This is a genomic window from Myroides odoratimimus, from assembly GCF_001485415.1.
GTDB lineage: Bacteria > Bacteroidota > Bacteroidia > Flavobacteriales > Flavobacteriaceae > Flavobacterium > Flavobacterium odoratimimum.
In genome coordinates this window covers 1-230,686 of record NZ_BCMQ01000001.1, presented here as the reverse complement: position 1 = coordinate 230,686, position 230,686 = coordinate 1, and the positions used below count along the sequence as shown (strand labels likewise).

The 230,686-nt window shown below is 34.5% G+C and carries 197 protein-coding genes and 5 tRNA genes (1 of these 202 cut by a window edge); 127 read left to right on the top strand and 75 right to left on the bottom strand.

Annotation, left to right across the window (positions count from 1 at the left end; translation table 11 throughout):
• From MODO_RS01000 to MODO_RS19665, 4 genes are all read left to right on the top strand, one after another.
• A protein-coding gene (locus tag MODO_RS01000) for a YqjF family protein (RefSeq protein WP_006257516.1) crosses the window boundary here: on the top strand, positions 1–389 show its 3' portion. Its footprint begins 340 nt before the window's first position; only the last 389 of its 729 coding nucleotides appear in the window; its start codon lies beyond the left edge, outside the window; it ends in the stop codon at positions 387–389.
• A gap of 11 nt (positions 390–400) precedes the next feature.
• Positions 401–1,114, top strand: a complete 714-nt coding sequence (locus MODO_RS00995) for a M949_RS01915 family surface polysaccharide biosynthesis protein (protein WP_006257515.1) — start codon at positions 401–403, stop codon at positions 1,112–1,114.
• Positions 1,115–1,187: 73 nt separating this feature from the next.
• Complete coding sequence (locus MODO_RS00990; protein ID WP_225602620.1) at positions 1,188–1,898, top strand: carboxypeptidase-like regulatory domain-containing protein; 711 nt, start codon at positions 1,188–1,190, stop codon at positions 1,896–1,898.
• 26 nt (positions 1,899–1,924) lie between these two features.
• Positions 1,925–2,059, top strand: coding sequence for a hypothetical protein (locus MODO_RS19665; RefSeq protein ID WP_006257513.1), 135 nt, complete (start codon positions 1,925–1,927; stop codon positions 2,057–2,059).
• On the opposite strand, the gene MODO_RS00985 is transcribed toward MODO_RS19665, so the two are convergent.
• Both MODO_RS00985 and MODO_RS00980 read right to left on the bottom strand, forming a co-directional pair.
• Entirely contained in the window at positions 2,056–2,466 is a 411-nt protein-coding gene (locus MODO_RS00985) for a hypothetical protein (protein ID WP_006257512.1), read from the bottom strand. The genes MODO_RS19665 and MODO_RS00985 overlap by 4 nt on opposite strands.
• Before the next feature lie 9 nt (positions 2,467–2,475).
• On the bottom strand, positions 2,476–3,027 hold the full coding sequence (locus MODO_RS00980; RefSeq protein ID WP_006257511.1) for a hypothetical protein: 552 nt from the start codon (positions 3,025–3,027) through the stop codon (positions 2,476–2,478).
• A 125-nt stretch (positions 3,028–3,152) separates the two neighbouring features.
• Between MODO_RS00980 and MODO_RS00975 the strand changes: the two genes are divergently transcribed.
• The 19 genes from MODO_RS00975 to MODO_RS00890 all read left to right on the top strand — a co-directional run bounded on the left by MODO_RS00975 (position 3,153) and on the right by MODO_RS00890 (position 17,660).
• Positions 3,153–4,376 carry a BaiN/RdsA family NAD(P)/FAD-dependent oxidoreductase gene (locus MODO_RS00975; RefSeq protein WP_006257510.1) on the top strand — a complete coding sequence of 408 codons (1,224 nt, stop codon included), beginning with the start codon at positions 3,153–3,155 and terminating at the stop codon, positions 4,374–4,376.
• A 1-nt stretch (position 4,377) separates the two neighbouring features.
• Positions 4,378–4,857 (top strand): hypothetical protein, encoded by a 480-nt coding sequence (locus tag MODO_RS00970; RefSeq protein ID WP_006257509.1) that lies wholly within the window; start codon positions 4,378–4,380, stop codon positions 4,855–4,857.
• Between the two features lie 517 nt (positions 4,858–5,374).
• A complete protein-coding gene (locus tag MODO_RS00965; protein WP_006257508.1) occupies positions 5,375–5,812 on the top strand; it encodes a DUF5958 family protein in 438 nt (145 codons plus the stop codon).
• A 76-nt stretch (positions 5,813–5,888) separates the two neighbouring features.
• Positions 5,889–6,344 (top strand): DUF6896 domain-containing protein, encoded by a 456-nt coding sequence (locus tag MODO_RS00960; protein WP_006257507.1) that lies wholly within the window; start codon positions 5,889–5,891, stop codon positions 6,342–6,344.
• A gap of 188 nt (positions 6,345–6,532) precedes the next feature.
• Positions 6,533–6,979, top strand: a complete 447-nt coding sequence (locus tag MODO_RS00955) for a DUF3885 domain-containing protein (RefSeq protein ID WP_006257506.1) — start codon at positions 6,533–6,535, stop codon at positions 6,977–6,979.
• A gap of 135 nt (positions 6,980–7,114) precedes the next feature.
• Positions 7,115–7,525: a DUF4279 domain-containing protein gene (locus MODO_RS00950; protein ID WP_006257505.1), complete on the top strand. Its 411-nt coding sequence runs from the start codon at positions 7,115–7,117 to the stop codon at positions 7,523–7,525.
• A gap of 87 nt (positions 7,526–7,612) precedes the next feature.
• A complete protein-coding gene (locus MODO_RS00945; protein WP_006257504.1) occupies positions 7,613–8,050 on the top strand; it encodes a DUF6896 domain-containing protein in 438 nt (145 codons plus the stop codon).
• Between the two features lie 254 nt (positions 8,051–8,304).
• Positions 8,305–8,664 (top strand): hypothetical protein, encoded by a 360-nt coding sequence (locus MODO_RS00940; RefSeq protein ID WP_006257503.1) that lies wholly within the window; start codon positions 8,305–8,307, stop codon positions 8,662–8,664.
• Between the two features lie 448 nt (positions 8,665–9,112).
• Entirely contained in the window at positions 9,113–9,784 is a 672-nt protein-coding gene (locus tag MODO_RS00935) for a hypothetical protein (RefSeq protein ID WP_006257502.1), read from the top strand.
• Between the two features lie 13 nt (positions 9,785–9,797).
• Entirely contained in the window at positions 9,798–10,304 is a 507-nt protein-coding gene (locus MODO_RS00930; protein WP_006257501.1) for a hypothetical protein, read from the top strand.
• The gene (locus MODO_RS18925; protein ID WP_225581571.1) at positions 10,276–10,491 is read left to right on the top strand and encodes a hypothetical protein; all 216 of its coding nucleotides are present in this window, start codon (positions 10,276–10,278) and stop codon (positions 10,489–10,491) included. Before MODO_RS00930 ends, MODO_RS18925 begins: the two co-directional genes overlap by 29 nt.
• Positions 10,492–10,643: 152 nt before the next feature.
• Positions 10,644–11,729, top strand: a complete 1,086-nt coding sequence (locus tag MODO_RS00925) for a diphosphomevalonate decarboxylase (protein WP_006257499.1) — start codon at positions 10,644–10,646, stop codon at positions 11,727–11,729.
• A 60-nt stretch (positions 11,730–11,789) separates the two neighbouring features.
• A complete protein-coding gene (locus tag MODO_RS00920; RefSeq protein WP_225581570.1) occupies positions 11,790–12,191 on the top strand; it encodes a hypothetical protein in 402 nt (133 codons plus the stop codon).
• 41 nt (positions 12,192–12,232) lie between these two features.
• Positions 12,233–12,826: a penicillin-binding protein activator LpoB gene (locus MODO_RS00915; protein WP_006257495.1), complete on the top strand. Its 594-nt coding sequence runs from the start codon at positions 12,233–12,235 to the stop codon at positions 12,824–12,826.
• A gap of 15 nt (positions 12,827–12,841) precedes the next feature.
• Entirely contained in the window at positions 12,842–14,278 is a 1,437-nt protein-coding gene (locus MODO_RS00910; protein ID WP_006260535.1) for a COG3014 family protein, read from the top strand.
• Positions 14,279–14,285: 7 nt separating this feature from the next.
• Positions 14,286–14,639, top strand: coding sequence for a cysteine-rich CWC family protein (locus tag MODO_RS00905; RefSeq protein WP_006257491.1), 354 nt, complete (start codon positions 14,286–14,288; stop codon positions 14,637–14,639).
• Positions 14,640–14,711: 72 nt separating this feature from the next.
• A complete protein-coding gene (locus tag MODO_RS00900) occupies positions 14,712–15,650 on the top strand; it encodes a mevalonate kinase family protein (RefSeq protein ID WP_025125731.1) in 939 nt (312 codons plus the stop codon).
• Between the two features lie 66 nt (positions 15,651–15,716).
• A complete protein-coding gene (locus MODO_RS00895; protein ID WP_006257489.1) occupies positions 15,717–16,640 on the top strand; it encodes a geranylgeranylglycerol-phosphate geranylgeranyltransferase in 924 nt (307 codons plus the stop codon).
• A gap of 78 nt (positions 16,641–16,718) precedes the next feature.
• Positions 16,719–17,660: a pseudouridine synthase gene (locus MODO_RS00890; protein ID WP_006257488.1), complete on the top strand. Its 942-nt coding sequence runs from the start codon at positions 16,719–16,721 to the stop codon at positions 17,658–17,660.
• 51 nt (positions 17,661–17,711) lie between these two features.
• On the opposite strand, the gene MODO_RS00885 is transcribed toward MODO_RS00890, so the two are convergent.
• Positions 17,712–18,443: a pirin family protein gene (locus tag MODO_RS00885; protein WP_006257487.1), complete on the bottom strand. Its 732-nt coding sequence runs from the start codon at positions 18,441–18,443 to the stop codon at positions 17,712–17,714.
• 92 nt (positions 18,444–18,535) lie between these two features.
• Entirely contained in the window at positions 18,536–19,807 is a 1,272-nt protein-coding gene (locus tag MODO_RS00880) for an acetyl-CoA hydrolase/transferase family protein (protein WP_006257486.1), read from the bottom strand.
• Between the two features lie 142 nt (positions 19,808–19,949).
• On the opposite strand from MODO_RS00880, the gene map reads away from it, so the two are divergent.
• From map to MODO_RS00840, 8 genes are all read left to right on the top strand, one after another.
• Positions 19,950–20,768 carry a type I methionyl aminopeptidase gene (gene map / locus MODO_RS00875; protein ID WP_006257485.1) on the top strand — a complete coding sequence of 273 codons (819 nt, stop codon included), beginning with the start codon at positions 19,950–19,952 and terminating at the stop codon, positions 20,766–20,768.
• Between the two features lie 16 nt (positions 20,769–20,784).
• On the top strand, positions 20,785–21,549 hold the full coding sequence (locus tag MODO_RS00870) for a class I SAM-dependent methyltransferase (protein ID WP_006257484.1): 765 nt from the start codon (positions 20,785–20,787) through the stop codon (positions 21,547–21,549).
• Positions 21,550–21,657: 108 nt separating this feature from the next.
• On the top strand, positions 21,658–22,338 hold the full coding sequence (gene hxpB / locus MODO_RS00865; protein ID WP_006257483.1) for a hexitol phosphatase HxpB: 681 nt from the start codon (positions 21,658–21,660) through the stop codon (positions 22,336–22,338).
• Positions 22,339–22,353: 15 nt separating this feature from the next.
• Entirely contained in the window at positions 22,354–23,604 is a 1,251-nt protein-coding gene (locus MODO_RS00860; protein WP_006257482.1) for a type IX secretion system plug protein, read from the top strand.
• Positions 23,605–23,656: 52 nt separating this feature from the next.
• Positions 23,657–24,052: a Co2+/Mg2+ efflux facilitator ApaG/CorD gene (gene apaG, locus MODO_RS00855; protein WP_006257481.1), complete on the top strand. Its 396-nt coding sequence runs from the start codon at positions 23,657–23,659 to the stop codon at positions 24,050–24,052.
• A gap of 775 nt (positions 24,053–24,827) precedes the next feature.
• On the top strand, positions 24,828–26,453 hold the full coding sequence (pruA, locus tag MODO_RS00850) for an L-glutamate gamma-semialdehyde dehydrogenase (RefSeq protein ID WP_006257480.1): 1,626 nt from the start codon (positions 24,828–24,830) through the stop codon (positions 26,451–26,453).
• A gap of 367 nt (positions 26,454–26,820) precedes the next feature.
• Positions 26,821–28,410, top strand: a complete 1,590-nt coding sequence (gene tmaT, locus MODO_RS00845) for a trimethylamine transporter TmaT (protein ID WP_006257479.1) — start codon at positions 26,821–26,823, stop codon at positions 28,408–28,410.
• Between the two features lie 2 nt (positions 28,411–28,412).
• A complete protein-coding gene (locus MODO_RS00840; protein WP_006257477.1) occupies positions 28,413–29,285 on the top strand; it encodes a universal stress protein in 873 nt (290 codons plus the stop codon).
• Between the two features lie 36 nt (positions 29,286–29,321).
• Here MODO_RS00840 and rsmG read toward each other — a convergent pair whose 3' ends face one another.
• Complete coding sequence (gene rsmG / locus MODO_RS00835) at positions 29,322–29,951, bottom strand: 16S rRNA (guanine(527)-N(7))-methyltransferase RsmG (RefSeq protein ID WP_006257476.1); 630 nt, start codon at positions 29,949–29,951, stop codon at positions 29,322–29,324.
• A gap of 114 nt (positions 29,952–30,065) precedes the next feature.
• Between rsmG and MODO_RS00830 the strand changes: the two genes are divergently transcribed.
• Positions 30,066–31,256 (top strand): pyridoxal phosphate-dependent aminotransferase, encoded by a 1,191-nt coding sequence (locus MODO_RS00830; protein ID WP_006257475.1) that lies wholly within the window; start codon positions 30,066–30,068, stop codon positions 31,254–31,256.
• Positions 31,257–31,348: 92 nt separating this feature from the next.
• Positions 31,349–31,927 carry a Crp/Fnr family transcriptional regulator gene (locus MODO_RS00825; protein WP_006257474.1) on the top strand — a complete coding sequence of 193 codons (579 nt, stop codon included), beginning with the start codon at positions 31,349–31,351 and terminating at the stop codon, positions 31,925–31,927.
• Positions 31,928–31,980: 53 nt separating this feature from the next.
• Here MODO_RS00825 and gpmI read toward each other — a convergent pair whose 3' ends face one another.
• Positions 31,981–33,498, bottom strand: a complete 1,518-nt coding sequence (gene gpmI, locus MODO_RS00820; RefSeq protein ID WP_006257473.1) for a 2,3-bisphosphoglycerate-independent phosphoglycerate mutase — start codon at positions 33,496–33,498, stop codon at positions 31,981–31,983.
• 192 nt (positions 33,499–33,690) lie between these two features.
• On the opposite strand from gpmI, the gene MODO_RS00815 reads away from it, so the two are divergent.
• A complete protein-coding gene (locus tag MODO_RS00815) occupies positions 33,691–34,434 on the top strand; it encodes a murein L,D-transpeptidase catalytic domain family protein (protein WP_006257472.1) in 744 nt (247 codons plus the stop codon).
• Between the two features lie 62 nt (positions 34,435–34,496).
• Here MODO_RS00815 and MODO_RS00810 read toward each other — a convergent pair whose 3' ends face one another.
• A complete protein-coding gene (locus tag MODO_RS00810; RefSeq protein ID WP_006257470.1) occupies positions 34,497–36,020 on the bottom strand; it encodes a L,D-transpeptidase family protein in 1,524 nt (507 codons plus the stop codon).
• A 244-nt stretch (positions 36,021–36,264) separates the two neighbouring features.
• Between MODO_RS00810 and MODO_RS00805 the strand changes: the two genes are divergently transcribed.
• Positions 36,265–38,142 (top strand): TonB-dependent receptor plug domain-containing protein, encoded by a 1,878-nt coding sequence (locus MODO_RS00805; RefSeq protein WP_006257469.1) that lies wholly within the window; start codon positions 36,265–36,267, stop codon positions 38,140–38,142.
• A gap of 172 nt (positions 38,143–38,314) precedes the next feature.
• On the opposite strand, the gene MODO_RS00800 is transcribed toward MODO_RS00805, so the two are convergent.
• The 7 genes from MODO_RS00800 to MODO_RS00770 form a co-directional block, all read right to left on the bottom strand.
• Positions 38,315–38,965 (bottom strand): WG repeat-containing protein, encoded by a 651-nt coding sequence (locus tag MODO_RS00800; protein WP_006257467.1) that lies wholly within the window; start codon positions 38,963–38,965, stop codon positions 38,315–38,317.
• A gap of 72 nt (positions 38,966–39,037) precedes the next feature.
• A complete protein-coding gene (locus tag MODO_RS00795) occupies positions 39,038–39,787 on the bottom strand; it encodes an SDR family NAD(P)-dependent oxidoreductase (RefSeq protein ID WP_006257466.1) in 750 nt (249 codons plus the stop codon).
• A 24-nt stretch (positions 39,788–39,811) separates the two neighbouring features.
• Positions 39,812–42,142 (bottom strand): AsmA family protein, encoded by a 2,331-nt coding sequence (locus tag MODO_RS00790; RefSeq protein WP_006257465.1) that lies wholly within the window; start codon positions 42,140–42,142, stop codon positions 39,812–39,814.
• Positions 42,143–42,210: 68 nt separating this feature from the next.
• The gene (locus tag MODO_RS00785; protein WP_006257464.1) at positions 42,211–42,783 is read right to left on the bottom strand and encodes a pentapeptide repeat-containing protein; all 573 of its coding nucleotides are present in this window, start codon (positions 42,781–42,783) and stop codon (positions 42,211–42,213) included.
• Positions 42,784–42,865: 82 nt separating this feature from the next.
• Positions 42,866–44,014 (bottom strand): glutathionylspermidine synthase family protein, encoded by a 1,149-nt coding sequence (locus MODO_RS00780; protein WP_006257463.1) that lies wholly within the window; start codon positions 44,012–44,014, stop codon positions 42,866–42,868.
• Between the two features lie 3 nt (positions 44,015–44,017).
• The gene (locus tag MODO_RS00775) at positions 44,018–44,401 is read right to left on the bottom strand and encodes a hypothetical protein (RefSeq protein WP_006257462.1); all 384 of its coding nucleotides are present in this window, start codon (positions 44,399–44,401) and stop codon (positions 44,018–44,020) included.
• A 7-nt stretch (positions 44,402–44,408) separates the two neighbouring features.
• Positions 44,409–44,702: a hypothetical protein gene (locus MODO_RS00770; protein WP_006257461.1), complete on the bottom strand. Its 294-nt coding sequence runs from the start codon at positions 44,700–44,702 to the stop codon at positions 44,409–44,411.
• Positions 44,703–44,948: 246 nt separating this feature from the next.
• On the opposite strand from MODO_RS00770, the gene MODO_RS00765 reads away from it, so the two are divergent.
• Positions 44,949–45,824 (top strand): AraC family transcriptional regulator, encoded by an 876-nt coding sequence (locus MODO_RS00765; RefSeq protein WP_006257460.1) that lies wholly within the window; start codon positions 44,949–44,951, stop codon positions 45,822–45,824.
• Positions 45,825–45,890: 66 nt separating this feature from the next.
• Here MODO_RS00765 and MODO_RS00760 read toward each other — a convergent pair.
• The 3 genes from MODO_RS00760 to MODO_RS00750 form a co-directional block, all read right to left on the bottom strand.
• Positions 45,891–45,961 (bottom strand) — tRNA-Trp (locus MODO_RS00760).
• 51 nt (positions 45,962–46,012) lie between these two features.
• Positions 46,013–46,387, bottom strand: a complete 375-nt coding sequence (locus MODO_RS00755; protein ID WP_006257459.1) for a DUF983 domain-containing protein — start codon at positions 46,385–46,387, stop codon at positions 46,013–46,015.
• Positions 46,388–46,524: 137 nt separating this feature from the next.
• Entirely contained in the window at positions 46,525–47,253 is a 729-nt protein-coding gene (locus MODO_RS00750; RefSeq protein ID WP_006257458.1) for a hypothetical protein, read from the bottom strand.
• A gap of 329 nt (positions 47,254–47,582) precedes the next feature.
• Here MODO_RS00750 and MODO_RS00745 point away from each other — a divergent pair, with 329 nt between their 5' ends.
• From MODO_RS00745 to MODO_RS00710, 8 genes are all read left to right on the top strand, one after another.
• Positions 47,583–48,173 (top strand): cytochrome b/b6 domain-containing protein, encoded by a 591-nt coding sequence (locus MODO_RS00745; RefSeq protein ID WP_006257457.1) that lies wholly within the window; start codon positions 47,583–47,585, stop codon positions 48,171–48,173.
• A 412-nt stretch (positions 48,174–48,585) separates the two neighbouring features.
• Positions 48,586–50,136, top strand: coding sequence for a WG repeat-containing protein (locus MODO_RS00740; protein ID WP_006257456.1), 1,551 nt, complete (start codon positions 48,586–48,588; stop codon positions 50,134–50,136).
• Between the two features lie 281 nt (positions 50,137–50,417).
• Positions 50,418–51,644, top strand: a complete 1,227-nt coding sequence (locus tag MODO_RS00735; RefSeq protein ID WP_059050625.1) for a site-specific integrase — start codon at positions 50,418–50,420, stop codon at positions 51,642–51,644.
• A gap of 269 nt (positions 51,645–51,913) precedes the next feature.
• On the top strand, positions 51,914–53,056 hold the full coding sequence (locus tag MODO_RS00730) for a Shedu immune nuclease family protein (RefSeq protein ID WP_059050623.1): 1,143 nt from the start codon (positions 51,914–51,916) through the stop codon (positions 53,054–53,056).
• A gap of 240 nt (positions 53,057–53,296) precedes the next feature.
• Complete coding sequence (locus tag MODO_RS00725) at positions 53,297–56,101, top strand: class I SAM-dependent DNA methyltransferase (RefSeq protein WP_059050621.1); 2,805 nt, start codon at positions 53,297–53,299, stop codon at positions 56,099–56,101.
• A 422-nt stretch (positions 56,102–56,523) separates the two neighbouring features.
• Entirely contained in the window at positions 56,524–57,639 is a 1,116-nt protein-coding gene (locus MODO_RS00720) for a Fic family protein (RefSeq protein WP_059050619.1), read from the top strand.
• Positions 57,640–57,658: 19 nt separating this feature from the next.
• Entirely contained in the window at positions 57,659–59,653 is a 1,995-nt protein-coding gene (locus MODO_RS00715; protein WP_059050617.1) for a DEAD/DEAH box helicase, read from the top strand.
• On the top strand, positions 59,646–60,845 hold the full coding sequence (locus MODO_RS00710; protein WP_059050616.1) for a GIY-YIG nuclease family protein: 1,200 nt from the start codon (positions 59,646–59,648) through the stop codon (positions 60,843–60,845). The genes MODO_RS00715 and MODO_RS00710 overlap by 8 nt, the downstream gene beginning before the upstream one ends.
• 151 nt (positions 60,846–60,996) lie before the next feature.
• On the opposite strand, the gene MODO_RS00705 is transcribed toward MODO_RS00710, so the two are convergent.
• A complete protein-coding gene (locus MODO_RS00705) occupies positions 60,997–61,467 on the bottom strand; it encodes a JAB domain-containing protein (RefSeq protein WP_059050614.1) in 471 nt (156 codons plus the stop codon).
• 277 nt (positions 61,468–61,744) lie between these two features.
• Positions 61,745–62,146: a helix-turn-helix domain-containing protein gene (locus MODO_RS00700; protein WP_059050612.1), complete on the bottom strand. Its 402-nt coding sequence runs from the start codon at positions 62,144–62,146 to the stop codon at positions 61,745–61,747.
• A 224-nt stretch (positions 62,147–62,370) separates the two neighbouring features.
• Here MODO_RS00700 and MODO_RS00695 point away from each other — a divergent pair, with 224 nt between their 5' ends.
• Positions 62,371–62,781, top strand: a complete 411-nt coding sequence (locus tag MODO_RS00695) for a helix-turn-helix domain-containing protein (RefSeq protein WP_059050609.1) — start codon at positions 62,371–62,373, stop codon at positions 62,779–62,781.
• Positions 62,782–62,809: 28 nt separating this feature from the next.
• Here the strand turns inward: MODO_RS00695 and MODO_RS00690 are convergent, their stop codons facing one another.
• The 10 genes from MODO_RS00690 to mce all read right to left on the bottom strand — a co-directional run bounded on the left by MODO_RS00690 (position 62,810) and on the right by mce (position 69,187).
• Entirely contained in the window at positions 62,810–63,319 is a 510-nt protein-coding gene (locus MODO_RS00690) for a hypothetical protein (RefSeq protein WP_059050607.1), read from the bottom strand.
• A 2-nt stretch (positions 63,320–63,321) separates the two neighbouring features.
• Positions 63,322–64,236, bottom strand: coding sequence for a relaxase/mobilization nuclease domain-containing protein (locus MODO_RS00685; RefSeq protein ID WP_059050605.1), 915 nt, complete (start codon positions 64,234–64,236; stop codon positions 63,322–63,324).
• Position 64,237: 1 nt separating this feature from the next.
• Positions 64,238–64,537, bottom strand: a complete 300-nt coding sequence (locus tag MODO_RS00680; RefSeq protein WP_059050602.1) for a plasmid mobilization protein — start codon at positions 64,535–64,537, stop codon at positions 64,238–64,240.
• A gap of 98 nt (positions 64,538–64,635) precedes the next feature.
• Positions 64,636–65,544 (bottom strand): toprim domain-containing protein, encoded by a 909-nt coding sequence (locus MODO_RS00675; protein ID WP_059050600.1) that lies wholly within the window; start codon positions 65,542–65,544, stop codon positions 64,636–64,638.
• 192 nt (positions 65,545–65,736) lie between these two features.
• A complete protein-coding gene (locus MODO_RS00670; RefSeq protein WP_059050598.1) occupies positions 65,737–66,978 on the bottom strand; it encodes a primase-helicase family protein in 1,242 nt (413 codons plus the stop codon).
• A gap of 99 nt (positions 66,979–67,077) precedes the next feature.
• Positions 67,078–67,365, bottom strand: coding sequence for a helix-turn-helix transcriptional regulator (locus MODO_RS00665; RefSeq protein WP_016650142.1), 288 nt, complete (start codon positions 67,363–67,365; stop codon positions 67,078–67,080).
• A 91-nt stretch (positions 67,366–67,456) separates the two neighbouring features.
• Positions 67,457–68,278 (bottom strand): hypothetical protein, encoded by an 822-nt coding sequence (locus tag MODO_RS00660; protein ID WP_059050597.1) that lies wholly within the window; start codon positions 68,276–68,278, stop codon positions 67,457–67,459.
• A gap of 264 nt (positions 68,279–68,542) precedes the next feature.
• Positions 68,543–68,616: transfer RNA gene (locus tag MODO_RS00655), tRNA-Ile, on the bottom strand.
• A gap of 23 nt (positions 68,617–68,639) precedes the next feature.
• Positions 68,640–68,716, bottom strand: a tRNA-Ile gene (locus MODO_RS00650).
• Positions 68,717–68,785: 69 nt separating this feature from the next.
• Positions 68,786–69,187, bottom strand: a complete 402-nt coding sequence (gene mce, locus MODO_RS00645) for a methylmalonyl-CoA epimerase (RefSeq protein WP_006257444.1) — start codon at positions 69,185–69,187, stop codon at positions 68,786–68,788.
• Positions 69,188–69,257: 70 nt separating this feature from the next.
• On the opposite strand from mce, the gene rbfA reads away from it, so the two are divergent.
• The 6 genes from rbfA to MODO_RS00615 all read left to right on the top strand — a co-directional run bounded on the left by rbfA (position 69,258) and on the right by MODO_RS00615 (position 77,711).
• Positions 69,258–69,650, top strand: coding sequence for a 30S ribosome-binding factor RbfA (rbfA, locus tag MODO_RS00640; RefSeq protein ID WP_006257441.1), 393 nt, complete (start codon positions 69,258–69,260; stop codon positions 69,648–69,650).
• Position 69,651: 1 nt separating this feature from the next.
• Complete coding sequence (locus MODO_RS00635) at positions 69,652–70,857, top strand: ABC transporter permease (protein ID WP_006257440.1); 1,206 nt, start codon at positions 69,652–69,654, stop codon at positions 70,855–70,857.
• Between the two features lie 407 nt (positions 70,858–71,264).
• A complete protein-coding gene (locus tag MODO_RS00630) occupies positions 71,265–73,790 on the top strand; it encodes a tetratricopeptide repeat protein (RefSeq protein ID WP_230456704.1) in 2,526 nt (841 codons plus the stop codon).
• Positions 73,790–75,568 carry an HSP90 family protein gene (locus tag MODO_RS00625; protein WP_006257438.1) on the top strand — a complete coding sequence of 593 codons (1,779 nt, stop codon included), beginning with the start codon at positions 73,790–73,792 and terminating at the stop codon, positions 75,566–75,568. The genes MODO_RS00630 and MODO_RS00625 overlap by 1 nt, the downstream gene beginning before the upstream one ends.
• A 2-nt stretch (positions 75,569–75,570) precedes the next feature.
• Positions 75,571–76,647 (top strand): hypothetical protein, encoded by a 1,077-nt coding sequence (locus MODO_RS00620; protein WP_006257437.1) that lies wholly within the window; start codon positions 75,571–75,573, stop codon positions 76,645–76,647.
• A gap of 2 nt (positions 76,648–76,649) precedes the next feature.
• Positions 76,650–77,711 (top strand): hypothetical protein, encoded by a 1,062-nt coding sequence (locus MODO_RS00615; protein ID WP_006257436.1) that lies wholly within the window; start codon positions 76,650–76,652, stop codon positions 77,709–77,711.
• Positions 77,712–77,813: 102 nt separating this feature from the next.
• On the opposite strand, the gene MODO_RS00610 is transcribed toward MODO_RS00615, so the two are convergent.
• Positions 77,814–79,004 (bottom strand): hypothetical protein, encoded by a 1,191-nt coding sequence (locus MODO_RS00610; RefSeq protein WP_006257435.1) that lies wholly within the window; start codon positions 79,002–79,004, stop codon positions 77,814–77,816.
• Positions 79,005–79,405: 401 nt separating this feature from the next.
• Here MODO_RS00610 and MODO_RS00605 point away from each other — a divergent pair, with 401 nt between their 5' ends.
• The gene (locus tag MODO_RS00605; protein ID WP_006257434.1) at positions 79,406–80,404 is read left to right on the top strand and encodes a 2-hydroxyacid dehydrogenase; all 999 of its coding nucleotides are present in this window, start codon (positions 79,406–79,408) and stop codon (positions 80,402–80,404) included.
• A 99-nt stretch (positions 80,405–80,503) separates the two neighbouring features.
• Here MODO_RS00605 and MODO_RS00600 read toward each other — a convergent pair whose 3' ends face one another.
• Entirely contained in the window at positions 80,504–82,873 is a 2,370-nt protein-coding gene (locus MODO_RS00600) for a TonB-dependent receptor domain-containing protein (RefSeq protein ID WP_006257433.1), read from the bottom strand.
• Between the two features lie 30 nt (positions 82,874–82,903).
• Positions 82,904–85,285, bottom strand: a complete 2,382-nt coding sequence (locus MODO_RS00595; RefSeq protein ID WP_006257432.1) for a TonB-dependent receptor — start codon at positions 85,283–85,285, stop codon at positions 82,904–82,906.
• Positions 85,286–85,752: 467 nt separating this feature from the next.
• Here MODO_RS00595 and MODO_RS00590 point away from each other — a divergent pair, with 467 nt between their 5' ends.
• The gene (locus tag MODO_RS00590) at positions 85,753–86,037 is read left to right on the top strand and encodes a helix-turn-helix domain-containing protein (protein ID WP_006257431.1); all 285 of its coding nucleotides are present in this window, start codon (positions 85,753–85,755) and stop codon (positions 86,035–86,037) included.
• 116 nt (positions 86,038–86,153) lie between these two features.
• On the opposite strand, the gene MODO_RS00585 is transcribed toward MODO_RS00590, so the two are convergent.
• The 6 genes from MODO_RS00585 to MODO_RS00560 form a co-directional block, all read right to left on the bottom strand.
• Positions 86,154–87,155, bottom strand: a complete 1,002-nt coding sequence (locus MODO_RS00585) for a beta-ketoacyl-ACP synthase III (protein WP_006257430.1) — start codon at positions 87,153–87,155, stop codon at positions 86,154–86,156.
• A 163-nt stretch (positions 87,156–87,318) separates the two neighbouring features.
• A complete protein-coding gene (locus tag MODO_RS00580; RefSeq protein ID WP_006257429.1) occupies positions 87,319–88,215 on the bottom strand; it encodes a helix-turn-helix domain-containing protein in 897 nt (298 codons plus the stop codon).
• Positions 88,216–88,413: 198 nt separating this feature from the next.
• Positions 88,414–91,599: an efflux RND transporter permease subunit gene (locus MODO_RS00575; RefSeq protein WP_006257428.1), complete on the bottom strand. Its 3,186-nt coding sequence runs from the start codon at positions 91,597–91,599 to the stop codon at positions 88,414–88,416.
• A gap of 27 nt (positions 91,600–91,626) precedes the next feature.
• Positions 91,627–92,688, bottom strand: coding sequence for an efflux RND transporter periplasmic adaptor subunit (locus MODO_RS00570; protein ID WP_006257427.1), 1,062 nt, complete (start codon positions 92,686–92,688; stop codon positions 91,627–91,629).
• Between the two features lie 30 nt (positions 92,689–92,718).
• Positions 92,719–94,038 (bottom strand): TolC family protein, encoded by a 1,320-nt coding sequence (locus tag MODO_RS00565; protein WP_006257426.1) that lies wholly within the window; start codon positions 94,036–94,038, stop codon positions 92,719–92,721.
• Positions 94,038–94,640 (bottom strand): TetR/AcrR family transcriptional regulator, encoded by a 603-nt coding sequence (locus MODO_RS00560; protein WP_006257424.1) that lies wholly within the window; start codon positions 94,638–94,640, stop codon positions 94,038–94,040. The genes MODO_RS00565 and MODO_RS00560 overlap by 1 nt, the downstream gene beginning before the upstream one ends.
• Positions 94,641–95,737: 1,097 nt before the next feature.
• Between MODO_RS00560 and MODO_RS00555 the strand changes: the two genes are divergently transcribed.
• The 3 genes from MODO_RS00555 to MODO_RS00545 all read left to right on the top strand — a co-directional run bounded on the left by MODO_RS00555 (position 95,738) and on the right by MODO_RS00545 (position 98,293).
• Complete coding sequence (locus MODO_RS00555) at positions 95,738–96,703, top strand: hypothetical protein (protein ID WP_230486136.1); 966 nt, start codon at positions 95,738–95,740, stop codon at positions 96,701–96,703.
• A gap of 255 nt (positions 96,704–96,958) precedes the next feature.
• Entirely contained in the window at positions 96,959–97,933 is a 975-nt protein-coding gene (locus tag MODO_RS00550) for a polyprenyl synthetase family protein (protein WP_006257422.1), read from the top strand.
• Between the two features lie 12 nt (positions 97,934–97,945).
• The gene (locus tag MODO_RS00545) at positions 97,946–98,293 is read left to right on the top strand and encodes a hypothetical protein (protein ID WP_006257421.1); all 348 of its coding nucleotides are present in this window, start codon (positions 97,946–97,948) and stop codon (positions 98,291–98,293) included.
• Positions 98,294–98,350: 57 nt separating this feature from the next.
• Here the strand turns inward: MODO_RS00545 and MODO_RS00540 are convergent, their stop codons facing one another.
• A complete protein-coding gene (locus tag MODO_RS00540; RefSeq protein ID WP_006257420.1) occupies positions 98,351–98,926 on the bottom strand; it encodes a hypothetical protein in 576 nt (191 codons plus the stop codon).
• 114 nt (positions 98,927–99,040) lie between these two features.
• Here MODO_RS00540 and MODO_RS00535 point away from each other — a divergent pair, with 114 nt between their 5' ends.
• The 8 genes from MODO_RS00535 to dgt all read left to right on the top strand — a co-directional run bounded on the left by MODO_RS00535 (position 99,041) and on the right by dgt (position 110,599).
• A complete protein-coding gene (locus MODO_RS00535; protein WP_006257419.1) occupies positions 99,041–101,812 on the top strand; it encodes a 2-oxoglutarate dehydrogenase E1 component in 2,772 nt (923 codons plus the stop codon).
• Positions 101,813–101,862: 50 nt separating this feature from the next.
• Positions 101,863–103,083, top strand: coding sequence for a 2-oxoglutarate dehydrogenase complex dihydrolipoyllysine-residue succinyltransferase (gene odhB / locus MODO_RS00530; protein WP_006257418.1), 1,221 nt, complete (start codon positions 101,863–101,865; stop codon positions 103,081–103,083).
• 388 nt (positions 103,084–103,471) lie between these two features.
• Complete coding sequence (locus tag MODO_RS00525; RefSeq protein WP_006257417.1) at positions 103,472–104,449, top strand: ribonucleotide-diphosphate reductase subunit beta; 978 nt, start codon at positions 103,472–103,474, stop codon at positions 104,447–104,449.
• A 27-nt stretch (positions 104,450–104,476) separates the two neighbouring features.
• Positions 104,477–106,870, top strand: a complete 2,394-nt coding sequence (locus tag MODO_RS00520; protein ID WP_006257416.1) for a ribonucleoside-diphosphate reductase subunit alpha — start codon at positions 104,477–104,479, stop codon at positions 106,868–106,870.
• Between the two features lie 83 nt (positions 106,871–106,953).
• Positions 106,954–107,178 carry a hypothetical protein gene (locus MODO_RS00515; RefSeq protein WP_006257415.1) on the top strand — a complete coding sequence of 75 codons (225 nt, stop codon included), beginning with the start codon at positions 106,954–106,956 and terminating at the stop codon, positions 107,176–107,178.
• Between the two features lie 125 nt (positions 107,179–107,303).
• On the top strand, positions 107,304–108,383 hold the full coding sequence (locus MODO_RS00510) for a hypothetical protein (RefSeq protein ID WP_006257414.1): 1,080 nt from the start codon (positions 107,304–107,306) through the stop codon (positions 108,381–108,383).
• A gap of 138 nt (positions 108,384–108,521) precedes the next feature.
• Positions 108,522–109,238, top strand: a complete 717-nt coding sequence (locus MODO_RS00505) for an AAA family ATPase (protein ID WP_006257413.1) — start codon at positions 108,522–108,524, stop codon at positions 109,236–109,238.
• 14 nt (positions 109,239–109,252) lie between these two features.
• The gene (gene dgt, locus MODO_RS00500) at positions 109,253–110,599 is read left to right on the top strand and encodes a dGTP triphosphohydrolase (protein ID WP_006260550.1); all 1,347 of its coding nucleotides are present in this window, start codon (positions 109,253–109,255) and stop codon (positions 110,597–110,599) included.
• Between the two features lie 87 nt (positions 110,600–110,686).
• On the opposite strand, the gene MODO_RS00495 is transcribed toward dgt, so the two are convergent.
• The 3 genes from MODO_RS00495 to rplU all read right to left on the bottom strand — a co-directional run bounded on the left by MODO_RS00495 (position 110,687) and on the right by rplU (position 113,036).
• Positions 110,687–112,063, bottom strand: coding sequence for a hypothetical protein (locus MODO_RS00495; protein WP_006257410.1), 1,377 nt, complete (start codon positions 112,061–112,063; stop codon positions 110,687–110,689).
• 325 nt (positions 112,064–112,388) lie between these two features.
• On the bottom strand, positions 112,389–112,649 hold the full coding sequence (gene rpmA / locus MODO_RS00490; protein ID WP_006257409.1) for a 50S ribosomal protein L27: 261 nt from the start codon (positions 112,647–112,649) through the stop codon (positions 112,389–112,391).
• 24 nt (positions 112,650–112,673) lie between these two features.
• The gene (gene rplU / locus MODO_RS00485; protein ID WP_006257408.1) at positions 112,674–113,036 is read right to left on the bottom strand and encodes a 50S ribosomal protein L21; all 363 of its coding nucleotides are present in this window, start codon (positions 113,034–113,036) and stop codon (positions 112,674–112,676) included.
• A 369-nt stretch (positions 113,037–113,405) separates the two neighbouring features.
• On the opposite strand from rplU, the gene MODO_RS00480 reads away from it, so the two are divergent.
• From MODO_RS00480 to MODO_RS00470, 3 genes are all read left to right on the top strand, one after another.
• Positions 113,406–114,725, top strand: coding sequence for a M16 family metallopeptidase (locus tag MODO_RS00480; RefSeq protein ID WP_006257407.1), 1,320 nt, complete (start codon positions 113,406–113,408; stop codon positions 114,723–114,725).
• A gap of 19 nt (positions 114,726–114,744) precedes the next feature.
• Positions 114,745–116,796, top strand: coding sequence for a M16 family metallopeptidase (locus MODO_RS00475; protein WP_059050595.1), 2,052 nt, complete (start codon positions 114,745–114,747; stop codon positions 116,794–116,796).
• 98 nt (positions 116,797–116,894) lie between these two features.
• Positions 116,895–117,254, top strand: a complete 360-nt coding sequence (locus tag MODO_RS00470; RefSeq protein ID WP_006257405.1) for a heavy-metal-associated domain-containing protein — start codon at positions 116,895–116,897, stop codon at positions 117,252–117,254.
• A 348-nt stretch (positions 117,255–117,602) separates the two neighbouring features.
• Here MODO_RS00470 and gldD read toward each other — a convergent pair whose 3' ends face one another.
• From gldD to mutY, 3 genes are read right to left on the bottom strand one after another with little or no spacing between them, the layout of a single operon-like run.
• Entirely contained in the window at positions 117,603–118,142 is a 540-nt protein-coding gene (gldD, locus tag MODO_RS00465) for a gliding motility lipoprotein GldD (protein WP_059050593.1), read from the bottom strand.
• Between the two features lie 40 nt (positions 118,143–118,182).
• Entirely contained in the window at positions 118,183–118,626 is a 444-nt protein-coding gene (locus tag MODO_RS00460; protein WP_006257403.1) for a single-stranded DNA-binding protein, read from the bottom strand.
• Between the two features lie 4 nt (positions 118,627–118,630).
• Positions 118,631–119,701, bottom strand: coding sequence for an A/G-specific adenine glycosylase (gene mutY / locus MODO_RS00455; RefSeq protein WP_006257402.1), 1,071 nt, complete (start codon positions 119,699–119,701; stop codon positions 118,631–118,633).
• A gap of 117 nt (positions 119,702–119,818) precedes the next feature.
• Here mutY and MODO_RS00450 point away from each other — a divergent pair, with 117 nt between their 5' ends.
• Positions 119,819–120,115, top strand: a complete 297-nt coding sequence (locus tag MODO_RS00450; protein WP_006257401.1) for an HU family DNA-binding protein — start codon at positions 119,819–119,821, stop codon at positions 120,113–120,115.
• A gap of 288 nt (positions 120,116–120,403) precedes the next feature.
• Entirely contained in the window at positions 120,404–121,960 is a 1,557-nt protein-coding gene (locus tag MODO_RS00445) for an Rne/Rng family ribonuclease (protein WP_006257397.1), read from the top strand.
• Positions 121,961–122,431: 471 nt separating this feature from the next.
• Here MODO_RS00445 and pbpC read toward each other — a convergent pair whose 3' ends face one another.
• Genes pbpC through MODO_RS00430 form a run of 3 tightly spaced genes read right to left on the bottom strand, consistent with a single transcriptional unit; the run spans position 122,432 to position 130,855 of the window.
• A complete protein-coding gene (gene pbpC / locus MODO_RS00440; protein ID WP_036496803.1) occupies positions 122,432–124,810 on the bottom strand; it encodes a penicillin-binding protein 1C in 2,379 nt (792 codons plus the stop codon).
• 59 nt (positions 124,811–124,869) lie between these two features.
• A complete protein-coding gene (locus tag MODO_RS00435) occupies positions 124,870–130,395 on the bottom strand; it encodes an alpha-2-macroglobulin family protein (protein WP_006257395.1) in 5,526 nt (1,841 codons plus the stop codon).
• A 16-nt stretch (positions 130,396–130,411) separates the two neighbouring features.
• Entirely contained in the window at positions 130,412–130,855 is a 444-nt protein-coding gene (locus MODO_RS00430; RefSeq protein ID WP_006257394.1) for a nucleoside deaminase, read from the bottom strand.
• A gap of 72 nt (positions 130,856–130,927) precedes the next feature.
• Between MODO_RS00430 and MODO_RS00425 the strand changes: the two genes are divergently transcribed.
• The 3 genes from MODO_RS00425 to MODO_RS00415 are packed head-to-tail and all read left to right on the top strand — an operon-like array spanning position 130,928 to position 134,617.
• Complete coding sequence (locus MODO_RS00425; protein ID WP_006257393.1) at positions 130,928–132,694, top strand: 1-deoxy-D-xylulose-5-phosphate synthase; 1,767 nt, start codon at positions 130,928–130,930, stop codon at positions 132,692–132,694.
• Positions 132,695–132,697: 3 nt separating this feature from the next.
• Positions 132,698–133,897 (top strand): DUF3078 domain-containing protein, encoded by a 1,200-nt coding sequence (locus tag MODO_RS00420; protein WP_006257392.1) that lies wholly within the window; start codon positions 132,698–132,700, stop codon positions 133,895–133,897.
• A gap of 12 nt (positions 133,898–133,909) precedes the next feature.
• A complete protein-coding gene (locus tag MODO_RS00415) occupies positions 133,910–134,617 on the top strand; it encodes a porin family protein (RefSeq protein WP_006257391.1) in 708 nt (235 codons plus the stop codon).
• Here MODO_RS00415 and MODO_RS00410 read toward each other — a convergent pair.
• The 7 genes from MODO_RS00410 to MODO_RS00380 all read right to left on the bottom strand — a co-directional run bounded on the left by MODO_RS00410 (position 134,605) and on the right by MODO_RS00380 (position 141,887).
• Entirely contained in the window at positions 134,605–135,009 is a 405-nt protein-coding gene (locus tag MODO_RS00410) for a hypothetical protein (RefSeq protein ID WP_230456705.1), read from the bottom strand. The genes MODO_RS00415 and MODO_RS00410 overlap by 13 nt on opposite strands.
• 223 nt (positions 135,010–135,232) lie before the next feature.
• On the bottom strand, positions 135,233–136,687 hold the full coding sequence (gene rpoN, locus MODO_RS00405) for an RNA polymerase factor sigma-54 (protein WP_006257389.1): 1,455 nt from the start codon (positions 136,685–136,687) through the stop codon (positions 135,233–135,235).
• 112 nt (positions 136,688–136,799) lie between these two features.
• The gene (gene asnS, locus MODO_RS00400) at positions 136,800–138,233 is read right to left on the bottom strand and encodes an asparagine--tRNA ligase (RefSeq protein WP_006257388.1); all 1,434 of its coding nucleotides are present in this window, start codon (positions 138,231–138,233) and stop codon (positions 136,800–136,802) included.
• Between the two features lie 260 nt (positions 138,234–138,493).
• Positions 138,494–139,591 (bottom strand): Glu/Leu/Phe/Val dehydrogenase dimerization domain-containing protein, encoded by a 1,098-nt coding sequence (locus tag MODO_RS00395; RefSeq protein ID WP_006257387.1) that lies wholly within the window; start codon positions 139,589–139,591, stop codon positions 138,494–138,496.
• Positions 139,592–139,751: 160 nt separating this feature from the next.
• Positions 139,752–140,315: a ribosome recycling factor gene (gene frr / locus MODO_RS00390; protein WP_006257386.1), complete on the bottom strand. Its 564-nt coding sequence runs from the start codon at positions 140,313–140,315 to the stop codon at positions 139,752–139,754.
• A gap of 9 nt (positions 140,316–140,324) precedes the next feature.
• Positions 140,325–141,044: a UMP kinase gene (gene pyrH, locus MODO_RS00385; RefSeq protein ID WP_006257385.1), complete on the bottom strand. Its 720-nt coding sequence runs from the start codon at positions 141,042–141,044 to the stop codon at positions 140,325–140,327.
• Positions 141,045–141,089: 45 nt separating this feature from the next.
• Positions 141,090–141,887, bottom strand: a complete 798-nt coding sequence (locus tag MODO_RS00380; protein WP_006257384.1) for a patatin-like phospholipase family protein — start codon at positions 141,885–141,887, stop codon at positions 141,090–141,092.
• A 192-nt stretch (positions 141,888–142,079) separates the two neighbouring features.
• On the opposite strand from MODO_RS00380, the gene MODO_RS00375 reads away from it, so the two are divergent.
• Positions 142,080–142,679 (top strand): thioredoxin family protein, encoded by a 600-nt coding sequence (locus tag MODO_RS00375; RefSeq protein WP_006257383.1) that lies wholly within the window; start codon positions 142,080–142,082, stop codon positions 142,677–142,679.
• A gap of 120 nt (positions 142,680–142,799) precedes the next feature.
• Here MODO_RS00375 and MODO_RS00370 read toward each other — a convergent pair whose 3' ends face one another.
• Positions 142,800–143,423, bottom strand: a complete 624-nt coding sequence (locus MODO_RS00370) for a YiiX/YebB-like N1pC/P60 family cysteine hydrolase (RefSeq protein ID WP_006257382.1) — start codon at positions 143,421–143,423, stop codon at positions 142,800–142,802.
• 299 nt (positions 143,424–143,722) lie between these two features.
• Here MODO_RS00370 and MODO_RS00365 point away from each other — a divergent pair, with 299 nt between their 5' ends.
• A complete protein-coding gene (locus tag MODO_RS00365; protein ID WP_006257381.1) occupies positions 143,723–144,091 on the top strand; it encodes a hypothetical protein in 369 nt (122 codons plus the stop codon).
• 84 nt (positions 144,092–144,175) lie between these two features.
• On the opposite strand, the gene MODO_RS00360 is transcribed toward MODO_RS00365, so the two are convergent.
• Both MODO_RS00360 and MODO_RS00355 read right to left on the bottom strand, forming a co-directional pair.
• Positions 144,176–145,234 carry a DUF6266 family protein gene (locus MODO_RS00360; protein WP_006257380.1) on the bottom strand — a complete coding sequence of 353 codons (1,059 nt, stop codon included), beginning with the start codon at positions 145,232–145,234 and terminating at the stop codon, positions 144,176–144,178.
• Between the two features lie 1,180 nt (positions 145,235–146,414).
• Positions 146,415–147,464 carry an MBL fold metallo-hydrolase gene (locus tag MODO_RS00355; protein WP_006257377.1) on the bottom strand — a complete coding sequence of 350 codons (1,050 nt, stop codon included), beginning with the start codon at positions 147,462–147,464 and terminating at the stop codon, positions 146,415–146,417.
• A gap of 124 nt (positions 147,465–147,588) precedes the next feature.
• Between MODO_RS00355 and MODO_RS00350 the strand changes: the two genes are divergently transcribed.
• From MODO_RS00350 to MODO_RS00340, 3 genes are all read left to right on the top strand, one after another.
• The gene (locus MODO_RS00350; RefSeq protein WP_006257375.1) at positions 147,589–148,461 is read left to right on the top strand and encodes an AraC family transcriptional regulator; all 873 of its coding nucleotides are present in this window, start codon (positions 147,589–147,591) and stop codon (positions 148,459–148,461) included.
• 262 nt (positions 148,462–148,723) lie between these two features.
• A complete protein-coding gene (locus tag MODO_RS00345) occupies positions 148,724–149,089 on the top strand; it encodes a type II toxin-antitoxin system HigB family toxin (protein ID WP_006260555.1) in 366 nt (121 codons plus the stop codon).
• A 133-nt stretch (positions 149,090–149,222) separates the two neighbouring features.
• Positions 149,223–149,765, top strand: a complete 543-nt coding sequence (locus MODO_RS00340) for a helix-turn-helix domain-containing protein (protein ID WP_006257373.1) — start codon at positions 149,223–149,225, stop codon at positions 149,763–149,765.
• 339 nt (positions 149,766–150,104) lie between these two features.
• On the opposite strand, the gene truB is transcribed toward MODO_RS00340, so the two are convergent.
• The 4 genes from truB to MODO_RS00320 are packed head-to-tail and all read right to left on the bottom strand — an operon-like array spanning position 150,105 to position 152,771.
• Entirely contained in the window at positions 150,105–150,821 is a 717-nt protein-coding gene (gene truB, locus MODO_RS00335) for a tRNA pseudouridine(55) synthase TruB (RefSeq protein ID WP_006257372.1), read from the bottom strand.
• A 2-nt stretch (positions 150,822–150,823) separates the two neighbouring features.
• A complete protein-coding gene (locus MODO_RS00330; RefSeq protein WP_006257371.1) occupies positions 150,824–151,630 on the bottom strand; it encodes an undecaprenyl-diphosphate phosphatase in 807 nt (268 codons plus the stop codon).
• Between the two features lie 14 nt (positions 151,631–151,644).
• Entirely contained in the window at positions 151,645–151,887 is a 243-nt protein-coding gene (locus MODO_RS00325) for a DUF3098 domain-containing protein (protein ID WP_006257370.1), read from the bottom strand.
• A gap of 2 nt (positions 151,888–151,889) precedes the next feature.
• Positions 151,890–152,771, bottom strand: a complete 882-nt coding sequence (locus MODO_RS00320) for a cell division protein FtsX (RefSeq protein ID WP_006257369.1) — start codon at positions 152,769–152,771, stop codon at positions 151,890–151,892.
• A gap of 244 nt (positions 152,772–153,015) precedes the next feature.
• Here MODO_RS00320 and leuS point away from each other — a divergent pair, with 244 nt between their 5' ends.
• Positions 153,016–155,829 carry a leucine--tRNA ligase gene (gene leuS / locus MODO_RS00315; RefSeq protein ID WP_006257368.1) on the top strand — a complete coding sequence of 938 codons (2,814 nt, stop codon included), beginning with the start codon at positions 153,016–153,018 and terminating at the stop codon, positions 155,827–155,829.
• 141 nt (positions 155,830–155,970) lie between these two features.
• Here leuS and MODO_RS00310 read toward each other — a convergent pair whose 3' ends face one another.
• Positions 155,971–156,351 (bottom strand): SPOR domain-containing protein, encoded by a 381-nt coding sequence (locus tag MODO_RS00310; protein WP_006257366.1) that lies wholly within the window; start codon positions 156,349–156,351, stop codon positions 155,971–155,973.
• 217 nt (positions 156,352–156,568) lie between these two features.
• Here MODO_RS00310 and MODO_RS00305 point away from each other — a divergent pair, with 217 nt between their 5' ends.
• The 27 genes from MODO_RS00305 to tsaB all read left to right on the top strand — a co-directional run bounded on the left by MODO_RS00305 (position 156,569) and on the right by tsaB (position 191,503).
• Complete coding sequence (locus MODO_RS00305) at positions 156,569–157,849, top strand: cytochrome c3 family protein (protein WP_006257365.1); 1,281 nt, start codon at positions 156,569–156,571, stop codon at positions 157,847–157,849.
• A 34-nt stretch (positions 157,850–157,883) separates the two neighbouring features.
• On the top strand, positions 157,884–160,937 hold the full coding sequence (locus MODO_RS00300; protein WP_006257364.1) for a TAT-variant-translocated molybdopterin oxidoreductase: 3,054 nt from the start codon (positions 157,884–157,886) through the stop codon (positions 160,935–160,937).
• Between the two features lie 38 nt (positions 160,938–160,975).
• The gene (gene nrfD / locus MODO_RS00295) at positions 160,976–162,385 is read left to right on the top strand and encodes an NrfD/PsrC family molybdoenzyme membrane anchor subunit (protein ID WP_006257363.1); all 1,410 of its coding nucleotides are present in this window, start codon (positions 160,976–160,978) and stop codon (positions 162,383–162,385) included.
• 6 nt (positions 162,386–162,391) lie between these two features.
• The gene (locus MODO_RS00290) at positions 162,392–162,919 is read left to right on the top strand and encodes a DUF3341 domain-containing protein (RefSeq protein ID WP_006257362.1); all 528 of its coding nucleotides are present in this window, start codon (positions 162,392–162,394) and stop codon (positions 162,917–162,919) included.
• A 1-nt stretch (position 162,920) separates the two neighbouring features.
• Positions 162,921–163,469, top strand: coding sequence for a c-type cytochrome (locus MODO_RS00285; protein WP_006257361.1), 549 nt, complete (start codon positions 162,921–162,923; stop codon positions 163,467–163,469).
• Positions 163,470–163,500: 31 nt separating this feature from the next.
• Complete coding sequence (locus MODO_RS00280; protein ID WP_006257360.1) at positions 163,501–164,814, top strand: hypothetical protein; 1,314 nt, start codon at positions 163,501–163,503, stop codon at positions 164,812–164,814.
• Between the two features lie 17 nt (positions 164,815–164,831).
• Positions 164,832–165,998 (top strand): cytochrome c oxidase subunit II, encoded by a 1,167-nt coding sequence (locus MODO_RS00275; protein ID WP_006257359.1) that lies wholly within the window; start codon positions 164,832–164,834, stop codon positions 165,996–165,998.
• A gap of 29 nt (positions 165,999–166,027) precedes the next feature.
• Positions 166,028–167,830: a cytochrome c oxidase subunit I gene (locus MODO_RS00270; RefSeq protein WP_006257358.1), complete on the top strand. Its 1,803-nt coding sequence runs from the start codon at positions 166,028–166,030 to the stop codon at positions 167,828–167,830.
• Between the two features lie 90 nt (positions 167,831–167,920).
• Positions 167,921–168,949: a Holliday junction branch migration DNA helicase RuvB gene (gene ruvB, locus MODO_RS00265; RefSeq protein ID WP_006257357.1), complete on the top strand. Its 1,029-nt coding sequence runs from the start codon at positions 167,921–167,923 to the stop codon at positions 168,947–168,949.
• Between the two features lie 19 nt (positions 168,950–168,968).
• Positions 168,969–169,895: a tRNA epoxyqueuosine(34) reductase QueG gene (gene queG, locus MODO_RS00260; RefSeq protein WP_006257356.1), complete on the top strand. Its 927-nt coding sequence runs from the start codon at positions 168,969–168,971 to the stop codon at positions 169,893–169,895.
• 64 nt (positions 169,896–169,959) lie between these two features.
• Positions 169,960–172,239 carry an NADP-dependent malic enzyme gene (locus MODO_RS00255; RefSeq protein ID WP_006257355.1) on the top strand — a complete coding sequence of 760 codons (2,280 nt, stop codon included), beginning with the start codon at positions 169,960–169,962 and terminating at the stop codon, positions 172,237–172,239.
• 95 nt (positions 172,240–172,334) lie between these two features.
• Positions 172,335–172,916 carry a Holliday junction branch migration protein RuvA gene (gene ruvA, locus MODO_RS00250; protein WP_006257354.1) on the top strand — a complete coding sequence of 194 codons (582 nt, stop codon included), beginning with the start codon at positions 172,335–172,337 and terminating at the stop codon, positions 172,914–172,916.
• Positions 172,917–172,919: 3 nt separating this feature from the next.
• Positions 172,920–180,419, top strand: coding sequence for a T9SS outer membrane translocon Sov/SprA (gene sov / locus MODO_RS00245; protein WP_006257353.1), 7,500 nt, complete (start codon positions 172,920–172,922; stop codon positions 180,417–180,419).
• 57 nt (positions 180,420–180,476) lie between these two features.
• Positions 180,477–180,857, top strand: coding sequence for a glycine cleavage system protein GcvH (gene gcvH, locus MODO_RS00240; protein ID WP_006257352.1), 381 nt, complete (start codon positions 180,477–180,479; stop codon positions 180,855–180,857).
• A complete protein-coding gene (locus MODO_RS00235) occupies positions 180,847–181,227 on the top strand; it encodes a VanZ family protein (protein WP_006257351.1) in 381 nt (126 codons plus the stop codon). The genes gcvH and MODO_RS00235 overlap by 11 nt, the downstream gene beginning before the upstream one ends.
• Before the next feature lie 57 nt (positions 181,228–181,284).
• Positions 181,285–182,031, top strand: a complete 747-nt coding sequence (deoC, locus tag MODO_RS00230) for a deoxyribose-phosphate aldolase (protein ID WP_006257350.1) — start codon at positions 181,285–181,287, stop codon at positions 182,029–182,031.
• Between the two features lie 956 nt (positions 182,032–182,987).
• On the top strand, positions 182,988–183,902 hold the full coding sequence (cyoE, locus tag MODO_RS00225) for a heme o synthase (RefSeq protein ID WP_006257349.1): 915 nt from the start codon (positions 182,988–182,990) through the stop codon (positions 183,900–183,902).
• Positions 183,903–183,908: 6 nt separating this feature from the next.
• Positions 183,909–184,490, top strand: a complete 582-nt coding sequence (locus MODO_RS00220; protein ID WP_006257348.1) for a cytochrome c oxidase subunit 3 — start codon at positions 183,909–183,911, stop codon at positions 184,488–184,490.
• Positions 184,491–184,534: 44 nt separating this feature from the next.
• Positions 184,535–185,515, top strand: a complete 981-nt coding sequence (locus MODO_RS00215) for a cytochrome c oxidase subunit 3 (RefSeq protein WP_006257347.1) — start codon at positions 184,535–184,537, stop codon at positions 185,513–185,515.
• An 18-nt stretch (positions 185,516–185,533) separates the two neighbouring features.
• Positions 185,534–185,890, top strand: coding sequence for a cytochrome C oxidase subunit IV family protein (locus tag MODO_RS00210; protein WP_006257346.1), 357 nt, complete (start codon positions 185,534–185,536; stop codon positions 185,888–185,890).
• Between the two features lie 116 nt (positions 185,891–186,006).
• Positions 186,007–186,627 (top strand): hypothetical protein, encoded by a 621-nt coding sequence (locus tag MODO_RS00205; protein WP_006257345.1) that lies wholly within the window; start codon positions 186,007–186,009, stop codon positions 186,625–186,627.
• A gap of 1 nt (position 186,628) precedes the next feature.
• A complete protein-coding gene (locus tag MODO_RS00200) occupies positions 186,629–187,252 on the top strand; it encodes an SCO family protein (protein WP_006257344.1) in 624 nt (207 codons plus the stop codon).
• A gap of 10 nt (positions 187,253–187,262) precedes the next feature.
• On the top strand, positions 187,263–187,802 hold the full coding sequence (locus MODO_RS00195; protein WP_006257343.1) for a DUF420 domain-containing protein: 540 nt from the start codon (positions 187,263–187,265) through the stop codon (positions 187,800–187,802).
• A gap of 12 nt (positions 187,803–187,814) precedes the next feature.
• Positions 187,815–188,048: a hypothetical protein gene (locus tag MODO_RS00190; RefSeq protein ID WP_006257342.1), complete on the top strand. Its 234-nt coding sequence runs from the start codon at positions 187,815–187,817 to the stop codon at positions 188,046–188,048.
• 146 nt (positions 188,049–188,194) lie between these two features.
• Positions 188,195–189,574 carry a TolC family protein gene (locus tag MODO_RS00185; RefSeq protein ID WP_230456706.1) on the top strand — a complete coding sequence of 460 codons (1,380 nt, stop codon included), beginning with the start codon at positions 188,195–188,197 and terminating at the stop codon, positions 189,572–189,574.
• Positions 189,575–189,578: 4 nt separating this feature from the next.
• A complete protein-coding gene (locus tag MODO_RS00180) occupies positions 189,579–190,829 on the top strand; it encodes an efflux RND transporter periplasmic adaptor subunit (RefSeq protein ID WP_006257340.1) in 1,251 nt (416 codons plus the stop codon).
• Between the two features lie 2 nt (positions 190,830–190,831).
• On the top strand, positions 190,832–191,503 hold the full coding sequence (tsaB, locus tag MODO_RS00175) for a tRNA (adenosine(37)-N6)-threonylcarbamoyltransferase complex dimerization subunit type 1 TsaB (protein WP_006257339.1): 672 nt from the start codon (positions 190,832–190,834) through the stop codon (positions 191,501–191,503).
• Positions 191,504–191,567: 64 nt separating this feature from the next.
• Here tsaB and MODO_RS00170 read toward each other — a convergent pair whose 3' ends face one another.
• Both MODO_RS00170 and MODO_RS00165 read right to left on the bottom strand, forming a co-directional pair.
• Positions 191,568–192,335: a mechanosensitive ion channel family protein gene (locus tag MODO_RS00170; RefSeq protein WP_006257338.1), complete on the bottom strand. Its 768-nt coding sequence runs from the start codon at positions 192,333–192,335 to the stop codon at positions 191,568–191,570.
• Between the two features lie 3 nt (positions 192,336–192,338).
• Positions 192,339–194,342 carry a thioredoxin domain-containing protein gene (locus MODO_RS00165; RefSeq protein ID WP_036496592.1) on the bottom strand — a complete coding sequence of 668 codons (2,004 nt, stop codon included), beginning with the start codon at positions 194,340–194,342 and terminating at the stop codon, positions 192,339–192,341.
• Between the two features lie 152 nt (positions 194,343–194,494).
• Between MODO_RS00165 and MODO_RS00160 the strand changes: the two genes are divergently transcribed.
• The gene (locus tag MODO_RS00160; RefSeq protein ID WP_006257336.1) at positions 194,495–196,774 is read left to right on the top strand and encodes an inorganic phosphate transporter; all 2,280 of its coding nucleotides are present in this window, start codon (positions 194,495–194,497) and stop codon (positions 196,772–196,774) included.
• A 175-nt stretch (positions 196,775–196,949) separates the two neighbouring features.
• Here the strand turns inward: MODO_RS00160 and MODO_RS00155 are convergent, their stop codons facing one another.
• Positions 196,950–197,849: a NifU family protein gene (locus MODO_RS00155; protein ID WP_006257335.1), complete on the bottom strand. Its 900-nt coding sequence runs from the start codon at positions 197,847–197,849 to the stop codon at positions 196,950–196,952.
• A gap of 126 nt (positions 197,850–197,975) precedes the next feature.
• Between MODO_RS00155 and MODO_RS00150 the strand changes: the two genes are divergently transcribed.
• Genes MODO_RS00150 through MODO_RS00140 form a run of 3 tightly spaced genes read left to right on the top strand, consistent with a single transcriptional unit; the run spans position 197,976 to position 202,162 of the window.
• Positions 197,976–200,591 (top strand): T9SS type B sorting domain-containing protein, encoded by a 2,616-nt coding sequence (locus tag MODO_RS00150; RefSeq protein WP_006257334.1) that lies wholly within the window; start codon positions 197,976–197,978, stop codon positions 200,589–200,591.
• 7 nt (positions 200,592–200,598) lie between these two features.
• Entirely contained in the window at positions 200,599–201,603 is a 1,005-nt protein-coding gene (locus tag MODO_RS00145) for a PorP/SprF family type IX secretion system membrane protein (RefSeq protein ID WP_006257333.1), read from the top strand.
• Positions 201,604–201,652: 49 nt separating this feature from the next.
• Positions 201,653–202,162 carry a gamma carbonic anhydrase family protein gene (locus tag MODO_RS00140; RefSeq protein WP_006257332.1) on the top strand — a complete coding sequence of 170 codons (510 nt, stop codon included), beginning with the start codon at positions 201,653–201,655 and terminating at the stop codon, positions 202,160–202,162.
• Positions 202,163–202,340: 178 nt separating this feature from the next.
• Here MODO_RS00140 and MODO_RS00135 read toward each other — a convergent pair whose 3' ends face one another.
• Both MODO_RS00135 and MODO_RS00130 read right to left on the bottom strand, forming a co-directional pair.
• Positions 202,341–203,111, bottom strand: coding sequence for an alpha/beta fold hydrolase (locus MODO_RS00135; RefSeq protein ID WP_006257331.1), 771 nt, complete (start codon positions 203,109–203,111; stop codon positions 202,341–202,343).
• A complete protein-coding gene (locus MODO_RS00130; protein WP_006257330.1) occupies positions 203,111–203,824 on the bottom strand; it encodes a pyridoxine 5'-phosphate synthase in 714 nt (237 codons plus the stop codon). The genes MODO_RS00135 and MODO_RS00130 overlap by 1 nt, the downstream gene beginning before the upstream one ends.
• Positions 203,825–203,918: 94 nt before the next feature.
• On the opposite strand from MODO_RS00130, the gene MODO_RS00125 reads away from it, so the two are divergent.
• From MODO_RS00125 to clpX, 14 genes are all read left to right on the top strand, one after another.
• Positions 203,919–204,587, top strand: a complete 669-nt coding sequence (locus MODO_RS00125) for a CBS domain-containing protein (RefSeq protein ID WP_006257329.1) — start codon at positions 203,919–203,921, stop codon at positions 204,585–204,587.
• 1 nt (position 204,588) lies between these two features.
• Positions 204,589–205,476 carry an NAD kinase gene (locus MODO_RS00120; RefSeq protein ID WP_006257327.1) on the top strand — a complete coding sequence of 296 codons (888 nt, stop codon included), beginning with the start codon at positions 204,589–204,591 and terminating at the stop codon, positions 205,474–205,476.
• Positions 205,477–205,614: 138 nt separating this feature from the next.
• Positions 205,615–206,328: a type IX secretion system protein PorG gene (gene porG / locus MODO_RS00115; RefSeq protein ID WP_006257325.1), complete on the top strand. Its 714-nt coding sequence runs from the start codon at positions 205,615–205,617 to the stop codon at positions 206,326–206,328.
• Positions 206,329–207,069: an undecaprenyl pyrophosphate synthase gene (gene uppS / locus MODO_RS00110; protein WP_006257324.1), complete on the top strand. Its 741-nt coding sequence runs from the start codon at positions 206,329–206,331 to the stop codon at positions 207,067–207,069. It abuts the gene before it with no gap.
• Between the two features lie 12 nt (positions 207,070–207,081).
• Complete coding sequence (locus tag MODO_RS00105) at positions 207,082–209,748, top strand: BamA/OMP85 family outer membrane protein (RefSeq protein ID WP_006257323.1); 2,667 nt, start codon at positions 207,082–207,084, stop codon at positions 209,746–209,748.
• A gap of 32 nt (positions 209,749–209,780) precedes the next feature.
• Positions 209,781–211,040, top strand: a complete 1,260-nt coding sequence (locus MODO_RS00100) for an OmpH family outer membrane protein (protein WP_006257322.1) — start codon at positions 209,781–209,783, stop codon at positions 211,038–211,040.
• Between the two features lie 35 nt (positions 211,041–211,075).
• Positions 211,076–211,591: an OmpH/Skp family outer membrane protein gene (locus MODO_RS00095; protein WP_006257321.1), complete on the top strand. Its 516-nt coding sequence runs from the start codon at positions 211,076–211,078 to the stop codon at positions 211,589–211,591.
• Between the two features lie 69 nt (positions 211,592–211,660).
• Positions 211,661–212,440 (top strand): glutamate racemase, encoded by a 780-nt coding sequence (gene murI / locus MODO_RS00090; RefSeq protein WP_006257320.1) that lies wholly within the window; start codon positions 211,661–211,663, stop codon positions 212,438–212,440.
• Between the two features lie 321 nt (positions 212,441–212,761).
• The gene (locus tag MODO_RS00085; protein ID WP_006257319.1) at positions 212,762–214,015 is read left to right on the top strand and encodes an OmpP1/FadL family transporter; all 1,254 of its coding nucleotides are present in this window, start codon (positions 212,762–212,764) and stop codon (positions 214,013–214,015) included.
• Between the two features lie 18 nt (positions 214,016–214,033).
• The gene (locus MODO_RS00080; RefSeq protein WP_006257318.1) at positions 214,034–215,662 is read left to right on the top strand and encodes a hypothetical protein; all 1,629 of its coding nucleotides are present in this window, start codon (positions 214,034–214,036) and stop codon (positions 215,660–215,662) included.
• Between the two features lie 32 nt (positions 215,663–215,694).
• Positions 215,695–216,051 (top strand): phage holin family protein, encoded by a 357-nt coding sequence (locus MODO_RS00075; protein ID WP_006257317.1) that lies wholly within the window; start codon positions 215,695–215,697, stop codon positions 216,049–216,051.
• A gap of 97 nt (positions 216,052–216,148) precedes the next feature.
• Entirely contained in the window at positions 216,149–217,471 is a 1,323-nt protein-coding gene (gene tig / locus MODO_RS00070; protein WP_006257316.1) for a trigger factor, read from the top strand.
• A 93-nt stretch (positions 217,472–217,564) separates the two neighbouring features.
• Entirely contained in the window at positions 217,565–218,224 is a 660-nt protein-coding gene (gene clpP / locus MODO_RS00065) for an ATP-dependent Clp endopeptidase proteolytic subunit ClpP (RefSeq protein WP_006257315.1), read from the top strand.
• Positions 218,225–218,227: 3 nt separating this feature from the next.
• The gene (clpX, locus tag MODO_RS00060; protein ID WP_006257314.1) at positions 218,228–219,469 is read left to right on the top strand and encodes an ATP-dependent Clp protease ATP-binding subunit ClpX; all 1,242 of its coding nucleotides are present in this window, start codon (positions 218,228–218,230) and stop codon (positions 219,467–219,469) included.
• Positions 219,470–219,501: 32 nt separating this feature from the next.
• On the opposite strand, the gene MODO_RS00055 is transcribed toward clpX, so the two are convergent.
• The 4 genes from MODO_RS00055 to MODO_RS00040 all read right to left on the bottom strand — a co-directional run bounded on the left by MODO_RS00055 (position 219,502) and on the right by MODO_RS00040 (position 223,080).
• Positions 219,502–219,840 carry a hypothetical protein gene (locus tag MODO_RS00055; RefSeq protein ID WP_006260559.1) on the bottom strand — a complete coding sequence of 113 codons (339 nt, stop codon included), beginning with the start codon at positions 219,838–219,840 and terminating at the stop codon, positions 219,502–219,504.
• Between the two features lie 147 nt (positions 219,841–219,987).
• Complete coding sequence (locus MODO_RS00050; RefSeq protein WP_006257311.1) at positions 219,988–220,659, bottom strand: response regulator; 672 nt, start codon at positions 220,657–220,659, stop codon at positions 219,988–219,990.
• Positions 220,652–222,397, bottom strand: coding sequence for a tetratricopeptide repeat-containing sensor histidine kinase (locus MODO_RS00045; protein WP_006257310.1), 1,746 nt, complete (start codon positions 222,395–222,397; stop codon positions 220,652–220,654). Before MODO_RS00045 ends, MODO_RS00050 begins: the two co-directional genes overlap by 8 nt.
• A gap of 347 nt (positions 222,398–222,744) precedes the next feature.
• The gene (locus tag MODO_RS00040; protein ID WP_006257309.1) at positions 222,745–223,080 is read right to left on the bottom strand and encodes a hypothetical protein; all 336 of its coding nucleotides are present in this window, start codon (positions 223,078–223,080) and stop codon (positions 222,745–222,747) included.
• A 261-nt stretch (positions 223,081–223,341) separates the two neighbouring features.
• Between MODO_RS00040 and MODO_RS00035 the strand changes: the two genes are divergently transcribed.
• Positions 223,342–224,274, top strand: a complete 933-nt coding sequence (locus MODO_RS00035; protein WP_006257308.1) for a hypothetical protein — start codon at positions 223,342–223,344, stop codon at positions 224,272–224,274.
• Between the two features lie 490 nt (positions 224,275–224,764).
• Here MODO_RS00035 and MODO_RS00030 read toward each other — a convergent pair whose 3' ends face one another.
• The gene (locus MODO_RS00030; protein WP_006257307.1) at positions 224,765–225,553 is read right to left on the bottom strand and encodes a helix-turn-helix domain-containing protein; all 789 of its coding nucleotides are present in this window, start codon (positions 225,551–225,553) and stop codon (positions 224,765–224,767) included.
• 130 nt (positions 225,554–225,683) lie between these two features.
• Between MODO_RS00030 and MODO_RS00025 the strand changes: the two genes are divergently transcribed.
• Genes MODO_RS00025 through MODO_RS00015 form a run of 3 tightly spaced genes read left to right on the top strand, consistent with a single transcriptional unit; the run spans position 225,684 to position 229,679 of the window.
• On the top strand, positions 225,684–227,021 hold the full coding sequence (locus MODO_RS00025) for a TolC family protein (protein ID WP_059050588.1): 1,338 nt from the start codon (positions 225,684–225,686) through the stop codon (positions 227,019–227,021).
• Entirely contained in the window at positions 227,021–228,094 is a 1,074-nt protein-coding gene (locus MODO_RS00020; RefSeq protein ID WP_006257304.1) for an HlyD family secretion protein, read from the top strand. The genes MODO_RS00025 and MODO_RS00020 overlap by 1 nt, the downstream gene beginning before the upstream one ends.
• Positions 228,084–229,679 carry an efflux MFS transporter permease gene (locus tag MODO_RS00015; RefSeq protein ID WP_006257301.1) on the top strand — a complete coding sequence of 532 codons (1,596 nt, stop codon included), beginning with the start codon at positions 228,084–228,086 and terminating at the stop codon, positions 229,677–229,679. Before MODO_RS00020 ends, MODO_RS00015 begins: the two co-directional genes overlap by 11 nt.
• Before the next feature lie 103 nt (positions 229,680–229,782).
• Here MODO_RS00015 and MODO_RS00010 read toward each other — a convergent pair.
• Together MODO_RS00010 and MODO_RS00005 are read right to left on the bottom strand one after the other, a co-directional pair.
• Positions 229,783–229,868, bottom strand: a tRNA-Leu gene (locus MODO_RS00010).
• Positions 229,869–230,209: 341 nt separating this feature from the next.
• A tRNA-Leu gene (locus MODO_RS00005) sits at positions 230,210–230,295 on the bottom strand.
• Positions 230,296–230,686 lie beyond the last annotated feature (391 nt).

The window sequence follows — 230,686 nt, the reverse complement described above, 5'->3', positions numbered from 1 at the left end:
GCCTATCTGCATTTGTATCTCGTACGATATCTGGGTTACCTTATGAAAAGTCAGATATAATTCGTGAGAAAAATGCTTATCTATCTTTAAACGAAAAGAAACGCTTCTTTCTAAAACTTGAATATCAAAAAGGGGAGAAAGTTAAGGATAAGTCTACATTAGATTTGTGGTTGACAGAGCGTTATTGTCTGTATGTATATGTACATGAGGAGCTGTTTCGATATCAGATACACCATAAAGAATGGCCTATTAGAACAATAAAATTTGATACAATGGAGTTTGATTATAGTATAGGCGATCTGCACTTGACAGAAGCTGATGTGATTGCACAACATTATTCTAAAGGTGTCGTGGTGGTATCATGGGATAAAGAAAAAATCAAACTCTAATAATGTATATAATGTCAAGATTACTTTTTTTGTGCTGTAGTTTTTTGTTTATCTCTTCTGTTGTGATGGGACAAAATACAAGAAACTTAGAACGTACCTTACAACCTAAATGGAAGATGCAGATATATGACAAGGAGTCTCCTGTTAAGGCAAAGACGCTATTGTATAACGATATTCCGAAGACCTTCGACTTTAGAGGAACTGTAATGGAATCTATTAGTTGGAAAGATAAAGAAGGAGAGAAAATATTGATTCTAACGACTACGGGGTATTTCCCTTATAGAGACTTGTCTCAGAAAGGGTTTGGTCAGTATTCTTCTGGAACGAAAGGTGAAATCTATATGTATATGTTCACGAATAAAGACGATGATAATGGCTATGTGATGACGATGAAGATGTATGATGTCGTACCCTGCGGTGAAGGAAGCCCTGCACCATATATAGGATATGTACCTATGGGGACAGTTGTTACTGATTTAGATAATGATGGAGTGACTGAAGTAATCGTGTCTTATGTGACGAGCTGTAATGATGGAGAGAAAGGAGAATATGATTTAAAAGTCATGTTGTTTAATGGTGAAGAGAATATTCTAGCCAAAGGAGCATTTATACCTAGCGAGGGCAAAGTAGATAAACCTGTGGTAGAAAAGGCAGATAAGACAAAGAAAGTATTCTCTAAGTCGGTAGAAGAAGGCTGGAAGAAAATAGCTAATAGTTTTAAATAATAAAAAACGCATAGATACCACTATGCGTTTTTTATTATTTATGTTTGTGTTATCATTCGCTATATTAGTAACTATGAAATACAGAATCGAAATACCAGAACCCTGTCATGAAGATTGGGATAAAATGGCTCCTCAAGATAAAGGGAGACACTGTGCTGTATGTGATAAGGTAGTCGTTGACTTCTCTAAAGCAAGTAAGCGAGATATCATCAATTATATTAAGAAAGAGGGAAAAATATGCGGACGTATTCCACGTCAGTATATAGGTACAGACTTAGAAGAAGAGAAAATCAGAAAGTCTTTTGGACTGAATGGTATGGTGGCTACAATGGTAAATTTGTTAGCACTAACAACTATAAGTACAGCTGTAGCTCAAGAGAAACCTAAGGTGGAATCTGTATGTCAAGATACTAAGACAAGTACTCCTTTACCAACGTTAGTTCAGAATGAAACTAAGAATGAGAATACAAGAGTGATTAAAGGAAAGGCTTATGAGTCAAACCTTGAATTACCTGGTACAGTTGTTATGATTAAAGGAACTAATATTGGTACTCAAACTAATATGGAAGGAGAGTATGAGTTAGTTATTCCTAAAAAATATAATACTAAAAGGCTTACTTTAGTAGCTTCATTTATTGGATTTGAAGATAATAAAATCAAAGTTGGTAGATCAACAAATAATATTGATTTTCATTTAGAAGCAAGTACTGACATTTTTATGGGTGAGGCAGTAGTAAAAGCGTATAAAAAAAGTAGAAACAAAAAGAAATATGAAGAGAAGTAAAGGGGGTATTAATAGTAGGATTATTAATGATATCTATAGGTACAAGTCTAGTAGCAATGCAAAACTTTGGGATAGGGCTATTTCTGCTTATATCAGCAGTAGTAGTATTGTTGTTTGCCTTAGTGATCGGAGCTAAAGAAAAGAGAGCTTCTAAGAACTAAGTTAGACGACTTTTTAGGGTGATAATTTTATTCTCTCTTCCCCAGTCGTAGGTCTTAGATGTATCTGATACATATTGAAATAACAGAAGTGCTTTGCTATTTAGGAGAGCACTTTTTTCGTTTAAAGAATCTTGAGTTTTGAGAGCTAGTAGTCTTAGGATGTCAGCCAGTGATTCTATATTTTCGATATCCATTCCCTCTATGGTTAATAAGTAAGTCAGAACTTCTTCATCTGTAAGCAGGATAAATTTGTCTAGATCTAGGTGTAAGTTCTCCTTAAGAGACGAGGTGAAGTCTTGTACTTGCTGTTCGGTCTCGAAGTCATCGATAGGAAGCGAATTAAAAACGGCTCTAAGTAATTGAGCCGTTTGTTGTATCATTCTAAGGACAAGGTCTCTTTTTTCCATTATTGAAGATTATCGAACAGGACGTAGCGTATTGCTAAATGTCACTTTAAAAGGAGTTTCCTTATTTGCGTTGTTTTTCATCACATAGATGAATTTAAACATTTTAGCATGGTCACTTTCTATCGTCAGTGAGCCTCCTGTATAACTGTCTTTTAATACTATATTTTGCGTGTTGTCTACACGGATAGACTTCGCTATACCAGAGCGTAGATCACTCATGGTCATGGCGTAGTAGTAGGTCTTGCTATTTCCTTTGATAGAGATATTTTCTCCTTTAAAGCCTTTAGTTAAGATGACTACAGAGTAGTTATCAGCAGAAGCATTCATTCCTCTAAGGTAGTTTGCTTTCGTTTTGTCAGTAACGGATCTAAAGTCATCTCTCACCTGAGCATAATCAGGTAGATCCATTACATCATCTTCTTCAGGAAGTCTATCTTCCTCTTTGATTTTTTCGATACGCTCATCTACTGTCAGTTCTTTAGGCGGTTTCGTGGCTACGTGAGAAGCAGATTTACACATAGAGAACAAGACAATTAAAGCTAAGAAAGGTAATTTTTTCATATTCTTAATTTAACAATGATAGTGGTGCGATCGTAAGTAAGTATCTTTGTTGGCGTAAAGATAATTTTTTACACTCAATAAAAAAACTCTAGAAGAGAGTCTTAAACGTTAAAATAGGTTTTTCAATGAATTATGATGTCATATTAGTCGGAGGTGGAGCAGCAGGTTTTTTTACTGCAATTAATCTTGCAGAACAAAATAAAGGACTAAAAATAGCGATTATCGAGAGAGGAAAAGAAGTGCTTTCTAAAGTAAGAATATCAGGAGGAGGAAGATGTAATGTGACTCATGCTTGTTTTGATCCGAAAGAATTAACGCAGTTCTACCCTCGTGGTGCAAAAGAGCTATTAGGGCCTTTTCATCAGTTTTGTTCAGGTGATACTATTGAGTGGTTTGATAGACATGGCGTGACATTAAAGATAGAAGAGGATGGTAGAATGTTCCCTGATACAGACTCTTCTCAGACTATTATAGACTGTTTTATGAAGGCAGTACAGAAGCTGAAGATAGAAGTCATCACGAGTAGTAGTGTACAGGGCATCTTTAAGAAAGAGAACAGTTGGAAGCTAGATACCACAACAGGTAACTACGAAGCGACTTATCTAATCATGACTACGGGGAGTAATCCTAAGATGTGGAATACAGTAGCCGAATTAGGACATAAGATAGTAGAGCCAGTACCTTCATTATTTACATTTAATATCAATGATAAACGCATCAAAGATTTGATGGGAGTAGCTACACCTGCTGAGGTAAGTGTTAAGGGGACTAAGTTAGAAGCATCAGGGCCTTTATTAATTACCCACTGGGGGATGAGTGGGCCTGGTATATTGCGTCTTTCTGCTTGGGGTGCTAGAATATTAGCAGACAAGAAATATCAGTTTCATATCACAGTAAATTGGATGCCACAGCACAGCTTCGAGTCTCTAAAAGAAGAATTGCAACGCATCCGTAAAGATCATGCAAAAAAGAATGTGATTAAGCGTATAGAATTAGATTTGCCTAATAGACTATGGGAACGCATGGTCGTGATATCAGGAATAGCAGAAGATACCAAATGGGCAGATGTGACTAATAAGCAGTTAGATATACTATGTGGGGAATTGACTCAAGGAGAATATCAAGTCAATGGTAAAAGCACGTTTAAAGACGAGTTTGTTACTGCTGGAGGGGTAGACCTAAAAGAGGTTAACTTTAAAACCATGGAAAGTAAATTGCACAATAATTTGTACTTTGCAGGGGAGATTTTAAATATAGATGCCATCACAGGAGGGTTTAATTTTCAGAATGCATGGACGAACGGATACCTTGCTGCATTAGCAATAACAACTAAAATAGAACATAAATAAGATGAGGTTTAGTTATTATAATTTGACGAGTAAGATATTGCTATTCGTATTTTGTTTACTTCCTTTTTTAGGGATGTCTATTTTCTTTCTACAAGTTGGCAATGGATTAGCCAAGTCTCTTAGTGCTGTTATGTTATTTCTATTCGTCGTTTTTGTCTATAAATGTTTTTTTATCAAAGTAAGTATAGACGTAGAAGGAGTGACGTATAAAAGCCTACTCAAAGAGAAGCAACTCAAGTGGAATGAGATAAACGATGTGCTGATCGTGGTGAGAGAGAGACGCTCTGTAGCTGATTATTATAAATTTGACGAATGGATGAATGCGGGTAAAGCAGGTAAGAGTTATTTCGTCTTATTTAGAACGACAGAGGGATTTCCTGAGAATCCAATGTTTATGTTTAGTGCCCCTACTAGTGAAGATTATATCAGCGTACAGTTTAGGCCTGCAATACAGAAGGCAATAGCACAATATCGAAAATAGAAACGATCGTTTTAAAGAAAAATAAAAAATATCAGAGAAGGCAGTAAAACCTCGGTTTTACTGCCTTTTTCGTTGGTTTATTTTTGATTTATCGCATACTGGTCGCATAGTTATGGGATAGTGCTCACATAATTAAGGCTGTTTTTAATGCGATCACTATGGGAGCAGTATCCTGTCAAGTTGTGATTAAGGCTAGGGAGGTGGTGTGGTTTTTATTTAGGGATGTGAAATTTAACTCCTAAGCATAATTGCTTAGGAGTTTTTTTATGGTGTTTGAATAGTGATAGAGAGTTGAGAGAATAATAGTTAACTTTATTACGCTGTACAAGTAATTTTAAATACAAAAACAGTTTACTTTCAACTAGGTGTACAATACTTCCGTTGATTAGTAAGGTTAAGAATCCTTTTTTGTAGGAGCAAAAATTGCAACTGATTGAATTCTTAGAAAGATAGATGTTTTCGGAGAAAGGAGGAGATATTAATCGACGTTGTATAGTAATAAAAGCTAGAAGAAATAATGAATAAAGAGAAGGAAGTAATAGTAAATAGGTATGGACAATCTATAATTGGGATAGAAGTCGTTACAGAGCTCTTTAATAAAGAAGATAGTAAGAGGCTTTTTTTAGAGAGCCTCGTTTTTTTAATACAACAATCTAAACCTTTAATTACAGATGTGGATGCTGTGATTAAAAATAGTGGGCTTAAAGAGACTTGTACTCCATGTGTGATGCTTCGCAAAGATGTAAAAGAGTATAGCCTCAGGAATATAATTAATTTGCCAGATTATGAATTAGTAAATGTTTTTATTCTTTTTCTAGAGTTGTTTAAAGTCGCTTACCAAAGACGTTTTTTATTAGAGAGAAATAATCCTAATAAATGGTGGTATTGGGATTTGAACAGTAAAGAGAATGTAGATAAAATATTTAGTGAGCATGACGATACTGTAGTGAAGTGAACTACTGATTAGTGATAATGTAATAATTATTCAACGAGAAGTAATGCTTAGCATTAGGCAAGAAAGATAAAAGGTTATGTATAATAAATTAATTATGAATGATATAAAGAAATATCTGAGTGAGTATGTTCGGTTTATTCATGATTTTGAAGAAACGCTTAGAGATAAATTAAGCCTTAAAGAAGAGGATATATATCAGGAGATTTATAAGATTAATATTAACTCAAATGGTACTAAAAATTATAAACATGGTAACATTGATGGATATGAATACCATTATCATGGAGCTGGATGTTTTATTCAAAAGGGAGATGTAAGATGTGACTTTGACTTCGTACACTATATTGATGATTTAACCTATAATTTTACGTCATTTGCGCTTAAAGATTTTATTGATAGTTATTATCATGTTGATATTGATGATGATAAACTGAATGAAAAACTAAAAGAATTAGTGAAAGAAGGATTTTTACTACCTGTTATATTTGGAGGTAGAGTATGGAATTCCTTTTTAATAAAGAGGTATAGCTAAAGATTGTTATTAGGGAAGTATATTATTTGTTAGTAAAATCAATTAATAAAGAAGTGAGATGTTTTTAGAAAGAGAGAGTTTTTAGTAGAAGTGGGTCTAAATAAGATGGTGTCTGGAAGATCTTTGGAACTAATGGGGTATTTAACTAGAATAGGTACTACCAATGAAATTTTAAAAAGCTTTATGATATGGTATTAAAAGAATTTGATGAAAAAGCTAGGAGTACTTTTGGAATATGTTCATTTGAAACTATTAAAGAGGTATTTAGAGTTGAAAGAATTAGTTTTAGAGAGGATAATGTTTTTGAGATTTTAGAGGTAATAATTGCTTTGATAGAAAAGAATTTTAAGAGTGGGTATTGTTATGTTCGAATTACTTTTTGGGATTTAGCTGAAAGTGATAGTTTTTCAAATAATTGTCTTTTAATAGAAATTAATGATGATAGTGCAGTAGGTCTGTATCATTTTAATCTTAAAGAAGAGGGATTGAAACAATTGCTTTTGAGCCATTTAAATTATGAATTGGGATTAGAGCCTTCAATTAATATTACTGCTTTCTTTATCAATTTTGAAGATAAGATTGTTGTAAATGTATTTGATGATCGTGGTCTTGATTACTTGGTAATTAATGATTAGATATTTTTTGATAATGTAAAAATTGCACGATATGATTTATATAGACATACTAAGACTGATGAAGTCTTGATAATAGCGAAGGAAGGAAAAGGAACACCTATCAATACATGATATATTTATTAAATAGTAAAAAATATGACAAACTTTAGATTGATATATTCGATTTTTGGGGATAATTGGAATCCTAGAGAATTAACCAAAGCAATTGGGATTATTCCTACTGCTTATTGGAAAAAGGGAGATAGAATAGATAAATATCATCCAAATGTAGTTCTTAGAAAAGAAACGAATTGGGAATATAGTTTTAGAAAGACTAATACTTTGTTATCAGAAGATGTTACTGAACAGTTTGTGGAATTATTTTCGTCTAAAGTTGATATAATAGTAAAATATATAAATGATAACAATTTAACATCAAAATTATTTATTATTCCTGAAATATTTCCAAATCAGGTACCTGGTATTTTTTTTGATAAAAGATTACTAAATCTACTAGTGAAATTGAATGCAGAGATAGATATTGATTTATATGTTATTAATGAATAGAGTTCTTGAGAATGAGGCGATCGTTAAAGTGTTAGTGGGGATAAAGAATGGATAAAGTGATAAGAGACTATATACAATAAATTAGTTATGAATGATATAAAGAAATATTTGAATGAATATGTTAGATTTATTCATGAATTTGAAAAAGTGATAAGAAGTAGTTTGAATTTGGTTGAAGAAGATATATATCAGGAGATTTATAAGATTAATATTAATTCAAATGGTACTAAAAATTATAAACATGGTAATATTGATGGGTACGAATACCATTATCATGGTGGAGGTTGTTTCATCCAGAAAGGGAATATAAAATGTGACTTTAATTTTATACGCTATATTGATGATTTAACTTATCAATTTACTTCAATAAAATTAAAGGATTTTATTGATAGTTATTATAATATTGATATTGATGATGATAAACTGAATGAAAAATTAAAAGAATTAGTGAAAGAAGGATTCTTATTACCTGTTATATTTGAAGGTAGGGTATGGGATTCCTTTTTAATAAAGAGGTATAGCTAAAGATTGTTAGAGTGAAGTGATATTAATTGATTATTGTTATTTGTTTAAATATAAACTCCTAAGCATAATTGTTTAGGAGTTTTTTATGGTCTTTGAATAATGTTATTCTGTTGAGTGAATAATGATTAATTTTATTAGATAAAGGAAGTCAGTTCTTAGTGCAGGCTGGTGTATTAGGAGATTTGATGAATGATGTAACCAGTAAATTTTGGAAGTGCTGATACATGCATTAGGATTAAGTAATTAAGAAGAATATGAATTTAATTAGAAATAATAAATTACTATATACTTTTGATGATGAAGTTGTAAGTAAGTTTGTTTATGCTATAGATGAAAAAAAAATAGAATTAAGCTTCGACGGTTTCTATGATTTAGAAAAAGATGAAGTGATAGATAGAAAATGTATTCTAATTATTGAAAGTTGGAGTAAGGCATTATCTAGATTATATCCTAATTCTAAATTTGATAACTTAGGAAGTAATTTTGGTATAATTAGTATGATTGTTGCTGTTAATGTGGAGCATGATGAAGTATATATGACTGTAAGTACAATTGATAATCGTCATTATGATTTGATATTTTTAAAGCCTTCAATGTATATATCGTTGATTTAGTGATTGACTTTATTTATTGGAGTATTTAAAATTAATTATATTTTATAAAATGTTATGTATTTTATATGAAGATAAAAATTAGAAAAACTCCTAAGCGATTATGCTTAGGAGTTTTTTTATGCTCTTTGAATAGTGATAGAGAGTAGAATAATAAATTAAAGTACTATAGTGTGATGACTCTATGTGATTGAGGAGTTGATATACTGTTTATATAGAGTAACTTCTTAAGTAAAAGATAGGGGAATAGTCTAAAGATGAGTATTCCAAATTCAGAATATGAGGTGATTACTGTTTGATAATAGTTTTTTCGGAAGATATAATCTTTATTTTTTATTTATTATTACTTGAGTGTTTATTGTAGGGTTTTATTATTTAAAAATAAAAGTTTAAAATAGTTAATTTAACAAAATTATTTATTTTTATTGTTTGTAATTTAATTAACTATTATATGATAGATAATGTAAAGTATGGGCTAAAAATCTCTGGTTATGGAGCGTTTAGTTTTTTAAAGATCGCTGTGTTTGGAGTATTTAGTGCGGTGTTGAGTTTGATTATAGGTATAGTCTTGCTATCTAATGGTAGTTATACAAACAAATTAGGAGAAGTCCGTTATAGTTCATTTAGAACTTTTATTATTGACTATCCTTATCTATCAGTGTTACTACTAATCACGTTGATTAGTATTTATTTTGTTTTTTCTTTTTCGACACAGTATGCTTTCAGAAAGGTGGCTAGACGTATCTTAGATGATAAAGCAGAGGTGCTATTAGACCCTATTATGGATAAAGTGATGGATAAGACGATGGGAAAAATAGGAGAGACAGAGAGACAGAATATGCTACAGAGAGGAGTTGATTACTCAATGTTAAAGTTGCAAACGATTAATACTGTTAAGGAAGAGACTACGAATAAATGGTTGAGGTATTTACTTGTGTTAGGATTTTCTAAGTTGAGGTTAGATGATATTCCATTTGGCGATCCGAAGTTTAATGTTCGTTCAGAGATAAAGAGTAGAGTGATCGAAGTGATTAAAGATTTTGCGACACCTGATAAGCAATTCTTTTGGATGATAGTCGCTTACCATTGGATAGTTATCTTGATTATTTCATTTTTAAGATAACGATATTTTTACGATGTTAGATAAGGTAAAGTATGCCGCTAAATTATCTTTTATAGGCGGGAGTAGTTTCTTTAAGGTATATGCGGTAGGATCATTAAGCGCAGTGTTTTCTTTTACTATAGGTCTTTTGTTATTTATGTATAGGCCTTATAACCAACCTGGTAATTTGGGTGGTTCGGCAGGTATAATGGCTATATTCGTGGTCTTTATGATTGCACCTATCCAGAGTGTCTTATTAACTGTTATAGCGATTAGTAATTACTTTGTTTTTTCTATGGCGAGTTCTCATGCTGTTAAAAGAGTAGCAAATAGATTATTGACTGACAAAGGTGAGAGTCTGCTGTTTCCATTAATAGATAGAGCATTAGATAAAGTTATTAGTGATACATCTGCGTCTGATAAACAAAACTGGATGCAAAAAGGGTTTGATTTCTCTTTAATACAAATGCAGATTATCAGTAATATTAAAAATCAGAGTGAGAATAAATGGGGTGAAGAAATTGTTGATTTATGGGTTTAAAAAGCTGAAGGTAGATGATATCCCTTTTAACGATCCGAAGTTAAATATCCGTGAGATTATAAAAGATCGAGTGATTCAGGCTATTCGTGAAATGGCAAACCCTAGCAAGAAGAAGTTTTGGTATACAATCTTGTTTCATTGGATAGCCGTTGTGGTCATTTTGATTATGAATTTGATTTATAGATAAAGGAAGTTAAGTATAAGTAAAGAGCTAATGATATAGGTGTAAATCATTAGCTCTTTTATCTTAGTGCTGTTCTAAAAAAAGAGAAGTTTCTTAAAGAATAGAGGGGCTATTAATAAAAGATGTTATTTTTGTTGTTTAGAAATCGATGAACAATGAATATAGAAGACTTTATTTTTAGCCAAGATATAGATGTTAATCAAGTAAAGGAGGGGACATTCTCATGGAGCTCTCCTAGTAATATCGCTTTAGTTAAGTATTGGGGTAAAAAGGAGAATCAGATTCCTGCTAACCCGTCTTTGAGTTTTACTTTAAACAATTGTAAGACAGAAACGACATTAAGCTATAGTGCGAAAGCGGATAAAGGGATCAGCTTTGATCTTTTGTTTGAAGGACAGCCTAAAGAAGAGTTTAAGCCGAAGATTCAGAAGTTTTTTGAGAGAATTCTAAAATACTGTCCTTATATCGAGTATTATCACTTCACGATAGATACTAAAAATACGTTCCCTCATAGCTCAGGGATAGCTTCTTCTGCGTCTGGTATGGCAGCGATGGCAGTGAATATTATGTCATTAGAAAGAAAGTTGAATGTGGATATGACAGAAGACTATTTTGACCAGAAAGCTTCTTTCTTAGCTCGTCTTGGTTCAGGTAGTGCATGTAGAAGTATAGCGGGTAGTGTAGTAGTATGGGGAGAACAACGCGATATACCTGGAAGTACAGATTTATATGGAGTGAATTTCCCTTTTGAGGTACACCCTATCTTTAAGGGGTATTGTGATACTATCTTGCTAGTGGATAAAGGAGAGAAGAAAGTGTCTAGCACAGTGGGACATGATCTGATGCACAATCACCCTTATGCAGCGCAACGCTTTGAACAAGCTCATGAGAACCTAGCTCGATTGAAAAAAATATTAATAGAAGGTAATTTAACGGAGTTTGTAGCGTTAGTAGAAAGCGAAGCATTGACTCTACACGCAATGATGATGACTTCTATGCCTTATTTTATCTTAATGAAGCCAAATACGCTTCAGATCATCGAGAAAATTTGGGCATTTAGAGAAAAAACATCAATCAATGTGTGCTTTACACTTGATGCTGGGGCAAATGTACACGTTCTATACCCAGAAGGGGACAAAGACTTTGTTCAGACATTTATAAGACAAGAATTGGCGCAGTTCTGTCAGAATGAACAGTATATAGATGATAAAGTTGGATTCGGTTCAGAAATAATTAAATAATTTTTTGTAACTTTATACTACGGTATGCTAATTGCATATACTAATATAAATATTGAAGATATGAGAAAGTTAATGACAATTTTTGGTTTAGCACTAGGTAGCTTACTATTTAGTCAAGCAACTTATGCACAAGAGTTAGCACCAGATCAAAACCCGAATTATAGAGTAAGTATGGTAAAGTATATGGCACAGAAAGATTCTCTGACTGCGACTTTAAGTACTACTGTACAGGATACTTATAAAGCGTACGATTGGTACGAGGCTAAGATGGAGCGCAAAGCTCAGAAAAAGCAATGGAGACATGAAGAACGCATGGCTCGTGCTAAATATGGTAGAAGTTACTATAGCTATGACAATGGGTATTATGGTAACTATAATAGATATTACTCTGGATGGAATAACTGGAATACATGGAGACCTAATATTGGTTTTAGAACTGGTAACTGGTGGTTCTCTATTTAAGAATTAGGAAAAAAACATAAAGAAAAACAAATAATAGGATTATGCAAATTAAACGTATAGCATTAGCTGCAATATTAGCTGTTTCAGGACTGGCTATTACATCATGTGGACGTCAAGTAACTAGAGTAAGTACAGAAGAAACTATCGACATTAGTGGAAGATGGAATAACTCTGACTCTAGAGAAGTAGCTGACCAAATGACTCAGCAGATATTAGAAGAGCCATGGATCTTTAACTTCCGTGAAGAGAATAAAGGAGAGAAGCCTGTGGTTATTGTAGGTATGGTTTATAATAAAAGCCATGAGCATATTGAAGCTGAGACGTTCGTAAAAGATGTGGAACAAGCATTTATTCGTTCTCAAAGAGTACGTTTAGTTCAAGGTGGTAAAAAACGTGAGGAATTACGTGGTGAACGTGCAGATCAACAAACGAATGCATCAGCATCATCTATGAAACAATTCGGTTTAGAACAAGGAGCTGACTTTATGTTACAAGGTTCTATCAATTCTATCGTAGATTCTCACAAAAAGAAAAAAGTGGTTTATTACCAAGTTAACTTAGAGTTGACAAATATTCAAACAAGTGAAGTGGTTTGGATTGGTGAAAAGAAAATCGCTAAGTACGTAAAAAACTAATTTAAAGTAAAATAGATGGTTTCAAGTAGAGCCATATATTCTGTTATAAAAACATCATTGCTCTTTGCAGTGATGTTTTTCGTGTTTGGATGTGCTACCTATCACGATCGTATAACAGACTATTATCAGAAGGTAGGTGCCTCAGAATATGATCTAGCTGAAAAGGCATTAGATAAAAATGCTTTATTACAAAAGCCTCGAAATCTATTGCTGTTTTATATGGAGAAAGGGAGGGTAGCACACCTAAAAGGAGACTATGAGTCTAGTAATAAATATTTTAACCAAGCAGATTTACTAGTAGAAGACGGATTGTCAACTACAGGGGATATCGCTGTAGGATTATTCCTTAACTCAATGTCTCAAAATTATAAAGGAGAAGAGTTTGAGATCTTTATGCTTCATTACTACAAAGCACTTAACTATATGCATCTGGGAAGAATAGATGATGCGATAGTAGAGGCTAGACGTATTTCTTTACAGAACTACTCTCAGGGTGATAAGTATAAGGATAAAGCAACACGTTATTCTAAGGATGCTTTCTCTCTGAATCTGCAAGGACTGATCTATGAGTATAGTGGTAATTATAACGATGCTTTTATTGCATATAGAAATGCCGTAGAAGTATACCAGAGTTCTAAGGATGGTACATATTATGGTGTAGCAATGCCTAAGAATCTGCAGTACGATGTGATGCGTATGGCTGATGCAAATGGCTTCGGAGGGGACTTAACAAAGTTCGAGAAGCAGTTTAATCTAAAGTACACAAGAGAAGCTAAAGCTCCAGGAGGAGAATTAGTTATCTTTTGGGAAAATGGACGTGCACCTATTAAGGAGGCTGAGAATATGTTCTTTACATTAGCTAAAGGAGACAGTGGTAGTCTAGTGTTTACAAATGCGTTAGGTTTTGTGATTCCATTAGATTTTGGTATTGCAGGTAAGACTAACCTAAATGATATACACAGTGTGAATATCGCTTATCCTAAGTATATCGTACAACCACCACCTTATACAAGTGCTCAGATTCAGGCTAATGGAGCTTCAAATACTAGATTCGAAAAAGCAGAAGATATAGATGCGCTTGCCGTACTAACACTAAAAGAACGCGCAGGTAAAGAATTAGGGCAAATATTGACTAGAGTAGCAGTGAAGAAAGCTGCTGAATATTCTGTAAAAGCTGTCGCGAAGTCTAATGGTAAAAATGGAGATCCGAATGCAGCATTAGAAGCTATCGGCTTAGGAATACAGTTGTTTAATCTATTCTCTGAAAAAGCGGATACGCGTAACTGGCAGACATTACCTGCACAGGTTAACTATGCTAGAATACCATTACAGTTAGGTCAGAATCAAATCAAGATGACACTAGAGAGAGCAAATGGTCAACGTGTGGAACATAATGTAGAAATAGAAGGTACTGGAAAAATGCAGTTCTATAATTTTGCAACAATGAAGTAATAGAAGTATGGGAAAGAATAGAGTGTGTACGCATTGTAAGACAGAGATAATTTGTAATACAGATGATATCAAACAATGTGACTGTACTCAGGTGAATATATCTAATGATACACGTGTCTTTTTAGCAGGCTCTTTTCATAAATGTTTATGTAATAATTGCTTGTCTAAGTTTGATGAAATGGTTATTTCTTCAAAAGGGAAGCTTTTTCCTAAGCGCAGAAGTGAGATGGAAGAAGGAGTGCATTATTACATGGAAAATGAGTATTTTGTGTTCACAGAATTGTATCATTTAATGAAAGGACAGTGTTGCCAAAATGGGTGTAGACATTGTGTTTATGGCTTTAAAAACAGATATTTATAAAAATAAAGTAGTAAAAAAGACGGTGTGAGAATATTATGTGTATTTTTGCAACGTGAATTTACAATAACAGCTATGAAAGGACCATTATTTTATTCAAAAATTCTTCTTTTTGGGGAATATGGGATTATTAAAGACTCTAAAGGATTGTCTATTCCTTATAATTTCTATAAGGGAGCATTAAAGATGGAAGAGAATCTAGAAGGAGTATCTTTAAAGTCTAATCAGAGTTTAAAAAACTTTGCAGCATATCTACATGATTTGCAAGAGCAAGAACCTACTTTAGTACAGTTTGATCTAGAGCGTTTAAACGCTGAGATAGAACAAGGATTGTACTTTGATTCTAGTATTCCACAAGGATATGGTGTAGGAAGTAGTGGGGCATTAGTAGCTGCTATTTATGATCAGTATGCTTATGATAAAGTTACTGTTCTAGAGAACTTGACTAAAGATAAACTTTTAGTATTAAAAGGAATCTTCGGAAAAATGGAAGCATTCTTCCATGGAACGAGTTCAGGGTTAGATCCACTAAACAGTTATTTAAGCCTGCCTATCCTAATCAATTCTAAAGATAATATCGAGCCAGCAGGTATTCCTTCTCAAAGCGTAGATGGAAAAGGAGCTGTGTTCTTAATAGATTCGGGTATCGTAGGAGAGACTGCACCGATGATTACAATCTTTATGGAGAACCTAAAAGATCAAGGTTTCCGTCAGATGTTGAAAGATCAGTTCGTGAAATATACAGATGCTTGTGTAGAGAACTTCTTAAAAGGAGACGTGAAATCGTTATTTAGTAATACGAAGTTATTGTCTAATGTAGTGTTTAATCACTTTAAGCCAATGATTCCAGAGCAATTCCACAGTGTATGGCAAAAAGGAATCGAGACTAACGATTACTATTTAAAATTATGTGGCTCTGGTGGAGGTGGTTATATCTTAGGATTTACTGCTGATATCGAAAAGGCAAAAGAGTCTTTAAAAGATTATAAATTAGAAGTTGTATATCAATTCTAATTCAGATATGAAAAAATAGATGTTATAACCTTTCGCAGTAGCGATATAAAATTGAAACAAGAGATAATGTTATCTAGGAAAAATAAACTACTCTTAGCTAAAATATTCAGCTTGTTCTCTGTTGTGAGAGGTTATAATATTTTTATTATAGTACTAGCACAGTACTTAGCGTCTATCTTTATATTTGCACCTGAACTTAGGGCGTTAGACGTAATTTTAGATTGGAAACTCTTTCTAATTATCTTTGGATCTTCCTTAGCTATCGCAGGAGGGTATATCATTAATAATTTTTATGATGCAGAAAAAGATTTAATCAATAGGCCGATTAAGTCTATGTTAGATCGACTAGTGAGTCAAGCTACAAAATTACGTGTCTATTTTGCGCTGAATTTTTTGGCTGTGGGGATTGTATTTCCAGTGTCTTGGCATGTGTCAGCATTCTTTTCTGCTTATATATTTCTGTTGTGGTTTTATTCTCATAAGCTTAAGAAGTATCCTATTATAGGTAATCTTACTGCTTCTTTATTAGCTATATTGCCTTTCTTTAGTATCTTGATGCATTTCAGGTTTTATTATCCTTCTATCTTCATACATGCAGCTTTTCTGTATTTAGTTATTCTGATTAGGGAGTTGATAAAAGATATGGAGAATATTAAAGGAGACTTCGCTAATGATTATCAGACTATTCCTGTTCGATTTGGAGATAGAGTAGCGAAAGAGGTAATCACAGTCGTGACAGTATTGACACTGATACCGATCTATTTTTTAGTCAATAAAGAGAATCTTGGGTACATGGTATATTACTTCTATCTAAGTATTATTGTATTAATCATGTTCTTATACAGATTATGGACATCAAAGGAAATAGAACAGTATCACAGTTTACATATTAGTTTAAAACTGTTGATTTTATTAGGAGTATTCTCGATTATGCTAATAGACCCGGATGTGGTAATTAGTGGCAAAGTACTGCTAGAAGAAACTTTATAGTATTAAAAGTTGTGTAAACTTTTAGAGTTATATTAATAAATGCATAGAATAAAACTATCTTTGCAAAAATCTTTAGATATGAATAACGGTAGGTCGAATTCAGGAAATAATAAATCGAATCGCTCAGGAAATAGAAATGCAGCGGGAAAGAAGTCTTTTGGTTCTAAGGATGGAGCTAAAAAGACTTATGGGGGAAATGATAGCAAGAAAAGATCATTTGACAATAATAAAGAAGGAAATAAAACGTATGGTGCTAATACTACAAAGAAATTTGATAGTAAACCAAGAGTAAAAAATACACCTAAAGAAACAGACGAAGTACGTCTGAATAAATATATCGGTAACTCTGGAGTGTGTTCACGTCGTGAGGCAGATATCTATATCGTGTCTGGAAATGTGACTGTAAATGGAGTAGTAGTTACTGAGTTAGGTTATAAAGTAAAGAAAACGGATATCGTTAATTTTGATGGAACAGTATTGACTCCAGAAAAATTGACTTACGTATTATTAAATAAACCGAAAGGATTTGCTACTATTAATGAGCCAATCGTATCAGCTGAGAATGTATTAAGCTTATTAAAAGGAGCTTCTAAATATCCTTTAGCTCCTGTCGGTCGTATGGATAAGACTACTATTGGTCTAATGTTATTCACGAATGATACTAACTTATTACAGAAGTTAAACTCTACTGATTCTCGTTCTTCTAAATTATATCATGTATCATTAGATAAGAACCTTAAATATGAAGATCTAGAAAAGATTAAAAAAGGAGTTTATATCGATGAGCGTCGTGTATTTGTAGAAGAAGTATCTTATGTAGATGATCAGCCTAAAACAGAGATCGGGATTAAACTAAAGGCATCTAATGTGAAGTTAGTACGTGCTATATTCGAATCTTTAGGATATAATGTTATTAAACTTGACCGTGTGATGTATGGTCAGTTGACAAAATGGAATCTACCAAGAGGTAAATGGAGACATTTAACGGATGAGGAAGTAAGAAACCTTAAAAACGGTTAATATAGATATTTAAAAAGCTCGCTAGATGATAGCGAGCTTTTTTATTGGTATTTATTGAAGATAACTAGGTAGTTCCATAGGTATCTCCATGACTAATATTTGGCTTTTTTCATTTGCTTTGATCGTGAAAGTATCTTCTCCATCAAAACCAATAGCATCTCTTCTATGTAGCGTATCTTCACCTAAAGTAATATCTCCTTCTAGAACAAATAAGAAGATACCATTAGACTTATCTTTTAAGTCATAAGATAGTTCTTTACCTTGATCTAAATCAGTCATGTGGAACCATGCATTCTGATGAATCCACACTCCTTTATCGTCAGGATTAGGAGAAAGGATTTGATCCCATTGATTCACGCGATCTTCTTTGTTTAATTTTAGTTGATCATAACGTGGTTTTACATTTAGTTTATCAGGGAATATCCATATCTGTAAGAACTTACTCTCTTTATTCTCATCAGGGTTAAACTCACTGTGTTGAACTCCTGTTCCTGCACTCATGACTTGTATTTCACCTTCATTTATAATCGTACCATTGCCCATACTATCTTTATGTGAAAGACTTCCAGATAAAGGAATAGATATAATCTCCATATTATCATGAGGATGTGTACCGAATCCCATACCTGCAGCTACCTGATCATCGTTAAGTACACGTAACACACCGAAGTGTATTCTTTCGTTGTTTCGATAGTTAGCAAAGCTAAAGGTATGATGAGATTTTAGCCATCCGTGGTTAGCATATCCTCTACTATCTGCTGTGTATATAATTTTTGTGTTCATAGCTTTATGATTTTAATACTACAAAGATACGTTATAGGCTGATTTCCATTGCTTAATGTAGGTTAAGAATAGCGTACATCTATAAATGTCAGTTATTTGTTTCTAGTATTGTCAAAGTATTCTCTTAGAATATCTTCTCTAAAATCTGGATGAGCAATATTAGCAAGAGCATGTACTCTATCTATAATAGACTTACCTCTTAGATCAGCTACTCCATATTCTGTGACAATGTATTGAGCATGTGCACGAGACGTTACCACTCCTGCTCCTTGTTTAAGGAATGGAACTATTTTGTTTCCTCCTTTTTTAGTAGTAGCAGAAAGTGCTATGATAGCTTTTCCTCCTTTACTTAGCGTAGCACCTCTCATAAAGTCAACTTGTCCACCTACACCTGAGTAGATATTCGCTCCGATAGAGTCTGCACATATTTGTCCTGTAACATCTATTTCTACAGCAGAGTTAATTGCTATCATTTTAGGATTCTGACGAATCACAAATGGATCGTTCGTATATGAACATTCTCTAAGTTCAAAGAATGGATTATTGTCTACATAGTTATATAGCCTCTCCGTTCCGATAAAGAATGTAGAGATAGCTTTGCCATTAGAAGTAGTTTGTTGAGAACAGTTTAAGGCTCCTGCTTCAATTAAATCAACAACACCATCTGCAAACATTTCTGTGTGTAATCCTAGATTCTTATGCCCTTTCAGTTTTTGAAGAACGGCATCAGGTATAGAACCAATCCCCATCTGTAAGGTACTGCCATCTTCTATCATAGAGGCGATGTGATGTCCTATTTTATCTTCAACCTCACTAAAGTCAGAACTGTATTCTGTCAGAAGTGGTGTATCATGCTGTACTAAGGTGTTAATCTTAGAGATGTGGACTAGCGCATCTCCAAAAGTGCGAGGCATGAATTTATTGACCTGTGCTATAACTATCTTGGCAGTGCGAATAGCCGCTTGTGCAGCAACTACAGAAGTTCCTAACGTACAAAAGCCGTTCTCATCAGGAGGAGAAACTTGTATTAATGCCACGTCTAAGGGAACAAGACCACTGTCAAACAGCATCGGTAGCTCACTTAGGAATACGGGAGTATAAGTACCATTACCTTCTCGTATAGTGTGTCTAACGTTACCACCAGTAAAGAAAGAATTCACAAAGAAACTTTCTCTATATTTTGGATCAGCATAAGGGGCTTTGCCTAAAGTATGTATGTGACAGAACTCTACATTTCTTAATTCGGACGATCTTTCTACAATAGCATCAATGATGTGATTAGGTGTACAAGCTACTGCGTGTACATAAACTCTGTCACCTGACTTGATCAGCTTAGCTGCTTCTTGTGCTGTTGTGTAATTCATTTTGTGTGTAATTTTGTGTATTTAGACAAATGTTTCCTTAAAAGTAAAGCATTAGTCTTTATAAGGCAAGCAAAAAGTGTGGCTAATCATTTTTTTCATTAACTGTAATAGTGTAATTTTGTAGGATATAAAATTTTAAGGTATGATAATTCCAAAAACTCTTGAAGAAATCGAGTTGATGAGACAAAGCGCATTGCTTGTTTCTAAAACATTAGGTATGATAGCTACAGAGCTAAAACCAGGAGTAACGACTTTAGAGCTTGATGCAAAAGCTGAAGAATTTATTAGAGATCACGGAGCAGTACCAGGATTTAAAGGCCTTTATGGTTGTCCTTCTACCTTGTTGACAAGTGTGAATGATCAGATTGTACACGGATTACCTACAGATCGTCCTTTAGAAGAAGGAGATATTGTATCTGTGGACTGTGGAACAGTGATGAATGGATTTTATGGAGATCACGCTTATACATTCGAGATAGGTGATGTAGATCCAGCTACTAAAAAGTTATTACAGATTACAAAAGAATCTCTTTACGTAGGTATTAGAGAATTCAAATTAGGAAATAGAGTAGAAGATGTAGGTAGTGCTATCCAACGCTACTGTGAGAAAGAAGGGTATACGGTAGTACGTGAGCTAGTAGGTCATGGACTAGGACGTAAGATGCACGAATCTCCAGAAATGCCTAACTACGGTAAGCCTGGTAAAGGTAAGAAGTTCGTAGAAGGTATGGTGGTAGCTATCGAGCCTATGATTAACTTAGGTACTCGTAATATCAAACAACTGAATGACGGATGGACTATCGTGACTCGTGACGGAAAACCTTCTGCTCACTTCGAACACGATGTAGCATTAGTAAATGGTAAACCAGAATTGTTATCTACTTACCAATATATCTATCAAGCATTAGGTATCACTAGCAATGAAGAAGATGAGTTTAGAGCTAAACCATTAGTTCTGTAATTACTCATTTCTATTAATGAAGAAGTTATTCAAAACAATATTGAACATTGTGCCTCGACCGATATTAATTCGGTTGAGTTACGTTGTTCGACCTATGATGGCATGGTACCTAAAAGGGGATGTGTATACAGATCCTATTGATGGTAAAAGTTTCAAGACTTTCTTGCCTTATGGATATGCGAAGCAACGCAATAATGTCCTTTCTCCTAGTACACTTTCACTAGAGAGACACCGCCTATTATGGCTTTATCTTCAGCGCGAGACCGACTTCTTTAGTACTCCTAAAAAAGTATTGCACTTCGCACCTGAGCAGGCGTTTTATAAACGCTTTAAAAAACAACCTAATTTAGATTATATAACTACCGATCTAGAATCTCCTTTGGCAGATGTGAAGGCGGATATTTGTAATTTACCTTTTGAGGATAATAGTTTTGATATGATTTTGTGTAATCATGTCTTAGAACATATTCCAGATGATACGAAAGCCATGCAGGAACTGTATCGCATTCTTAAGCCTGGAGGTATGGGAATCTTCCAAATCCCACAAGATATGTCTAGAGAAACTACTTTTCAGGATGATACTATAACAGATCCTAAAGAGCGCACACTTATCTTTGGTCAATACGATCATGTACGTGTATACGGACGTGATTATTTTGATAAGTTAAGAGCTATCGGCTTCACTGTAGTAGAAGAAGACTTTATTCATAAACTTACTTCAGAGGAAGTAACTAAATACTGTCTAGCAGAGGGTGAGATTATCCCAGTTTGTTTTAAGTAGAGTAATCATAATATTTAATTGCTCGATTAGAGAATTAGTTAAAGTATCCTTATAAGGGCTACCCTATCTATATCCTATTGTGTATCTTCGTATTTATTTAGAAAGATTATGAAGAATACATTGATTACTACTGTACTTTTTGATATGGATGGAGTTTTAATAGACTCTGAGGGCTTTTGGCAACAAGCAGAACAAGAGGTGTTTACTTCTATGGGGGCTACTTGGGATGAAGAGATTGCGATCCAAACACAAGGCAAAACGACTAGAGCAGTGACCGAGCTGTGGTATAGCCTGTTTCCATGGGAAGGAAAGAGTATTGAGGAGGTGGAACAAATGGTGATTGATAGAGTCGATGAGTTAATTAGTACAGAAGGAGAAATAAAAGAAGGGGTAATTCAGACATTGAATTTTCTAAAAGAGAGAAAAGTGAAGATTGGTCTGGCTACTAATTCTCCAGAATCTTTGATTAATACAGTTTTAAAGAGATTAGGTATTCGTGATTACTTCCAAACCATAGTTTCTGTAGATCATGTAGAACACGGTAAGCCTGCACCAGATGTGTATTTAAGAGCAGCTCATAATCTAGGGAGTGAGCCTAGAGAGTGTCTAGTGGTAGAAGACTCGTTCACAGGCGCTACAGCTGGTAAGAATGCAGGGATGACTGTAGTAGCCATACCTGATCATTTACAGTATGAACAAGAAAGATTTAATATTGCTGACTTTAAATTGAAAAGTATGGTTTTTTTAAACGAAAAAATTGTATCTTTTTTGCACGAAGTAACGGTTTAGTTTAAAATGGTCATTATGCGAAATAAGGTTTGGTCTGTTATTCTTTTTTTTCTTTGGGTAGGGTGCGTATTGGCACAATCTCCACAGAACTATACTGCTGATTATATTAAGTCAGTAGGCTTCATGAGTAATAATAGAGCTGTAACGCCGTTCTTTCAAATAGGAGATCGATTTACACTTGTTTTTGATGACTTGTATGGAGATGATAGTAACTATTTCTATCGTGTCAAGGCTTATAACTATGACTGGACTCCATCTAAACTGAAGCAGATAGAATATATAGATGGACTAGACAGACAGCGTATTATGACGTATGAAAACTCGTTTAATACACTGCAGAACTATACCAACTATCAGTTAACACTTCCCGCTCAGCATTATAGAATATTGAAGAGTGGTAATTATGTATTGGAAATTTATAATGAAGACGACGAAGTAGTAATTAGAAGGAAGTTCGTCTTATATGAGAGCTTGGTCAATGTACCGATTCAGATTAAGCGTACTAGAAACCTGGATGTCATAGAGACGAAACAGAATGTAGAGTTTAGTGTGTTATTAGGAGATGCGTTATACCAGAATCCAGTTCAGAATATAAAGATAGCGATCTTTCAGAATGGAAGATGGGACTCTTATCTGACGAATATTAAGCCTCAGTACACGATGGGTAATGACCTTATCTATAAGTACGAGAATGAGACTCAATTCTGGGCAGGGAATCAGTTCTTAAACTTTGACAATAGTGATATTAAGCAAGTGAATAATATGATCGGTTCTGTAACAACTGATAATGGTATTTATAACACGTATCTGTATACAAACGAGAGCCGAAAAAGTAAAGGATATACCTATTTTCCTGATATTAATGGAAGTTTCTATCCTAGAAATATCAATGGGAGAAACCCGAATATAGAAGCGGAGTATAGCTGGGTATATTTCAGTTATCGTCCAGAGGAGGATGTACAGAAAGGAATAGATTATTATGTGACAGGATTATTTAATGATTATGCCTTAGTACCTGCTAACAAAATGACGTATAACGAAGAGAAGGGATACTACGAACAAATTATTTTAGTGAAGCAAGGTTTTACTAATTTTAGTTATACAGCAGTTCGAAATGGTGTTGTTGACCCTAGTATTGAGCCAGATGGCAATTATGCAATGACAACTAATCGCTACCAAGTTTTAGTTTATTATCGTGGTAATAATGATTTACACGATAGAGTAATTGGTATAGGTGAGGCGAGTGCAGAGAACATAGTGTATTAGACACTGTGATAAAACGAAGAATTCAATGTGTTTTTTATAGTAAATTAGTAAGATGGAAAAGATGATTTCACAAACGACGAAGGGAATAAAAATATCTGTAAATACGGAATACGAAGGCAGTTTTTTTAAATCAAAAAAGATATGCTATGCTTTTTCATATAAAATAACAATTGAAAATAATTCTACTGATTATATTCAGGTGAAAGGGCGACTATGGGAGATCTATGATGCTCTGAATAGTGTACAGATAGTAAAAGGAGAAGGTGTAGTAGGTGAACAACCTATTATAGAGCCTGGTACCAAATATACATATAGTAGTGGATGTGTCTTAAATTCATCTATGGGAGCTATGCAGGGATTCTATGAGGTACTTAATCTAGCGAACCAAACTTATTTTAATGTAGAAATCCCAAACTTTAAGCTAGTAGCCCCTTTCGTATTGAATTAGAAATAATAAAGAACGCACTCTTATAGAGTGGCTAGTATACTAAAAATAAAATGCTTCAACCACCTTTATGCAATTACATAAAGGTGGTTTTTTTTATAAGTTAAAGGTGGTAAGGTAATAGTGAGAAATGGTGAATAGGATAGAGGAGGTATTTAGTTGTTTTAATATCTTACTCTATAAGTTTCTAATGGTATTATTTTAACGCGATATCAATATGCATATATGGGCTAAAGCATAAGTAGCTGTTGAAATTTTTAAACTGATAAAAGAGTGTTGATTTTGATTACTATTTATGAATGAGATAATAACCTTCTGCTTGCACTTCTTAGGGGATTCCTAGGAGTTTTCTTGGGCTTTCCTTGCCTAGAAGGTGTTTTTCTCGAAGAAAGGTGCAAGAAACCCTCAAGCAATCCCATAGCAAATCTGTACAAAATTATCTGTGGTGGATCAATACATGCTGAATTGAAATAGATTTGGTACTTGCTTTTTATTTTTTTTAAAGAATATTAATGGGTTGTGATTCATTTATATTAAAATATTTTGATTTACTTCTGATGTGATTGTAAAAACTAATTATTAATCGCACTTAGGTTTGTATTCAGAGTTAAGTATAACAGATAGTTAGAAGAATACAGTATGGTAAAAAGGCTATTGATAGTCAATGTTTTGAAATCGTTAAGGAGATGTTTTTACCGTTTTAGAGAAAAGTGGTTTCATTTTTTTTCGTTATATTTGTACTTATTCATTTAGAAACTACATAAATAATACGCGTAATATGTCAAAAGGATTCTATCAAGTTCCAACTGCGTTCAATGAGCCAGTTAAGTCTTATGCACCAGGAACAAAAGAAAGAGAATTGACTTTGAACTCGTTCAAAGAGCAATACAACACAACAGTTGATATTCCATTATACATTGGTGGAGAAGAAATCAGAACAGGAAATACAAAAGATTTATTCCCTCCATTTGATCACAAACATAAATTAGGTGTTTACCACGAAGCTGATAAAGCGTTAGTAGAGAAAGCTATTGCTACAGCTTTAGAAGCTAGAAAAAAATGGGCTGCAATGCCATGGGAACACAGAGCATCTATCTTCTTAAAAGCTGCTGAATTATTAGCTGGTCCTTACCGTGCTAAGATCAATGCTGCTACAATGATCGCTCAAGCAAAAACATTACACCAAGCTGAGATCGACTCTGCATGTGAGTTTATTGACTTCTTACGTTTCAACGTAGAGTATATGACTCAGATCTATTCTGAACAACCAGCTTCTGTAGATGGAGTATGGAACAGACTAGAGCACCGTCCATTAGAAGGATTTATCTATGCGATCACTCCTTTTAACTTTACAGCTATCTCTGGTAACTTACCTTCTGCTCCTGCTATGATGGGGAATGTAGTGGTATGGAAACCAGCTGCAACTCAGATCTACTCTGCAAGAGTAATCGTAGAGGTGTTTAAAGCTGCAGGTTTACCTGATGGTGTTATCAACGTAGTATATGGTAACTCTGGAATGATCACTGATACGTTATTAGCAAGTCCTGACTTCGCTGGTATCCACTTCACAGGATCTACAGGAGTATTTAACAGCATGTGGGCTCAAATCGGTCAAAACATCGATAAATACAAAACTTACCCACGTATCGTAGGAGAGACAGGTGGTAAGGATTTCGTTGTAGCTCATCCATCAGCTTGTCCTAAAGAGGTAGCAGTAGCTCTTACAAGAGGTGCTTTTGAATACCAAGGACAAAAATGTTCTGCAGCATCTAGAGCTTATGTTCCAGCTTCATTATGGAATCAAGTGAAAGAATATATGACTGCTGATTTAGCTACTATTAAAATGGGTTCTCCAGAAGATCCAAGTAACTATGTGTCATCTGTGATTACAGAAGCTTCATTTGACAAATTAGCGAAAGCTATCGATCAAGCAAAAGCTGATGCTGACGCAGAAGTAATCTTAGGAGGTAAGTATGATAAATCTATTGGTTACTTTATCGAACCAACAGTTATCTTAACTACTAACCCTAAGTATGCAACGATGGAAACAGAACTATTCGGTCCTGTATTAACTATCTATGTATACGAAGATGCTAAATGGTCTGAAACATTAAAATTAGTGGATGAGACTTCTATCTATGCATTAACAGGAGCTATCTTCTCTGGATGTCGTTACGCTATCGTAGAGGCTACAGAAGCATTAGTAAACTGTGCTGGTAACTTCTATATCAATGACAAACCAACAGGTGCTGTAGTAGGACAACAACCATTCGGTGGTGCTAGAGCTTCTGGTACTAACGATAAAGCGGGTTCTATCCTTAACTTACTTCGTTGGGTATCACCAAGAACGATTAAAGAAACTTTCGTTCCTGCAACTGATTATAAATATCCTTTCTTAGGATAATCAAATTATAATAAAAAGGCGGTTGCAAAAGAGTTGACCGCCTTTTTTAATTTACACTAGAATACAATTCAGTGCTTTTTATTGGGAATGTATAACCGATGATGAATGACATGATAAGAGTTGTTCAGGATATACTACTAAGTAAGAATACACTATCTATTTTGCTTTTATCTTTTTTCGAATACAGAAAAAAGTCCCTTTTTATTAGGATCGTTTTTAAGAGAACACTATTTACCAATAACACTTATAAAACGACTGAGTAAAAACTATTATCTTTTTGCTTTTATTATTTTTCGATTACTGAAAAATGATCCTTTTTTATCTTTAAAGTACTGGGTTATCATTATTAATTTAAATAGTATAACTCATGTTTAAAAAATTACTTGATAACAAAAACTTGGTGATTAATCCACCTGTTTTTATCACTTCAATATTATTAATAGTAGCTTTAATCTTAACCTGTGTCCTTTTTCCTGAAAAGGTAGGGGTATGGTTTCCAGCTGCCCAATTAGCAGTAACTTCTAACTTCGGTTGGTTCTTTGTAGTCACAGTGAATATTATTTTAATATTTGCCATCTACCTTGCTTTTAGTAAGTTCGGTAAGATACGGTTAGGAGGGGATGATGCAGAACCAGAGTTTACTAAGGCATCTTGGTTTGCCATGCTGTTTAGTACAGGTATGGGGATCGGTATTATGTTCTTTAGTATTGCTGAGCCTGTATCTCATTTCTTTAATACGCCTAGACCAGTAGATACAGACATAGAAGCTGCTGTACAAGCTATGCAATTTACGAGTTTGCACTGGGGATTACACGCTTGGGGTATTTATGCGATGGTTGGATTAGCTTTAGCCTTTTTTGGATTTAATAGAAAGTTACCTATGACCTTTAGATCTCTTTTTTACCCATTCTGGGGAGAGAAAATACATGGCTGGTGGGGACACATAATCGATATATTATCGGCTTTAGCTACAGTGTTTGGATTATCTACATCTTTAGGATTAGGGGTAATACAGATTACAGCTGGTTTAGAGTATTTATATGGTTGGGAGATAAGTCCTATGATGCAAGCAGGGATTATTCTGTTTGTGATTGGTATCGCTACTATTTCTGTTTTTTCAGGATTAGATAAAGGAGTTAAGATACTTAGTAATGCCAATATGTATATCGCAGCCAGTTTTATGTTGCTAATCTTTATTCTTGGGCCGACTCTATTTATCATGAAAGGGTATGTTGAGAATACAGGAGCGTACTTAGCTAATTTTATTGATATAAGTACATGGAATGATACTTACTTAGGTTCTGGCTGGCAGAATGTCTGGACTATATTCTATTGGGCTTGGTGGATTGCATGGTCTCCTTTTGTAGGAAGTTTTATTGCTCGTATCTCTAAAGGACGTACCGTGAAAGAGTTTGTATTAGGGGTATTGATTGTACCAGGGTTGATTACCTTATTATGGATGAATGTCTTCGGAGGTAGTGCATTGCACACTATTTTATCAGGTGATGTGACGATGATAGCAGCAGTTAAAGCTGATGTGTCTACAGCATTATTTGTCTTCTTAGAGAACTTCCCTTTTACTAAGTTCCTTTCTATTGTGGCGATTATTCTGATTTTCTCTTTCTTTATTACCTCTTCTGATTCAGGTTCATTAGTTGTAGATAATATTACCTCAGGTAGTAATGGAGAGTCTCCTGTGTGGCAGAGAGTCTTTTGGTCTTTTGCACAAGGGATTATTGCTATCGTATTATTATGGGGAGGAGGACTGGATGCGCTACAGACTGCGGTTATTATTACAGGACTGCCTTTTGCAGTGATATTACTGGTGATGTGTTATAGTTTACAAAAAGGGTTAAAAGAAGAGTTAGCTAAATCGTCTAAGAAGGCTAAGTCAAAAGAAGAAAAGAGCTATAAGGAGATTATAGCAGAACTATTAGATGAACCACAAAGCAAATAAGGATGGATAAAAATAAAAAATTAGATATAATAGTTGGTTTAGACTTGTCTACAATGGATCAATATCTGTTGCAATATATGCAAGTGCTAGACCAGATTTTAGATATAAATAAGGTAACGTATGTGCACAACCTTAAAGTAGGTGAGTTACCTAAGGAATTACTTAAACCAGAGAGCATTGTTGTTATTAAGGAGAAGATAAAGAATAAGCTTACTCAGTATTTCACAGAAGCAGGAGTGAGTTATGATTTCGAAATCTTGGTATCGGTAGAGAGTTATACAGAGATTGCTTTTATGAATATAGCTAAGAAATCTTCGTATGACCTGATGGTATTAGGTAATAAACAGGAACTAGAGGGTACTGGTGCCCTGGCTGATAAGCTGGTACGTATATTCCCTTCAGCATTATTATTAGTACCAGATACGTTTAAAGTACCAATCACAACAGTAATTGATGCGATAGACTTCTCTCGATATACGAGTGATATTATGATGTGGGCAGATCGTTTTAAGAATAATTCGAAGGGGCAAAAGATAGAGCATTCTGCAGTACATATCTCTAAGTCTTATATGGGGTTCTATCCTACGATGACGAATAGAGAATTAGAGAAAGTAACGAAGGATGATATCAAAGAAAAACAAGAGAAATGGAATAAGAAGTACGCTACTTATTCTGATATTGATATAGTGCCTGCTGGAGAGCGCAATATATCAGCATCCTTGATCGCTTATGCGCGCAGTAAAAAGGCTGATATGCTGATATTGGGAGTGAAGGGGACTACAGGATTTAAAGAGATATTCTTAGGTAGTGTGGCAAACCACTTGCTACACAGAAATACGAATACTTGCTTATTATTCGTTAAGCACAGTAAATAAAAGAAGAAGGGCTGTCTTATAGACGGCCCTTTCTTTTTATCCTTTATATTTTAAGGGTAAGTACACCACTTTTTTCGTTTCAAAGAATTCATCTGAGAAGATATTAGTCAGGTCAAACTGAACAGCTTTAGGGAAGTCCTTAAGCTCTTCTGTTAAGTCACCTCCTTTTAGGTATAATATACCATTGTCAAACTCATGCTTGTTTTCTTTCTTCGTTTTGTGTCTAATCCACTCTACGAAGTCAGGCATATTCGTAACAGCTCTACTTACGATGAAGTCAAACTTCTCGTCTATAGTTTCGGCACGTTTTTGTTCTGCTTTAACGTTCTTTAAGTCTAACGCTTTTACTACTTCATTAACTACGCGTATCTTCTTCGCGATAATGTCGATTAGGTAAAAGTTAGTTTCTGGATATAATATAGCTAAAGGAATACCAGGGAAACCTCCACCAGTACCTACATCTAGTATATTAGCTCCAGGAAGGAACTCCATAACCTTAGCGATACCTAATGAATGTAATACATGCTTCGTATATAGCTCATGTATATCCTTACGTGAAATAACGTTAATTTTAGCATTCCAATCCGTATATACTTCTTCCAATTTCTCAAATTGAGCAATCTGTTCAGGAGTTAAATTAGGGAAATATTTTAAGATTTCTTCCATGTCGTAAATTTTGACAAAAGTAGGCTTTTTATCGTGAATAAATAAAAGATAACACAGATTAATAGAGATATAATAATTACCTTTGGGATTAAGTTTCATTAAAATCACAACAAGATGAGCAACCAACTTCTATCTAATAGAATAAACAATTTGACTACTTCACAGACCTTAGCAATGGCTGCGAAAGCAAGAGAGTTAAAAGAACAAGGCGTAGACGTAATTAGTTTGAGTCTAGGTGAGCCAGATTTTAATGCTCCTGAGTTTATCAAAGAAGCTGCTATTCAGGCTGTAAAAGATAACTATAGTAAGTATCCTCCTGTAGAAGGATATAAAGAACTAAGAGAGGCAATAAGCAATAAGTTTAAGAGAGATAATAATTTAAATTATTCACCGAGTCAGATCGTTGTATCTACTGGTGCTAAACAATCGTTATACAATGTAGCTCATGTCATGATCAACCCTGGTGATGAGGTAGTAATTCCTGCTCCATACTGGGTGAGTTATGCTGAAATCGTGAAGATGGCTGAGGGTACTCCTGTAGAAGTACCTACTAGTATAGAGAGTGATTTTAAAATTACTCCTGAACAATTAGAAACAGCTATCACTCCTAAGACGAAGATGATATGGTTCTGCTCTCCATGTAATCCTAGTGGTTCTGTGTATAGTAAAGAGGAATTCGAAGCTATAGCTAAAGTATTAGAGAAATATCCAAATATCTTTATCTTATCAGATGAGATATATGAACATATCAACTTTACAGGTAATTACTGCAGTATCGGAACTATCGGTAATTTAATTGACCGTACGATTACTGTAAACGGTATTGCGAAGGCATTTGCGATGACAGGATACCGTATCGGATATATCGGTGCCCCTGAATTTATCGCTAAAGCATGTACTAAGATGCAAGGACAAGTAACGTCTGGTGCTAATAGTATTGCACAACGAGCTACTATTACTGCTGTAGAGGCTGACCCTAGCGTATTAAAAGATATGGTTGCGGCATTCAAGAATAGAAGAGATCTAGTAGTAGGGTTATTAAAAGAGATTCCAGGAGTTAAGATTAATATACCTGAAGGAGCGTTCTATGTATTCCCAGACATATCTTCTTTCTTTGGAAAGACACTTCAAGGTGTAAAGATTAATAATGCGGATGATCTATCTATGTATCTGTTAGAGAAAGCACACGTAGCTACTGTAACAGGAGTGGCATTCGGGAATCCTGATTGTATACGTATGTCGTATGCGACTAGTGAAGACCAGTTGATCGAAGCATTCAAAAGAATTAAAGAAGCATTAGCGTAAGTTATAATCGTTAAAAAAGCCTTAGTAATGAGGCTTTTTTAGTTATAATGAGCATTATTGTTTATTTTTATACTTTATAAAAGTTCGTCATCGTGGATATATTATTACAGAGTTTTGCTAAACATGTTTCTCTGACTAAAGAGGAACAACAGATTATATTAGAGTCATTTACTGTAACTCGTTACCCTGCTAAAACGAAGCTGTTAAGTGCAGGAGAAGTATGTATTAATTCTACTTTTGTCGTTTCAGGTATCGTACGAAACTATTGTCTAGATGATCAAGCAGTAGAACATACTGTTAGCTTTGCAGCATCTGGATGGTGGATAGCTGATATGTATAGTTATTTATCTCAAAAACCTGGTAACTCTTATCTAGAAGTAGTAGAAGATGCGATAGTAATGACTTTGAGTAGAGATCATCAATTAGCTTTGTTTGATAGAGTGCCTAAGATAGAACGTTATTTCAGAGTTCTTATAGAGAGGTCACTAGTGGCTACACAACAACGACTGATGGACAACTTATCACTACCTGCAGAAGAGCGTTATACACGCTTTTTAGAGCGTTTCCCTGAGATTAAGTATTGTCTGCCACAGAAGCAGATAGCTTCTTATTTAGGGGTTACTCCTGAGTTTTTTAGTAAAATGAAGAAAAAGATGCTTACAGGAAAGTAAATGTCTATGATATAAAATAGAAAAGCCACTCATCGAGTGGCTTTTTTTGTATATTATACTAGAGAGTGTCTAGTCATTTCTTCTGGTTGAGGTATGCCTATTAGTTTAAGAATAGTAGGAGCTAAGTCTCCCAGTACTCCATCCTTTACCTCTTTGATATCATTGTCTACGATAATGATCGGTACAGGATTAGTAGTATGTGCTGTGTTGGGAGTACCATCAGGGTTGATCATTACCTCACAGTTACCATGATCTGCTAACACTATCGTAGTGTATCCATTATCAAGAGCAGTTGTGATTACTTCTTTTACACATTGGTCTACTGCTTCGCATGCTTTGATTGCTGCTTCCATTACACCTGTGTGTCCTACCATATCTCCGTTAGCAAAGTTTAGACATACGAAGTCAGCTTCTCCTTTTTTCAATTCAGGAATAAGTGCGTCTTTAAGGTCATAAGCACTCATCTCAGGCTTAAGGTCATAAGTAGCTACCTTAGGAGATGGACATAAGATACGCTGTTCTCCATCGAATGGAAGTTCTCTACCTCCAGAGAAGAAGAAAGTCACGTGTGGATATTTTTCTGTCTCTGCAATACGTATTTGTTTTTTACTATGTTTTTCTAGTACTTCACCCAATGTGTTGTGTAAGTTCTCTTTGTCATAGACAACATGTACATTCTTATAAGTATCATCGTAGTTCGTAAGCGTTACAAAGTACAAGTCAAGTTTCTTCATGTCATGATCTGAATGATCTTCTTGAGATAATACACGTGTTAGTTCTCTTCCTCTATCCGTTCTAAAGTTAAAGAAGATCACTACATCGTCATTTTCAATCTTTCCTATCGGCTGATTGTTTTCATCAACCATTACAATAGGCTCAATAAACTCATCAGTCACATTATTTAAATAACTTGCTTCAATGCTTTTTACTGCATCAGTAGAGTGAATACCTGTACCGTTTACTAACAGATGGTAAGCCTTTGCTACTCTTTCCCAACGCTGGTCTCTATCCATTGCATAGTATCTTCCGATTACAGAAGCTAGTTTAGCAGTAGATAAGCTCAGTCTGTCTTGTAGTTGTTGTACGTGATTTGCACCCGATTTAGGATCTACATCTCGTCCATCTGTAAAAGCGTGAATACAGATATCTGATACTCCTGCAGCTGATGCTGCATCTACTAGACCATATAAATGTTGCTCATGAGAGTGTACTCCACCATCAGATAGCAGTCCTAAGAAGTGTACTTTTTTATTGTTTGTCTTTGCGTATTCGAATGCTGCTTGTAATGCAGGCTCTTTAGCAATAGTGTTATCTTCTACTGCCATATTTATTTTTACAAGATCTTGATAGACGATTCTACCTGCCCCAAGATTCATGTGTCCTACTTCAGAGTTACCCATTTGCCCTTTTGGAAGACCTACATTTAGTCCATCAGTAAGTACAAATGTATTAGGATATTTAGTATATAGACTGTCTATAAATGGCGTATTTGCGTGCTCGATAGCTGATACTTTAGGATCTTGAGTCTGTCCCCAGCCATCTAGAATCATTAATATTACTTTCTTATTCATAATAGTGAAACTTTAAATATTATTAGTTGTGTTATACAAATTTACGCATACTTATTCAAAAAAGGCAATGTTTGATTCTTGAAATAACGGCATTAAATATTTTTATTATTAAAAATTCCTTTGGTCGTATAATATTTTTTTTAAATTTACGTTTCTAAAATTAGAATTAAAGACTATAAATGAGAAGGTTATATGAAACAAAAGAATTTTTATTGGTTATTTGCCTCAATGGCATTTTTTGGGAATGTAGTAGGAAGTAATACTTTACCAACGTCGAATGAATATACAAATGTGATTGAAAAAACTGTAGATAACACAGTAGATTCTGAAGAATATAGTTTTGAAAGTACGGCTAAGAGTTTGTATTCTAGTTTAGAATTAAATCATTATAATGCTCCTGCTAGAGCAGTATATACTGCTGCACTGAAAGGGTATTATAAAATGCTAGAAACAGGTAAGATTAAGAATGAGAAGTTAACTATCGTTGACTTTAGTTTATCGTCAGCTAAGCCTCGTCTATGGGTAATAGATATGAAAGAGAATGCTGTTCTGTTACAATCACTTGTAGCACATGGCAAGAAGACAGGAGAAGAGTACGCGACTACGTTTTCTAATCGTGTGAACTCACATATGAGTAGTTTAGGATTTTATACAACGGGAGAGACATATAACGGAAGAAATGGATTCTCTCTAAGATTAGATGGATTAGAAGCAGGGATTAATGATAAAGCTAGAGAAAGAGCGATTGTAATCCATGGAGCGGATTATGCTTCACCTGATTTAGTACGCGCTCAAGGGAAGTTGGGACGTAGTTATGGTTGCCCAGCTGTGCCTGTAGAAGTAAATGATGATTTAATAGAAATGATTAAAGACAAATCTTTACTGTTTATTTATTATCCAAGTAATCAGTATGAGCTAAAGTCAAAATTTGTTTAGTAAGACCTTTTATATAAAGAAAAACACCCATTAAGATTTCATTCTTAATGGGTGTTTTTTTGTTATTGTAGTTTAGTGTATAAATCGTTATCAAACTTATAGACATCTCTAAACTGAGTTATCTTACCATTGTTATCTACTTGTATAGTCCAGTATAACTGATGGATGTGTACAGCCTCTTTACTAGTTGTGATATTCTTAGTATTTTGAGAATCAAGAATCTTTTTTATTTCTTCTTGAGAGATCTCATTCTGTTGTATATCAAATACAAATTGTGCTAGGTCAAAAGGATCTTCTACACGTATACATCCAGAACTTAAGCTTCTCTGAGCTCTATTAAAGTTAGCTTTATTAGGAGTGTCATGTAAATACACTGCGTGATTGTTATCAAACATAAACTTAATACGTCCTAATGTGTTACCTACACCGGCTTTCTGTACATATCTATAAGAAGAAGCTTTGCTAGAATCCCAGTTTTCTGGAGCTACTACTTTGCCTGTGCTCTTATCGTAGATTGTAAATCTAGCATTAGAGAAGTAACTTAAGTTAGCACTAGCTTTAGGTGTTAAGTCATTCTTTAGAATGGTAGGAGGAACTGTCCATGTTGGATTGATCACAATTGTCTTTAGAACTGAGCTCAGTATAGGCGTTTTACGACCTGTCGTACCTACGATTACCTTGTGTTGTTTTACAGTATCACCAGACTTCACCGCAACTAAACTATAATCAGCTATATTGATTAAGATATAGTTATCACCTAAATCTCTTGGGAACCATCTCCAACGTTCTAGATTGACTACTAGCTTTTCTTTTACAGTAGCTTCTTCTTTTAGGATGGCCTCTATTGTTTTCTTATCAGCAACACCGTTCTCGACTAGTTTACTATTTTTTTGAACTTGTTTTAAAGCAGTTACGACTCCTTCGTTATTGATAAAGTCCTTTGATAGGCTATCAGGGTAATAACTCAAGAAGTTTAAATGTTTTTTAATATTCACTAGCTCAGGTACTGTATCATTTAACTTATACTTAGCTGTCACAGCTTTGATTGTATCTTGATTCAGTTGATATAGGTTTGATAGTTTATTTTTTAGATTGACATATATTTTATGAGGTGATCTTAAACTATCAAAGGTCGTCTGTATTGTTCCTCTACTTAAAGCGAGTTGCATTGTAGCAGCTGTATTTAGCTCTTTTGGAAACATATCCCAGTCATTGTATAATCTTCTAGGATTTTGTACACCATTATACAAGTCTTTACTCGCATTAAAAAATGCCTTAGTGAACAGAAAGTCTGCTTGTACTTTATCTAGGTCCGATAGCCTTTGATAATCTTTGTGAAATTGATGAACTTTTTCAGTATTGTACTTTGAGTTGTTTATTCCATCTAAGTATGCTTCGTCAAGTACTTTTAGAAGTTGTTCTCGGTTACTTGTTCTTCCCCAACCGATTTGGTATAAATTTTCTACATAGAACTTTTGGATATCCTTTGGAAGACTAACTATAGATGCACTATCTACGTGTATCTTTATTTGATCCTCCATAGGGTCTACCTTGATGGTATCATTGAGAATCAAAGTTTCTGCCATAGTATTTGCCTTTTTACAAGAAGTAAGGACAAGTATACTCAAAAAACTGAAGATTAAATGTTTCATGTTTTTATATATTATACTGCGAATTTAATATAATATAGTGAATAATTTATTGTTTATTCTTAAAATGTTCTATAAACCTCGTTTTGGAGTACTGTAGGCCGGACTAGTTGTTATTTTAAAAGTGGACTAGTATAGAAGAGAGGAATAAGAATAGTTTTGCGTAAATAAACTACCTGAAATGAAGAATAATTATGTCATTTTAGCCTTGTTAAGTACTGTTTTTACTGTACAAGTGCAAGGACAAACTAAGACAGAAAATACCCTTGAAGATAAAATAGAAGAAATAGTAATCTATAATCAACGATTACAGTTGCCAAGTTCGCTGAAGAATAGAAATATTACATTTATTAATCAAGAACAGATAAAACAATTACCTGTGTCGTCTATTAATGAGTTGTTGACTTATGCTACTGGTGTTGATATTCGTCAGAGAGGTCCATTTGGAACACAATCAGACTTTAGTATTGACGGAGGTAGCTTTGAGCAGAATGTATTGTTGCTTAATGGACAGAAGATTTCAGATCCACAGACAGGGCATAATAGTCTTAACGTACCAATTCCTTTAGAAGCGATTGAACGTATAGAGATAGTACGTGGACCTTCTGCTCGTCTATATGGTGTGAACAGCCTGACAGGAGTTGTAAATATCGTAACGAAGAACCCTAAAAAAGATGGTCTTTTTGCTAATACGTATATCGGAAGTAGCTTAAAGAAAGATAAAGAAGGCGATCATGGAGAGTTATTTAATAACCGAGGTATTCAATTAGGAGGTACACTTGTACGCAAAAAAGATAATCATATGTTATTCGGTAGCCATGACTCAGGTAATGGTACTCGTTATAACACTGCTTTTAATAACAATAAAATCTTCTATCAAGGGAACTATACCCCTAATGAGAATAATGCTATTATGGTACTTGCAGGTCATGCTAGAAGTTCTTTTGGAGCAAATGGATTCTACGCAGCTCCTGGAGATAAAGAGTCAAAAGAAGTAGTATCTACATCAATGGTAAATCTGAGTTCACGTCATTATTTAACTGACCGTTTTACATTAATGCCTAGTGTAGCTTACAGATATAACTTTGATGATTATCGTTACTTCAGACATGAGTTAAGTAAGGCACGTAGCCGTCATTATTCACATGCGATTACTAGTAATATTAGAGGAGAGTACTTAGCAGATTTTGGTAAGATATCTTTTGGAGGAGAGATGAGGTATGAAGAGATTAACTCAACTAATATCGGGGATCACAGCAAGAGTAACTACGGATTGTACGCTGAGATACAACGTGAGTTTTTTGATCGACTAGATGTAAATTTAGGGGCTTATGTTAATTATAATACGAAGTATGGATGGGAAGTTTTCCCAGGGATAGACGCTAGTTATACCTTTAATGAACATTGGAAAGCGATGTTTAATGCTGGTACAGCAAGTAGAATACCTTCTTTTACAGATTTGTATTTAGATCAACGCCCTGGTAATATAGGTAATCCTGATCTATTACCAGAAAAAGCTTATCAGATAGAATTAGGAGGGAAGTATGTCAATAAAGGATTTAGAGCAGAGGCTTTTGCTTTTTACAGAGATATTGATGACTTTATTGATTGGATAAGAGTAGATACGACAGTGCCATATCAGCCATATAATGCTTCTAAGAATAAGACTAAAGGATTTAATACAGCTTTAAAGTATAAACTAGGATCAGAAAAGTCTTATTGGGACTTAGGATTATCATATACTTATTTATCTCCAAAAGTGGAGAATAAAGGAGAAGATAAGATCTCTAAGTATGCGATAGAGAGTTTAAGACATCAGTTAGTAGGAACTATTAATTATACTTATAATAACCTTAGTGCTACACTGGCTAATCGTTTTAACGAACGTATCAGTTATAAGAATTATTGGATTACAGACATAAGAGTAAACTATAATCTAAAGAAATATAGTATCTACTTAGATGCTCAGAATATATTTGATACTACTTATATAGAGGCAGGTGCAGTACCTATGCCGGGGAGATGGTTTATGTTAGGAGTGAAGTTTAATGGGCTTTAATATATAAATTGGTTAGTTGGAGTTTTCAGATGACTAAGTACTGTTTTGATTATCGTGGGGGGTAGTTTCAATAGTATGAATCAATTATTACAAATACTTAGAATACGCTTTTTTGCTATGAAATTCTAGTATACAGAAACGGTAAGCCTTGTACAGCTTACCGTTTTTTATTTTAATAAGATACCTTAGTTCCTTTTTTATCAATCGTAAAAGATTCAAACTTTAGTTCTACTTGTGCTTGTCCATCTTCGAAGTTACTAGCGTAGTCATATTGAAAAGGGATGACTACTCTTCCTTTGTGATCGATATAACCAAACAATTGATCTTTAGAAGCTAATGCTAATCCATCAGAGTAGCTTCCTACATAATCATATTGAGCAGAGATAATCTTTTTGCCTTCTGTGTTGAAGAATCCCCATTTGCCACCTTCTAAGAAGGCTATTTTGTACTCACTGCTCGTCTGTAGTTCTTCATAAGCAAAAGGAATAATCACTTCTCCTTTATCATTTATTGCGCCTTGGAAGTTGTCCATAGACACAATAGATATTCCTTCTATAAAAGATTCTATCTGATAGAAAAGAGGCTCAATGAAGATTTCATTCTTATTGGTTTTGATTCCAAACAACTCTAACTTCTTATCTTGATACCATCTTAAGTTGTTTTGAAACTTAAAGTCTGGGTCATTTTTTAAGTCGAGATAGACGGTGTCTAGTTTTACACTTTCCTCTAACTGTACATTGATGTGTGAGTAGGTACTTTTATAAGCCCAACTAGATGTGCAACTCAGCCCTAATAAGAGACTTATTGCTAAGATTTGTTTCATTCTAATAGAAGATTAACGTACTGTAATTCCTCTGCAAATGTATTAGTTTTGGGATGATTAATATGATAATTTTTACAATTTTTTATGAATGCTTGTTGCACCAGCTTGAGCCTTCGGAAATACTGTAATATCAGCTATTTGCACATGTTCAGGTTGGTTGACGATATAAGCTATAGCATTCGCTATATCTTCAGCTACTAATGGAGTATACCCTTCATATACCTTTGCTGCTCTATCACTATCTCCTTTAAAGCGGATTAGGGAGAAGTCTGTTTCTACTGCCCCAGGAGCTACATTAGTTACCTTAATTCCATCTGATAGTAAATCATATCTCAGTCCTTTAGAGAATGCCTCTACAGCAGCCTTAGAAGCGCAGTAGATTGTACCGTTTTGGTATGACTCTTTCCCTGCGATAGAAGATAGATTGACGATATGTCCATATTGTCTTTTGATCATAAGAGGAACAATAGCTTTAGTCACATAGATTATTCCCTTTACATTGATATCTATCATAGCTTCTAAGTCCTCTAGAGAAGCTTCTTGGAAAGTAGCTAATCCATGAGCATTTCCTGCATTATTGATTAGTACATCTATATCTTGCCATGCAGTCGGAAGAGAGGCTATTGCCTTAAATGTAGCTTCTTTATCACTCACATCGAAGGTTAGTGTCATCACTTCTGTCTGCTCTGCTAGTTCACGCTCTATGGCTGCTAAGTTCTCTTTATTTCTTCCACACAAGATTAGTCTGTGATTAGCAGCTAATGCTTGCGCTGTTGCTTTTCCTATACCTGATGTCGCTCCTGTAATGAATGCTATTTTCATATCTTTTTGTTTTGTGGTGTTGTACTATAAGACGGTTTGTTTTAAACCTTGCATTATGCATAACCAAAGATAATTGAAAAAAGACTTCTCTTGGACTCTATCTACTTTTTTAATATTAACTGTCTTGACTTCATCCTTAGTGTTCTTTCGGATAAACATATTCCCCACAGCAGATAAGAACTTTTTCTTTTGTTGCCCATCTTTCTTATAGATAGTTACTTTTAGATCCTCATATTGCATACCATAGGTTCCTGTAGCAGAAGTATTATTACCAGTGAAGTTAAAAGTGACTAGACTGATACTACCTTCTGTATTAGCCTTGACATACGGCTGTAAGAACGGGCGCATAGAATTAGCTGGGAAGTTCGTAATCTTACCTTGTATATTGAAGTTATCTCTTCTGTTAAGTACATTGAAAGACCAGTCCACACGCAGTGGAGCTGCATTCATAAACCTCGCATTGACAGCTATCGTAGTAGTAGGTACTTTAGTTACACCATATCCACTATATATATTCTTAATAGTCGCATTGAAGTTATGAAACATAATCTTACCTGGAGCTACCGCTTTAGGGTCAGTCTCTTCATAGACTAGTTTAGAGTTGCGTATTGCAACATTATTTACTTCTAATCCGAATTTTAGATCTCTTAGCTTTTTACTAAACATGGGCTTGATACTCATATTGAATGTAGGAGCCTTATCTCTAAAGATATTTGCATCAAGTTGATTGATGTTGATCTGTTCTGTTTTAAAGAGTAGTGTTCCTTTGGTATCGAAGTCATAGTTATAATTCTTTAGAGCTATCTCTTTGGCATGTAGTGTGAAGATATCATCTGCATATCTAAACATGCTTACTGTCTTCTTTCTAGAGTACTTTGGCTTCATATTGAAGTTAGCCAGTTTTAGCTCTTTATTATCGATAGATAGAGAGTCTACACTTATATCATAATATTTCTTCGTATCGTATGTAATCGCTCCAGAGGATAGCGTAGTCTTGCCATAAGTAAAAGGAATCTTATTTCCACCAGTATTTTTATCAATACGGATATCTGCTATCACAGCATTGATATTATTCACCTTTAAGCTGTTGCTATTTGTCTTTCTATCGTGTATTTGGAAAGCTGCCTTGCGCAGCACTAATGAATCTAATGTGATATAATCAGACAGTAACTTAGCAGTAGTCTTAGGTTTACTCTTTACATCATTAGGGGTATAGGTGATGACAGGAGAGTCTATCGCTATTTTAGCTACTTTTAGTTGTTCTCCTACCTTATTGTTGATATCCGTTAAGACTATATTGGTCTTAGACGTATTCCAAGTGTCTAATGCATCTAGTGATAATTTGTTAATCCTAATATCACCTATCTTCAAAGCAAATGGGACTAGTGCAGGCAATGTATCATATACCACTGCCACCTCTTGCTTTTTCTGCTTTTTAGTTTTTTTAGCAGGTTGTTTTTCTGCTACTTTGATATCTTGTTTGAGTTTGTTGTTTTTGATGGTGATCGCTGTAGAGTCTGTCTCTATAGAAGCAATGTCAAGGTAGAAGTCTTGCTCATTTTTATACCCCCAGTCTGTCCCAGTCAGCTTTAGCTGTGGAACATCCACAGACAATAAGTTCTTAGCTAATTCTTTTGACTCGACAGTCTCTGAGAAGGGCTTTACAGATAGCTGGTGCATCTTTAGCGCTGTTGGTTCTATGATAATCTTACCGATGGTGAACTTATGCCACTCATTCAGCTTACTATAGATAGAGTCTGTAGTCATCACATAAGAGTCATAACTAAAAGGTATTGCCTTCTCTACGACTTCTTCACCGAAATGTACTCCTCTGATTGTTGCATTGAAGTTGTAGACCTCATTTAGTCTTGTATTACTCTTTCTGTCTTTTATTAAGACATGAGCATGCTCTACGATAATAGATTCTATATCTATATCATTTTTTACGTTTATTTTAGCTTGCTTCTGTACGACACTATCTCCTTTAATCATCACTATACTAGGATGACTTAGTTTGATTTTGTTTGCACGTAGATTCTTGTTTTGTAGTAATTCTTTGATAGCTACCCCTTGAATCACTATTTTATCTAGTCTTGCACTGATATAAGTAAGATTAGGATGAGTAGTAGTATCTTTAGGAGTCACTGTGATTCCAGAGACAGTTAGTCTTCTTAATGCAGGGTAGTAGCTGATGTCCTCATACGCTAGATCATAAGGAGTATCATTCTTTTCTGCGATAATCTCTGGTAAGTGTTTATATATAAAACGGTTTAATGCATATCTCCCTATCTGATATAGCCCTAGTAGACTGACACCAACTATTAAAAGGATTTTGACACGTTTTGATAATTTCATTTTTTAATAAAGATAAATTAATACTTAAAAGTACTAATTTATCTTTATGTTTTTGTAATTATTATGAATTACTTTAAGACTAATTGATGCTTTGTTAGTAAACCAGCTAATCCGTCCATAGAGAATATTGCTTTTTTAACCTTAGTGAACTGTGGGTCTATATCATAGTTATAACTCGTATAGAAGTCCGCTTTCTCTGCATTAGCTTTGTGAAATACTGCACGGTGTAAGTTACAGTTGTCAAACAGTGCCATACTCAGATCTGTATCAGAGAAATCAGCACTGATTAGACTACAGTTAGAAAACAGTTGCTTTTTAAGCTTTAATCCATAGAACTGAGTTAATTCTAAATTACAATCTGTAAAGGTAAATTCGAATATAGTCTGGTCTATCATGGCGAAGTTTACACGTGTAAAGTTACAAGCTGTAAAGTTGACATTGCGAAGTCCTACATAGTTCACCTCTGCATCTTTAAAATTGCAGTTGATAAAATCACAGTCTATAAAAAGAGTAGCTAAGAATGAACAAGCGCTCAGATCACAGTTTTCAAACTTACAATTCTCAAATTCTTTAAATGAGATATCGTTATAGTTAAATGCAGTGTTACTGTATTGTTTGTCGTATATAAATTCAGGAGTCATCTGTCTGGTGTTAAAAGTTAGCTACCGTATATAGAACTTATCCATATACGGTAGCAAGATATAATATTATAAAGATTTATCCTTATGATTCTTCTATGATATGAGGTATAAATCTGCTTTTGTCTGTTGTGATTCGATTATTACTTTCTCGGAATGTAATACCACATGATTCTTGACCTATGATCCAGCTTCCGATAATAGAATATCCTGTTGACTCTTGGTGTAAGTGAGCTAACTCTTGACAGATATAGCCTTCTTCTCCATAATCTCCAGGAGTAGCTTCTACGATAGCTCCATGCTGGTATAGCGTTACATTAGCACCTTCTCTTGAGAGTAAAGGTTTCTTTACATAGTCACGCATCCCATTAGGTGTATCGAAGTAGGTCTCTAGTAGTAGTCGATGGTTAGGATACAGCTTCCACAGTACAGCCATGATAGCCTTATTAGATAAGATCATCTTCCATGACGGTTCTATCCAGTTCGCTTGTGCTTCGTCATTCGGTATATGTAGCGCAAATGGCTCATATACCAACCATTCCCACGGATATAGCTTAAATATATCTGTTATCGTCTCTTCTTCTAGGTCTGTAAAGTTCACCCCATTCCATCCGATATCATCTATGAAGATTAGCTTTGTGTTGATACCAGCTTGTATAGCAGTGTCTCTTAGGTATTCTATATTCGTTAGATCCTCTAAGGTCTCACGCATACAACTGAAGTGTAGTGTGTCCCCTTTAAGATAAGGCTTTAGATCACGCCATGAAGCGATTAATTGATCGTGTACAGAGTTAAACTGGTCTTTGCGTTCACCGAAGTAATGTTGCATCCATTGCCACTGCGTCACTCCTGTTTCATACAGAGAAGTAGGAGTATCTGCATTAAACTCTAATACTTTCAGTTGTTGTTTTTTCTCATCGAAGACAAAGTCAAAACGACCATAGATACTTGGAGCATCGTTCTCCCATGACTGCTTTATATGATCGTGAAAGAAGATCGGAATCTGAAATTGATCAAATAGATTATGTGTGATCACGTGATCTACTGCCTCTAAGCACATCTGCCATAGCTCAGTAGTGGCATTGTATATCTCATCAGCGAATGCTGGCTCTATACTGTAATAGTAGTGCTCTATCCAATAAGGGACATTATTCTCATCTGTGTGAAATCCAAAACCGTTGTCTTCTAATCTCTTTTGCCAATTTGCATCAGCTGTTAGGTATTTTATTCTCATAGATTATGAACTAACAGTAGATGACTTAGAAGTATTACCAAAGCCTCCTCTAGCTGACTTATGTGTCTTTACCGCATTAGATTTAGACGTATTCGTGCCTACATTAGCTTGGTGAGAGAGTCCATTACTAGCATATCCCATACCTCCACCCATTAGTGGTCTGAAGGCCATGTACCATAGTAGCGCACTCCCCATACCACCTCCACTGTGATGGCGTTGTTGGTTATATTGTTGAGTCACATCTGTATACGGTGCAGAGCTATCTGCTCTCATATATACTTTCTGTGCTTGTTCTTGTTCTTCTTGTTTATCAGGAGTCTTAGAGCATGAAGCTAATGCTGCTGTGATAAGTACTAGACTCACTGCTTTACTACTTTTTCTATTCATGATATTATTATTCTACAGTTACATAAATCGGCACTTTTACTAGAGAAGTAGGTTTAGTATCTCCCCATGCGCTTACTTCTTTTGCTGTTTTGATTGTGTCCGTTTTTTGTGTTACTAGTTGACCATTCGCCCATATTTTTTGACTTGTGATATGTAGGATACTATCTCCTGCTACTACAGACTTGATCGTTACTTCTCTTGCAGATTGTTTATCGATAGTCTCAAGATCTGTTTTTTTAGTTTCGCCACCTCCACATGAGGCTAGCCCTAATACCATAAGAATAGGTAGAATATATTTCATAACAATTATTTATTTTAACGAGTGCTAAAGATAGTAAAGTTTACTCAAAACTTTGTTTGTTGTACAGTAGACTTTTTGGATAATATTCACGCTTAGTTCTTGATCAAGTGTGTACTAGCGTATTATAGAGTCTATTTGTCTTTTAATTAGATAGTGTAGAGCAGTAGCTAGGACATAAGTCATTAGCATAAGAATTATTTAGTGTAAACTAAAAATGCTATTTTTGTTTGACCATATATTTGATTGATGAAAGATATTACTATTTTACAAATGCGAGATTTGACTGAGGAGGTTAAAGGAGCTGATTTTTATGCCAATACGATACCACAACACCTTATCACAAATCACAATCATGTGGAAAAACCACATCGACATGACTTCTATGTTTGTATGATATTTACGAAAGGATTTGGTACCCACGAGATAGACTTTCAGAGTTATGAGATACAGCCTGGTATGGTATTTATGCTAGCACCAGGGCAGACACATAGTTGGATCTTGTCAGGGGATATAGATGGTTATATCTTTTTTCACACTCAAGAGTATTTTGATCTATTCTTTGTCCGCGAGACGATACGTGAGTATCCTGTATTTAGATCAGCGTATTACCCGAACGGTTTTCTACTAAATGAAGAGAGTAGCGTATTAGTGGAGAATCTAATGAAGAGAATGACAGATGAGGTAAGCCAGCCCAACTGGAAGAAGAACTTCTCTCTCGTGAATTTAGCTTCACTCTTCTATATAGAATGCAATAGACAGCTACTAGAAGGGAACTCCTTTAGTGCTGTACCAAACTTGCAGTATAATCAACATCTACATCACTTCGAGAACCTATTAGAAAAGAACTTTCGCACGGAGAAGTCGGCTGCAGTGTATGCAGAATGGATGAATATGACACAAAAGCATTTAAATCGCGTGTGCAAGACGTTATTAGACAAGACTACTACTGATATCATTATAGACAGAATCGTCTTAGAGGCTAAGCGTATGCTTATCTATACAGGCAAAAGCTTTAGTGAGATCGCTATGATGCTAGGATACGATGATTATTCTTACTTCTCTAAGGTGTTTAAAAAGAGAACTGGTATCTCTCCGAAAGAGTTCCTTAAAAAGTATGTGTAAAATAAGAGAATGATATAAAAATAAAAAGCTCCTTAATGTAAATATTAAGGAGCTTTTTTTACGCTGCACGGGTGGAGGGATTCGAACCCCCATCAACGGTTTTGGAGACCGCTATTCTACCCTTGAACTACACCCGTTTCTCTGTTAGGTGGCGCAAATATAATAACTTTTATTTTAATAAACCTAGACTATTGCTCATCTTTTTTATAAAATAAATTTAACCACATGATTCGAGATAAGCGATAGTTAAATGTCCACAGAATAAAGATTACAAAGACAATTGCAATAAAGGCGTGTAACATCGTGATATTCAAATCAAATAAGTGATTGATGATAAGACGAAGCACCATCACTGTTACCATTTCAGCAACTGTAAGTGCATAACTCATATACATAGCCCCAAAATAAAATCCTGTTTCTCTATGGAAGTTATATCCACAAGATCCACACTCTTTCGTCATTTTCGGCATCTTAAATGTAATCGGATTTCCTTTGTCATGGAATATGTGCTCTTTACCACAGTTAGGGCATTTTCCACTAATAACTTTGCTGATATAAGACATAATTTATTTTTTATGCAAAGTAACTTAAAAAAACTGAAAGCTTTGCGCTTAATATACTTGTATTTTGGTAGTATTCGGACATTATGGCTGTTAAAGTACCTTAATGTATTTAAATAATACAAAAAAAAAGAAGGAGATTAATACTCTCCTTCTTCTTCTGATGTTATTTCTTCTGTCTCATTAGAATATTCTTCTTTTACATCTAAGTATTCTAATGGATTCGCTTGTGTCGGTTCATTGTAGTAATCGTCGTATTCTTTATATAAGTTCGCGATTTCTTCTAATGTTAATACTTTATCTCCCTCTTCACCTTCTTCTTCTACAGCTTGGTTGTATTTTTTGTAGATACGAAGTTTATCTGCATCGTATTGTTTTCTCACTACATTTCTACTCGCGTAGTACAGTTTACGATCTTTGCTGTACTTTCTGTATACTTCTTTTAGTTCTGCTTTATAAGCTGAGTCTAGTGCAGCCATCTCCGTTTTTAGATCAGTGCTCTCTTCTTCACTAGCAGCTATTTCTTTTTTAATTACATTCCAACTTTCTAATTGGTCTTCATTCAGTGTTCTATTTACGAAGTTGTCATAACCAGCGAATAATTGACGTTGGTGCATGTTCTTTTCTACCTCCTGCATCTTTGTTTTAGAATTCAGATTCTGTAAGTCACGCTTAATGTATTCATTTTTGATTGTCAAGGCTCCTACCTGTTTTTGAGTTAATTTAAGCTCATCTTTATTTGATAGAATTTGAACAATGTCTAGGTACTCAATCTTCTTCACAGGTTCTTCCTGTTTTTTAGATTTTCGTTGACCATAAGAAGTACTAATTGACATTAGTATTACAAACAAGAGTAATATCTTTTTCATTCCAATTTATTTTTGATTCAATAACAATTTGTTTTTCACTCTGCAAATTTAAGATAAATATTAATATTTTATTTCAAAAAAATATTGCAGACTAACAAACATACTTTAAAAAATAGACATAATAGAGTTAATCCATTTTTTCTGCATTTTATTAGCTAGATATATAACGGATGGTATCATTTGATATTGTATAAAAAGCCATTTTTTTTACTTTTTTCAAATTATGTTCACTTTTGTTTAGAAGTTATTGATTGTTATTTTTATATTTGATTATTGTAATTATTTTAAATTAACATATTTGGTAATTTAATTTTATTAAAAGTATTAAAATGAGAATGAGAGGTGAGTGCTATAGCTTGGCATTTCGGGTTTTGCACTGGAGTATAGCATTCGTGATGCTAGGTATGCTTATCACTATACTGCTGCGTTATACCTGGCTGAATAAAGAAGGCATGAGTGAAATCATTATGGAATATTGTACTTCTCAGGAGGTTAATATGACTAAAGAGAAAGCCATCGTACTCGCTAAGCGGTTACGTGCTCTTATGTGGGAGTGGCATGTCTACTTGGGTTATACCTTGATGGGATTAGTATTCGTGAGAATCATACTAGGGATGATGGGTAGAGTACCGTTTTTAAATCCGTTTAAGAGAGGAATTATACTTAATACACGTATTAGAGCAGTTATATACTTAGTGTTTTATGTCTGTGTGGTTATCTCTATAGTATCTGGAGTCGTCTTAGCATTAGATATCGAGACAGCTTATAATAATGAAATAAAGAGTATTCATTTTGGCTCTATATATTACTTCGTGACATATTTAGTTATCCATTTTATCGGAGTACTATTCGCTGAGCTGAGTTCAGATAATGGGATAGTCTCTCGCATGATCAATGGGAAGAGTAAGTATGACCTATAACTATAGAGCCGTCTAATGATATATTAGGTTAGTGTAAATGTGTTTTGTTGAAAAGCATCTGTAGTCATACAGATGCTTTTTTTATAATTCTAAATCATTGGTTTGTTTTGATTTTGTTCGGAAAAACACCCCTTTTACCGAAGGATTACCGAACATGACCCGAACCATTCCCGAACAAAACTTAAATAAGAAAAAAGTTTTCTAGTGTAGATAAGGGATGTCGAATAAATGTAGTTGTCATAAAAATCAAATAGAGCTTTTATAGTCAAATGAGGGCATTTGTGTAAGGAGATGTAGCTATTATAAATGGTAAAATAGTAAATAATGTATTTCTTAGCAGAGTACATTGATTTATGTATAAAAACTGTATTGTTTTATTTTTTAAATATTTAATTGTTATTTTTGTTAAAAAATGAAAAATATACTTATCGCTTTTGTAATGCTGTTTAGCACTCTAACACATGCACAAAAATTTTTGAACAAGTACAAGAAAAAGTACGAAGTTGTGGTTGTTGAAAATAGCTATCTCGTTATATCTAAAGGGGATGATCACGGATTTAAAATTCTTAATGAAGAAGGTAAGATTGTTTTGGAAGGCGATAGAAAGACAATTGAAGGGTTCAATTATAATCCAGATAATCAGACGTTATTGTATTTAACGGGGCCAAGAGTTCCTGGTTATTTGTGTGGAACCAGTAAAAAATTAAATGTTTTAAATTACTACAATTTTAAAACTAAAGAAATTAAACAGTTTCCCTATCCGGTAGATTATTTTACAAAAATTCAAGAGAAAAATTATTTGATCTTTGCTAATGAATCTAATACGAAATTGGGGTTGATCGACCTTAATTTAACAGTTTTATTAAAACCAGTATATGATGAACTGTATCCTTTTTACAAAGATTTGCTATTTGTTAGTAAAGACAAGAAAAGTTTTTTATCTGATTTAACAGGAAAGAATGTTCTCGGGGAGGAGTTTGCGAGTTTATCAAGTAAAATGTATCCTATCAAAGATATGAAGTGTCTTGTAGCTTCTCGTGATGGACAACAAAAAGGATTATTCGATATCAATAGCAAAGAAACAGTGATCCCTTTTGAATATAAGTCTATTGGGCTTTATAGTTCAGAGTATAATTTAATCGAATTGCGTAAAGATAAATACAATTATTTGGCAAATTTGGATCGATTGACAGAAGTAGAGATTGATGAATCTTATAAAGTAAATAGGTTTAAAACGATTCAAACATTTAATGGAAATCTGATATATGAAACTTCAGAATATATCACAGATGAGAAAGGTGCGACGAGTGAGTATCTCAATTATATTTATAAAGGAGCGTATTTATTTGAACCAGGAGGGGCTGTAAAAGTAACTTATTCGAATATAGAAAAAGGTTTTATCTACGGAATTTACAATGAAAATAAAGCTTTGATGTTTTATGATCTCAACAAAGAAAAATTTATTTTTTCTCAAGCTGATAAAATATTGCCGAACCATCAATTGGAAAATGTGGATTACTTTAATACTAAAGACAAAAAAGAGTATCGTTATACCTTTATAGATCCCTCTAATAGGAAGCTAAATTTTCTTTTTGATGAGCACAATGAGTGTTTGATGATGATTCAAGGGACTGCTACCAAGTTTGTCCTTGATCCCGATACAGATGAAGTACTATATGAGACAATTCGCAGAGAAGGTCAGTCCCAATATGTTTCTATTTATGTTGACTGTGTAAATACAATTGTTTTCAATAAAGATAAGCGAACTTTTTTTTATGGGGTTGACACAGATAGAAAGTTATTTTATACTTCAGAAACTGTTACTAGGCAAGAGAGCAATGGAGATAAGTACTATCCGCGTACGCTGAATAATATGTATAGCATCAAATCGTACTACAATGGGAAGGGTGAGCTTGTAGATAAAGAAGAAAGGTACGAAGGAGAAAATACACGAGATTATTAGAGTATTGACATCTAACTGCTATTTTGTGTAGTTTAGTAAAAAGTAAGGTATAAAAAAAGCATCTATTGAAAAATAGATGCTTTTTTTTGTGGTCCCACCTGGGCTCGAACCAGGGACTTGCTGATTATGAGAAAAATAATGAAGCTTTGCAGATAGTTGTATTTTGTTTCAAAGTTGTTGAATAACAGAATTTTACGATTTTTTAAAAATATTTTCGTTTCATCCAATTGCACCATATGTGCCTATTTGTTGTACGTATGTTGTACTCAAAACCAATTAAGATGAAAGCAAGTTTAAAAATCGTACTCAAGAAAACACAATTAAGTGATGGTACTTATCCAATCAATCTTAGAATTACTATTGATAGAAAGTCTAAGTTTTACAAAACACCTTATAGTGTAGCACCAAAACTTTGGAATGAAAAGTTAGGTGAATTTACTTCGAAGTTTCCAAACTTTTTACAATCTAATAGAATATTGAACACGCTTAAACAAGAGGCATCAAAAATATTAGATTTAATGATGGAACAAGAAAAGAATTTTACCCTTGAAATATTTGATTCCTTGTTTCGACCTGAGAAAGTTGAAGAGTTAAAGTTTATAGATTTCTTTCAGAAGAGAATTGATCTGTTTAAAGAATCTGGTCAAATCAGTTCTTCGTATTCATATTACAATACTGTTTGTGCTTTAAAGCGTTTTAAACCAACAGTAGTTCAGTATGAGTTTGCACAAATTGATTATGCTTTCTTGGTTGCATTTGAATCAGATTTAAGATCAAGAGGTTGTACTAATGGTGGTATTTCTTTATACATGCGTAATATTCGTGCTGTTTACAATTCTGCTATTAAATCTAAAATAACATCTCAGGATAATTATCCTTTTAGAGATTATGTGATATCTAAGTTGAAATCAACTAAGATAAAGAAAGCACTTACCAAAGAAGAACTACAAATGTTACTGGATTATGATTTCTCAGAAAATCTTGAAAGAGCTAAGGTGTTATACACTTATCTATTTAGTTTCTTTTGTCGTGGAATGAATTTTACAGATATTGCTGAGTTAAAGTGGGATGATATAAACTCTAATCGCTTTAGCTATATCCGCAATAAGACAGGTGTAGCTATTAATGTAAAGATACCTGATAATAAAGATTTAGATACTATTCTGAACTATTTTAGAATCTATAGACCTTTTGATACAGACTATATTTTTTCGATCCTGGACAAGGATATAAGCCTATATACTAAAGAAGAGCTAAGAGCACGAAAAAGTAGTGTTAGGGATTATTATAATAAGCAATTAGAATTAATAGCAAAAGATTGTGGTATTAAAACTAAAGTGACTTTTTATACTGCACGTCATACTTTCGCTACTTTATCACTAAAGAAAGGTGTAAATATCTATATGCTTAAACAAGCTTTTGGTCATCAATCTATTAAAACTACTGAAGCGTATGTGGAAGATTTTAGTAAGGACGAACTGGATGAAGTGTTTGAGAGGTTGTTTTAATTTATTCGGGAGTTTAGTTATATACAACCTCAAATTTTATAAATAAAAAATTTCGATAAGAGTAGTGAGTATTTTAGTAACCGATTAAGTTATAATTATTTAATTATATTAGTATGCGATTTTATATATTACGGTCATTTGTGTGGTTTTGGAAACTACAATGTGTTTTGTTCTGTGAAAAAACATGTTGTTGGAAATCTCTATACATTGGTGTAATGATATTAAAAAAACGCAATAAAATAACTTCTTTTTATTTATACTAAGTAACTATGAGTTCTAGGACCTCAAAACCGAATTATACGGAAATTATTGATAATTATAAATTGGAACAACTTTATAATCATAAGATTGAAAATGGAAGGTTTTTTAAAATTGTATTTGCTAATGATGAGAAAACAGAGATACAACTTGCTTCAAAAACTTTTATGCAAATCAAATATTTACCTTCACGAAATGATATTGAAGGATTAGATATTATTAAAATTGTTAATGGAAAAGAAACCCAAAAAGTTTCTTTCTCCAAATTCAACTTTGCTCAACTAGAGCTATTCTTAAATTTCATACATGATATTGATTTAAGTACCGTTGCAGAAAGAAGATTAAAATTAGCTGATAATTCTTTGGATATTTTAGATGAAGAAACGAAAAAAAAGATTTCTACTTTACTTCAAGGAGATGAAGGTGCGGAAGTAATCCAAGAGCTACTTGATAATGATATTATTACAAGTCAAGATATCGTAAACACTGGTTACCGAAAAAATCAATTAAAAATCTTCGAACGTTTACTTAATGAAAAAAATTATCTTCAACAATATAAACTCAATGAAGAAGATTTATCTAACAATACAAAAGACGAGATTGCTTGGCAGCATTTCTTCAATAAAAATCCTTGGATATTTGGTTATGGTTTGGATTATAGATATCAAAGTATTTTACAAAAAGAATTTTCGGCATCTAATACAGACGCAGCTGGTAAAGGACAAGTTAACGCAGACTTTTTAATCGGAGATAATTACTTTACAACATTTGTAGAACTAAAAACTCCTGATACAGATTTGTTTGTAAATACAGGTAGTGGACAAAATCGTTCTGGAAGTTGGTGTTTGTCCACCAAATTAATTTATGCTGTTTCTCAAATTTTAGAACAAAAAGCTGTTGGACAAATTAAATTAGAGACTGAACCTTATAATTCCTTAGGCGAAAAAATTACTCAAAAAGGTTATGACTCCAAGTGTATTTTAGTTGTAGGAAATTTGAACAAAGAAGTTGAGAAATCTCAAGATTCTAGCCAGATAAAAGAAATTAAAAGGAAGACATTTGAATTATTTAGGAGAGATTCAAGAAATATAGAAATCATAACCTATGATGAACTCTATTTAAGAGCTTATCACATTTGTTATAAGAAAATTTAGTTATAGATGACCTCGTTTAAAACTTTTTAATCGAAGTGTATTTTCGAAAAACTCAAATCAAATTTTTTATAACTAGAGGTTTAATTTCTTCCAATTTAGTAAAAACACCAAATAGCTTCTTTATAAAAGTCTTTTGAATGACTAGGGGAAATTAAGTGATGTTTGAGGTATTAAAGAATCTGAGTTGGGATGCCTTGTCTTTTATCTATCTTTACAAGAAATATTTCCTTTTAGAAAAACATGAAAAAAACCGAAATACAGCAACGCTTACAAGATATATCGACCAACTTTGATAAAGAAAACTTTATATATGATTTTCTTTTATCTTTTGGCTTGTCAAAAACCACCATAACACGTTTAAAAAAAGGCGATTATAATTTATCAAAAAACGTAGGAGAACTTTTCTATAAAGGCAAAATATTCTTTAAAAGCCTTACCGAAGGAAGCTTGATTGATACGATTGACGAACTCTCAAAAGATGATAAAATTCTAAAACAAAAACCACGCTTTATTGTGGTTACCGATTTCGAGCGATTTTTTGCAACCGATACCAAACTTAAAACCAATAAAGAGTTTACTCTTGGCGAATTAGCCGAGCAAACCGATTTCTTTTTACCACTTTCTGGCGCGGAGATCTATCGTGTACATAACAACAATGAGTTAGACCGAAATGCAGCTTACAAATTAGGTGAATTGTATGATATTTTGGTGGTTGACAATCCCGATTGGATTGCAAAAGGTAGTCATCAGTTAAATATATTTTTATCACGTTTGTTGTTTTGTTTTTTTGCCGAAGACACAGGTATTTTTGCTGTAAAAAGTATTTTTACCGAAGCTTTAGCCAACAATACTAAAGTTGACGGCTCAGATGTTGATGAATTTTTATCGTTATTATTTAAAAAATTAAATACCGAAAAAGGAGACTTTCCTTTGTATTTAAAAGACTTTCCTTATGTAAATGGAGGTTTGTTTCGTGATGATATCGAATGTCCTAAATTTTCAAAAAAAGCACGACAAATCTTAATTGATTCGGGGGAATTGGATTGGTCTGAAATTAACCCTGACATTTTTGGCTCGATGATTCAGGCGGTTGCCGACCCAAGTGAGCGTAATAATTTAGGAATGCACTACACATCAGTAGTCAACATTTTAAAATTGATTAAGCCGTTGTTTTTAGATGAATTGTACGAAGAGTTCGAGAAAAACAAAAACAATGCAAAAGCTTTAGACAAACTATTGGTTCGCTTATCTAAGATCAAGTTTTTTGACCCTGCTTGTGGTAGCGGAAACTTTTTGATTATTACCTACAAAGAATTGCGTAACCTCGAAATCCAAATCATAAAACAATTAATTGATTTAAATACTGGTGTATCAACTGATATTCCAAGTGTTCAATCACGTATTGGGTTTGATGGAGATAAAGCACAAACTATAATTCCTGCTTCACAATCAAAAATGAATTTTTCGGGTGGGCAAAGTAAAATTTATTTCACCGAAATTTCGTTAAACCAATTCTACGGCATCGAAATCAAAGATTTTGCACATGAAATGGCAATTCTTTCACTTTGGTTGGCTGAACACCAAATGAACCAGGTGTTTGAAAATGAGTTGATGGATTACGGAAAATCTAAACCTATTTTACCTTTAAAAGAAGCAGGAAACATTACCCACGGAAATGCTGCCCGAGTAGATTGGGAAGTGGCTTGTCCTAAAAAAGAAAACGACGAGATTTATATTATTGGAAATCCACCATATTTGGGAGCAAGAATTCAAGATGCTGAACAAAAGTCAGATATGGATTTCGTTTTTAGTTCTTTTAAAAAATATAGAGATTTAGATTATATTTCTATTTGGTTTTACAAAGGTTCAAAATACATAGAAAATATTAATGCCCAATTGGCTTTTGTTTCTACCAATTCAATTTGTCAAGGACAACAAGTAGCTTTGTTGTGGGATAAAGTTTTAAGAGATATAATTGAAATATCTTTTGTTCATTTATCTTTTAAGTGGACAAATAATGCCAAAGCAAATGCTGGAGTTACCGTTATTATTTTAGGCTTACGTAATTTTTCAAACAAATCTAAATGGCTATTTAGCGACGGGATAGCCAAAGAAGTTAAAAATATCAATGCTTATTTATTAGATGCTCCAAATATTATTATTGCCGAACGTATGCAATCTATTTCAGGTTTTATGCGAATGAATTTTGGAAATATGCCGAATGATGGTGGTGGGTTAATATTAGATGAGGAAGAAAGTAAAGATTTAATATCTAATAATCCAGAAGCAAAAAGGTATTTAAGAAAGTTAGTTGGATCGACAGAATTTATAAACGGCGTGAATAGATATTGTCTTTGGATTGAAGATGAAGAATTGGAAGAGGCTTTGGAATATGAATTTATTAAAAATAAAATTGAACAAAGTAAAAATCATAGATTAGCTAGTAAAGATAAAGGAACAAATAAATTAGCTTTAAGACCACACCAATTTAGAGATAGAAATACAGCTGTTGATAGTGCAATTATTGTTCCTTCAACATCTTCTGAAAGAAGAGAATATATTCCATTAGGTTTTTTACCAAAAGAAACAGTAATTTTAAATTCAGCTTTAGCAATATACGATGCTCAACCTTGGCTTTTCGGTGTGCTTCATTCTAAAATGCACATGGTTTGGGTAGATGCTGTTGGTGGAAAATTAGAAACTCGTTATCGTTATTCTGCTAAATTGTGTTACAATACGTTTCCGTTTCCTCAGCTTAACGAAAGGCAAAAAGAAACCATTAACCAATATGTGTTTGCTATTTTAGATGAGCGAGCTAAGTACCCTGAAAAAACCATGGCTTGGCTATATAATCCTGAAAGTATGCCTTCAGGTTTAAAACAAGTGCATCACGAATTAGATTTGGCTATAGAACGCATTTATCGTTTAACGTCTTTTAATTCAGACGAAGAACGTTTAGAATATTTGTTTAAATTGTACGACGAAATGACTAAAAAGGAAACGTTGTTTGCAAAGGAGAAGAAAGTAAAAGGGAAGAAATTATAGTTTTGATAAGGACATTGATGTTCTTTTCAAATAATAATAGACAGATATATAGCTCTTTATATCATATGAAAAAGTGAAATTAGTAATATATATTTCACAGAAAGACATGTGTGTCCCTCTGTGCTTTTACTTGATTTCAAATTTTATTATTTTTTTGTAAGCAAAGAGTTTTGTCTTTATGAATTGTAATCAAAATAGCTTGTTTACATCAATTTTATGTTTATTGTAATCAAGGTTGTTTGTCTTCATTTTTTGTAATCAAAAACGATTGCGTACATAAATCTGTGTTTTTATGTAAACAAAGAGTTTTGTCTACATAAATTGTAATCAAAAGTTTTTGTATTCATATTTATATTGTTTTTTGTAAACAAAAGCATTTGATTGTGTTTTTTTATTTAAATTTGTATTCAAAATAGCAATGTATGGATTACAATTTAGACAAAGCAGTAGATTATCATTACGCCAGTTTCCCACCAGAAAATATTAATTACTCCCTTTTTATACAAGAGTTGGTACAAGCTACCGATGCGTTGGCTCGTTTTGACCAAATGCTGAAAAACCTACATAACACTGAAATTCTATTAGCACCTTTACGAAATCAAGAAGCGGTAATATCTTCCAGAATAGAAGGCACCATTAGCACGATGGATGAAATACTTCAATATGAAGCTGATCATGAAGGAGAAGACACAGCTACTGCAAAAGCGGATGTTATTGAAACTATCTTGTATCAAAGAGCTTTAAAAAGTGCACAAAATGCCTTAGAAAGTGGCTATAATTTTTCATTAAGCTTTATTAAACAAATGCACCAACAGTTATTGTACTTAGGTAGAGGCGCAAATAAATCTCCAGGTGAGTTTAAAAAAGAACAAAATTATTTAGCGGATAGATTGAAAAAGGAAATTCAATTTATTCCTATTCGACCTGAAAATCTTAATGATGGATTAGAAAGGCTCTTTGAATTTTTAGAGGAAAGTAATTTTCCTCCATTAATTAAAACAGCTATTATGCATTTAGAGTTTGAAGCATTGCATCCGTTTAAAGATGGAAATGGAAGAATTGGAAGAATGTTGATAACGCTGAATTTATGGCGAGAAAAAATTCTTTCACAACCTCATTTTTATATTAGTGGATATTTTGAAGAAAATAAAGACGAATATATTGAAGAGATGCGTAATGTTTCTAAAACAAATGATTGGAATGAGTGGATTCGTTTTTTCTTAAATGCTGTGGAAAGTCAAGCCATCAGAAATTTAGAAATAGCAGAAAGTATTAAAAATTTGTACGAAACCACAAAAACAGAATTTTCTGATTTGCTATCTTCAAAATGGAATATGGAAATATTAGATTTCATATTTACTTATCCAGTATTTAGAAATAATAAATTTGTTAATACAACTAAAATCCCAAATGCAACAGCAGTTTTGATTATTAGAAAATTGTTAGATAATGGGTATTTAGTTTTGAGAGAAGAATCATCAGGACGTAGAGCTGCAATGTATTCTTTTGAACCTCTGATGCGATTAGTTAGGGTGTAAACTTAAAGTATTTGTAAAAATGGAAAAAGATAAGAATACAGACTATATAAAACCTATTAATTTGGTAAATGTTACTTATGCTCAAACAGGTAAAAGTAAATCTACTAATGAGTTAGGAATGCGTGAGATGCAGGCAAAAGCTTATGAAGCTCGCTCTGCACAATATTTATTATTAAAAGCTCCGCCTGCTTCAGGAAAATCAAGAGCGTTGATGTTTATCGCTTTATACAAACTGATTAATCAAGGAATAAAAAAAGTAATTGTAGCTGTTCCTGAGCGCTCTATCGGAAATTCATTTGCACCCAATGAACTAAAAAAATACGGTTTTTATGCCGATTGGGAATTAAATAACAGATACAATCTTTGTTCGCCAGGTAGTGATACTTCCAAAGTAAAAGCATTCAAAGAATTTCTTCAATCAGATGAAAAAGTATTGATTTGTACGCATGCCACTTTGCGTTTTGCTTTTGAAGGTTTGCAAGAAACAGATTTTAATGATTGTTTAGTGGCAATTGATGAATTTCACCATGTTTCTGCCGATGGCGATAATATTTTAGGAAATGTAATTCGTAGAATTATGGAAAAATCTACGGCTCACCTCGTTGCTATGACAGGTTCTTATTTTCGTGGCGATAGCGTTCCTGTGTTATTACCTGAAGATGAAGAGAAATTTATAAAAGTTACTTACAATTATTACGATCAGCTTAACGGTTATGAATATTTAAAATCGTTAGGAATTGGTTATCATTTTTATCGAGGAAGATATTATAAGCACGATGATGAAAGAGGAATGTCTGCCTTGGAAGAGATTTTAGACGAAAATCTTAAAACTATTATTCATATTCCAAGCGTAAATTCGGCAGAATCCTCAAAAGAAAAATTAGAGGAAGTTAACCACATTATTGATTGTATAGGCGACTTAGAATATCAAGATACAGAAACAGGTGTTATGTATGTAAAAAGTAAACGTTCTGGAAGAATCTTGAAAATTGCGGATTTGGTTAACGATATTCAGAAAGAACGTGATAAAATTACAGCCTATTTACGAGGTGTAAAAACTCCCGATGATATTGATATGATTATTGCTTTAGGCATGGCAAAAGAAGGCTTTGACTGGCCCTTCTGCCAACATGCTTTAACGATAGGATATAGAGGTTCGTTGACCGAGATTATTCAAATTATAGGTAGAGCTACAAGAGATAGTAGTAATAAAATGCACGCACAGTTTACCAATCTTATTGCACAACCTGATGCCGTTGATGATGATGTGCGACTATCTGTAAACAATATGCTAAAAGCAATTACAGCATCTTTGTTGATGGAACAAGTATTAGCTCCAAATTTTAAATTCAAGCCAATGGATGATCCTGATGAAAATGAAGGAGAGTCAGATGATGAAAATACGATCAAAATAAGAGGATTTAAAAAACCAACCTCACAAAGAGCTAAAGATATTATTGAAAGTGATTTAAACGATTTAAAAGCACGTATTCTTCAAGATGATACGATGCTAAAGGCAATGCCTGGGAATTTAGAACCTGAAGTAATTAATACGGTTTTAATCCCAAAAATCATTCGGGAGATTTATCCTGATTTAGTAGCAGAAGATGTGGAAGCAATTCGTCAATATGTAGTTGTTGATTCTGTTATTAAAAATGGTGAAGTAGAAGAGCATGGTTCAAAGAAATTCATTCGTATGGCAGGAAGCTTTGTTAATATTGATGATATTCATATTGATTTAATCGATACCATTAACCCGTTTCAGAAGGCATTTGAGATTTTGTCTAAAAATGTAACAACATCTGTTTTAAAGGCTATTCAAGACACAATTAATGTTACGAAAATAGAAATGACCGAAGAAGAAGCGATTGCTTCTTGGGAAGCTATTAAACGTTGGAAAACGAACACAGGGAACGCTCCTGATATTAATTCGCATGATCCAAAGGAACAAAGATTAGCACAAGCTTTATTATTTTTGCAAGACGCAAAACGTAGAAAAAATCAAAATGGCTAAAAGTTTAGACGATATATTTAATGACGATGATTTTGGATTATTAGAATCACAACAAAAACAATCTTTTGTTCGTACAGACGAGGATCGTTTGATTGATTCGTTTGAAGAAATCAATTTGTTTTTTGAAAAACATAATAGAGAACCATCTACAACTTCTATGTCAGAATACACATTGTCAGCTAGATTGAAAGGTTTTCGAGCTAATGAACGAAATAAAAGTATCTTGAAAACGTTCGATCGCTTCAATCTTTTAGGAGAAGTAGAATTAAAAATTGAAACATTAGAGGATATTTTAGGTGATGATGATTTGGGATTATTAGATAATGAAGGAGATACTTCTATTTTTGAATTTAAATACACTCCAAAAGAAGGTAGTAGAACAAGTGCAGATTATATTGCGCAGAGAAAATCTATTTCAGAAAGAGATTTTCAAAAATACGACCAAATGTTTAAGCAAGTTCATAAAGAGCTTAAGGAAGGAAAGCGTAAATTATTAAATTTTACTAATGCGGAAGATAATTTAATAGAGGGTAATTTTTATTTAGTAGACGGGATTTTGTGTTATTTAGAAGTTTCAAATGCTGAAAAAGTTGTAAAAGAAAATAAGTCTGGAGATCGAATTCGTTTGGAAGGAAGAACAGTAACTATTTTTGAGAATGGAACTATCTCGAATATGTTGTTCCGTTCTTTAGGTAAGGCAATTCAAAAAAATGGTAAAATCGTTACCAATACAGATGAAGGAATATACAACCAATTACAGGAAAATTTTAATTCTCTAAAAGAAGAAGATATTCAAAGTGGTTGGATTTATGTATTAAAATCAAAATCAGAAAATCCAGAAATCCAGAATTTAGAAAACTTATATAAAATTGGTTTTTCAAAAAATCCTGTTCATGAGCGTATTAAAAACGCATCAAAAGAAGCGACGTATTTATTTGCAGATGTAGAAGTTGTAGCATCTTATATCTGTTATAGTTTAAATGTACAATTTTTTGAAAATTTACTTCATCGTTTTTTTGCAGAGGTTTGTTTAAATGTTGATTTATATGACGAATCTGGAAATCGCTTTGTTCCGAGAGAATGGTTTGTGGTTCCATTGCATATCATTGATGAAGTAATTCAGCTTCTTTTAAATGGAAGTATTATAAACTACAGGTATAATGTTGAAAACAAGAGGGTCATTCTAAAGTAGTAAAGCATTGGTGAGATATTAGTGTGATTCATACTAAAAGAAGATCAAGAAGTTTATTTGTATATAAAGTAAATAATTATTTAATATTTTAAAGAAGTAAAACTGTAAAAGCATCTTTATAGTTTTACCTCTTTAAAAAAACAAAGACACCTTATAAGATGTCTTCATCTGCAAAAGAGTAGTAGCTCTCCGTTGTTATAATTAAATGATCTAAAAGATTGATATCAAGTATCTTACTTGCTTCTTTAATCTTTCTTGTGATTTGTCTATCAGCATCACTTGGAGCTAATTTTCCTGACGGATGATTATGTACAATCAAGAATGCTGTAGCATGCGCTTTTAAAAGAGCGGAGAAAATGATTCTTAAATCTACTATTGTACCTGTTATCCCTCCTGAGGAAACTTCTAATACTCCAAGTACTTTATTGTTGTTTGAAAGCATAAGTACTTTAAACTGTTCTAATAATTCAATCTTGTTACTATCCCAAGCCTTTAATGCTATTTGATAGGCACTGTAAGAAGATGTAATCTGAGGTCTCTGTGAAGCCTTTACTTTTGATTTGTAAATTAATTCTACTTCTGAGGCGATAAGCCATTCTTTGTTTAAAACTGTAGTTTCCATAATATTAAATTTTTAAATTAATTATGGAGCCACAATTGGTAATGGCTTAGCGAGCGCAAGAAGCAACGCAATAAAGCGAAGACTTTAGTCAAGCATTTATGGGGGAATTTCTTGTTAGCGAACCGCTTGGCATTGCCTAACTTTGTGTAATTATTAATAAAAAATAAAACTGTGTTTCATTAAGACCTAATCACATTAAATGTTTTTAAACTACTATCTATGAAAAGAAAAAAGTTGAATACCCTCCACAGTAATTCTATCTTTTTTCTATAAGTACCTATTTATTTTGAATCAGTTTCTCTAAACGATTCATCATCTCATCTTTTTCTTTGATGATTCGTTCATACAATTCAACCTTTTCATTGTGTAATTGTACTATAGCAGTAATTGGATTAATAGTATCGTAATGATATTCTTGTATTGGAGAATCAATGTGTGTATTTGAGATAATGCTTAGAGCTCGTTTTGAATCAAAATTTTTAATAGCTTCAATAGGTACTGCAAGTATATTAGAAATCTCTTGTAGGAGTGAATTATCAATTACCTCTTTTTTCTCCAACAGTGAGATTTTCTTCTGAGTCCAATTATCTCCTAAATCAAATGCAAGAACCTCTTGTTTGATTCCAAGCATTTCTCTGAAACGTTTTATGTTTCTTCCCTGGTGTATCTTGTGTTCCATAATTGATTTAAGATTTTGGATGAATACTTGTAAAAGACTGATTACTAATTTACTGTTTGTAATAAAGTAGCGTTTTATTATCAAAGTTGACATTATAAATTACAGTAGCGAACTAATTTTACTTGTATAATACAATTGAAAATTAGTATCTTACGCTATCATTAGAATGAGACAGGTTTTAATAAACCTCTTTCATATATTTGTTAAACCTAATAAGTTAAGCCATGACAACAGCTACTCGTAAACATATAGGAAAAAATATTAGTCGAATCCGTGAAATAAAGGGAATGAAGCAAATAACGTTAGCTGAGCTTTTAGGCGTTAGTCAGCAACAAGTATCTATTATTGAAAACAGTGAGTCTGTTGAAGAAACTAAATTGCAAAGTATTGCTAAAATATTAGAGGTACCTGTAGATGTAATAAAAGATTATTCTGATGAGAGAGTATTGAATATTATTAATAGTACTTTTCACGAAAGTCCTTTTTATAGTAATACTGTAAATTACAATCCAACATTCAATCCTATTGATAAATTAGTAGAAGCTTACGAAGAAAATAAAAAGCTTTATGAGCGCCTATTAGAAGCTGAGAAAGAGAAAATAGCATACTTAGAAAAAATGCTATCGAAAAAATAAAACGAAAGCAAGCCTTAGTCATTTAAAACTAAGGCTTGTTTGTTTTTACCTCTGTTTCGGTTCTCCATTTCTTGTATACCTCATAGTTCTTAGGGTTTTCTTTAAAAAACTGATTCAGATGATTTAATTCAAGATTTATTTTTGAATTAGCCTCTATTAAGTGATTGTAATCAGAGCTATTAATTGTTTTATCTATTGCAATGTACATTGATACCCCACTAGTGAAGATGAGAAAAATATTAAGAGCAATCAAGTAAAACATCTTCTTATTACTAATTGCCTTATATACTTTTAAAAGTTTCTCTTTATTATCTACAAGTTTAGATTGAAATGCAGTAAAATCATTTTGTAGTCTTTCTCTATTTTTAGTTTCAAGATTACGAAGCTCTGACAGGTTTACTTTTACCTCAATGCTGTTTATTTTGTCTGAAAGCTCATTTTGCTGAGCGATATTCTGCTTCATTGTTTCTTGCAAGTAAACTACTTGTTTAAAAAGTAACTCAGTGAGTTCTGTAAGTGTTGGTTGATGCTTTGCCATAACTATCGTCTTATCGTTCGTTTTTTCTTTTTAGTGATATCAGGAGCATAGTCCTCATAGTAGTTTCCGTAGGAGTTTAGAAAACTAAATAGGCTTGCTGTGTTTGTATTCCAATTCTCAAATGAAATGTGTTTGTCTTGATCTTTGAATAGAACAGTGTGAAATAAATCATCACCACGTTTGGGAGTGTTATTTTCAAACAGTTCATTTAGTTTTAGATTGCGGTCAACTTCACTTGCTTTTAGATTTGTGTTAGTGGGTAAGTGAATAAACCGATATCCTTGAATATTGCCTTGTTTATTTATGCTCGGCTTTACTTCTATTTGATGCATTCGCATCATATCGATATACTGTTGTAAACTTTTAGGGTGCTCTTTTAAAACATGGTAGTGTGCTTTTTTAATCTCTTGTGCTACTTGCTTCTGATTAGCTTTTACTTGTTCTTTTTTGTTTTCGTTTTCTTGTCTTATAGAAGTCCAACCATATTTTAAAGCTATCTCATGAGCGATGCGTTGCGCTTGAAATCCGATATAATTATCCTTTAATGCCTTTGCATTTTCATCAATACGATTAGCCAGTATATGAATGTGCTTGTGCTCTTTTTCAGTGTGAACAAAAGCAATGTATTGCGCATTTTTGGGATCTAGCTTTAAACCAACTAAAAAATCATGGACAAGATTGTTTAAATCTTTATCTGTCATCTTCTTACTATCTTCAATAGTAGGTGAGATAACAACGGAGATTGTATTGTTCTTGCAGCGTGAGTTTTGATTTTGTAGAATTTGCATAGTTTGAAACATATCTTTCGGAGTTTTCCCCGAAAGATTGTTTCTAACAAGTTCATAGCCTTTGTTTGGATTAATCACATAATTAAAAAGTGCTGTTCCTCCAATACACGTTTTTGCTTTAGCTATCATATTACTTTAGTTTTTGAAGGTGATCTCTAATTAAGTTTGCGGTTTCAATAGTAGTCTCTTTTACTCCTGTTGTATCTCCAAGTTTAAACAGGTTACCAATTCTTCTGAAGTTATCAGCAAACTTGTTTAAGAGTTTGTAAACCTCAATTTCATCTTGTGTTAGTTTGTAGCTAAGTGCGTACCCAAGTGCAGTATTACGCAGGTACTCAGAAACGCTGCAACCAATTTTATCTGCTTTGTTTTTTATAAGCAGAGATTCCGTTAGGGTAACTCTAAATTCTATCTTATGTTCTCTTTTCATTGTCTTACCAATTTTGCGACCTTCGGGAGAAAAACGAGTGGTCTTTATTCCGATTCAAATTTTCAATTTGTAAGGACAAAGACACATCTCGATAATTCTTACGTCAACTTATCGCGATTAATACTAAGTAAATAATCATTGAGATCTTTATAATGTTTATATCTCACTCTCGCATCTTTTGTAGTTAATGGAAATGCAGTGAGTAATTTATCTGTTGCTTTATCGCCAGCTTTGTCATTATCCAAGCAAGCGATAATACTCTTGTACTTTGACTCAAACATTACTTTGTTATCTAAGGTTTTGTACAAATAATTGTTTGGAGGTTTAATTAGTGTATTGTCCAAAGTAGAAACCGAGTTTAAGATGATATAATCAAACTTGTACTCTAAGTTTGGTTTAAGAGTGAGAAATGATAAGAAATCTATAAAGGCTTCAAATATAAATACGGTAGTTGAACCATTGTCTATATAAGAAAGCGACTTAGAACCTAAGCATATTTGGATATACTTGTTTCTGAGTTCTACCCCGCCAAGTTCATTTTGAAAACCTATTGCGTAATAGGCTTTGTCACCAATAGTATAGTGTACTTCTTTGCAGTATTTCTGAACTATTTTAAGGCATAGACCTCGCTGTTTGATATAATGTATTAGGTATTTATTTCTAAGCGGTATAATAGCCGTAATTTGATAGTCTTTTCTTTTTTCACAAGTATCTATCTTAGAAGGTAACTGGTGAAAAGAAAAAGAGTTGCTTGCTAATATCTTAAGAGCTTCTTTTACATCGCACTTGTAATACAACATTACAAAGTCTAAGACATTACCCTTATATGTATTATCTCCAAAATCATAGAAAACATTTTTAGTTACACTTACGTGGAATGACGGTGTGTTCTCTGTTCTAAAAGGAGAGTAGTACCAAGCTTCCTTGTTATTTATTTTAGATTGTCTTATCCCTATATTATCTAAAATAGAGATAAGAGATATATTTTTTGCTTCTTGATAGGTCATAAGTGTTTTTTTAGGTGTAAGTGGTTGATATTTAGTTTTTAATAGAATATCTGTGTATCATTTTGTTGTCATCTGCGCATCTGAGTTTGATTGTGTCTTAAAAAGAATACTGTTTTAGATGATTGCAGATGAACTATAGATGACAAGTGTTTGATACTATGAAGTATTATTAAATGAATGATACTCTATCTATTACAGTAATTTCTCATCTGTCATCTGATTTAAAAGAGTGTCTTTTAAAATTCTGTAGTATTTCCCTTTGTGAATAATTCGCTTTAATGTATTGTCTTCTATTTTGATCCGCTCATAATTATTGGAATTCGTTGATCGTACTAAGGCAATATTTTCAAGTATGGTCTGTATCTCTCGCATTGGAATATTATGTCCTCTGTTATAATAGTTTAAAAGGGCATTAATATCAGATGGAGTAGTGTCTAGTTCATTAATATCAAATTCATTAAAAATGATATCAAGTATGTCAAGAACCAGGTTCTTGTTTTGAAGGTCTAAGTCGTGTTTAAGTTTGTGTAGAGCTTCTGTATGTATTAATTCAGGAGTAAACCACATTCGTGTTTTCTTTTCAGTCGTGAAAGGCACTCTATAGAGGTAGTTTAAAAAAATGGGAACCTCCTTAATAAGCTTAGCGTAGAACTCAGTGCTTCTATTTTTTATCATTGGAACTTTAATCACCCAAAACCTTGTTTCTTCTTTATCTATCTTTAGAAAGTTATGCTCGTGATTACTAGTCATAATAATCTTAAGAAAAGATTTCTGTTCAACTTTTTCTTGTCCTTTGTATTCAATGGATTGATACATTGCTGTTGAGATGTATTTAATTGCTTCAACGATATCTTTATTGTCAGATTTTACTTCTTCTATTAACAGGAGAAGTTTACTATCCATTTCACTATTGAACTTTTCGGTAAATGCATTGGCCTTGATAAAGACAGCATTTTTATCAAAGATTTCTTTTATCCAGTTTAGAAAGGTAGTTTTCCCTGTTTCACGATTTCTTGATACAAGTACTATGATTGGTAATATTTGCTCGGGATAGAACAACAAGATTTTAAAGTAATCTATACCAAGTAAGTATTGATTTCCAAAAATGTGTTGTAGAAAATAAAAGGTAATAGGTATCTGCTCTTTAAGTGAATTTAATGAAAGTACAGAGGTAGTGTCTATATCATATAGAATAGGAGAGTAGGAATTAAAATAATCTCCTATAAAATGAGCGTAATTAATGTGACTGGGTTCACATTTATAACCAAAGAATTTTGGTAGTTCTTTAATCATGTCTTTTCCAAAGTCAGTGATGATTTCTGACTTTTTCCATAGTTTGCGTTCGACAATGATTTCTTTGCCGTTTACGTTCTTCTTTCTTATCGCATAGTAATCTGTTCCTATTCGAATGTATTCTGTTGCAGTTGTAGTCATATCAAACAATTTTCAGAAAGAAGTAGTTACATTTACTACTCTTTTCTTTGAGTTATAGAAATAGTTATCTAAGCATTGATAGTAGGGCTATCAATGCTTTTATCTTTTTAACTGTTTTGAAAATTGCGATAAAACTTCTTCGTCTGTAAAGACTCTGTACTGTTTAATCCATTCAATTATTTCAAGGCGATCAAAGAATAAGGTGCCATTGGTAGGTTTGTGATGAGGGATTAAATTCTTAGAAGTTAATTTGTGAATAGTACTGTCTGAAAAGCCAGTATAGGCCATTAGATCTTTAATAGTAAAGATCTCTTTCTGAAACTGATTACCTTTAGTAATCATTAGCTTAATCTCGTTAAGCTCTTGGATAATTTTTAGCGTTGTCATAATAAATATTTTTTGAATTATGACGCTAAACTATTTGAATGATGCTATCTGAAACGGTGGTTTGTCAGTGAACTGACATTTAATTTAAGGTTTAGAATGTTTTTTTAGATAACTGACTTTTTACATTTTCTAAGATCTTAGCATATGTTTCTTTATGAGCGTTAGTGATTAGTTTTCTTCCCTTTTTATTTATAGAATCATAGTTAATTGCAGAGTGACTTTCTGCTGTTGCATATTGAAAGTAACGAGAACTTTCTTTAAGTGTGGTTTTATGTAGAGTGAATAACTGTACAAAAGGAATAAAGAACGATTCCAAAAACATTGCACAATGTTGGGATTGAAGTTCTAATTTGATAAAGGGTTCTATATGTCCTACATGTTTAAGAATGCAGTATAGTATTGCTCTCTTAAAATCCTCAACGGTTGTATCATCATTAATAACTTCTTTCTTTAATTGGTACAAAGTTTCTTTAATGATAGTATCATGTGTAGTACTGAAAGTAAATACATTATCCTTATTCTGCTTTTTTTCTTTTTTAATAGGAGCTGTATCGATTGTAATTATCTTTTCAACAGGGAGTGATAGTAGATATTCTGTTGAGTTTTGAAATGATTTAAAAGATTGTCGATATATCAAGTTTAAATGGCTGATTAAGAAAATGTTTTGCCCTTTGAGAAAATTAATTACTGCGGTTAATAATAGTACTGAGTAAATTAATGCACTCAAAGGTAAAAGAATATACCATTTTGATAAGTTATAGAAATACGGTAAAAGCGCTACCGATACAATCAATGATGATATTGGTAGTAATGGTGCAATTATGTAAGTGAATTTCTTAGATAAAGTAATTGAGTGAAATTTATCTAACTTCTCATGAAAGAAAAAAAACGGAGTTTCAATTAAGGTATTCATAGTGCATTGTTGTAAGTTAGGATTTGAAATATAACTAAATGCAATATAATGAAGCGTTTCAATGGTAAAGAGGAGATGGCACTTGAAGTCTCTCTTTTACTATTTTTGACTAAAAAAGAAGCTAAGTGAAACAAAATGAAAACTTTAGTATCTTTGTGGGGTAGAACAAAATGTTGTACGTATGTTGTACTGATGAAGTGAAACGAGAAAAAAGGGCATAAAAAAAGCACCTATTTTACAATAGATGCTTCTTTGAAATTTTAGTGGTCCCACCTGGGCTCGAACCAGGGACTTACTGATTATGAGTCAGTTACTCTAACCAACTGAGTTATAGGACCGGTCTTTTGACCGTAAAATTTCGTGGTGGTCCCACCTGGGCTCGAACCAGGGACTTGCTGATTATGAGTCAGCTACTCTAACCAGCTGAGTTATAGGACCAGTTAAAACGTGTTTAACGGGTGCAATATTATGGTTTTTTATTGGTTCATGCAAGAGTTTTAAAAGAAATTATTTAATTTCTTGACATAATTCTATAAGCACCCCATTGGTTGTTTTTGGGTGTAAAAAGGCAACTAATTTATTATCAGCTCCTTTTTTAGGAATTTCGTTTAATAATGTGAATCCTTCTGCTGCTAATCTTTTCATCTCAGCTTCTATATCTTCTACATCAAAAGCGATATGATGGATGCCTTCTCCTTTTTTTTCTAAGAATTTGGCGATAGGGCTATCAGGGTTAGTTGCTTCTAATAGCTCTATTTTATTAGGGCCATTCATAAAGAAAGAAGTTTTTACTCCTTCGCTTTCTACAGCTTCTTCCTTATAAGCTGGAGCACCGAATAGTTTTTCGAATAAGGCATTAGACGCTTCTAAGTCTTTTACAGCTATTCCGATGTGTTCTATTTTTCGCATTTCTTAGTGTTTTGGGTTATATAAACAAAGATAAAAAAGTTTGCTATTCAAAAAATTGTATTTTTGCATCATGGAAACTAATAGACAAAAGAAGATGGGAGCCTTATTGCAAAAAGATATCGTGGATATCTTGCAAGGTGAGGTGCGTAAGAACGGGATAACTAACTTAGTTATTTCGGTTTCTAAAGTGAATATAACAAGTGATTTATCAGTAGCGAGAGTGTACTTAAGTATCTTCCCTATCGATAAAGGTGAAGAGCTACTTAAAGGGATAAAATCTAATGCTCCGTTAATTAAACACGAATTAGCACAGCGAGTAAAACACCAAATGAGAAAGGTGCCAGACTTACTGTTCTACGTGGATGATAGCTTAGAGTATATCGATCAAATCGACAAAGCGCTTACGGGTGATGAAAACCCTATCGCTAATCCTGACTTATTAGAAAAGAGAAAGAAAAAATAGATTGAAGTTTTCCCTATACATAGCGAAACGTTATGCCTTTAGTAAAAGTAAAAGCAAGGCAATTAATGTTATTACGACAATATCTTCTGTAGGTATTGTGGTGAGTGCTATGGCTATGTTTATCGTGTTATCGGTATTCAGTGGGTTAAAAGCGTATAGTCTTTCTTTCGTTGATGATTTAGATCCAGATTTAAAAGTTTTTACCCCAAAGGGTAAAAGCTTTGTAGTCGAAGACAGACAGATTCTGGATTTAGAAGAGTCAGGTTATTTTAAGGGTGTAGCTAAGGTAGTAGAGGATCGCTTGTTGTTTTCGTTTAAGGATAAGCAGGCAGTCTCTATGATTAAAGGGATTGACTCAGACTTCGTTAATGTGACGGACTTTGACGAAAAGGTAGAGTATGGTAGTTGGCTAGAACCTGATACGGATGATGCAGTAGTGGGAGTGGGTATGTCTCACTTATTATCTATGGGACTGTTCGATACAGAGAATGCCTTTGAAGCATTGGCGTTAAAACCTGGTAAAGGAACTATCGAAAATCCTGAGGATGCTTTTATTAAAAGACATTTAAATCCTACAGGAGTATATGTACTAGGTAATGATGATCTAGATAATAAGTATGTGTTCGTCGATATAGATAATGCACGTGCACTACTGAATATACCTACTACTGAGGTGACTAATCTAGAGCTGGCTATTGCTGAAGGAGTATCTGAAGGTAAAGCTATTCAGAAGATTAAGGAGGTACTCGGTGAAGAGTATATCGTAAAAAATAAAACACAGCTAAACGATGGATTGTACCGTATGTTGAATATGGAGAATCTAGTTGTTTATCTGATATTCGTATTGGTGGTGATTATGGCTCTGTTTACATTAGTAGGGTCTATGATTATGATCATTCTTGAAAAACAGCCTAATATTAAAACGCTGAACCAAATAGGTGTACCTGTGAGCGACCTGCGCAAGATATTTTTATTCCAAGGATTAATTATCTGTGTGTTAGGGAGTGTGATAGGATTGGTGTTAGGTGGTATTGTTGTTTCGTTACAAGTTGCTTTTGGGTTTATTTCTATCCGAGAAGGACTTGCTTATCCAGTTGCTTTTAACTGGGTAAATATCTTCGTTGTACTCGTATCTATTATTGTGCTAGGTTTGTTAGCCTCTCTTGTTTCTTCGTCAAGAGTAAATAATAGTTATTTAAAATTATAATTTATTTGCCTTCCTCTTTAGAAGGAAATTGTTAGTTCGAAAGTTAGTCGAACGGTTTTTGCCTATTCTTTATTTGATTTTTTTACTTATTTATTGACTTAATTACGGTGCTAATGTTTTGATAGGGTGAGTGTAAGCTGTTTTTAAATTACAGTATGTGTACTTTATAACTAACTTCTTCTACTATTTGTGAGTGTTTTTCTAAAAGAGTCTTTTTTTCTTTTTTTTCTGTTATTTTTAAGTAAAAAGCATGTTTTTTTGAAATATTGGTAGTATTTTAATTAACTGTTTGAGGGTGGTATGTGTGTGATTTAGGAATTTACTATTTCATGTATTAATTGCCATTTTCCTACATTTGCTATAAAATGAAAAAGAACTAAAAAAATCAGCTTGTTTACAAGGTAGTTATGAAACAGTTTACTATGGAATATTTAAATTACGTTAGAGAATTTGCAAATGACAGTGTGTCTATTACAGCACATGCTGAAGAGTTTTTAAATAAGAATGATTACAGCAATCCACATGAGTGGTATAAAGCGCATGCAATCTGTATGCTGGCTGAACAAATAGGTAAGAATAATGAGGTGCTGGAGAAGCTGTATGATCAGCTGAATGAGGACTCTAACTGTCTTCATAGTAGTATGAGTCTTAGTGATGAGGATTATGCAGACTGGTTTACAGATGTGAAGGCATTGAATGACATATTTATAGATAGAGGATATAAACATGCTTATGCATATCAATATGAATTATTCATTAACTCTAGATACGGATTTAGAGATGAAGAAAGAGCTGTAGGCTATCTAAAGAAAGGTGTGGAATTAGGAGATGACTTGTGTAAATGTTATGTAGGATATGCTATGTATTATGGTACACAAGGGTATGAGAAAGATGAAGAGGGAGCAGTAACAATTCTAAAAACGGCTGTAGATGGAGAGAGAGCAAATATCGCTAATCTGTTTTTGTTAAACATTGAGTTTAGAGGATGTACTTCAGGAGAAGAAGGTAAAGCTGTGGTAGAGAAGTTCTCTGAACTAATCAATGTGAAGAAAAGAGGGCTTTATATCTTAGCTGATTATTATCTAAGAGAAGATGATAACGTTAGTGCTGAAGCTGCTTTAAAAGATGGTATTGCGAATAATAGTGCTTACTGTAAGTACTTGTTAGGAATGATGGCTTGTAATGGTCGTTTTGAAGAATTAGGTTATACAGAAGAGCAAGGTAGAGAGTTACTAGCAGATGCTTATGACTATGGTATCACACATGCAGGATATGTACTAGGGTATTCTTACTTCTATCCTAGAACAGAAGGACTAGAAGCTAAGCAAGAAGCGGGTATTGAAATGTTCAAGAAAGCTATTGCTTACTATTCTAGTGAGGCTACACTAGAGCTAGCTATTATCTACTTGTATAATGAAGATTTTAAAGATATTGCTAAAGGGATGGAGTTCTTAGATAGAGGAGTTGAGTATAAATACGATAGAGCAATGTCTGAAAAAGGTTTTGTTTTATTAGACTTCGAAGAGGTAGAGCGCGATGTAGAAGGAGGAAAAGCAATGTTAGAGCAAGCTATGGCAGCAGGTAATGATTATGCTCCTTATCGATTAGGACTAGCGTATCAGAATGCTGATTTTGAAGAAGAGGCAGATTATGAAAAGGCGTTATATCTATTCGAGTTAGCAGCTGAGCGAAATAACTTATCAGGATTAGAATTAGCGGGTCGTTATCACCGTTTTGGGTATGCTGGAGAACCTAATCTAGAGAAAGCAGTTAGCTACTACCAAAGAGGGATAGAATACTTTAACTCTAATTACTGTAAGGTAGAACTAGCAATGCTATTAGAGAGAGGAGAAGGTATAGAGCAGGATGTTGCTGAGGCAGCTCGCTTATATGAGGATGCGCTGAATGAAGGGTATACTTATGCGGCTATTCGTCTTGGGTTTATCTATGAAGAAGGTAGTATAGGAGAACCTGATTATGCTAAAGCAAGAGCTCACTTTGAGTTAGCTGCAGAACAAGATATGGCTGAGGGTGTGTATCACTTAGCTCGCTGTTATAGATATGGTACAGGAGGTGAAGAGAACCAAGAGAAATCATTTGAGTTATTTTCTAAAGCACTAGAGTTAGGTTTTGTAGACGCTAATGTTGATATCGCTCTGTTCTATGAAGAAGGTATTAACGGTGGAGAGCCTGATTATGAAAAGGCTTTTGAATACATGATAGTTGGTGCAGAGGCAGGGTTTAACTATGCACAGTATAAAGTAGGAGTTTATTACTCTTATGGATATCTAGCAGAAACAAATGTAGAACTAGGTAAAGAATGGTTTGAAAAATCAGTAGAGAGTGGTTCTCCTCTAGGGATGTTGTCATTAGGGGATTATTATCTATATGGGTATGGTGAAGAGAAGGAGTATGACAAAGCCTTTGAATACTATATCGCAGCAGAAGAGAGAAACTATATCTCTGAAGGACTTGGTATTTGTTACCAATTTGGATTAGGAGTAGAGGTAGATGAGGTTAAGGCATTCCACTATTATAAATTGGCTGCTGATAGACAGTATGATTCTGCTATATTCCGTCTGGGATTATGTTACTTCTATGGCAATGGTACTGAGAGAGATCTAGTAGAAGCATTCCATTACTTAAAGCAAGTAGCTGATAGAGGTAATATGGATGCTGCTAGTTATGTAGGGCTAATGTTAGTGAAAGGGGATGGTGCAGAGAAAGATCCTGAATATGGTGTGAGTTATTTGATTCAGGCTGCTGAAGCAGGTTTTGATATGGCACAGTACGAGTTAGCTAACTGTTATTTAAAAGGAGAGGGTGTTCCTCAGAGTGATGATTCTGCTATGGAATGGTATCAACAAGCTGCAGAGAATGGCAATGAAGATGCACAGAAGATAGTAGGAGGTCCTCGTAAAAGAAGAAGATAATGGAAAATCAGAAACAATTTCAGTTTCAAGTGAATATGAAGGGAATGATAGAGCTGTTGTCAGAGCATATATATAGCTCTCCAACAGTATTCGTCAGAGAACTTCTACAGAATGGTATGGATGCGGTGACGGTCCGAAAAGGCATCGATGAAAGCTTTAAGGGAAAGATCAATATCACCTTTGAAGGAGATCGTTTAATCTTTCAAGATAATGGAGTAGGGCTTACACATGATGATGTGCATCAGTTCTTATCTGTTATTGGGCAAAGCTCTAAACGTGGAGAACTAGCTGATAAAGACTTAATCGGTAAGTTTGGTATTGGGTTGTTGTCATGTTTAGTAGTGAGTGAGGCTATTGTTGTAGAATCGCGTTCGCTATATAAAGACGAGTCTGTAAGATGGACGGGTAAAGCTGATGGTACGTATGAAGTAGAAATGATCCCTCTATTAGATGAAGTGGGTACTAAGGTAATCTTAGATGCAAAGAAAGCTTGGCGTAGTCTGTTTAAGCGTGATGAGGTGAAACAGAATGTGCTGTTTTATGGTAGTGCATTACCTATAGAAGTGAACCTAATCGAAAAAGGAGAGGTAGAACAATGCTTAGATGGTAATCCTGTTTGGTTAGATAATGAAAGTTCAAAAGAACAGTTATTAGACTATGGTAAGGAAGTGTTTAAGACGAAGTTCTTAGACGTGTTTAGACTATATTCTGAAGCAGGTGAGATACAAGGAGTAGCTTATATTATCCCGAATAAGGTGAATACTACAGCTACTAAAGAACATAAAATATTTCTGAAAAAGATGTATCTATGCGATCAGGCTACTAATCTGTTGCCTGAGTGGACTTCTTTTGTGCGTTGTATTTTTAATTCGAATGCGTTACAACCTACGGCTTCTAGAGAGTCATTAATGAATAATGCGGTCTTACAAGAGTCTAAAAAGGAGTTAAGTGAGTGTTTTAAAGATTACTTAAAGACACTTTCTATTACTAACCCTGAGATTCTAGAGAAGATTATTAGTATTCACCATATGTTTATTAAGGCATTGGCGGCATCTGATAACGAGATTATGACTATGTTCGAAGATTACCTTCCTTTTGAGACAAATCAGGGAATGATGGCTTTCGGAGAGATTAAAGAGACGTATAAGAATATATACTATACTCCATCTCTAGATGATTATAGACAAATACGTCGTATAGCAGGTTCTCAGAATAAGTTAGTGATTAATGCAGCGTATAGCTATGAAACGGATCTAATAGAAAAGCTTAAACGCTCTCATGCAGAGTTAAAGTTAGAACGTATCGCACCTAATGATATTCTAGAAGAATTCGAAGATGCAATAGAAGATAGTCAACGTATAGAGAACTTTATAGATAAAGCGAATAAGATATTAAAGAGACATTTCTGTAGAGCAGAGGTGAAGAGATTTGAACCAAAAGATACGACAGCAATATATATCGCTAATGAGGATGCTCTGACTTCTAAAAACATTCAGAGTCTGTCTCAAACGTCTAATCCTTTTGCAAGTACGTTACAGCATTTTAAAAAGAAAGAGGAAGTAATGCCGACACTGTGTTTTAATCAACAAAGTGAGTTGGTAGAGAAAGTAATGCTTATCGATGATGATGAGTTGTTTGAAGCTCTAATTAATGTGCTTTATGTACAAGCTCTTATGCTAGGAGGGTATACTATTAATAAAAGAGAAATGGATACCTTCAACGATGCTCTATATCAGTTTATGATCTTAGGAATGTCTAATTTCTTACCTAAATTTTAAGTATGTATCGGTTAGAAATACAAAAGCTGTTATTGGCTATTGATGAGAATCTTGATGATCAAGAACTGTGTTTAAGTTTCATTCGTCAAGGTATTCAGATTGCAGATAAGCACAATGATTTAGACTGGGGCGTAGAGTTGCGTTATAGCTTAATACACGAAGAACGCGCTACTTCTGGATGTACAGAAAGTGTATTGGCTTTTGCATGGATTCTAGATGTCTGTGATCGATACCCTGAGCGTTTTCACGAGTCAGAGTTCTTGTTAGAATATGAGTGGATGCTGTGCTCTGCATATAGTAATGCTTCACTGTCTACAGAGCAGATTCTAGCAGTAGCGGATGATCTGTATACAAGATTAGAGCGCAACCATATCAGCAAAAGAGGATATTACTTCACTATGGCGGAGTATGTGCAGAATATAGGTGATTATGCGAAAGGCGAAGAATACATTAAACTAGCGATGCAAGAACCTTATGACGATGAGAATATAGAGATAATGGAGTATGATTATCGTATAGAGAATTTGGTTTTAATGGGAAGGTTTGATGAGGCTATTGTGCTAATGGAGCAGGTGGAGTTAAAGAAGTTAAGTGATTTTGCTTTGCCTTTTGAGACCTATTGTGCGATGGCTTATTGTATGGCGAAGGTTGAGGATGTAAGAGCGTCTATTTATTTAGAAAAAGCAAAGGCTTCTTTTGAAACATTAAGGGAAGTAAACAGTTCTATGCTATACAGTATGACACGTCTGATGTATGCTATGTATTTACTAAAAGATAGTGTAATGTGGTCTACTTTTGAGCGTATTGCTGATTGGGAGATAGATGCAGAAGATGACTTGCAGTTTATGTTGAGTAGACATGCAGCTTTAATATGTGCTCAAGGAGGCGTGATAGCGTTAGACCTTTCCCCAAGGTTGTCATATTATGAGCCTAACGGCAAGTATGATTTGACACAGTTATACGAGTATTATGACAATATAGCGACTAGATTAGGACTACAGTTTGACTCGCGCAATGGCTCAGATTTTTGTTCTAAGGAGTACAAAGAGTTAAAAATGATGAATGGAATAAAAGTATAATTATGAATTATAATTTAGAAATACAGAAGATCTTATTAAAGGTAGAAGAGTTACCTAGTTTTAGTGATAAAGTAAAGGCATTAAAAGAGGCTATTGCCCTTGCAGATAAGCACAATGATTTAGACTGGGGGTTTGATTTAAGATTGACTTTAATTCAAAAAGAGAGAAATACCTCTAAGTGTGAGGAGAGTTTTCCTGCTTTTGCCTGGATACTTAATGCAAGTGATTCTAACGAAGATTATTTTGACGAGTCAGAGTTCTTATGGGAGTATAAGTGGATGTTCTGTTCTGCTTACCGCAATGCTTCTATTTCTTTAGAGCAAATTAAAGAAATAGGAGATGACTTAAGAAGACGTCTTACAAAGAACGGATATAGTGATAGAGCATATTATAATGTAATGACTGGATATGCATTGCATCTAAGAGATTATAAGTTAGCACAAGAGTATATTCGTTTGGCAGATGAAGAAATCTTAGACGATATGGCTAACTGTCCAGCGTGTGAATTAGATACTAAAGTAGAGACTTTATTAGACTTAGGTCATATAGATGAGTCATTAGTAAAGGCGCAAGACTTGATCAATAAGAAGTTGACGTGTTATTCAATGCCATTCCAGACTTTCTGTAGTTTCGCTAATAAGTTGTACGATGCGGGTGATGATAGAGCTTCTATCTACTTCGATAAAGCATTAGAAGAATATCACGCACATGATCAATACGATAGTTCTGTAGGATACTCTATGGGAGAGTTAGTGTCGTATATGGCAAAGACAAAGCACCCTGAGATGTGGAGCTTCTTCTCTCGTATCTGTGAGTGGCAGTTAGGAGCAGAAGATATACATATCTATAATTTTGCTAAGGCAATGGCTCCGTTGATGAAAGGGGAAGGAGAAGTGACATTAAGTTTATCTCCACTATTACCTTACTATCAAGAGTCAGGTGTGTATAAGCTATCTGATTTGTATACTTACTTTAAAGATACGGCTTATGATTATGCCAACAGATTTGATCAACGCAATCACAATACTAATTTTATACAAGAAGTAGATAAAGCATTAAACTAAACGTGCTTATTGACTTTAGATATTTACAGCAAGACTTCAGAATATGAGGTCTTGCTTTTTTTATACAAAAAAAAGCCACTCTTTTTGGGAGTGGCTGTATCGTTAGAATAGGCTAATCTGTCCGTCTTGTTCAGCTTTGACTATTTTCTTTTCTTTTTTCTTCTCTTTCTTTTCTTTTCGTTCACTAGGTTCAACCTCAATCATTTCTACATCAAATATTTCTATTTGCATAACATCTTGACTATATGGAATGTCCTCTTCTTCAGTAAGCAGGGTATTCATTTCTTGTTCTGGCTGTGACGAGATGATAGGTTCGTGATTGATAAGATCTTGTTCATCTACATTTATACCAGTTTTAGCAATATTAAATAACTCGTTGTATTTAGGATCACTGAAGGTTACTTGTTCTGCTGTATTCTTTTTCTCTGAAGATGGTGAAGGGTCTTCTGTAGTAATTCTCTCCCAATCTAACTTAGGTTGACTTTCTGGTATACTCGTCATGAATAAGTCTTCCTCTGTACTGTAGATCGTTTCTTGAGTAGGGAATGTTTCAGATGTTGTATTAGATTCCTCTGTAGAACCTATTGTTTCTTCTGTCACATCCATTTCTTTCTCTAGATAAGAATTATGATCTAAAGGGAGTTCGTTATCAGGGATTATTTCTTCCTCTACAGAAGGCGTGAATAACTCTTCTAAGGTATTAGGCATAGTAGATATTACCTCATGAGATAATTCCTCGTTAGGCATATTTATTTCTTCTTCATGATCACTAAAGGCATCTGTCATATCAAATAGAATAGGGATCTCTACTTGATTAGGATCTACTGTATGAGCGTCTTCTACACCTTCTAATACTAAGATTCTCTCAGGCTTAGTCTCTGTAACCTCTATTGGGTTATCTTCTACTAAGTCTTCATCTATGATAGTGATATCTTCTTCTTTAGCGAAGATGTCTAGTTTATTATGTAGCTCTGAGATAAGTCTTTTTATCTTTTTGATATGTAAGTTATCATTGAATAATTCTTTTTCGTGAACAGCCTCTAAAAGCTTATACATAGAATACGCTTCATGGTATTTCAATACTAATGAATGCTTTTTATTATGATCAAGAATAGAAACTTGTTTCTGTATGGTCTTTGCTTTATCTTCTAACTTATTGATTAAATCTTCTTTGATGCTTATTAGTAATGCGTCTGTGACATTCTCTACAATATAGTCATCTGTATGCTTAACCATTTTGATGACTGTAAGCAATACGTCATTATTTAATTTAAGTTGAATTTTTGCAATCATTTTATTCGTGAAAAAGGCTTGTTTATTTACGTTCAAGAAAGTTCACAAAATAATGAAAAATTATTGTAAGTGCTACGTATTTAGGGGAAAATATTATTAATTGGAGTGGGTTAGGAGGATTTATAGACTAGAATAAATAGTTGTTTTTGTAATGAGTTGATTTGTTTAGTTTTATGTTTTTGTAGTGTCCTTTTTTTCTTAGTTTACCTCATAAGATTTTGAAGATAAATGAAGATATATAAAATTGTTATTAAAAGGATTGCTTTTAACCCTACGTTTATTGGGTAAAAGAAGTCGCATTACGTGGTTTAATGGTTTTTTATCAGTAACTTTAATAAGTGAAACAAGGAAAATACCTTGTCTCATAGAGACAGAAATAATAATATTAAAAATAGTAAGATATGAAGATTGCTTTTTTTTCTACGCAACCTTATGATGTGACATTCTTTGATAAGGAGAATAAACAATTTGGCTTTGAATTAGAATACTTTGAAACGGGTTTGGATGAACAAACAGTGAATGTGATTACAGAAGGTACTGATGTAGTATGTGTATTCGTAAATGATAAAGTAGACGCTGAGGTGATTAGTAATCTAGCTAAAAAGAATGTTAAGTATATTGCTCTTCGTTGCGCAGGGTTTAATAACGTAGACTTGGACGCTGCTCATCAACATAATATACGAGTTTGTCGTGTACCTGCATATTCACCAGAAGCAGTAGCAGAGCATACACTAGCTATGCTATTTACTATTAATAGAAAGATTCACAAGGCGTATAATCGCGTTAGAGAACAGAACTTCTCTTTAAATGGATTGTTAGGAACGAATATCTATAAAAAGACAGTCGGAATTATAGGTACGGGTAATATAGGCGCGGTTTTTTGTCGCATGATGAAAGCTTTAGGTACTGAAGTGCTAGCTTATGATATCTATAAAAATGAACAATTAGAAGCTGAAGGGATTCGTTATGTAGAGTTGGAAGAACTATTTACGAAGTCTGATATTATTTCGCTACACTGTCCACTTACACCAGATACGATGCATCTGATTAATGAAGATACGATTAGTAAAATGAAAGATGGAGTAATGCTGATTAATACGAGTAGAGGTAAACTGATCGATACGCACGCTATTATACAAGGGTTAAGAGCAAAGAAAATAGGAGCTTTGGGAATAGATGTATACGAGCAAGAAGAGAAGGTGTTTTTTAGAGACTTATCAGGTACAATATTAGAGGACGAACGTTTACAATTATTGACTTCGTTCCCAAATGTATTAGTAACTGCTCATCAGGCTTTCTTTACAGATGAAGCACTGACTCAGATAGCCTTTATTACATTAGATAACCTAAAACAACTTAAAACGAATAATGAGATAGTAGGTAGAAATGCTGAACTATAACTGATTTATTTTTGAGATTTTATGTAAGACAAGGGGCTGTCTCATTCTATAATGAAACAGCCCCTCTAAGTAATAATTGTTCTAACTAACTCAATTCATTTAATTACTTCTGTTTTTATCTTCGAAATTTGCTTCTTGTATTGCTTTCTTGTTCTTAGAGTTACCGAATGTATAGGATGCACTTATACTGAATCTACGAGAGTTCCAAGAGTTCTTGAAAGACTGTACATTATCTTTGTAATAAGAAGTACCATTGCTCTTACCAGTATTGAAGATGTCTTGCATGGTCATATTAATATTCAGTTTTTTGTCTAGTAAAGCTAGTTTAGCCCCAAATGAGAGTGAGCTATATGAGCTGTATCTAGTGTTGTCTTCCTTATGTGGTATTTGGTGATACCAGTTAAGTAATAGTTTTAAAGTCTTTGCATTATTCACAGAGAATGTGTTTTGTGAATAGTAATCAAATAAGTTTCCTTTTAGTCCTACTTGTGTTGCTGCTTCATTTCTGTAGTATGGAGATGACATTATGTATTCTAATCCTGAATTTGTTTCCCACCAGGCTGTTATCGCATTGTTATAAGAGATATCTACACCATAGTTATCACTGTTGAGCATATTGTATGTCGAACTCATGAATACACCATCTACGTACTTATTCATATAATCAAACTGATCAGTCATATGATAGTAATTAAGATTCACAGATAATGCCCCATTATATACATAACTTAGTTCGTAGTTGTTTGTATAAGAAGGATTAAGTTCTGGATTACCTTGATGATATGTATAGCTATTAGAATAATACTTAAACGGATTTAAGACATTAGAGTATGGTCTATTAATACGCTTAGAGTAGTTAAAACTAAATGAGTGTGTCTCATTAGGCGTGAATGATACATACGCTGTAGGGAACCACTTACCATAAGACTTCGTGAACTTCTCGTTATTATCTAGTTGATGACCTTTTGCCTCTGTTTGTTCATAGCGCATTCCACCTTTTACACTCCACTTCTCTGTTAGCTGTTTAGTGAAGCTTAGGTATGCAGCATAGTTATCTTCAGTGTAGTTAAATCGATTACTCTTTAGAGGATCTAATGTAGCATTGCCATTCTTGATATTAAAATAAGTTACTTGAGCTTTATTGTCATAAGTAGTATACTTTGCTCCAAACTCTACTTCTGCCCAAGGCAAGTGATAAGTTAAATCCGCATTTAGACTATATACACTATACTTAAGCGTATTAGTATAGGTATTATATCTTCTAAGTACAGAGCTATTATCAAATTCTTTGATATCAAATGATTGGTCTGGTGAATTAGAGAAATAATTAGCACCTATCGCTATTTTACTCCCTAATGTATCTAGTTTCTGATCAAAGAATAGATTAGCTGTATGATAGTTATTTTTAGTATAAGATCGGTTTACTGAATTAATAATAGAATCAGTTGCTGTAAAAGGATAACTTTTATAAGTAGAAGTTGTAAATGCTCTAGGGTCACCAGAGAATTTAGTATAATTGTATGAACCACCTATAACAGCATTGTCTGTCAGCTGATAGTTCGTAGTGATACTTGCTCCTCTATTTTTATAAGAAGACTCATTTAAAGAGTTGTTGCCTAAGTACCTCTTATCATCTTGATAAGTGTTGTCATTGGTGTTAGAATTGTTGCTATTATTGATATTACCTTTAAGCATTACGCTCCACTTCTTGTTTTGATAATTTAAGCTACCATTACCACCACCAGAATTATAGTTGTTATATGAATAGTTAGAACTCACTGTTCCATATACTCCCATGCGTTTATTCTTTTTTAAGATGATATTGATGATACCTGCATTACCACTTGCTTCATATTTAGCAGAAGGAGTTGTTATTACTTCTATTTTTTCGATATCATCAGAGCGCAGTGTACGCAGGTAGTTTGTTAGTGCATCCCCTTGTAGTTCTAGCATTCTATCATCTACCATGATACGTACATTGTTTTTACCACTGATACTGATTTTGTCGTTTTGTACTTTGACCATTGGCGTAGTGGCTAGTGCTTCTAAGGCGTCCATTCCTTGAGAAGCGATGCTATTAGCTGTATTGTACACCAGTCTATCTACTTTTCGTTCTACTAATCTTTTTTCAGCATGCAGAACGATCTCATCTAGTTGTTGCTCATTTTTTACGGAGATATTTTTTAGATCGACATCACTCTGAACTGCTAGTTGTTGTTCACTTACTAATTGACCTAAGTGGAATATCTTAAGTACATAATCTCCCTTGGCAATATCCTCCATACTGAATAGACCTGTTTCGTCAGAGAAACTCTGTTTTACAAAAGTATCATTAGGTCGAAATAATTGTATCTCTGCATAATCCACAGGTTTGTCAGATTGGTCTACCACAGTCCCCTTGATAGAAGACTGTGCTAGTATGAATTGACTACATAGAATAGTTAAAAGTAATGTGAATAAGTTTTTCATCGTTAGTTAGTTGTAGTAGGTTGTATTATATTATTTTCTGTTTCTTTCTTCAGCGTTACCACCTTGGTGTTCTCTTACTTTAATCTTACTATTTCCAAATGAGTAACTTACACCTAAATTGAAATAACGTTGGTCGTAGTAGTTATAGTATTTTTGATTTACATTGTTTGTATTGGTAGAAGCTGTCTGCGAACCAGTTTTAAAGATGTCATTAGCATAGATTGATAGGTTTAACTTTTTGTCAAGCATGGCGTATTTCATTCCTAAGTTTAATGCATAGACCTCAGTTACTTCCCAGATACCTACTTTTAAACTTGGTTGGTACCAGAAGTCTACTTGAGCAGTCCATGTCTTAGATGAGTTTAGATAAGCTGTATTATTCGATGTGAAGTAATAACCACCTCCATTGTTTATGTCTAATTTTACATCTTTACTAAGTTTAGATTCAGCATAGAATGCATAGAAACCATTTTGAGATTGTAACCAAGGGAACGTATTAAATGTATAACTCATTCCAGCGTTATATCTTGTATAATCTAATATATTATCTCGTAGATAAAGTGTTTTATTAGTTGCTATATCTACTATTGGATACTGAGAGTATTCGTCTTTCGTATTCGAATAAGACATACTAAAGTCTAGTTTACCTTTATAGTTATAATTAAATTCTACTTTATCCGTAAAGGCTGGTTGTAGTTTAGGGTTTCCTTCAGCTACACTATATTCAGTGATGTACCATTTAAAAGGATTCAACTCCCAAAATGCAGGTCTAGAGATACGTCTGTTATAGTTGATCGATAGTGTATTATCGTCATTTACTTTATAAGCTATATATACAGTAGGAAATAGTTTCGCATAATTCTTTTTATTCTTGATATCATATACCACAGATGTTCCAGTAGTCTGCGTTGTTTCCAATCTTAATCCTACTTGAGCAGTCCATTTATCATTAAACTCTTTACTAGCATTAATGTATAAAGCTTGTGTGTTTTCTTTGTATTCAAAGTTGTCTTTTTGTTTCAAGTCTTCTATAGGTGTACCAGATGATAGATTAAAGAAGTTTGTCTTGTTATTTGTTACCACGAAACTTGCCTTAGCTCCATAAGATAACTTAGCCCATTTTAAGGGTTGTTCAAAGTCTATCTTAGCACTGAAGTTTTCTATTTTTTGATTACCCGTAGAGTTTGCTATGAACATATTGTTAACAGAGTTATCAACAGTTGTTGTATTTGTGTTGAAAAGTCTCTCTTTGTTGTTCACATAGTTGAAGTAATCAACGTCTATTGAATACTTAGTTCCTAGAGTATCAATCTTATGTAGTAAGTTTATATTAGCAGAGTGAGTGTTATTAACTCCGTCATTTTTAGCGTTTGTTTTGACATATTTAACAGGGTTATTAACAAGGTTATTAACAGTGATAAGACCACCATCATCAAACTTTGGATCTCCTGTTCCTCCATTGTATTGAGCTCCTATAGATGTTTTATCAGTGATTTGATAATCTATCTGGAAGTTACCCGATAAGTAGTCATTATTGTTGTAACGCGTACTTTTTCCATTCCAAGTTTCAGTTGGATAGTATACTGTTGAGTTCTCTACTACATTGTAACCTCCCTTACTACCAGTAATTCCTGCTTTTAGCGATACTTTATCTTTATTATAACTAAACACATCACTAATTCTGAATAAGTTCTTAGTCGATTGTTTATAACCTGCACTGATTTGGTTATTCCACGCATCAGGAAGAGCTTCTTTTAAGACGATGTTGATTAATCCACTATTTCCTTCAGCATCATATTTAGCAGGAGGTGTAGTGATTACTTCTATTTTTTTGATATTGTCAGAAGGGATACTTTTTAGGTATTGTAGTAATTGTTCACCAGTTAGCTGTACTAGTTTATCGTTGATCATTACACGTACATTACTTTTACCTACGATAGAGATATTCTCGTTATCTACTTTAAGACTAGGAGTTAGTTTTAATAAATCTACAGCATCGTTATTCGTAGCGTGTACAGAGTTCTCGATATTAAATACAGTGCGGTCTACTTTGCGCTCGAATACCTTCTTAGTCGACTCTACTACGATCTCGTCTAGTTTAGTATCTTGTTGTATCGTGATAGTTCCTAAGTCTAAAGACTGGTTTACCTCTATATTTTTGTCATAGGCTTTTACTCCGAAACTGTGTATCTGGAACGCGTATGTATTATTTTCTATATCGTGTATCTCGAAAGTCCCTTGCTCGTTTGTGAAGGCAGATTGTACTAAGTTACCTTTTGTATCTAGCAAGTATATTTCTGCAAAGTCCACAGGAGCTTTTTCTGTATTTTGTACAGACCCTTTTAATGTGTTTTGTGCATTTACACTTAATGCAGTTAAGAATAAAGCAGTTGAGATAAATAATGCTTTCATTGAGTTTTATAGTTTACTTGTTTGTAAAGTATAATTCTATTTGTGTGCCAATAAATTAAATTTATTGTAAGGTGTTGTTATTTAATTGTTTGAGTTTTTATTGAATTAAGGTACTGTTCATTATCGAACAGCTTTTTTCTGAAAATGAACATTTTTTGAACACCAAAGGTCAGTAATGTTCAGTAGAAGTAAAAAAAGTTGTACAGTTGTAGAATAGATAGGTCTATAAACAAAGAAAACTGCTTGGGGAAGCAGTTTTCTTAGGCTAGATTATATGATTAATGAATTTCAAATTGAAGTTTTAATCATTTTGAGCTAGACTGGCTTGTTGTTTATGAAAATTTGTTCTACAAAATTAAGTATATTTTTGATATGTTTTACTTTATATGCAGAAAAGTGGTACTTTTGTTACATAGATTAGTGTAAAATTAGTGTTTTACGGGAAGTCAGTCTTTAAAAGTAATGCTATGGATATTGATAGAATCAAGAGTATAAGAAAGAATTCAGGCTATTCACAAGAGTATGTCGCTGAAAGATTAGGAATTTCGCAAAAAGCATATTCTGATATAGAGAGTGGAAAAACAAAGCTAAAGAATGAGGTGTTGTATGAAATCGCTAAGATTTTAGAAATATCTCCAGCAGCTATTTGTCCTATTTCTTGTGAATGTATCTCTAATATAGAGAATAAGCACAATGAGCTTTTAGCTTATTTAGATGCGAAAGGGATAGAATACCCAGCTAAGTATATCTAAGAAATAGATGAACAAACTTTCATTAAGAAGAGAGTTTATACCGAAATAAGAGATATAAAAAAAGTCCTTCGAATAATACCATATTCGAAGGACTTTTTATGTATTTACAAAGTTGATTATATTGACCAACGCAATAAGCTAGCTCCCCAAGAGAACCCTGCTCCAAATGCTGTTAGAAGTACTAAATCTCCTTTTTTAATCTTATCTGTATTTTCCCAAATACACAATGGGATAGTTGCCGCAATAGTATTACCGTAGTTAGCGATATTGACTAATGTCTTCTCTTCTTGTATTTCTATTTGCTTCCCTACAGCATCGATGATTCTTTTGTTTGCCTGATGAGGTACCAGCCAGTTGACATCCTCTACTGTAAGATTGTTTCTTTCTAGAACATTTAGACAAGCATCACTCATAGACTGTATAGCCTGTTTGAAGACTACTTTACCATCTTGTTTGATATATTTTTTGTCATCATCCTCTTCTAGATCAGTATTAGGATATAATGAACCACCACCCTCTATATTTAAGAATGCTTTTCCTTGGCCATTACTCTGCATTAGTGCATCCATAACACCTATCTCTGTAGAAGGCTCTAACCATACTGCACCTGCACCATCACCAAATAGTATATTCGTAGAGCGATCATGAATATTGACGTACGCACTGATCTTATCTGCCCCGATGACTACTACGTTTTTATAACGTTGGCTTTCTACTAGAGAGGCTCCTAGGTCTAATGCATATAAAAATCCCGAACAGGCAGCATTGACGTCGAATCCCCATACATTCTCTATACCTAGCTTTTCGCATACAATATTGGCTGTAGCAGGCATAGGCATATCAGGTGTAGACGTAGCTACTATGATAGCGTCTATATCTGTTCGTTTTTTGTTATATGTAGTGATTAGATTTTCTATGGCTCTTACAGCCATATCAGAAGTTGCTAGTCCTTTCTCAAGTATTCTTCTCTCTTTTATTCCTGTTCTTTTTGTAATCCATTCATCAGACGTGTCTGTTACCTTAGCTAAGTCCTCATTCGTTCTTTTTTGCTCAGGTACATACCCACCGATCGCTGTGATATTTGCGTATATAGTTTTGTGAGTAGTTGTTTTTATCATATTGTTATGCGTCTTTATTTCAAGTGAGTTAAATCTTCTTAACTCTTACTATCTTTAGATTTTATGCATCAAATATCGTTATTATTACTTATTTTATAATAGATAATTAAACGGCAATAATTGTCTAAAAGGCGTTTTTATACCAAAGGCTTCTAAATAAACTTTATAGATTATTTTTAAAGTCAGTAGGAGATACTCCTGCATGCGTTTTAAAAAACTTACTGAACACGGATAAATCTGTAAAGTTCAACTCATTAATGATATCTGTGATAGATGATTTAGGATTTCTAAGGAGTACCTTAGCCTCTAAGATTATGGTTTCAGATATGATCTGTTTTGGCGTTTTTTGGAATACCTCTACTATGATTTTTGTAAGGTGCTTTCTACTGATATACATGGATTCTGCATAGAACTGTACACTTCTCTCTTTCTTGAAATGAGTTGAAACAAGGTAAATGAATTTTTTTGCCAACTCTTCTCTTCTCATCAGTTTAGTATTGCTTTTTTGTAATACAGTTTTGCTGTAGAAGTTGCCTAGTTCATACATCAGTATAGAGAAGTGGTGTATGATGAGTTGTTTAGCATAGATATTATCTGTGTTATAAGACAGTTGTGTCAGCCTTTTGATATTGTTTTTAAACTCTCTAAACACCTCTCTAGTCAAGGTGATAATCTTAGGGTATTCAGAAGATAAGAAAGAAACCAAACTATGAGATTTGACGTGAAACCCCGCTTCTAAGAATAGGTCTGGGTCAATGAATACCGTCTTTACAGAGAAGTCTTCTGTTAGTCTTTTGATCTCAAAGAATTGATTAGGTAGCACTACTAGTAAGTCATCCTTTTTAATGATAGTAGGTTCTAGATTAATCGTAATCTCACATTTACCCCCTGTCACTAAGATTAACCCAAAGGTGGTAAACTGATAAGGTTTATCAATAACGAAATACTGCTTGTGCTTAGGGCCTATATCTAGTATAGCTAATCTTTTGTCCGTTAGAACATTCTTATAGCGATGCGTTATATCGCTTAGAGAATAGACTTGTATATATGAAGTATCCACGATGAATCTACAGTTTTAATTATTGTCTAAAATTAGTAATTAGATTGTAGATAGAAGTTAATATAGATTAATAAACGTATGAGAGAGTTTGATTATTATCTATCTATAAAACAGCTATACATAAGTGCTATAAAATCAAAACCTCTGAGAGAATATGATATCTCCCAGAGGTTTCTACTTGTTGTTATGAATGTTCTATTATTCTTTATCTATATGTTTAGCTGTGAACTCATCGATAAAGCCTTCATTGTAGTCATAGTCAGCAGTCATTAGCTCATTATAATCTACTTTTTCTTTTTTAGAGAATCGGCTTCCTATCTTATCGAAGATAGAGTAGATGATAGGCACGATGACTAAGGTCAGTAGTAGAGAGGATAGTAGCCCTCCGATGATCACTACTGCTAGCCCGTTATTCATCTCAGCACCTGCACCATTCGCTAATGCGATAGGCACCATCCCGATCACCATCGCGATAGTCGTCATTAAGATTGGGCGTAGACGCGCATGGTTAGCTGCGATAAGCGCATCGTGTACACTGTCTCCAGCATCTACTCTGTGATTCGCAAAGTCTACTAGTAAGATAGCATTCTTACACACCAGACCGATTAGCATAATGATACCCAGTATCGTGAAGATGTTCAGTGATATATTCGCTATCGCTAATGCTAATAATGCTCCAATGAATGACAGCGGTACAGAGAAGATTACGATGAATGGCTTAGAGAAACTATCATATAGCGCTACCATTACTAAGTACACTAATATAATAGCAGCTAATAAAGCTACTCCTAGTGTACCAAATCCTTCTTCTTGATCTTCCATCGTTCCAGTCCATAAGTATTTAACACCAGGTTTTATAGTCAGTTGTTCGAACTGTGGTACCCACTCTTCTGCTATCGCACCAGGAGCGCGTCCTATCGTTTGAGATTTAATAGTCACAGACGGACTCTTATCTCTACGCTCTAGGATAGAGGGACCAGAACTATACTTAATATCTGCGAACTGAGCTAGTTTTATATCTTGCCCTACATTATTCTTAAAGCTGATCTCTTTTACATCATCTATCGTCGTTCTAGCATATTCCTGAAATCTGATATTGATGTCGTACTCATATTCTCCAGCTCTAAACTTACCATCAGTATTTCCGTTGAACGCCGTTTGCATGGTCATACCTACTGTGTACATATCTAGACCTAGTGCTGCCATCTTATCACGGTTTACCTGTACATTGATCTCAGGGCTACCCGTTTCCGTAGTCAGCTTTGTCTCCATAGTACCCGGTATTTTATCTAATAGCTCTTTCGCTTGTATGGCGAAGTCCATAGCATCGTCTAAGGTAGATCCTGTTACTGTTAAGGCTAGAGGTGCTTCTTCAGCTCCGATTAGTCCTACGGGTACAGTCTTTACTTTTGCCTCAGCGATGAGTGGAGCTAGCTCATTCTTTAACTGTGCAGCATATACGAATGAGTTCTCTTTACGTTCTTTCTTATCCGTTAAGATTACGTGTATCTCAGACTTGTATTTAGTAGCTTGTGCTCCACCATATCCTTCAGAAGATTGACCTACGGTAGTGATCATATCTACTATCTCAGGTTTAGTGCTTAAGAAGTCTTCTACCTTTTGAGTCACTTTATTTGTCTGTTGTAACGACGCATCTTTATCTAATTCTAACTGTACTAAGAATTCTCCTTTATCCGTCTTAGGGAAGAACTCTGCTCCGATATACCCCATCGGTAATAAGGCGATCGATGCAAAGAAGGATATCGCTACGATAACAATAACAATGATTGTGTTACGAGTAGAGTTTAACGACCACACGAGTAAGTTAGAAATCCCGTGTGTGAATGAGTTTAACCCTTTTTCGAATCCATGTATAATCTTACCAAAGAAGGTAGAGGGCTTAATCACTTCGATACGTCCATATCTAGAGAATAACCATGGTACAATAGTGAATGATACTAATAAGGATAGCATAGTCGCTATAATTACAGTCACACAGAACTGTTTAATGATATTCGGTACTAGACCTGATGACATCGCGATCGGTAAGAATACAACTACGATTACTAAAGTAATAGCAGTAACAGTGAACCCAATCTCTTTAGCCCCATCATACGATGCACGTACTTTGTTTTTACCCATCTCCATGTGTCGGTGGATATTCTCTATCACTACGATGGCGTCATCCACTAGGATACCTACTACTAAGGATAAAGCTAGTAAACTCAGTAAGTTTAGCGTGTACCCCAATAAATATATTCCAATAAAAGTAGCAATCAAAGATAGTGGGATAGCCACCATCACGATGATCGCGTTTCTTAAACTGTGTAAGAAGAACAACATCACGAATGCCACTAAAACTATCGCTAAGAATAAGTCAAACATTACAGCATTCGCTGCCTCTAGTGTGAACTCTGAAGAGTCATTCGCTACTTTTATCTTTAAGTTTTGATCACTGTAGTTGCGTTCTACTTCTGTGATAGTCTCATGTGTTAGCTCTGATACAGTCACCGCATTGGCATCAGACTGTTTGATGACTTGCATTAAGATAGTAGATTGCTGATTTAGACGGGCGATCTTTTCGATCTCTTTAATACCGTCCTGTACATCAGCTACATCACCTAAGCGAATATCTATACCCCCCTGAGAAGCGATGACTAGCTTTCTCATTTCCTCTACATCCTTGTATTTCCCTTCTAGGCGGATGATGGTTTGTTTGTCATTCGACTTTACGTTACCTGTAGGGAAGTCTAGGTTAGACCCTAAGATGATCTGCTGTACCATAGGTACGCTCAGACCATAGGCTTCTAGCTTTTTAGGGTCTAATAATACCTGTATCTGTCTTTCTTCACCTCCGATAAGCTCTACCTTAGCTACTCCATTCACACGAGAGAAGATAGGTTGTATCTTTTTGTCTAATAAGTCATATAGCTCTTTCTCTGTTAAGTCACTCGTGATACTTAGTGTAAGAATAGGTAAGTCACTCAGTGAATATTTCTGTAGCGAAGGAGGATCTACGTCCTTAGGTAAGTCCTTTAGGATAGCGTTGATCTTGCGCTGCGCATCGTTAAGAGATAGGTCTACGTCAGCAGTAGAGTTTAAGTATATCATCACGGTAGACAAACTCTCGAATGACATGGCTTCTACTTTCTTTACGTTCTCTAGCGAGGCTACAGCATCTTCTATTTTTTTGGTTACAGTGTTTTCTATCTCAGCAGGTGAAGCTCCTGGATAGACTGTGGCTACTGTAATTACGTTTACTTCGAACTTAGGAATTAATTCGTAACTCAGATTTTTATAACTAAATAAACCACCTAGTAGTAATGTGATGAACATTACGATAATGATACTAGGACGTTTTATTGATATTTCGGCTATTTTCATAAGTCGATCCTTTGATTTTAGAGGATGTTATTTAATGATTGATACAGGTGCACCTTCTGTTAGGTTAATTTGCCCTGATGTGATAACAGTCTCACCTTCTTTAAGACCTTCTAGTACTTCTACGAAGTCTCCGAAGTTACGACCAGCTATTACTTTCTTAGACATTGCTTTGCCTTGTACGATAGTGTACACCTGATTAGAACTAACACTACCTACGAATGCATTACGCGGTACTAATAGGATAGGTGTACCAGCATCTTTCTCTCCATCGAATAGCGCTGAGCCATACATACCTGCTCTTAATTTGTTTTCTTGGTTGTTAGCAATTAATAAATCTACAGGATAGTTAAGCGCAGCATCTGCTTTAGGAGCGATGAATGTCACTTTACCTTGGAAGGTGTCATTAGGCAATACACTTGCTTTTACCGTAATAATATCTCCTTCTTTTAGATTAGCCACATGGCTCTCATCTACATTCACTCTTAACTTAAGCTGTGCTACATTCACTAGATCAAATAACGGAGCACCTGGCGCTACGAAAGATCCTAATTCTACGTGTTTCTTATTAATGATACCACTGATAGGAGCTTTAATATTAGCATCACTTGCCGTGATACGAGCAGACTTCAGGTTAGCCTCTGCATTTTTTAGCATAAGACGCACTTGGTCTAGCTGTTGTTGAGTCACTCCTCCAGTCTTAAAAGCACTCTCAAATCGAGTAGCGTCAGCTTTAGCAGTAGCTAAGGCTGCTTCGGCATTCTGTATCTGTACATTGATCTGATCGCTATTTACCAGTGCTAATACTTGACCTTTCTGTACACGAGACCCTTCATCTACTAATAGTTTAAGGATACGTCCAGGCGTTTCTGCTGAGATTGTAACTTCTTGTTCTGGCATGAAGTTTCCATTCGCTTTATACGAAGCATCGTATACCTGTAGTTTAGCTTGTTCTGCTCTTACCGTTACCTCTGCACTGCGCTCAGCCACGATAGCTGTTTCGCGGTCATTCTTAGCTTTATTACTTGATAATATATAGACAAGACCTCCTCCTAAAACGACTAGTACTAAGGCGATAATAATTTTTTTCATGATGATAGTGATGTTAGATTTTTTGTACGATTAATCTAATAATGTCTTTAACTCTCCTTGAGCTTTTATTAATTGGATCTGTGCTAGTTTATAGTCTAGCATAGATGTAGTATAGTTATTCTCTGCCTCCGTATACGCATTCTCAGCATTGAGTAAGTCTGTTAGTGAAGCCAGACCGTGCTTATAGTTATTCTGAATATTAGACAGTATACTTTTGGCTAAACCTACATTATCTTTCTGAATATCTATGGTGATTAGAGCATTCTCTAGGGACTTCTGCGCATTGCTAAAGTCTAGTGATAGTGCCTCTTTCACATCGTGTATTTGTACATCCACTTTCTTTTGTTCGATTTCTACTTGTCTCACCTTAGAGCGTGTAGCGAACCCACTAAACACAGGTATCTTTAGTTGTAAACCTACTGCTGAGGTATTCATCCAATACACTTTATCTGCTGTAGAACCTCCCCATGGTAGTTTGTCTCCAAGCCCTTGATAAGCGAAGTTTCCGAAGGCTGCTAACGAAGGATAATAGTCTGCAACGATAGACTTTCTCTTGTACTCTAGTAGGTCTTTCTGTTTCTCTAATAGGTGTATTTCTGTTCTGTCATCTATTCTATTCTCTGCTAGTATACCACTGTCATCTACTGTGAAAGTCGTGTCTGGCATCGTGATAGGCGTGTTCACATCCATTCCCATAAAGAACTTTAGTGCATTCTCTTGTAAGTCTATCGCATTGACGATCTTCTGTCTAGTAGCTTTGATATTACTCAGACTTACCTTAGTACGGTCTAGGTCTATCTGCGTAGCCAGTCCATTGCTGTGTAGGTTCTCTATGATATCCTTTATTTTCGTAGTACTCTCTATCGTAGTCTCTATCGTCTTCAGCATAGCTTTTGTCTGATATACCTGATAGTATGTACTCGCTACTTTCTCTATAATTTGTTCATCTGTAAGCTCCTTATTGATAATGTAAAATTCTTTAGCAGTGCGTGCCGCTTTAAGCCCCATGAAGACAGCTTGGTTAAACAGTACTTGTGACGCTGTAGCAGTGATACTAGAGTTCCACTTTAGATTAAAAGGAATCATCTGTGTCTGTCCACCCATCGTTAGAGGCATCTCCTGTATCTTCACATTGTTCAGTAAGTTCGCTTCTATATCTATACGAGGTAGTGCATTCGCTCTGACTTCTTCTATCTGATACTGACTGTTCTCGATATCCAGGCTAGCTTGCTTAGCCTCAGCTTTGTGCTGTAAGGCATAGTGTAGTGCATCTTTAAGACTTAAAGGCTCCTGTGCATTTACAATAAAAGTCGCTAATAGTGTAATAAGCGTTATTTTAAAGCTGTTCATTATCTATTCTTCTGGGTTAATTCTTTGTATATTTTTAAGCCTTTATCCGTAGCGATACTGCGTATGTGATACTCTAGGTGTAGTGCATGTATCTCTAGATGACTATAGCCCGAGTCAGGGAAGTAGTCTAGGTCTTCTATCGCCACTAAGGATGCGATGTGAAATCTAGCTACATAGTCTATGTCTATCTCAGAACGATATACTCCTTCTTTGATCCCTTTTTCAAGGTTCTGTTCTATAAGGCGTACATATTTTTTCTCATGAAATACCTTTTGCTTTTGCGCTAGTTTAGGATAATACTTCGTCAGCTGATAGAAGCAAGCAGAAGAGTCTATTAAGAAGGTCTCATTGATGTCATCATGTGCAGCTAGTATTTCTGGGATAGCTTCTTTACCCTCTTTTAGCGTCTGCTCTATTGTGTTTAGAAACTTAGCATTTATACTCGCCAGTGCTTTTTCTATTAATTCTGGTTTAGAAGCATAGTGTTGGTAGATTGTTTTTTTAGAGATACTTAATTCTGCTGCGATATCATCCATAGTCACTGTTTTAAAACCTTGACTAAGAAACATTTGGGTTGCTTTTTCTAATATTTGGGTTTCCATGTTCTTAATTATTTGTAGGGCAAATATAGTTTGGAAACGTTAATAATAAATTCGTTTCCATGCTAATTAAGGAAACTTTAACACGTGTGTTGGTTTTTTAAATTTTGTAAAATATTGTATATGAGTGTTTAATGTTGTTTTTTAGAGAAAACTTTTTGGTATAAAAAAGTTTCTAAACAAAATGAAGACTAGATTATAACGATCATATTTACGAACAATATCGTCTTACTTAGAAGATATACTCATCTTTAGAGGTACTGCAATGCTATCTACTACTGAAACCTTTGTTAGTACTGCGTCGCGTTTGATTTTTGAGCACTGTTCGCATAGTTATCGGATACTTATCGCATAGTGGTCACATAATTAAGGCTGTTTTTTATGCGATCATTATGTTATCAAATTACGAGTGTGATAGTAACAAGGCATTTGAGATTGGAGTAGGGCGAAAGGAATATTTGTGATAACAGGGACACTAAAATGACCATCGCTATAGGGAGGTAACTAATGTAGTAGCGAGTGTTTGGTTGGTTAGTATGAGATGATTCGGGTGTGAGATGAATATAGTTCGGTAAATAACCTTTTACCCCTAGTAAATACTGCATATTACCGAACACTATCCGAAGGATATGAGAGTTAATATATGTTGTGTTTTGAGTATTAGTGAGTTGTGATTATATGTGCTAGTCATAGTAGGGCAATACATCCATAAGTAGGCATTATCACCATAATAGACTATTATGGAGATTTATAGTTTGCGAGTTAAGTATTTACAACTTGATTAGTTATTTTTTACTGATGAATTTTAGAAATTAGGATTCGATTAGGGTTAGGGTTGAAACTTGAAAAATAAGCTTAATTAAAAAGACTTAGTTATTTATAACTAAGTCTTTTAGTGTCATGTCAGGTTGTAAATGACAGAGTTCCAAAGTTTAGAATTGCACTTAAATAGATAAGATAGAATAAAAATGATATTGCTTTTTGTTAATTAGGGAGTGATTAATTTGTTTAAATATTAATTAAATATAATAAAGTGTTGTATTTTAGGGTTATATAAATAAATGTAGAGGTGCTACTAAATTATTGAATAGGATATAGATATGTATAGAGTTTTATTAATAAACATGATCTCATTAGTACTGCTGTTTAGTAGCTGTAAGGATGATGAAGAGCAGGTGGTTATTGATACCTCTATAGAGGAGGTCATGATGGAGAGTATTGAGGCTATGGATGAGACTAACTTTGGTTGGGAGTTAATAGAGTTAACTACAGAAGAGAAGAAAGCTAGATTAAGTGCACTCTACGCAGGACAAGAGGTGGAGGTGATTACAGATAGTATATTAGGTGTGATTACTAGATTTAAGAAACAAATGATAGATTTAAATCAAGTATTGGGTGTGCCTGATAGACGCTATTTTTTTGATAATCCTGAATTGTTACCAGTATTGATTCCTCATAAAATTAATTATGTCGATGGTACTTCTGGTGAGGCGGCAGGAATCTATGTAACTACAAAACGTATTAGTAGTGAAGAACGCCAAAGAGATAATGTACTGACAGATCTAGATAAAGAAAGAATAACCCAACTAGAATTGAAAGTATGGGAAGTATATGATGAGTCTGTGAATGTATTCGGGTATCTCGTAGAAAGACCTATACGTTCTATTGTCTATAATGGTACGATAGATATGCTAAAGCACAATACGTATGAGATTAGTGGTAAGGAGCCATTAATAAAGACAGAGATAGGTGAAGTAAAGTTACTGAAAGCAGATGAGAATGAAGTGACGCTAGACTTGCCTTATAACAGCGATTATTATGTGGTAGTCTATGGAATATCTGAAGAGAATAAGATCATAAGAGATATCTCTAGAACTGGAGAAACTAAGAATATAAAAAAAGGAATACCTCATAAAGGGAGGGATCAGGTGTATATTGCATTTGCTCATCCGATAGAGAAGCTTATGATCAGGGTGTATAAACGTGCTGAGGTTACCTCACTCCCTTTTAGCTTTGAGCATCGTATAGCGCCTGATGAGGAAGAAAGACTGATGACCGATAACTAGGCATTAGTCTATATAATTGTGATGTTCTGTACTAAAGTTAGGTATATAGGTGTACTGCTGCTAGAAGGAGATAAGAGGATTAAATAGCATAATCAACATATATTAAGAATACAATTGCCATCCTGTATAGTGAAATAAGAAGGAGGTAGACAGAATGATATTTATACGTAAGCATTAGTGATAACCGTTTAAAAAAGGCATATAGATGATTATCTTCGAAAAAAACACGTATTTTTACACAAAATAATTTAAGTAATGCAATCAATAGTTAAGTATAAAGAGCAGATTTCTGAATTTATAGATTCAATTTCTTTATCAGGTACTCCAAAGGAACTTTACGAACCGATATCATATATATTATCATTAGGGGGAAAACAAATTCGACCAGTATTGACTTTAATGGCAGCTGATGTTTTTGGTATTGATCCTAAGAAAGCCATTCACGCAGCTACGGCTATCGAATTATTTCACAACTTCTCTTTAATGCATGATGATATCATGGATGATGCTCCACTGAGAAGAGGGCATCAGACGGTACATGAGAAGTGGAATACCAATACGGCTATCTTGTCAGGGGATGCGATGTTGATATTAGCATATCAGTACTTTGAAAACTATGAGAGCGATACGTTCCGTGATTTAGCGAAACTATTTAGTAAAACGGCTATTGAAGTATGTGAAGGACAGCAATGGGACATCTGTTTCGAGAATAGAAATGATGTGAGTATTCCAGAGTATATTCAGATGATTAAGTTTAAAACTGCAGTACTAGTAGGAGCAGCCTTAAAGATGGGAGCTATCGTAGCACGTAGTAGCCAGAAGAATGCTGAGGATATCTATGACTTTGGTATTAACTTAGGGATTGCGTTCCAGTTACAAGATGATTATCTTGACGCATTCGGTGATGCAGCTACATTTGGTAAACAAGTGGGAGGTGATATCTTAGAAAACAAAAAGACATTCTTATATCTAAAAGGAGTAATGAATGCAAATGAATCACAACGTGAGGAACTAGTAAACTATTTCTCTAGTACAGAACAGAATGCAGAGGAGAAAGTAACTCGTGTGAAAGAGTTGTTTATAGAGACGGGGTCTGCGAGTGATTCTAAAAATTTGATTGAGGAGTACACGATTAAAGCATTAGCTATCTTAGACCAAATGGATATTGCGGAAGATAAAAAACAGCAATTGAGAACATTTAGTCATGAACTAATGGATAGAAGAGTATAAACAGACTAGGTCATGATAGAAGAGGCTGTACTGTATATAGAACAGAAGGTAGGTGAGTATAATCTACTGGGAGAATTAGTAAAGCAAGTCGAGAAAGACTTCCGTATGACTGTGGATCCTTCTATAGAGATAGTGGCAGATACCCCTTCTAAGTTAGTCTATGAAGTTTACAATCAGTTGCATAAAATAGTCACACAGACTTCAGTGTCTAAGTTCTCTAGTCTACTGTATAGAATAGATATCGCTGAGGCAGATATCAAGGCTATTAAGAGTGTAGATATAGAGGATTACTTAAAGCAAGTGACTTTTCTAATCCTAAAACGAGAATATCAAAAGGTGTATATACGAAGTACACTGTAAGTATAAAACAGAAGAAGTACCTCATAAGGGTACTTCTTCTGTTTTATACTATAATGGTTAGAAGTAAAATCTAACGAAAGGCATATAGGCACTTCCATACACCATGTCTTTTTCTTTATATAGGACATTGTATCGAACACCGATTGTAACAGGTCCGTTACTGTATCCAATACCTAAGAATAAAGCAGTGTTCCAGAAGTTGTCATCTAGTTTTTCTCCTGTGTGATACTTATAGGTGTTGTTTACTCTTAGTTGTTCTAATTCTGCCGAAAGTTGTATTTCAGGTATAGGATTTGACAGTGCGATTATACTACCTCCGTATAACCAAGAGTTGTATTCTTTAACACTACTGTTGTAGTAGCTTCTGTTTTTACTACTGATATAGCTTCCTTGTAGTCCTACACCTGCTGCAAAATAAGGGTTAACCTGGTATAATGCACTCGGAGCAACCATCACATCAGTGTAACCACTTCCGAAGCCAACTCCAAGGCCTCCACCAAATTTCCACCTTTTATTAAAATCATAATTTTTGGAGCTATTTCCTTGATCTTGTGCAAGAATGGAAAAAGAGCCACCTAAAAAAAATGATATTGATAAAAAAAACAGTAAATAGTTGATGTTAAATCTTTTCATTTCAATTTTATAAAATAATTATAAGATAAAAATAAGCAAAAGTTTATAGTTTTGTCATAAAGAGTTGTATTTTTGTAGATATAATATTTAAACAAAAGGTCTTTAGACGAAATTATGGATAGATATTCCTTTTTAAATGCGGCACACACTGCATTTTTTGCAGATTTATATGATCAATATTTAGAAAGCCCAGATAGCGTAGAGCCAAGCTGGAGAGCTTTCTTTCAGGGATTTGACTTTGCAAATGAATACAATGGTGGGCCTGTTGAGCAATTATCACAAGCTTATACGTCAAGTAATAGTGTTGGTGTAGATAGTTCAGCGCAGTTAGGGCAACTTCAAAAGGAGTTTGCTGTATTAAAATTAATTGACGCTTACAGAACTTATGGGCATTTATTGACTAAAACAAACCCATTAAGAGACAGAAAAGTAGAGCATCCAGATTTGAGTTTAGAGAAGTTTGGTCTTTCTCAAGCAGATTTGAATGTTAATTTTGAGGCTGCAAAAACAATACAACTACCAACTACTACATTGGGACAAATCATTGCCCAATTAGAGAAAATTTACTGTACTACATTAGGTATTGAGTACAAGTACATCACTGATGAAGCTGCTGTACAATGGATTCAAAATCACTATGAGGCTACAGAGGCAAAATTTGATAGTGAAGAGAAGAAAGAAATTCTGCACAAGTTAATTGAAGCAGTTTCTTTTGAGAACTTCCTAAACACAAAATACGTTGGACAAAAACGTTTCTCACTAGAAGGTCTAGAAGCTGCAATACCAGCGATGGACTTTATGATGGACGCTGCTGCTGAAAAAGGAGTAGAGGAGATCGTAGTAGGGATGGCACACCGTGGACGTCTTAATGTATTAGCTAACGTATTCCACAAACCTGCACAAGATATCTTTGCTGAATTTGACGGTAAAGATTATGATGCTGTTGAAGGTTTTGACGGAGACGTTAAGTATCACTTAGGTCTTACATCTACACGTAAGACTCGTTCTGGAAAAGAGATCCATGTTAACTTAACTCCTAACCCTTCTCACTTAGAGACTGTAGGGGCAGTTATCGAAGGTATCGCTAGAGCGAAACAAGATACTATCTTTGTAAACGAACCATCTAAAGTTTTACCTATCGCTCTTCACGGAGATGCTGCAATCGCTGGACAAGGAATTGTTTATGAAATTGTACAGATGGCTAAACTTAGAGGGTATAAGACAGAAGGTACAATTCACATTGTATTAAACAACCAAGTTGGTTTTACAACTAACTATTCTGATGGTCGTTCTTCTACTTATTCTACAGATGTTGCTAAAGTAACTCAATCTCCTGTATTACACGTTAACGCTGACGATACTGAAGCTGCAGTAAGAGCATTCTTATTCGCTTTAGATTACCGTATGCATTTTGGTACAGATGTATTTATTGACTTAGTTGGATACCGTAAATACGGACACAACGAGGGAGATGAACCAAAGTTCACTCAACCAATCTTGTACAAGTTAATCTCTAAACACCCTAACTCTCGTAATATCTATAACGCTAGATTATTAGAGGATAAAGTGGTAGATGATGCTTTCGTTAAATCTTTAGAGAAACAATATAAAGATGCTTTAGAACAAGAGTTAAGCACTTCTCGTGAAAAAGAATTTGCTAAGGTTAGAACATTTATGGAAGAGAACTGGGATGGATTCCACATCGCAGGTCGTGACAAAATGGTAGCTGACTACGACACTAAAGTTTCTAAAGAGAAATTAACTGCAATTGCTGAAGTAATTACTGCATTGCCTGGTGATAAAAAATTCATCAATAAGGTGACAAGACTTATCGGAGATAGAAAAGCTATGTTCTTCGAGAAAGATGCTTTAGACTGGGCTATGGGTGAGTTATTAGCGTATGGTACATTATTGACAGATGGATACGATGTGCGTATGTCAGGTCAAGATGTAGAGCGTGGTACATTCTCTCACAGACATGCTGTAGTGAAAACAGAAGATACAGAAGAGTCAATCATTTTATTAAACCAATTAAAAGAGCAAAATGGTCAAATGAGAATATTCAACTCTCTATTGGCTGAGTACGCTGTTTTAGGTTTTGAGTATGGTTATGCATTGACTAATCCTAATACATTAACTATCTGGGAAGCACAGTTCGGGGATTTCTCTAACGGAGCTCAGATTATGATGGATCAATATATCTCTGCTGCTGAAGATAAATGGAGCAACCAGAACGGTATCGTGATGTTATTACCTCACGGATATGAAAATCAAGGTGCTGAACACTCTTCTGCTAGATTAGAGCGTTACTTACAGTTATGTGCTGAAAGTAATATGTTCGTAACGAATGTAACTACTCCAGCTAACTTCTTCCACTTAATGAGAAGACAAATGATCACTGACTTTAGAAAGCCATTAATCAATATGTCTCCTAAGAGTTTATTAAGACACCCAGCTGCGGTATCTTCTATCAGTGACTTTACAGATGGTAAATTCCAATACGTGATAGACGATGCTAATGTAAATGCTGCAGATGTAAAATCAGTAGTATTGTGTAGTGGTAAGTTCTACTACGACTTAGTAGCTAAGCGTGAAGAATTAGGTAGAAAGGATATTGCATTTGTTCGTATCGAACAATTATTCCCATTACCAATCGAGCAAATTGCTGAGGTATTAGCGAAGTATACTAATGCAGACGACTTCGTATGGGGTCAAGAAGAGCCACGTAACATGGGTGCTTATGGGCATATGTTAATGAACTTTGACTTGAAACCATTGCGTTATGCAGGTAACCAAGCATTTAGTGCACCAGCTTCAGGAAGTTCTGTACGTTCTAAAAAACGTTATGCAGAAGCTATCGCTAAAGTGTTCGACAAGAATTTATAATAGAAAAAAACGTATTTTTACATAACAATATTTAATTAAAGCATATACAGATGAGCATCTTAGAAATGAAAGTTCCTTCGCCAGGTGAATCAATTACTGAAGTTGAAATCGCTACATGGTTAGTAAAAGATGGAGATTACGTTGAAAAAGACCAAGCTATTGCTGAAGTAGATTCAGATAAAGCAACTTTAGAATTACCAGCTGAAGAAAGTGGTATTATCACTTTAAAAGCAGAAGAAGGTGACGCTGTTGCTGTAGGGCAAGTAGTTTGTTTAATCGATATGAGTGCTGCAAAACCTGCAGGAGGTGCTTCTACAGAAGCTAAACCAGCTCAAGAGGCTCCTAAAGCAGAAGCTCCTAAAGCTGAACCTGTGCAAGCTGCAGCTACTACTTATGCTACTGGAAGTGCATCTCCAGCTGCTAAGAAAATTTTAGATGAGAAAAGCATCAATCCTGCTACTGTAACTGGTACTGGTAAAGATGGTAGAATCACTAAAGAAGATGCAGTAAACGCAAAAGCTTCTATGGGTACACCAACTGGAGGACCTAGAGGAGAAGAGCGTAAAAAAATGTCTATGTTACGTCGTAAAGTAGCTGAGCGTCTAGTGGAAGCTAAAAACACGACTGCTATGTTAACTACTTTCAACGAAGTTAACTTAACTAACGTAAACAAATTAAGAGCTGAGTATAAAGATGCTTTCAAAGCTAAGCATGGTGTAGGATTAGGATTTATGTCTTTCTTCACTAAAGCGGTTACTCGTGCATTAGAATTATATCCAGACGTGAACTCTATGATCGATGGTCAAGACCAAATCAAGTTTGACTTCGCTGATATCTCTATCGCTGTATCAGGACCTAAAGGTCTAATGGTGCCAGTAGTGAGAAATGCTGAGTTATTATCTTTCCGTGGTGTTGAGGCTGAAATCAAGCGTTTAGCTATCAGAGCTCGTGATGGACAAATCACTGTAGATGAGATGACAGGTGGTACATTCACTATTACTAATGGTGGTGTATTCGGATCTATGTTATCTACTCCAATTATCAACCCTCCACAGTCTGCTATCTTAGGTATGCACAATATCATTGAGCGTCCTATCGCTGTAGATGGAAAAGTTGAGATTCACCCAATGATGTATGTGGCGTTATCTTATGACCACAGAATCATCGACGGACGTGAGTCAGTAGGTTTCTTAGTAGCTATTAAAGAGGCTTTAGAGAACCCAACTGAATTATTATTAGGTAATAATCCTAAAAAAGCTTTCGAACTTTAGTAGTTAGAAACTTTTGAAATATATGAAACGGCAACTATAAATAGTTGCCGTTTTTTTATATTATATTTTTAGATAGTATGACTTTTTGTGCAAAATACTTAATCTACATTTTACAGTAAGTAATGTATGAATTAACTAAGTGGATTAGGTCTCTCATCCCTTAATGGTAGTAGGGTGAGGCTGTTTGGTGTAGTAATATTTTTTTTGTAAGATGTTGTAAATTAGTTATTTGTGTAAGTTGTTGATTGTTAGTCATTGTTAATAACTTGTACCATTTGTGAATAACTAGGTTGTACACTAATTTTTTATAGAGCAAAAAAAACATCATATTTGTAAAAGAGAGGGAGAATTCTCTCGTGATATTTTAATCTTTTATATTCAATATAGTATGGCTGTTCAAGAACCAATTTTAACTGAAAACAAAAATAGATTCGTAATATTTCCTATCAAACATCATGATATTTGGGATTGGTATAAGAAGATGGAAGCTAGCTTTTGGACAGCAGAAGAGATTGATTTGCATCAAGATTTATCTGATTGGAACAATAAGCTAAATGAAGATGAACGTTATTTTATCAAACATATTCTTGCTTTCTTCGCCGCATCTGATGGTATAGTGAATGAAAACTTAGCAGAGAACTTCGTGAATGAGGTACAATACGCTGAGGCAAAGTTCTTCTATGGATTCCAGATTATGATGGAGAATATTCACAGTGAGACTTATTCTCTGCTTATCGATACATATGTGAAGAATGAGGAAGAAAAAGATAGATTATTCAGAGCTATAGAGGTATTCCCTGCTATTATGAAAAAAGCAGAATGGGCGCTGAAGTGGATAGAGTCTGATTCGTTTGCAGAGCGTTTAATCGCCTTTGCAGCTGTAGAAGGTATCTTCTTCTCAGGAGCGTTCTGTTCTATCTTCTGGTTGAAGAAAAGAGGGCTTATGCCAGGTCTTACTTTTTCAAATGAATTAATATCTAGAGATGAGGGAGTACACTGTGACTTCGCAGTACACTTACATAATCACCACTTGATTAATAAAGTTCCTAAAGAACGTATTAGAGAGATCTTAGTAGATGCTTTAAATATAGAAAGAGAGTTTATTACAGAGTCTCTACCTGTTAGTTTGATTGGTATGAACTCTACGTTGATGACGCAATATTTAGAGTTTGTAACGGATAGATTATTAGTGGAGTTAGGTTGTGCAAAAGAATATAATGTAGGTAATCCTTTTGACTTTATGGATATGATCTCTCTACAGGGTAAGACAAACTTCTTCGAAAAACGAGTGTCTGAATACCAAAAAGCAGGGGTGATTTCTAAAGAAGAAGGAGGTAATAAGATTAGCTTCGACGCAGATTTTTAATTGTTAACTTAAAAAGGAAAAGAGTAGATGTACGTAATAAAAAGAGACGGAAGAAGAGAGCCTGTAAGTTTTGACAAGATTACAGACCGAATTAGAATACTGTGTTATGAATTAAATGAGTTCGTAGATCCTGTAAAGGTAGCGATGAGAGTTATCGAAGGATTATACGATGGAGTAGCTACTTCTGAATTAGATAATCTGGCAGCAGAGACAGCAGCTTCTATGACTGTAACACATCCTGACTATGCGCTGTTAGCAGCTAGAATAGCAGTATCTAATTTGCATAAGAATACAAAAAAAGTCTTCTCAGAAACGGTAGAAGATTTATATAGATATGTCAATCCTCGTACAGGACAGGAAGCTCCACTTATCGCTGACGATGTGTATGAGGTAATTAAAAAGCACGGTGAGAGATTAGATTCTACTATTATCTATCAACGTGATTTTAACTATGATTACTTTGGGTTTAAGACACTAGAGCGTTCTTATTTATTAAAGCTTAATGGTAAGATAGTAGAGCGTCCCCAGCATATGCTAATGCGAGTAGCTGTTGGGATACACTTAGATGATATTGATTCTGTTATAGAAACATACGAATTGATGTCTAAGAAGTATTTTACACATGCTACGCCAACGTTATTTAATTCAGGAACACCTAAGCCTCAGATGTCATCTTGTTTCTTATTAACAATGAAAGATGATAGTATTGAGGGAATATATGATACCTTAAAACAAACTGCTAAGATTTCTCAATCGGCTGGAGGTATAGGTCTATCTATTCACAATGTACGTGCGACAGGATCTTATATCAGAGGGACGAATGGTACTTCTAATGGTATCGTGCCTATGCTACGTGTGTATAATGATACGGCTAGATATGTAGACCAAGGTGGTGGTAAGCGCAAAGGTAGTTTTGCTATTTACCTAGAGCCATGGCATGCAGATGTATTTGACTTTATCGAATTGAGAAAAAACCACGGTAAAGAAGAAATGCGTGCACGTGATTTGTTTCTTGCTCTATGGATCAATGATCTATTCATGCAACGTGTGGAGGCTGATGAGAAATGGACTCTAATGTGTCCTAATGAGTGCCCTGGCCTTTGTGATGTGTATGGAGAGGAGTTCGAACAACTTTATCTGAAGTATGAGAATGAAGGTAAAGGTAGACGTACAATCAAGGCACGTGAGTTATGGGAAGCTGTTCTAGAGGCTCAGATAGAGACAGGAACACCTTATATGCTTTATAAAGATGCGGCTAATGCGAAGTCAAATCAGAAGAATCTAGGTGTGATTAGATCATCTAATTTATGTACTGAGATTATGGAGTACACTTCTCCAGATGAAGTAGCGGTATGTAATCTAGCGTCTATCTCATTGCCAATGTTCGTAGAAGATGGTCAATTTAATCATCAGTTCTTATTTGATGTAACGAAGCGTATTACACGTAACTTAAATAGAGTTATTGATAGAAACTATTATCCTGTAGAAGAGGCGTATAATTCTAATATGCGTCATAGACCTGTGGGATTAGGAGTACAAGGATTAGCAGATGCATTTATCATGATGAGAATGCCGTTCACTAGTCCAGAAGCAAAGCAATTAAACCAAGAGATATTCGAAACGATATACTTTGCAGCTTTAACTGCTTCTATGGAAATGGCTAAAGAGGAAGGAGCATATTCTACGTTTGAGGGATCACCTATTTCTAAAGGAGAGTTCCAATACAATATGTGGGGTGTGAAAGATGAAGAATTAAGTGGAAGATGGGATTGGGCTTCTTTGAGAAAAGAAGTAATGGCTAGTGGAGTGAGAAACTCTTTATTATTAGCGCCTATGCCTACAGCATCTACTTCTCAAATCTTAGGAAATAATGAGGCATTCGAACCTTATACATCGAATATCTATACTAGACGTGTGTTATCAGGAGAGTTTATTGTTGTAAATAAACATTTATTGAAAGACCTTGTAGAGTTAGGTCTTTGGAATGAAGATTTAAAACAAGAGATCATGCGTGCGAATGGTTCTATCCAACATATTGATTTTATACCTGCTGATATTAGAGAATTGTATAAAACAGTATGGGAACTTAGTATGAAAGATATCATTGATATGTCACGTCAACGTGGATATTTCATTGACCAGTCTCAATCTTTAAACTTGTTTATGGAAGGAGCGAACTATGCTAAGTTAACCTCTATGCATTTCTATGCGTGGAAGTCAGGGTTAAAGACAGGAATGTATTACTTGCGTACGAAGTCTGCTGTAGATGCGATTAAGTTTACTTTAAATAACGAGAAGAAAACTAATCCAAATGCTATAGAAGAAGTAGAGCAGGTGTCTGTAGAAGACTATCAAGCGATGTTACAGCGTGCTAGAATGGCTGCTAATAATGATGAAGATTGTGAAATGTGTGGTTCTTAAAGAACATACTTTATTGATATTAAAAGGTAGTTCTCTGAGCTACCTTTTTTGTTGTATCTTTGTACCATTAACAGTTATATACTATGTCTAAAGAAACTAAAAAAGGTATTTTTAAAGGAGCGATAGAGAAAGATGCTAAAGGAAATTATTTCTGTGGGCCTTATTTATTAGATTACCAATATACAGAAGCAAACTTCAAAGTAGGTGATGTGATTAGCATTAAGAAAGCTATTGCTAACCCTAGTAATATGAGTAGAGAAGACTACCCAATGAAGTCAATGAAGTTCTTCTTAGCAGGTGAAGAATAAGATTATAGAGACGGAGTTATACCAGAACTATAGATAAGAATAGGTAAGGAGTGATGAATAGTCACTCCTTTTTTTGTTTATGTTCTGTAAGATAATCGTTATATTTACTGTTAAAGAAATAAGCTATGAGAAAGATATTCTCTATTGTAGGAGGATTGTTATTATTGGGGATTGGTGTTTTTGTGTATCAGAATTATTATCAGGAGAACAACTACCCTTCTAAACCTAAAGTTGTAAAAAATAGTAATCGTATCCGCACTATAATAGATGAGAAAGATATAGGATTAGATATATATTATCTAATCAAACAAGATAATGGAGAAGATATAAGAATAGATCATGTATATTATTATGATGTAGTCGCTCCTGATTATTCTAGTGAGAATTACATTCGTTTTACAGATAAAGACAGAGAGTTAGTTGGTTTGTATAATGATAAAGGAAAAGTGGTCATAGAACCTATATATTCAGGGTTAACCAAAGTGCATAATGGTATGCTATATGCTCTAAAAGGTGCTGTAAAAGATAATATAGGGAGGAATGGTGATAGACATAATGTACTTCTAGGAGGAGATACCTATCTTTTAAATACTAAAGGGGAGGTATTAATTGAAGATATGCTTGAACCTCATATTGATTTGGATATGTTTAGTTTAAAAATTACTGACGAACCTCTAGAAGATAGTTATTATGTTAGCTTAAAGGGGAAGAATGGTAAGTATTATAACTTCGTTCAATTAGAGAAGTATTTGCAGTATTTCACAGAACAGATATTTTTACCAAGTACAGAAGGAAGTAAATGGGAGAAGTATCTATCAGATAATCTGAAAGTGAACTTAGAAATAGATAATGATAATATAGGTGATTATATAGTTATTGATAAAAAGGAATTGTTAGAAGATAAGAGGGAACTAATAACTCAAGCATTTGATTTAATAAAAAACGGAGATAGCAGTCGTTATCACATAGATTATTATATAGAAGATGGAGTGATAACTGATGATACAGAAATCACATCTGAGCAAGACAGAAAGTTATATTTAGATGAAGAAGGCAAATGGAGAAGTGCTGAGTTTCCTGCGTTTAGTGTAAATATAAAGGAAGTTAAAGGTAAACAGACGAGATCAAATCATTTTGATTTCTATAGAAATAAAGATGGCGGAATGACGCTTTATCAGATTACTATTCGCGCTCGTTATTTCTAATCAAGGCGGAATGGTTTTATTTAGGGGATTAGTTGTGAATATACTAAAATGTTCTTTTTTTCTCTTTTCTGGAGGGGTTAATCGAGGAATATAAGCAGTATATTTGTGGATTAACACACAACAAATTTATTGTTTAATATGAGTTCTTTATATTATATAGATCGCACTAAGATTTCTTTAGACGATGTCATGTTTAATGACAACGTAAAAGCTGAGATTACTCAATTTCTAAAAGAGTATAAATACCGTGATATACTGATGAAGTATAATCTACCTGTTAGTAATAAGATATTACTTTATGGTAAGACAGGATGTGGTAAGACCATGACAGCTAAGGCTATTGCTAAACATTTAGATAAGAAACTTATCATTGTTAATCTTGCTACTATTGTTTCTTCCAAGCTAGGAGAAACGGCTAAGAATATTGAGAGTTTATTTAAAGAAATTCAATACGAGAGTTCTGTCCTATTCTTTGATGAGTTTGACTCATTAGGCCAGATTAGAGATTATGACAATAAGGATAACAGTGAGATGAAACGTGTAGTGAATGCTATCTTACAGTTGATAGATAATCTACCACAGAAGTCTATTCTTATGGCAGCTACGAATCAGATACACATGATCGATGAAGCTTTAGTTAGACGCTTTGAGTTACAGTTAGAATATACAGCTCCGAATAAAGAGGCTCTTGACTTCTATTACGATAAGTTGCTAAAGGAATATCCAGAAGAGTATAGAACATTAACGAGAATATATGACGTTTCTTATGCAGAGGCAAAGAATCATGTATTCAAAACAGTAAAAGATAATATTATAAATAGCCAATTATTATTAGAGGCTGATCAAAATAACTAGTTGAACATTTGCTTATGATGAAATGGGAAAAGTTACTATCACTAAAGAAGTATGGTGACACTTTTGTTAGAAATAGATTAGATGAACTAGAGACTCGTATAGGGTTTGAGGTGGACTATGATAGAATCATCTTTTCATCACCATTTAGAAGTTTACAAGATAAAACACAAGTAATCCCTCTGTCTAAGACGAACTTTGTTCACACTAGATTGACACATAGTTTAGAAGTGTCTGTGGTAGGACGTTCTTTAGGTAGAATAGTAGGTTCTAGTCTTTTAAATAAATATACTTATTTAGCAGAAGAATACGGATATACAGTAAATGACTTCGGGGCTATAGTAGCAGCGGCTTCATTAGCACACGATATTGGTAATCCTCCATTTGGGCACTCTGGTGAACGTGCGATAGGGGACTTCTTTAAACGAGGACTAGGAGCTAAGTATAGAGATCAGGTAACAGATAAGGAATGGCAAGACTTGATTGACTTTGAAGGTAATGCAAATGGTTTTGCTATACTGACGAAGAGTCGTCCTGGTATGGCAGGTGGTTTGAGAATCTCTTATGCTACTCTTGGAGCCTTTATGAAGTATCCTAAAGAGAGTTTGCCTAAGAAATTGACTAGAGATATCTCAGATAAGAAATATGGCTTCTTTCAAGAGGATAAAGAGGCATTTATTGATGTAGCGAATGAACTAGGTCTTATATCTAAAGACGATCGTACTGAAGCAGCATATTTTAGACACCCTTTGGCTTTCTTGGTTGAAGCAGCAGACGATATATGTTATACTATAACAGACTTCGAAGACGGTATTAATCTCGGATGGATACCAGAAGAGCACGCTTTAGAGTTTCTAATTAAGATCGTTCAGAACAGCATTAACCCACAGACTTATGCTCAGTTAGCTTCTAAGGAGGATAGAGTGAGTTATTTAAGGGCTTTAGCGATAGGGAGTTTGATACAGGATGTGTGTAGAGTATTCTTAGAGAATGAAGATAAGATATTAGCAGGTGAGTATCCTTATGCCTTAACGGAGAAGTGTAGTTATATCGCTCAGATGAAAGATATTCTGTCTGTGAGTATTAATAAAGTATACCAGAGCCGTGAGGTAATAGAAAAGGAGATAGTAGGATATAAAGTAATCAATGCTCTGTTAGAAGCGTTTACATCAGCTGTAAATAACGTCTATTACGGAGAGGAGAGCCAGTATGATTTATTGATTATGTCTCTATTACCAGATAAGTATAGAATAGAGAGTGATAGTGTGTATGTGCGTTTAATGAATATATGTCACTTTATCTCTATGCTGACTGATGGTAAAGCTTTAGAGTTGTATAATATGATAAAGGGAAACGATAGATAAGATTATATCGATTATAATATATCAAAAAGAGGTAATAGTATTGAACTATTACCTCTTTTTTTAGCTTAAAATATCTGTGAAATTAAATTACTCTCTTGTAGTAGGTATCCAAAGATGTGCGTATTTGGACATTCCATCTTTAGGAACGAATACTTTGTTCGCTTCAGGAGCTTTAATTGATTTAGCTTCCTCTAAAGTTTTTCCTACAACGTCCCCTTTGCTTTTTAATATAGAGTTGCTATCTAGTAAGTTTCCTTTGTCATCTTTAACTTGTTTAGTAGCTATAGCAAATGTAGCTTTAGAACCATCAGCAGCGATGTCTTTTACATAAAAAGTTAAGTATTGGCCTTCTCTTCCTTCATAATATCCTTTAGCAGAGATTACTTTGTATATTAGTTGTCCTGATTTCTCATCTGCAAATACTCTTTCTAAGTTAAAAGAAGCGCTTTCTTTGAATTCTCCAGAACCTGCCATATCTGCAACAAAAAGAAAAGCTTCTTTATCTTCTCCCATTCTGAAAGTATAGTAACCTATTTTAGTTGGTCCCATTTTTTCTGTGACATAACTTCCTTTTAAGTTAGCGAAAGCTGTATTGTTTGTTCCTTCATCTTTAGTATATGTTGTGAAATTAGCTTTAATCTCTTCTTGACTAGCGAATTCTTTTTCAGCTTGTTGTTTAGGTGTAAGTCCTTCTGAAGTAGCCTTGTATGTTAGACGAGCAACATCCACTTTATTATCAACAATATTTTTTAACTGAATAACGTAGTAAAAGTCTTTTACTTTTTCATCTTTGCCTACTAGTAGGATTTTATTGGTGTTTTTATTGTGAGCTAGTACAGTCATATTGTAATCACCACTAAAGTTTATTACATCATTAGAGAAATCGTAATAATAAGAGAATGTCCCTTGAGGAGTAGTTGCGGAGAATGAGTATTTACCATTGATAGGTAATAGAATAGGTTCTACTATAGCGCCTTTAGTCATAGGTAACCAACCAAATTGACCTTTATCATGCTCAACTATAACATCTTTTGCTGGGTAAGCTGCTTTAATTGCCTCTATTTCTGTTTTAGCTGTCAAATCGATATTTAATAAAAACTCACTTTTATTATCTTTAATATCTCTAAAAAAGAATGCTTTGTATTCATTGTTGTCTTTATTTTTAGCAACAGTTTTTAGAACACCTTCTGCATTCTTGTATGTTGTAATAACATTAAATATTTCATCATCTTGACCACTACCTGCCATTCCTGACATCTTCATAGTGATTGTAGTCTTTTCAAAATGAAAAGGGATAGGGTTACCAGCGTGATTGAATGAATAATCACCTAGAACTGGAGATTCTTTACTTACCTCTACTTGATCTTTTTGTTCTGGTCTGATGATTTCGTTATCATCACTAGAACAACTCGTCAACAAAAATGCAGTGATTGCAAATAACGAAAGTACTTTTTTAATCTTCATTTTTAATAAGTTAGATTGTTTAATTATTTAGAACAAATGTAAATAAAATATCTAATTCTACAATAGTTATTTTTATTTTGTCTAAATAATTAATATTAAGTACTGATTTATAGTTTGTTATGTTGTTTTAGGGGATGGTGTTTATTGTAATGAATCTAAATAAAATAGATAATCTAAAGAGCTTTATTAGTTTTTTTGAAGAGCAAAGAAAGTAAGGAGGTGAGATGCGAGACTATAGTGCACAAAAAAAGGCGCTATAATTAATTATAGCGCCTTCTCTATGTTTTCTATTTATTTGTCTTAAACAAATAAATAAGTTTGATTCTTAAGCTTCAAATGGTAAAATAGAAACGTAAGACTTGTTGTCTTTTTTCTTTTGGAATTTAACAACACCGTCAACTTTTGCATGTAAAGTATGATCTTTCCCCATGTAAACGTTTTCACCAGCATTGTGCTTAGAACCTCTTTGTCTAACGATGATATTTCCAGCGATAGCTGCTTGACCACCATAAATCTTAACGCCTAAACGTTTCGATTCTGATTCTCTACCATTCTTAGAACTACCTACACCTTTTTTGTGTGCCATGACGTTTTAAATTTAGTTTGTTAATTACTCAGCTGCTTCAGCAGTTTCTTTTTTAGTTGCTTTCTTTTTAGCTCCTCCTGCATTGATTCCCTCAATAACAATTTGAGTTAAAGCTTGTCTGTGTCCGTTTTTCTTTTTGTAACCTTTTCTTCTTTTCTTTTTGAAAACGATTACTTTGTCACCTTGTAGGTGTTGTAAAACTTTAGCTTCCACAGAAGCACCTTCTATAGCTGGGGCGCCTAGAGTGATGTTGTTGTTGTCATCAACTAAAAGAACTTTGTCAAAAGTAACTTTTGATCCTTCTTCAGTTGCTAAACGGTGTACATACACTTTTTGGTCTTTGCTAACTTTGAATTGTTGCCCTGCTATCTCTACGATTGCGTACATAACAAAAAATTAAAATGTTTATTAAGGGTGCAAATATACATTTAATTTCTTATTTACAAAAGTTTTACACCTCCCATTTAGAATATTTTTTATTTCTATTTTGGTGTAAATGAGTTAGTTCTGTTATACTTCATTATCTTATAAAGTTTGCTTAAGGCGAGGTGTGATAGATCATTAGTAGTAGATCTATGCCTTTGATGGCGGTGTTATCTGTTTGATGAAGTTTATTTAGTACTGTCGATGAATGTCAATTTGGTGGTGTATTGGACTGTTTATTTAATAAAATATAAAAATATTTTAGAAATAGTGTAACATAATTTAAAATATGGCTACTTATTAGGTTATAACCTAATTTCAAAATATTGTAGAATGAAAAAATCTTTATTGGTTTTAGGCTCATTATTCTTCGGAATATCTGCCTTAGCTCAAAAAGTGGAATTCGAGCAGTACACTTTAGATAACGGATTACACGTTATCTTACATCAAGACAAATCGGCTCCTGTAGTAGTGACATCAGTGATGTATCATGTAGGGGCTAAAGATGAAAACCCTGATAGAACAGGATTTGCTCACTTTTTTGAACACTTATTGTTTGAAGGAACGAAGAATATCGAGCGCGGTGAGTGGTTTAAGATAGTAACTGCTAATGGGGGGAATAATAATGCTAATACTTCTGATGACCGTACTTATTATTATGAAGTATTCCCTTCTAATAATTTAGAGCTTGGACTTTGGATGGAGTCTGAGCGTCTGATGCACCCTATCATTAATCAGATAGGTGTAACTACTCAGAATGAAGTAGTAAAAGAAGAAAAGAGACTACGTGTAGATAATCAACCTTATGGTCAATTATTCTCAGAGGTGAAGAAAAATCTATTCGTTAAGCACCCTTATCGCTGGGCACCTATTGGATCTATGGAACACTTAGATGCTGCTACTTTAGATGAGTTCTTAGCTTTTAACAAGAAGTTTTATTTACCAAATAACGCTGTTTTAGTTGTAGCTGGTGATTTTGAGAAAGATCAAGCAAAAACGTGGATTAAACAATATTTTGGACCTATTGCTAAAGGAAGTCCTGTTGTAAAAAACAAATTTGAGGAAGCTCCTATAACAAAAGAAATTCACGCTGAGTTTCAAGATCCGAATATTCAACTTCCAATGTTAGTAGAAGCATATCGTACACCATCTATGAAGACTCGTGATGCTCGTGTGTTAGATATGATCTCGTCTATTTTATCAGGAGGGAAAAGTTCTAGATTGTATAAAAAAGTAGTTGACCAAAAGAAGATGGCTTTAGAAATGGCTTCATTTAACTTAAGTCAAGAAGATTATGGAATCTACTTTATTTACGGTATTCCGATGCAAGGTTTTGCTTCGGCTGATTTAATTAAAGAGATTGATGAAGAAATCGAGAAATTACAGACTGAGTTGATTTCAGAGCGTGACTTCCAGAAACTTCAGAACGTTTTCGAAAAGCAATATGTTGATTCTAACTCTAATGTAGAAGGATTAGCTGAGAATCTTGCTTCTTATTACCTATTGTACGGTGATGTTAATCTAATTAATACGAATATAGATATCTATAGAAGTATCACTAGAGAAGAGATTCGCGATGTAGCTAAAAAATACCTGAATAAAAATCAAAGGTTAATTTTGGATTATATCCCTACAAAGAAAGCTAATAACTAATTTTAACTGTAGACTAGAAATGAAAAAAATATATATTTATGCTGCAAGTGTAGTGTTTGCTTTGGCAGCTTTAGAAGTACAAGCTCAAGATAGAAAACAGCCTGTAGCGGGGCCTGCGCCAGTAGTACATGTAGGACAGCCTACCTCTTTTGTATTAAAGAATGGGATGAAGGTGATGGTTGTTCAGAATACGAAGTTACCTCGAGTATCTTATACATTGAGTATTGATAACCCACTTATTTATGATGGGGAGAAAGCAGGAGTAGCTTCTATCTTATCTGAGATGTTGGGGAATGAGACTAAGAAGATGAATAAAGATCAGTTCTTAGAAGAAATAGATTTCTTGGGGGCTAGAATTAATTTCCATACAGGCGGTGCTTCAGCGAATGGATTGTCTAAACACAATGAGACTATTCTAAACTTATTAGCTGATGGAGTAATCAACTCTGTGCTGACACAAGAAGAATTCGATAAGGCTAAAGCAAAAGCTATCGAAGGTGTGAAGTCTGGTGAGAACAGTGTGACTAATATTGCTCGTAGAGTAGAAGACGCTGTGCTATACGGAAAGAATACTCCAGTGGGTGAATTCGAAACGGAGAAGACATTAAACAATGTGACTTTTGCTGATGTTCAAGCATACTTTAAGAAATATTATTCTCCTGAGAACGCTTACTTAGTAGTAGTAGGTGATATTGATTATAAAAAGACAGAGAAGTCTATCAAGGGGCTTTTTGAGGCTTGGAATAAATCGAATACACAGTATAAAGATGTTGCCTATAAAGGGAATGTTAGTGCTACAGAGATTAACTTCGTAGATATGCCTAATGCTGTTCAGTCTGAGATAGCATTAGTAAATGAGGTTGAATTAAAAATGACAGACAAGGATTATTTTGCTGTTATTTTGGCTAACCAAATTCTTGGAGGTGGAGGAGAAGGCCGTCTTTTCTTAAACTTGCGTGAAGCACATGGTTGGACGTATGGAGCGTACTCTTCTATAAGTCCATCTCGTAAGTATCCTGGTAAATTTAGAGCCACAGCTGCAGTGCGTAACGTGGTTACAGATAGCGCTGTAACAGAGTTTGTAAAAGAGATAGACCTTATCCGTACGACTCCTGTTAAAGAAGATGAACTAAAGTTAGCGAAAGCTAAATATGTAGGGGACTTCGTGATGGAAATCCAGAAACCTGCTACTGTAGCTAGATATGCTCTTAATAAAGAGTTGTATAAACTTCCAGCTGATTTTTATGAGAACTACATTAAGAATATCAATGCTGTAACGATAGCAGATGTACAGAAAGTTGCTCAGAAGTATTTCCTTAAGGATAATATGCGTATCGTTATCGTAGGTAAAGGTAGTGACGTATTATCAGGATTAGAGAAATTAGGCTATCCTATTAAGTACTATACTAAAGAGGCTGATGAAGCTAGTAAGCCAGACTTTAGTAAAGCAGTACCTGCTGGAGTAACTGTTAATTCTGTAGTAGATAAATATTTGAACGCTATCGGTGGAGAGAAGAAAGTAGCAGAGATCAAATCTGTTGCCATAACTAGTACTGCTGAAGTACAAGGGATGAAACTAGAATCTATATCTAAAATGAAAGAGGGATATATCTTAGTAGAGCAGAAGATGATGGGGAATACTTTATCTAAGCAAGTAGTGACTCCAAAAGCTGGTTATGTAATGCAACAAGGCCAAAAACTGGAACTTACAGGTGATAAATTAGCTGAAGTACAAAGTGAAGCAACAATTTTTCCTGAGTTAAAAATGAAAGCTAATAAAAGTGCTATTGTTACTGGTGTAGAGTCTTTTAATGGTAAAGATGCTGTAGGTGTTAAAGTTGGTAAGTCTGTTTACTATTATGACTTGACTACTGGACTTAAAGTAGGTGCTGTAATGACTCAAGAGCAAGGTGGCCAAGTAATGAATATGACTACTAAGTATGAGGATTATAAAGAAGTGAAAGGGGTAAAAATACCTTTTAAACAAGTATTAAATGTAGGAATAGAGATTGTTAATATCGTTACAGATGTTAAAATCAACGAAGGAGTTACTGACGAGGATTTTAAATAATTGATTATCTAAATAATAGAATTGAAAAAGCAACTGAATTATCGGTTGCTTTTTTTATTTTTGTACTATCAAGAATGTAATTTTAAAATACCACAAAGATGAAAATAGTAAAGTCAATAGGCTTCATGATGTTAGGAGCTATATTATTAGTATCGTGTAAGAATGAAGAGAAGACGGCTGATGCGTCAGTATCTACTGCATCTACAGAAGTAGCTGGTAATGTGGAGCACACTACATTTAAGATCGATGGAATGACGTGTGAGATAGGATGCGCCAAGCTAATAGAAGGTAAGTTAGCAGGGTTAGACGGAGTGAAGTTAGCTAAAGTAGACTTTGATACTAAGACTGCAGAGATAGACTATGATGAGTCTAAGCAGAGTGTAGAGTCATTAGTAGGTACTGTAGAGAAGATCGCTAATGGGATTTATAAGGTAGAGAGCGTTAGTGCTACTAAATAATAAGAATAATATAAGAGTAGGGGCATTCCTCATCTGTTTAAATATTTGATCTAAAGCGAGTGTGTTGATACATACTCGCTTTTTTTATTGGTTTTAATGCGAGTGAGTCCGTTGTGAGTCCGTTATGAGTCCGTAGTGAGTCCGTAGTGAGTCCGTTATTTTGGATGTTTTATCGGAGTTATGATGTACTGATGATGTAGAAATATAGTTAACATGACGCAGAAGACTCCTATAAAAACAAAATGGAACTAATCTATACAGACTAGCTCCATCGGAATATAAAAATCGAGATGTATTCTATTTAATAGCAGGTGTGTTTACCTCCTGTTTACTAGTCCATTTAAGTGTCTATAGTAGTGTTCTCATATCTTTCTTTACATATTCTGTGGCAGGTAAGATAGAGTCATAGTTTGGTTTAGCATAGAAGTATAGAGAGGCTACGATAAAGTTTTTTATACTATCTGTAGCGTAGAACTGTACATTCGTAGCAGCATTTCCCTGTACATCATATAGCATCCCATATACTCTGTCATCAGAGTTGATATAAGGTTGTTCTATAATCTCATCAGCCTTCACGAAGTGCTCATAAGTAAGCTTCTGTGCGTCTTTTAGCAGTAGATTTAAGTTGTTTTCTACAGGCTTATAGTTGATGAAGATGGTAGCCTTCATCTGTGGATAATGTATTTCTAGTGAATTCTTTTTAGTCTCTTTAATAGTAGACCATTGATTTTGACTAAACTCAAAACCGTTTTCGTTTTGATAAGTCTTGTATTCCTGATTAGGATAGTCTAGAGCTAAGAAAGCATTTGGCTTAGGAGTAGTATCCTCTTTGCAGGCAGCGAAGAAGGCTACAGATAATAGTAAAGTGCTTATATATTGGAATTTCATCTTTCTTATTTCGATTAAGGTTTACAAAGTAGTAACCTACTTAAAACGGCAAATTGTCATTATTAGTCTCTTTAGGGATATTAAAATTGTCTACAGCCTCTTTTTTTTCTTCTTCAAAAGATGTTTTTTGTCTGTAGTCATTTTCTTTTTTGGTATCTAAGAACATAAACTTTGTTACCATAATCTCTACTGTCTGTCTATTCATACCGTCTTCTCCTTGCCATTGACGGGTGCGTATTCTCCCTTCTACATAGATGCGATCTCCCTTAGATAAATATTTCTCACACACTTCAGCAGCTTTGTTTTTGACGACTAGATTATGCCATTCTGTAGAAGTATATTTTTCTCCGGATGTCTTATTGACATAAACTTCGTTAGTCGCAATCGGAAAACGACCTATACAATTACCATTTTCGAAGTAATGCATCTTGACGTTATCACCTAAGTGACCTATTAATGTAACTTTGTTAAGGGTGCCGTTCATAGTGTTAGGATATTAGTGTTTTTAAATCTAAGGATGTAATAAAGTTATGAATTACAATCGGAAATCCAAATTTATTTAAATCCTCCCAACTCGTTTGTACAGAAGGCGTTGCTTCTATTTGTACGCACCAGAACTTGATGTGTAACTTCTGATGTGATAGCTGGTGTGTGATAGCGTCAGCCGTCAGTTCTTTTATCTCCTTTATATATAAGGTGTCGTATCGCTCTCTCAGTGCAGAGTCTATATCTTCTACATGATGAGTGAAACTGTCGAATACTGGAAATTGGTATAGCTGTTGCCAGATATCTTTAGCTGTGCGTTGTTCTATATGAGTATTACCATCTTTATCAATGAAGATGATGAAGTCTAAATAGCGTTTTTTTACCTTTACCTTGCTTAGTTTGATAGGGAGTACAGCCACCTGATTAGTCTGATAGGCTACACACTCTTTAATAAAAGGGCATGATGGACAGTCAGGGCTCTTCGGGGTGCATTGTATCGCACCGAAGTCCATGATCGCTTGATTAAAGGTCGCAGGGTCATGCTGAGGAATTAGAGTAGCCGCTAGTGCTTGAAATTCTTTCTTAGTAGTATTGGTAGAGATATCAGAAGTGATACCATATACACGTGATAATACTCTGAATACATTGCCGTCTACTACAGGTACTACTTCATCATAAGCGATAGAGGCTATGGCTGCAGCAGTATATTCTCCTACACCTTTTAATGTAAGTAGTTCTTTATAATTAGGAGGAAATACTCCATTTAGTTCATAGGCTACCTTTTTTGCTGTTGCATGAAGGTTTCTAGCTCTACTGTAGTAGCCAAGTCCTTGCCATAAGCGCATTACATCATCTTCGGGTGCATCTGCTAGATCTTTTACAGTAGGATAAGTGGTTAAAAAGGCTTCAAAATAGGGCAAACCTTGCGCTACTCGCGTTTGTTGCAGTATTATTTCTGATAACCAAATGGCGTAAGGGTTTTTAGTTTCTCTCCAAGGTAAAAAACGTTTGTTTTCTAAGTACCAAGTAATGAGTTTATTAGAAAAAATCATTGTAAAAAGTATTGAACGCAAACTTAAAACTTTATATATTTAAATTTTAATCAATTAAGGTTGAATTATTGGGATATAAATTAATATATTTGCACACTCTAAAAATATCAGACAACAACAAAATAATTTATATCTAAAATGACGAAAGCAGACATTGTAGCTAAAATTTCAGAAAAATTAGGGCTTGAAAAAGGTGAAGTACAGGCAACAGTAGAATCTTTTATGGAAGAAGTAAAAGGATCTTTAGAAGCTGGTGAAAATGTTTATTTAAGAGGTTTCGGTAGTTTTATTATTAAAACTAGAGCTGAGAAAACAGGAAGAAATATCTCTAAAAACACAACTATCAGAATCCCTGCACACAATATCCCAGCATTCAAACCAGCTAAGGTGTTTGTAGAAGGCGTAAAGTCAAACACAGAAGTAAAAGTAAAATAATTTATTAATCTCTAAATTACACACATTATGCCAAGTGGTAAAAAAAGAAAAAGACATAAGGTAGCGACGCACAAACGTAAAAAAAGAGCGAGAGCTAACCGTCACAAAAAGAAAAAGTAGTTTAAAACTACTTTTTTCTTTTAGTAGAAAAAAGATACTGAAAAAACTTGCCTTGCAAAAGGTAAGTTTTCCAGATAGAAATATCTGTATTAATGTTTAATCCATCTATACAAACTCATTTGGTCTTTTAGACATCGTAATGGATGAGTATGGATAAAAATGTACAGTGTGAATAAAGAGCTAATTGTTAGGTCGAATTCTGATACAGTAGATTTTGCCTTATTAAAAGATGGAAAACTAATTGAACTACACAGGGAGAGAGAAGAGAGTGAAGATGATGGTTTTCAAGTTGGCGATATCTTTATCGCTAAGATTAGAAAACCTGTAGCAGGACTTAATGCTGCATTCGTTCACGTAGGCTTTGAGAAGGATGCTTTCTTGCATTACCATGATCTAGGTCCTAATCTTCGAACTTTACTGAAGTTCACTAAACTTGTAAGCGGAGGTAAATTAAAAGATTACTCCTTAAAGAACTTTCCTTTTGAGGAAGAAATTGATAAAGATGGAGTGGTTAGTGATGTATTAAGTGCTAATCAGTCTTTATTAGTTCAGATTGTTAAAGAACCTATTTCTACTAAAGGACCTCGTATTAGTTCTGAACTTTCTATAGCAGGACGTTATGTAGTCTTAGTTCCTTTCTCTAATAGAATCTCTATTTCTCAAAAGATAGAATCTAAAGAAGAAAAAGAACGTCTAAAGAAACTTCTTCAAACAATCAAACCAAAGGGATTTGGAGTAATAGTACGTACTGTGGCAGAGGGAATGAAGGTAGCTGAGATCGAAAAAGATCTGCAGAACCTAATGACTCGCTGGAACAATATGTGCAAAAAATTAAGCGTAGCTCATCATCCTTCTAAAGTATTAGGAGAGGTTAATAAAGCATCATCTATTCTTAGGGATGTGTTTAATGATACTTTCACGGGTATCATGACTGATGATGAAGATATGTATTACCAAACGAAAGACTATTTGCAAGAGATAGCTCCTTCGAAAGTTTCTATTGTGAAGCACTATCAATCATTAGAAGTTCCGATTTTCGAAAAGTATAATATCGAACGTCAGATCAAGACTTCTTTTGGTAGAACTGTTTCTATGAGTAAGGGAGCTTATTTAATCATAGAACATACAGAGGCGTTACACGTCATAGATGTAAACAGTGGAAATCGCTCAAACAAAGCTCAGTCTCAAGAAGACACTGCCCTTGAAGTTAACCTTATCGCTGCAGCTGAGATAGCTAGACAGCTTAGATTAAGAGATATGGGTGGGATTATCGTAGTGGATTTTATTGACATGGGGAACCCAGAGAATAGAAAGACACTATACGACTTCTTAAAAGAAGAAATGAGTGATGATAAAGCAAAACACAAGATCTTGCCTCCTAGTAAATTTGGATTAATTCAAATCACTAGACAACGTGTTAGACCTGAAGTTAATATTGAAACAAGAGAAGAAGATCCGAATGAACACGGTGAAATCGAAGCTCCTATTCTTGTTATTGACAAAATAAAGGCTGACCTAGAAAATATTATTTCGAAAGATAAGTCGAAAAAAATTATCTTAAATACGCATCCATTTGTTGCTGCTTATTTAACTAAAGGAATTCCATCTATTAGAGCTAAGTGGTACTTAGAGTTTAAAAAATGGGTTAAAGTAATTCCACGTGACGCTTACACGTATCTAGAATACCATTTCTTAGATGATAAAGGAAATGAACTTTCAGAATAACAAAAAAACCACTAGTCGGAGATTAGTGGTTTTTTTGTTTCTAACTTTTTTATGGGACACTAGCCTTTTAATAATCAAATATTCTTTTCTTAAAAAAGTGGTGTAAAACTGTGCGAAGTCACTTTTTGTCTTTTTTAATACCAGCGTTATACTTATAAGGTATAGTTTTTTAAATAATAATTTTTGTCAGTGAGTGTAGAAGAATGTTTGCTTTCTAGCTATTGTGTTTATTATTAGTAGTTTATTTGTGGTGTTTTCTATCTTATGATTTGCTTTGTATAATTTTTTAAACTCTTAAAAAAGTAATTTAGTCATATAAAAGGTTTTACTATAAGTGTTTGTTGTTTACTCGTATGATTTAGAAATTTTTATCATCCTGAATAAGCATACAGATATAAAATAGAAAAAGAAGAAGAGAAGCTGTTTTGAGTACGAGTGATGAGTAGAGGAGCTATGTTTAGCTCCTCTATTTTATTTAGGGCTACTGAGTTCTAATGTGATTTGAATCGTTTTAGTATTTCCATCAGCATCTACTATGGTTAAATAGTGTATGCCTGGATCTGCTTGTATAGCTTGCTCATGAAATAATGAAGTCTCGCCTAAGTATTCTTCATCTAGGTACCAGTATAGTGTTTTGGCAGGATTGCTAGTCGCTGCTTTAGCTATAAAGGGCTGCACATTAGAATAGAAGTCTTTAGTTAGATAGATTAGATCATTGTGCTTAGGATAGATAAACTCTGTCGTATTCTGTGTGCTATAATCTATACAGTCAGGTCTATAAGGAGGTAAGTCCTTATAATCACTGTGATGTCGCTTATAGAAGTGAGCCATAGTCGGAGGCAAGATGAACCAAGGTTGATTCATGATATTGTCAATGGGTTCACACATACTGTTGACCTGATAGCTCATTGACTGATCTAGGTGAACAAGTTTGTGATAAGGGCATAGCTCCGTCTTTTTAGCACGATAAGGTACTAGTTCTGTTCTCTTGTCACAGTATGGGCCAGCTAGGTATCCTGATTGGGTACATACTTCTATCTCTTCCATGTCGTTTAACGGTTGTTCAAACCAGCTCGTACGTGGTAATAAATTAAATACGTCAAATAGTATAGGACCAGCCATACGCACTCCACTGATAGATGGACGACCTTCTCCTGAGGCATTCCCTACCCAGATACCTACTACATACTTTTTATTAACACCGACTGCCCATGCATCTCTACCTCCAAAGCTTGTACCTGTCTTCCAAGCTATTTTAAGCGATGAGTCATAGTATCTCCATGCTTCATCTCCTTCTGGTCGATTAACTTGTGTAAGTGCTTTAAAAGTGTTGTAAATAGCTCCTGCGCCAAGATGTGCTTTCTCTTTGCTATCCTGTCCAAAGTCAAGCTGAATGTTTTTATTCCAGTTTAAGTCTTGTATTTCGTTGCTTCTATATTGACCTTTTGTTCTATTGTAATAGTTAAGGGTAGAAGCTAGTCCTGTATATGCTTTCGTTATCTCCCATAGATTGCTCTCCGCTCCTCCTAATATCAGGGATAGACCATAGTGATTAGGGTGTTTAGAAATAGATTTAAAGCCCAAGTTTTGCAATTGATTATAGAATCTATAGATACCATATTTCTGAAGCATTAATACAAAAGGAATATTTAGTGATCTAAATAAGGCTTCGTCTGCTGGTACTGCTCCTTCATAAGAGCTATTAAAGTTCTCAGGTTTATAGCCCGATATCACTACAGGTATATCAGCAGCTAATGTTTTGGGTAGGAGTTCTGCATCATCTAGCATACTCGCGTACAAGAAGGGTTTAATGATACTCGCTGTACTGCGCTGTGCATGGATGATGTCTACATCTTTTTTATGTTGTACTGTAGTAGGGGTATTTCCTACATAGCTGATGATATCACGTGTTTCTACATCTATGACGATAACAGCCATATTATAGATTTCTGTTTGACTATAATTAAAATAATACCCCTTCACGATATCATTGACACGTTGTTGAATATTATAGTCTATCGTAGTATGATTTCTCTCTTGACTATTTGTCTTAGCTACATACTGTAATAGGTGAGGTGCTATCTGAGGTAGCTCATGAGGCTTCTGAGGTAGAGGCTCTTCTAATGCTAGTAGATAGGTGCTCTCATCAAAAGTGCCTTTGTCTAGTAACTTTTTCAGTAAGGCATTTCTTTTTTTAAGTAATGTTTCTTGGTTCTTTCCTGGGTATATTAAGCTTGGAGCGTTTGGTAACACTGCTAATGTAGCACTCTCTGCCCAAGATAACTGTTCTGGTGTTGTCCCAAAATAACGCCAAGCTGCTACTTCTATACCTACCACATTACCTCCAAAAGGGGCATGCGATGCGTATAGGCTTAATATTCTATCCTTACTATACTTAAACTCTAGGCGAGTAGCTTGTATCGCTTCAATAAGTTTCTCTGAATAGCTTCGTTTCTTACCATCTCTAGATAGACGAATAGTCTGCTGTGTAAGTGTACTTCCTCCTCTGACTACCTTGTCAGACTGAAGATTAGCTCTAAAGGCTTTTATCATTGACACGGGGTTAACTCCCCAGTGATAGTAAAAGTATTCGTCTTCGAAGGCAATAATACACTCCTTAAACTTATGAGGTACAGAGTCTACTTCTGGGAAACGCCATTGTCCATCAGTGGCTATCTGTGCGCCAAGAAGTTTATTATCATTACTTTCTATTACGGTGGAATAGGGTTTAGTAAACAATTCGCTAGGAAGCGAAAAGTAATAGAGTGCTAAGAGAATAGAAGCGATGATTGTCATCACTTTTCTCTTTAAAGACCATGTTTTCCAATTCAAGTTAAGTTTCAATTTCATATAAAATAAAAATACAGGGAATTTTGTTTCCCTGTATTTATTTAATGATTGTCTATTTATTATTTTACTACTTCTATCCATTGTCCTGCTGTACGGCATCTGTATGAATTGTCATACATCGCTTCTGCATAGACTCCTGGCATATAATACTTACCTAGGTAAGATGCATTTAATACCACTCTTAATGTCTTTGTCTCTCTTGGATTAAGACTGAAGTAGAAGTTAGAACGGTCATCTCTGATATCTGTGTGTTGTACAGGATTACTCACTTCACCAGCATCTGTGTATCTCAGGTTTACAATCTCCCATCCAGATGGGATAATCTGTGTCAATGCTACATTATCAATACTGTTAACAGTAGTATTCGTAATCGTAATATAAGCAGAGAACTCTGTTCCTTGGCTCAACTGAGTAGGGTTAATTACTTGCTGACTTGCATCTCTAAACGAGGTGCGAATACTGATATTACTTTCGTCTGTCAATTCTTTTCCTACTGGAAGGATACCACTATAAGCCACACGAGCATAAACAGTAGATGTGTTCTTATTGACTAAACTAACTTCATTAGTAGAAGATATCGTTTTAAAGTCATACTCATACATATTGTTTTTTGTTGTAGCATTTGTAGTCGTTCCGTTATTTGTGAAGTCTACATTGATACCTTCTTTTGATTTATTATTCTTTACATAAGCAGAGATTACGTTCAGTCCGAATGCTGTACTCTGTGTACTCATCCATGTATTAGAACCTAATCTTTTTGCCAATGTGTTTGCATATTCATGCATTAACTTATTATTCGATTTAGTCAGAATAAGTGTTTCTAATGCCATAGCTAATCTTCTCTCATAAGAACCATAATAGTAATACTGAGATTGATTATTCTCTATAATAGGTGAGCTTGCTATTAGTTTATTAGCAGCTTCTTTTTGACCCGCTAAAGCATAGGCTGCTGCTAGACGTAACTTCGTATCAGCAGAAATACCTGTAGTCTCTCTTAGCCTATTCATAGAAGCTAAGTCAGCATTACCTGCTAGTGCTAATGTGTATAATCTATAAGCCTGCGCAATATCATTGTTATAACGACTGCTGTATGACCATGATCTTACTGCTTTTTGTTGATAAGCGATTGCATTAGCTTTACTTCCAATAGGTAGTGCATATCCTCTTTTCTCAGCTTCGATTAAGAAGTGTAAGATGTATGAAGTAGTCCAGTCATCAGAATAAGAATCACTGCTCCAGTATCTAAAGCTACCATCTGCCATCTGACGTTGAGCTAATGTCTTTAACCCTTCGTTGATATTGCGCTGTAGACTTTCTTTTTTGCTCTTACTTACATAAACTAAGTCTTCTAAGAAGATCTGAGGGAATACTCCAGAAGTCACCTGCTCACTACATCCGTGAGGATATTTAATCAAGAAGTTTAATCTAGATGTTAGGTTAATACCAGGGAAAGTAGATAGCTCTAGAGTAGCTTTATTACTACCTGTCACTCCAAACTTCTCCCATTCGATTTTATTTGTACTGTTTGGTTCTAATACGATATCTTCTGTCTTCACAGTGACAGGATTAGGATTTAGTACATCTAACTCTACTACATAAGTAGCTCTCTCTTTACCAGATATAGCTTCTATTTCTATCTTAGAAATACCTGTTTTTTGTTGTACTTCTAGGTCACAGTACACTACTTTTTCGTCAGGTTCACTGAATGTTATTTCCTGTGTAGCATTATTCTGAATCTTAAACTTGTCATCTGTTTTTACTTTTACAGTTACATTTTTCACATGACTTTCCATAGCGAATACTGTGATCGGTAGCGTTACTTTCTCTCCTGGTACAGCTCTTCTAGGAAGAGAACCTAATATCATCAGAGGGTTGTTTACTTTGACCGTTTTCTCTACACTTCCGTATGCTTTAGTAGCTACATTAGAAGCAACTACCATCGTACGAACTGATCCTATGTACTTAGGTAGTTTTACTTTATGAGTTCCAGTTTTGCCTCCATCAAGAACGAATGGTCCTAAGTGGATAACAACCGGTTTAAACCTATTTGCTTTCTTCACTTGACCAGCTCCAAGGTCTTCATCTCCCCCTATGCTGAATACTTGATTAATAGCACCACCATAAGCTCCAATAACGTTGTCGTAGATATCCCAGGTACGCACACCTAGAGCAGTTTTGCTATAGAAGTTATCCCAAGGGTTAGGAGTCTTAAAACGTGTTAGATCTAGTAGACCGTCCTCTACTATCGCTATAGTATAAGTCATTTTTTGACCTGCCTTTTCTTTTACTTGAACAGTGAATTCTTGTTCAGGCTTTAGTTTGTCAGGTATAGTCAGAACAGGCTCTAGCTTAGTTTTCTTATTGTATACATTGATAGGAGCTACTCCATACATACGTATAGGAGAGTTATTTAACGTAGAAGCATGTGGCTGTATAGCAGATACATTGATATATACATTAGGCGACATCGCTTCTGTAGTAGCGATTTCGAATGTCGTTTCTCCTTTTTGAGTTTTCACCCAATGTGTCTCTAATACAGTAGATCCATTCTCTATAGAGATTAATGCTCTACCACCTTCACTAGATGGGAAAGATAGTTTTATCTTCTCTCCTGTATTATAATCTTTTTTATCTGTAGCTAGGGCTAATACTGTAGCTTCTTTTCCTTGTGAATGTTTGGTTTTACCAGACCAATAAGGGTAGTCTACATATACCACAGAAGAGGCAATATGTTTACCGTATTTATCACGCGCTACAATCTCATAAGTACCCCAATCCTGTTCTGGAATAGTCAGAGACATAGTAGCTGTACCGTTAGAAGATGTCGTGTAATCTACCGCATCTTTATACACAGAGTAGTAGTCTGAACTACTGTAGCTAGAAGCTCCGTTGTTATTAGAGCTCCACCACCAATACCCTTTTTTTCTATAAACAGTTACGTTGATATCATGAGACTTCGGAGCCCCTTGTGCATTCAAAGTTACAAAAGAGAATTTAAGAGGTTCGTCTGTTTGATAATAACCATATTTATTAGCATCAGGTGCCTTTATCCCTACATAGGTATTGTATGGAGAGATCGTAGCTGTAGATACATCAGTAGATACATCACCTCCGTTCTCGTATACCTTAGAAGTAAAGATTGCTTTTAGCATTCCTGTGTTTTCTGGTATATTATTTAGATTAACAGAAAATGAGAAGTCACCTTCAAAGTCTGTTGATCCTGAGAAAGCATTTATCTCTTGAGAACCATAAGAACTCAAGCTGTTACTAAACGAATATGTTTTATAGTTAGAGAAAGTTGTTGCTTGTGGAAGTAACTTTAGGGTTACTTCTGCTTTTAGGTTTTTAGCAACACTTCCTTGTAACCATTGTACATTATAGTCGACTCTAGCACTGTTACTATTGCTGTAAACAGTTTTGCCTTCGATTGTGTTTTTAATCTTTAAACGATTCGGTTTTATCGTTTCAATTTTAATTTGCTTGTAGAATTTAGCACCTCCTACACTTACAACTGCCTGCCAATTCCCTGTAAGAGATTCAGGGTTTGTTTTTAAGACATAAGCATAGTGATTATTAGCATTCTTTTTCTGTACTATCTGATCTACTACTTTCCCGTAAGGATCAGAGAAAGTTAGTTTGATCGGGTGGTTAGCAGGTAGAGGATTAGCTAGATCATCAAGAATGAAATCTAGGTAAATGTTGTCTCCTGGTCTCCATACTCCTCTTTCAGTATAGATATATCCATTGATACCTTTTTGTAACGTAGTACCATCTACATCATAGTTACTCATAGATAGAGAGTTTGCCTCATCTATTTTTACATAAGTTGTATTTCTATCATCTTTTATAATAGCAAAGGCAGGTTTCTTTTTCTCTAGGTTAACAATAAGAATACCGTTAGTATCAGTCTTAGCAGAAGTAATTAATTGTTGTCTATACGTATAGAATTCTACTGTCGCTGCCGCAACAGGATCTGTTGTAATCAGATTCGTAACAATTGTTGTATAGATATTATTATTACCACCTTTAATGATTACACCTAAGTCAGTAGCTAATACATTAGTAGCTGCTTTCTCGTGATAGTAGTAGTAAGATTGAGAACATGGGTCATCTTTCTCACTCCAGTTATAGTAATAGTAGTAATCATCATCATAATACTCATCATCTTGATTTAGTTCCTCATCTGTATTTTCTTCTATATCCTCATCTGTAGTCTCGCTGTCTTGACTCTCAGCACACCCATATAATGAATACGAACGATCAAAAGAGAACTCCACTCTGTATATCGCTCCTGGATCAGGACTAATAAGAGTAGATAAGTCTAAGGCATAAGTATTGTACTGCATTAATGCTTTAGGATTCGCATTTGTCAGTTTAATCGTAGTTTTTGCGATAGGATCAGCCACTCTGTTAAGGCTGTATTTTCCATCTATATTATTCTCTTGTAAGAATTGAAGAATATTGTTTTCGTATATTTTGTAAACTTTTACATCTACAGCTTTTAGTGTAGTAGCTCTAAAGTTTATTTTTAAATTTTCTGAGCTAGGTAATATTGTACCACTGTTGATCAGTTGTACATCAGGTTTAGGAATACCGAAGTTTAGCTCTACTACTTCTGTAGTCAGCGTTTTATTTCCTTTGTTATCTTCAATACCTGAACTGATTCTAATATTAATTTTGTCTTGTAACGGTTTGTCTGCAAATACTTTTAAGACGTTTCCATCTGTTGAGAAAGTTAGTTTTGCATCGTTATTCTCTAAGTCTATTAAACCATTAAAGTCTTGATTCTTCTTAAGAGGGTTCGAAAAGTTAATCCAAAAAGCTTGTGCGTCATCTACAACAGGCTCAACCTTAAAGTGATCAAAGTAATTCTGTTGAGGTACCGTGTGTACTTCAGTGCTTTTAGCCGCGTTATTTACAGGTTTACCATTGATAACGATATCAATCGATGATTCTGAAGGGGTTCTCTTAATCTTATTGATTGTGAACTTAAATTCTTTAGCTTCTGTTTTATCATCACTATCAAATTTTAGATCTAAGTTCTTTTTTTCTTGTACTGCTGTTAATACTTTTTTAGCATCAGCAGTAGTTAACCAATCACTTGTAGTCAGTACGCCATTAAGTACATATTCTGTATCTGATACGCTCTGAAGGTCTAATAACTGTGTATGGAATGTCTGAGGTACAGTCATCACCATAAAAGAGAAGTTCTTTAGTGCATCTTCTGTCTCTGTAACTTTGTCTAAATGAAAAGTAATATTATACCTCTGATCTTGTTTTAATCGCTCAGATGGGATAAAACGGATCACGTCTGTAGGTAAGTAGACTACTTTTCCTTTTACAGCTGGAGTGATTGTAAATAGGTCGCTGTCCAACTCCTCATTAGGAGCCCAGTTTTTCCAGTTTTTTGGGATACTGATATCGATAGGATCTTTAGTAGAGATAACACCTGCTGTAAAAGCTAGTATATATTCACTAAAAAGCTTAGGGTTGGATAAGTTGACATTTAAATCCCCATTCTTTTTACAAGACTGGAGCGCTATAAATGCACAACAGATGAGGATAAGTAGATTTCTGAATTTCATAGTTATAAGCAGTTTTTTATTTTCTTTTATTTTCAAAAAACGATTTCATTAAAGCAGTGCATTCCTGTTCAAGAACACCTGAGACTACTTCTGTTCTAGGGTGAAGTTGTCCTCCTATGGCTTTATATCCTCTTTTATCATCAGATGCACCATAAACAATTTTGGTTATTTGACTCCAATAAAGGGCTCCTGCACACATCTGGCAAGGTTCTAAAGTTACGAATAAAGTGCAGTTTTTCAAATATTTAGCGTTTAAGTAATTAGCAGCAGAAGAGATAGCTTGTATCTCTGCATGAGCAGTTACATCGTGTAATAGCTCTGTCAAATTATGACTTTTAGCTATAATTTGGTTATTGGCAACTACGATTGCTCCTACTGGAATTTCTCCCTTATCATACGCTTCTTTTGCTTCGCTTAAAGCAATGCGCATAAAATATTCATCATTGAAAAATGTATCCATTCTTTTGTGTTAACATAAATGCAAACTCAAAAGTAAAAACAAAATTGTAATTTTGTTTTTATTTTATTTAGAATGTCTAAAAACTTACTTGAACATATTAATACTCCGGCTGACTTAAAGAAACTTACAATTGAAGAATTGAAAGAATTAGCTGTGGAGTTGAGAGAATTTATTATTGATATAGTTGCTAGTAAAGAAGGGCATCTAGGAGCGAGCTTAGGAGTGGTAGAATTAACGATTGCACTACATTATGTATTTGATACTCCTGTCGATAATTTAGTTTGGGATGTTGGACATCAAGCATATGGGCATAAACTACTAACAGGTAGACAACAAGCATTCCATACCAATAGACAAAAAGGTGGTATTAGTGGATTCCCTTTAAGAGAGGAGAGTGTTTATGATGCTTTTGGAGTAGGACATTCTTCTACTGCTATTTCTGCTATTTTAGGTATGGCTATCGCAGCTAAGTTAAAAGGGGAAGAAGATAGATGTCATATTGCCGTTGTTGGTGATGCGTCTATTGCGTCAGGAATGGCGTTTGAAGGATTGAATCATGCTGGTGTGACAGATACTAATATGCTGGTGGTGCTTAATGATAATGCTATAGGTATAGATCCTAGTGTAGGCGCATTAAAAGATTATTTGACAGCAGTAAAGGATGGAAGTAATCCACGGGCAAATAATATGATTAAGTCTCTAAACTTTGATTATCACGGACCAATAGATGGCCATGATTTACCTAGATTGATAAAAGAACTCGAAAGATTAAAGAATATAAAAGGGCCTAAGTTTCTACATGTTATTACAACAAAAGGAAAAGGGCTAAAACAAGCAGAAGAAGATCAGGTAAAATACCACGCTCCTGGTAAGTTTAATAAAGACACAGGAGAGTTAATACCTAAAAAAGAAAGCGAGTTTCCTTCTAAGTTTCAAGATGTTTTTGGATTGACTTTGGTCGAGCTTGCAGAGGCTAATGATAAGATAGTAGGTATTACTCCTGCGATGCCTACGGGTAGTTCATTAAAGTTTATGATGGATGCCTATCCAGATAGAGCAATAGATGTAGGGATAGCAGAACAACACGCTGTGACATTAGCTGCAGGTATGGCTACAGAAGGTCTAATACCGTTCTGTGCTATATATTCTACTTTTTTACAACGTGCATATGATCAGGTAATCCATGATGTAGCTCTACAGAATCTTCCTGTTATATTTTGTTTAGATAGAGCAGGATTAGTGGGGGAGGATGGTGCTACACATCAAGGGGTGTATGATATTGCTTATTTAAATTGCATTCCTAATATGATTATTGCAGCACCTTTAAATGAGTTAGAGTTGCGCAATTTATTATATACAGCTCAATTAGGTCTAAACCATCCGATAGCAATACGTTATCCTAGAGGAAAAGGTGTTATTGAATATTCTTGGAAATTGCCATTTGAGAAAATTAATGTCGGAAGTGTTTCTCAAATCAAAAAAGGAGATAAATTTGCATTTATCTCTACAGGAACTATTGGTAATAATGTAGTTAGAGCAATGGAGTTTTGTGATAGTACTGAGTGGTCACATTATCACTTTATGTTTGTAAAACCATTGAATGAGGAGGTATTACATCGTATCTGTCAGGAGCATGAAAGGATAGTGACATTAGAAGATGGAACAGTAATAGGAGGTTTTGGTAGTATAGTAAGCCAGTTTGTTACCAAGTATTATCCTCATATTGCGGTAGAAATATTAGGAATAAAAGATACATTTATAGAACATGCAACTGTGTTAGAACAACAACAGTTATGTGGAATAGATACAGAAAGTATAGTTGCAATAATAAAGAATTAAGTTTTGGGAAAGATTAAGAAAGGTTTACTTGGTTTAATTGTATTAGGGAGTTGTTTACAGACGTATGGACAAGAAACGACAGAAAGTAAACAACCAGAAAATAAGAATGTTCAAAATGTAAAGAAAGATACTTTGCGTATAGAAGAGAACCCATATAATCCATTAATGGGAGTGATTCCATATAAAGATTATAGTGGAGGGACGATTATATACGATAAGAATGATAGAGGAGAACCTTTCTTAAAACCTGCAGTGTATGTAGAGAGAAAGAAACCTAAAATGAATAAGATAAAGACTAATTATAATCCTAATATAAATTTAAGTCTTTTACCTATTAACAACGAGATAATAGGTTATTGGGAAAAAGAAAATCGCTTAGGGTTAGACTTTAATCAGATTGCTTTTGTCAATTGGAGTGCTGGAGGAGATAATTCTATTTCAGGACTTTTAAAAGGAGAATTTGGACGTAAGTATATTAAGGGGCGATTATTATGGGAAAATACATTAAATTTAAGATATGGTCTTAATAAGCAGTCTGGAAGAGAATCTCGTAAGACAGATGATGTATTAGAATTAAACTCTGCTTTTGGGTATAAGTCTTCTGCAATTTCGGATTGGTATTATGTAGCGAAGCTAAACTTCAAAACGCAGTTTACCAACGGATATAATTATCCTGATACTGATAATCCTGTATCAGCTTGGTTTGCTCCTGCATACTTATTCGTCGGGGTCGGAGCGGAGTATATAGATCCTAAGACAGAGATGAAGTTTTATATTTCACCATTAACGCATAAAGCAACATTCGTTTTAGATCAGACATTAGCAGATCAAGGAGCATTCGGTGTGACTAAAGCAGAGAAAGATGACTTAGGTAATATTATTAGACGTGGATCTAAGTATAAAGCTGAGATAGGTTTTTTATTGAGTAGTGAATGGAAGAGAGAGATATTTAAAAATATGTTTTATCAACATAAACTAACTTTGTATAGTGATTATCTAAACAACTTTGGTAATGTAAATGTCATGTTTGAGATGAAGTTAGACCTTAAGGTTAATGATTATGTACGTGCTAATGTAGGAACGTATATGATTTATGATGATAATGTAAAGAATAAAGTTGTGAGAGATGGTGTGCAGGTTATGGAAGGCCCTAAGGTGCAGTTTAAACAAACTTTAGGAGTAGGATTAACTTACGCGTTTTAATTCTAAGAAGCTATGAGAAAATTACTAGTTATAGGTACTGTATTGTTGAGCAGTTTTATCGCTCATGGACAAGAATATATTGAGTCAAACGAAAATATAAATGAAACTGTTCAGGATTCTTTAAAAACAGTTGATTTTAAATATAGAGAAGATCAGTTTTACTTCGGTATCACACATACTTTAATGCAAGATAAACCTGCTGGTTTTTCTCCAAGTTCTGTATCTATAGGAATGAATGGAGGTTTTTTAAGAGATTTTCCTATTAATAAATCTAGAACAGTGGCTATAGCACCTGGAGTAGGATACTCGTATCTAAACTTAAGAGGTAATCTTGGGATTACACCAGATAATGAACATGTTATTTTAGGCTCTTATAAGAAAAGTAGTTTATCATTGCATGCTATTGATTTTCCTATTGAGCTTCGTTGGAGAAACTCAACACCATATAGTCATAAGTTTTGGCGTGTTTATTTAGGATTTAAGGCTAGTTATGTTTTTGGAGATCGTACGAAAACCACTACAGGTGATTACTCTGCTACATTTAAGGGGGATCCTAATGTGAATAAATGGTTGTATGGAGTTTATCTATCAGCAGGATTTAATACATGGAATGTTTATATGTATTATGGATTGAATAATGTATATAAAGATGAGGTATTGAAGTGGGATTCTAATAAACTAAGACTTCTAAATGTAGGAGTAATGTTCTATATTTTATAGTTGATAAAAATATAGACTAGTGAAGGTATAATCCCAATACAAAAACCTTGAATAATTTCTTTAGATGTATGTGCTCTAAGTAGTAATCTAGAACAAGCAACTATCCCGATTAAAAAGACGAAAAGAATTACCCCGATAATATTAGGTTGTTGTAGTTCCACTAGTACATGAATGTAAAACATAAAACTAGTAACTAATGTAGTGATATGGACACTTGACTTCTGTTTTAGTAACCCAAATAATAGAAGTAGGAGATAACTATTCATTAACCCCCAAATGTATAAGCGTATTGTATAAGCACTATTGTTATATAGAATATAATCCTTTAGCATAAACAATAAAACAATGTTAATGATAAAAGGGATGATACGCTCTTTTCTTGAGCTGACCATAACAGAAGTATTGACAAGCTTAAGAGATCTCAACAAAAAGTATATGCATATAGGCAATAGGCAGGTCGTAATTAGAACTTGCCCTAATATAATAGACATTTCTACTGAAGAAAAGTAGAAATGAGCCAATGAAAAATACAATAAAGTCGTTAAGAAAGGGACTGTTATTGGATGAAAAATATAAGAGAATAATTTCGCTGTTTTTTTCATTTAATAATCAGTATTAAATACGTTTACGCATTCTCGCTACAGGAATGTCTAATTGCTCTCTATATTTGGCTACTGTACGTCTAGCGATAGGATAGCCTTTATCTTTAAGTAACTCTGCTAGTTTGTCATCAGGATAAGGTTTTTTCTTGTCCTCTTCACCGATGATGTTTTGTAATATCTTTTTAATCTCTAGCGTAGATACTTCTTCACCTTGATCATTAACCATTGCTTCAGAGAAGAAGTTCTTGATTAGTTTAGTACCATAAGGAGTGTCTACATATTTACTGTTAGCTACCCTAGATACAGTAGAGATATCTAGTCCTACTAAATCAGCAATGTCTTTTAAGATCATTGGCTTTAGTTTGGTCTCATCTCCTGTCAGAAAGTATTCTTCTTGGTATTCAACGATAGCGTGCATGGTTACAAATAATGTTTCTTGACGCTGTTTTATTGCGTCGATAAACCATTTAGCACCATCTAGCTTTTGTTTGATGAATTGTACAGCATCTTTCTGTGCACTAGAAGATTTTGCAGATTCCTTATACGACTGTAGCATCTCTTGATAATCTTTAGAGACGTGAAGTTCAGGTGCGTTTCTTCCATTTAATAAAAGCTCAAGTTCACCTTCATTAATCTTAATTGTAAAGTCGGGCACTACATGTTCTATAGTGCGTTCATTACCGATATAAGCTCCTCCTGGTTTTGGATTTAGTTTTTCTATTTCATCGATAGCGTTTCTAAGTTTTTCTTTAGAAACACCATATCTCTGTAATAGTTTATCGTAATGTTTTTTTGTAAAAGCATCGAATTGATCTGCTATAATTTCCGTAGCTAGATCTACAGCATCTGACTGTGTTTTGTGTTTTAACTGTAACAGAAGACACTCTTGTAAGTCTCTAGCGCCTACACCAGCAGGGTCTAGTTCTTGTACGATTAGTAATATTCTTTCTACAGTCTCTTCGTCAGTATAGATACCTTGAGTGAATGCTAAGTCATCTACTAGATCTTGAGTTTCACGTCTTAAGTATCCCATATCATCGATACTTCCCACTAAGAACTCTGCAATCTTTCTGTCGCTATCATTTAACATGAAGGTGTTTAATTGATTTAACAGATCTTGATGAAATGATTCATGTGCGATGATAGGCATTTCGTACTCATCATCATCTTTACTGTAGTTATTCGCTTGTAATTTATAGTCAGGAGTTTCATCATCACTTAGATATTCATCTATATTGATGTCTTCTGCTTCTATGCGCTCATTGTCATAGTCTTCAAAGTCATTGTCAAATTCATCCACGTCTGTAGACTCATTTTCTTTACCAGTCTCTAGCGCAGGATTCTCAATTAGCTCTTCCTTCAGCCTTTGTTCAAAAGCTAAAGTGGGTAATTGTATTAACTTCATCAACTGGATTTGTTGAGGAGATAATTTTTGAGATAATTTGAGTTGTAAACTTTGTTTAAGCATTCTTTTGAATATTAATTACAAATAAAAAAAATGTTTACTTTAAAACATAATCTTTTTCAAATTTAATGAAAATATGTGATAAAGTAAACACTTTTATAAAGGTATTATGATGTTAGAACTCTGCGTTCTGCGGTGTTCTAGGGAAAGGAATTACGTCTCTAATATTCGTCATTCCTGTCGCAAATAATACAAGACGTTCAAAACCAAGTCCAAACCCACTGTGAGGAGCTGTTCCGAATTTTCTTGTATCTAGGTACCACCAAAGTTCTTCTTTGTCAATGCCCATTTTTTCAATTTTCTCTAAAAGAACATCGTAGCGCTCTTCTCTTTGCGAACCACCTACGATCTCTCCGATACCAGGGAATAAGATATCCATTGCTCTTACTGTTTTACCATCTTCATTCATTCTCATGTAGAATGCTTTGATTTCAGCTGGGTAGTCAAATAAGATTACTGGACACTTAAAGTGTTTTTCTACTAAGTAACGCTCATGCTCACTTTGTAAGTCTGCACCCCATCCATCGATGATATATTTAAACTTTTTGTTTTTATTAGGCTTACAGTTTCTTAAGATATCTACAGCCTCAGTATAGCTAACACGCTTAAAGTTGTTGTCTACTACGAAGCGAAGTTTTTCTAATAGACTCATTTCACTGCGTTCAGCTTGAGGTTTTGTTTTTTCTTCATCTTGTAAACGCTTATCTAAGAAAGCTAAGTCATCAGCACATTTATCTAATACGTAGTTGATTACATATTTGATAAAGTCTTCTGCTAAGTCCATATTGTCGTCTAAGTTATTAAACGCAACTTCTGGTTCGATCATCCAGAACTCTGCTAAGTGACGAGATGTATTTGAGTTCTCAGCACGGAAAGTAGGTCCGAATGTATATACTGAACCTAATGCCATAGCATAAGTCTCAGCTTCTAATTGTCCAGATACAGTTAAGTTAGTAGTCTTTCCAAAGAAATCTTGTGAGAAGTCTATCTTTCCTTCTTCTGTACGAGGTAGATTATTTAAGTCTAAGTTCGTTACTCTGAACATTTCTCCTGCTCCTTCTGCATCAGATCCTGTAATGATAGGTGCATTGAAATAGAAGAATCCATTTTCTTGGAAATATTTATGTACAGCATAAGATAAAACACTACGCACTCTCATAATTGCTCCAAATACATTTGTACGGATTCTCAAGTGAGCATTCTCACGTAAGAACTCTAGAGAGTGTTTCTTAGGTTGTATCGGATACTCTTCTGGATTAGCTTCTCCATATACTTTAAGATTTTCAACTTGTATTTCTACAGTTTGACCAGCCCCTTGGCTCTCTACTAATGTTCCTCTAACTGAGATTGCAGCTCCTGTGTGAATCTTTTTTAACAACTCTGCTGGGAACTTATCTAAATCAACAACACATTGAATATTGTTAATCGTAGATCCATCATTCAAGGCGATAAATTGGTTGTTTCTAAACGTTTTTACCCATCCTTTTGCTTTAACTTCATGGAGTAGACCTTTGCCTGCCAGTAGATCGTTAATTTTCGTATGTTTCATCGTGATTTATAATTTTAATAATCAGTGTCTTATTTAGACAATTTCAAATACTTGCAAAAATAGTAAAATATTGTGTATTATGGAATAAAGAAATTGTCATAATGAGGTAATAATTATGAGAGAATAAAGAATTCGTCGATTATAGATAAGGAATAGAAGTGCTCTAATCGTAGTGAAGAGTAGAGAACTATGTAATGAACGAGTGTTAGAAGGGAGAAGCAAAAGAAAAGCAGCCTAACCATAGACTGCTTTTTAAACGATTATTTAGCGTTTTTCTTTTTGTTGATTCTGTCTTCCGCTTTTTTCATAGCAGCTTGTTGAGAAGTAATATTGTGCTCTTTAGCATAATTAAGAACTTCTAACGTGGTGTTATAGATGTTTTCAGTGCGTTTTAAAGCTTCATCTAAGCCATAATGAACAATCTCACCAAAAACATTAATAATTCCTCCTGCATTGATTAAAAAGTCGGGAGCATAGACGATACCTCGTTCTTGTAGTCTTTTGCCGTGTATAGCTTCTATTGCTAATTGATTATTAGCTGCTCCTGCTATTACTTTTGCTTTGATTTTTTCGATAGTATCATCATTGATAGTTGCTCCTAAGGCACAAGGAGAATAAATATCTACTTCTTCTGAGTATAGGTCTGTACCTGTAAATATCTCAGTATTGTATTTTTTAGCAACTTCAGCTACTCTCTCTTCATTGATATCTGTGATTGTAACTATAGCTCCACTAGCAGTTAAGTGTTTTACTAATGTCTCGCCGACATTACCTATTCCTTGTACTAGCACTTTTTTGCCTTCTAGGTTATCTGATCCGAACTGATAATGTACTGCAGCCTTTAATCCCATAAATACGCCATAAGCAGTCACTGGTGATGGGTTGCCTGATCCTCCTAGACTTTCTGATATACCAGTCACATGAGGTGTAATGGTATGGATTAGATCCATATCAGCAGTAGTAGTCCCTACGTCTTCAGCTGTGATATATCTACCACTAAGAGAGTTGACATATTGAGCAAAAGCTTTGATGAGTTCTGGGCTTTTATCCTTTTTAGAATCTCCCATGATTACAGCTTTTCCTCCTCCTAAGTCTAGTCCAGAGATAGCAGATTTATAAGTCATTCCTCTAGAGAGGCGTAGCACATCATTTAGAGCTTCCCACTCTGATGTGTAGTTCCACATTCGTGTTCCACCTAATGCAGGACCTAATGTAGTGTTGTGTATACCGATGATTGCTTTTAAACCAGAATCTTTATCATGGCAGAACATGATTTGCTCGTGATTATCAAAGGATAGTTGACCAAATACAGGTGCTATCTTTTTGAGTTCTTCTGGTGAATAGATTGTTGTATTCATAATCAATGTATTTTGGTGTTAGTTATCTATAAAGATAAGTAAAATGTGTTGATTATGAGTGTGGTAACTTTTGTTTCCGATAAAAATAAGGATATCGCAATAACAACTCTCTAATTAGAAAGTATATGACAAAAAAAAATCCGCATACTTGCGGATTTTTTTAAACTTTCATGATTTCTGCTTCTTTTACAGCTAGAATATCATCTATTTTTTTTACGAAACCATCAGTTAATTTCTGAACTCTTTCTTCAGCATCTTTACAGATATCTTCAGATGTTCCGTTTTTCTCTTCTTTTTTGATATCGTTATTTGCGTCTTTACGAGCATTTCTGATACCTACTTTAGCATCATCTGCTTCAGATTTAGCTTGTTTAGCTAAGTCTTTACGTCTCTCCTCTGTTAATGCAGGGATATTGATGATAATGTTGTCTCCGTTATTCATCGGATTTAACCCTAGATTAGCGATCATAATCGCTTTTTCGATAGGTTGTAACATGTTTTTCTCCCATGGAGTAACTGTTAATGTACGTGCATCAGCTGCATTTACATTCGCTACTTGAGATAGTGGAGTCTGTGATCCGTAGTAGTCTACGAATACTGCTCCTAACATCTGTGGAGATGCTTTCCCAGCACGGATGTTTAATAATGTTTTTTCTAAGTGAGCTACAGTATTGTCCATAGACTCTTTGGCAGCGTCGATTATTAAATTGATTTCTTCTGTCATAACTATAGATTAATTAACGTTTACGGATACAGTAGTTCCTACTGAATCTTCTCCTTGGCAAACTTTTAATAAATTATCTTGTTTATTCATATCGAATACTACGATAGGCAATTCATTCTCTCTACTTAGAGTAAATGCTGTAGTATCCATTACATTTAGTCCTTTTGTCAAACAATCGCTGAAAGAGATTTTTTCAAATTTAACTGCTGTAGGATCTTTTTCTGGATCTGCAGTATATACACCATCCACTCTTGTTCCTTTTAAGATTACATCAGCGTTAATCTCTACTCCTCTTAATACAGCAGCTGTATCAGTAGTGAAGTAAGGGTTACCTGTACCAGCACCGAAGATTACGATTCTTCCTTTTTCTAAGTGACGAACAGCTCTCCTTTTGATATAAGGTTCTGCTACAGCCTCTATTTTTAAGGCAGTTTGTAATCTAGTTAACATTCCAGCAGCTTCTAATGCTCCTTGTAATGCCATACCATTGATAATGGTAGCAAGCATTCCCATGTAGTCACCTTGTACTCGGTCCATTCCTACATTTGCTCCAGCAACGCCTCTAAAAATATTTCCTCCACCTATTACAATCGCAATTTCAACACCTAAATCGTGAATTTTTTTTACTTCAGCAGCATACTCTGCTAATTTCTTAGGATCAATACCATATTGTTGATCTCCCATTAAGGCTTCTCCACTTAATTTTAGTAGAATTCTTTTGTACTTCATTGAAAGATATTTTTAAAGTTTTGCAAATATAAAGATTATATGCTTCTATGGAATAGCTTTTTTAAAAATATGTTGATTCTCTTCGAATGTCTCTTTGGCTGTTTGATATCCTAAGTCATAAATCTCATCCATTTTCTTTTTACTGCGTTCGAAGGTAGAGTAGAGTGTAAGCTCTTTGGGCTCTATAAGCCAGTCACATAGTTTGCTTAACTTAGCATTATTGATTGTTGTCATCAGTTCATATGCTCTGAAGGTTACAGATCGTATAGACGTTAGACTATCAGCACTTACTTGTTGAATAGGTGTCACATTACTTCCGATGATATAGTCACATTTGCTTTTTAGGAGCTCGATAGGGAAGTTATTGATAATTCCTCCATCGCTATATATTTTATTACCTATCTGATAAGGTGAGAATATACCTGGGAAGGCACTAGACGCAAGGATTGCATCTACTACTTTTGTTTTTTTAGTGAATACGTGCAGTTTTCCATTGACGATATCAGTAGCATTAATGTAAACAGGAATGTCTAATTCACCAATGGTTAAGTCTCCAAATACTTTGTTTAGGTATTTATCAAATGCGTTTACATCCATTAACCCTGCTTTCTTTAGAGTGAAGTGTTGCCAGTTGAAGATATTGACAGATTTAAAGAACATTAATATCTCTTTAGGTTCTATGCCTCTTGCATATAATGAAGATACTATAGAGCCTGCACTAGTACCTGCTAGATAGTCTGGTTTGATATGTTGTTCGTCTAAAAACTGTAATACTCCTGCATGGGCTATTCCTTTATAACCACCACCTGATAACACTAATCCGATTTTGGTTTTATGTATCATAATTTAAATTATTAAGCACGTCTAAAATGATCTATTCTATTAAGAAATACGTTACCCTAAGCTATTAACGGTCTAAACATGTCGCTTAGGTGTTAAATTTGCTTGGACAAATTACCTCTCTGACTTTTGTCATCATTTTATTTGCTGTAAAAGGTTTATCTTTGGTAATAACAAACAATAAAAGTACACAAAATGATAAACATTGATTCAAAATACATTGACAAAAGTTTTAGTTATACTGAATTTAGACAATTTGTTACTGATGCACTGACTAATGATAAAGCTTCTCTAGAGCTAAGCGACGATTATTTAGCTTATGCAGAGCTAAATGAGGCTAGACTTCACCGTTTAGACAAGACCATGAAGGTAGAAGAAGAAGTAGCTAATAAGTTAATTAGCTTAAAGAAAAAGTACACTTGGATAGTGATAACGGAATGTTGGTGTGGAGATGCAGCTCAGATTGTACCTATTCTTAATAAGATGGCTGAAGTAGCTCCTAATATTGAGATGAGATTAGTATTGAGAGATAAGAATCTAGAACTGATGGATGCATTCTTAACGAATGGAGGTAGAGCTATCCCAAAGATGATCATTGTAGAACAAGATACTTTAAAAGTATTAGGACACTGGGGTCCAAGACCTGCTTTAGGACAAAAAGTAGTGACAGATTATAAAGCTGCTCATGGTGTAGTAGACGAAGCTGGTAAAGTAGAACTACAGAAGTGGTACACGAAAGATAAAGGACATGAAGTACAAAAAGAAGTAATCGAGTTAATGACTTCTTTTGAATAATAACTAAAAAACGCTCTTTCAAATTTTTGAAAGAGCGTTTTTTAGTTATAAATAAATGATTTTAGCCTCACTGAAGGATCTGTAATCAATAAAGTAATGTTTTAAACATAGAGAGTAAAACTATCTAACGATAGGACCTATGATGTTTAGCCTAGGGTCTAATGACATTCCAGCAGGATTACATCCAGGTGCTCCTTCAGGTATAGTCTGTCCTAATTTTTCAAAGTATGTTGCCCATACAGGGAATGTTTCTTTAGTGTACTTTGACTTATACGTCATTGGGTATAGATAGAAAAAACTTTTATTCTTATTAGATGCTTTAAAGGCTTCATAGATAAGTTCTGAACAGTAGTATTTACCATTAGCATATAGATAATTGACATCATAAGGAACACCTACTTGTTTTATAGCAAATTCCTTTGCAGCAGGAATTAGTTTAGTCAGTTTACCTTTTAGACGACCTATGTACATAGGTTCTTTTGTTTTGTTTAGGAAGTCTTCCATCGGCGTAATACATACTTCAGGCCAAGTAGCTTCTATGACTTGTAGACTACCCTCGTGTTCTATAACCATCCCCATATGATTAAAATTTAAATCATTATAACCAAAAGTTACTTCATTAATAGCATCACATAAGGGACCACAATCTATGTTTTGAAAAATAAGGTCACCTTCTTGATATTCTGTTTTTTGTCCCCAAGATAGTTGTGTGATAAAAATAAATAGGAAAAGTATATTACGCATAAGTTATGTTTTTAACCCAAAACAGATAGTAAATAAAGGCAGAGGTGTAACTATGACTATTTATTATCATTGTTCTAATGTGATATTAGAGGTGATAAAAGCAGGATAGGATACACTTAGTTAGTGCTATTTATCTATTATTTATTTTGGTTTTAGGCAAAGATAGGTGGAACATTACTGATTTTCAAATCGTTTTAACCATTAGTATGAATGGTTTACTAAGAAAAAGCCATGCTTTACTTATTTGTGGTGGGTGAAGAGTATTAGTATGCCTATTTTCGTGCTAAGAAAAAAATGTTATGTCGTTGATTATAAATAATAAAAAGTGTGTTTTATCTATACTAGGGCTTTTTCTTTTATTAGGCTGCAAAAAAGTAAAAGAGGATCCTAAAGGAATTGATGATTACCAGAAGTTAGAGAAAATGGAATATACCCCAAATGAAAAAGAAAGTGAATTATCATTCTTTCTTGTGGAAGGGATGGATCGCGAAGGCTTGCATTATACTGGTGAAGTAAAACTAAAAGGAGATGTCGGTGCTGGGTATATAGCGAGTGACAGTCTAGGTATTCGATTTTATATCGAGATAGAACGCTCTCAGGAAGGAGGACTCTTAGGTATGGATACCAATGGTAATGTCTATCAACTTGCTTTTAAAAGAGAAGAGTAAAAGGCATGATGATTTAACTGTAAGATGATTACAACTTATAGGATCGTAGTAAAGTAGGTAGGAATATTCATTTTATCACTCCCTCTATCTCTCCTCAGCCTTCAGTGCTTCTAAGACAGACCGCGCTCCATAAATAACCCCTTCATGCGTATTATTACTCGAAGAATATTCTCTTGACTTTATTTCTTTTATGATTTTCTTTCTGACTTGACGGATGAGCCCAGGTGGTAGTTCTTTTTTAGTTGTGGACTCTTCTTCCATAAGAGAGTTAGGAGGTGAAGATTCAATTATATTATCAGCTGTAGGTACAAGTGTTCTCTCGCTTTCAGTTCTCCTATTCCCAGTTTCTCTGTTCTCATTTTTCTCATTCTCTGTTCCCTTGTTACTTGTTCCACGGTTCCCAGTTTCTCTGTTCCCAGTTTCCATACTCTCCGTTCCCTCGTTCCCCGTTTCCTCAAATCCAGTTCCCTCGTTCCCTGTTTTCTGTTCCCCGTTTTCTGCTTCTAAGATCCCATGAAAGCAACTTGTACTATGTACACTACCATCTTCTGCTTTCCACATACTCCACAGGTAGACTTTCCCCTCTTGCCATTCTTTTGGTAGAGCGAAGTGAGCATATCTATCTTTGCGTTGTCCGATAGTAGGGATAGTCATGAATTTATCTAATTCTTCGTGATACGCCATGATCGTTAGTGCGTCTGTATCGAGCGTCAGCGGATTAATCAGATGATTATCCCACTGTACTTTTAGCTTACCTGTCTTTAATCTATTGATTTTCTTGATCACAGCAGGAGCTAGGGTTCCGATAGAGAGCAGCACCTTGTCTATTTGTACATATTGCTCTCCTTCATGCATTGTGATGCCTTGTTTCATCAGCCTAGAGATCATTTGTTCTTTTCCTGTCATCCATTTCTCTCCGTTGTACACCGCAGGGCAATGCGCATTGACAAAATCCTTGAATTTACTCGCAAAGGTAGAGACGAGACTCATATTATCCCATTGTTTCAACTGTGCTTCCGTCGCTTTTTTACTTGATTTTAGCGGCTTAGCGCGGAGTATATTTCTCCCTCTCCAGAGTACGCCCACTACGGTTCCTACCTTTCCTACTACAGCGCCTAATATTCCTTCTTTGATTTCTGCCATGATTATCTCTTTTTTTGGTTATTACAAGGTATAAAATACTGATATATGATTATTTAACTGTTCAAACAATCGATAAAAGAAGTTGTCCTAGTGTACATCACACTTTATAAAAATGAGGACATGAAATGAAGAATATCAAAGCGAATGATTTCGCCTTCTATAGAGCTTATTTTGAATATCTTATAATCACCTATCGTTTTCATAAAAGAAGAATAGAAGAAGTATAAAAGGACTATTATTGAGCAAAAGTTGCTTTAACCCCGTTATCATCCTAGTATTGTCCTATAATTGCCCAAGAAAAGGCTCTTATGGTTCAGTTTTACTGACTTTGTCAAATGGTTGGTGTGATTTCTGTTTTTAATAAATGACTGATATACAATCTATAATGTTTTTATGCAATTAAAAAAAATTAGAAAAAAGGAACCTTTTAGCAGGATTGGTTTTCTTCAAGTGGAGACAAGTGAAGGAAATAAGAGAAATTAGAGAGGGTATTCTTGTTTTTTGGCTGTAATAAGAGCGAAAAGAAGAAAAAGTGTTTTTAAATTTTTGGGTAATGTGATGTCGCGGATTATAAATCCGCGCCAACGAGTCTATTGAGTTAATTCTGTAAGTCACTGATTTAAGGTTACTTATTCGTTATCTATGTCACACTGACGATAGGAAGGGTCTCACACGTAACTCTACAATCATGTAGAATGAGATTCTTCGCAAGCTCAGAAGGACAACGAGAACGGATGTGTAGGATGGGGGTGTTCGCAGGCTCAGAATGGATATTGGGAGTGGAGTAGTGTAAGTCACGGATTATAAATCCTCGACAATAAGCATGAGATTCTTCGCAGGCTTAGAAATACAATAGGCGTAAACGATACGATACAAAAAAAGCCACAAGATATCTTGTAGCTTTTTGATTATATATTGTTAGCGATTGCTTTTAATACCTGTTCTTCGAACTCTTCTGGAATAACTGCGTAGATAACATCGAAGCCTCTGATTTTGCTTTTGGGTAAGGCGCTCAGAGGTACTTCAGGGGTTACTTTGCTTCCAAAGATATAAACTAGAGATTAGATATAAGTCACTTAGCCTATCATATCAATAGTTAGTCTGTCTCGTCATTTAAGTACATTATGGCGAAGATAAATATCCTTAATTTCTAATTAAGTGAAGTGTTCTTCATTCTTTATTATATCTCATAATACTCGCGTTCCCATGTAGACTTAGGATTCCAGTTTATTAGGCTGTCTCCATATTTTTCTTTTTGATACGCCTGCATTAGTTTCAGTTTTTCTGGCATTTCATTCCAGTTAGGTATTGCAGATTGATTGCGTTTGCCTTTTAAGATAGCATCTACACTAGCATAGATACGCTCTGGCTGTATCCAATGAGTAAAAGGAGTGATGTCGATTAGTTTAGACATAGTCAGAGCATCAATATCTTCCGTGTAGTGTTTATCTATGGTCTCTAGAATATTCATGAGATAACTGTATTGTTCTTGTACAAAGTCTACGCCACATATAGCGCCATGACCAGGAACTACTATTTCGGGTTTGATCTCATTGATGATGCGATCTAATACTTTTACCCAATTTATGATACCTTTTTCACTGTAAGCAGAGCAGCCATTGAATACCACATCTCCTGCGAAGAGTACTTTCTCCTTTGGCATCCATAATAGTACATCACTATTAGAGTGGGATGGAGCTACATTTAGTAATTGTAACTCAGTGTTGCCAAGGTTGATTACCGTGTCATCAGTTATTTGTATATCTGGATTTATCCATTCAACTCCTGTCAAATCAAAACCTTCGAATTCGGCAGCGAAGAAGCGCTCCCCAATAGTAGACTCTAATGAGTCTTTACCGCGTTTAATAACAGCATCCATCCATTGAATATTCTCTGTGAGACGTTCTTGTACTGCGTTGTGGTGCATAATGATACACGAGTCTTCAAATACCTTGTTTCCCCATGTATGATCACTATTGTAGTGAGAGTTTACTACATAAGCAGGAGTTTTATTATTACTTATTTCGGTATATGCCTCTTTCATTTCTTGTGCATGAAATAGGTCAAAGAACGTATCGTATACCAGACCTTTTCCACGGTTAATGAAACCAGCATTAGCCCAACTTATTCCTCTGTATGGTGATATAGCAGCGAATACATTATCTGCTATTTCGTAGACTTTTATCCTTTGTTCTTGGATAATTCTTCCTCTTTTCTTTAAGTTGTTCATAGCTATGTGTTTAAATGATTTGTAATACAAAATTAAGATGATGATTAGAAAAGAAATGCACAATATAATGGTTAATAATGTGCAATTTGTTATCTTGTAGTTATGGGATTTATACTTGAGTAGGATGAAAAAAATAGAGAGATATAGTTTTAATTCGATAATAAAGAATCATACAGATCTAACTGCGTCTGGCGTCTTTATAACAAATGGAGAGGAAGATATAAAAGACTATTTTGCGTTTATTCCTCATAGTATAGATGCTTGTGTTATTGGATTAGTGACAGGTGGTGAGGCACAAGTAAGTATTAATTTGAGAGAATATCATCTAAAGAAAGGAATGCTAATCGTACTGCCTCCTAATGCTATAGTGGTGCCGATTAGTTTTACAGAAGATCTAAAGATGAAGTCTATCATGTTTACTTTTGACTTTGTGGCTCCACTCGCTTTGATACACGATTTTAGTATTGATCTACAGCTGTATAAATCTCCAGTGATTACTTTAAATGAAGCAAATTATAGTGTTGTAAAGAGGCTTTACAAGCTGATCAGTCAATGCTATTATGATACAGTTAATTTTACTCCGCATGATGTGTTAGAGCATCTGCTTTATGCATTGATTATTCAGATTAGTCAATTAATGAAAACCTTGAAATCTAAAGCAAAAAGTAGTAGTCGTGCAGAGTGTATTACAGAGGATTTCTTTGTGTTACTGTATAAACATTATAAGAGGGAGAAGGCGGTAAGTTTTTATGCGGATAGATTAAGTATTTCGACTGCTTATTTGACAACCACAATTCGCAAACAGACAGGGCATTCTATTCTTCACTGGATAAGTGAAGCTGTTGTATTATATGCGAAGTCATTGTTGAAGTCTTCTAGGATGAGTATTAATGAGATATCTGAAGAATTGGGCTTTAAGGAGACTACCTTGTTTTGTCGTTATTTTAAACGTTATACTGATATGACACCTAACCAATATCGAGGACTTAAAGTGTGAGGTTTTTTTGGTTGACAGTTTACAGTAGAGGGTTTACAGTTTACAGTTTTGCCCTTTGGGCATTATGTACTTAAATGATTAATATAGTAGATTAAACGATAAAAAAAAACGATTTCACAGTTTCACCGAAAGACGATTTTATGGTGTGATTATTGATAAGATTATTTGGTTGTAAAATATTTAATATTAGTATTTTAAGTAAATAATTAATTGTTTTAGTTCGGTAATAAACCGAACTTATGTATCTTTGTAATCGTTAACTATGAGGCTAATCGGTAAGAAATTACTTCTTAAAGCAAAAAAGAAGAATATTGGAAATAAATTACTTTGCCTTGCAATTGATAAATTAATTGAGGATTTAGAACGGTTTGTTTCTTCTAAAGAAGATATGTATATGCTGAGAGCAGATATGGATTGTGTGCACAGTGAAGGATTCTATTTCTTTGATATTCATATCCATAGGACTCTTGTGTTGATTGAGTTTGATGAGGAAGGGGAGGCGACTATATTATGGGTTGGTGCTCATCAAGAGTATGAAAGTATCTTTAACCCAAATTACGCATTAGCCAAATACTACAAAGCAATTCTACTTCATAGTTCTTTCATTAGCTCTAAAACCATACTATAGTATGCTTTAATCACTAATTCAGACCTATTTTGTATAATTACTTTTCGTTTATATGTCTATTGCATAATTCGGGTTTAAAAATAATAAAAAGACAATAGTGAAGTGGTTGAGAAATAATAATTACATTGAATAGATGAAGGCATATTTTGATATAGACGCATTGGTTGAGTCAGGCTTGATTAGAAGTGAGCTAGAGTATGAGCGTGCATTAATCGCAGATAGAAAACTGCGTATATTAGCTAAAGACAATAGTAAGCTAAAGAAGTTGCGTATGGAGCTTAGAGCGCTGATAGAGAGTTATGAGAAAGAAGAATGGAGTGACGTAGATACTTTGACTGTTGAGAAATTGAGAGAGAGTGATGAGGCAGAGCGTATTGCTGAAGTAGAGAGAATGTTTTTTGAGGAAAGAAAGCAATTGATTAGAAAAAAGCTAAAGGAATTGGATTTGACACAAGAGAATTTAGGTTTTGTTCTAGGGCATAAGAGTAAGACGCATATGTCAGAATTAATGAATGGTATAAAACCTTTTACTTTGAAGGATTTGATTATAATCAACAGGGTTTTGCAGATAGATATAAGTGTGCTTGTTCCTAGGTTTTTATCTAAAGAAGATCAAGCTAAGATTAATAAAGCTGTTGAAGGATTGAATAAACCTAAAGTTAGGTTGGTGTTTTAAGTTTTCGTTTAATACTTAACGGTAGATAGTTCACAGTTTTGTCTTTCGGAGGACCATGTACATAGATGATATGAATGTATTGTGTGACACGCATAATAATGCGTCTGTACCTTGATGTAATAAATGTGAATTGGATTGTGTGAAAAGCTGGTGTATTATCGAAGTATTTAAAGATGTTTTTAAGAGAGAGAACAGTAATTAGTTTTGCCCTTTGGGCATCATGTACTTAAATGATTAATATAGTAGATTAAACGATAAAAAAAAACGATTTCACAGTTTTACAGAAATACGATTTCACAGAAAAACAAAAAAGCCACAAGATATCTTGTAGCTTTTTGATTATATATTGTTAGCTATTGCTTTTAATACCTGTTCTTCGAACTCTTCTGGAGTGACCGCGTTGATGACATCGAAGTCTCCGATTTTGGTTCTGCGTAGGGCGCTTAGGTGTGCTCCAGAGTTTACTTTGTTTCCAAAGTCATAAGCTAGAGAGCGGATATAAGTTCCTTTAGAACACACGACTCTAAAATCAACATTCGGAAGGGCTGTCTTCATTAATTCAAACTCTTCTATGGTGATAGGTCTAGTCGCTATCTCCACTTCTTCTCCTTTACGAGCGTGCTCATACAGACGTTTTCCATCTTTCTTAAGCGCAGAGAAGATAGGAGGGCGCTGTTCTGTAGTTCCCATAAAGGATAGTCTAGCTTCTTCTAGCAGATCCTCTGTAATATGCTCTGTAGGGAAGGTCTGGTCTATCTCTGTCTCTAAGTCATAAGATGGAGTAGTACCCCCTAGTGTGATCGTCCCTGTATATTCTTTTATTTGTCCCTGTAATTCACTGATTTGTTTTGTGGCTTTACCTGTACAGATGATAAGAAGTCCTGAGGCTAAAGGGTCTAAAGTCCCAGCATGTCCTACTTTAATCTTTTTTAAGTCAAAGTGCTTTTTTAATAGCCATTTAATTTTGTTTACTGCCTGAAATGATGACCAGTGCAGCGGTTTGTCTATTAATAGTATTTGCCCACTCTGAAAGGCTTCTGTATTGTATTGTATCATTCTTATTTAAGGTATCCGAAGTATAATAATAGTATAGCTCCAGCTATAATTCTGTAGTATCCCCAAGGTTTAAAACCGTACTTTTTAATGATTCCGATGAAGAATTTAATAGCAACAATTGATACAATAAATGCAATAACATTCCCTAATAAGAATAACTTCATATTATCAGGATTGTCAAGTAGTATCTCATATCCGATTCTTCCTGATTCATATTTTTTTAGTACAATAGAGTACACGGTCACAGCTGCCATCGTAGGCACAGCTAAGAAGAATGAGAACTCTGCAGCTACTTGTCTAGAAAGTCCTTGTTGCATACCTCCAATGATAGATGCAGCAGAACGGCTCGTACCTGGCATCATCGCAAGACACTGCCAAAACCCAATAGTAATAGCTTGTTTAACAGTAATGTCTTCTTCGCGAACTGTCTTAGGGTTCTTAAAGTATTTGTCTATAAAGATTAATACAAAACCACCAATAATCAACATAATCGCGATATAGATAGTCTCTCCTAATACCTTGTCAATGGCTTCGTCAAATAGCTTACCTAATACTAGAGCAGGGATAACTGCTAAGACTAGTTTTTTATAGAAGTTCAGTTTGCTGAAGTCAAAGAACTTTCTCCAGTATAGTGCCACTACGGCTAGAATAGCTCCAAACTGTATAGCTGTTTGAAATAATTTTACGAATTCGTCTTCTTGAATACCATAAGCAGAACTTACGAATATCATATGTGCAGTAGAAGATACTGGTAGATACTCTGTTAATCCCTCTACTATGGCTAGGAGGATAGCTTGTATTAAATCCATTTAATGTAGTTATATTATTTATTGTCTTTTTTAAATATTGCATAAACTGCTACCCCTATCCCGATAAAGAATACTGTAGGAGCTAGATGAATACGTCTAAAGCTATAGATGTCTTCATTAAACTCTGTAGGAACATCGTTAGTAGCACCAGCCATTAAGAAAAAACTAAGTGCAATTAAGGCTATACTTACCAGTAGTATAATATAGTTCTTCTTCGTAAAAAGAAGTACATTCTGGTTTTGATCTTGATCTTTCATATTTAATAAAGTTCGTCTGATTTTAGGTTTAAGAATCTTTGTGTTGCAAAGAATGTACTGATACTAGTGATGATTCCTCCTAAGATTAATATTCCACAGGATACGATCACTAGAGGCATATAATCTTCTTTAGGGTTGATATTTAGATCAGGTAGTTTACTGTCTGCATAGAATGTTAGGGCAGTAATAGCCATGATAGCTAGCAGAGAGCCTATTAGCCCTAGCTTCATACTATGTCTGATAAATGGGCGTCTGATGAAGCGCTTTGTCGCTCCTACCATTTGCATGGTCTTAATCGTAAAACGACTAGAGAAAATTAATAGACGTAGAGAACTATTGATTAATAGCATAGATATAACCGTAAGAAAAGCTGCTATAATAAGCACCCACTTCGTGATCTTATCTACATTCTCATTGACTAGATCTACTAGTTGTTTGTCATATTTTATATCGCTTATCGCTGTATTAGCATTGAATTCTTTAAGGATAATATCTATACTGTCATTAACGACATATTCTCCTTTTAAGTGAATGTCGTAAGAGTCTTGTAGCGGGTTGAATCCTAAGTAATCGACGAAGTCTTCACCTAATGTCTCTTGGTGTTCTTTGGCAGCATCTTCTTTAGATACGAAACGATGTTCCTTTATATAGGTGTGCTTTTCTAGTTTCTTTCCAAATTTCTCTAATTCAGCTTTAGAAGTATTCTTCTCAAAGAATATAGTCATAGGTATATTCTCTCTAAAGTTGTCAGAGATTTTTTTAGAATTAATAACGAATAGACTTAGCGATCCTAATAGGAATAGGACCAAGAAAATACTAAGTATAACTGAAAAATAAGACGAAATTAGTTTTCGCTTTTGATATTTTTCATAAGAGCTAGCCATATATCAAATTTTAAGTGCGTAAAAATAACAAACAAAAATGTTTTTATTGAGACAATAACGATTAAAGTTTTCTAATTGTTATAAATATAGTTTATTTTTGCCTGAATTGACGGTTTTTTTTGTCAAACTTAGAATAGTGCTAGAAAATTAGTTTTGTTTATTTAGGATTCAAGATGAGTTTTCTAGATTATTACAGTGTGATCGAAGAACTAACCAAAGTATAAAAATTGATATATATAATAGTATGAAGTATTATCCAAACGAAATTGAAGCTAAATGGCAGAAATTTTGGAAAGAAAACCAAACTTTCAAAACAGAGAATAATGTTGACAAGCCTAAGTATTACGTATTAGATATGTTTCCTTACCCATCTGGAGCAGGATTACATGTGGGGCACCCACTCGGATACATAGCTTCGGATATTTTTACTCGTTATAAACGTCAAAAAGGTTTTAATGTTCTTCATCCACAAGGATATGATAGCTTCGGGTTGCCAGCTGAGCAATATGCTATCCAGACAGGACAACACCCTGCTGTGACTACAGAAGTAAATATTGATCGTTATAGAGAACAATTAGATAAGATCGGTTTTTCATTTGACTGGAGTAGAGAGGTGCGTACTTCGAATGCGGATTATTATAAACACACACAATGGATATTTATCCAATTGTTCAATTCGTGGTATAATAAAGTAAGTGATAAAGCAGAATCTATAGATACATTAGTAGCTATCTTCGAAAAAGAGGGGAATGCAAATGTACAAGCTGTGTCTGATGATGCAATCGAGATCTTTAGCGCTGCTCAGTGGAATGCGTTATCAGCTGATGAGAAAGAGGTGATTCTATTAAAATATAGAATGACTTACTTAGCAGAAACTGAAGTAAACTGGTGTCCTGCTTTAGGAACGGTATTAGCGAATGATGAGATTAAAGATGGTCTGTCTGAAAGAGGTGGGCATCCTGTAGTTAGAAAAAAAATGAAGCAGTGGAGTATGCGTATTTCTGCTTATGCAGAACGTCTACTTCAAGGGCTAGAAGATATCGACTGGACAGAGAGTATTAAAGAGAGCCAAAGAAACTGGATAGGGAAATCTGTGGGAGCATCTGTAGTATTTAACTTAAAAGAAAGTGATGATACAATAGAAGTGTTCACTACTAGACCTGATACTATCTTTGGGGTGAGTTTTATGACTCTTGCTCCAGAGCATGATTTAGTAAGAAAGATTACTACTGCAGAACAAAAAGAAGCTGTAGAAGCGTATATAGATGCTACTTCTAAGAGAAGTGAGCGTGACCGTATGGCTGATGTGAAGACTATCTCTGGTGTGTTTACTGGAGCGTATGCTGAGCATCCGTTCACGAAAGAACCTATCGAAATCTGGATAGGTGATTATGTGTTAGCTGGATACGGTACAGGAGCGGTAATGGCTGTTCCATCTGGTGATACAAGAGATTATGCTTTTGCAAAACACTTTGGTATTACAATCAAAAATATCTTTGACCAAGATATCTCAGAAGAGGCGTATGCAGAGAAAGAAGGTTTCTTATTAATTGAATCTGATTTTTTAAATGGATTAGGATTTAAAGAAGCTACTCTTAAGGCTATCGAGGCATTAGAGAAAATAGGACAAGGAAAGGGGAAAACAAACTACCGTTTGCGCGATGCGGTATTTTCACGTCAGCGTTATTGGGGTGAACCATTCCCAGTGTACTATGTGAATAACCTTCCTAAGATGATTGATAAAAAATATTTGCCAATCGTTCTTCCTGAAGTAGAAAAGTATTTGCCTACAGAAGATGGTCAACCACCTTTAGGTAATGCTGCTGTATGGGCGTGGGATACTGCTAATAATAAAGTAGTAGAAAATGAAAAGATAGACGGGGTAACGGTATTCCCTCTAGAGTTAAATACAATGCCTGGTTGGGCTGGTTCTTCTTGGTACTGGATGCGTTATATGGATCCTCAGAATACAGAAGATATCGCTTCTCCAGAAGCATTAGCGTATTGGCAAAATGTAGATTTATATATAGGAGGTAGTGAACATGCTACTGGACACTTATTATATAGCCGTTTCTGGAACAAATTCTTAAAAGATATGGGAGTAGCTCCCACAGAAGAGCCTTTCAAGAAATTGATTAATCAAGGAATGATTTTAGGTACTTCTGCCTTTGTTTATAGAATAGAGGGCACAAATAAATTCATTTCTAAAGATATGATCAAGGATGAGAAGGTTCAACAGCTATATGCTTATGTTGGATTAGTTAATTCTTCATCAGAATTAGATACAGAAGGATTTAAAGCATGGAGACCTGATTATGCAAATGCAGAGTTTGTATTAAATGCGAGTGGTAAGTATATCGTAGGACACGAAGTAGAGAAGATGTCTAAGTCGTACTTCAATGTAGTGAATCCGGATGATATCTGTGATGAATATGGAGCGGATACACTTCGTCTGTACGAAATGTTCTTAGGGCCATTAGAACAAGCTAAACCATGGAATACAGCTGGTATCTCAGGTGTAGCTGGTTTCTTAAAGAAATTATGGAGATTATATGCTGATGATAATGGTGTAATCGTGACGAATGATGAACCAACAGCAGAGATGTATAAATCACTTCATAAAACGATTAAGAAAGTGACTGAGGATATAGAGAATTTCTCTTTCAATACTTCAGTTTCACAGTTTATGATTTGTGTAAATGAATTGTCACAGCTAAAATGTAATCACAGAGCTATTTTAGAACCATTAGCAATTGTGGTATCTCCTTATGCTCCACATATTGCAGAGGAATTATGGTCTATGCTAGGACATACTACATCTGTGACGTATGCAGAGTTCCCAGAATTCAATGCATCTTACTTAGTAGAGAGTGCAAAAGAGTATCCTGTGTCGTTTAATGGAAAGATGAGATTTAAGATTGAGTTACCATTAGATTTATCAGAAGAAGAGATTAAAGCAATCATCTTAGCAGACGAAAGAACAGTAGCTCAACTTCAGGGTAGAGAGCCTAAGAAAGTAATTATTGTTCCTGGTAAGATTATTAACTTAGTTGGATAAATTACGGAATGATTTAAGTCTTAAAGTGTACTTAGAATCACAGATAAATAAAAAGCCTCAACAGTGATGTTGGGGCTTTCTTTTTAATTAAAAAAAGGTTATTAGATTTAACTAATAACCCTTTGTATTATATGGTGTGATTTATTTGCCTGGGCGCAATAAAAGTGAGAGTTCAAAGTCTTTTTGAATAGCTCTCAGGTTGCGTTCTGCTTCTAGTCTAGTTTTATAATTTCCTACTAAAACTTTGTAAGAAGGATTGGTATAAATTATCGTAGCATTAACATCTGGGTAAAGTCTTCTAAAGTTGTTTAAGGCAACTCTCGCTTCTGCGTTTTTGCCGTAAAAAATCTGAATTTTGTATTTATCGTTAACAGTTGTTGACGTATTTGTGTTTTTCTTCTTATTTAGTAGTTCTTTTATGGCTGAGGGTTCGTTTAAAGTGGTTTTAGACGATTGAGCTATAATTACGTGATTAGTAAATAGAACTAGAATTAAGACAAGAAAATTTCTTAAAAATCTCATAATGAATAATGTTTATGGCAAATTTACAAATTATCTTGATAATGAGGTAATCGTATGTTATTTAGAACGTATATAAATTGTATTTTAAGCATAGTAAAGGTTTTAAGAGTAACTCATAAATTGTATTTTTGTCGGAGTTTGTAAATAAGGTGTATAAGATAGCGGTCTAATTGGCTGTTAAATAAGACCAAGTTTAGTTGAAAATCATTTTATAACTATGAAAAAAGTGGGTAACCATAATTCGTTTTCAAAGATTTTATTCTTTTGTTTAGCGTTAATGCTATCGTTTACTACAATTTCGTTTGCTCAAGATGTAGCAAAAGGTAAGGAATTGTTCAACTCTAACTGTGCGGCTTGTCACAAGTTAGATGGAGTGTCTACTGGACCAGCTCTTCGTGGAGTAGTTGATCGTCACGATGGAAATGTAGAGTGGCTACACAAGTGGATCAAGAGTAGTTCTTCATTGATTAAATCTGGAGATGCTGCTGCTGTTAAATTGTTTAACGAGTGGAATAAGGTTGTTATGAATGACTTCCCTGGATTATCAGACGAAGACATTGATAATATCTTAGCTTATACTTCAGAAGAGAAAGCTGCTCCAGCGCCTACAGGTGATGTAGCAGGAGGAGCTGCTGGGCAATCTAACAATGATGGTGTTTCTAATATTATTGTATTAGGGGCTTTAGTTGTTGTATTGATGCTTCTAGTAACTATGCTATTCTTCGTTAAGAGAGTATTAAACAAAGTAGTAGAGGTTAATGGATTAACTCCTGAAGTACGTAAATCAATTCCATTGTGTACAGCATTCGTTAAAAATAAATTTTTAGTGATTGTTTCTGTTATCGTATTAGTGTTATTCGGATCGTACTTCGCGTATGGATGGATGATGCAAGTAGGTGTTGACCAAGGGTATGAGCCAGTACAACCAATTCACTTCTCTCACAAGATTCACGCTGGAGATAACGGTATTGACTGTAAATACTGTCACTCTGCTGCAAGATCTAGTAAAACTTCAGGTATTCCTTCATTGAACGTTTGTATGAACTGTCATGAGAATATCAATGAGTTTACAGGTGAAGCTGGAAAAGACTACGGTAAGTACACTCCAGAATTCTATACTGCAGAGATTCAAAAATTATATGATGCAGTAGGATGGGATCCTTCGACAAATAAATATACTGGAAAAGAGAAACCAGTTAAGTGGGTTAGAATTCACAATCTTCCTGACTTCGCATACTACAACCACTCTCAACACGTAAATGTTGCAGGTTTAGAATGTCAAACTTGTCACGGACCAGTTGAAGAAATGGAAATTATGAGACAACACTCTCCATTAACAATGGGATGGTGTATTGACTGTCACAGAAAAACTGACGTTAAGTTAGAGAGCAATGAGTACTACGCTAAAATTCACAAAGAATTATCAGAGAAGTACGGAGTTGAGAAATTGACTGTAGCTCAAATGGGAGGTTTAGAGTGTGGTAAATGTCACTATTAATAAATTAAGAATAAGAAGCTAATATATATATACAATGGCATCAAACAAAAAATACTGGAAAAGTGTTGAGGAGCTGAATGAAAATAGTTCTATTGTTGAGTCGCTAAGAAACAATGAGTTTGTTGAAGAAATTCCTACTGATGAATTTCTTGGAGATCAAAGTAAATTGTCTTCTTCATCAACTACTCGTCGAGACTTTTTGAAATATGTAGGTTTTTCTACTGCAGCAGCAACTTTAGCTGCATGTGAGGGACCTGTTGTGAAATCTATTCCGTATGTAGTACAGCCAGAGGAGATCATTCCTGGTGTTGCAGATTATTATGCAACAACTATTGCTGATGGATTTGACTTTGTAAACGTTCTGATCAAAACTCGTGAGGGGCGTCCAATCAAAGTTGATAATAACAGACTAGCTAATGCTTACTCAGGAGCTAACGCTCGTGTGAACGCATCAGTTTTATCGATGTATGATAGCCTTCGTTTGAAAGGTTCTAAAATCGGAGGTAAAAGTGCTTCATGGGATGAAGTAGATGCAAAAGTTAGAGCAAGTCTACAAGATGCAAAAGCAAATGGAGGAAACGTTGTATTATTAACGAATACAATGGCTAGCCCATCTACTGATAAAATTATAGCAGAGTTTATCGCTGCTAACCCAACGGCTAAACACGTTGTATATGATGCTGTATCTTCATCTGCTGCTGCAGATGCTTATGAGAAAGCTTATGGTGTACGTGGATTAGCAGATTACGATTTCGGTGCTGCTGATGTAATCGTTTCTGTAGGTGCTGATATCTTAGGAGATTGGCAAGGTGGAGGATACGATTCAGCTTATGCTCAAAAACGTATTCCTAAAAATGGAAAAATGTCTAAGCATATCCAAATGGAGGCAAATATGTCTTTATCAGGAGCTAATGCTGACGTGAGAATTCCATTAACTGTAGCTAATCAAAAAGCTGCTTTAGTTAAGTTATACAATGCTATCGTAGGAGGAAGTGCTTCTGCTCCAGCTGTAGATAAGTACGAAGATGCTATTAAAAAAGCAGCTAGTCAACTTAAATCTGCTGGAAATAAAGGAGTTGTTGTAACAGGTCTTGATGATGTAAATGCTCAATTATTAGTATTTGCAATCAACGAAGCGTTACAGTCAGAAGCTTTCTTACCAGAGCAAACAAAATATGTTAGACAAGGTAATGCTACTCAAGTAGGACAATTAGTAAAAGATATGAACGCTGGTAAAGTTCACACGTTGATTATGTCAGGTGTTAACCCAGTGTATACTTTAGCTGATTCTGCTGCTTTCGTAGAAGGATTGAAAAAAGTAAAAACTTCAGTTTCTTTCTCATTGAAAGAAGATGAAACAGCTTTACTTTCTACTGTTGCTGCTGCAGCTCCGCACTACTTAGAGTCTTGGGGAGATGTAATGATCAGAAAAGGTCACTACTCTGTAACTCAACCTACAATCCGTCCATTGTTTGATACTAGACAATTACAAGATTCATTATTATTATGGTCAGGAAGCAATACTGCATACTATGACTATGTTAAGAATGTAGGTAAGTCTTATGTAGCTGATAAAACTTGGAATCAATTAGTACACGATGGTTTTGCTGTTGTTGGAACAAACTCTAAAGTAAGTGCTTCTGCTGATTTTTCAGCTGCTGCATCTGCATTAGCTTCTGCTAAGAAAGTAGATGGTTTAGAGTTAGTATTCTATACTAAAACTGGTATGGGAGATGGACAACAAGCTAATAACCCATGGTTACAAGAGTTCCCAGACCCTATCACTCGTGTATCTTGGGATAACTACGTAACTGTAGCTCAAGCTGATGCTGAGTCATTAGGTATCAAGAACTACCACGTTGCTAATGGAGGTCTTAATGGTAGCTATGTGACTATCGAAGCTAACGGTGTTAAATTAGAAAAAGTGCCAGCTCTTATCCAACCAGGACAAGCTCAAGGAACTATCGGTTTAGCATTCGGTTACGGTAGAAAAGCTGCATTAAAAGAAGAAATGCAAGTAGGTGTTAATGCTTACACATTATACAAAGACTGTAATGGAGTACAAGGTGCTGCAATTACTCAAGTAGGTGGTGATCACGAGTTCGCTTGTGTTCAGTTACAAAACACTTTAATGAGTAGAGGTGATATCTTAAAAGATACTACATTAGAGATCTTCAATACAAAAGATGCTGAAGACTGGAATATTAAACCTGTGGTTTCTTACGATCACCAGACTGTACAAGCTTCTACTATTGATATCTGGGAATCATTTGATAGATCAGTTGGACATCACTTCAACTTATCAATTGATTTAAATGCATGTACTGGATGTGGTGCTTGTGTTATCTCTTGTCACGCTGAAAATAACGTACCTGTAGTAGGTAAGTCAGAAGTGAGAAGAAGTAGAGATATGCACTGGTTACGTATCGATAGATACTATTCTTCAGAAGATACATTCGCAGGAGATATCGAGAAAAAAGTTAATGCAAGTGGATTCGGAGAATACCGTGAAGTGTTCCAAGAATTAGAACATCCAGCTGAAAACCCACAAGTGGCTTTCCAACCTGTAATGTGTCAACACTGTAATCACGCTCCATGTGAGACTGTGTGTCCAGTAGCTGCTACATCTCATGGTCGTCAAGGACAAAACCATATGGCTTATAACCGTTGTGTTGGTACAAGATACTGTGCAAACAACTGTCCTTACAAAGTTAGACGTTTCAACTGGTTCTTATATTCTCAGAACGATGCTTTCGATTACAACATGAATGATGATTTAGGACGTATGGTATTAAACCCAGACGTTGTAGTTCGTTCAAGAGGGGTAATGGAGAAATGTTCATTATGTATCCAAATGACTCAATCTACAATCTTAAAAGCTAAGAATGAAGGTAGAGCAATTCGTCCAAATGAATTTGAAACTGCATGTTCTGCAGCTTGTTCAAGTGGAGCGATGGTATTTGGTGATGTAAATGATAAAGAGTCAGAAATTACTAAATTAGCTGAGTCAGATAGAGCTTACCATTTATTAGAGCACATTGGAACAAAACCAAATGTATTCTATCACGTTAAGGTTAGAAATATCTAGTTAAAAGAATTATTAATTAAAGAAACATATAAAGGATTATGTCGTCACATTACGAAGCACCCATTAGAAAACCTTTAGTTATTGGTGAGAAATCATATCACGATATAACTGTGGATGTGGCTAGACCTGTAGAAGGGAGAGCGAATAAACTATGGTGGAGAGTTTTTACTTTAGCTTTATTAGCGTTTCTATGGGGAGTAGGTTGTATGGCTTACACTGTAGGTACAGGTATTGGAACTTGGGGATTAAATAAAACCATTGGATGGGCTTGGGATATTACCAATTTCGTTTGGTGGGTAGGTATCGGTCACGCTGGTACGTTAATTTCTGCAGTATTATTATTATTTAGACAAAAATGGAGAATGGCGATCAACCGTTCTGCTGAGGCAATGACAATTTTCTCAGTAGTTCAGGCTGGTTTATTCCCTATCATTCACATGGGACGTCCATGGTTAGCATACTGGGTATTACCTATTCCTAATCAGTTCGGATCGTTATGGGTTAACTTTAACTCACCATTATTATGGGACGTATTCGCGATTTCTACGTATTTATCAGTATCATTAGTTTTCTGGTGGACTGGTTTACTACCTGACTTCGCTATGTTACGTGATAGAGCTATAACGCCATTTACAAAAAGAATATACTCAATCTTATCATTTGGTTGGTCAGGTCGTGCAAAAGACTGGCAACGTTTTGAGGAAGTGTCATTAGTATTAGCTGGTTTAGCTACTCCTCTTGTACTTTCTGTACACACGATTGTATCTTTTGACTTTGCTACTTCAGTTATCCCTGGATGGCACACTACAATCTTACCTCCATACTTCGTAGCAGGGGCTATCTTCTCTGGATTCGCAATGGTAAATACCCTGCTTATCATCATGAGAAAAGTTTCTAACTTAGAAGATTATATTACTGTACAGCACATAGAGTTAATGAACATTATTGTAATGATCACTGGTTCTATCGTTGGGGTAGCATATATTACTGAGTTATGGGTTGCTTGGTATTCAGGAGTAGAGTATGAACAATACGCTTTCTTAAACCGTGCAACAGGACCTTACTGGTGGTCTTACTGGTTAATGATGACTTGTAACGTAATTTCTCCACAGGTAATGTGGTTCAAGAAAATTAGAACTAATATCTTAGCATCGTTTGTTATTTCTTTAGTAGTAAACGTGGGGATGTGGTTTGAGCGTTTCGTAATTATCGTTACATCATTACACAGAGATTACTTACCATCTTCATGGACAATGTTCCAACCTACATTCGTAGATGCTGGTATTTACATCGGTACAATCGGTTTCTTCTTCGTATTATTCTTATTATATTCAAGAAGTTTCCCTGTAATTGCGCAAGCAGAGGTAAAAACAATCTTGAAATCTTCAGGAGAGTTTTACAAAAAAGAAAGAGACAGCAAAGAGAATCATCAATCTTTAAATCATTAATATATTATGAGTAATAAAGTAATTCACGCACTATACAACGATGATGATGTGTTGTTACATGCTGTAAAAGAAACACGAGATGCTCATCATCATATTGAAGAAATCTATACGCCATTCCCAGTACACGGTCTAGATAAGGCTATGGGATTAAAACCTACAAGATTAGCTATCTGTGCTTTCTTGTATGGTTTAGTTGGACTTTCTTTCGGTACATTCATGATGTATTATATTATGATTGTAGATTGGCCACAAGATATTGGAGGTAAACCAAGTTTTAGCTTCATTCAGAATATGCCATCATTCGTTCCAATTATGTTTGAGATGACTGTATTATTTGCAGCTCACTTAATGGTTCTTACTTTCTTTATGAGAAGTAAATTATGGCCTTTCAAGAAAGCTGAAAATCCTGATGTAAGAACTACAGATGATCACTTCTTAATGGAAGTAGCTTTGAAAACTGATGAAGCAGCAGCGATTGAGTTCTTCAAACAAACGGGAGCAGTTGAAGTTAAAGTAATTGAAAAGCAATTGTAGAATGAAAACGATATATAAAATAGTAGCTTTAGTAGGGGTATCAGTTTTGACTACTTCTTGTTTTAATAAAGAACGTTCAAACTATCAATTCATGCCAAATATGTACGAATCATCGGCATATGAGACATATTCTGAAGTTCCTACTACAGTTTTTAAAAATGGTAAAGAAGGTCAATTACCTGCTGAAGGATCTATACCACGCGGATTTTCACCTGAGGAGTATGATAATACTCCAGAAGGTTTAGCAATGGCTAGATTAAATCTAAAATCACCATTATCTGCTGAGGAGAAAGATTTAGAAAAAGGTAAAGAGTTATATACAATTTACTGCTCAGTTTGTCACGGAGGAGCTGGGGATGGAAAAGGTAATTTAGTGAAGAAAGAAAAATTCTTAGGGGTTCCTAACTATAAAGATAGAGAACTTACAGAAGGAGGAATCTACCACGTAATTACTTATGGTTTGAATTCAATGGGATCTCATGCTAATCAATTGACTCAACACGAACGTTGGTTAGTTACAGATTACGTATTAAAATTGAAATCAGAATAATAAATTGTAAAACTTATTTGAAAGTTTAGATATGTACACATTTTCAAAAAATTTGAAGACTTTTGCAATCGTCCTTATGGTTCTTGGACTTGTAGGGATTGCGTATGGTTTCTTCAGTGCCCCTAAGACAACTGCTGAAGTAGAGCAGATCTTAACTGAGCAAGCTCATCACGATGGTGGTGAGCATCATGTATCCGCTGCAGACCACTCTGTGTCTGACGCTGATCATGCTGAACATCAAAAACATTTAGAACATGTTCTTGGTCAAATGCAAAATAAACCTTGGACAGCGTTATATGTAGCTTGTATTTTCGTTATGCTAGTAGCTGTAGGTATTTTAACTTTTTATGCTATTAACAATGCTGCTAGTGCTGGATGGTCTCCAGTATTATTTAGAGTAATGGAAGGATTATCTGCTTATGTATTACCAGGATCAGTTATATTCTTCGTGATTTTATTAATTTCTGTATTGGGAGGAAACCATTTATTTATATGGGCTGACCAAGCAGTAGTTGATGCAGATCCAATTATTCAAGGAAAAGCTGGATACTTAAACGTACCTTTCTTCTTAATTAGAACAGTTATCTATTTAGCAGGATGGAACTTTTATAGAATTTATGCTCGTAAACAATCTTTAGCTTTAGATGAGAGTGGTGATCAAACTTACTACAAAAAGATATTTAAAGCTTCAGCTGCTTTCTTAGTATTCTTTATTGTTACTGAGTCTATGGCATCTTGGGATTGGATTATGTCGATTGATACTCACTGGTATAGTACATTATTCGGATGGTATGTATTTGCTAGTTTCTTTGTAACAGCTATTACAACTATCGCTTTTGTTACTCTTTATTTAAAGAACAAAGGATACTTAGAATATGTTAATACTAGTCATATTCACGATTTAGCTAAATTTATGTTTGGATTAAGTATATTCTGGACTTATCTTTGGTTCTCTCAATTCATGTTACAGTGGTATTCTAATATTCCAGAGGAGGTAACTTACTTCATCTTCAGAATTCAAGAGTATAACTTACCATTCTTCGGAATGTTAGTATTGAATTTCTTATTGCCATTATTATTATTGATCAATACAGATTTCAAACGTTTAACTTGGATTGTTGTAATGGCAGGATCTTGTATCATCGTAGGTCACTATATTGACTTCTTTATGATGATCTCTCCTGGTACAGTTGGAGGTTCTTGGTTTATTGGTGTTTCTGAGATAGCATCACTTATTTTCTTCATTGGATTATTTATCTATGTAGGATTTAGTGCAATTGCTAAAGCGCCATTATTAGCTAAGAATAACCCATTGATTGAAGAGAGTAAACATTTTCACTATTAATATTTAAAAATAAACAAATGACAAGTTTATTAATATTAGCTGCAGTTGTATTATTAGGAGTTGCTGTATGGCAATTGACGAAAATATTTGATTTAACTCAAGTAGGTTCTCACCCTGATGATATTTCTACAGAGATCGCTAATGAGAAGGATAATAACATCAATGGTTATTTGACTTTCGCTTTCTTAGGATTCATCTATATCTTTACTATCTTCTGTTTAGTTGAGTATGGAAGCTTTCCTTTGATGGATAACCCTGCGTCAGAGCACGGAAAAGAGGTTGACAATTTAATGTGGATCTCAATGGGGTTAATTTTTGTTGTTCAAATTTTTACTCAGTTCTTATTACACTACTTTGCATTCAAAGGACGTGGAATAAACGGTAGAAAAGCTCGTTTCTATTCAGATAATGATAAGTTAGAAGCTCTTTGGACAATTATTCCTGTAATTACATTATCAGGTTTAATTCTTTATGGATTATTTGCTTGGAATGATATTATGTTTGTAGATGAAGAAGAAGACGTTCTTATTGTTGAAGTATATGCTAAACAATTCGGATGGGATGTTCGTTACTCTGGAACAGATAACACTTTAGGTAAAGCCAACGTTCGTTTTATAGAAGGTATCAATTTAGTAGGGGTAGATATGTCTGACCCGAATGCTGCTGATGATAAAATGGCAAAAGAATTACACTTACCAAAAGGTAAAAAAGTAGTATTGAAATTCCGTTCTCAAGACGTACTTCACTCAGCTTACTTACCTCACTTTAGAGCACAAATGAACTGTGTTCCTGGTATGGTTACTCAGTTTGCTTTCGTTCCTACTGTTACTACAGCAGAAATGAGAGAGCGTGAGGCGATTGTAAAAAAAGTTAGTAATATTAACGATATTAGAGCTGAAAGAAGCCAAGAGTTAATCGCTAAAGGAGAAGAGGCATTAGAACCTTATTCATTTGATTATTTAATTTTATGTAATAAGATTTGTGGAGCTTCTCACTATAACATGCAAATGAAAGTTGTTGTAGAGACTCCTGAAGAATTCGAATCTTGGTTAAAAGAGCTTCCTACATTAAAAGAGCAAGTTGCTGCTGAAAAAGCTAGCAACGCACCTGCTCCAGCAGTAGAGGAAGTTCCTGCAGCAGTTGAAGAAGTTGAAACTGAAGCTATCGCTCAAGTAGGAAAATAAAACTCACATATTAAAATCAATCTATAACTATGTCAGTAGAAGGACACGAAAACAATCACGATCACTCACATGATCATGATCATCACGATAAAGGGAACTTCTTTACTAAATATGTGTTTAGTTTAGACCACAAGATGATTGCTAAACAATACTTGATTACAGGTATTATTATGGGAATCATCGGGATTGGAATGTCTCTGTTATTTAGAATGCAAATTGCTTGGCCAGAAGAATCTTTCACAGTATTCAAATGGTTTTTAGGTGATAAAATGGCTCCTGATGGAGTTATGAAAAATGATGCTTATCTTGCCCTAGTAACGATGCACGGTACCATAATGGTATTCTTCGTTTTAACTGCTGGATTAAGTGGTACGTTCTCGAACTTACTTATTCCATTGCAGATTGGAGCACGTGATATGGCTTCAGGATTCTTAAATATGTTATCTTATTGGTTATTCTTCATCTCTGCAGTATTAATGATTATTTCATTATTTGTAGAAGGAGGACCAGCATCTTCTGGATGGACAGTATATCCTCCGTTGAGTGCATTACCACAGGCTATTCCTGGTTCAGGAATGGGGATGACATTATGGTTAGTATCTATGGCAATCTTTATCGCATCTTCTTTAATGGGATCGTTAAACTATGTTGCTACAGTAATTAACTTAAGAACTAAAGGAATGTCTATGACAAGATTACCATTAACAGTGTGGGCTTTATTTACTACAGCTATTATTGGTATCGTATCATTCCCAGTTTTATTATCAGCAGCTTTATTATTGTTATTCGATAGAAGTTTTGGAACATCATTCTTCTTATCAGATATTTATTTAGCTGGAGAGGTATTACATTACCAAGGAGGATCTCCTGTATTATATGAGCACTTATTCTGGTTCTTAGGTCACCCTGAGGTATATATCGTAATTTTACCAGCGATGGGTATTACGTCAGAAATTATTGCTTGTAACGCTCGTAAACCAATTTTCGGTTACCGTGCGATGATTGCTTCTATCTTAGGTATTGCTTTCTTATCAACAATTGTATGGGGACACCACATGTTCGTATCTGGTATGAACCCATTCTTAGGATCTGTATTTACATTTACTACATTGTTGATTGCAATTCCTTCAGCAGTAAAAGCATTCAACTATATCACTACAATTTGGAGTGGTAATATCCAAATGAACCCTGCAATGTTATTCTGTATTGGATTCGTATCTACGTTTATTACAGGAGGTTTAACAGGGATTATTTTAGGAGATTCAACATTAGATATCAACGTTCACGATACATATTTCGTTATTGCTCACTTCCACTTAGTAATGGGTATTTCTGCTCTTTACGGAATGTTTGCTGGTATCTACCACTGGTTCCCTAAAATGTTTGGACGTATGATGAACAAAAACTTAGGTTATATCCACTTCTGGGTAACTGCAGTTTGTGCTTACGGAGTATTCTTCCCAATGCACTTCATCGGATTAGCTGGTTTACCACGTCGTTATTATTCAAATACTGCATTCCCATTATTTGATGAGTTCTACGATGTAAACGTGTTAATTACAGTATTCGCTTTAGTAGGATCTGCTTTCCAATTAGTGTTCTTATGGAACTTCTTCTATAGTATTTTCTATGGTAAGAAAGCTACTCAGAACCCTTGGAGAAGTAACTCTCTTGAGTGGACTACACCAGTTGAACATATTCATGGTAACTGGCCTGGTGAATTACCAGTTGTTTACAGATGGCCTTATGACTATAGTAAACCTGGATTACCAGAAGATTACGCTCCTCAAAACATGCCATTCGTTGCAGGTGAAGAGGAATTACATCACTAAGATTATATTTCTTATAGATATTAAAAAGTCATCCGAAAGGATGACTTTTTTTGTTAGTGTAGACTCTGATATTTGAATTATATTTGTACTATGAATGAGAATTTAAACCCAACTAATAAGCACTTTTCTTCTGATGAATTAGATGTTGAGAAGAAGTTACGCCCGCTGTCTTTTGATGATTTTGCTGGGCAAGATCAGGTATTAGAGAATTTGAAGATTTTCGTTGAAGCTGCTAATCAAAGGGGAGAAGCTTTAGATCATACTTTGTTTCATGGACCTCCAGGACTTGGTAAGACTACATTAGCTAATATTTTAGCTAATGAACTTGATGTGGGAATTAAGATCACTTCCGGACCAGTTTTAGATAAACCAGGTGATTTAGCTGGATTATTAACTAATCTTGAGGAACGTGATGTTTTATTTATTGATGAGATTCATCGTTTAAGCCCTATAGTAGAAGAGTATTTGTATTCTGCTATGGAGGACTTTAAGATTGATATTATGATAGAGTCTGGTCCGAATGCACGTACGGTTCAGATTCATTTAAATCCGTTTACATTAGTAGGTGCGACAACTCGTTCTGGTTTATTGACTTCACCAATGCGTGCTCGTTTTGGTATTCAAAGTCGCCTTCAGTATTACAATAAGGAACTATTAGCCACTATTATTGAACGTAGTGCTTCTATATTAGGTGTTCATATTGATCTAGAAGCTGCTATAGAAATAGCGGGAAGAAGTAGAGGAACACCTCGTATTGCAAACGCATTGTTGAGACGTGTACGTGATTTCGCACAGATAAAAGGGAATGGTGATATTGATATCGAGATTTCTAAATACGCCTTAAATTCATTGAATGTAGATTCTTTTGGATTAGATGAAATGGATAATAAGATATTGAGTACGATTATTGATAAGTTTAAGGGAGGACCAGTAGGATTATCTACCTTAGCGACTGCTGTTTCTGAGAATGGTGAAACAATAGAGGAAGTTTATGAGCCTTATTTAATTCAAGAAGGTTTTATTGTTCGAACTCCAAGAGGGCGTGAGGTAACTGACAAAGCTTATAAACACTTAGGTAGAGAAAGAATTCATCCACAAGGTGGGCTTTTTGATATATAGTGGTCATAGAAGTGATTAAATGATTGAAAATAAAAGTAAATATTCTAATATTATAAAAGCCGAGGCCAAACGCCTTGGCTTTTCGTCTTGTGGTATTTCTAAAGCGGATTTCTTAGAAGTTGAGGCTCCTCGTTTAGAGCAGTGGTTGAATAAACAAATGCATGGGCAGATGTCTTATATGGAGAATCATTTTGATAAACGCCTTGATCCTAGATTACTTGTAGAAGGAGCGAAAAGCGTTGTGTCATTAACTTTAAATTACTACCCAGAAGAAAGACAAATTAGTGATAGTTATAAAATATCTAAGTATGCTTATGGAGAGGATTATCACCATGTGATAAAAGATAAGCTGAAAGAGCTTCTGTACTTTATAGAAAGTGAAATAGGGGCTGTAGATGGACGTGTATTTGTTGATTCTGCACCAGTCTTAGATAAAGCTTGGGCAGCTAAGGCTGGCTTGGGATGGGTCGGTAAGAATAACAATTTGATTAATAGAAAAAGCGGTTCTTTCTTTTTTATTGCTGAATTAATAATTGATTTAGAATTAGAAGAAGACGGCCCTACTACTGATCATTGTGGAACGTGTACTAAATGTATAGATGCTTGTCCTACAGAAGCTATTGAAAGTCCTCATATTGTAAACGGGAGTAAATGTATTTCATATCTCACCATAGAATTGAAAGATGATATTCCAACCGACTTTAGTGGGAAATTAGATAATTGGATGTTTGGTTGCGATGTGTGTCAAGATGTTTGTCCGTGGAATCGCTTTGCATCTCCCCATAAAGAGCAAAGATTTATTCCTAATAATGCGTTAATAGAGTATTCAAAGCACGAATGGAAAGAACTTACGAAGGAGACTTTTAATGAAATTTTTAAAAAATCCGCAATTAAAAGGACGAAATATGAGGGCTTGTTGCGAAATATGCAATTTTTAGGGGAGTGAATTTCGTAAATCCGAATTATATTACAAAAAGGTTATCTTTGTTCATCACGTTAAATGTAAATATATGAATAAAGATAGTTTACGTAGAGAAGCACTTAAATACCATGCTGAACCAACGCCTGGTAAGATACAAGTTGTTCCTACGAAGAAGTATTCATCACAAAGAGACTTAGCCTTAGCATATTCACCAGGTGTAGCAGAGCCTTGTCTGGAAATTGCAAGCGATGTAAATAATGTATATAAATATACAGCAAAAGGAAATTTAGTTGCTGTTATCTCTAACGGTACTGCAGTACTAGGACTTGGAGATATCGGAGCTGAAGCATCTAAGCCAGTAATGGAAGGAAAAGGGTTGCTGTTTAAGATTTTTGCAGATATTGATGTTTTTGACATTGAAGTAGATACTACTGATGTAGATAAGTTTATCGAAACTGTAAAAAACATTTCTCCAACTTTCGGAGGAATTAACTTAGAAGATATCAAAGCTCCAGAATCTTTTGAAATCGAAAGAAGATTGAAAGAAGAGTTAGATATTCCTGTAATGCACGATGACCAGCATGGTACTGCTATTATCTCAGCAGCAGCTTTGCTAAATGCAGTAGAGTTAGCTGGTAAGAAAATGGAAGAAATTACGATGGTAGTTTCTGGTGCAGGTTCAGCTGCTATCGCATGTGCTAAGTTGTATGTAGCTTTTGGTGTTAAACAAGAGAATATAAAAATGTTTAACAGTAAAGGTGTTTTAAAGAAAGACGATACACGTATTTCAGATTTACAAAGAGAGTTTGCTGTTGATAGTGATATCTCTTTAGCAGATGCTTTAAAAGGGACTGATGTATTTATCGGATTGTCTACTGCGGATGTATTAAAACCAGAAATGCTTTTAGGGATGGCAGATAACCCAATCGTGTTTGCGATGGCTAATCCAAGACCTGAAATCGACTATAACCTTGCAACTTCTACACGTAAGGATGTTATTATGGCTACTGGTCGTTCTGACTTCCCTAACCAAGTTAATAACGTATTAGGTTTCCCTTATATCTTTAGAGGGGCATTAGACGTACGTGCTACTAAGATTAACGAAGAAATGAAGATGGCTGCTGTAGTAGCTTTGGCTAAGTTAGCTAAAGAGCCAGTGCCAGAGCAAGTAAATATTGCTTACGGAGAGACTAAGTTTACTTTCGGTAGAGAATATATTATCCCAAAACCATTTGACCCTAGATTGATATCTGTTGTTCCTCCTGCAGTTGCTAAAGCAGCAATGGAAAGTGGAATAGCACTTGCTCCAATTACAGATTGGGAAGAATATAAATCTTCTTTAGAAGAAAGAATGGGGTCAGATAATAAATTAGTACGTATGTTAATCAACCGTGCTAAGACTGAACCAAAACGTGTGGTATATGCTGAAGCTGACCATTTAGATGTATTAAAAGCTGCTCAGATTGCTTATGAAGAAGGAATGGTGACTCCAATCTTATTAGGAGATAAAGAAACTATTCAAGAGCTTAAGAAAGAAATAGAGTTTAATGATGATGTAGAAATTATTGATCCTAAGTCTGATGAGCAAAAAGAAAGAAGAGCTGCTTTTGCTAATGCTTATTGGGCAACTAGAAAGCGCAAAGGAGTTACTTTATACGATGCAGGTAAACTAATGTTAGAAAGAAACTACTTTGCATCTATGTTAGTGAATGAAGGGCAGGCAGATGCTATGTTGACAGGATATTCTCGTAGTTATCCTAATGTAGTTAAACCTATCTTAGAATTAATACCTCGTGCGCAAGGTGTAAGCAGAGTAGCTACAACGAACTTAATGATGACGAAGAGAGGACCAATGTTCTTAGCAGATACTGCTATTAACCCTGATCCTACAGCTGAAGATTTAGCTAAAATAGCCGTGATGACAGAGAAGACTGTACGTATGTTCGGTATGGAACCTGTTGTTGCAATGTTATCATATGCTAACTTTGGGTCTGCACCTAATGCTTCTCCAACAAAAATGAAAGAGGCAGTTAGTATCTTACATGATCAACATCCAGAGATGATTGTAGATGGTGAAATTCAGATCGACTTCGCTTTAAATAGTGAAATGTTGAAGAAGAAATTCCCTTTTTCTAAGTTAGTAGATAAGAAAGTAAATACACTTATTTTTCCTAACCTAGATTCTGCTAATATCACTTATAAAATGTTGAAAGAATTGAATAAAGCGACTTCTATTGGTCCTATTATTTTAGGTTTAGATAAAGCTGTTCACGTATTCCAACTAGGTGCTAGTGTTGATGAGATGGTTAATATGACAGCTGTAGCTGTAGTAGATGCTCAAGTACGCGAGAATCGCAAAAAGAAATAATATACTGGTACTCTGAATAGTAGTTGTGCGATTAGTTATTTGTTAGTAGATAGTTAATATTTATTGTTATTTTTGAAGTAAAATTTGATATAATAATGATAGCACATATTCAAGGACGCCTAGTAGAAAAAACAGCCACAGAAGTGGTAATAGATTGCGGGGGAGTAGGATATCTTATCCATATTTCCCTGCATACTTTTTCTCAAATTGGTTCCTCAGAAAATTTGAGATTATATACTTACCTACAAATAAAAGAAGACGGACATACTCTGTTCGGTTTTATAGATAAAATAGAACGTGAATTATTTAAACTATTGATATCAGTTTCTGGTATTGGTGGTAATACTGCGCGTAATATGCTTTCATCTATTGCTCCTAAAGAGCTTCTACAAGCTATTGCTTCTGCTGATGTAAAAACAATCCAGTCTGTAAAAGGGATTGGTGCTAAAACTGCTCAGCGTGTTATACTTGACTTACAAGAAAAGGTAATAAAATTGTATAATATTGATGAAGTTTCTCCTGTTATTAACAATACAAATGCAGATGAAGCGTTATCAGCTTTAGAGGTATTAGGTTTTGTACGTAAATCAGCTGAGAAAGTTGTTGATAAGATTATGAAGCAAACACCTGATGCATCTGTTGAATTCATCATTAAGCAAGCTTTAAAAAACTTATAAATTTTGAGGGGGCAATTTCCTATATCAAAGTCAATTTTTTTTTGGCTAGTTGTTCTTTTTTTGAGCGTACAAGGGATGTATGCTCAAGATCCAGATGAACAAGTAGCTGATAGTTTACAAACTCAATATGATATTGGGAAAATTGTCATACCTGATCCTAATCTTATTAAGGAAGCATACTCCTATGATCCTTTAACGGATAGTTACTACTTTACTAAAACCTTTGACGGATTTAATGTCAATTATCCTCTTGTATTAACTCGTAAAGAGTTTGAAGAGCTTATTATGCGTGCAGAGTTGCGTAAGTATTTTCAGCAGCGATTTAATGTAATGCATGGACGTGAGGAGAACGAAGAGATCAAGCGTGATATGTTACCACGTTATTATGTGAATTCGAAGTTGTTCAGTACTATTTTTGGATCGAATACTATTGATGTTAAACCTACAGGATCTGTAGAGTTTGATATGGGAGTTCGTTATAGTAAACAAGATAACCCTGTAGTATCTACGCGTAATCGTAAGAATATGGCGTTTGATTTTAATCAACGCATTAGTATGGGATTACAAGGAATGGTAGGTACTAGACTAGCTGTGAATATTAATTATGATACCCAGGCTACTTTTGACTTCCAGAATATGATGAAATTATCTTTCGCACCAGACGAAGATGATATCGTACGTAAAGTAGAAGTAGGTAATGTAAGTATGCCTATTAGTGGTTCGCTAGTTAGAGGAGCACAGAGTTTATTTGGGGTAAAGACAGAATTACAATTCGGTAGAACCACTATTACAGGAGTATTCTCAGAGCAGAAGTCTCAGACGACTTCTATTCGTGCTGACGGTGCAGGAACATTAGAAGAGTTCGAATTAGATGCGTTAGATTATGATGAGGATAGACACTTCTTTTTATCTCATTATTTTAGAAATAACTATGATGAGGCTTTAGAGAAATATCCTTTTATAAAAAGTAGAGTAAGAATTACCCGTGTAGAAGTATGGATAACGAATCGATATGGACGCGTTAATCAAACAGGTAATAATGCACGTAATATTATAGCTATACAGGATTTAGGAGAAGGACAGAATAAATTAGGAAGACCTAATGCAGATGTTGTTTCTAAGCCTGAGCCTGATTTCTTTACTATCAATGGAGTGCCTAATGCATATCCTGATAATGCGAATAACCAATATGACCCAGGAAACATTGGGGGTAATTATTTAAATTCCTCTATTCGATTAAACACATCAGGTGCAAGTGGATTTAATGTATCTGTACAAGAAGGACGAGATTTTGTACGTTTAGAGGGAGCACGTAAGTTAAGTGCCAATGAGTTTACATTCCATCCTCAGTTAGGATACATATCATTACAACAAAAACTTTCTAATGATGAAGTTCTTGCTGTAGCGTTCCAGTACTCTATTGGAGATAAGATATATCAAGTGGGGGAGTTTGGTACAGATGGAGGTATGACGGTATTGCCTCCTGGTGTAGATGAGGCAAACCCAGATGTGCCACAGAGTCAATCGCTTATTCTGAAGCTATTAAAAAGTAATTTTACTTTAGTAGGGCAGCCAGTATGGAAACTGATGATGAAGAATATCTATCAGATTCCGAATGCGATGTATATCTCACAAGATAAGTTTAGATTCAATATTCTTTATACAGATCCGAGTCCACTGAATTATATTAGTTCTGTGGATGGGAAGCCATTGCCTCCAGATGTAGAGCGCACACCATTATTAAAAGTATTCCATTTAGACCGATTGAATTATACGAATGACCCTCAGCAAGGGGGAGATGGTTTCTTTGACTTTTTGCCTAATGGAGGAATGCAAAACACGTTTGATCCTACTAATGCAGGTAATATGAATAATGGTTATGGTAATAATAACAATGGTGGCTATGGTGGTAATGGAGGATATGGCGGTAATAATGGAGGCTTTGGAAACAATGGTGGTTTTGGAAATAACGGCGGATACGGGAATAATGGAGGGTATGGCAACAGTGGAGGATACGGAAATAATAATAACCAATACAACAGCAATACATTTGATGGGATTACGATAGACCCAATGTATGGTCGTATTATTTTTACGACTGTTGAGCCTTTTGGAGAGCACTTATTTAAAAAGCTTTCGGCTAATCAGTTAAGTGAAGATTATAACGAATCTAGTTCATATAATAAAAACCAATCAAAGTATGTCTTTAGAAGTATGTATCGTACTACTAAAGCAGAAGCTCTACGAAGCCAAAATGAGAAGAATAAATTCCAGTTAAAAGGGAAATTCTCTAGTTCAATGGGAGAAGGTATTCCTATTGGATCATTTAATGTCGCTCCAGGATCAGTTATTGTAAGAGCAGCAGGTAGGGTATTAGTAGAAGGAGTAGATTATACAGTAGATTACAGTAGAGGTCGAGTGATGATATTAGATCCAGGACTACAAGCATCTAATACACCGATCGAAGTTTCTGTAGAGAATAATACGATGTTTGGTCAGCAGACTAAGCGTTTCTTCGGAATGCACGTAGAACATAAGTTTAGCAAAGACTTTATATTAGGAGGTACATTCTTACAGATGTCAGAACGTCCATTTACTCATAAGTCGAGTTATGGTCAAGAAGCTGTGAATAATACAATCTGGGGATTGAATGCACAGTATTCTACTGAAGTACCTTTCTTAACTAGAATGGTTAATAAGTTACCTAATATAGATACAGATGTAGAATCTAGAGTTTCGTTTAGAGGAGAATTTGCTTATTTAAAACCAGGTTCCTCTAAATTAGATCAGATGAATGGTGAAGCAACTTCTTACATTGATGATTTTGAAGGAATGCAATCTATTATTGATGTTAAGTCCCCTCTCTCATGGAAGTTATCGAGTGTACCAGTAGGATTCCATGGATTGAATGAAATAGATAGTGATAGAGATAAGGTGGATGTAGCTTTGCCAGCATATTCTCTAGAGGATGGATATAGAAGATCTAAGATGTCATGGTATTCTATTGATCCAACATTTTATGTAGGGAGCAAACCAGATGGGGTAAGTGAGTATGATTTATCATCTAATAGAACACGTAGGATTTACAGTGAAGAGTTATTCCCTGACAAAGATATTGCTTATGGAGAGAGTCGAGTGATTAATACACTAGACTTGACTTATTATCCAGAGGAGAGAGGACCTTATAATTTTAATAGAAGTTATCTAACGAACCCTCGCTCTTTAACACCTAGAAAAAACTGGGCAGGTATTATGCGTGGTTTAACGACTACGAACTTTGAACAAGCGAATATTGAGTTTGTAGAGTTTTGGGTAATGGATCCGTATGTAGGAAAGAGTGGTGATGCATTAACTGTTCAGAATACAGGAGAGCTTAGATTAAACTTAGGTTTTATCTCTGAAGATATTTTGAGAGATGGACATAAGCAGTATGAGAATGGACTACCTGATACAGGAGCTAATGCAGTAACAACGATTAATACTGTTTGGGGGAAAGTACCTTCAGCTCCTTCATTAGTTTATGCATTTGATAATAATGCAGAGAATAGAAGGTTACAAGACGTTGGACTTGATGGTTTAAATGATGAAGAAGAAAGAGCTTTCTTTAAAGATTTTGCAGGATTTAGTGATCCAGCAGCAGATAACTTTGTACATTATTTAGATGCTCAAGGTGGAATATTAGAGCGTTATAGAGATTATAATGGTTTAGAAAATAATAGCCCAGCAGGCGGTGGGAGAGCAGGAAATAATCAGCCTGATGCAGAAGATATTGATGGGGATAATACCATGAATACTATTGATGCATACTTTGAGTATAAGGTAAAAGTGAAGCCTAACACTATAGTAGGTGATAAATATGTTACAGATGTCAGAGAAACTAAAGTACAGTTACCTGATGGATCTGTATCTGATGTAAGATGGATTCAGTACAAAATCCCAATTGATACTAAAGGGAAAAAAGTAGGAGCTATAGAAGATACGAGATCAATGAAGTTTATGAGAATGTATCTTACAGGTTTCGAGAAACAAGTAACACTTCGTTTTGGAACTTTAAACTTAGTTCGATCGGATTGGAAGCGATATGACAGAAACCTCATAGAAGATAATTCAGGGACTAATGATGAGAAATACTCTAATACAGGAATAGATGTATCTTCTGTGAATCTAACAGATAATTATGATCGTAAACCTATTCCTTACGTAACTCCTCCTGGAGTAAGAAGAGAACAGGTTTATATGAATAATACATTGATTAATCAGAATGAACAATCACTTTCATTAAAGATATATCCAAAAGATTTAAATGCTTATCCTTCAGGTTTACTTTCGAATGATGCTAGAGGAGTATTTAAGATCTTTAATGTAGACATGCGTCAGTATAAAAAACTGAGAATGTTTATCCATGGAGAGTCTTTAGAAGGTGGCGCATCGAGACGTTTACAAGATTATGAGATGGCAGCATTCATCCGTATAGGTAGTGATGTTATTGAGAACTTCTATGAAGTAGAGATACCATTAAAAATAACAAATGGTGGAGAAACTAACCCTGATGCGATTTGGCCGGAAGAGAATGAACTAAATCTTCCTATAGACTTACTTGCAAAGTTAAAAGTGATGAAGATGGGAGAAGTATCTCGTCCTGGTTTTGACAGTTCTAAGATATTTTATGTAAATGAAGAGGAGTTAAATCCAAGTGCTGGAGATAAGCCTAATAAAGTAAGACTTGGTATAAAAGGGAATCCAAACTTTGGAAAAGTAAGGATGATGATGATAGGGATACGTAATATCTCGCCAGGAGCAGAAGCCTTATCAGGAGAGTTCTGGTTTGATGAATTACGTATGTCAGATATGGATAATAAAGGAGGATGGGCAGCTACAGCTACAGTTGATGCTAATATAGCAGACTTTGCTAATATCTCTTTGACAGGGATGAAGTCTACTATTGGTTTTGGTGGATTAGAACAAGGGCCTCATGACCGTAGTCGTGAAGATAGAAAGTCGTACAGTGTAATGACTAACGTAAACTTAGGACAACTGTTACCTAAACGTTGGGGAATCACACTGCCATTTAATTATGCTATCAGTGAAGAGTTTATTACGCCTGAGTACGATCCGATGAATCCTGATTTAAAGCTTAGTTATATCAAGTCTGGAGCGAAGACATCAGCTGAGGCAGAAGAGGCTGAGAAGAGAGCGATGGACTACACGAAGCGTAAGAGTATAAACTTTATTGGTGTTAATAAGCAGAGAGGACCAGAACAAAAGAATCGTATCTATGATATAGAGAATATTACAGTATCTCACTCGTATAATGAGGTGAGACACCACGATTTTGAAATAGAGTCAATGTTAGAACAACAAGTGAGATCATCACTTGATTATACTTATGCTTTCGAAACGAAGTCTGTAGAGCCTTTTAAAAACATCGGTTTTATGAAAGGGCAATATTGGGGACTATTGAGAGACTTTAACTTTAATTATCTACCGACTAATATATCGTTTAGTTCTAATATTATGCGTCAGTATAATAGACAAGAGTTTAGACTAATAGATGTAGAAGGGATAGGTTTAGATCCATTGTATAGAAGAAATTATTTCTTTAACTATAACTTTGGATTCAATTTTGACTTGACTAAATCTCTTCGTCTAAGTTATATCGGAGGTAGTAATAATATCGTTCGAAACTATTATGACAGTGTAAATGGAATCGTAGATAATACGAATACAATATGGGATGATTACTTTAATATTGGTGAGCCTAATCAGTTTACACAGCAGTTAACAGTGAATTATGAATTGCCTTTTAGTAAGATTCCAGTATTGTCTTTTATCCGTTCTAACTATGCTTATACAGGTAGCTTTAACTGGCAACGTGCATCAGACGCTTATTCTAATATTGACATAGACGGTATTAATTATTCTTTGGGGAACACGATTCAGAATGCGAGAACACAACGTCTGAATACTACTTTAGGTATGGAGACTTTGTATCGTTATTTAGGGTTGGTGAAAAGCTCTGATCGCAGAAGAACGCCTTCTAAAGCGAAAAAAGCAACTATCGTTCCTGGACAGAAAGTAGTACAAGCGAAAGAAGATACTAAGAAAAAAGACAAGAAGGAGAAAGGGGAGCCATCTGCATTTGGTACTGCTACGAAAGATTTATTAATAGGAGTATTAACATCTGTAAAGAATATCCAGATTAATTATTCTGAGAATAGTGGTACGATGTTACCAGGTTTCTTACCTACTGTAGGTTTCTTTGGTACGTCTAAACCTGATTTAGGGTTCGTATTCGGTAATCAAGCAGATATTAGATATGATGCTGCTCGTAAAGGGTATTTAACAGATTACCCAGAGATGAATCAACCTTATACTACGATTAGTAATAAGACACTTAACCTGAATGCTTCAATATCTTTAATACCTGACTTGACTATTGATCTTTATGCTGAACGTATGAAGTCTGATAACTATTCAGAACAATTCGTGGTAGAGAACAATGAGTATATAGGACAAGCACCTTATAGTTATGGAAACTTCAGTATGTCTACGGTGATGTTAAGTACAGCTTTCTCTAGTAGTGATTTAATGAGTTCAGCTACTTTTGACAGAATGTTGGATAATCGTATTATCGTAGCAAATAGATTAGCTGTAGAGCGTGGTATTGATATTACCAATCCTGCCAACTTAGATAGAGAAGGATTCCCTATCGGGTATAGTAAAGGAAGTCAGTCTGTATTATTACCATCTTTTGTGGCGGCGTATACAGGTAAAGATGCGAATAAGGTTTCGACAGGTTTGTTTAAAGGAATGCCTTTGCCTAACTGGAACTTGAAGTACAGAGGACTGATGAGAATAGGATGGTTTAAAGATAATTTCAAGAACTTCTCTATTAACCATGGATATAGAGCCTCTTATACATTGGGGTCTTACAGTTATAATACGGAGTATTATAAAGCTCCGAATGAAGTAAATAAATATGGTAATTACCCTAGTGAATATGTTGTAAACAATGCTACATTATTTGAGCAGTTTAATCCTTTAATCCGTTTTGAAGTGGAGACAAAATCTTCGATCAGAATGTCTTTAGAGATGAGAAAAGATAGAATGCTATCGTTGAGCTTTGACAATAATTTATTGACAGAGACGAATGGGAATGACTTTGTATTAGGATTGGGGTACCGTGTCAAAGACGTAGGGTTTAACTCGATGTATGCTAACAATGGAATGGGAGGAAGAATCGCTAGTGATATTAATATTAAGGCAGACTTCACATTGACGAAGAGAGAGACGGTAGTGCGCTATCTAGACTATGGAAATAGCCAGACTGGTGGAGGACAAAATATGTGGTCGTTGAAATTGTCAGCAGACTATATGTTGAGTAAGAACCTTACAGCGCTCTTCTTCTATGACCATTCATTCTCTAAAGCCGTTATTTCGACTATGTATCCAATCACGAATATTCGAGCAGGTTTTACAATGCGATATAATTTTGGAAATTAACGGATATTGGTTCCACATTATGTAATAATATTATACATTTGCTAAAAACTTATTATAATGAATATACCAGCTAATTTAAAGTACACTAAAGATCACGAGTGGGTAGCTATCGAAGGAGATGTTGCTACAATTGGAATTACTGACTTCGCTCAGAGAGAACTTGGAGATATCGTTTATGTAGAAGTTGAGACATTGGATCAAACTTTAGATAGAGATGAAGTTTTCGGAACTGTAGAAGCAGTAAAAACCGTTTCTGACTTATTCTTACCATTGTCAGGAGAGGTGATCGAGTTTAACGAAGGCTTAGATACAGAGCCAGAGTTAGTGAATACTGATCCTTACGGAGCAGGATGGATGATTAAAGTAAAAGTGTCTAATATGGATGAAGTATCATCTTTATTATCAGATGCACAATATAAAGAATTGATTGGGGCGTAAAACTTTTTTTGTATTAGGAATACTATGGACAGGTCTTGTATTAGCAGGTTGCCTGTTGGATAGTGATACTATTGCAAAAGCACCAAGATTTGATATCCCATATAAAGACAAAGTAGCACATTTTACTTTTTATTTTGTATTTTCCATAATTTGGTTTGTATATTTAGTGAAAAGTAAGCCAAATAGGTCTAGAATTTGGGTAAGTATTCTTATCTTTACTATTGCTAGTTTAATGGGAGGCACTGTAGAGTTATTACAGTATTACTTCACTTCTTCTCGAAGTGCAGAATGGGCTGACGAATTAGCAAACTGTCTAGGTAGTTTATTTGGGGTATTACTATGTTTGACTCTTTTTAGAAGAAAGAAATAAGATTTAAAAATGACCCCATCATGGGGTCATTTTTTTTGTTTTAAATATATTTAGATTATGAGAGACTTAAGGGAATTTATGGATTCTACTTATTTAAAATTAGCTGATCAAGCTGGTTTAACTGAAGTAGAAAATAATCAGGTAGTAGCTGATTTAATTCAAGAAGCAATTGATGAGAAATTTAAATTAGCAATGATTCGCCCTGACCAAGTAAAGATGGGACGAAAAATGGTGGATGCTGCTAACTCAAAGGTGGCGATCGGTACAGTTATAGATTTTCCAGAAGGGAACCGCGGTCTAGAGGCGAAGTTAGCTGAAGCTAAACAAGCCATTGCTGATGGGGTGGATGAGATTGACTATGTAGTTGATTATACTGCTTTCCAAAAAGGAGAAGTAGAACAAGTAAAAAAAGAAGTAGCAGAGTGTACGAAGCTAGGTCTTGATGCTGGAAAAGTAGTGAAGTGGATTATAGAGACTGCTGCTTTGACAGATAATCAAATTGTGCAGTTAACAGCATTGATTAAAAATGTGGTGTTATCGAAGTTCAATGAGAAAGATTATGAGAAAGTGTTTGTGAAATCTTCAACAGGATTCTATAAAACAGAAGGTGGTAAACCGAATGGTGCTACACTAGAAGCAATGATTTTAATGTTAGAGAACGCTGGGCCTCTACCTGTAAAAGCTTCTGGAGGAGTACGTGATAAAGACTTCGCGATCAAATTAATTGATTTAGGAGTGAAACGTCTAGGAACTTCTTCTGCTAAGATCATTGTTGACGGATCAGGTACAGTAGATAATTACTAAGATTACATTTTAGTTCTATATGAGAGCATCTAAACTAGATGCTCTTTTTTTGTGCCTTGTTGTGAGATGCTTTTTTGCGGTTTTAAGGAGTTTTATCACAAGTATTAGATAAGTGCATTGAATGTTTAGATAAGCTTTTAAACTTATTGTTTTTAATTAGAAATAGCGAAGAGGGTTATAATATCGTATATGCATAAGGAATCATTATGGGTACGATGAGATGGTTATGGAATAATGATAGGGTAGTGATAGCATTAAAACTAGCCAAAAATATGCGAGCAGTATGGCAACACTATGCGACCACTATGCGATAACTGCCGATTAGAAAGGTTTAAGATGTTGTAAATAAGTAGATTATTGTTTTTTTTGTAATGCTGTTTATTTAAGCCTGTTTTTGAATTGATAATAAAGCTGCATAGCGTATTAATGTTGGAATGAATAGCGTTGTATTTTTTCTAAAAAGGTGTTTTGTTATCAGGATTACTTTGATAAGATGGTTGCATTCTATTTTATTGTTGTTGAATAACTATAATGCCTTGTAGAATTTTTATTTCTAAGTCAGAAAGTAGATAACATTGGATGTGTTTTATGGCTTTGTTTTTTGAAGAGGATTATCCTTGTGTTTCTATATTTTAGTGTTGGAATTTAGAAAAAGAGAAGAATACAAGTTGTATTATTTTGGTTGTGAATTGCATTAAATTGACTTAGTAGCTATTGGTATAAGTGTAAGAATTGTTAAAAAACATATTTAATTCGTTTTGATAGTCATAGCAATCTTAGTTGTTTGTGATTATCATCAATGTTTCTTTTGTGAAAGTGCTGATTTATTTGAATGTTTTTTTTTTAGAACACTAAAGACTGAGGATATTTAAAAAAAGGTTATATTAAAGGCTGTCACGTTTGTTTTTAGGTATTGTTTTAAAAATTGAACTATATTTGCACATCATTAAAAACAAATGAAAACAGCTTTGAATTTATCGTCTGAAAAAAATACGTCAACTTCTGTGTTGACGGAGTTTAAAGAAATGACTAAAATGGGGTTGGCACTCAGCGTAGTTTTTTCTACCATAGCTGGTTACTTTTTAGCTATACCCGATTTAGGAAGTATTGACATTCTTACAGTACTAGCTCTTGCTATAGGAGGATACTGTATGGTAGGTGCTTCTAATGTATTTAATCAAATTATAGAGAGAGAGCTAGATGCGAAGATGACTCGTACTATGAATCGTCCTATCGCGTCTGGAAGAGTTAAGCCTAGTGCAGCTTTTATTTTAGCTTGTACGCTTACAGTATTAGGTATCGCTATCCTTTATGTAGTGAATCCTAAGACGGCTATGTTCGGTGCTATCTCTATCTTTTTGTACACGAGTGTATATACACCGTTAAAGACTATTACCCCTCTATCAGTTTTCGTAGGAGCTTTCCCAGGTGCTATTCCTTTCATGTTAGGATGGGTAGCGGCTACTAATAACTTTGGTATAGAGGCAGGAACATTATTTATTATTCAGTTTTTCTGGCAGTTCCCACACTTCTGGGCTATTGGTTGGTTCTTATATGACGACTATAAAAAGGGAGGATTCTCTATGTTACCTACAGGAGAGAAGGATTCTAAGACTGCGACACAGATTATCTTATACACGATTTGGTTAATCATTGCGTCTGTATTCCCTGCATTTGGAGTTACAGGTAGATTATACCTAACACCTGTATCAGCTGTGCTAGTGTTATTAGCAGGATTATGGATGTTATGGGCAGGAATAAAACTGTATAAGAAAAGAACAGATAAGGCAGCACGTTCACTGATGTTAGTGAGTGTGACGTATATTTCGTTAATACAGATAATCTATATACTTGATAAAATTTTAAGATAACAATAAATGGATATAACAGCTCAAGAACAATACGAAAGAAAAGGAAAGGCATTAAAGGTGATGATGCTTTTCGGGATAGGTAGTATTATGATGGTCTTCGCTGGTCTAACGAGTGCTTATGTAGTAAGTAAGTCACGTCCAGACTGGTTAGCAGAGTTTCAATTGCCAAATTCTTTTTTATATAGTACATTAGCAATCGCAATAAGTAGCGTTACTATGCACTTAGCATATAAGGCTATAAAACAAAATGATCGCAATAAAACAACTACTTATCTAGTTTCTACTTTGATATTAGGATTGTTATTCGTTTTTTTGCAGTTCAAAGGCTTTAATGAGGTAATATCTATGGGATATTTCTTCACTGGGAGTGAGAGTACGATTACCACATCATTTTTATATGTGATCGTAATAGTGCACATCGCTCACTTAGCTGGAGGGGTTTTATCACTATTGTATGTAATTTATAATCATTTTAAACAAAAGTATAATTCACAGCAATATATTGGAATTGAATTGTGTGCATGGTTTTGGCACTTTTTGGATTTATTGTGGATTTATTTGTTTTTATTTTTTACATTCTTTAAATAAAAAAAATAAACTAAATTTGAAAACTTTATAACTAACAACATTTTATGGGAGCGACAGTTACTACAGCAGCTACTAAAGAAACTACTTGGGGTGGAGGAAATGAGCCTCTTAAAGTAAGCTATGGTAAAATGATGATGTGGTATTTCATATTATCAGATTCATTAACTTTTTGTGGATTCCTTGTAGGATACGGGTTTACTCGTTACAAATTCATGGATACTTGGCCGATTGCGGACGAAGTATTTAATCACTTTCCATTTTTACACGGTGTAGATGCGCCGATGTTCTATGTGGCATTGATGACTTTTATTTTAATTTTCTCTTCAGTTACTATGGTATTAGCTGTAGATGCTGGACATCAAATGAAAAAGAATAAAGTAGCAGTGTACATGTTCTTAACGATCATAGGAGGTTTAGTATTCTTAGGATCACAAGCATGGGAGTGGAAAAACTTTATTAACGGAACTTACGGAGCAGTAGAGACTCGTGGAGGATCTATCTTACAGTTCGTAGGAGAAGATGGTAAACAGATTGCATTAGGTGATTTTGCAAAAGTAGATCCAAACAGAGATGAGGCTACTTTAACAAGAGCTAAAGCTACTTGGTTTGTAAAAGGAGAGAATGCACCTACATATTCTTTAGCAGAAGTAAAAGCAGGTTTTGAAGCTAATCCTAACGTAAGAATTAGAACTCAATTAACTACAGATGCTAAGCACAAAGAAATTTTAACTAGAGAGCAATCAGTTAAACGTTTAGAAGATGCTGTATTAGTAGTAGAAGGAGCTAACTTAATCCGCAATGAGTACGGACATAAAGTATTCGCAGATTTCTTCTTCTTCATTACTGGATTCCACGGATTCCACGTATTTACAGGGATTTTAATTAATGTAGTAATTTTCTTCAACGTATTATTAGGAACTTACCAAAGAAGAGGTTCTTACGAAATGGTTGAAAAAGGAGGATTATACTGGCACTTTGTGGATTTAGTATGGGTGTTTGTATTTACATTCTTCTATTTAGTTTAATTTTAAAAATAAAGTAAAATGGCAGCAGAAGGAGCACATCATTCAAATACAAAGAGAATATGGACAGTATTCGTAATCATGTCTGTAGTTACTCTAGTAGAGGTTATCTTAGGTATTATTAAACCTGAATCTCTACACCACGTACATATTTTTGGATTAAGTTTATTGAACTATATCTTCATTATCTTAACGATTGTTAAGGCATACTACATTATGTGGGCATTTATGCACTTAGAACAAGAGAAATCAGCATTCAGATGGTCTGTAGCAGGAGTTCTTACTTTCTTATGTGTTTATTTAATCACTTTAGTGTTGACAGAAGGTAATTACATCTTCGATGTATTCCAAAACTCACAATATAAGTGGATATTTTAATAACATATTATTATATATTTTAAAGGCGGTTTATTGACCGCCTTTTTTTATTTTTGTTAGTTAGTCAACATTGTGTAAAAATGAAAAAATATTTAATTCTAACGTTGCTGTTTGTGATGCCTATTTGTGCATACTTATTCTTTGCAACAGGTGTTAATCAATTTAAGCGTTTGCCTATAATTACTGAAGGTGTTCAGGATTTTCCAAATGGAACTTCGTCCTTGGACAAGATGCCTTCTTTAGACGGTAAGATTACTGTATTAGGTTTTCCAGGAGCGCATTTGTTCCGCGATAGAGGAGATGCCTTTAATTTAAATCAGAAGATATATAAACGATATAAAGATTTTGAAGATTTTCAGTTAGTGATGGTATTGCCTTATGGAAGTGAGGAAGCCGCTCAGAAGGTAGTAGATGAGTTGAGCCCGATATCTGATATGTCTAATTGGAATTATCTATTCTTAAAACCAGAGGAGATACAAGAGTTCTTTAATTCATTGGGTCTTGTTGGCAAGTTAGATAGTGATTTAGCAAGTAGCAATGTCTATCTAGTGGATAAAGACCGAAATGTACGTGGACGTAAAGGAGAGAATAAAATAGGGAATTATGAGTATAAGGAAGGTTACTCAACAATATCAGCAGCAGAGTTAAATAATGATATGATGGATGATGTGAAAGTGCTTTTGGCTGAGTATCGATTAGCATTAAAAAAATATAAACGAATTAATACAAACGAATAATATGAAAGACAAGTCGTATATCTGGATCTCACTTATTATTTTAATATTTGGAATTTGGGCTGTGCCTAAGATTATTAAAAAGTTTGAGAAAGCTGATTTAGAAATTATAGGTACTGCACCTAAATTTGAATTAGTGGATCACAATAATAAGACGATTACCAATGATAATTATAAAGGGAAAGTATATTTAGTAGAGTTCTTCTTTGCTAACTGTCCTACTATCTGCCCTATTATGAATGCGAATATGTTGAAAATACAAGATACATTCTATGGAAAATTAGATTTTGGTATTGCTTCTATTACGATAGACCCTACTCGTGATACTGTAGAGGCTCTACATACTCATGCAGAAGGATTAGGAGTGAAGAATCCATATTGGCATATGATGACGGGAGATGCTAAGTATATTTATGATTTAGCGAAGAAGTTTAATTTATACACAGGAGTTAATCCTGATGCACCAGGTGGTTTTGAACATTCAGGTTTATTTGCCCTGATAGATAAGGAAGGGAATATTCGTTCTCGTAAAGATGAGCATGGTAATCCTGTAGTTTATTACGATGGGACCAGTGATGAAGGTGTTGCTTGGTTAAAGGAGGATATAAAGGCATTATTAGAAGAATAATATTATTAAAATGGAAAACAATATTGAACAAAAGTACAATAAGTGGATATGGATACTTTCTATCGCAATACCTGTGGTAGTAGCTATCCTATTTGGAGTTAATCTACAGAAACTAGGATATGATGTAAAACCGTTATCATTTTTACCTCCAATCTACGCTACTATTAATGGACTTACCGCTGTATTATTAGTATGGGCAGTAATGGCTATTAAAAAAGGAAATAAGCAATTACACGAGCGTTTAATCAAATTGTGTATTGCATGTTCAGTAGCTTTTTTAGCGATGTATGTGGCTTATCACATGACTTCTATTGAGACGAAGTTTGGAGGAGAGGGAATTATACGTCCTATCTATTTCTTTATTTTGATTACCCATATTTTATTGTCTATTATCATTATTCCTTTTGTTTTGTTCACGTTTGTACGTGGTATTTCTGGATCTTATGCTAGACATAAAAAGTTAGCTCGTATTACTTACCCTATGTGGTTGTATGTAGCTGTGACAGGAGTTATCGTTTACTTGATGATTTCGCCTTATTATATTAACTAATACAATTAAGTAATGATGAAAAAGTTAGTTTGGGGTCTACTGTTTTCTGTATTTTTCTTTTCGGGTGAGGCATTTGCTCAGTGTGCGATGTGTCGAGCTACATTAGAGACAGAAGACGGAGGAGTGAAAGCAGAAGCTGTAAACGACGGAATAGTGTACCTAATGATATTTCCGTATTTGCTTGTTGCTTTTGCTATGTATTTTAGTTATAGAGTATATAAAAACAAAAAAAGTACAAAATCATAACAGAAAACCGCTACTATTAGCGGTTTTTTTTATTACTTTATACTTGAGTTATAATTAATTATTAATTTCAGAAGAGTATATCGAATATGGTTAATCGCTACTTTCTAAAAGGTACTTGTATAGTACTGGGTTTATATTGTTCTTTTGTGAAAGGACAAGAACGTACTCTATGGTCATTAGAGAAGTGTATTGACTATGCAATAGAGAATAATATTCGTATTAAGCAGTATGAGTTAGATGAACAAAGCGCAGAGATTAATAAGGATATCGCGATAGGCAGCTTCATGCCTAATGTCAATTTAACCGGAAGTCATTCATGGACTATCGCAGATCAGCCAGATCAGTTAACAGGTATGGTAGATAGTAAGACTATTCAAGCGACAAATTTAGGTCTGGGTATGAAAGTAGATTTATACGGAGGACTGAAGAAACAGAATATGTTGGTCAAGGCTAGATTATCACATCTAGCTTCTCAGTATAAGTTGCAAAAGATGAAGGAGGATATTGCGTTGAATGTGATTAATTCTTATTTGCAGATTTTGTTTAATAAAGAATTGGTAAAGACGAATCAAACGCAATTAGAATATGACAAGAGTCAGCAGGAGCGTACGCAAGAGTTAGTGAATGAAGGTGTTGTACCAGCAGGTGATTTGTTAGAAGCCAAAGCGACTGTGGCTATAGATACACAGCGATTAATTATTTCACAGAATGAATTAGTGATGGCTCGTTTAAACTTAGCTCAATTGCTTCAAATCAAGTCCTATGAATCTTTTGATATTGTAGATACGGATTATGAAGTGTCAGAGTCAAGTATGCTTAGCTATAGCCCTCAAGATATTACTAATAGAGCTACTGAAGTATTGACAGATATCAAAACAGCAGAAACGAATGTGCTGATGGCAGAAAAAGATGTAAGTATAGCTAAGTCTGCTTATAGCCCTACTCTACAAGCATTTTATAATCTAGGTACGAATATGAATTACCAAGATCGATTAGTAGAAAATCGCTTATTAGAATCTACTTCTGAAGTAGGGTATGTAGAAGGATCTAATCAGCGTGTATTGCGACAGAATAGTATGGCTGTATACGGTGGGCCTAATTCTTTTTTCAATCAGTTTAGTGATAACTTTAATTCGAATTTTGGTTTAAGTCTAACGATACCTATTTTTAATGGTTTCTCTACTCGAAATAGTATCAAATTAAAAAAACTTACGCTACAACAGATAGAGAATGAAAGAGAGGTAATTGCACTGAATTTAGAGCAGCTCGTGTTTAAGGCTTATACAGATACGGAGAGTGCTTATCAGAAGTATGAGGCTAGTAATGCAAGTCTTGAAGCAAGGAAGCTGTCTCTAGAGTACTCAAAGGAGCGTTATTCTGTTGGCTTAATTAATATCTTTGAATTAAATCAAAATCAGACTTTATTTGTGACGGCACAGTCAGATTTATTAAAGTCTAAATATGAATACATTTTTAAAACCAAGATACTAGAGTATTATTTTGGTATCCCACTTTTTAAACATTAGAGAGATGAAGAAAAAATACATCATAGTAGTTGGTATCCTTATAGTGGCTGTCTTACTTATTGGAAAGTTTGTTTTCGGTAAAGAAGAAGATCGTACTAAAGTAGAAACGATAGAATTAGAAAAGACGAATATTATCGAGACAGTATCAGGTACAGGAAAGATACAACCCGAAATAGAGATTAAAATATCTTCAGAAGTATCTGGAGAAATCATAAATTTGCCAATCAAAGAAGGACAGGTCGTTAATAAGGGAGATCTATTAGTCGTAATTAATCCAGACTTATATACTTCTGCTATGGAGAGAGTAGAGGCGATGTTAGCGACGAGTAAAGCTGGATTATCACAGGCTGAAGCTCAGTTAAAAGAGGCTAAATCTAATTATGATCGAAATAGTAGATTGTATGACAAGGGAGTGATTTCGCGTTCTGAATGGGATCTAGTAGTGCGAACGTATGAAGTGGCTAAAGCAGCTCAATCTTCTGCTTATTATAATGTAGAGAGTTCTAGGGCTGCACTAGCAGAGTCAAAAGCTAATCTTCTTCGAACGACGATATACGCACCAGCTTATGGTACGATTTCTAGAGTGAATGTAGAGTTAGGAGAGCGAGTGTTAGGTACCCAACAGATGGCAGGTACGGAGATTTTAAGAGTGGCTAACCTTAGTGGAATGGAGGTAGAAGTCGATATTAATGAAAATGATATCGTAAAAGTGAAACTAGGTGATGAGACAAGAATTAATGTAGATGCCTATCTAAAAAAAGAGTTTAGAGGTGTAGTGACTAGTATTTCTAATTCTGCTTCTAATCAGACAGTATCAGCTGATCAGGTAACGACTTTTAAAGTAAAGATTAAAATCTTAGCAGAATCATACCAAGACTTGGTAAAAAAGGATATTGAGAATTACTCTCCATTTAGACCAGGTATGACTGCAGCTGTAGATATTATTACTGATGTTAAGAATGATATTTATGCGGTACCTATTAGTGCTGTGGTAATGAAAACACCTACTGATACTGTTATGAATAAAACAGAAGGAAAGAAGATATTCGATAAAGAGCTTATGAGAGAAGCTATATTCGTTAATGATGGCGGTACAGCAAAGCTTAAATTTGTGAAAACTGGAATAAAAGACGACTCGAATATTCAAATAATAGAAGGCCTTCATGCTGAGGATGTGATTATTACAGGGCCATATTCGACTGTAAGTAGAATCCTTCAACATGGAGATAAAGTAGAAGTAGAAAGTAAAAAATAATAATGATAACGATTTTATCTATTGAGACAGCTACTAAGAACTGTTCTGTCTCATTATCAGTGACTGGTGAAGTAATAGCGTGTAAGGAGATAGCAGAAGAGAATTTCTCTCATGCTGAGAAGCTACACGTTTTTGTAGAAGAAATATTAAAAGAGAATAACAAGACTTTAAAAGATCTTTCGGCTATAGCGATTAGTCAAGGACCTGGGTCATATACAGGCTTGCGCATAGGAGTATCTTCAGTGAAGGGGCTTTGTTATGGATTGTCGATTCCTTTAATAGCATTAGACACTTTAGAGATATTAGCAAGACAGGTGGAGGTGACAGAAGGACTGATCGTACCAATGCTAGATGCTAGACGTATGGAAGTGTTCTCCGCAGTCTTTGATAAAGAGTATAATAAATTAAGTGAAATAGAGGCAATCGTTATTGATGAAAACTCTTTTAATCAATATAAAGGAACAAAATTACATCTGATAGGGGATGGAGCAATGAAGTGTAAGGAAACATTAGGTACGGAAGGTTTTATGTACTATCCTGAGATTACATATCCTTCTGCAAGTGAAATGGGAGTGATGGCTTATGATAAGTATGTGAAAGAAGAGTTTGTGGATGTGGCTTATTTTGAGCCTTTCTATCTTAAAGACTTTGTTCTCATTCAAAAGAAGAAATAAATAATAATAAATAAGGGCTGCTAATCTATAAATTAGCAGCCCTTATTTATTGAATAATTATCTATTATAGCGCATCACTAATTTCTCTCGCTTTTAAGAGTACATAAGATGTAGCAACGGTAAAGTTATCATTCTCTACCCATATCTGTACGGTGTACGTAATCTTAGTATCTAATAACTCTCTGATTAATATTCTAGGTCTTGGTTGTGAAAGTACTTTGTCATAGGAATCTAGCTCCTCTTGTAGTTTTTCTATAAAGACTGTTGTGTTTTTAAGTAGAGTTGTTTGCACTGCTATTTCAGCTCTTCTAAGGTTGTTCTGTGTAATATTTTTAATCTTACCATTAGATAGTACTCCGTTAGGGATATACACTATATTGTTCTGATAAGTTAGTACCTGAGTGGAGAAGATATGTATGGTTAGTACTTTACCTGTTTCTCCCTGTGCCTCTATAATATCTCCTATTCTAAATGGTTTAAATAGAATAATTAATACACCTCCAGCGAAGTTACTCAATGATCCTTGTAATGAAAGACCAATGGCTAAACTCATTGCACCAATAATGGCTACAAAAGAACTAGTTTGTATACCAAGCTTTGAGGCGATGATAACAAATAAGAGTATTCGCATTCCCCAGATTAATACATCTAGAATAAAGCTAGAGAAAGTAGGGTCTATATTCTTTTTTAAGAATATTCTTTTTGCTAATCTCTGTAAGAAGCGAATAACCCATAGACCTATACCTAAGATGATAAGTGAAGTCACTATCTCAGGTATATAGGTAATAATATCTTCAATGTATCTAGATAATAAAGTATCTAATTTTTGCATATTTTATAAAGTATAATTATCTATCTGTGTATGATCTGTATCAGGTGCTAAGCACGCTCTCTCTATACAAATATAATGTAAAGTCTCTTCTGTAGGTGTATACTTAGCTAAGTAAGGGACAGTCGATGGTGAGGATACTGAGAATACAGAAGCTCTCGTTATTATGTTTTCTCTTCTCGATAGATTGTGTTGAAGAGCATCTGCACCCACCCATGTTAACTCAAGTGGTTGCTCTAAATATAGTTGTAGCAATAGCCAATGTGAGTATGCTGAAGGATAATCAACAGTAGAGAGTACAGTATTCGTCATATTAATTGTGAGATCACTGTAGTAACTATTCTCGTATAGCAAACCGAGTTTGTATAAATTTATAGCCATAATCGCGTTAGAAGAAGGGATAACATTATCCTCTGTTTCTATCGCTGGTGTAATAGTATCTTCTTGGTTATGCTTGCTAAAATAAAAGAACTTGCTCTCGTGATCTAAGAAGTGGTCTAAAGAGTAGTCCATAAGATTTTTGGCTTCTGTGATGTATTGTTGTTCTTCTGTGTGTTCAAATAGATAAATTAATCCTTGTATATAAAAGGCATAATCGTCTAAGAAAGCTTCTATCTTGGCATTTCCATCTTTATACGTACGCAATAGTCCACGCTCTTCACACCATAGGTTATTGTGGATGAATAGGTGTAATGCTTTAGCTTGTTCTAGATAAGCTGTGTTTTGAGTAGCCGTGTATGCATCTAATAATCCTGTGATGTACATAGCATTCCACGAAGTGAGTGTTTTGTCATCTAGGCGTGGCTTAGGTCTATTCGCTCTATACTGTCTTAGAGCTGTTTCCCATTGCTTTTTTTTATTTTCTAAGTCTTCAAGAGGGATATTATTCTCGTTAGCGATATCTATTAATTCACGGGTTTGGATTAATACATATTGGTTGTTCTCCCAATGTCCAAAAGAATTGATATTAAATACAGTACTGAATAAAGGGAAATCTTGTTGGACTAATTCTTTTAATTCTTCTATTGTCCAAATATAGAAAGCACCTTCTTCCAGCTGGTTGTGACTGTCTAAACTGTCTGCATCTAGTGCTGAATAATATCCTCCTTCACCATTAGCCCAATTGTTAGTAATAAAATTAATTGTCTTGTCAATAACTTCTTTGTAGAGTTTATTGTGAGTACGTTTATATCCATCTGCATATACAGATAACAGTTGTGCATTGTCATAAAGCATTTTTTCGAAGTGAGGAATATGCCATTTATGATCGACAGAATATCTAGAGAAACCACCTTCTACTGTATCAAATAGACCTCCCCATGCCATTCTAGTTAACGTAAGGTCTATGTATTCTAATAGTTGTTGATCTCGGTGTAATACTCCTTTTTTCTGTAAGTATAGTAAGTTAGTAGGCATCATGAACTTTGGCGCTCGTGTATACCCTCCATATTCCCAATCAAAACTCTTTTTCCAATTCTCTAATACAAGGTCTGTATTGAATCTAGATTCCTCTTGTGCTATAGGTGCTTGACTTAGAATAGATATTCCTTCTTGTAGTTGTGTTGCGAAATCTAGTACAGTATCGCGTTTTTCTTTGTACAGGTGATGTAACTGTGATAAAGAATCTATCCAATTTTGTCTTTTAAAATAAGTTCCTCCCCATATTGGTCTACCATCAGGCAAACAAACAACATTTAAAGGCCATCCTCCTTGTTTTGTCATAATTTGGATTGCTTTCATATAGAAGTTATCTAGATGAGGAAGCTCTTCACGATCAACCTTGATAGAGATAAAATGTTGATTCATAAGATCTGCTACCTCTTGGTTCTCAAAACTTTCTTTTTCCATAACATGACACCAGTGACAAGTAGAGTATCCTATGCTGATAATAAGAAGTTTGTCTTCCTGCTCAGCTAGTGTTAAAGTTTCCTTATTCCACGCTTTCCAATAAATAGGGTTATTGGCATGTTGTAATAAATAAGGGCTTGATTCTAAGTGTAATAAATTCATGATGAGATTATGATATTGTTGTTGCTTAACAAAAGTAGTCAAATGTATTTTAACTATAAAAAGAAGCTGAAGGATTAATAACGTTAAGTTAACATAGGTATGAATTATTATAATCAATTTTGCGGCACACTTAATTTAAATAGAATTTATAAATGGAACAGATTTTTATTGTAATGCTTATAGCCCTTGGGGTATTAGCTATTATCGATTTAACTGTTGGAGTAAGTAACGATGCGGTGAACTTCTTGAATTCAGCATTGGGTTCAAAAGCGGTTACTTTTAAGACAATTATGATTGTAGCTTCACTAGGTATTCTAGTAGGAGCGATATTTTCAGGAGGGATGATGGAGATAGCCCGAAGTGGTATATTCGTCCCTAGTATGTTCTCCTTTAATGATGTGATGGTCATCTTCCTCGCGGTGATGATTACCGATGTACTACTTCTGGATGTGTTTAACTCTTTAGGGTTGCCAACATCTACTACAGTATCTATTGTTTTCGAATTATTAGGTTCTGCAGTATGTCTTGCTGTAATCAAAATCGTATCTAATAACGATAGCTGGTCTATGTTGCCAGATTATATCAATACGGAGAAGGCCACCGAGATTGTAGTCAGTATATTACTGTCAGTAATACTTTCTTTTACGTTAGGTACTTTAGTACAATACGTTTCTAGGTTGATCTTTACCTTCCAAGTGGAACAAAAGTTAAAATACTTCGGAGCGATATTCGGAGGGGTAGCTATTACTGCTATTACTTTCTTTATCTTGGTAAAAGGATTAAAAGGTGCAAGTTTTATTACAAAAGAAACTAGTAACTGGATTGGAGATAATCAGTTAACTATTATAGGGATTAGTTTAGTGTTTTGGACTATATTCTCTCAATTACTGATGAGTATCTTTAAGTTAAATATACTTAGAGTAATTATCGTTATCGGAACATTTGCATTAGCATTGGCTTTTGCAGGTAATGACTTAGTGAACTTTATAGGTGTGCCTATTGCAGCATTCCAATCATTTGAGTTCTTTATGGCATCGGGTCAGTCTCCTGATACTTATATGATGCATAAGTTAGCAGAAGAGAGTGTAGTTGCTCCTTTCTATTTTTTAGCCATTGCAGGTATTATCATGGTGTATACTTTATGGACATCTAAGAAAGCGAAGAATGTAATCGAGACAGAAATGAGCTTGGCAAGACAAGATACAGGAAGTACAGAGGAGAAATTCTCACCTAATATTCTGTCTAAGGTTATCGTTAGAGGTATGGTGTTAATCGGTATGGGAGTGAATTACTTCTTGCCAAAATCACTACAGCTCAAAATGGATAAGCGCTTTGAGATTCCTAAGAAACCAAAGAGTAGAACTCCAAAGGATGAACCAGCATTCGATATGGTACGTGCTTCAGTGAACCTTATTGTGGCGAGTATCTTGATCTCTATCGGTACTTCTATGAAATTACCACTATCAACTACTTATGTGACTTTTATGGTGGCGATGGGTACATCATTTGCGGATAGAGCATGGGATAGAGACTCAGCTGTGTATCGTGTAGCAGGGGTGTTTAATGTGATAGGTGGTTGGTTCGTAACAGCTATTGTAGCATTTATTGCTTCTTTTGTGATCGCTTATGTATTAAAAATAGGAGAGATCTACGCTTTAGTAGGAATGTTAATTCTAGTGGGAATTTTATTATACAGAAGTAATAAAATGTATAATAAGAAGACAAAAGAAAAAGCAGATAATGAAGCGAAGTTAGATAGCGTTGATATTATGACTATCCAAGGGGTAGCTTCAGAAAGTTCTTCTCAAATCGCTAATGTGATTACAAGAGCAAATGAATTATATACTTCGGTGATAGATGGTGTGGCTCTGCAAGAATTGACAGAATTAAAGAAAAGTAGAAAGCAGCTTAAGAAGCTAGAAAAAGAAGTGGATAACTTACGTGGTAATGTGTACTTCTTTATTAAAAATCTAGATGAAACTTCTGTAGAAGCAAGTAAATTCTATGTATTGACACTAGGGTATCTACAAGATATGATTAAGTCTATCAATTTTATTGCTCAGAATAGTTATACGCATATTGACAATAACCATAAGAAACTGAAGTTTAATCAAATTAGAGATTTAAAACTAATAGATAAAAAGCTTCAAGTATTATTCGATAAAGTAATCATATTATTTACAGAAGAAAAATTCTCTGAGATAGAAGAAATCCTACAGGAAAAAGATGATTTAATCGCTACTGTAGATAAGTTAATCCAGAAACAAATCATTCGTATTCGTACGACAGAGACAAGTCCTAAAAATAGTAAGTTATACTTCTCTATTTTATTTGAGACTGATGATCTAATCAAGTCTACAATTGGATTGTTAGAATTGTTTCGAGATTTCGAAATTGATGTTAAGAGGAAGTCATTCAAAAGAATGAGCTAATCTATATTTAATTTAAGTGAAGAAATGAGGTTGCCTAGGCAACCTCATTTTGTTTTTATGATATTTAGGAGTGTAATGAAGTAGATTTCTGATTTTCTACCTTCTACTTAGATAATAAAGCACAAAAAAAGGTAGCATTTATAATGCTACCTTTTTCTTTATATCTAGTTGTTTACTATCCGTTATAAGCTTCTACAATGATTTTCTCATCGTTAAGCATATGTCTTAGCATTCCTTCTATACCATTCTTTAAAGTGAATGTAGAAGAAGGACATCCGCTACATGCTCCTTGTAAAAGTACATGTACAATATTAGACTCCTGGTCATATTTTTGGAAAGCGATATTACCACCATCAGCTTGTACAGCAGGTTTTACGTTTTCTTCAAGGATATTAATGATGCGTTGAGACTTTTCATCTAAAGAGTCAAAGTGTTCGTCAGCTGCCGCCTCAATTGCTTTAACATCATGAATAAGCGATTCGTCTACTGCTAGATTACCATTTTCTAAGAACTCTTTGATAAAGGCACGAGTAACCTGTACTAATTGATCCCATTCGAAAGAGTCATATTTAGAAATAGAAACATAGTTCTCATCAATGAATACTTCTTTAACGAAAGATTGTTTAAAAAGCTCTTTAGCAAGAGGAGAAGCACTAGCTTCATCTATATTTTTAAACTCTACACCTTTTTTTGTTAATAATTTATTGGCAACGAATTTAATTACTGAAGGATTTGGTGTTGATTCAGCGTAAATAGTAATTGGTTGCTTTTTTATTTCTTTTTTAGAATCTATTAAGATTTTCTTACCTTTAGCCAAGAATAGTTCTATCTGATCTGCAACGGTTTCTTTTACATCATCCCACTCGACAATTGAAAATTTTTCGATGGCGATAAAATTATTTGAGATATAAACCGTTTTAACAAAAGGAAGATAGAATAATTCCTTCGCTAAAGGTGATTCTGCAGTCTCATCAATATTTTTGAACTCGTGGTTTTCTCCCTTAGCTATAAAATCTGGTAAAACAAATTTTATAATTGTTGGGTTTGACGTATTTTGAATTTGTATTTTTGACATGTTAATTTAGTTTTTTTCAAAATTAGCAAAGAAAAATGCTAAGCGTCACGAAGATAAGATTTTTAAACAATTAATTAACATTAGTAAGCACTAACAATTTAATATAGCGATAAAATGGGCAAAAGAATGTGGCTTTCATTATTTGTACTTTCAGGAGTTCTGTCAGTAGGAGCTGTAGCTGGAGGTATAAACCCTTTTGAATATCTAGGTAATAGAGAGATAGTTGAGGTATATAATGACCAAGATGAGCCAAAACCTGAGGTGAAAGTTGGGAAACCTCATGATATAGAACAGGCTCTTCCAAAGAATAGCACATCAGGGAATTTTAGAGTATTCTTAGGTGAGGCAATAAAAAACAAAACAACTGGATTAGTTGTAGATGCTGAGGGAAATGCTATTGTTCCTGAAGGATATATCTATAGTTTTCACAATACTCAAGATGAAGCTAATCGCAATACGAATAAAATAATAAGCGAAATTCTTTATGAGGATAAGTTTAATCCTACTACAGCACCATTGACTAGGTTTCTTAGAGTGCAATCTGTAGTAGATGCTACAAAAGTAACGGTTAGCCCATTTTTAATTAAAGTGAAGCCAGAAGAAGGAGCTACATTAAATGATAGAGTTACAGGACGTCCTGATCAGTATCAAAATGCTGATAAAGAAGGTAATGCTACATTTGTTTTGTTAGAGGATAAAAACCAGTTGTACTACGGAAATTCTAATACAGAGCTTTTCAAAGTAGATGGTACTAGTAAAACTAAGCTAACAGATGCTGAGATTAATAAGTTTACTACAAATAAGAACCAATTAATTGAAGCGAAGATCGTTCTTGATGGAGAGACTGCTACACGTCAGTTCACGCTTTTTGTAGAGAAGTTAAAAGTGAGTGGCGTTAACCCAGTATTAGAATCTGTAGAGACAAGAAAAGACGATACAAATAGATATGGTAATTACGACTTGAAAAAGACAATACCTGCTTTATTAGGCACTGGTGAAAATCCAGACTATTATACGATTACTTTTCACAAGACTGCTTATGATGCTCAGAGAAATGAGAATCCAATAGATATCTCTAAACCTTATGAGGGAGCGCATGGGACAGATGCTACTGCACGCATTTCTTATAAGTTGGCTAAATCAGCTAATCCTCTTGTATCAACAAGTCAGAAAGTAGTGTTTAAAGTAATAGATAAACCAATTATTCCTCCTCTTCAGAATGTTTCTTATTGTGATAGTAAGATTGCTTCATACAGTTTGACTATAGATGGTCAAACAAAAGTAATAGCTGATGGGCGTACCATAGCTACAGATGAAGAACAAGCAGCAGAAGGATTTGATCCTAAGGGAAAATATTCTATAGGATATTTTAATTCAGAGGAAGACGCAATCGCGAATACAAATAAAATAGTAGGAGTAGAGATAACAGTGAAGTTAAATGAGACTCGCAAGATATGGGCTCGTTTAACGAATTTAGAAGATAAGAATTTCAATACTGCTTTTTTCTACGCTTCTTTAGGATATGATAATTTAAAGACAGCAGAAGTGTCAACTCAAGTTTTTCATTACTGTCAAGTAGAAAATAATACAGGAGAATCTACTGTGAATTTAAGAAGATATGAGGGGACTGTAATGGGGAAAACTTCTATTACAAATACACCAAACTTAAATCCTACAGATAAAATAACAACTGTATATTATGAAAATGAAAAGGATGCAGAAGCTGATGTAAACCGTATGCCTGAGAGTAAAGTAACGGCTTACCCTATTAAGATGGGAGAAGTAAAAGGACCGATTTATACTAGAGTGATCATGACGGAAGGTTTCGATTGTAAGGCGGATAATTACTCTTCTTTTAAAGTTTCTCTTGGGGTAGAATTAGCTATAGATTATTTCCCTAAAGAAAGCACTCAACAACTTTGTATTAATACAGAGACGAATGAAATAGCTCCTGTCGTATTAAGTGTGGAGAATAAGGATGTAAAAGGTAGACCTATTGTTATAACATGGCAATATGAAGTAAGTCGAGAGAATGGGTGGATAGTGTATAATACAGTACCTGGAAGTGGGAACCAGACTTCGATTAAGATAGATAAATCTGGTAATTATAGAGCAATAGCAAGCTATGCTACTTCTCCTTATCCTGGAGTACAGTCTTGTTCAACAGAGACGATAGTATGGACAGTAAAAGCACCACCAGTAGCGGTAGTGGAAGGAGTAGATGCAACAGGAATGCTGAACAGTATGGAGATTGATGAAAAAGGAGAGACGATGGTGCGCTTAGGTGTATTAGATGGAGGAACAAGTCCTATTACAGATGGTTATGATTTTGCTATTGATAATAGTGCATTCCAACCTTCAAGTCAGTTTTATAATATACCAATAGGAGAACATATTGCTTATGCAAGAAATAGAGTAACAGGATGTTCTACATCAGTTAAATTCTCAGTGTTTGGTTATCCTAAGTATTTTACTCCTAATGGAGATGGATATAATGATACATGGAATATACCAGGTCTAAAAGGACACAATGAGGCTCGTATTTATATCTATGATCGTTCAGGTAGATTATTAAAACAGTTAAGCCCACATACAGAGGGATGGGATGGAACATGGAATGGAAAACCGATGCCGTCTACAGATTATTGGTTCACTGTGGAGTTTGTAAATGATTTTAAAGCTCCGAATGATATGAATGGACGTAAGGTAAGTTATAAAGGACACTTTTCTTTAAAAAGATAATTAAGTTATGAATATAATAAAGAAGCGCTATTTAGCTATAGCATTATTGATTTCTCAAATTGGTTTTGCACAAGAAGGACTAACGGTAAATTCTGAATATTTAGCAGATAACTATTATCTTTTACATCCTGCTATGGCAGGTATTAAGAATAGTACGAATGTTAGATTGACTGTAAGACAACAGTGGAGTGGTGTAGATGATGCTCCTCGTCTTATGACAATGAATGCCAGTACTCGTCTAACCGATCAATCAGCTATCGGAATTATCGGATTCAATGATAAGAATGGTTATCACTCACAGACTGGTTTTAAAGCGACGTATGCTCACCATATTACCTTTAGTGAGTCACGTTATGACTTAAACCAATTGTCATTTGGATTGAGTGCAGGTTTTGCTCAGACGAAGTTAGATGAGAGTGAGTTTGGAGGATTTGATCCTAATGTAGCAGGAGGACTAGAATTAAAAGATTCTTATTTCTCAGTTGATTTTGGTGCAGCTTATCACTATCAGAATTTCTTCTCTATGTTTACAGTGAAGAATGCGGTAACGAGTTCTAGTAAATTATACTCGGATACAGAGAGCAATAACTTTAGAAAATATATTTTAGGTGCAGGGTATGCATTTGGAAATACGAGATATGGAACAGGTTGGATCTATGAGCCATCTATATTAGCTCAGTATACTGAAGAGCGTGAGGATTTTGCACTAGATGTTAATATGAAGGTTTATAGACAGTTTGATTTTGGTAAGATTTGGGCTGGAGCGTCTTTTAGATCTAACTTTAATGGAACAGATTATTTCGAGAATGGGAAGTCTAAAACACAACGTTATCAGTATATCTCTCCAATGCTAGGAGGAAACTATAAGAATGTTAGTTTTGCATACTCTTATACTAAACTAATGGGAGATCTTACTTTCGGTGATGGTGCTTTCCATCAGTTTACAGTAGGGTTTAATATATTTCCTAAACGTACAAGTTTAGAGTGTAATTGTCCAACTGCAAAAGATTAAATAATAAAAAAATCCCGATATTTATCGGGATTTTTTATTGCTATATATTATGATTATAAAAGAAATAAGAGGAAAATATCCTCAAATACCTGAGGACTGCTATGTGGCAGAGAATGCCACTATAGTAGGTGATGTTACATTCGGAGAGAAGTGTAGTGTATGGTTCAATGCTGTCATTCGCGGTGATGTGAATTCTATTACGATAGGCGATAAGGTGAATATACAAGATGGGGCTATTGTCCATTGTACCTACTTAAAGCATCCGACTGTGATCGGTAATAATGTTTCTATAGGGCATAATGCTATGGTGCATGGATGTACAATACATGATAATGTATTAATTGGTATGGGAGCTATTGTAATGGATAATTGTGTTGTACACAGCAATACAATAATTGCTGCTGGCGCTGTTGTCACTCAGAATACGGTAGTAGAGGCAGGTTCTATATATGCTGGTATGCCTGCTAAAAAGGTAAAAGATATAAGTGCGTCAGACTTTGGGGGTGAGGTAGAGCGTATAGCAGATAATTATGTGATGTATTCTAGTTGGTACAAATGATTAATTAAGAATTAAGAATTTGTACAATTATATACAAGTTGTAGGTAATATACATAAAGTCGCGGTAACGAGAACAAGGCGAATGAGAACAAGGCGAATGAGAACTACATTTTACATATAAATAAAGGTCTAATACTGACGAAGTATTAGACCTTTATTATAAGTGATATTTTTTTGTCTATCCTAGAAACTCTTTAACGATATCGAAGAACATTTGAGGGTTCTCTGCATGTAACCAATGTCCTGTATTTGGAATCGTTTTGATGATTGCATTAGGGAAGTGTTCTTGGATAAGTACTTCATCCTTTTCTTGAATGTACTTAGAGTTTCCCCCTCTAATGAATAACGTGTCTCCTGTGTATTCAGCACCTTCTTCTACACCTTCACCTACGACATCTTCATTTTGATTAAAAGCATTCAGATTGAATCTGAAACCTAGTTGTCCTGGTTCTACCCAGTATAAACTTTTTAATAAGAAAAGTCGTGTACCGATTTCGGGAATATGAGAAGCGATGGTTTCTTCTACTTCTTTTCGACTTGGTTTAGTAGAGAAGTCAACAGCGTTAAGCGCTGCTAATATATCCTGATGATGTGGGGCGTAGCTGCGCGGTGAAATATCTGCTACAATTAGTTTTTCTACTTTAGCTGGGTAACGAGTGGCTAACTTCATCGCTACTTTTCCTCCCATAGAGTGTCCTAATATGATAGCATCACATATAGCGTGATAATCCATATAACGAACGATGTCCTCTACCATAAAATCATAAGACCAATCGTCAGAATGAAAACTGCGACCGTGATTTCTAAGATCTAATAGGTGTACTTCGTAACCTACTTCTGCCATTTGTTTACCAAAAGTATTCCAGTTGTCAGACATTCCCATATATCCATGCATAACAATTAAAGGGATACCTTCGCCTTCTATTTTAGAGTATAATATATCTGCCATTATTGTAATTTTCTGATGTACATATTTACTACATTTTCTAATCCTAGGTAAAGAGATTCAGATATTAAGGCATGACCTATAGAAACCTCTAGTAGGTTAGGAATATTGTTTTTAAAGAATTCAATGTTGTCAAGACTTAAATCGTGTCCTGCATTAATTCCTAATCCAAGTTGGTTTGCTAATTCAGCAGCTTGAGTATAAGGTATGATAGCGTTTTCATTTCCTTTTGCATATTCAGCAGCAAAGTTTTCAGTATATAACTCAATGCGGTCAGCACCTACAACTTTAGCACCTTCTACCATTTCTAATACTGGATCTATGAAAATAGAAGTACGAATATTACGTGATTTACACTCTTGAATTACTTCTTGTAAGAATGCTTTGTGTTTAATGGTATCCCATCCAGCATTAGAAGTAAGTGCATCTACAGCATCGGGAACTAATGTTACTTGGGTAGGTTTGCACTCATATACTAAGTTTAAGAAGTTATCCATAGGATTACCTTCTATATTATATTCAGTGTAGACTACGTCTACTAAATCACGTGCATCTTGATAACGAATATGTCTTTCGTCAGGTCTAGGGTGTATAGTTACTCCTTGAGCTCCGAATTTTTGTACATCTTTGGCTACTTGCAATAAATTAGGAACATCTCCTCCTCTTGAGTTTCTTAGAGTAGCAATTTTGTTGATATTAACAGATAGCTTAGTCATAAAATAAAGTTTTAAAGACAAAAATACAAACTATAATTAACGTCTATTGTTTTATTTTTGATTATTTTGCACTTCTAAATAATAACCTTGAATTATGTTATCTCCTGACTTCTTTCTACTCACAGATTATCCTATCTGTAAATTGAATACGCTTATTAAAGATGTACTTCCTTATCTAGAAAAAAGTAATTATTCTCATCTTCCTGTGGTGAATAAAGATGAAATCTGGATTGGCAATATCAATACAGAAGATATTTATACAGCTGATATCGATAGCACTATTCAGGATGTTATGTATGATTTAGATAAGTTCTACCTTTTAGAGTCTTCGAATTTGAATCCTTTTGATTTTTTTGATTTGTTTAGTCAGTGTGATACGAATACTATTCCGCTATTAGACGAAGAAGGTAAAGTAAAAGGAATATATTCTAAAGAATATTTGTTAAATGAATGGAGTAAAACAATGTTTTTTGATGAAAAGGGTACTACTTTTGTCATTGAAAAAGGACATTTAGATTACAGTTTCTCAGAAATAACACAAATAGTAGAAGGTAACAATGCTAAAATGATAGGTCTATTACTATTGTCTAACAATAATCATAATACTCAACTATTAGTTAAAACTAATAGTGTCAATACAAAGGTTATTTTAGATGACTTAAGACGTTATGGTTATGAGATAGTCAGTACACTTTCTGAAGATACGCATATTAATGATCTAAAGGAAAGAACAGAATACCTTAATAAATATCTAAACATATAATATGAAGTTTGCGATTTATGGACAGACTGCCAAACCTATAGTACAAAATATAGTACGTAGGTTATTTAACTTATTTCAAAAATACGAAAACACAGAGGTCGTATTTGAAGAAAAGTTTTACAGTCTATTGAATGAACAAGATATTCTTGATAAAGAATACCAAACGTTTGGAACGAATAATCCATTGACTAGTGAAGTGGATTTTTTTATTAGCGTGGGAGGTGATGGGACAATGCTACGCGCCGCTAATTTTATTAAAAATACGGATATCCCAATTGTGGGAATTAATGCAGGTAGATTAGGATTTTTAGCTAATGTACAACACGATAATTTAGAGGAGCATATTCCTTTGTTGTTTGAAAATAAGTTTAAGAGATCAAAGAGATCCTTGTTGAGCTTAAATTGTTTACCTGAAGAAAATAATGCTTTTGATATTCAGTATGCTTTAAACGAGGTGACTGTATCAAGAAAGAATACAACCTCTATGATTACAGTAGAAACTTATTTAGATGATGAGTTTTTAGCTACTTATTGGGCAGATGGATTGATTATATCTACACCTTCAGGGTCTACTGGTTATTCATTAAGCTGTGGAGGGCCGATAATAGAACCTGAGACGGGATGTTTTGTGTTAACTCCGTTGGCACCGCATAATTTAAATGTGAGACCGTTGGTTATTCGAGATAATTTGACAATTAAGTTAAAAGTTAGTTCAAGAGAGAAGCAGTTCTTAGTGTCATTAGATACAACAACAAAGGCAGTGGATAATGATACTGAGTTAATTATCACTAAAGCTCCTTTTACAGTAGATTTAGTAGAGTTCCCTACTCAAAGTTTTATTAAGACATTGAGAAATAAATTACTGTGGGGAGAGGATAAGAGAAATTAAAAAAGTCAACGAACTATATACTTTTTAAGGGTTTTCTACGTTTAGAACAAAATAGCTTAACCTCATTTGGGCAATCCGTGAGAAAAAAATAGATTTTGAAAGGTCTATATTACTATATTTGTAAATTATTTTAACAGAATGAATAAAATTCTTATATCTCTATTACTGCTACTTACAACAGTTATAGCTAAAGCTCAGATTCACGAATTCGGTGTAGGGCTTGGTGGTTCTAATTATGTAGGAGATATTGGTTCTACTCAATATATAGCACCAAAGGATATGGGGTACAATGTGTTTTATCGTTGGAATAGAAGCCCTCGACATTCTTTTAGAATTAGTTATTCACATCATAAAATAGGGGGTGATGATGCTAAATCTGATATGGGAAGTCGAAAAGAAAGAGGATATAGTTTTACTAATACTGTTCAACAATTATCGGTAGGTATTGAATTTAATTTTTTTGAGTTCGATTTACACCAAGAGAATTTTGGTTTTACACCTTACCTTTTTGTTGGCGTATCAGGTATAAGATATAACGATATTTACTTTAGACCAAGTACACCTGTAGAAGGATTTGAGTCGACAAGTGTAGATTTAGTAAAAGGAGGTAAGAAAAATTCAATGACTATACCTTTTGCGGGTGGGTTAAAATTAAGACTTACGCCTAAGATAAATCTGAATGCTGAAGTAGCTGCACATTATACTTTTACTAATAATTTAGATGGAAGTAGTCCTACAGAAGCAAATAAAAAGTCTTATGGTTTTGGTAAAAACGGAAATGATTGGTTTTTTTACTCAGGTATATCGATAAGTTATACTTTTGGAAATAACCCATGTTATTGTGCAGATTAAATGAATTTGAAAGAACAGATTAACACAGACAACTTACCTAATCACTTAGCCATCATTATGGATGGTAACGGTAGATGGGCAAAACAAAAAGGATTTCTAAGAACGCTAGGCCATGAGAATGGTGTTAAGTCCGTGCGTACTACTATTAGCACATGCGTTACGTTAGGAATTAAGCATTTAACTTTATATGCGTTTTCTACTGAGAATTGGAATCGTCCCAAATTGGAAGTAGATATGTTAATGAAATTATTAGTGAAGTCACTAAAAAAGGAACTCCCTACTTTTACGAAAAATAATATTAAACTTAATGCTATTGGTGATTTATCTTTATTGCCAGAAAAAGTACAAGCTCAATTAAGAGACGTATTGGATCAGACTAAAGACAATACTCAAATGACTTTAACATTAGCGTTGAGCTATGGTTCTAGAGCTGAACTAATAAAAGCTGTAAAAGAAATTTCATTTAAAGTTAAAAATAACTTAATTTCGGAGGCTGATATAGATGAATCAGTTATAAATAATCATCTTTACACGAGTGATCTACCTGATGTTGACCTATTAGTTAGAACAAGTGGAGAGCAACGAATAAGTAACTTTTTGTTATGGCAAATCGCTTATTCTGAGCTTTATTTTACAGAGGTACTCTGGCCGGACTTTACGGAAGAGGAACTTTATAAAGCCCTTCTTACTTATCAGAATAGAGAAAGAAGGTTTGGAAAAACAAGTGAACAAATAAAATAAAAAACGAATCTAATGTTTCAAAAAGGTACATCTCTTTTTGCACTGTTTATTGCTGGTCTAGTATACTCTCATGTGCATGCACAGGACAGTATAAAAGCCCCTTCTTTTGAAGCTCCTAAAATCTATACCTTAGGAGATATAACAGTGACAGGAAAATATAGCTTAAACCCACAAACGATAGTTACTTTTACAGGGCTTTCTAAAGGCCAAAAAATAGCTGTGCCTGGAGAAGAGCTTTCGCATGCTCTTACAAAGTTATGGAAGGTTGGTTCATTTACTGATATTAACTTCTACGAAACATCTGTTGTAAATGACACTATTAATCTAGAACTAACTTTAAATGAGCTGCCTCGTTTAAAAAGTGTAAAGATTAAAGGTTTTAAAAAGGCAAAGTCTGAAGCTCTTATCAAAGAAGCAAAACTGAATAGGGGTAAAATTGTTAATGATAACTTTCTGTCTACTACTAAGTATTTCTTACTAAATAAGTATAAGAAAGATGGTTATTATAATACAAAAGTAACGTTAAATACTATTCCAGCTGACTCGACAGGCCGAACAGTAGAACTATTAGTTGGAATAGATAAGGGGAAGAAAGTTCGTATAGAAGAGATAGCTTTTAGTGGTAATACGCAATTAAGTGATAAGAAATTGAAAAAAGCAATGAAGGAGACTAAGCAACGTAGTCCTTTCAATCCATTGCGCATTTTCAAACCTTCTAAGTTTATCAAAGCTAAATATGAAGAGGATTTAGATAAGCTTGTTAGTAAATATAAAGAGAATGGTTATAGAGATGCTCGTATAATTGCTGATACAACAAGTTATAATCCTGAAACCAATAGAATAAGTATAAATATTGATGTTACTGAGGGGAATAAGTATTACTTCGGTGATATTCGTTTTATTGGTAATACTGTTTATACAAATAGCCAATTAAAACAGGTATTGGGTATCGAAAAAGGAGATGTTTATAACGGAGTCTTACTGGATAAACGTATAGATGATAAGACTGATCCTGATGGGTATTATATATCAAATGTGTATCAGAATAATGGATATTTATTCTCTAACGTAAACCCAGTTGAGGTTAGAACAGCTAATGATACAATCGATTTCGAGGTAAGAATTGTGGAAGGACCTATCGCAAGGTTTAATAATATTACTGTTTCTGGTAATGATAATACACATGACCACGTAGTTCATAGAGATATAAGAACTCGTCCAGGGGAGATATGGAGTAAATCTTTAGTGATGGAAACAATCCGACGATTAGGAGGATTAAATATTTTTGATGCACAAGCTATTATTCCAGATGTGAAAAATGCTGATCCAAACTCTGGAACAGTTGATATCGATTGGCAAGTAACTGAAAAAGGATCAAGCCAGGTTGAGTTACAAGGAGGATACGGTGGTGGAGGATTCATCGGTACATTAGGACTATCATTTAATAACTTCTCGTTGAGAAATATATTTAATAAGAAGTCTTATAAGCCTTTCCCAATGGGAGATGGACAATCTTTATCACTACGTCTACAAGGAAGTACTTACTATCAAACCTATAGTATAAGTTTCTCTGAGCCATGGTTCGGAGGACGTAAGCCTATTAACTTCTTTGGTACAGTAGCATATAGTACACAGAATCTTTATGATTATGTGAATCGTCGTACAGATAGAAGTAGAGGATTTGATATTACAACATTGCAATTTGGTATTGCTAAACAATTAAGTGTGCCAGATGATAACTTTGTATTATCTCATACTTTGAGTTTTCAATATTATAATATGAAAAATTATAATACAGGATTATTTACATTCGGAGATGGAGACTCTCGTAACTTAGCTTATCAGATTGAATTAAGACGTGATAATCGTGGTAATGACCCGATTTTCCCAACGTTTGGTTCATTCTTTAGTGTTAGTGGTAAGTTTACTGCTCCATATTCGTTGTTTAACAATGTGGATTATAAAAATCTTGGTGATCAACAAGAATATAAATTAAGAGCAAAAGCAGGAGCGATAGATCCAGTAACTGGAGCGACTATCCCTGTAGGAACTTATTTAGATTCTAGCTATAGACCAGTTAATAATTGGGAAGATGCTACAGCAGATGTGGCTAAAGTAGACCAAAAGAAATTTAATTGGTTAGAATACTATAAATTAAAATTCAAAGGAGATTGGTATACAACTATCTATGATAAATTAGTAGTTCGTGCACTAGGAGAATTTGGATATATGGGAGCTTATAACAATAATAGAGGAGTAGTTCCGTTTGAAAGATTCTATGTAGGTGGTGACGGACTAGCAAATTATTCATTAGATGGTCGTGAGGTAATTCAGTTAAGAGGATACCAAAATCAGACATTAACTCCATATAATGATAGAGGAGAACAAATCGGAGGTACTATTTATAATAAATTTTCGTTAGAATTACGTTACCCTATTACATTAAAGCCAAGTGCATCAGTTTATGTGTTGACTTTCGCAGAAGCAGGGAACTCATTTGCATCGTTTAAAGACTATAGTCCGTTTGAATTAAAACGTTCTGCTGGTTTTGGTGTTCGTGTGTTCATGCCAATGTTCGGATTGTTAGGTATTGACTTTGGATACGGATTCGATTCTGTACCAGGTACTACTCAGAAGAGTGGATTCCAAACACACTTTATTCTTGGGCAATCGTTTTAATGTACTAGTTACATCATAAAACTTGATTTAGAATGAAAACGTATTTAACTTTATTATTTAGTATTTTTGGATTAGTATCGGTAGTGGCTCAAGGTGGTAGTGCTCGTGTAGCCTACATTGATATGGAGTATATCTTAAGTCAGACACCTGAGTATCTACAGGCTACTACCCAGTTAGATGAAAGAGCGAATACGTGGAAAGGTGATGTTGATAAAAAGAAGGCTGAAATCAAAAAGCTAAAAGATAACTTAGCTGCTGAGCGAATTCTTCTAACTAGAGATTTGATAGAAGAGAAAGAAGAAGAGATATCAATATTAGAGGAAGAACTTTTTCAATATCAACAAAAAAGATTTGGAACGTCAGGTGATTTGATAACACAGAAAATCATGTTGGCTAAGCCAATACAAGATCAAGTTTTTGCTGTAGTGGAAGATATTGCTGAAGCTCGTAAATTTGATTACGTTTTAGATAAAAATTCTGAAGCTACTATGGTGATTGCTACAAAAAAACACGATATTAGCGACTTAGTTTTACGTAGACTAGCTACTGCCCGTAGAAAGCAAGGTATGACTAAATCAGAAGCACAAGCTGTCGAAGAAGAAGAACAGAAAGAGGATGCAATGTCTCTAAGGCAGAGTAGACGTGAAGAGCAACAGAGACGTAAAGAAGAAGCTGAACGTATCATGCGAATTGAAGAGAAGAAGAGAAAAGAAGAGCTAGCAAACGATGTTAACTATCAGAAAGAGCAAGAACTTAAGAGAAGAAAAGAGGAACAAATCAAACAGCAGATAGAGAAGCAAGAGAAGCTGAAACAAGAAAAAGCGGATAAGATCGAAGCTCAGAAGAAGTTGATTCAAGAGCGTCAACAGCAAGCAGAGGATAAACGTCTTCAAAATGAGAAGAACAGAGAGCAGGTAACTCAAGAGCGTCTAAAAATGATGGAGGAGCAACAAGCTGAGTCAGATAGACGTAAAGCAGAAAGAGATAGACTGATACAAGAGGAGTTAGAGAGAAGAAAACAACAAGCTTTAGATCAACAGTCGAAAAAATCTTCTGTGGATATCGAGAAATTACAAGAAGAACGTAGAATAGCTCAAGAAAAAAGAGAAGCAGAGCAAAAGCGTAAGCAGGAAGAGGCGTTGAAAAGGAGACAAGAGTTAATAGATGAGTCTCTACGTAAGCAAGAAGAGCGAAGACAGCGTATCTTAAAGGAACAAGAGGACCGAAAGTTATTAATCTTGCAAAAGCAAGAAGAAGCGAGAAAGAAAGCTGAAGAAGCTAATAAAAAGTAGAATAACAATAAAATATAAATCAAAAATCGAGAAAGATGAGAAAAATGAAATCTTTATTAATTGCAGCTACAATGTTTTTCGGAGTTAGTACTACAGCGGTAATGGCTCAATCTAAAGTAGCACATATCGACGTAAGAGCTTTAATGACAGAATTACCAGCGATGAAAAATGCTAATGCTGAATTAAAGAAAATAGGTGAGGGATACGAGAAAGAAATTTCTACAATGATGTCTACTTACCAAACTAAGATTCAACAATACCAAGCAGAAGCTGCTACTGCAGGAGATGCTAAAAATGAAGAAAGAGCTAAAGAAATCGATGAATTACAACAAAGAATTCAACAATTCCAAACAACAGCTCAACAAGATTACGGTAAGAAAGAATTAGAGTTAACTCAACCTATCGTAGAAAAAGCTTTGGCAGCTATTCAGAAAGTAGGAAAATCTAAAGGATTTGACTATGTATTAGATTCTTCTAATGGTTCTGGAGTTTTATTAGCTGGAGGTGCAGACCTTTTAGCTGATGTAAAAAAAGAATTAGGAGCTAATTAATTTTAGTTTAACTAGATAATCATAATCAAAACCGCTCTTGTTAAAGAGTGGTTTTTTTTATATTTGTATATGACTAAGAACAACCCTATAGGTTTATTTGACTCTGGAATAGGAGGAACAACTATCTGGCAAGAGATTAATCTCTTAATGCCAAACGAAGACACCATCTTTATAGGTGATCAGCTTTATGCTCCTTATGGAATCAAAACAAAACAAGAAATAATAGATTTATCTCTTAAAAATGTTGAGTATTTAGTCTCTCTGAATTGTAAGATTGTAGTAGTAGCATGTAATACGGCAACGACCAATGCAATAAGCGAGATGAGAGCTAGATGTCATATTCCTATTATAGGAATTGAGCCTGCTATAAAACCAGCTACTATCTTAACGAAGACTTCTAAAATAGGTATATTGGCCACTAAAGGAACAATTACAAGCGACTTCTTTACTTCTAAGGTTAAGATGTATCCTGATATAGAGATCATTGAGCAAATAGGTTATAATCTAGTTAATTTGATAGAAAATGGAGGAATTCATTCTCAAGAGATGAAGGATTTACTTCGTTCTTATTTAGAACCAATGGTAGAGAAAGGAATAGATACTCTAGTTTTAGGTTGTACACATTATCCTTATCTAATTCCTATTATAGAAACTATTATTCCTAAAGAAATAAAGATTATAGATTCTGGTAAAGCAGTTGCTAAACAAACGAAAAAAATACTTGAAGAATTAGACTTACTTACAACACGAGAAAGTAAAGGAACTAATTACTTTTTTAGTAATACAGATACCTCTATTCTTAAAACATTTGTTCCTAGTAATGGGATAGTGGAATATAGAAGTTTTTAGTCTATGTAGATTAAGAAATATTGTAAAAAGAGATATACCGAGTGTATATCTCTTTTTTATTGACTGTTTTTGTTGTTAGATAATCAGTGGTTTAATAAAAATGCAAGATGTTGTTGATTTTTAAATATATGTGCTGTTAATGTATGCATGCATAATTCTTTTAATTTGTTAATTGTATTGTATTAAAATGAGTTTATTTGAGTTATATTTTAATAATAATTAAAAAGTAAAAATATGAATGTTAAAAATAGGCTTAAATATTTGTAAAACTAATAGAACTGTATATATTTGAGATAAACGAATTATAAATAACAGTTAATTATGATAAGAAAAATATTATCACTGTCTCTACTTACTTTGATATCGACTTCAGCCTTTGCTGGAGGATATAGAGTTGCAATGCAAGGAAATAAACAACTTGCAATGGGACATACGGGAGTAGCAGTCATAAGTAGTGGTGCGGAATCTTTATTCTTTAACCCTGCTGCATCTGTTTATTTGGAAGATAAGTTTAATTTTTCAGGAGGTGTTAGCGTTTTAGTCGCTGATACTAAATTTCAGAATAAAACTTATGGATGGGAGAATGAAACTCGTAATCCAGGAACACCATTCTACGCATACGGTACTTATAAGGCTACTGATTGGATGACAGTTGGTCTAGCTATCTATTCGCCATATGGTAGTAAAGTGGAATGGGATAAAGATTGGCAAGGTTCACACTTAGTTAATAATATTGATTTAAAAGCAATCTATTTTCAACCAACGGTAGCTATTAAAGTTAGTAAACACTTCAGTTTTGGTGGAGGACCTATTTTCGTAAATGGTGGAGTGACATTTAATAAAAACTTGTCTCGTAGCATGACTGATGAGCAAGGGAATAGAACGAATGTAACAGTAGAAGCTAAGAACGTTACTGCTTGGGGATGGACAGCTGGATATATGGTGAATGTAGATGATCATCTAAGATTAGGATTAAACTATCGTTCTAAAATTGTCATGGATGAAAAGAGTGGTAAGTCAAAATTCTATGATGTACCAGGATATGGTCAAGGATTGTTTAAAAACGGTAAAATTAAAGCAGAAATGCCTTTGCCAGCAGAATTGGCAGTAGGAGCGTCTTATACTTGGAATAAGTGGTTATTTGCTTTTGATTATAATAGAACATTCTGGAATGCCTATAAAGCATTAGAGATAGAATTTGTGGATAACCCTACAATTGGAACATCTGTAAATCCACGTAACTATAAAGATTCAAGTACATATCGTTTAGGATTACAGTATACAATGAATGATCAGTTAACACTTAGAGCTGGTTGGTATTATGACGAAAGTCCTGTACAAGAGGGATACTTTGCTCCAGAAACACCACGTAATGATTCTCGTGCTTATACAGGAGGATTTAGTTATAAGTTTAAGAATGGTATAGCAATCGATATGTCATTGACTTATTTACACTTTAGTGATACAAATAGTTCTTATGATTATTTTATGGAAGATGGTCAGAATGTGTCTTTTGGAGGAACTTATAAGTCTTCTGTGATTAGTGGAGGCCTTGGTGTGAGCTATAGTTTTTAATTTAATTAAAAAGAAATCATGAAAAAAAGATATTTATTATTATTACCTGCCATTGCTTTATTAGCATCATGTGAGCCTTCTATCAAAGATGAAATAGATGGAGGAACATATTATGCAGGAGAAGCTGACTTTAGTTCGTATGTAGCTGTTGGAAACTCTCTTACTGCTGGATTTATGGACGGTACTGTTTTCAAATCAGGACAGAAGAACTCATTTCCAAATATATTAGCAACCCAATTTAAAATAGTAGGTGGTGGCGAGTTTACTCAACCATTATTTGAAGATGATATGAATGATGTCGGAGGTTTATTATTTGCAGGGCAAGAGAATCCGGGCTTTCCAACAAGAATGATTGTTAATATGATGCCTGGAGCAGATGGACAAGCTATAGGGCCTCAGAATATTGATAGAGCAGTAACTATAGAAGCAACTAAGCAACAGAAAAAAGCATATCACAATGCTGGTGTACCTGGTGCTAAGACTTTCCATTTAATAGCGCCTGGTTATGGTAATCCATCAGGGTTATTAACTACTCCTGCTACCGCTAACCCATACTTTGTACGTACGGCTACAGCTGATAATGCGACAGTATTAGGTGATGCGATGAGCCTAAAACCGACATTCTTTACGAACTGGATTGGAGCTAATGATGTATTAGCATATGCTACTTCAGGAGGAGAAGGTGTGGATCAAAATAAAGCAGGGGGAACTAATCCTGCTATGTATGGTTCAAATGATATTACTCATGCAGGAGTGTTTAAGCAAGTATACGAGCAAATTACAAATACACTAACTTCTGAAGGTGCAAAAGGTATAGTAGCTACTATTCCTGATGTGACCGCTATTCCATTTTTCACTACAGTACCTTATAATCCATTATCTCCTAAACTTATCGGTGAAGGGAATATAGATCAACTAAATAGTCTAATAGGATTATTAAAGCAAATTTTAGCAAAAGGAGGTCAAGGGGATAGACTTCAGTTGATATCTAAAACTTCAGCTAACCCACTTTTGATTCAAGATAAAACTTTGGCAGATATGTCTGCTTTATTAGAAGGAGGGGTAACACAAGTAGTAGGGGCAGGTTTGTTTCCTGTAAAATTAACACCTGAGCAAATCAAGTTTATCGCGATGTCTTATGGACAAGCTAGACATGCTACTGCAAAAGACTTAATGCTGTTAACAAGTAAGGCACAGATTGGAGCTTCATTACCTCAATCAACGGGAAATCCTACAATGGATGCTATGCTGAAAAAAGGAGTTAGTTTCCCTATCAGTGATTCTTTTGTACTTAACCCTACAGAACAAGCAAATATCAAAGAAGCTACAGTTCAATTTAATAGTATTATTAAAGCAACAGCTACTAGTAAAGGATTAGCTGTAGCTGATATGAATGATATCTTAAATAAAGCAGTTTCTGGACTTAGAGTAGAAGATGGTCAAATCTATACAGCTAATTATTTCCAAGGAATGGGGAATTTAAATACGGTTATGTTTTCATTAGATGGAGTACATTTAAATGGAAGAGGATATGCATTTATAGCTTCAGAGATTTTAAGATCTATTAATAAACATTATAAGGCTAGTATACCATTAGTTAATCCTGCTGTATACCCTGGGCCAACATTAATGGTTGGTAATAAGTAAAATTCTTTTTAATTTTAAACAAAAAATTAAATATGGGATTTATCATTAGATTATTAATTACTACTGGTTTAGTTGTTTTATTAGCAAATATTTTACCAGGAGTTTTTGTAGAGAGTTTTACTACTGGACTATGGGTGGCAGTAGCGCTAGGGATATTAAATATGTTTTTAAGACCTATTTTAGTGTTTATGACATTACCTGCGACTATTGTTACTATGGGATTGTTCTTACTTGTAATTAACGCAGTTATCATACAGTTAGCAGCCTATTTTGTCAATGGATTTACGGTAAGTGGATTTTGGACTGCATTACTATTTAGTGTTGTCTTGACATTTTGTCAATCTGTAGTAAATGGGTTTTTACAAAAAGATGAGCCTAGAAGAGGATAAAAAAATTAATAGTTGAAATACAATTACTTAAAAAGTTGTTTGGGTTGTAAAAATAATATATTTTTGCAACCCAATTTTATATGTAAATACATCAAAAATGAATATTACAAGAAATAATGTAGATGCTCTTAATGCAATCGTAACTATTGAGCTTGCAAAAGAAGATTACCAAGGTAATGTAGATAACGTTTTATCTAACTACAAAAAGAACGCAAACGTTCCTGGATTTAGAAAAGGTGCAGTTCCAATGAGTTTAATCGTAAAACAATATGGTAAAGCTGTATTGTTCGAAGAAGTAAACAAAATTTTGCAAGAAAAATTAAGTAACTATCTTGTAGAAGAAAAATTAGATATTTTAGGAAATCCATTACCAGTAGCTAATGATATTAACTGGGATGCAGATGTATTAAAATTTGATTTTGAATTAGGATTAGCTCCTGAGTTTTCTTTAGACTTAGAAGGTAAAAATAAAATCAAGAAGTTCAAAGTTGTAGCTGATGATGCTATGCTTGACGAGCAAGTTGAGTTTATTCAAAAACAATACGGAAAAATGATCTCTAAAGAGGTAGTAGAAGAAACATCAGAAATGGTAGGTACTTTCGCTAACGAAGAAGAGGGAATCAATAATGAAGTTAAGATTGCTGTAAGCGATATCAGAACTAAAACAAACCAAAAGAAATTTATTGGTAAAAAAGTAGGTGACCAAGTTACTGTAAGTACTAAAGGTTTATTCGAAGATGACCATAAATTAATGGAAGTTTTAGCTGTTGATCATGATAAAGTTCACGGATTAGAAATTGATGTAGTATTTACTATCAACGAAATCAATGAAACAGAGAAAGCCGAATTAAACCAAGAGTTATTCGATAAATTGTTTGGAGAAGGAGTTGTTACTTCTGTTGAGCAATTAAAAGAAAAAATCAAAGAAGATGCTGAAAAGCAATTTGCTAGTCAAGCAGATCAAAAATTCTTAAACGATGTTTACGAACATTTATTAGAGAATACTTCATTTGAATTACCAGCTGCTTTCTTAACTAAATGGTTAATGGATGCAGGTGAGACTCCAATGACTGCTGAAGAAGCTGCTGCTGAGTACACAAAATCAGAAAAAGGTTTACGTTACCAATTAGTAGAAGGAAAAGTAATGTCTCAATATGACTTACAATTAAACTTCGAAGAAATTAAAGAATATACTACTAAGTTGATTAAAGATCAAATGGCTCAGTTTGGACAAATGGATCCTGAAGCTAAAGTAGTTGAAGATATTGTTGCTAGAGTAATGACTAACCAAGATGAAGTTAGACGTATTTCTGAGCAAGTAATGAATGAAAAAGTATTAGCTTTATTTAACGATAAAGTAAAAGCTGAAGTAAAAGAAGTATCTTACAAAGATTTCGTTAAGGAAATGTACGGAGAATAATATCCGGAAAAAAATAAGTATATTTGAGCGTCTTTCTGTTAAAGAGAGGCGCTTATTTTTTTATATAGTATTTAAAATAAATTGAAGAAGAATATGGATTTTGGTAAAGAGTTTCAAAAATTTGCTACAAAGCACCAAGGAATAAATAGTATGTACTACGATAAAATCGTTAGTAGTATGACTCCTTACATTATAGAAGAAAGACAGATGAACGTTGCTTCTATGGATGTGTTCTCACGTTTAATGATGGATAGAATCATCTTTATGGGAACAGCTATTGATGATTATGTAGCGAATATTATACAGGCGCAGTTATTATTCTTAGAAAGTGTAGATAACGAGAAAGACATTAGTATCTATGTGAACTCTCCTGGAGGAGGTGTTTATGCTGGATTAGGTATCTATGATACAATGCAGTTAATCAAACCTGATGTAGCAACGATTTGTACAGGTATGGCAGCATCAATGGGAGCTGTGTTATTATGTGCTGGAGCTGCAGGAAAACGTTCTGCATTACCACATTCACGAGTGATGATTCACCAACCATTAGGAGGAGCACAAGGACAAGCTTCTGATATCGAAATTACAGCTCGTGAGATATTAAAATTAAAAGATGAATTATACGAAATCATCTCTAAGCACTCTGGACAATCTATGGAGAAAGTACATCATGATAGTGATCGTGACTACTGGATGATTGCACAAGAGGCTAAAGAATATGGAATGATTGATGAGGTTTTAATTAGAAAATAATTTATGGCTAAAGAAGAAATGTCATGTTCATTCTGTGGGCGTGCTAAATCTGATACAAATATTCTAATTGCTGGTATAGATGCTCATATTTGTGACCGTTGTGTAGAGCAAGCTTATGGTATAGTATTAGAAGAACAACAGTCAAAACATTTAAGTGATTTGTCAAGTGATTTATTACTTAAGAAACCAATGGAAATAAGAGCGTTCTTAGATGAGTATGTCATAGGACAAGATCAAACTAAGAAAGTAATGTCTGTAGCTGTTTATAATCACTATAAACGTCTTCTACAAGAAATGAATGGCGATGATCAAGATATCGAAATCGAAAAGAGTAATATCTTGATGGTGGGACAGACAGGTACAGGTAAAACATTAGTAGCAAAAACAATTGCTAGAATGTTGAACGTACCATTAGCTATTGTAGATGCGACAGTATTAACAGAGGCTGGTTATGTAGGAGAAGACGTAGAAGGTATTCTTACTAAACTTTTACAAGCTGCAGATTACGATGTAGAAAAAGCAGAACGTGGTATCATCTTTATAGATGAGATAGATAAAATCGCGCGTAAGAGTGATAACCCATCTATAACACGTGATGTATCAGGAGAAGGAGTTCAGCAGGCTTTATTAAAGCTTCTAGAAGGAAGTATAGTAAATGTACCACCTAAAGGAGGAAGAAAGCATCCAGATCAGAAGTTTATTGAAGTAAACACAAAGAATATTCTTTTCGTAGCAGGAGGAGCTTTTGACGGAATTGAAAGACTTATTTCTAAACGATTAAATATGCAAGCTGTAGGATATAAGTCTACAGTAGAAGGAGATCAAGTAGATCGTACTAACCTAATGCAGTATATTATTCCAAAGGATATTAAGGACTATGGATTAATCCCTGAGATTATTGGAAGGTTGCCTGTATTAACGCATATGGATCCATTAGATAAGACGACATTGCGTGCAATTCTTACGGAACCTAAAAATGCTCTAATAAAACAATATGAAAAGCTATTCGAAATGGATGGTATTAAGTTCTCTATTACTGATGAGGCATTAGATTATATTGTGGATAAAGCACTAGAGTATAAGTTAGGTGCTAGAGGATTGAGATCGTTATGTGAAGCTATTCTAACAGACGCTATGTACGAGTTACCTAGCCAAGATGGAGTAAAAGAGTTAAATGTAGATAAAGACTACACGGCTCAGGCATTAAATAAAAACTTATTGCAACGATTAGAAGTTGCATCATAATAAAAAAGCAGGAAAGATCTTCCTGCTTTTTTTTATTGAGTAAATTGTTTTCTCAATTTCATATATTTCTTAAGTTGGTTGGATGTTATTCTGTTCTGATTAATTAATAGATTTAATTTATTATCTAATACATTAATATCTAACATGAGATCAGAGTATCTTTTTAAGGCCTCTTTATTACCATATAGCGCTTTCGGGTATATTTCTGAGTAGATAGAAGCATGTTGACTGTAAATAGTCAATATAGAGTCTATTTCTACTTGGTAAGCTTTATCTTCTTCTGTAGGCTCCATTACTGTATATCGCCCTTCATTACAACCAGAAAAAAGAAGAAAGAAAGAGATAACTAATAGATAAACATATTTTTGCATAATACAGCATGATTTATGGAAGGTAAAAGTACTGGCTAAAAATGACAGTGTTTTACGGAAAACCTCATTTAGTGAATATTTATGTCAAAATGATTGATGAGTATTAGAGTTTACTGTAGTATTTAGCTAATGGAGGAGAGTCCGGGTTTAAATGATTCCCATATCTTTTACAATACCAATAAGGTGTGTTGTGTTTTTAGCATTAAAAGAAACTCTTAAACGGCTTATTCTCTTTTCGATACTACTTGTACTTGCTATCGATAAATTATCTTCTTTAAACTTATGGCTCATTTCACTTTGAGAGTACCCTTCTGCTAGTAGACGGAGAATAGTTAAATCTTCCTCTTGAAGTACTAGTGTGACAGGATTATCTTTTACATCCTTGATATCTGGTGATAGATAAGGTTTTTCCTCTTGTTGGATATAGGTGATAGCCGCTAGTAGTTCTTTAATACTATTTCTCCCTTTGCTGATATAAGCATTGACTTTTAAATCATCTATTAATTCACTTACTTCTATAAATCTGTTTTCTATAGAATAGACAATGATTTTAAGATTGTCATCTTGTTCACGTATTAATTTGATTAAGTCTGCTCCTCCCTTTAGTTTAGTTTCTCTATAGTCTTCTTGAAAAGACAAGTCAGAGATGATTAAATCAAACGGTGAGTTATTGTTCTTAGCACCTTGAATTTTTAGCCAAGCATCATCACAGTATTTAGTACTGTATACTTCGACCTGCGGAATGTTGTCACTTAGGGCTTGTACAATACCAATATTGATACTATCATAATCCTCGACAACTAATATCTTTTTAAACATAATTTTTTTTCGGTAATTGGATATTATACTTTACACCCAGTTTATTAGTTGAATCAAATATAAATGTTCCTCCAATATTAGTAATACGGTTTTCCACATTTGAAAGCCCATTTTTTGATTTAATATCCTCCTGTATGATTCCTACACCGTTATCAGAATAGAATATTTTAAAGTGTTTTTTATCTTCACTGAATTTGAACACTACTATAGTAGCCATACTATGTTTCTTCATATTGACTAATAATTCTTGTATTACTCGATAGATGGTTATCTTTTGATTCTTATCAAGTAAAGAAAAATCAAAGTTGTCAAGCCCTGAGATGATAATCTGGCAGTTAGCAGTAGTGTATTCATTGAATAAATTAGTCAAATGGGTAACAAAGGTTTCATCCGTTGCAATAGAGCTATGTTGCAGAGAAATATTTCTTGCTTTTTTATAGATAGACTCCAGATCAGATAGTAAATGATTCTTTGTTTCTGGAGTTTGAAGATTAAAGTTCTGTGTATACGTTAATGCATTGAATACATCATTCGCTAATTCGTCATGTATCTTTTTAGCAATTTTAGTTTCTGTTAAGTAAGACTGTTGAATCTTATCTAGTCTATGACGATGTTTTATTCTTCTGTAAATAAAAGATGTAATCACTCCACCTGCCAATAAACAAAGAAGACTCACATAAAGAGCATTTTTACTTCTAGCAGATACTAGTTCACTGTGTTGTAAATCAAGTTTTAGCTTAATGTTCTCTTGTTCATGTTGTTCAAAGTCATAACGTATTTTAGCGAATTGATTCTTCGCTTGTTGAGTCTCCGTAGCGATTTCTTTAGAAAGGTCTATATAATCTGCATAATACTTAGAGGGACTGTCTGTACTTGACTTGATGAGGTATTCAAGTGCTTGTAGTTTGTCTTTTTTATTTTTATTAGTTGTAGTGATTTCATAAGCCTTTAAGGCATAGTCATGTGCAGAGTGATAATCTTTATTTAAGGTATAATATTCTGCTAGGTTGATATAGCTTCTATAGATGTCATTTTGATTGATATCGTTTAGTCTTATAGCTAAGGCTTCTTCTAATTCTTTTAATCCTTGTGATTTGTCTTGTAAGTAAAGGGCTTTTCCTAAGTTGTTCAAACATCTTGCTTGTTCTAGAGGCATTTCTTTAAATACATTAGAAGAAAGAATGTCTTGTAAAATATCAATTGCTTTAGTGTATTCTTTTAAACTAATATAATTAGAAGCTATATTGTTATTTATTATAGCTTTGGCTTCAACTGATATATTGGAAATTCTAAGTGACTTATAAGCATATTTATTGGATAAATCATAATCAATTAGCTCTGAGTAGCAGGTTGCTAAAATTGAATATATATAGTTTTTAAAAGTAGGAGATATATTATTAGTTTGGGAAATTTCATTAACAAGTATTTCTTGAGCACTATTGGGATCCCCTGCTATCAAGTATATAGTTGAGATCCTTAAATTATTATAAGTAATACTTTCTGTTTTAGCAAGATGTTTAAATAACTGATTTGATTTTAAATAATTATTAAAAGCGCTGTCTAGTTGATTTAAGTGATAAAGGCTATCAGCTTTTTGCTGATAGTGATATGCACTGTCTAATTTCTTTAAATCAATCACTTTAGTATCATCACTCTTATTACAAGAGCATACTAAAAAGGATAAAATTATTATCCATAAAAAATTCGAGGAATAAGAAGTGAGTAAAGTTCTTTTCATTCTTCGAATTTATAGTTTTTATTTGATGCTTATGGTATTATTTTAGTCTTTTAATTGGTGTACTTCTCCAATCAATACATTCTTGTTCATTCATCCCTTTCGTTTTAACCTCTTTCTTCATCTGAAGTTGATTATCATCTTCATCAATATGCTTGTATCCAATAGTATTACTACTTTTACTGATGTATCATAAATTGGTGCTAATCATATAGTATAAACTATGTTTTAAAAATAAAGTTTAGAGAATAAAAGTTATTCTCTAAACTTGGTAAAATCATTACTGTTTTATAATATATTATAATTGTTTATTTTTCAGTTCATAATTTATTAAATAGTTATATTATTTATTATTTTCTTACAGGTGGTTTAATAGGTGGAACGCCCCAATCATCTTTTTCTATTTCTTGGTCGTTTATATTATTCATTGTTTTTCTTACAGGTGGCTTAATAGGTGGAACGCCCCAATCATCTTTTTCTATTTCTTGGTCGTTTATATTATTCATTATTTTTCTTACAGGTGGTTTAATAGGTGGAACGCCCCAATCATCTTTTTCCATCTCCTGATCCATTCCATTCACTTTAACCTCTTTCTTCATTTGAAGTTGGTTGTCATCTTTATCACAGCTTACCATTGATAATGTGATTACGCCTAATAGCATTGCTACTTTTACTGTTTTTTTCATCTTGTTTAATTATTAAGTTAGATGCGAAAAGCAGTAATACATGCTGAGGGAAGCGAGTTGTTTAAGTGACATAAAATGGCTTCCTTGTTATTTTAGTATCACGAGTAAACAACCCATATAAATGTTTCGTACTTTTGAAACATCACAACACGTATCTGATTTTCGACACAGCAAAGGAAAGGCGACTTTTAGAGTGCAATGTGTTGTAAATCTGATGATTCCGATGATTCTGATAATTCCGTTTTACATTGAATTATAATTATGACCTTACTAACGATTAATGACTATACAGATAGTTTAAAAAAACATATTAATAAAGTTCAAGATTTACCTCAGTACACAGTTCTGTTATCTCCATCACCTGCACAATTGAGAAATTATTGTATTGGACTGTGTAGAGAAGATTTATCTCCTGACGATAAAATAATTCTTAAAGATTTTTTTAGAGGTGATAGCACAGAGCTAAATGATATTGTTAATAGTATTAATAGATTTGAACTAGGATGGTTTAAACCTATTCAGAGTTTTTTAGGCAAAAAAACTGATACATCTAAGAACCATGCTGTACTAGAAATGGTGGCCTTAATGTATGATTATGAACCTAGACCGTATGGTAAGTTTAGAAAAAGTAGTGTAGAGATAGAAGAGGGGAGTGTAGCTGATAATCAAGCTGATTCAATTATTGTTGAAGAGAAAAGAGAAGCAGTAGAAGAGAAAACTATTGAAGATAATATACCACCTGTTCAATCATTTGCAGAATCTCTGCCTACTACTACACCGAAGAATAAATTTAAGCGCAATCTAGTAATTTTCACAGTGATTATAATAGGCTTATTAGGTGTTGGTAGTTTAGTGAGTAGTATGTTATCAAATGATCAATGTATGAAGTGGGAAGGAGATAGATATGTGGCTTATGACTGTGGTGAGGCTACAATAAAGAGTTTTGCAGGGGTAAGTAATGAGCCTGTCCCTTATGATAAAAGCATACTGAAGAATTTTAAACAAATAAGTGTTGATTGTGATACCGAGTTTTTTAGGAAAGGAAAACCGAAGGTATGGTTTGTCAAGACTGGAGAGGGAAAACATGATTATTTTAATAACCCAGGAACAGGGGTACATCCTATCTCTGGTAAGTCTTTAAGACCAATCACGCAATATCATCTAAATAAATACATCTACTCTAAGTGTAAATAAAAAAGAGGTTAGACATCACTAAAGACTGTCTAACCTCTTTTTATTGTAGATTCCGATTATTCCGATACATAATCACCTAAGTTTGATTAATAATTAGCTTTTTGTAAGTACAGAAGAAGTGAAATAAAAGTATTTTAAACAACGGAATAATAAAATCTCTCATTACCGAATTTAAAATAAAGTACTTAAAATTCTATTTCTGATCAGTGTTTATTGATGAGTTAAAGATAGTTTTGTTTTGATCTGCTAGGGGATTGCTTGAGGGGTTCTTGCACATTCCTTCGACAAAAGCACCTTCTAGGTAAGGAAACCCCTAGGAATGTGCTAGCAATCCCCTAAGAAGTGCAAGCGAAACGCTCTTTTCCTATTCATTAACAACGAAATTAAAACGTGTGTATTTATTTAAAGAATTTAATTTTTATTTCTGCTTTAACCTATTCATAAGGATTGAATACTCTAAAGTAAGTAAAAACACAGTATAGTAGAATCACTATTTATTCTTTCTCATCTCTAATGGACGTGTTCCTGTAAACTCACAGAACGCATTGCTAAATGCTCCTAGCGTAACATATCCTACTGTATTGGCTATTTCGCTGACAGAGTGCTCAGTCTTCATCAGTAGTTCTATGGCTTTCACGATACGCAATGCTTTTAAGTATTGTAAGAAGGAGATTTGTAATTCAGCTTGGAAGAGGCGTGATACAGAGCGTTCACTCATATTAAACTTGTTACTGATATCAGTCAATGTTAATGGAAGTCCAAAACTACTGTCTAGATAGTCTGTTATCTTAGTAATGCGTGGATTATCACTAAATGGAAGTTGTAACTGTATATTCTTATTGATAAAAGTGGGTAGAATATTTTTTAAAGCTTGTAGAAAAACAAAATTAGGCGTGTCTTGATTGACCATCTTATCATGCCAACACACCGTATAAGCTATCATCTCTATTAATAGATCTGAAGCGGCATATATCCCTAGTGTAGTATAAAAAGGATCTTTATCATCATCAGAGATATAAAAATACAAGGAGTGAAGAACAGTAGCAGAGTTACTTAATCTCAATATATGTGGTACTCCCTCAGGGATCCAAAAGAAGTACTTCGCTGGTACAACATAAGTGACATTGTCTACAGTCACATAAGTTATCCCTCCTTCTACATATGTGAGTTGTCCTTTTTGATGTTGATGTAAAGGATATCTTTTTGTCGATTTCTCATGATTGATAAATACGCCTTCTTCTATACTATCGATAAACTCTAAGGAATCGATGATCTTCATTGTAGTGTTTCTTTTTAATGAGCGCAAAAGTATATAATGATTTTGTCTGTTTTGAATAAAAAAATGACTATTTAAGAAATACAAGATATATCGTACTCATTTTACTTTTGTCCGATTTTAAAAACAACGTATGAAACTTGGGGATTTCCACTTATTAGCTGTACTCACCAGCTGTGTTACTATGGGGTATTGTCAGAGTACTACTCTATCAATTTCCAACAAGGATACAATACAACTCAGTATTCAAGAGATTTGGGAACAAACAGATCTTGGTAGTAAAAGAAGCTTGATTCAAGCCAAAGAACTACAGATTAGAAAAGAGAATACGGATGATGCACGCATCAGTAGATACCCTGTGTTTAATGCCTTCGGTAAAGCAGAAAAGGCAAGTAATATCCCTGTTTATACAAACGGAATATTTAATAAACCTGAACAACATGATGTGATACATACGCTCTATAATACAGGAGTGTCTATGTACTTAAATCTATATAGTGGCAATAGACAAAATCTAGAAATAGAAGAGCGAAAAACTTTAGAAGCTAAAGCGAATATCGAGGCAGATATGACTAAATCAGAAGTTCGGTTAGAGGCAATCAAGAGTTATTTGGCTTTAGCGAAGCTAACTCGTTTTAAAAAAGTGATTACACAAGATATTGCCGAACATAAAGAGCAGTTAATCGAAATAGAACATTTATATAAGAATGGAGTAGTGTTAAAAAGTGATGTTCTTCGTGCGACTATGGAAATCTCGAAGAGAGAAATGACCTTAGTACAACTCCAAAATGATCTCTCTATAGAAAACCAAAAGCTGGTTATATTGACAGGGCGTAAGGATACAGATTTTATTAAACCACAAGATTCCTTCAATGAAGAGTTATTCTTAGAATCTTATGATGAGGCTTTAGATATTGCCTTAGAACATGGGTTTAAACACCTGCTGTCAGAGGAGAGCTTGGTATTAAGTGAAATCGAACAGAAAAAGGTGAAAGTTAATACTAAACCTAGTATTGGCTTAATAGGAAACTTCACTATGGCTAATCCACAGATATTCTTGTATCCGTATAATCCTAGTTGGTACAGTTTAGGGACTATTGGAGTACAGGTATCATTTCCTATTTCTAATTTATATCAGAATGTACACAAGGTTCGCAGTCGTGCTTTAGAACATGAGAAAGAGGAGTTACAACATCAATATGTACAAGATCAAATAAAAGAAGAGGTACAACAGGCATATTTAAGATATCAAGAATCATTGGTACAGATAGAGGTGTGTACAAAGAATAAAGAATATGCGGCAGAGAATGCACGTATTACTAAGAGTACTTATTTTAATAAAATTTCTTTGCTTACAGATTTATTAGATGCTGATGTACAACATTTACAAACACAATTTGAACTAGAAGCTGCCAAGTTAGACAGCATTTATAAATACTATACTCTTCAATTCGCTAAAGGCTTATTATAATGGATATTAAAACTCGTATTAAAATTACAGATCGCCTAATCACACGTATTACGCGCTATCTAGCTTCTATTATTATTTTGATAGGAAGTCTTTGGGGAATTCACACACTATGGATGTATTGGAAATATGAACAAACCAATGATGCTCAAGTACAAGAGTATATTAATCCTGTTATTTCTAGAGTAGGAGGATTCTTAACAGAAGTGCGCTTTGAGGAGAATCAAATAGTGAATAAAGGAGATACACTATTAGTGGTAGATAATCGAGAGTACACTTATGATCAAGCGACTACTTCTGCTGAGATAGCGAAACAGTATGCATTGATAAAGGAATTAGATGCGCGACAATATACATTGTCTCAAACTGCTGCTGCTGCAAAGAGCCAAATCCAAGGGAGAGAATCTAAATATCATCAACAGGAGTTGGATTATCAGCGATATAAGAAACTCTATGAAGAAGATGCAGCTACTGCACAAATGCTAGAGGAGAAGCAGGCACAATTAAATATAGGACAGAGTGATTATAATACTAGTGTAGAGCACGCTCGAGCTGCTACAGCTAGTATAGCAGATATTGAAGCACAGAAACAAGTTTTATTAAAAGAGATTACTCGATTACAAGAACTTGAGAAGTATAAGAATCTGACTGTAGGTTATACCGTTATCACCGCACCTTATAGAGGGAGAATGGGGAAGAGGAGCATAGACTTAGGTCAGATGATTTCTGTAGGGCAGGTGCTTACCTATATCGTTAATGACGAAACACCGAAGTGGATTATTGCTAATTTTAAAGAAACACAAATACGCAATATACAGATAGGGCATCAGGTAGAGGTAGTCGCAGATGCCTATCCTGATAGGCAGTTTATAGGAAAGGTTATTTCTATAGCCCCAGCTACAGGTTCTAGTTTTTCTTTATTACCACCAGATAATGCCACAGGTAACTTTGTAAAGATTGTACAGCGTATTCCTGTACGTATAGAAATAATATCACCTGCTGATTCGGAAGAATTATTAAAAGCGGGGATGAATGTCAATGTTTTTATAGCTAAAAAACAATCTAATGCAAAATAACGAAGCGTCTCAGTTATTCGTTGATTGGATTCCAGAGTGGATGATACACGTCATTCTTTTTGTACTTTTAATGCCGAGTATTGTCTTGTTTTTTCTGCCAGCTGCTAATGCTACAGCAGCTGCAGGATACTTTGGATGTGATCCACGAGACATTCAGTTTTCTGTATCTCTATTGTATGCAGGTTTTGTCTCTTTTTATAGTTTAGAACGACGTTTCTTTACGTATTTAGCGACTAAAGAATACTTTATTCTATTTAATGTATTACAGATAGTAGGCTGTATAGTACTGTATAATGTACAAGCGCTATGCATTGTTTTTCCTGTTCGCTTTTTACAAGGAATGTTATTTGCTAGTACAGTTAATCTATCTATTTCTACATTATATGTCCGTTTAGATAGTTCTAAAGCTAGGGAGATTAGCTTCTCGTGCTTCTACGGTATTTTGATTTGTGCAACACCCTTTAATCAATTAATTACTTCAGATTTAGTTGATCAGTACGATTATTCCTTTTTGTATAAGATAGCTTCTTTTTCTTTTATACCAGGGTTAATATTAATTATGCTGACTATGCGCTTTGTACGTCTCCAGCGTAAGTTGCCATTGTATAGCTTAGATTGGGAGAGCTTTGTGTTATTTGCTGTAGTGGTAGTACTGTTCGGATATCTTACTATTTATGGGCAACAGTATTATTGGTTTGCTGATCGCGATATTCGTTTAATAGGATTGACGATCTTGATTACCTTATTCTTCTTTGTATGGAGACAAAAGCATCTGAAGAGACCTTATATTAATTGGCATGTATGGAAGTACCGCAACTTTAAGATAGGGTTATTCTTATTGTTTATTCTTTATATCTGTCGTTTTGCATCAGGGATTACAAATACACATTTTATTAACTCACTTCATTTAGACCCGAGACACCTTTCTTATCTAAATAGCTTTAATCTAATAGGACTTGTGACAGGAGTGATACTTGCATGTGTTTGGTTGATTAATCGTCGCCCTATGCGCTTTATATGGAGTCTAGGATTTATTGCGCTGTTTTTGTTTCACGTGGGGATGTATATGCAGTTTGCCCCTAGTGCTAATCCAGATGATTATTATCTTCTTTTGTTTTGTCAAGGTTTAGGAGTAGGAGTGTTAATGGTGCCTATTATAGTTTATTGTGTTACTTCAGTACCTGTATCACTTAGTGCTTCTGCAGCAGCTGTATGTTTAGGTGTACGCTACTTTGGTTATACATGTAGTATAGCGATTATGAATTATTATAGTTTGTACAGTTCTAATCGTCATTTAAGTCGTTTCTCAGATTATTTAAATATAGCTAATCCTATACTAGAGACTAAGCTTACTCAGAATACTATGAAGTTAAAAAGTAGAGGTATGCCCAGTTCTATAGCTGAGAAAGCAAGTGAAAAGATAATGTTATCTGATCTTAGCAAACAAATAGAGTTGAGGTATGCAATGGATTATTTCGAGATACTTAGTTTACTTTTATTAGTGATTATAATCTTAGTACTCTTCACGCCTTATTTAAGTAAAACATGGGTTTACTTAAAATCAAAAAGTGTTTCACCCTTTTAGTTTTATATTTTTTTTCAAAAAAGTAGGAGAGTCGTCTAGTACTCTTCTGCTTTTTAGTTATGGTCAAAAAAAAAATCCTAAGCGTTAACTTAGGATTTTTTTGTACTCGAGGCGGGACTTGAACCCGCACGGGCATTACTACCCACTGGATTTTAAGTCCAGCGTGTCTACCACTTCCACCACTCGAGCGTCTTCTGTAGACTGCAATACTACTTCTGTATTGCGAGTGCAAATGTAGAATATTATTTTTTACTATACAACTAATAAAAGATGTTTTTATAAATAAAAAAGATTAAAATATTCTTATTTGTTGATTAATAGATGGTTATTAAGTGTTCTTTTTGAAAATAATTTAATAAACAGAAATTGAATTCTAATCATGATTACTGATGTATTGGAATTAGTAAGGCGAAAGAGTGTTCGCTCTATGAAATCAATACTATTGTAGTATTGCGTTTTCTATCGGATGTCGATATTGAGATCAGGGTATATAAAATAAAAAATCCCAAGCGTTAGCTTGGGATTCTCTGTACTCGAGGCGGGACTTGAACCCGCACGGGCATTACTACCCACTGGATTTTAAGTCCAGCGTGTCTACCACTTCCACCACTCGAGCGTCTTCTGTAGACTGCGATACTATTTCTGTATTGCGAGTGCAAAAATAGAGTATTGTTTTTTAGTGTGCAAGAAAAATAGAGTGTTTTTTACTGAAAATTATTCTACTTTGTTTTTCCATTCTTCTAACTCATTTACTGTAAGTTTAATGAGTTTTTAATATATGTATTTTGCTAATGCCTTTTCGCAACTTGAATGACTAGTTTGATTTGAAATGATGTCTACAATTTTTTCTTTTTCATTAAAAATATTACTTGGGCTATATTTCACATAAGCAGAGTAACAACTTTTAGATTGATGCTAGTAGAAGGGAGGTTATAAGATGATCTAGGGATCAACGTTAAAAGTTGGGGAGGAAAGTGTAAAATAATATCTTTGTGCTATGATGGATA

Excerpts from the sequence above, each read along its gene's own strand:
- asnS (WP_006257388.1), bottom strand. The coding sequence starts at position 138,233 with ATGAAACATACGAAAATTAACGATCTACTGGCAGGCAAAGGTCTACTC.
- MODO_RS00340 (WP_006257373.1), top strand. The coding sequence starts at position 149,223 with ATGAAGGCATATTTTGATATAGACGCATTGGTTGAGTCAGGCTTGATT.
- rsmG (WP_006257476.1), bottom strand. The coding sequence starts at position 29,951 with ATGGAAGAAATCTTAAAATATTTCCCTAATTTAACTCCTGAACAGATT.
- queG (WP_006257356.1), top strand. The coding sequence starts at position 168,969 with ATGATTGAAAATAAAAGTAAATATTCTAATATTATAAAAGCCGAGGCC.
- MODO_RS00305 (WP_006257365.1), top strand. The coding sequence starts at position 156,569 with ATGAAAAAAGTGGGTAACCATAATTCGTTTTCAAAGATTTTATTCTTT.
- MODO_RS00585 (WP_006257430.1), bottom strand. The coding sequence starts at position 87,155 with ATGATAAAAACAACTACTCACAAAACTATATACGCAAATATCACAGCG.
- MODO_RS00550 (WP_006257422.1), top strand. The coding sequence starts at position 96,959 with ATGCAATCAATAGTTAAGTATAAAGAGCAGATTTCTGAATTTATAGAT.
- MODO_RS00030 (WP_006257307.1), bottom strand. The coding sequence starts at position 225,553 with ATGAAGATCATCGATTCCTTAGAGTTTATCGATAGTATAGAAGAAGGC.
- MODO_RS00120 (WP_006257327.1), top strand. The coding sequence starts at position 204,589 with ATGAAGTTTGCGATTTATGGACAGACTGCCAAACCTATAGTACAAAAT.
- MODO_RS00545 (WP_006257421.1), top strand. The coding sequence starts at position 97,946 with ATGATAGAAGAGGCTGTACTGTATATAGAACAGAAGGTAGGTGAGTAT.
- MODO_RS00685 (WP_059050605.1), bottom strand. The coding sequence starts at position 64,236 with ATGATAGCTAAAGCAAAAACGTGTATTGGAGGAACAGCACTTTTTAAT.
- MODO_RS00900 (WP_025125731.1), top strand. The coding sequence starts at position 14,712 with ATGAAAGGACCATTATTTTATTCAAAAATTCTTCTTTTTGGGGAATAT.
- MODO_RS00300 (WP_006257364.1), top strand. The coding sequence starts at position 157,884 with ATGGCATCAAACAAAAAATACTGGAAAAGTGTTGAGGAGCTGAATGAA.
- MODO_RS00975 (WP_006257510.1), top strand. The coding sequence starts at position 3,153 with ATGAATTATGATGTCATATTAGTCGGAGGTGGAGCAGCAGGTTTTTTT.
- MODO_RS00950 (WP_006257505.1), top strand. The coding sequence starts at position 7,115 with ATGACAAACTTTAGATTGATATATTCGATTTTTGGGGATAATTGGAAT.
- gpmI (WP_006257473.1), bottom strand. The coding sequence starts at position 33,498 with ATGAATAAGAAAGTAATATTAATGATTCTAGATGGCTGGGGACAGACT.
- MODO_RS00740 (WP_006257456.1), top strand. The coding sequence starts at position 48,586 with ATGAAAAATATACTTATCGCTTTTGTAATGCTGTTTAGCACTCTAACA.
- pyrH (WP_006257385.1), bottom strand. The coding sequence starts at position 141,044 with ATGAAGTACAAAAGAATTCTACTAAAATTAAGTGGAGAAGCCTTAATG.
- MODO_RS00360 (WP_006257380.1), bottom strand. The coding sequence starts at position 145,234 with ATGGCAGAAATCAAAGAAGGAATATTAGGCGCTGTAGTAGGAAAGGTA.
- MODO_RS00215 (WP_006257347.1), top strand. The coding sequence starts at position 184,535 with ATGGGAGCGACAGTTACTACAGCAGCTACTAAAGAAACTACTTGGGGT.
- MODO_RS00910 (WP_006260535.1), top strand. The coding sequence starts at position 12,842 with ATGGTTTCAAGTAGAGCCATATATTCTGTTATAAAAACATCATTGCTC.
- MODO_RS00045 (WP_006257310.1), bottom strand. The coding sequence starts at position 222,397 with ATGAAAAGAACTTTACTCACTTCTTATTCCTCGAATTTTTTATGGATA.
- MODO_RS00690 (WP_059050607.1), bottom strand. The coding sequence starts at position 63,319 with ATGGCAAAGCATCAACCAACACTTACAGAACTCACTGAGTTACTTTTT.
- MODO_RS00670 (WP_059050598.1), bottom strand. The coding sequence starts at position 66,978 with ATGACTACAACTGCAACAGAATACATTCGAATAGGAACAGATTACTAT.
- rpmA (WP_006257409.1), bottom strand. The coding sequence starts at position 112,649 with ATGGCACACAAAAAAGGTGTAGGTAGTTCTAAGAATGGTAGAGAATCA.
- MODO_RS00575 (WP_006257428.1), bottom strand. The coding sequence starts at position 91,599 with ATGAAAATAGCCGAAATATCAATAAAACGTCCTAGTATCATTATCGTA.
- MODO_RS00595 (WP_006257432.1), bottom strand. The coding sequence starts at position 85,285 with ATGAAAGCATTATTTATCTCAACTGCTTTATTCTTAACTGCATTAAGT.
- MODO_RS00165 (WP_036496592.1), bottom strand. The coding sequence starts at position 194,342 with ATGAATTTATTACACTTAGAATCAAGCCCTTATTTATTACAACATGCC.
- MODO_RS00020 (WP_006257304.1), top strand. The coding sequence starts at position 227,021 with ATGGATATTAAAACTCGTATTAAAATTACAGATCGCCTAATCACACGT.
- MODO_RS00430 (WP_006257394.1), bottom strand. The coding sequence starts at position 130,855 with ATGGATACATTTTTCAATGATGAATATTTTATGCGCATTGCTTTAAGC.
- cyoE (WP_006257349.1), top strand. The coding sequence starts at position 182,988 with ATGAAAACAGCTTTGAATTTATCGTCTGAAAAAAATACGTCAACTTCT.
- MODO_RS00730 (WP_059050623.1), top strand. The coding sequence starts at position 51,914 with ATGAGTTCTAGGACCTCAAAACCGAATTATACGGAAATTATTGATAAT.
- MODO_RS00200 (WP_006257344.1), top strand. The coding sequence starts at position 186,629 with ATGAAAGACAAGTCGTATATCTGGATCTCACTTATTATTTTAATATTT.
- MODO_RS00790 (WP_006257465.1), bottom strand. The coding sequence starts at position 42,142 with ATGAAATTATCAAAACGTGTCAAAATCCTTTTAATAGTTGGTGTCAGT.
- MODO_RS00905 (WP_006257491.1), top strand. The coding sequence starts at position 14,286 with ATGGGAAAGAATAGAGTGTGTACGCATTGTAAGACAGAGATAATTTGT.
- MODO_RS00935 (WP_006257502.1), top strand. The coding sequence starts at position 9,113 with ATGATAGATAATGTAAAGTATGGGCTAAAAATCTCTGGTTATGGAGCG.
- MODO_RS00745 (WP_006257457.1), top strand. The coding sequence starts at position 47,583 with ATGAGAATGAGAGGTGAGTGCTATAGCTTGGCATTTCGGGTTTTGCAC.
- MODO_RS00035 (WP_006257308.1), top strand. The coding sequence starts at position 223,342 with ATGACCTTACTAACGATTAATGACTATACAGATAGTTTAAAAAAACAT.
- mce (WP_006257444.1), bottom strand. The coding sequence starts at position 69,187 with ATGCGAAAAATAGAACACATCGGAATAGCTGTAAAAGACTTAGAAGCG.
- MODO_RS00915 (WP_006257495.1), top strand. The coding sequence starts at position 12,233 with ATGCAAATTAAACGTATAGCATTAGCTGCAATATTAGCTGTTTCAGGA.
- MODO_RS00770 (WP_006257461.1), bottom strand. The coding sequence starts at position 44,702 with ATGAAATATATTCTACCTATTCTTATGGTATTAGGGCTAGCCTCATGT.
- MODO_RS00395 (WP_006257387.1), bottom strand. The coding sequence starts at position 139,591 with ATGAATACAACAATCTATTCACCAGAAGAACTCAAAAAGATAGCACCT.
- MODO_RS00960 (WP_006257507.1), top strand. The coding sequence starts at position 5,889 with ATGTATAATAAATTAATTATGAATGATATAAAGAAATATCTGAGTGAG.
- MODO_RS00965 (WP_006257508.1), top strand. The coding sequence starts at position 5,375 with ATGAATAAAGAGAAGGAAGTAATAGTAAATAGGTATGGACAATCTATA.
- MODO_RS00280 (WP_006257360.1), top strand. The coding sequence starts at position 163,501 with ATGTACACATTTTCAAAAAATTTGAAGACTTTTGCAATCGTCCTTATG.
- tsaB (WP_006257339.1), top strand. The coding sequence starts at position 190,832 with ATGATAACGATTTTATCTATTGAGACAGCTACTAAGAACTGTTCTGTC.
- MODO_RS00255 (WP_006257355.1), top strand. The coding sequence starts at position 169,960 with ATGAATAAAGATAGTTTACGTAGAGAAGCACTTAAATACCATGCTGAA.
- MODO_RS00830 (WP_006257475.1), top strand. The coding sequence starts at position 30,066 with ATGAGCAACCAACTTCTATCTAATAGAATAAACAATTTGACTACTTCA.
- MODO_RS00415 (WP_006257391.1), top strand. The coding sequence starts at position 133,910 with ATGAGAAAATTACTAGTTATAGGTACTGTATTGTTGAGCAGTTTTATC.
- MODO_RS00130 (WP_006257330.1), bottom strand. The coding sequence starts at position 203,824 with ATGACTAAGCTATCTGTTAATATCAACAAAATTGCTACTCTAAGAAAC.
- MODO_RS00480 (WP_006257407.1), top strand. The coding sequence starts at position 113,406 with ATGAAAAAATCTTTATTGGTTTTAGGCTCATTATTCTTCGGAATATCT.
- MODO_RS00980 (WP_006257511.1), bottom strand. The coding sequence starts at position 3,027 with ATGAAAAAATTACCTTTCTTAGCTTTAATTGTCTTGTTCTCTATGTGT.
- apaG (WP_006257481.1), top strand. The coding sequence starts at position 23,657 with ATGGAAAAGATGATTTCACAAACGACGAAGGGAATAAAAATATCTGTA.
- tmaT (WP_006257479.1), top strand. The coding sequence starts at position 26,821 with ATGTTTAAAAAATTACTTGATAACAAAAACTTGGTGATTAATCCACCT.
- MODO_RS00040 (WP_006257309.1), bottom strand. The coding sequence starts at position 223,080 with ATGAAAAAAACAGTAAAAGTAGCAATGCTATTAGGCGTAATCACATTA.
- MODO_RS00940 (WP_006257503.1), top strand. The coding sequence starts at position 8,305 with ATGAATTTAATTAGAAATAATAAATTACTATATACTTTTGATGATGAA.
- MODO_RS00515 (WP_006257415.1), top strand. The coding sequence starts at position 106,954 with ATGTCTAAAGAAACTAAAAAAGGTATTTTTAAAGGAGCGATAGAGAAA.
- MODO_RS00125 (WP_006257329.1), top strand. The coding sequence starts at position 203,919 with ATGTTATCTCCTGACTTCTTTCTACTCACAGATTATCCTATCTGTAAA.
- clpP (WP_006257315.1), top strand. The coding sequence starts at position 217,565 with ATGGATTTTGGTAAAGAGTTTCAAAAATTTGCTACAAAGCACCAAGGA.
- MODO_RS00605 (WP_006257434.1), top strand. The coding sequence starts at position 79,406 with ATGAAGATTGCTTTTTTTTCTACGCAACCTTATGATGTGACATTCTTT.
- MODO_RS00220 (WP_006257348.1), top strand. The coding sequence starts at position 183,909 with ATGGATATAACAGCTCAAGAACAATACGAAAGAAAAGGAAAGGCATTA.
- MODO_RS00085 (WP_006257319.1), top strand. The coding sequence starts at position 212,762 with ATGATAAGAAAAATATTATCACTGTCTCTACTTACTTTGATATCGACT.
- MODO_RS00750 (WP_006257458.1), bottom strand. The coding sequence starts at position 47,253 with ATGAAAAAGATATTACTCTTGTTTGTAATACTAATGTCAATTAGTACT.
- MODO_RS00205 (WP_006257345.1), top strand. The coding sequence starts at position 186,007 with ATGCCTATTTGTGCATACTTATTCTTTGCAACAGGTGTTAATCAATTT.
- MODO_RS00525 (WP_006257417.1), top strand. The coding sequence starts at position 103,472 with ATGGCTGTTCAAGAACCAATTTTAACTGAAAACAAAAATAGATTCGTA.
- MODO_RS00495 (WP_006257410.1), bottom strand. The coding sequence starts at position 112,063 with ATGAAGATTAAAAAAGTACTTTCGTTATTTGCAATCACTGCATTTTTG.
- MODO_RS00620 (WP_006257437.1), top strand. The coding sequence starts at position 75,571 with ATGTATCGGTTAGAAATACAAAAGCTGTTATTGGCTATTGATGAGAAT.
- MODO_RS00630 (WP_230456704.1), top strand. The coding sequence starts at position 71,265 with ATGAAACAGTTTACTATGGAATATTTAAATTACGTTAGAGAATTTGCA.
- MODO_RS00985 (WP_006257512.1), bottom strand. The coding sequence starts at position 2,466 with ATGGAAAAAAGAGACCTTGTCCTTAGAATGATACAACAAACGGCTCAA.
- MODO_RS00565 (WP_006257426.1), bottom strand. The coding sequence starts at position 94,038 with ATGAACAGCTTTAAAATAACGCTTATTACACTATTAGCGACTTTTATT.
- MODO_RS00520 (WP_006257416.1), top strand. The coding sequence starts at position 104,477 with ATGTACGTAATAAAAAGAGACGGAAGAAGAGAGCCTGTAAGTTTTGAC.
- MODO_RS00380 (WP_006257384.1), bottom strand. The coding sequence starts at position 141,887 with ATGATACATAAAACCAAAATCGGATTAGTGTTATCAGGTGGTGGTTAT.
- MODO_RS00195 (WP_006257343.1), top strand. The coding sequence starts at position 187,263 with ATGGAAAACAATATTGAACAAAAGTACAATAAGTGGATATGGATACTT.
- rplU (WP_006257408.1), bottom strand. The coding sequence starts at position 113,036 with ATGTACGCAATCGTAGAGATAGCAGGGCAACAATTCAAAGTTAGCAAA.
- MODO_RS00955 (WP_006257506.1), top strand. The coding sequence starts at position 6,533 with ATGGTATTAAAAGAATTTGATGAAAAAGCTAGGAGTACTTTTGGAATA.
- tig (WP_006257316.1), top strand. The coding sequence starts at position 216,149 with ATGAATATTACAAGAAATAATGTAGATGCTCTTAATGCAATCGTAACT.
- MODO_RS00435 (WP_006257395.1), bottom strand. The coding sequence starts at position 130,395 with ATGAAATTCAGAAATCTACTTATCCTCATCTGTTGTGCATTTATAGCG.
- truB (WP_006257372.1), bottom strand. The coding sequence starts at position 150,821 with ATGATACAATACAATACAGAAGCCTTTCAGAGTGGGCAAATACTATTA.
- MODO_RS00535 (WP_006257419.1), top strand. The coding sequence starts at position 99,041 with ATGGATAGATATTCCTTTTTAAATGCGGCACACACTGCATTTTTTGCA.
- leuS (WP_006257368.1), top strand. The coding sequence starts at position 153,016 with ATGAAGTATTATCCAAACGAAATTGAAGCTAAATGGCAGAAATTTTGG.
- MODO_RS00145 (WP_006257333.1), top strand. The coding sequence starts at position 200,599 with ATGAATATAATAAAGAAGCGCTATTTAGCTATAGCATTATTGATTTCT.
- MODO_RS00700 (WP_059050612.1), bottom strand. The coding sequence starts at position 62,146 with ATGGAACACAAGATACACCAGGGAAGAAACATAAAACGTTTCAGAGAA.
- MODO_RS00135 (WP_006257331.1), bottom strand. The coding sequence starts at position 203,111 with ATGGCAGATATATTATACTCTAAAATAGAAGGCGAAGGTATCCCTTTA.
- MODO_RS00375 (WP_006257383.1), top strand. The coding sequence starts at position 142,080 with ATGATAAACATTGATTCAAAATACATTGACAAAAGTTTTAGTTATACT.
- MODO_RS00600 (WP_006257433.1), bottom strand. The coding sequence starts at position 82,873 with ATGAAAAACTTATTCACATTACTTTTAACTATTCTATGTAGTCAATTC.
- MODO_RS00775 (WP_006257462.1), bottom strand. The coding sequence starts at position 44,401 with ATGAATAGAAAAAGTAGTAAAGCAGTGAGTCTAGTACTTATCACAGCA.
- MODO_RS00410 (WP_230456705.1), bottom strand. The coding sequence starts at position 135,009 with ATGGTCAGCTCAAGAAAAGAGCGTATCATCCCTTTTATCATTAACATT.
- MODO_RS00735 (WP_059050625.1), top strand. The coding sequence starts at position 50,418 with ATGAAAGCAAGTTTAAAAATCGTACTCAAGAAAACACAATTAAGTGAT.
- deoC (WP_006257350.1), top strand. The coding sequence starts at position 181,285 with ATGAGAGACTTAAGGGAATTTATGGATTCTACTTATTTAAAATTAGCT.
- MODO_RS00870 (WP_006257484.1), top strand. The coding sequence starts at position 20,785 with ATGAAGAAGTTATTCAAAACAATATTGAACATTGTGCCTCGACCGATA.
- uppS (WP_006257324.1), top strand. The coding sequence starts at position 206,329 with ATGAATTTGAAAGAACAGATTAACACAGACAACTTACCTAATCACTTA.
- MODO_RS00860 (WP_006257482.1), top strand. The coding sequence starts at position 22,354 with ATGCGAAATAAGGTTTGGTCTGTTATTCTTTTTTTTCTTTGGGTAGGG.
- MODO_RS00970 (WP_006257509.1), top strand. The coding sequence starts at position 4,378 with ATGAGGTTTAGTTATTATAATTTGACGAGTAAGATATTGCTATTCGTA.
- MODO_RS00780 (WP_006257463.1), bottom strand. The coding sequence starts at position 44,014 with ATGAGAATAAAATACCTAACAGCTGATGCAAATTGGCAAAAGAGATTA.
- MODO_RS00095 (WP_006257321.1), top strand. The coding sequence starts at position 211,076 with ATGAGAAAAATGAAATCTTTATTAATTGCAGCTACAATGTTTTTCGGA.
- MODO_RS00080 (WP_006257318.1), top strand. The coding sequence starts at position 214,034 with ATGAAAAAAAGATATTTATTATTATTACCTGCCATTGCTTTATTAGCA.
- MODO_RS00680 (WP_059050602.1), bottom strand. The coding sequence starts at position 64,537 with ATGAAAAGAGAACATAAGATAGAATTTAGAGTTACCCTAACGGAATCT.
- pruA (WP_006257480.1), top strand. The coding sequence starts at position 24,828 with ATGTCAAAAGGATTCTATCAAGTTCCAACTGCGTTCAATGAGCCAGTT.
- hxpB (WP_006257483.1), top strand. The coding sequence starts at position 21,658 with ATGAAGAATACATTGATTACTACTGTACTTTTTGATATGGATGGAGTT.
- rpoN (WP_006257389.1), bottom strand. The coding sequence starts at position 136,687 with ATGCTTAAACAAAGTTTACAACTCAAATTATCTCAAAAATTATCTCCT.
- MODO_RS00140 (WP_006257332.1), top strand. The coding sequence starts at position 201,653 with ATGATTATAAAAGAAATAAGAGGAAAATATCCTCAAATACCTGAGGAC.
- MODO_RS00355 (WP_006257377.1), bottom strand. The coding sequence starts at position 147,464 with ATGAACAACTTAAAGAAAAGAGGAAGAATTATCCAAGAACAAAGGATA.
- MODO_RS00805 (WP_006257469.1), top strand. The coding sequence starts at position 36,265 with ATGAAGAATAATTATGTCATTTTAGCCTTGTTAAGTACTGTTTTTACT.
- rbfA (WP_006257441.1), top strand. The coding sequence starts at position 69,258 with ATGGAAACTAATAGACAAAAGAAGATGGGAGCCTTATTGCAAAAAGAT.
- MODO_RS00675 (WP_059050600.1), bottom strand. The coding sequence starts at position 65,544 with ATGACCTATCAAGAAGCAAAAAATATATCTCTTATCTCTATTTTAGAT.
- MODO_RS00365 (WP_006257381.1), top strand. The coding sequence starts at position 143,723 with ATGTCGTTGATTATAAATAATAAAAAGTGTGTTTTATCTATACTAGGG.
- MODO_RS00920 (WP_225581570.1), top strand. The coding sequence starts at position 11,790 with ATGAGAAAGTTAATGACAATTTTTGGTTTAGCACTAGGTAGCTTACTA.
- MODO_RS00710 (WP_059050616.1), top strand. The coding sequence starts at position 59,646 with ATGGCTAAAAGTTTAGACGATATATTTAATGACGATGATTTTGGATTA.
- MODO_RS00795 (WP_006257466.1), bottom strand. The coding sequence starts at position 39,787 with ATGAAAATAGCATTCATTACAGGAGCGACATCAGGTATAGGAAAAGCA.
- MODO_RS00885 (WP_006257487.1), bottom strand. The coding sequence starts at position 18,443 with ATGAACACAAAAATTATATACACAGCAGATAGTAGAGGATATGCTAAC.
- ruvA (WP_006257354.1), top strand. The coding sequence starts at position 172,335 with ATGATAGCACATATTCAAGGACGCCTAGTAGAAAAAACAGCCACAGAA.
- MODO_RS00555 (WP_230486136.1), top strand. The coding sequence starts at position 95,738 with ATGTATAGAGTTTTATTAATAAACATGATCTCATTAGTACTGCTGTTT.
- MODO_RS00895 (WP_006257489.1), top strand. The coding sequence starts at position 15,717 with ATGTTATCTAGGAAAAATAAACTACTCTTAGCTAAAATATTCAGCTTG.
- MODO_RS00785 (WP_006257464.1), bottom strand. The coding sequence starts at position 42,783 with ATGACTCCTGAATTTATATACGACAAACAATACAGTAACACTGCATTT.
- MODO_RS00460 (WP_006257403.1), bottom strand. The coding sequence starts at position 118,626 with ATGAACGGCACCCTTAACAAAGTTACATTAATAGGTCACTTAGGTGAT.
- frr (WP_006257386.1), bottom strand. The coding sequence starts at position 140,315 with ATGACAGAAGAAATCAATTTAATAATCGACGCTGCCAAAGAGTCTATG.
- MODO_RS00160 (WP_006257336.1), top strand. The coding sequence starts at position 194,495 with ATGGAACAGATTTTTATTGTAATGCTTATAGCCCTTGGGGTATTAGCT.
- MODO_RS00505 (WP_006257413.1), top strand. The coding sequence starts at position 108,522 with ATGAGTTCTTTATATTATATAGATCGCACTAAGATTTCTTTAGACGAT.
- MODO_RS00800 (WP_006257467.1), bottom strand. The coding sequence starts at position 38,965 with ATGAAACAAATCTTAGCAATAAGTCTCTTATTAGGGCTGAGTTGCACA.
- MODO_RS00995 (WP_006257515.1), top strand. The coding sequence starts at position 401 with ATGTCAAGATTACTTTTTTTGTGCTGTAGTTTTTTGTTTATCTCTTCT.
- MODO_RS00055 (WP_006260559.1), bottom strand. The coding sequence starts at position 219,840 with ATGCAAAAATATGTTTATCTATTAGTTATCTCTTTCTTTCTTCTTTTT.
- MODO_RS00270 (WP_006257358.1), top strand. The coding sequence starts at position 166,028 with ATGTCAGTAGAAGGACACGAAAACAATCACGATCACTCACATGATCAT.
- MODO_RS00015 (WP_006257301.1), top strand. The coding sequence starts at position 228,084 with ATGCAAAATAACGAAGCGTCTCAGTTATTCGTTGATTGGATTCCAGAG.
- porG (WP_006257325.1), top strand. The coding sequence starts at position 205,615 with ATGAATAAAATTCTTATATCTCTATTACTGCTACTTACAACAGTTATA.
- MODO_RS00840 (WP_006257477.1), top strand. The coding sequence starts at position 28,413 with ATGGATAAAAATAAAAAATTAGATATAATAGTTGGTTTAGACTTGTCT.
- MODO_RS00880 (WP_006257486.1), bottom strand. The coding sequence starts at position 19,807 with ATGAATTACACAACAGCACAAGAAGCAGCTAAGCTGATCAAGTCAGGT.
- MODO_RS00470 (WP_006257405.1), top strand. The coding sequence starts at position 116,895 with ATGAAAATAGTAAAGTCAATAGGCTTCATGATGTTAGGAGCTATATTA.
- MODO_RS00170 (WP_006257338.1), bottom strand. The coding sequence starts at position 192,335 with ATGCAAAAATTAGATACTTTATTATCTAGATACATTGAAGATATTATT.
- MODO_RS00350 (WP_006257375.1), top strand. The coding sequence starts at position 147,589 with ATGAAAAAAATAGAGAGATATAGTTTTAATTCGATAATAAAGAATCAT.
- MODO_RS00320 (WP_006257369.1), bottom strand. The coding sequence starts at position 152,771 with ATGGCTAGCTCTTATGAAAAATATCAAAAGCGAAAACTAATTTCGTCT.
- MODO_RS00610 (WP_006257435.1), bottom strand. The coding sequence starts at position 79,004 with ATGATTGCAAAAATTCAACTTAAATTAAATAATGACGTATTGCTTACA.
- MODO_RS00560 (WP_006257424.1), bottom strand. The coding sequence starts at position 94,640 with ATGGAAACCCAAATATTAGAAAAAGCAACCCAAATGTTTCTTAGTCAA.
- MODO_RS00725 (WP_059050621.1), top strand. The coding sequence starts at position 53,297 with ATGAAAAAAACCGAAATACAGCAACGCTTACAAGATATATCGACCAAC.
- gcvH (WP_006257352.1), top strand. The coding sequence starts at position 180,477 with ATGAATATACCAGCTAATTTAAAGTACACTAAAGATCACGAGTGGGTA.
- MODO_RS00050 (WP_006257311.1), bottom strand. The coding sequence starts at position 220,659 with ATGTTTAAAAAGATATTAGTTGTCGAGGATTATGATAGTATCAATATT.
- nrfD (WP_006257363.1), top strand. The coding sequence starts at position 160,976 with ATGTCGTCACATTACGAAGCACCCATTAGAAAACCTTTAGTTATTGGT.
- MODO_RS00665 (WP_016650142.1), bottom strand. The coding sequence starts at position 67,365 with ATGACAACGCTAAAAATTATCCAAGAGCTTAACGAGATTAAGCTAATG.
- clpX (WP_006257314.1), top strand. The coding sequence starts at position 218,228 with ATGGCTAAAGAAGAAATGTCATGTTCATTCTGTGGGCGTGCTAAATCT.
- MODO_RS00890 (WP_006257488.1), top strand. The coding sequence starts at position 16,719 with ATGAATAACGGTAGGTCGAATTCAGGAAATAATAAATCGAATCGCTCA.
- MODO_RS00570 (WP_006257427.1), bottom strand. The coding sequence starts at position 92,688 with ATGAAAAAAATTATTATCGCCTTAGTACTAGTCGTTTTAGGAGGAGGT.
- MODO_RS00150 (WP_006257334.1), top strand. The coding sequence starts at position 197,976 with ATGTGGCTTTCATTATTTGTACTTTCAGGAGTTCTGTCAGTAGGAGCT.
- MODO_RS00190 (WP_006257342.1), top strand. The coding sequence starts at position 187,815 with ATGATGAAAAAGTTAGTTTGGGGTCTACTGTTTTCTGTATTTTTCTTT.
- MODO_RS00310 (WP_006257366.1), bottom strand. The coding sequence starts at position 156,351 with ATGAGATTTTTAAGAAATTTTCTTGTCTTAATTCTAGTTCTATTTACT.
- MODO_RS00450 (WP_006257401.1), top strand. The coding sequence starts at position 119,819 with ATGACGAAAGCAGACATTGTAGCTAAAATTTCAGAAAAATTAGGGCTT.
- MODO_RS00945 (WP_006257504.1), top strand. The coding sequence starts at position 7,613 with ATGAATGATATAAAGAAATATTTGAATGAATATGTTAGATTTATTCAT.
- dgt (WP_006260550.1), top strand. The coding sequence starts at position 109,253 with ATGATGAAATGGGAAAAGTTACTATCACTAAAGAAGTATGGTGACACT.
- MODO_RS00155 (WP_006257335.1), bottom strand. The coding sequence starts at position 197,849 with ATGTCAAAAATACAAATTCAAAATACGTCAAACCCAACAATTATAAAA.
- MODO_RS00810 (WP_006257470.1), bottom strand. The coding sequence starts at position 36,020 with ATGGCAGAAACTTTGATTCTCAATGATACCATCAAGGTAGACCCTATG.
- MODO_RS00025 (WP_059050588.1), top strand. The coding sequence starts at position 225,684 with ATGAAACTTGGGGATTTCCACTTATTAGCTGTACTCACCAGCTGTGTT.
- MODO_RS00540 (WP_006257420.1), bottom strand. The coding sequence starts at position 98,926 with ATGAAAAGATTTAACATCAACTATTTACTGTTTTTTTTATCAATATCA.
- MODO_RS00370 (WP_006257382.1), bottom strand. The coding sequence starts at position 143,423 with ATGCGTAATATACTTTTCCTATTTATTTTTATCACACAACTATCTTGG.
- MODO_RS00210 (WP_006257346.1), top strand. The coding sequence starts at position 185,534 with ATGGCAGCAGAAGGAGCACATCATTCAAATACAAAGAGAATATGGACA.
- MODO_RS00615 (WP_006257436.1), top strand. The coding sequence starts at position 76,650 with ATGAATTATAATTTAGAAATACAGAAGATCTTATTAAAGGTAGAAGAG.
- MODO_RS00765 (WP_006257460.1), top strand. The coding sequence starts at position 44,949 with ATGAAAGATATTACTATTTTACAAATGCGAGATTTGACTGAGGAGGTT.
- odhB (WP_006257418.1), top strand. The coding sequence starts at position 101,863 with ATGAGCATCTTAGAAATGAAAGTTCCTTCGCCAGGTGAATCAATTACT.
- MODO_RS00075 (WP_006257317.1), top strand. The coding sequence starts at position 215,695 with ATGGGATTTATCATTAGATTATTAATTACTACTGGTTTAGTTGTTTTA.
- MODO_RS00720 (WP_059050619.1), top strand. The coding sequence starts at position 56,524 with ATGGATTACAATTTAGACAAAGCAGTAGATTATCATTACGCCAGTTTC.
- MODO_RS00510 (WP_006257414.1), top strand. The coding sequence starts at position 107,304 with ATGAGAAAGATATTCTCTATTGTAGGAGGATTGTTATTATTGGGGATT.
- murI (WP_006257320.1), top strand. The coding sequence starts at position 211,661 with ATGACTAAGAACAACCCTATAGGTTTATTTGACTCTGGAATAGGAGGA.
- MODO_RS00325 (WP_006257370.1), bottom strand. The coding sequence starts at position 151,887 with ATGAAAGATCAAGATCAAAACCAGAATGTACTTCTTTTTACGAAGAAG.
- MODO_RS19665 (WP_006257513.1), top strand. The coding sequence starts at position 1,925 with ATGATATCTATAGGTACAAGTCTAGTAGCAATGCAAAACTTTGGGATA.
- MODO_RS00930 (WP_006257501.1), top strand. The coding sequence starts at position 9,798 with ATGTTAGATAAGGTAAAGTATGCCGCTAAATTATCTTTTATAGGCGGG.
- MODO_RS00100 (WP_006257322.1), top strand. The coding sequence starts at position 209,781 with ATGAAAACGTATTTAACTTTATTATTTAGTATTTTTGGATTAGTATCG.
- MODO_RS00660 (WP_059050597.1), bottom strand. The coding sequence starts at position 68,278 with ATGAATACCTTAATTGAAACTCCGTTTTTTTTCTTTCATGAGAAGTTA.
- MODO_RS00345 (WP_006260555.1), top strand. The coding sequence starts at position 148,724 with ATGAGGCTAATCGGTAAGAAATTACTTCTTAAAGCAAAAAAGAAGAAT.
- MODO_RS00705 (WP_059050614.1), bottom strand. The coding sequence starts at position 61,467 with ATGGAAACTACAGTTTTAAACAAAGAATGGCTTATCGCCTCAGAAGTA.
- MODO_RS00275 (WP_006257359.1), top strand. The coding sequence starts at position 164,832 with ATGACAAGTTTATTAATATTAGCTGCAGTTGTATTATTAGGAGTTGCT.
- MODO_RS00695 (WP_059050609.1), top strand. The coding sequence starts at position 62,371 with ATGACAACAGCTACTCGTAAACATATAGGAAAAAATATTAGTCGAATC.
- MODO_RS00815 (WP_006257472.1), top strand. The coding sequence starts at position 33,691 with ATGAAACAAAAGAATTTTTATTGGTTATTTGCCTCAATGGCATTTTTT.
- MODO_RS00105 (WP_006257323.1), top strand. The coding sequence starts at position 207,082 with ATGTTTCAAAAAGGTACATCTCTTTTTGCACTGTTTATTGCTGGTCTA.
- MODO_RS00425 (WP_006257393.1), top strand. The coding sequence starts at position 130,928 with ATGTCTAAAAACTTACTTGAACATATTAATACTCCGGCTGACTTAAAG.
- ruvB (WP_006257357.1), top strand. The coding sequence starts at position 167,921 with ATGAATGAGAATTTAAACCCAACTAATAAGCACTTTTCTTCTGATGAA.
- MODO_RS00590 (WP_006257431.1), top strand. The coding sequence starts at position 85,753 with ATGGATATTGATAGAATCAAGAGTATAAGAAAGAATTCAGGCTATTCA.
- MODO_RS00330 (WP_006257371.1), bottom strand. The coding sequence starts at position 151,630 with ATGGATTTAATACAAGCTATCCTCCTAGCCATAGTAGAGGGATTAACA.
- MODO_RS00290 (WP_006257362.1), top strand. The coding sequence starts at position 162,392 with ATGAGTAATAAAGTAATTCACGCACTATACAACGATGATGATGTGTTG.
- MODO_RS00475 (WP_059050595.1), top strand. The coding sequence starts at position 114,745 with ATGAAAAAAATATATATTTATGCTGCAAGTGTAGTGTTTGCTTTGGCA.
- MODO_RS00180 (WP_006257340.1), top strand. The coding sequence starts at position 189,579 with ATGAAGAAAAAATACATCATAGTAGTTGGTATCCTTATAGTGGCTGTC.
- MODO_RS00755 (WP_006257459.1), bottom strand. The coding sequence starts at position 46,387 with ATGTCTTATATCAGCAAAGTTATTAGTGGAAAATGCCCTAACTGTGGT.
- gldD (WP_059050593.1), bottom strand. The coding sequence starts at position 118,142 with ATGAAATTCCAATATATAAGCACTTTACTATTATCTGTAGCCTTCTTC.
- MODO_RS00625 (WP_006257438.1), top strand. The coding sequence starts at position 73,790 with ATGGAAAATCAGAAACAATTTCAGTTTCAAGTGAATATGAAGGGAATG.
- MODO_RS00925 (WP_006257499.1), top strand. The coding sequence starts at position 10,644 with ATGAATATAGAAGACTTTATTTTTAGCCAAGATATAGATGTTAATCAA.
- MODO_RS00990 (WP_225602620.1), top strand. The coding sequence starts at position 1,188 with ATGAAATACAGAATCGAAATACCAGAACCCTGTCATGAAGATTGGGAT.
- pbpC (WP_036496803.1), bottom strand. The coding sequence starts at position 124,810 with ATGAAATTGAAACTTAACTTGAATTGGAAAACATGGTCTTTAAAGAGA.
- map (WP_006257485.1), top strand. The coding sequence starts at position 19,950 with ATGATAATTCCAAAAACTCTTGAAGAAATCGAGTTGATGAGACAAAGC.
- MODO_RS00285 (WP_006257361.1), top strand. The coding sequence starts at position 162,921 with ATGAAAACGATATATAAAATAGTAGCTTTAGTAGGGGTATCAGTTTTG.
- MODO_RS00715 (WP_059050617.1), top strand. The coding sequence starts at position 57,659 with ATGGAAAAAGATAAGAATACAGACTATATAAAACCTATTAATTTGGTA.